205 protein-coding genes, 2 tRNA genes and 2 pseudogenes (2 of these 209 only partly in view) are annotated in these 230686 nt (G+C 38.3%); 116 read left to right on the forward strand and 93 right to left on the reverse strand.

Annotation, left to right across the window (positions count from 1 at the left end; translation table 11 throughout):
• The 8 genes from murI to JK629_RS06695 form a co-directional block, all read right to left on the reverse strand.
• A protein-coding gene (murI, locus tag JK629_RS06660) for a glutamate racemase (RefSeq protein ID WP_202337825.1) crosses the window boundary here: on the reverse strand, window positions 1-551 show its 5' portion. Its footprint begins 241 nt before the window's first position; 551 of the gene's 792 nt are visible here — the first part of the coding sequence; it begins with the start codon at window positions 549-551; its stop codon lies off the left edge, out of view.
• Window positions 552-644: 93 nt separating this feature from the next.
• The gene (locus JK629_RS06665) at window positions 645-1154 is read right to left on the reverse strand and encodes an OmpH family outer membrane protein (RefSeq protein WP_202337826.1); all 510 of its coding nucleotides are present in this window, start codon (window positions 1152-1154) and stop codon (window positions 645-647) included.
• A 62-nt stretch (window positions 1155-1216) separates the two neighbouring features.
• Entirely contained in the window at window positions 1217-2098 is an 882-nt protein-coding gene (locus JK629_RS06670) for an OmpH family outer membrane protein (protein ID WP_202337827.1), read from the reverse strand.
• A gap of 39 nt (window positions 2099-2137) precedes the next feature.
• The gene (locus JK629_RS06675; protein WP_237460072.1) at window positions 2138-4711 is read right to left on the reverse strand and encodes a BamA/OMP85 family outer membrane protein; all 2574 of its coding nucleotides are present in this window, start codon (window positions 4709-4711) and stop codon (window positions 2138-2140) included.
• Window positions 4712-4718: 7 nt separating this feature from the next.
• Window positions 4719-5462, reverse strand: a complete 744-nt coding sequence (locus JK629_RS06680) for an isoprenyl transferase (RefSeq protein ID WP_202337828.1) — start codon at window positions 5460-5462, stop codon at window positions 4719-4721.
• 6 nt (window positions 5463-5468) lie between these two features.
• The gene (gene porG, locus JK629_RS06685; protein WP_202337829.1) at window positions 5469-6161 is read right to left on the reverse strand and encodes a type IX secretion system protein PorG; all 693 of its coding nucleotides are present in this window, start codon (window positions 6159-6161) and stop codon (window positions 5469-5471) included.
• Window positions 6162-6260: 99 nt separating this feature from the next.
• Window positions 6261-7145, reverse strand: coding sequence for an NAD kinase (locus JK629_RS06690; RefSeq protein ID WP_202337830.1), 885 nt, complete (start codon window positions 7143-7145; stop codon window positions 6261-6263).
• A gap of 5 nt (window positions 7146-7150) precedes the next feature.
• Complete coding sequence (locus JK629_RS06695; protein WP_202337831.1) at window positions 7151-7807, reverse strand: CBS domain-containing protein; 657 nt, start codon at window positions 7805-7807, stop codon at window positions 7151-7153.
• 87 nt (window positions 7808-7894) lie between these two features.
• Here JK629_RS06695 and JK629_RS06700 point away from each other — a divergent pair, with 87 nt between their 5' ends.
• From JK629_RS06700 to clpX, 8 genes are all read left to right on the forward strand, one after another.
• A complete protein-coding gene (locus tag JK629_RS06700) occupies window positions 7895-8608 on the forward strand; it encodes a pyridoxine 5'-phosphate synthase (protein WP_202337832.1) in 714 nt (237 codons plus the stop codon).
• Window positions 8608-9369 (forward strand): alpha/beta fold hydrolase, encoded by a 762-nt coding sequence (locus tag JK629_RS06705; protein ID WP_202337833.1) that lies wholly within the window; start codon window positions 8608-8610, stop codon window positions 9367-9369. The genes JK629_RS06700 and JK629_RS06705 overlap by 1 nt, the downstream gene beginning before the upstream one ends.
• A gap of 96 nt (window positions 9370-9465) precedes the next feature.
• Window positions 9466-10716, forward strand: a complete 1251-nt coding sequence (locus tag JK629_RS06710) for an OmpP1/FadL family transporter (protein WP_202337834.1) — start codon at window positions 9466-9468, stop codon at window positions 10714-10716.
• 18 nt (window positions 10717-10734) lie between these two features.
• Window positions 10735-12270, forward strand: a complete 1536-nt coding sequence (locus JK629_RS06715; RefSeq protein WP_202337835.1) for an SGNH/GDSL hydrolase family protein — start codon at window positions 10735-10737, stop codon at window positions 12268-12270.
• Window positions 12271-12351: 81 nt separating this feature from the next.
• Entirely contained in the window at window positions 12352-12693 is a 342-nt protein-coding gene (locus JK629_RS06720) for a phage holin family protein (protein ID WP_202337836.1), read from the forward strand.
• A gap of 85 nt (window positions 12694-12778) precedes the next feature.
• Window positions 12779-14098, forward strand: coding sequence for a trigger factor (gene tig, locus JK629_RS06725; protein WP_202337837.1), 1320 nt, complete (start codon window positions 12779-12781; stop codon window positions 14096-14098).
• A gap of 110 nt (window positions 14099-14208) precedes the next feature.
• Window positions 14209-14883 carry an ATP-dependent Clp endopeptidase proteolytic subunit ClpP gene (gene clpP / locus JK629_RS06730; RefSeq protein WP_045079330.1) on the forward strand — a complete coding sequence of 225 codons (675 nt, stop codon included), beginning with the start codon at window positions 14209-14211 and terminating at the stop codon, window positions 14881-14883.
• A 27-nt stretch (window positions 14884-14910) separates the two neighbouring features.
• Window positions 14911-16143, forward strand: coding sequence for an ATP-dependent Clp protease ATP-binding subunit ClpX (gene clpX, locus JK629_RS06735; RefSeq protein WP_202337838.1), 1233 nt, complete (start codon window positions 14911-14913; stop codon window positions 16141-16143).
• 435 nt (window positions 16144-16578) lie between these two features.
• Here clpX and JK629_RS06740 read toward each other — a convergent pair whose 3' ends face one another.
• A complete protein-coding gene (locus tag JK629_RS06740) occupies window positions 16579-18105 on the reverse strand; it encodes a GH3 auxin-responsive promoter family protein (RefSeq protein WP_202337839.1) in 1527 nt (508 codons plus the stop codon).
• Between the two features lie 121 nt (window positions 18106-18226).
• Here JK629_RS06740 and JK629_RS06745 point away from each other — a divergent pair, with 121 nt between their 5' ends.
• On the forward strand, window positions 18227-19021 hold the full coding sequence (locus JK629_RS06745; protein ID WP_202337840.1) for a DUF2797 domain-containing protein: 795 nt from the start codon (window positions 18227-18229) through the stop codon (window positions 19019-19021).
• Here JK629_RS06745 and JK629_RS06750 read toward each other — a convergent pair.
• Window positions 19018-21666: an AsmA family protein gene (locus JK629_RS06750; protein ID WP_202337841.1), complete on the reverse strand. Its 2649-nt coding sequence runs from the start codon at window positions 21664-21666 to the stop codon at window positions 19018-19020. The genes JK629_RS06745 and JK629_RS06750 overlap by 4 nt on opposite strands.
• A 149-nt stretch (window positions 21667-21815) precedes the next feature.
• Between JK629_RS06750 and folK the strand changes: the two genes are divergently transcribed.
• The 6 genes from folK to JK629_RS06780 all read left to right on the forward strand — a co-directional run bounded on the left by folK (window position 21816) and on the right by JK629_RS06780 (window position 29222).
• A complete protein-coding gene (gene folK, locus JK629_RS06755; protein WP_202337842.1) occupies window positions 21816-22943 on the forward strand; it encodes a 2-amino-4-hydroxy-6-hydroxymethyldihydropteridine diphosphokinase in 1128 nt (375 codons plus the stop codon).
• A gap of 97 nt (window positions 22944-23040) precedes the next feature.
• On the forward strand, window positions 23041-23973 hold the full coding sequence (locus JK629_RS06760; RefSeq protein ID WP_202337843.1) for a pseudouridine synthase: 933 nt from the start codon (window positions 23041-23043) through the stop codon (window positions 23971-23973).
• Between the two features lie 310 nt (window positions 23974-24283).
• Window positions 24284-25681 (forward strand): type III PLP-dependent enzyme domain-containing protein, encoded by a 1398-nt coding sequence (locus JK629_RS06765; RefSeq protein WP_202337844.1) that lies wholly within the window; start codon window positions 24284-24286, stop codon window positions 25679-25681.
• Window positions 25671-26606 carry an agmatinase gene (speB, locus tag JK629_RS06770; RefSeq protein WP_202337845.1) on the forward strand — a complete coding sequence of 312 codons (936 nt, stop codon included), beginning with the start codon at window positions 25671-25673 and terminating at the stop codon, window positions 26604-26606. The genes JK629_RS06765 and speB overlap by 11 nt, the downstream gene beginning before the upstream one ends.
• A complete protein-coding gene (locus JK629_RS06775) occupies window positions 26596-27573 on the forward strand; it encodes a deoxyhypusine synthase family protein (protein WP_202337846.1) in 978 nt (325 codons plus the stop codon). The genes speB and JK629_RS06775 overlap by 11 nt, the downstream gene beginning before the upstream one ends.
• Window positions 27574-27683: 110 nt before the next feature.
• Window positions 27684-29222 carry a bifunctional GNAT family N-acetyltransferase/carbon-nitrogen hydrolase family protein gene (locus JK629_RS06780; protein WP_202337847.1) on the forward strand — a complete coding sequence of 513 codons (1539 nt, stop codon included), beginning with the start codon at window positions 27684-27686 and terminating at the stop codon, window positions 29220-29222.
• 15 nt (window positions 29223-29237) lie between these two features.
• Here the strand turns inward: JK629_RS06780 and JK629_RS06785 are convergent, their stop codons facing one another.
• Both JK629_RS06785 and JK629_RS06790 read right to left on the reverse strand, forming a co-directional pair.
• Window positions 29238-30611, reverse strand: coding sequence for a glycosyltransferase 87 family protein (locus JK629_RS06785; protein ID WP_225626174.1), 1374 nt, complete (start codon window positions 30609-30611; stop codon window positions 29238-29240).
• 75 nt (window positions 30612-30686) lie between these two features.
• Complete coding sequence (locus JK629_RS06790; protein WP_202337848.1) at window positions 30687-31814, reverse strand: TolB family protein; 1128 nt, start codon at window positions 31812-31814, stop codon at window positions 30687-30689.
• 31 nt (window positions 31815-31845) lie between these two features.
• Between JK629_RS06790 and JK629_RS06795 the strand changes: the two genes are divergently transcribed.
• Window positions 31846-33075 (forward strand): M20/M25/M40 family metallo-hydrolase, encoded by a 1230-nt coding sequence (locus tag JK629_RS06795; protein WP_202338013.1) that lies wholly within the window; start codon window positions 31846-31848, stop codon window positions 33073-33075.
• Window positions 33076-33150: 75 nt separating this feature from the next.
• Here JK629_RS06795 and groL read toward each other — a convergent pair whose 3' ends face one another.
• The 8 genes from groL to JK629_RS06835 all read right to left on the reverse strand — a co-directional run bounded on the left by groL (window position 33151) and on the right by JK629_RS06835 (window position 40611).
• Entirely contained in the window at window positions 33151-34788 is a 1638-nt protein-coding gene (gene groL, locus JK629_RS06800) for a chaperonin GroEL (RefSeq protein WP_202337849.1), read from the reverse strand.
• Between the two features lie 85 nt (window positions 34789-34873).
• The gene (locus JK629_RS06805; protein WP_062623053.1) at window positions 34874-35149 is read right to left on the reverse strand and encodes a co-chaperone GroES; all 276 of its coding nucleotides are present in this window, start codon (window positions 35147-35149) and stop codon (window positions 34874-34876) included.
• A 150-nt stretch (window positions 35150-35299) separates the two neighbouring features.
• Window positions 35300-35632, reverse strand: a complete 333-nt coding sequence (gene secG, locus JK629_RS06810; protein ID WP_202337850.1) for a preprotein translocase subunit SecG — start codon at window positions 35630-35632, stop codon at window positions 35300-35302.
• Window positions 35629-36534 (reverse strand): hypothetical protein, encoded by a 906-nt coding sequence (locus JK629_RS06815; protein ID WP_202337851.1) that lies wholly within the window; start codon window positions 36532-36534, stop codon window positions 35629-35631. The genes secG and JK629_RS06815 overlap by 4 nt, the downstream gene beginning before the upstream one ends.
• Before the next feature lie 4 nt (window positions 36535-36538).
• Window positions 36539-37051, reverse strand: a complete 513-nt coding sequence (gene lptE, locus JK629_RS06820; protein WP_202337852.1) for an LPS assembly lipoprotein LptE — start codon at window positions 37049-37051, stop codon at window positions 36539-36541.
• Window positions 37052-37079: 28 nt separating this feature from the next.
• Window positions 37080-38357 carry a sigma-54 interaction domain-containing protein gene (locus JK629_RS06825; protein ID WP_202337853.1) on the reverse strand — a complete coding sequence of 426 codons (1278 nt, stop codon included), beginning with the start codon at window positions 38355-38357 and terminating at the stop codon, window positions 37080-37082.
• Window positions 38358-38427: 70 nt separating this feature from the next.
• Entirely contained in the window at window positions 38428-39873 is a 1446-nt protein-coding gene (gene miaB, locus JK629_RS06830) for a tRNA (N6-isopentenyl adenosine(37)-C2)-methylthiotransferase MiaB (RefSeq protein ID WP_202337854.1), read from the reverse strand.
• Window positions 39874-39978: 105 nt separating this feature from the next.
• The gene (locus tag JK629_RS06835; RefSeq protein ID WP_202337855.1) at window positions 39979-40611 is read right to left on the reverse strand and encodes an inorganic diphosphatase; all 633 of its coding nucleotides are present in this window, start codon (window positions 40609-40611) and stop codon (window positions 39979-39981) included.
• A 138-nt stretch (window positions 40612-40749) separates the two neighbouring features.
• Here JK629_RS06835 and topA point away from each other — a divergent pair, with 138 nt between their 5' ends.
• The 7 genes from topA to JK629_RS06870 all read left to right on the forward strand — a co-directional run bounded on the left by topA (window position 40750) and on the right by JK629_RS06870 (window position 50284).
• On the forward strand, window positions 40750-43266 hold the full coding sequence (gene topA, locus JK629_RS06840) for a type I DNA topoisomerase (RefSeq protein WP_202337856.1): 2517 nt from the start codon (window positions 40750-40752) through the stop codon (window positions 43264-43266).
• Entirely contained in the window at window positions 43266-44429 is a 1164-nt protein-coding gene (locus tag JK629_RS06845; protein ID WP_202337857.1) for a formimidoylglutamase, read from the forward strand. Before topA ends, JK629_RS06845 begins: the two co-directional genes overlap by 1 nt.
• A 113-nt stretch (window positions 44430-44542) precedes the next feature.
• The gene (porK, locus tag JK629_RS06850; RefSeq protein WP_202337858.1) at window positions 44543-45916 is read left to right on the forward strand and encodes a T9SS ring complex lipoprotein PorK/GldK; all 1374 of its coding nucleotides are present in this window, start codon (window positions 44543-44545) and stop codon (window positions 45914-45916) included.
• A gap of 64 nt (window positions 45917-45980) precedes the next feature.
• Entirely contained in the window at window positions 45981-46631 is a 651-nt protein-coding gene (gene porL, locus JK629_RS06855) for a type IX secretion system motor protein PorL/GldL (protein ID WP_202337859.1), read from the forward strand.
• Between the two features lie 44 nt (window positions 46632-46675).
• On the forward strand, window positions 46676-48238 hold the full coding sequence (porM, locus tag JK629_RS06860) for a type IX secretion system motor protein PorM/GldM (RefSeq protein WP_202337860.1): 1563 nt from the start codon (window positions 46676-46678) through the stop codon (window positions 48236-48238).
• 23 nt (window positions 48239-48261) lie between these two features.
• Window positions 48262-49161, forward strand: coding sequence for a type IX secretion system ring subunit PorN/GldN (gene porN, locus JK629_RS06865; protein WP_202337861.1), 900 nt, complete (start codon window positions 48262-48264; stop codon window positions 49159-49161).
• 79 nt (window positions 49162-49240) lie between these two features.
• Window positions 49241-50284: an NAD(P)/FAD-dependent oxidoreductase gene (locus JK629_RS06870; protein ID WP_202337862.1), complete on the forward strand. Its 1044-nt coding sequence runs from the start codon at window positions 49241-49243 to the stop codon at window positions 50282-50284.
• 10 nt (window positions 50285-50294) lie between these two features.
• Here JK629_RS06870 and JK629_RS06875 read toward each other — a convergent pair whose 3' ends face one another.
• Entirely contained in the window at window positions 50295-50681 is a 387-nt protein-coding gene (locus JK629_RS06875; protein WP_202337863.1) for a DUF983 domain-containing protein, read from the reverse strand.
• Window positions 50682-50740: 59 nt separating this feature from the next.
• On the opposite strand from JK629_RS06875, the gene JK629_RS06880 reads away from it, so the two are divergent.
• The 4 genes from JK629_RS06880 to JK629_RS06895 all read left to right on the forward strand — a co-directional run bounded on the left by JK629_RS06880 (window position 50741) and on the right by JK629_RS06895 (window position 55051).
• Window positions 50741-52651, forward strand: coding sequence for an ABC-F family ATP-binding cassette domain-containing protein (locus JK629_RS06880; RefSeq protein WP_202337864.1), 1911 nt, complete (start codon window positions 50741-50743; stop codon window positions 52649-52651).
• An 83-nt stretch (window positions 52652-52734) separates the two neighbouring features.
• On the forward strand, window positions 52735-54462 hold the full coding sequence (locus JK629_RS06885; protein ID WP_202337865.1) for a patatin-like phospholipase family protein: 1728 nt from the start codon (window positions 52735-52737) through the stop codon (window positions 54460-54462).
• 5 nt (window positions 54463-54467) lie between these two features.
• Window positions 54468-54650 carry a CPXCG motif-containing cysteine-rich protein gene (locus tag JK629_RS06890; protein ID WP_202337866.1) on the forward strand — a complete coding sequence of 61 codons (183 nt, stop codon included), beginning with the start codon at window positions 54468-54470 and terminating at the stop codon, window positions 54648-54650.
• Between the two features lie 47 nt (window positions 54651-54697).
• Window positions 54698-55051: a SpoIIAA family protein gene (locus JK629_RS06895; RefSeq protein ID WP_202337867.1), complete on the forward strand. Its 354-nt coding sequence runs from the start codon at window positions 54698-54700 to the stop codon at window positions 55049-55051.
• 2 nt (window positions 55052-55053) lie between these two features.
• On the opposite strand, the gene JK629_RS06900 is transcribed toward JK629_RS06895, so the two are convergent.
• On the reverse strand, window positions 55054-56601 hold the full coding sequence (locus tag JK629_RS06900; protein ID WP_202337868.1) for an AsmA family protein: 1548 nt from the start codon (window positions 56599-56601) through the stop codon (window positions 55054-55056).
• Between the two features lie 111 nt (window positions 56602-56712).
• Here JK629_RS06900 and JK629_RS06905 point away from each other — a divergent pair.
• Both JK629_RS06905 and JK629_RS06910 read left to right on the forward strand, forming a co-directional pair.
• Window positions 56713-56785, forward strand: a tRNA-Met gene (locus tag JK629_RS06905).
• 123 nt (window positions 56786-56908) lie between these two features.
• Entirely contained in the window at window positions 56909-58843 is a 1935-nt protein-coding gene (locus tag JK629_RS06910; protein WP_202337869.1) for a M1 family metallopeptidase, read from the forward strand.
• Window positions 58844-58920: 77 nt separating this feature from the next.
• Here the strand turns inward: JK629_RS06910 and JK629_RS06915 are convergent, their stop codons facing one another.
• Together JK629_RS06915 and JK629_RS06920 are read right to left on the reverse strand one after the other, a co-directional pair.
• Window positions 58921-60312 carry a M56 family metallopeptidase gene (locus JK629_RS06915; RefSeq protein ID WP_202337870.1) on the reverse strand — a complete coding sequence of 464 codons (1392 nt, stop codon included), beginning with the start codon at window positions 60310-60312 and terminating at the stop codon, window positions 58921-58923.
• Between the two features lie 2 nt (window positions 60313-60314).
• Window positions 60315-60680, reverse strand: a complete 366-nt coding sequence (locus JK629_RS06920; protein WP_202337871.1) for a BlaI/MecI/CopY family transcriptional regulator — start codon at window positions 60678-60680, stop codon at window positions 60315-60317.
• Between the two features lie 153 nt (window positions 60681-60833).
• On the opposite strand from JK629_RS06920, the gene JK629_RS06925 reads away from it, so the two are divergent.
• Window positions 60834-61409, forward strand: a complete 576-nt coding sequence (locus tag JK629_RS06925) for a PhnA domain-containing protein (RefSeq protein WP_202337872.1) — start codon at window positions 60834-60836, stop codon at window positions 61407-61409.
• A 1-nt stretch (window position 61410) separates the two neighbouring features.
• Here JK629_RS06925 and JK629_RS06930 read toward each other — a convergent pair whose 3' ends face one another.
• From JK629_RS06930 to JK629_RS06940, 3 genes are all read right to left on the reverse strand, one after another.
• Window positions 61411-63162 carry a tetratricopeptide repeat protein gene (locus tag JK629_RS06930; RefSeq protein ID WP_202337873.1) on the reverse strand — a complete coding sequence of 584 codons (1752 nt, stop codon included), beginning with the start codon at window positions 63160-63162 and terminating at the stop codon, window positions 61411-61413.
• Entirely contained in the window at window positions 63159-64940 is a 1782-nt protein-coding gene (locus tag JK629_RS06935) for a TPR end-of-group domain-containing protein (protein ID WP_202337874.1), read from the reverse strand. The genes JK629_RS06930 and JK629_RS06935 overlap by 4 nt, the downstream gene beginning before the upstream one ends.
• 133 nt (window positions 64941-65073) lie before the next feature.
• Window positions 65074-66462, reverse strand: coding sequence for a dipeptidase (locus JK629_RS06940; protein ID WP_202337875.1), 1389 nt, complete (start codon window positions 66460-66462; stop codon window positions 65074-65076).
• A 71-nt stretch (window positions 66463-66533) separates the two neighbouring features.
• Here JK629_RS06940 and JK629_RS06945 point away from each other — a divergent pair, with 71 nt between their 5' ends.
• The 10 genes from JK629_RS06945 (at window position 66534) to JK629_RS06985 (ending at window position 75419) form a co-directional block, all read left to right on the forward strand.
• Window positions 66534-67226 (forward strand): aspartyl/asparaginyl beta-hydroxylase domain-containing protein, encoded by a 693-nt coding sequence (locus tag JK629_RS06945; protein WP_202337876.1) that lies wholly within the window; start codon window positions 66534-66536, stop codon window positions 67224-67226.
• Window positions 67226-67720, forward strand: a complete 495-nt coding sequence (locus JK629_RS06950) for a hypothetical protein (RefSeq protein WP_202337877.1) — start codon at window positions 67226-67228, stop codon at window positions 67718-67720. The genes JK629_RS06945 and JK629_RS06950 overlap by 1 nt, the downstream gene beginning before the upstream one ends.
• A 177-nt stretch (window positions 67721-67897) precedes the next feature.
• Window positions 67898-67979: transfer RNA gene (locus tag JK629_RS06955), tRNA-Leu, on the forward strand.
• Between the two features lie 381 nt (window positions 67980-68360).
• Window positions 68361-70148, forward strand: a complete 1788-nt coding sequence (locus JK629_RS06960) for a ParB/RepB/Spo0J family partition protein (protein ID WP_154192230.1) — start codon at window positions 68361-68363, stop codon at window positions 70146-70148.
• 261 nt (window positions 70149-70409) lie between these two features.
• Window positions 70410-71246: a DUF932 domain-containing protein gene (locus JK629_RS06965; RefSeq protein WP_154192228.1), complete on the forward strand. Its 837-nt coding sequence runs from the start codon at window positions 70410-70412 to the stop codon at window positions 71244-71246.
• 159 nt (window positions 71247-71405) lie between these two features.
• On the forward strand, window positions 71406-72173 hold the full coding sequence (locus JK629_RS06970; protein WP_154192226.1) for a DUF6577 family protein: 768 nt from the start codon (window positions 71406-71408) through the stop codon (window positions 72171-72173).
• Complete coding sequence (locus JK629_RS06975; RefSeq protein ID WP_154192224.1) at window positions 72166-73269, forward strand: nucleotidyl transferase AbiEii/AbiGii toxin family protein; 1104 nt, start codon at window positions 72166-72168, stop codon at window positions 73267-73269. The genes JK629_RS06970 and JK629_RS06975 overlap by 8 nt, the downstream gene beginning before the upstream one ends.
• Before the next feature lie 2 nt (window positions 73270-73271).
• Window positions 73272-74093 carry a hypothetical protein gene (locus tag JK629_RS06980; protein ID WP_154192222.1) on the forward strand — a complete coding sequence of 274 codons (822 nt, stop codon included), beginning with the start codon at window positions 73272-73274 and terminating at the stop codon, window positions 74091-74093.
• Between the two features lie 595 nt (window positions 74094-74688).
• Window positions 74689-74856: a hypothetical protein gene (locus JK629_RS15495; RefSeq protein ID WP_154192220.1), complete on the forward strand. Its 168-nt coding sequence runs from the start codon at window positions 74689-74691 to the stop codon at window positions 74854-74856.
• A gap of 278 nt (window positions 74857-75134) precedes the next feature.
• Entirely contained in the window at window positions 75135-75419 is a 285-nt protein-coding gene (locus JK629_RS06985) for a hypothetical protein (protein ID WP_026754827.1), read from the forward strand.
• 144 nt (window positions 75420-75563) lie between these two features.
• On the opposite strand, the gene JK629_RS06990 is transcribed toward JK629_RS06985, so the two are convergent.
• Entirely contained in the window at window positions 75564-75776 is a 213-nt protein-coding gene (locus JK629_RS06990; RefSeq protein ID WP_047418756.1) for a hypothetical protein, read from the reverse strand.
• Window positions 75777-75899: 123 nt separating this feature from the next.
• Between JK629_RS06990 and JK629_RS06995 the strand changes: the two genes are divergently transcribed.
• From JK629_RS06995 to JK629_RS07035, 9 genes are all read left to right on the forward strand, one after another.
• Complete coding sequence (locus tag JK629_RS06995; RefSeq protein ID WP_166517889.1) at window positions 75900-76046, forward strand: hypothetical protein; 147 nt, start codon at window positions 75900-75902, stop codon at window positions 76044-76046.
• 10 nt (window positions 76047-76056) lie between these two features.
• A complete protein-coding gene (locus JK629_RS07000; protein ID WP_026754828.1) occupies window positions 76057-76401 on the forward strand; it encodes a single-stranded DNA-binding protein in 345 nt (114 codons plus the stop codon).
• A 75-nt stretch (window positions 76402-76476) separates the two neighbouring features.
• On the forward strand, window positions 76477-76821 hold the full coding sequence (locus tag JK629_RS07005) for a single-stranded DNA-binding protein (protein WP_037348909.1): 345 nt from the start codon (window positions 76477-76479) through the stop codon (window positions 76819-76821).
• 82 nt (window positions 76822-76903) lie between these two features.
• Window positions 76904-77284 carry a DUF6876 family protein gene (locus JK629_RS07010; protein WP_026754829.1) on the forward strand — a complete coding sequence of 127 codons (381 nt, stop codon included), beginning with the start codon at window positions 76904-76906 and terminating at the stop codon, window positions 77282-77284.
• An 11-nt stretch (window positions 77285-77295) separates the two neighbouring features.
• On the forward strand, window positions 77296-77493 hold the full coding sequence (locus tag JK629_RS07015; RefSeq protein ID WP_026754830.1) for a hypothetical protein: 198 nt from the start codon (window positions 77296-77298) through the stop codon (window positions 77491-77493).
• Window positions 77494-77933: 440 nt separating this feature from the next.
• Window positions 77934-78314: a BfmA/BtgA family mobilization protein gene (locus tag JK629_RS07020; RefSeq protein WP_008610923.1), complete on the forward strand. Its 381-nt coding sequence runs from the start codon at window positions 77934-77936 to the stop codon at window positions 78312-78314.
• An 11-nt stretch (window positions 78315-78325) separates the two neighbouring features.
• On the forward strand, window positions 78326-79357 hold the full coding sequence (mobB, locus tag JK629_RS07025) for a MobB family relaxase (RefSeq protein WP_154192216.1): 1032 nt from the start codon (window positions 78326-78328) through the stop codon (window positions 79355-79357).
• Window positions 79358-79366: 9 nt separating this feature from the next.
• Window positions 79367-80947 (forward strand): type IV secretory system conjugative DNA transfer family protein, encoded by a 1581-nt coding sequence (locus JK629_RS07030; protein ID WP_154192214.1) that lies wholly within the window; start codon window positions 79367-79369, stop codon window positions 80945-80947.
• Between the two features lie 177 nt (window positions 80948-81124).
• Window positions 81125-82156 carry an AAA family ATPase gene (locus JK629_RS07035; protein WP_154192212.1) on the forward strand — a complete coding sequence of 344 codons (1032 nt, stop codon included), beginning with the start codon at window positions 81125-81127 and terminating at the stop codon, window positions 82154-82156.
• On the opposite strand, the gene JK629_RS07040 is transcribed toward JK629_RS07035, so the two are convergent.
• Window positions 82153-84609, reverse strand: a complete 2457-nt coding sequence (locus JK629_RS07040; RefSeq protein WP_026754834.1) for a S8 family serine peptidase — start codon at window positions 84607-84609, stop codon at window positions 82153-82155. The two genes, JK629_RS07035 and JK629_RS07040, sit on opposite strands and share 4 nt — an antisense overlap.
• Window positions 84610-84680: 71 nt before the next feature.
• Here JK629_RS07040 and JK629_RS15700 point away from each other — a divergent pair.
• Window positions 84681-84950: pseudogene (locus JK629_RS15700) on the forward strand (ATP-binding protein); the annotation flags it as partial.
• A gap of 2 nt (window positions 84951-84952) precedes the next feature.
• Window positions 84953-85255 carry a winged helix-turn-helix transcriptional regulator gene (locus JK629_RS15505; protein ID WP_225626176.1) on the forward strand — a complete coding sequence of 101 codons (303 nt, stop codon included), beginning with the start codon at window positions 84953-84955 and terminating at the stop codon, window positions 85253-85255.
• 26 nt (window positions 85256-85281) lie between these two features.
• Here JK629_RS15505 and JK629_RS07050 read toward each other — a convergent pair whose 3' ends face one another.
• The 9 genes from JK629_RS07050 to JK629_RS07090 are packed head-to-tail and all read right to left on the reverse strand — an operon-like array spanning window position 85282 to window position 92529.
• Window positions 85282-85647, reverse strand: coding sequence for a nuclear transport factor 2 family protein (locus tag JK629_RS07050; RefSeq protein WP_026754835.1), 366 nt, complete (start codon window positions 85645-85647; stop codon window positions 85282-85284).
• Window positions 85648-85654: 7 nt separating this feature from the next.
• Complete coding sequence (locus JK629_RS07055) at window positions 85655-86512, reverse strand: DUF4138 domain-containing protein (protein WP_154192210.1); 858 nt, start codon at window positions 86510-86512, stop codon at window positions 85655-85657.
• A 29-nt stretch (window positions 86513-86541) separates the two neighbouring features.
• Entirely contained in the window at window positions 86542-87471 is a 930-nt protein-coding gene (gene traM, locus JK629_RS07060) for a conjugative transposon protein TraM (RefSeq protein WP_154192208.1), read from the reverse strand.
• 50 nt (window positions 87472-87521) lie between these two features.
• Window positions 87522-88136, reverse strand: a complete 615-nt coding sequence (locus JK629_RS07065) for a conjugal transfer protein TraK (protein WP_154192206.1) — start codon at window positions 88134-88136, stop codon at window positions 87522-87524.
• Between the two features lie 12 nt (window positions 88137-88148).
• Window positions 88149-88991, reverse strand: coding sequence for a hypothetical protein (locus tag JK629_RS07070; RefSeq protein WP_111877874.1), 843 nt, complete (start codon window positions 88989-88991; stop codon window positions 88149-88151).
• A 2-nt stretch (window positions 88992-88993) separates the two neighbouring features.
• Complete coding sequence (locus JK629_RS07075; RefSeq protein ID WP_154192205.1) at window positions 88994-89563, reverse strand: conjugal transfer protein; 570 nt, start codon at window positions 89561-89563, stop codon at window positions 88994-88996.
• A gap of 4 nt (window positions 89564-89567) precedes the next feature.
• A complete protein-coding gene (locus JK629_RS07080) occupies window positions 89568-91970 on the reverse strand; it encodes a TraG family conjugative transposon ATPase (RefSeq protein ID WP_154192203.1) in 2403 nt (800 codons plus the stop codon).
• On the reverse strand, window positions 91957-92241 hold the full coding sequence (locus JK629_RS07085; protein WP_031427462.1) for a hypothetical protein: 285 nt from the start codon (window positions 92239-92241) through the stop codon (window positions 91957-91959). The genes JK629_RS07080 and JK629_RS07085 overlap by 14 nt, the downstream gene beginning before the upstream one ends.
• Window positions 92242-92529: a hypothetical protein gene (locus JK629_RS07090; protein WP_008610937.1), complete on the reverse strand. Its 288-nt coding sequence runs from the start codon at window positions 92527-92529 to the stop codon at window positions 92242-92244. It lies immediately after the preceding gene.
• 189 nt (window positions 92530-92718) lie between these two features.
• Here JK629_RS07090 and JK629_RS07095 point away from each other — a divergent pair, with 189 nt between their 5' ends.
• The 4 genes from JK629_RS07095 (at window position 92719) to JK629_RS07110 (ending at window position 94764) form a co-directional block, all read left to right on the forward strand.
• Window positions 92719-93360, forward strand: a complete 642-nt coding sequence (locus JK629_RS07095) for an N-acetylmuramoyl-L-alanine amidase family protein (protein WP_008610938.1) — start codon at window positions 92719-92721, stop codon at window positions 93358-93360.
• A gap of 211 nt (window positions 93361-93571) precedes the next feature.
• Window positions 93572-93943 carry an ArsR/SmtB family transcription factor gene (locus JK629_RS07100; RefSeq protein WP_008610939.1) on the forward strand — a complete coding sequence of 124 codons (372 nt, stop codon included), beginning with the start codon at window positions 93572-93574 and terminating at the stop codon, window positions 93941-93943.
• Between the two features lie 12 nt (window positions 93944-93955).
• A complete protein-coding gene (gene merTP, locus JK629_RS07105) occupies window positions 93956-94558 on the forward strand; it encodes a mercuric transport protein MerTP (protein ID WP_008610940.1) in 603 nt (200 codons plus the stop codon).
• Window positions 94558-94764 (forward strand): GDCCVxC domain-containing (seleno)protein, encoded by a 207-nt coding sequence (locus JK629_RS07110; RefSeq protein WP_008610941.1) that lies wholly within the window; start codon window positions 94558-94560, stop codon window positions 94762-94764. The genes merTP and JK629_RS07110 overlap by 1 nt, the downstream gene beginning before the upstream one ends.
• Window positions 94765-94781: 17 nt before the next feature.
• On the opposite strand, the gene JK629_RS07115 is transcribed toward JK629_RS07110, so the two are convergent.
• From JK629_RS07115 to JK629_RS07285, 35 genes are all read right to left on the reverse strand, one after another.
• A complete protein-coding gene (locus tag JK629_RS07115) occupies window positions 94782-95444 on the reverse strand; it encodes an ATPase (protein WP_008610942.1) in 663 nt (220 codons plus the stop codon).
• Window positions 95428-96180 carry a hypothetical protein gene (locus JK629_RS07120; protein WP_202337878.1) on the reverse strand — a complete coding sequence of 251 codons (753 nt, stop codon included), beginning with the start codon at window positions 96178-96180 and terminating at the stop codon, window positions 95428-95430. The genes JK629_RS07115 and JK629_RS07120 overlap by 17 nt, the downstream gene beginning before the upstream one ends.
• Before the next feature lie 3 nt (window positions 96181-96183).
• Entirely contained in the window at window positions 96184-96468 is a 285-nt protein-coding gene (locus tag JK629_RS07125; protein WP_154192199.1) for a helix-turn-helix domain-containing protein, read from the reverse strand.
• A 321-nt stretch (window positions 96469-96789) separates the two neighbouring features.
• Window positions 96790-97626 carry an RteC domain-containing protein gene (locus tag JK629_RS07130; RefSeq protein WP_154192197.1) on the reverse strand — a complete coding sequence of 279 codons (837 nt, stop codon included), beginning with the start codon at window positions 97624-97626 and terminating at the stop codon, window positions 96790-96792.
• Window positions 97627-97897: 271 nt separating this feature from the next.
• Window positions 97898-98752 carry a helix-turn-helix domain-containing protein gene (locus JK629_RS07135; protein ID WP_225626178.1) on the reverse strand — a complete coding sequence of 285 codons (855 nt, stop codon included), beginning with the start codon at window positions 98750-98752 and terminating at the stop codon, window positions 97898-97900.
• Between the two features lie 71 nt (window positions 98753-98823).
• Window positions 98824-99309 (reverse strand): asparaginase domain-containing protein, encoded by a 486-nt coding sequence (locus JK629_RS07140; RefSeq protein ID WP_154192194.1) that lies wholly within the window; start codon window positions 99307-99309, stop codon window positions 98824-98826.
• A gap of 146 nt (window positions 99310-99455) precedes the next feature.
• A complete protein-coding gene (locus tag JK629_RS07145) occupies window positions 99456-100679 on the reverse strand; it encodes an MFS transporter (RefSeq protein ID WP_154192192.1) in 1224 nt (407 codons plus the stop codon).
• Entirely contained in the window at window positions 100680-102830 is a 2151-nt protein-coding gene (locus JK629_RS07150) for a copper-translocating P-type ATPase (protein WP_202337879.1), read from the reverse strand.
• 17 nt (window positions 102831-102847) lie between these two features.
• Window positions 102848-103141, reverse strand: a complete 294-nt coding sequence (locus JK629_RS07155; RefSeq protein ID WP_202337880.1) for a phosphoribosylpyrophosphate synthetase — start codon at window positions 103139-103141, stop codon at window positions 102848-102850.
• Window positions 103142-103147: 6 nt separating this feature from the next.
• Window positions 103148-103792 (reverse strand): hypothetical protein, encoded by a 645-nt coding sequence (locus JK629_RS07160; protein ID WP_202337881.1) that lies wholly within the window; start codon window positions 103790-103792, stop codon window positions 103148-103150.
• Entirely contained in the window at window positions 103789-104682 is an 894-nt protein-coding gene (locus tag JK629_RS07165) for a ribose-phosphate pyrophosphokinase (protein WP_202337882.1), read from the reverse strand. Before JK629_RS07165 ends, JK629_RS07160 begins: the two co-directional genes overlap by 4 nt.
• 5 nt (window positions 104683-104687) lie before the next feature.
• Entirely contained in the window at window positions 104688-106190 is a 1503-nt protein-coding gene (locus JK629_RS07170; protein ID WP_202337883.1) for a thymidine phosphorylase family protein, read from the reverse strand.
• 21 nt (window positions 106191-106211) lie between these two features.
• On the reverse strand, window positions 106212-107588 hold the full coding sequence (locus JK629_RS07175; RefSeq protein WP_202337884.1) for an MBL fold metallo-hydrolase RNA specificity domain-containing protein: 1377 nt from the start codon (window positions 107586-107588) through the stop codon (window positions 106212-106214).
• Between the two features lie 14 nt (window positions 107589-107602).
• Window positions 107603-107857 carry a hypothetical protein gene (locus JK629_RS07180; RefSeq protein WP_202337885.1) on the reverse strand — a complete coding sequence of 85 codons (255 nt, stop codon included), beginning with the start codon at window positions 107855-107857 and terminating at the stop codon, window positions 107603-107605.
• 42 nt (window positions 107858-107899) lie between these two features.
• Window positions 107900-108742 (reverse strand): ATP cone domain-containing protein, encoded by an 843-nt coding sequence (locus JK629_RS07185; RefSeq protein WP_202337886.1) that lies wholly within the window; start codon window positions 108740-108742, stop codon window positions 107900-107902.
• Window positions 108739-109575 (reverse strand): universal stress protein, encoded by an 837-nt coding sequence (locus tag JK629_RS07190; RefSeq protein ID WP_202337887.1) that lies wholly within the window; start codon window positions 109573-109575, stop codon window positions 108739-108741. Before JK629_RS07190 ends, JK629_RS07185 begins: the two co-directional genes overlap by 4 nt.
• A gap of 24 nt (window positions 109576-109599) precedes the next feature.
• Window positions 109600-110595: a 2-hydroxyacid dehydrogenase gene (locus JK629_RS07195; RefSeq protein ID WP_154192183.1), complete on the reverse strand. Its 996-nt coding sequence runs from the start codon at window positions 110593-110595 to the stop codon at window positions 109600-109602.
• 10 nt (window positions 110596-110605) lie between these two features.
• Window positions 110606-111874, reverse strand: a complete 1269-nt coding sequence (locus JK629_RS07200) for an MgtC/SapB family protein (RefSeq protein ID WP_154192181.1) — start codon at window positions 111872-111874, stop codon at window positions 110606-110608.
• Window positions 111875-111877: 3 nt separating this feature from the next.
• Entirely contained in the window at window positions 111878-112852 is a 975-nt protein-coding gene (locus JK629_RS07205; protein WP_202337888.1) for an ATP-dependent 6-phosphofructokinase, read from the reverse strand.
• Window positions 112842-113777, reverse strand: coding sequence for an alpha/beta fold hydrolase (locus JK629_RS07210; RefSeq protein WP_225626180.1), 936 nt, complete (start codon window positions 113775-113777; stop codon window positions 112842-112844). The genes JK629_RS07205 and JK629_RS07210 overlap by 11 nt, the downstream gene beginning before the upstream one ends.
• A gap of 25 nt (window positions 113778-113802) precedes the next feature.
• A complete protein-coding gene (locus tag JK629_RS07215; RefSeq protein ID WP_154192177.1) occupies window positions 113803-114864 on the reverse strand; it encodes a class I fructose-bisphosphate aldolase in 1062 nt (353 codons plus the stop codon).
• Window positions 114865-114875: 11 nt separating this feature from the next.
• A complete protein-coding gene (locus JK629_RS07220) occupies window positions 114876-115889 on the reverse strand; it encodes a type II glyceraldehyde-3-phosphate dehydrogenase (protein ID WP_154192176.1) in 1014 nt (337 codons plus the stop codon).
• A gap of 14 nt (window positions 115890-115903) precedes the next feature.
• Window positions 115904-117262, reverse strand: a complete 1359-nt coding sequence (locus tag JK629_RS07225; RefSeq protein WP_154192174.1) for an APC family permease — start codon at window positions 117260-117262, stop codon at window positions 115904-115906.
• Between the two features lie 7 nt (window positions 117263-117269).
• On the reverse strand, window positions 117270-118625 hold the full coding sequence (locus tag JK629_RS07230; protein ID WP_154192173.1) for an NAD(P)/FAD-dependent oxidoreductase: 1356 nt from the start codon (window positions 118623-118625) through the stop codon (window positions 117270-117272).
• A gap of 33 nt (window positions 118626-118658) precedes the next feature.
• Window positions 118659-119120 carry a universal stress protein gene (locus JK629_RS07235; protein ID WP_154192172.1) on the reverse strand — a complete coding sequence of 154 codons (462 nt, stop codon included), beginning with the start codon at window positions 119118-119120 and terminating at the stop codon, window positions 118659-118661.
• A 16-nt stretch (window positions 119121-119136) separates the two neighbouring features.
• Entirely contained in the window at window positions 119137-119844 is a 708-nt protein-coding gene (locus JK629_RS07240; RefSeq protein WP_154192171.1) for a lycopene cyclase domain-containing protein, read from the reverse strand.
• 18 nt (window positions 119845-119862) lie between these two features.
• Window positions 119863-120141, reverse strand: coding sequence for a DUF5676 family membrane protein (locus JK629_RS07245; RefSeq protein ID WP_154192170.1), 279 nt, complete (start codon window positions 120139-120141; stop codon window positions 119863-119865).
• A gap of 17 nt (window positions 120142-120158) precedes the next feature.
• Window positions 120159-120365 carry an SHOCT domain-containing protein gene (locus JK629_RS07250; protein WP_154192169.1) on the reverse strand — a complete coding sequence of 69 codons (207 nt, stop codon included), beginning with the start codon at window positions 120363-120365 and terminating at the stop codon, window positions 120159-120161.
• 11 nt (window positions 120366-120376) lie between these two features.
• Entirely contained in the window at window positions 120377-120613 is a 237-nt protein-coding gene (locus tag JK629_RS07255; RefSeq protein WP_154192167.1) for an SHOCT domain-containing protein, read from the reverse strand.
• Window positions 120614-120634: 21 nt separating this feature from the next.
• Window positions 120635-120850, reverse strand: coding sequence for a heavy-metal-associated domain-containing protein (locus JK629_RS07260; protein WP_154192165.1), 216 nt, complete (start codon window positions 120848-120850; stop codon window positions 120635-120637).
• A 12-nt stretch (window positions 120851-120862) separates the two neighbouring features.
• The gene (locus JK629_RS07265; protein WP_154192163.1) at window positions 120863-121132 is read right to left on the reverse strand and encodes a hypothetical protein; all 270 of its coding nucleotides are present in this window, start codon (window positions 121130-121132) and stop codon (window positions 120863-120865) included.
• Window positions 121133-121150: 18 nt separating this feature from the next.
• A complete protein-coding gene (locus JK629_RS07270) occupies window positions 121151-121624 on the reverse strand; it encodes a hypothetical protein (RefSeq protein WP_154192162.1) in 474 nt (157 codons plus the stop codon).
• 30 nt (window positions 121625-121654) lie between these two features.
• Window positions 121655-122257 (reverse strand): WG repeat-containing protein, encoded by a 603-nt coding sequence (locus tag JK629_RS07275; RefSeq protein WP_154192160.1) that lies wholly within the window; start codon window positions 122255-122257, stop codon window positions 121655-121657.
• Between the two features lie 71 nt (window positions 122258-122328).
• Complete coding sequence (locus tag JK629_RS07280; RefSeq protein ID WP_154192158.1) at window positions 122329-122910, reverse strand: helix-turn-helix domain-containing protein; 582 nt, start codon at window positions 122908-122910, stop codon at window positions 122329-122331.
• Window positions 122911-123101: 191 nt separating this feature from the next.
• Window positions 123102-123524, reverse strand: coding sequence for an HYC_CC_PP family protein (locus tag JK629_RS07285; protein ID WP_166517900.1), 423 nt, complete (start codon window positions 123522-123524; stop codon window positions 123102-123104).
• A gap of 291 nt (window positions 123525-123815) precedes the next feature.
• Here JK629_RS07285 and JK629_RS07290 point away from each other — a divergent pair, with 291 nt between their 5' ends.
• The 23 genes and pseudogenes from JK629_RS07290 (at window position 123816) to JK629_RS07395 (ending at window position 152302) form a co-directional block, all read left to right on the forward strand.
• The gene (locus JK629_RS07290) at window positions 123816-124232 is read left to right on the forward strand and encodes an HYC_CC_PP family protein (protein WP_154192156.1); all 417 of its coding nucleotides are present in this window, start codon (window positions 123816-123818) and stop codon (window positions 124230-124232) included.
• Between the two features lie 108 nt (window positions 124233-124340).
• A complete protein-coding gene (locus tag JK629_RS07295; RefSeq protein ID WP_154192154.1) occupies window positions 124341-128117 on the forward strand; it encodes an efflux RND transporter permease subunit in 3777 nt (1258 codons plus the stop codon).
• Window positions 128114-129349: a TolC family protein gene (locus tag JK629_RS07300; protein ID WP_154192152.1), complete on the forward strand. Its 1236-nt coding sequence runs from the start codon at window positions 128114-128116 to the stop codon at window positions 129347-129349. Before JK629_RS07295 ends, JK629_RS07300 begins: the two co-directional genes overlap by 4 nt.
• A gap of 62 nt (window positions 129350-129411) precedes the next feature.
• Window positions 129412-131856, forward strand: coding sequence for a multicopper oxidase domain-containing protein (locus JK629_RS07305; RefSeq protein WP_154192150.1), 2445 nt, complete (start codon window positions 129412-129414; stop codon window positions 131854-131856).
• Window positions 131857-131909: 53 nt separating this feature from the next.
• Window positions 131910-132539: a DUF3347 domain-containing protein gene (locus JK629_RS07310; protein ID WP_154192148.1), complete on the forward strand. Its 630-nt coding sequence runs from the start codon at window positions 131910-131912 to the stop codon at window positions 132537-132539.
• An 80-nt stretch (window positions 132540-132619) separates the two neighbouring features.
• On the forward strand, window positions 132620-133072 hold the full coding sequence (locus tag JK629_RS07315) for a heme-binding domain-containing protein (RefSeq protein ID WP_154192146.1): 453 nt from the start codon (window positions 132620-132622) through the stop codon (window positions 133070-133072).
• A gap of 22 nt (window positions 133073-133094) precedes the next feature.
• Window positions 133095-133655: a DUF3347 domain-containing protein gene (locus tag JK629_RS07320; protein WP_154192144.1), complete on the forward strand. Its 561-nt coding sequence runs from the start codon at window positions 133095-133097 to the stop codon at window positions 133653-133655.
• 387 nt (window positions 133656-134042) lie between these two features.
• The gene (locus JK629_RS07325) at window positions 134043-135266 is read left to right on the forward strand and encodes a permease (protein WP_154192142.1); all 1224 of its coding nucleotides are present in this window, start codon (window positions 134043-134045) and stop codon (window positions 135264-135266) included.
• A 33-nt stretch (window positions 135267-135299) separates the two neighbouring features.
• Window positions 135300-136010 carry a PepSY domain-containing protein gene (locus JK629_RS07330; protein WP_154192140.1) on the forward strand — a complete coding sequence of 237 codons (711 nt, stop codon included), beginning with the start codon at window positions 135300-135302 and terminating at the stop codon, window positions 136008-136010.
• Window positions 136011-136030: 20 nt separating this feature from the next.
• Complete coding sequence (locus tag JK629_RS07335) at window positions 136031-136513, forward strand: DUF305 domain-containing protein (protein ID WP_154192138.1); 483 nt, start codon at window positions 136031-136033, stop codon at window positions 136511-136513.
• Window positions 136514-136582: 69 nt separating this feature from the next.
• A complete protein-coding gene (locus tag JK629_RS07340; RefSeq protein ID WP_154192136.1) occupies window positions 136583-138385 on the forward strand; it encodes an efflux RND transporter periplasmic adaptor subunit in 1803 nt (600 codons plus the stop codon).
• Window positions 138386-138638: 253 nt separating this feature from the next.
• Complete coding sequence (locus JK629_RS07345; RefSeq protein WP_154192134.1) at window positions 138639-139205, forward strand: helix-turn-helix domain-containing protein; 567 nt, start codon at window positions 138639-138641, stop codon at window positions 139203-139205.
• A 184-nt stretch (window positions 139206-139389) separates the two neighbouring features.
• Window positions 139390-139785, forward strand: coding sequence for a hypothetical protein (locus JK629_RS07350; protein ID WP_225626184.1), 396 nt, complete (start codon window positions 139390-139392; stop codon window positions 139783-139785).
• A 92-nt stretch (window positions 139786-139877) separates the two neighbouring features.
• The gene (locus JK629_RS07355) at window positions 139878-144293 is read left to right on the forward strand and encodes a CusA/CzcA family heavy metal efflux RND transporter (RefSeq protein ID WP_202337889.1); all 4416 of its coding nucleotides are present in this window, start codon (window positions 139878-139880) and stop codon (window positions 144291-144293) included.
• Between the two features lie 18 nt (window positions 144294-144311).
• Entirely contained in the window at window positions 144312-145526 is a 1215-nt protein-coding gene (locus tag JK629_RS07360) for an efflux RND transporter periplasmic adaptor subunit (protein WP_202337890.1), read from the forward strand.
• Window positions 145527-145560: 34 nt separating this feature from the next.
• Window positions 145561-145899 carry a P-II family nitrogen regulator gene (locus JK629_RS07365; protein ID WP_202337891.1) on the forward strand — a complete coding sequence of 113 codons (339 nt, stop codon included), beginning with the start codon at window positions 145561-145563 and terminating at the stop codon, window positions 145897-145899.
• Window positions 145900-145911: 12 nt separating this feature from the next.
• The gene (locus JK629_RS07370; protein ID WP_202337892.1) at window positions 145912-146328 is read left to right on the forward strand and encodes a Fur family transcriptional regulator; all 417 of its coding nucleotides are present in this window, start codon (window positions 145912-145914) and stop codon (window positions 146326-146328) included.
• 53 nt (window positions 146329-146381) lie between these two features.
• A complete protein-coding gene (locus JK629_RS15590; protein ID WP_262896522.1) occupies window positions 146382-146507 on the forward strand; it encodes a hypothetical protein in 126 nt (41 codons plus the stop codon).
• Window positions 146508-146519: 12 nt separating this feature from the next.
• Window positions 146520-146738, forward strand: a pseudogene (locus tag JK629_RS07375) (STAS/SEC14 domain-containing protein); the annotation flags it as partial.
• Window positions 146739-146747: 9 nt separating this feature from the next.
• The gene (locus JK629_RS07380; RefSeq protein ID WP_202337894.1) at window positions 146748-148712 is read left to right on the forward strand and encodes a heavy metal translocating P-type ATPase; all 1965 of its coding nucleotides are present in this window, start codon (window positions 146748-146750) and stop codon (window positions 148710-148712) included.
• A 300-nt stretch (window positions 148713-149012) separates the two neighbouring features.
• The gene (locus JK629_RS07385) at window positions 149013-151271 is read left to right on the forward strand and encodes a heavy metal translocating P-type ATPase (protein ID WP_154192111.1); all 2259 of its coding nucleotides are present in this window, start codon (window positions 149013-149015) and stop codon (window positions 151269-151271) included.
• Between the two features lie 23 nt (window positions 151272-151294).
• On the forward strand, window positions 151295-151507 hold the full coding sequence (locus tag JK629_RS07390; protein ID WP_066249889.1) for a heavy-metal-associated domain-containing protein: 213 nt from the start codon (window positions 151295-151297) through the stop codon (window positions 151505-151507).
• Window positions 151508-151522: 15 nt separating this feature from the next.
• Window positions 151523-152302 carry a M90 family metallopeptidase gene (locus JK629_RS07395; protein ID WP_154192109.1) on the forward strand — a complete coding sequence of 260 codons (780 nt, stop codon included), beginning with the start codon at window positions 151523-151525 and terminating at the stop codon, window positions 152300-152302.
• Between the two features lie 120 nt (window positions 152303-152422).
• On the opposite strand, the gene JK629_RS07400 is transcribed toward JK629_RS07395, so the two are convergent.
• Together JK629_RS07400 and JK629_RS07405 are read right to left on the reverse strand one after the other, a co-directional pair.
• Complete coding sequence (locus JK629_RS07400) at window positions 152423-153637, reverse strand: site-specific integrase (protein ID WP_154192107.1); 1215 nt, start codon at window positions 153635-153637, stop codon at window positions 152423-152425.
• Between the two features lie 327 nt (window positions 153638-153964).
• A complete protein-coding gene (locus JK629_RS07405) occupies window positions 153965-155005 on the reverse strand; it encodes an endonuclease/exonuclease/phosphatase family protein (protein WP_202337895.1) in 1041 nt (346 codons plus the stop codon).
• 98 nt (window positions 155006-155103) lie between these two features.
• Between JK629_RS07405 and JK629_RS07410 the strand changes: the two genes are divergently transcribed.
• The 5 genes from JK629_RS07410 to JK629_RS07430 all read left to right on the forward strand — a co-directional run bounded on the left by JK629_RS07410 (window position 155104) and on the right by JK629_RS07430 (window position 160444).
• Entirely contained in the window at window positions 155104-156573 is a 1470-nt protein-coding gene (locus JK629_RS07410; RefSeq protein ID WP_202337896.1) for a T9SS type A sorting domain-containing protein, read from the forward strand.
• A gap of 172 nt (window positions 156574-156745) precedes the next feature.
• The gene (locus tag JK629_RS07415; RefSeq protein ID WP_202338014.1) at window positions 156746-158140 is read left to right on the forward strand and encodes a pyridoxal phosphate-dependent decarboxylase family protein; all 1395 of its coding nucleotides are present in this window, start codon (window positions 156746-156748) and stop codon (window positions 158138-158140) included.
• The gene (locus JK629_RS07420) at window positions 158137-159354 is read left to right on the forward strand and encodes a BaiN/RdsA family NAD(P)/FAD-dependent oxidoreductase (protein ID WP_202337897.1); all 1218 of its coding nucleotides are present in this window, start codon (window positions 158137-158139) and stop codon (window positions 159352-159354) included. Before JK629_RS07415 ends, JK629_RS07420 begins: the two co-directional genes overlap by 4 nt.
• Window positions 159355-159413: 59 nt before the next feature.
• Window positions 159414-159659, forward strand: coding sequence for a hypothetical protein (locus JK629_RS07425; RefSeq protein ID WP_202337898.1), 246 nt, complete (start codon window positions 159414-159416; stop codon window positions 159657-159659).
• Window positions 159660-159868: 209 nt separating this feature from the next.
• The gene (locus JK629_RS07430; RefSeq protein ID WP_225626186.1) at window positions 159869-160444 is read left to right on the forward strand and encodes a DUF1697 domain-containing protein; all 576 of its coding nucleotides are present in this window, start codon (window positions 159869-159871) and stop codon (window positions 160442-160444) included.
• 10 nt (window positions 160445-160454) lie between these two features.
• On the opposite strand, the gene JK629_RS07435 is transcribed toward JK629_RS07430, so the two are convergent.
• The 7 genes from JK629_RS07435 to JK629_RS07465 form a co-directional block, all read right to left on the reverse strand.
• Complete coding sequence (locus tag JK629_RS07435) at window positions 160455-160949, reverse strand: STM3941 family protein (RefSeq protein WP_202337899.1); 495 nt, start codon at window positions 160947-160949, stop codon at window positions 160455-160457.
• A 31-nt stretch (window positions 160950-160980) separates the two neighbouring features.
• Window positions 160981-161619, reverse strand: a complete 639-nt coding sequence (locus tag JK629_RS07440; protein ID WP_202337900.1) for a hypothetical protein — start codon at window positions 161617-161619, stop codon at window positions 160981-160983.
• Between the two features lie 54 nt (window positions 161620-161673).
• Window positions 161674-162450: a heme ABC transporter ATP-binding protein gene (locus tag JK629_RS07445; RefSeq protein WP_202337901.1), complete on the reverse strand. Its 777-nt coding sequence runs from the start codon at window positions 162448-162450 to the stop codon at window positions 161674-161676.
• A 2-nt stretch (window positions 162451-162452) separates the two neighbouring features.
• Complete coding sequence (locus JK629_RS07450; RefSeq protein WP_202337902.1) at window positions 162453-163487, reverse strand: FecCD family ABC transporter permease; 1035 nt, start codon at window positions 163485-163487, stop codon at window positions 162453-162455.
• Between the two features lie 30 nt (window positions 163488-163517).
• Window positions 163518-164381, reverse strand: a complete 864-nt coding sequence (locus tag JK629_RS07455) for a heme/hemin ABC transporter substrate-binding protein (protein WP_202337903.1) — start codon at window positions 164379-164381, stop codon at window positions 163518-163520.
• Between the two features lie 104 nt (window positions 164382-164485).
• Window positions 164486-166852 carry a TonB-dependent receptor gene (locus tag JK629_RS07460; RefSeq protein WP_202337904.1) on the reverse strand — a complete coding sequence of 789 codons (2367 nt, stop codon included), beginning with the start codon at window positions 166850-166852 and terminating at the stop codon, window positions 164486-164488.
• A gap of 94 nt (window positions 166853-166946) precedes the next feature.
• Entirely contained in the window at window positions 166947-167474 is a 528-nt protein-coding gene (locus JK629_RS07465) for a hypothetical protein (protein ID WP_202337905.1), read from the reverse strand.
• Between the two features lie 190 nt (window positions 167475-167664).
• Between JK629_RS07465 and acnA the strand changes: the two genes are divergently transcribed.
• The 7 genes from acnA (at window position 167665) to ccsA (ending at window position 177972) form a co-directional block, all read left to right on the forward strand.
• On the forward strand, window positions 167665-170445 hold the full coding sequence (gene acnA / locus JK629_RS07470) for an aconitate hydratase AcnA (protein WP_202337906.1): 2781 nt from the start codon (window positions 167665-167667) through the stop codon (window positions 170443-170445).
• A 112-nt stretch (window positions 170446-170557) separates the two neighbouring features.
• On the forward strand, window positions 170558-170776 hold the full coding sequence (locus JK629_RS07475) for a hypothetical protein (protein WP_317193690.1): 219 nt from the start codon (window positions 170558-170560) through the stop codon (window positions 170774-170776).
• Window positions 170777-170794: 18 nt separating this feature from the next.
• Window positions 170795-171862, forward strand: coding sequence for an NADH:flavin oxidoreductase/NADH oxidase (locus JK629_RS07480; RefSeq protein ID WP_202337908.1), 1068 nt, complete (start codon window positions 170795-170797; stop codon window positions 171860-171862).
• An 82-nt stretch (window positions 171863-171944) separates the two neighbouring features.
• Window positions 171945-172964: an LLM class flavin-dependent oxidoreductase gene (locus JK629_RS07485; protein ID WP_202337909.1), complete on the forward strand. Its 1020-nt coding sequence runs from the start codon at window positions 171945-171947 to the stop codon at window positions 172962-172964.
• Window positions 172961-174001 (forward strand): MBL fold metallo-hydrolase, encoded by a 1041-nt coding sequence (locus tag JK629_RS07490; RefSeq protein ID WP_202337910.1) that lies wholly within the window; start codon window positions 172961-172963, stop codon window positions 173999-174001. The genes JK629_RS07485 and JK629_RS07490 overlap by 4 nt, the downstream gene beginning before the upstream one ends.
• A gap of 65 nt (window positions 174002-174066) precedes the next feature.
• The gene (locus JK629_RS07495) at window positions 174067-174723 is read left to right on the forward strand and encodes an HAD family hydrolase (protein WP_202337911.1); all 657 of its coding nucleotides are present in this window, start codon (window positions 174067-174069) and stop codon (window positions 174721-174723) included.
• A gap of 147 nt (window positions 174724-174870) precedes the next feature.
• Window positions 174871-177972 carry a cytochrome c biogenesis protein gene (gene ccsA / locus JK629_RS15625; protein WP_317193692.1) on the forward strand — a complete coding sequence of 1034 codons (3102 nt, stop codon included), beginning with the start codon at window positions 174871-174873 and terminating at the stop codon, window positions 177970-177972.
• 1 nt (window position 177973) lies between these two features.
• On the opposite strand, the gene JK629_RS07505 is transcribed toward ccsA, so the two are convergent.
• The 7 genes from JK629_RS07505 to JK629_RS07535 all read right to left on the reverse strand — a co-directional run bounded on the left by JK629_RS07505 (window position 177974) and on the right by JK629_RS07535 (window position 187571).
• Window positions 177974-178786: a GW dipeptide domain-containing protein gene (locus JK629_RS07505; RefSeq protein WP_202337912.1), complete on the reverse strand. Its 813-nt coding sequence runs from the start codon at window positions 178784-178786 to the stop codon at window positions 177974-177976.
• A gap of 10 nt (window positions 178787-178796) precedes the next feature.
• A complete protein-coding gene (locus JK629_RS07510; RefSeq protein WP_202337913.1) occupies window positions 178797-180392 on the reverse strand; it encodes a hypothetical protein in 1596 nt (531 codons plus the stop codon).
• A gap of 4 nt (window positions 180393-180396) precedes the next feature.
• The gene (locus tag JK629_RS07515; RefSeq protein WP_202337914.1) at window positions 180397-181791 is read right to left on the reverse strand and encodes a hypothetical protein; all 1395 of its coding nucleotides are present in this window, start codon (window positions 181789-181791) and stop codon (window positions 180397-180399) included.
• 29 nt (window positions 181792-181820) lie between these two features.
• Window positions 181821-183656 carry a cytochrome c3 family protein gene (locus tag JK629_RS07520; RefSeq protein WP_202337915.1) on the reverse strand — a complete coding sequence of 612 codons (1836 nt, stop codon included), beginning with the start codon at window positions 183654-183656 and terminating at the stop codon, window positions 181821-181823.
• 8 nt (window positions 183657-183664) lie between these two features.
• Window positions 183665-184999, reverse strand: coding sequence for an NAD(P)-binding domain-containing protein (locus JK629_RS07525; RefSeq protein ID WP_202338017.1), 1335 nt, complete (start codon window positions 184997-184999; stop codon window positions 183665-183667).
• Entirely contained in the window at window positions 184999-185805 is an 807-nt protein-coding gene (locus JK629_RS07530; protein WP_225626187.1) for a hypothetical protein, read from the reverse strand. Before JK629_RS07530 ends, JK629_RS07525 begins: the two co-directional genes overlap by 1 nt.
• 302 nt (window positions 185806-186107) lie before the next feature.
• Complete coding sequence (locus tag JK629_RS07535) at window positions 186108-187571, reverse strand: exonuclease domain-containing protein (protein WP_202337916.1); 1464 nt, start codon at window positions 187569-187571, stop codon at window positions 186108-186110.
• 294 nt (window positions 187572-187865) lie between these two features.
• Here JK629_RS07535 and JK629_RS07540 point away from each other — a divergent pair, with 294 nt between their 5' ends.
• From JK629_RS07540 to JK629_RS07580, 9 genes are all read left to right on the forward strand, one after another.
• Window positions 187866-192560: an HYR domain-containing protein gene (locus JK629_RS07540; RefSeq protein ID WP_202337917.1), complete on the forward strand. Its 4695-nt coding sequence runs from the start codon at window positions 187866-187868 to the stop codon at window positions 192558-192560.
• A 177-nt stretch (window positions 192561-192737) separates the two neighbouring features.
• Window positions 192738-194585 carry a tetratricopeptide repeat protein gene (locus JK629_RS07545; protein ID WP_202337918.1) on the forward strand — a complete coding sequence of 616 codons (1848 nt, stop codon included), beginning with the start codon at window positions 192738-192740 and terminating at the stop codon, window positions 194583-194585.
• 96 nt (window positions 194586-194681) lie between these two features.
• Window positions 194682-195491: a DUF1206 domain-containing protein gene (locus JK629_RS07550; RefSeq protein WP_202337919.1), complete on the forward strand. Its 810-nt coding sequence runs from the start codon at window positions 194682-194684 to the stop codon at window positions 195489-195491.
• A 187-nt stretch (window positions 195492-195678) separates the two neighbouring features.
• A complete protein-coding gene (locus JK629_RS07555; RefSeq protein WP_202337920.1) occupies window positions 195679-197331 on the forward strand; it encodes a tetratricopeptide repeat protein in 1653 nt (550 codons plus the stop codon).
• A gap of 184 nt (window positions 197332-197515) precedes the next feature.
• A complete protein-coding gene (locus JK629_RS07560) occupies window positions 197516-199003 on the forward strand; it encodes a T9SS type A sorting domain-containing protein (protein WP_225626189.1) in 1488 nt (495 codons plus the stop codon).
• 372 nt (window positions 199004-199375) lie between these two features.
• Window positions 199376-200131, forward strand: coding sequence for a hypothetical protein (locus tag JK629_RS07565; RefSeq protein WP_202337922.1), 756 nt, complete (start codon window positions 199376-199378; stop codon window positions 200129-200131).
• A gap of 2190 nt (window positions 200132-202321) precedes the next feature.
• The gene (locus JK629_RS07570; protein WP_202337923.1) at window positions 202322-203005 is read left to right on the forward strand and encodes a hypothetical protein; all 684 of its coding nucleotides are present in this window, start codon (window positions 202322-202324) and stop codon (window positions 203003-203005) included.
• Between the two features lie 125 nt (window positions 203006-203130).
• Window positions 203131-204621: a MauE/DoxX family redox-associated membrane protein gene (locus tag JK629_RS07575; RefSeq protein ID WP_202337924.1), complete on the forward strand. Its 1491-nt coding sequence runs from the start codon at window positions 203131-203133 to the stop codon at window positions 204619-204621.
• 85 nt (window positions 204622-204706) lie between these two features.
• Window positions 204707-204967: a DUF6520 family protein gene (locus tag JK629_RS07580; protein WP_202337925.1), complete on the forward strand. Its 261-nt coding sequence runs from the start codon at window positions 204707-204709 to the stop codon at window positions 204965-204967.
• A 39-nt stretch (window positions 204968-205006) separates the two neighbouring features.
• On the opposite strand, the gene JK629_RS07585 is transcribed toward JK629_RS07580, so the two are convergent.
• The 3 genes from JK629_RS07585 to JK629_RS07595 are packed head-to-tail and all read right to left on the reverse strand — an operon-like array spanning window position 205007 to window position 212044.
• Window positions 205007-207625 (reverse strand): S9 family peptidase, encoded by a 2619-nt coding sequence (locus JK629_RS07585; RefSeq protein WP_202337926.1) that lies wholly within the window; start codon window positions 207623-207625, stop codon window positions 205007-205009.
• Window positions 207625-209034, reverse strand: coding sequence for a RagB/SusD family nutrient uptake outer membrane protein (locus tag JK629_RS07590; RefSeq protein WP_202337927.1), 1410 nt, complete (start codon window positions 209032-209034; stop codon window positions 207625-207627). Before JK629_RS07590 ends, JK629_RS07585 begins: the two co-directional genes overlap by 1 nt.
• Before the next feature lie 10 nt (window positions 209035-209044).
• Window positions 209045-212044 carry a SusC/RagA family TonB-linked outer membrane protein gene (locus JK629_RS07595; RefSeq protein ID WP_202337928.1) on the reverse strand — a complete coding sequence of 1000 codons (3000 nt, stop codon included), beginning with the start codon at window positions 212042-212044 and terminating at the stop codon, window positions 209045-209047.
• A 562-nt stretch (window positions 212045-212606) separates the two neighbouring features.
• Here JK629_RS07595 and JK629_RS07600 point away from each other — a divergent pair.
• From JK629_RS07600 to JK629_RS07630, 7 genes are all read left to right on the forward strand, one after another.
• Window positions 212607-212918 carry a hypothetical protein gene (locus tag JK629_RS07600; protein WP_202337929.1) on the forward strand — a complete coding sequence of 104 codons (312 nt, stop codon included), beginning with the start codon at window positions 212607-212609 and terminating at the stop codon, window positions 212916-212918.
• Window positions 212919-213172: 254 nt separating this feature from the next.
• Window positions 213173-214993 carry a KAP family P-loop NTPase fold protein gene (locus JK629_RS07605; protein ID WP_202337930.1) on the forward strand — a complete coding sequence of 607 codons (1821 nt, stop codon included), beginning with the start codon at window positions 213173-213175 and terminating at the stop codon, window positions 214991-214993.
• Window position 214994: 1 nt separating this feature from the next.
• A complete protein-coding gene (locus JK629_RS07610) occupies window positions 214995-215822 on the forward strand; it encodes a hypothetical protein (protein ID WP_202337931.1) in 828 nt (275 codons plus the stop codon).
• A complete protein-coding gene (qatC, locus tag JK629_RS07615) occupies window positions 215819-217117 on the forward strand; it encodes a Qat anti-phage system QueC-like protein QatC (protein WP_202337932.1) in 1299 nt (432 codons plus the stop codon). Before JK629_RS07610 ends, qatC begins: the two co-directional genes overlap by 4 nt.
• Window positions 217110-217850 carry a Qat anti-phage system TatD family nuclease QatD gene (gene qatD, locus JK629_RS07620; RefSeq protein ID WP_202337933.1) on the forward strand — a complete coding sequence of 247 codons (741 nt, stop codon included), beginning with the start codon at window positions 217110-217112 and terminating at the stop codon, window positions 217848-217850. Before qatC ends, qatD begins: the two co-directional genes overlap by 8 nt.
• A 755-nt stretch (window positions 217851-218605) precedes the next feature.
• Entirely contained in the window at window positions 218606-220618 is a 2013-nt protein-coding gene (locus tag JK629_RS07625; protein ID WP_202337934.1) for a histidinol-phosphatase, read from the forward strand.
• Window positions 220599-220895, forward strand: coding sequence for a hypothetical protein (locus JK629_RS07630; RefSeq protein ID WP_202337935.1), 297 nt, complete (start codon window positions 220599-220601; stop codon window positions 220893-220895). Before JK629_RS07625 ends, JK629_RS07630 begins: the two co-directional genes overlap by 20 nt.
• 192 nt (window positions 220896-221087) lie before the next feature.
• On the opposite strand, the gene JK629_RS07635 is transcribed toward JK629_RS07630, so the two are convergent.
• Window positions 221088-222217 (reverse strand): IS3 family transposase gene (locus JK629_RS07635; RefSeq protein WP_202337936.1). Its coding sequence is split into 2 segments (ribosomal slippage): window positions 221088-221956 and window positions 221956-222217, totalling 1131 coding nucleotides; the frame shifts between segments, so codons are not numbered across the junction.
• A 134-nt stretch (window positions 222218-222351) separates the two neighbouring features.
• Here JK629_RS07635 and JK629_RS07640 point away from each other — a divergent pair.
• The 10 genes from JK629_RS07640 to JK629_RS07685 all read left to right on the forward strand — a co-directional run.
• Window positions 222352-222567, forward strand: coding sequence for a hypothetical protein (locus tag JK629_RS07640; RefSeq protein WP_202337937.1), 216 nt, complete (start codon window positions 222352-222354; stop codon window positions 222565-222567).
• 174 nt (window positions 222568-222741) lie between these two features.
• Window positions 222742-222888, forward strand: a complete 147-nt coding sequence (locus tag JK629_RS07645) for a hypothetical protein (protein WP_202337938.1) — start codon at window positions 222742-222744, stop codon at window positions 222886-222888.
• Between the two features lie 48 nt (window positions 222889-222936).
• A complete protein-coding gene (locus JK629_RS07650; RefSeq protein ID WP_202337939.1) occupies window positions 222937-223191 on the forward strand; it encodes a hypothetical protein in 255 nt (84 codons plus the stop codon).
• Between the two features lie 253 nt (window positions 223192-223444).
• Window positions 223445-224710 (forward strand): DNA cytosine methyltransferase, encoded by a 1266-nt coding sequence (locus tag JK629_RS07655; RefSeq protein ID WP_202338019.1) that lies wholly within the window; start codon window positions 223445-223447, stop codon window positions 224708-224710.
• Window positions 224707-225783 (forward strand): HpaII family restriction endonuclease, encoded by a 1077-nt coding sequence (locus JK629_RS07660; RefSeq protein ID WP_202337940.1) that lies wholly within the window; start codon window positions 224707-224709, stop codon window positions 225781-225783. The genes JK629_RS07655 and JK629_RS07660 overlap by 4 nt, the downstream gene beginning before the upstream one ends.
• 1185 nt (window positions 225784-226968) lie before the next feature.
• Complete coding sequence (locus JK629_RS07665; RefSeq protein WP_225626193.1) at window positions 226969-227565, forward strand: TetR/AcrR family transcriptional regulator; 597 nt, start codon at window positions 226969-226971, stop codon at window positions 227563-227565.
• A gap of 150 nt (window positions 227566-227715) precedes the next feature.
• Window positions 227716-228690: a GNAT family N-acetyltransferase gene (locus JK629_RS07670; RefSeq protein ID WP_202337941.1), complete on the forward strand. Its 975-nt coding sequence runs from the start codon at window positions 227716-227718 to the stop codon at window positions 228688-228690.
• An 18-nt stretch (window positions 228691-228708) separates the two neighbouring features.
• Window positions 228709-229644, forward strand: coding sequence for a DMT family transporter (locus tag JK629_RS07675; protein WP_202337942.1), 936 nt, complete (start codon window positions 228709-228711; stop codon window positions 229642-229644).
• 21 nt (window positions 229645-229665) lie between these two features.
• Window positions 229666-230109, forward strand: coding sequence for a PaaI family thioesterase (locus JK629_RS07680; RefSeq protein ID WP_202337943.1), 444 nt, complete (start codon window positions 229666-229668; stop codon window positions 230107-230109).
• A gap of 87 nt (window positions 230110-230196) precedes the next feature.
• On the forward strand, window positions 230197-230686 hold the 5' portion of the coding sequence (locus JK629_RS07685) for a DUF1572 domain-containing protein (protein ID WP_202337944.1). The gene runs 62 nt beyond the window's last position; 490 of the gene's 552 nt are visible here — the first part of the coding sequence; the start codon lies at window positions 230197-230199; its stop codon lies off the right edge, out of view.

A 230686-nucleotide genomic window follows, 5' to 3' on the forward strand; every position in this document is an offset into this window, starting at 1 on the left:
CAGCCCAAAACTAAATAATCAATATTTGCTGCAATCATTGGCTTGGTATGTTTTTGCAAAAGCGAGTGCATTTCGATTCCATCAAGATTTCCAGCTTCAATTAAGGGAACGAGGCCTTCTCCAATTATTTCAACCACGTTTATATCTTTTGTAAATTCCTGTGTGGTTTTACTGAAGAGCGCACTGCTTAATGTTCCTTTGGTAGCTAAAATTCCAATGCTTTTTGTAGTGGTTTGCAGGGCTGCCGGTTTTATGGCAGGTTCTATTCCTATAATAGGAATATTATACTTTTTCCGAAGTGTGGAAATGGAATTTGTGGTAGCGGTGTTGCAGGCTACTACAATAATTTTAGCTCCCATCTCAATTAGTTTTTCAGTGTTCTTAATACTGAGTTTCGTAATTTCTTCAGCAGATTTATTTCCATATGGAGCATTTTTACTATCCGCTAGATAGATTGTATGTTCCAATGGCAGTAGTTTGTAGATTTCTTGCCAAATGGAAGAACCCCCAACTCCAGAATCAAAAATACCTATGGGATTGTTTTTTACCATGGCGTAAATGTAGCCAATATGTTGAAATTAGAACATAAAAAAACTGCCCGCGATAACGGGCAGTTTTTAAAAAATTTTCTTTTTAAAAAAGAATTACATTCCCAATTCTTTTTTTACATCAGCCATTAGATCTTTACCATCGGCAAGGATTACACCGCTACCCATGGTTGAGTCCAACACATATTGATATCCTTGGGCTTTTGCTACTTTTTGAATTGTAGCTTGTGCTTTTTCTAGAATTGGCTTAAAGATATCTGTTCTTTTCTTGTCTAAATCCTGCAAAGCTTGCTGTCTGTAAGCTTGAATGTTATCCTGCATTCCCTGAACCTCCTGGAATCTTTTTTGGTTTTCTTCATCAGACTTACCCGCAGCTTCAGCATCGTACTGCTTCATTTTGGTTTCTAGCTCTTTCGCCATAGCCTTAATTTCAGTATCATAAGTTTTTTGTACTTTTTCCAATTGGCTCTGTGCAGCTTTATATTCCGGCATAGCCTCTATAAGCTCCTGTGCATTAATGTGTGCAATCTTGGATTGGGCGTTTACAAAACTTGTAGCTCCCACAAATAGCGCAATTGCAACTAAAACTAATTTCATTTTTTTCATTGTAAGTGTATTAAATTTAAGTGTTATTTTTTAAGCGTTGTTTATTTTAATCTGAAAAGTAATTATTGGCCATCTCCGCCTTCTTGCTCTTCATTTCTGCCCTCAGGTGTATTGTTTCTATTTTGGCGGGCATTCATGATAGAATCTCTTCTCTGTTCTCTTTCCTCAATTAAACGCTGTCTGCGTTCTTCAAATTCTGCTTTCTTGGCAGCGCGTATTGAATCGCGTTCTTTTTGGCGCTGGGCCATCATTTCCTCGCGCTCTGTTTTTTTAGCTTCCACTAATTTTTCGCGCTCTTCCTGTTTTTCTTGGATGGCTTTTTCCCTTTCGGTAATAGCTCCATCTTCTTCGGCTGTAAGTGCTTCCCGGCGCTCTATCTCGCGTTCTTCTTTTTTATTGGCTGCTTGAACTCTTCTGCCAGCACGTTCAATGCTACGTAGAACTAAATCGCTTATGTCGTTTCTTTTGGCGGCAAAAAGCATAACCACATCTGCAGATTTATCAAAGATGAAGTCGTATTTTTTATTTTCCGCAATTTCTTGAACTATGTTGAAAACCTGATCTTGGATGGGCTGTACGAGTTGTCTTCTTTGAATCATCAAATCGCCATTTGGTCCAAAACGATCCTGTTGGTATTGAAGCATTTCATCTTCCTTGATTTTTATTTCCTCTTCTCTTTCATCGATCAATTCTTTGGTAAGGAGCACCCTTTCGTTCGCAAGGTTTAGCTTCATTTGATCAATTTCTTTTTGTTTTTTTTCGATGTCCTGTTTCCAGCGCTGAACTTTTCCTTCCAATTGGATGGAAGCTTCTTTATATTCTGGAACACTTTCAAGAATATATTCCATATCAATATATCCTATGCGAACGCCTCTTTGAGCTTCAGCCATAAAGGTGAAGCAAAAAAGAAAAAAGGTAAAAATTAGTATTTTTTTTGTCTTCATATTATTTGGTTGTTGTTTAAGAAAATATCGTGCCAGTTTTTAAAATTGTTGTCCAATAATAAAGTGGGTTTCCCATCCATTCTTTTCGGTTCCGCCTAAAATTGGGTCAAAGCCGTATCCAAAATCAATACCCAAAAGTCCAAATGCTGGCATAAATATACGCAATCCTGCGCCAGCGGAACGCTTAAGTTCAAAAGGATTGTAATTTCTAAAGCCATCATAAGAGGCTCCTCCCTCTGCAAACCCAAGCACATAGATGGATGCCATTTGTGCCAAAGTTACAGGATATCTTACCTCTAACGAAAATTTATTGTAAATCGTATTTCCATCTTGGTCTGAAAGTGATTGGTTTGGATACCCTCTCATTTGAATAACCTCACGACCATCTAAGCTATAAGCCCCAAGGCCATCACCTCCTACAAAGAATCTTTCAAATGGCGGAATGCCACGATTTTGGTTATAAGCTCCCAAAAACCCAAACTCAGTGTTTGTACGAAGCACCATTTTTTCCACAAGTTTTGTGTACCAGGTTCCTTTAAATTTTATTTTATAATATTCTAGCCATTTAAAACGCTCTTGGTCAATTTCTGAAATCCTTTTGTTGTCATCTACAAACTCAGGATTATCCGGAGATGTCTGTGAAAGAAGAGCTCGCTCTCTGGATAATGCTTTATAATCTACATTGTTAAACGCAGAGTATGGAAGCGTCAACTTAGCGGTAATGCTAAAATCAGATCCGGAAGTAGGATATATGGGGTTGGTAGCCGTGTTGTTTCTGCTGATACCAATGGTATAGGCAAGATTGTTTGAATACCCATCGCCGAATGTAAACAAGCCGGTATTGTAATTATTTAGGTTGTAATGCTGAAAGCTAATTGCATTGGACCATACAAAATAATCATCAGGCCATGTTACCTTTTTTGCTAACCCCACAGAACCTCCAGTAATGGTAAAACTTCTAGATTTGTCCGCTCTTCTATTATTATAATCGTAAAAATTTTGAATAGTATGCGAAAACGATGTGGACAATTGTACAGGTTTTCTTCCTCCCAGCCAAGGCTCGGTAAGCGACAAGCTATAAGTTTGATAATAACTACTTGCCTGCGCACGTATGGATAGTTTTTGTCCATCACCCATCGGTAATGGTTTGTATGAACTTAGATTAAAAATATTTCTAAGAGAAAAGTTATTGAAAGAAAGCCCAAGAGTACCTACAAAACCACCACCTCCATAACCTCCTTGAAGTTCAACTTGGCTAGATCCTTTTTCTACTACGGAATATTCCAGATCTACGAGCCCGTTATTTTCATCTACTTTTTTGAAATTTGGAGAAAGCTGTTCGGGATCAAAAAAGCCTAGCTGGCCCAATTCACGAATGGTTCTAACCACATCCCGCTTGCTGTATTTTTGGCCTGGACGCGTTCTCAATTCTCTATAAATAACATGGTCGTTAGTGCGATCGTTTCCTATGACAGTTACATGGTCAAAATAGAAAAGATTACGCTCCATAATTCGTATTTCAAAATCTATAGTGTCATTACGTACAGCTACTTCCACAGGGTTAATACGTGCGGCAAGATAACCGTTGTTTTGGTAAAGGTTTGTAAGATCGTTCGCTTCTGGGTCGCTTTCATCTGCAATACGTTCCTGTAGCAAAATTCCGTTGTAAACCTCTCCGGTTTTGATGCCTAAAATTTGACGTAATTGGCTATCGGTAAAGACACTGTTTCCGATGAATTTAATATCTCCAAAATAATACTTGTCACCTTCTTCAAGCTTTATGTCCAGGGCTACATTCTTCTTGTCAAGAACCCGTAGGGTATCACTAATGATACGCGCATCGCGAAATCCGTTTGATTTATATTTTTTAAGGATGGACTCTTTGTCTTCTTCAAAACCTTCTTCGGTATATTTTGAGCGTTTCCAAAGACGGATTGGATTTTTGCGTTTGGTCTTTTTCATGGAGCGACGCAATTTTCCATTTGTGAATTGCTCATTTCCTTCGAAATTTATCTTTTTTACTTTTACCCGCTTTCCTCTATCGATTGAAATAATCATATCTCGTGATATTTCTACCCCTGTAGAGTCCGTATGGGGAGTAGTGTTTATGGTAACTTCAGTGTTATAAAAACCGTCCTTTTTATATTTGTTCGTAATATAATTTTTTGTTGTGGTAAGAAGGTTTTCGGTAAGTTTGGCACCCGCTTTTAGGTCGTTATCCTTAATGATTTCCTTTTTCTTGGCCTTACGTATTTTTTTTCCGTTGATTACAACTTCATTGAGTTTTGGCAACTCAACTATGTAAAGTTCTAAATCTACATTGTCGCCTTCAATATTGGTTACATAAAAAGCGATATCGCTAAAAAGATTTTGCTCCCAAAGTTTTTTGGTAACCTGGCTCAATTTTTCGCCTGGTATATAGATGCGATCCCCTCTCTTTAAACCGGTAAAAGCTATAACAGTTTGCTCATTAAAGCTTTGTGTCCCGGTCACTGTTATTTCGTTTATAGTGTATTTTCTTCCGCTGTCAAGTTCTTTTTGCTGCGCCTGTAGTGTAAAAACGGAAAGTATTGTAAATAATAAAATACAATAAGATTTTCTGTATGTATGCAATAGGGAACTATTGTTTAAGCTGTTCACTGGTTTTTCCAAATCTTCTTTCTCTGTTTTGATAATTTAATATTGCTTCAAAAAGATGGTTTTTTGTATAATCCGGCCAAAGTGTTTCAGTAAAATACAGTTCGGCATACGCTATCTGCCAAAGCAGAAAATTACTAATGCGCTGTTCGCCACTGGTGCGGATCAGTAAATCTACATCTGGTAAATTTTGCGTGTAAAGATGATTATTTATTACCGTTTCATCAATATCGTGCGGCGAAATTAGGTTATTTTTAACTTTAAGACTAATCTCTTTTATTGTTTTTGTAATTTCTTCCCTGGAACCGTAACTTAGTGCAAGGGTAAGAGTCATGCGCTCGTTGTTTTTTGTTTTAGCAATCACATCCAGTAATTCTCTATGTGCCTTTTTGGGCAAGGCATCTAAATTGCCAATTGCATTGAGCTTTATGTTGTTGTCCTGTAATGTTTTTATTTCCTTTTTAAGCGAAGAGACCAACAGCTTCATCAACAGCTCTACCTCCATTTTGGGGCGGTTCCAATTTTCTGTTGAAAAGGCATAAAGGGTTAAGTAAGGAATTCCGATTTCTGCACTTCCCTCAACAATTTCGCGCACAGCCTTTGTGCCATTTTCGTGACCCATAGAGCGGAAAAGACCTTTTTGTTTTGCCCACCGGCCGTTTCCATCCATAATGATGGCCAGGTGTTGCGGCAATTTGTCTTTGTCTATTTGATCTTTATTGTCCATTATTGTTTAAAAATTGCAATAACAAGGTCTTCTTCCGAAGGCAAAAGTAACGGTTATGCCAGTAAAAACATACCAATCGTCACTGTTGGTGTTTCCGAATTTTAAGTTCTCATTATTTTCCAATCCTTTTACGGGGTTGCTGCCGTCCAGATCATCGGTAAAAGTATAGCGGGCTCCAATCTCAAGCCCTACCATTGCATTTTGGCCCATATTTGCTTTATAACCTAAAACCATAGGAATTGCAATACTGCTTGCGCCATCATAATCTGTTATAATGTCATTTCCTCTTTTGTATAAGGCATCATACCAAAAATAGGTAAGACCAGTATATAAATAAGGGGTGGAAATTGCTTTTTGGGCGTGAACATCAAAATCCCAAAAAGTATATTCCAGTCCAACGGAAACTTCTTTTACTGTGTTTTCAAAAGAATAACCGCGCTCTTTTCTGCGACTGTTTGAACTTTTTGCGTCATCTCCCTTTATTTTCGCAACCATTACCGAGCCCCTAAATGAATGCCGTGCGCTACGGTTCCACTTAAGAAGACCGCCTACGGCAAAACTGTTGGGGTTAATAAAATTGGTCTTTCCAACATCACCAATATAGTTTGCGCCTCCAATCATTCCGCCTATTTCATAGGTTTGGGAATGCGCATAGAATGCCGTTGAGAGTATTAAAAATACAGTCGCGAAATACTTCATATACTTTAAAAGTTTGCAAATATAACAATAAACTTGGCTTGACATTGAAGGAAGCCAATTTGTCTCAGTTGATTAACAAATTTTGATGCGTTTTATTGTTTAGTTTCGCTTGTCTTCGCCCCATAAAAGTTTTTTGCGGAGGGTTTTTATAAAACTATCGTCGTGAAGTTGCAGTAATTTTATTGTGAAAGGTGCCTTCTTAATAAATATTGTGGTTTCATTTTCCAATGTGGCTATTCTAGAATCCATGGAGACCAAAAAAGTATTTTCTCTTCCCGAAACTTTTAATGAAATACTGCTGGAATCTGGTATTACCAATGGACGGGCGTTTAGGTTGTGCGGTGCAATGGGGGTGAGCACAATATTTTTTGCCTCTGGGTCTATTACTGGACCACCGCAGCTTAAGGAATAGCCTGTGGATCCTGTAGGAGTAGCTACTATCAGCCCATCAGACCAATAGGAAGTAAGGTATTTATCATTGACCAATGTTTCCACTTTTATCATAGAGGTGGTATTGCGCCTGTTTACGGCAACTTCATTTAAGGCGAAATTTAATGGTTGGATTTCTTCGTTCTTTGGAGATGTTTCCACAGTAAGCAAGCTTCTTTCAGAAATGGAATATTCTCCTTCCAAAATCTGGTTCAGGCTTTCGGTCATTTCCTCTTTTTGAATTGTTGCCAAAAAACCAAGCCTTCCTGTATTGATTCCCACAATGGGAATGCCCAAGTCTGCAACGAATGTTACAGCTTTTAAAAGGGTGCCGTCACCACCAATGCTGAAAAAAAGATCAAAACTAGAGTCTAGCTCTGTAAAGGTAGAAAAGCTGGAAAAGTTTTTAGTGATATCTTGATTTTTATTGATTATGCCCAAAAAGTTTTCTTCAATTACTACTTCGGCTTCTTTTTTTTGAAGCGCATCGAGCAACATCTGAATGTATATTTCAGAATTTTCGTGATAAAATTGTCCGTAAATACCAATCTTCATTCCAATTATATATTAAGGTATTTATCTAAATAATCAGACCGCTCTTTTAAGTCTTCCAAAAATTTATCTTCTTCATGATGGCTAACTACCTCGTACTTATATCTTCTAAAGGTTTGCACAATACTGTTTATGGCCGTATGGCCAACCTTCACTGTTAATTGAACGGTCTCGCCTGTAATTTTTGAAACAAAGACACCGAAAATACGGGTGCCGTTTGACTCTACAATCTGGCAAACCTCACTAAAGGAATAATCCTGAATTCCTTTCTCAATTACTATTATACCGCCTGTTTCGTTCAGAAATGGAGTGTTGTTGAAAAGGCTCATAATATCGCCCAATTCGTAATATCCCAAATACTTGTTTTCAGCTCCCAAAACGGGCATAATATTGCTGCTGTTAAGTGCAAATGCCTCTAAAATATCTAGCCAGTTTGTATCTTCAAGCACATGAAAAGGCTCCAAGGCATATTGAAAATCACTCAATTTCTTCTTATTGTCAAAACAGTAAGCGTCATTTTCAGAAACACACCCTATAAAATGGCCATCCCTTTCAACCGGAACGTGTGAATAGGTAAGCTGATTGAAAACGGTTTGCACATCCTTTATATTTGCCGAAATGTCAAAGGGTTCAATATCGTTGATGATGTAATTCAGGGTTTCCATTGCAATTGTTTTTAACGCAAATTACTTAAAATAAAGGTTCGTTAGCGTTTAGAAGGTTTGTATTTTTGTTAATTCTAACACAAAGAAATGACAAAACTTAGCGTAAACATAAACAAAATAGCCACATTGCGCAATGCCCGCGGCGGTAACGTGCCTGATTTGTTGCAGGTTGCAAAAGATGTTGAGAAATTTGGCGCACAAGGGATTACAATCCACCCAAGGCCCGACGAACGCCACATTCGCTATCAAGATGCGTACAATTTAAAATCAATTGTTTCCACGGAATATAATATTGAGGGAAACCCGATGGACAATTTTACAAAAATGGTTTTGGAAATAAAACCAACACAAGTAACCTTGGTTCCAGACGCTGTTGATGCAATCACATCCAACGCCGGTTGGGATACAGTTAAGCACAAAGATTACTTAAAGGATATAATTTCAGAATTTAAACGAAATGGAATCCGCACTTCCATTTTTGTAGATCCAACTTTAAAAATGATTGAAGGCGCCGCTGAAACTGGAACCGATAGAATTGAACTCTACACCGAAGAATTCGCAAAACAATACTCCTTAGGAAACAAAGAAGCCGTAAAACCTTATACGGAATGTGCACTTCTTGCAAATAAATTGAATTTGGGCATCAACGCAGGTCACGATCTTTCTTTGGAAAACATTAAGTTTTTTAAGAAAAACATCCCGAACCTTTTGGAAGTGAGCATTGGGCATGCGCTTATTTGTGAAGCGCTTTACCATGGGCTGGAGAAAGTAATTTCAGAATATTTAAAAAAGCTTGGCTAATGATTTTACACTCCCAAATACTCGGCTCCGGTAAACCCTTTGTAATCCTCCACGGCTTTCTAGGTATGAGCGATAACTGGAAAACCCTCGGTACACGCTGGGCTGAAGATGGTTATGAGGTTCATCTTTTAGACCAGCGCAACCACGGCCGCAGTTTCCACAGCGATGAATTTTCGTATAAAGTAATGGACGAAGATTTAAAAAATTACTGCGATGAACATAATCTTCAAAATATAATTTTATTAGGTCATTCTATGGGTGGAAAAGTTGCAATGCAGTTTGCAGTAACCTATCCCAAGATGGTTTCCAAACTGATAGTGGCTGATATTGGTCCAAAGGCCTATCCGCCGCACCATCAAGATATTTTAAAAGCACTTTCAAAATTGGATTTCTCAAAAATAAAATCTAGGGGAGAAGCAGAAGATGTTCTTTCGGAATATATAAAAGACGAAGGCACAAAACTTTTTCTGCTGAAAAATCTTTACAGGAAAAGTAAAACTGAATTGGGGCTTCGTATAAACCTTCCTGTTCTTTCCGAAAAAATTGAGGAAGTAGTAGCAGCCCTTCCTGAAAACACTATTTTTAAAGGCGATACGCTATTTTTAGGAGGGGAGAAAAGTGGCTATATAGAACCCATGGACGAGATTTTGATTAAAAAGCATTTTCCGAAAGCAAAAATAGATACAATATCAAATGCCGGCCATTGGCTGCACGCAGAAAATCCCGACGAATTTTATGATAATGTTATGAATTTTTTATAATATTGTAAGAATGTTTCTTATGCGTGCATAATAAATACCTTGAATAATTCCTTACTAATTTAAAATTAAGAATTAACTCTAAAGAAATAAACAATTATGAAGAAAGTATTACTTCTTGCCGTTTTTGCACTAGCAAGTGCGGTTACTTATGCGGGCGGTTACCGCGTAAGTTTGCAGGGCAATAAATCCCTTGCGATGGGCCACACGGGTGTTGCGGTTATAAACAGTAGCGAATCGGTATTTTTTAACCCTGCCGCCTTGGTGTATCTGGAAGATAAATTCAGTATCTCTGTAGGTGTCCACGGCGTGTTTTCAAACATTGCCTACCAAGATGCCGAGACGGGCGCCAATGCCCGTACCGATAGCCCGGTCGGCACGCCGCTGTATCTGTACGCATCCTACCAGGCTAACGACTGGCTGGCTTTTGGGCTAGGTGTTTACACCCCCTATGGAAGCTCGGTAGAATATGAAGAGGATTGGGCGGGATCGCATCTGGTAAATAATATTGACTTGCAGGCAATCTACATTCAGCCAACTGTTTCTTTTAAGATTAATGATAAGTTGAGCGTAGGCGGTGGTCCTATCTACGTTACCGGGTCTGTAAATTTCAACAGAAACCTAAACCGCACACTTACCGATCTTGAGGGTAACCGAGCCAATGTAACAGTTGATGCTTCTGGAGTGAGCAATTGGGGCTGGGTTGCCAGTGCAATGGTGAACCTTACCGAAGATCTTCATATTGGAGCAACCTATCGTTCAGAAATAATTTTGGACGCTGAGGATGGAGATGCAGATTTTGAGAATGTGCCAAACTCACCTTTAACACCATTTGCAGATACAACATTTAATGCTTCTTTGCCATTGCCTGCGGAAATGACGGTAGGGATGTCTTATGATTTCTGTGAAAATTGGACTTTCGCTTTTGACTTTAACCGTACGTTTTGGGATGTTTACGAATCTCTGGATTTAGATTTTGCCAATCCCGAAATTCCAGATTCAAAAAATGCGCGTAACTATAAAAATTCATCCATCTATCGCTTTGGTATGCAATACGAAGCCACCAAAATGTTTACACTAAGAGCAGGTTATTATTTTGACGAATCACCTGTGCGTGAAGGTTATTTCGCTCCTGAAACACCTCGCAATGACAGTAATAATTTTACAGCAGGACTTACTGTAAACCTTGGCGAACACTTACAGATAGACGCGTCATTCCTTTATTCACACTTTAAGGAAGTGGATGCTTCTTACAACTATTATTTCGAAAACGGTGTAGCGGTTCCATTTAAGGGAACATACAAAACCAATGCTTTCGTTCCAGGACTGGGGCTTACTTATAAACTATAATTGAAAAAAATCTCAAAGATGAAAAATATACTTAAATATACATTCGCGGTTTTGGCCGTGGGCTTTGTAAGCTGCGAACCAGAATTTGATAGCCCTGTAACAGACGATGGTTTTTACAGTAGCGGAAGTGCGGACTTTTCAAAATATGTTTCTGTTGGAAACTCTTTGACTGCAGGTTATGCAGATGGAGCTTTATATATTACTGGACAAAATAATAGCTATCCCAATATTATGGCGCAGCAGTTTTCCTTTGTTGGAGGAGGTGATTTTACACAACCATTAATGAATGATAACCTGGGAGGGTTATTGTTGGGAGGATCTCAAATAGCTGAAAACAGATTTGTATTGGCTGTGGGTCCCAATGGCAATCCCGGCCCTGTTCGTTTGGACGGAATGCCAACCACTGATGTTTCAAATAAATTAAGTGGTTCGTTCAACAATATGGGTGTTCCCGGAGCCAAGAGTTTTCACTTGGTAGCTCCTGGATATGGAAACGTTGCTGGAGTGCCAACAGGTGCTGCCAATCCTTATTTTGCCCGTTTTGCAAGTAGTGAAAGTGCTACTGTAATAGGCGATGCTGCGGCTCAAAACGCCACTTTTTTTACACTTTGGATAGGAAACAATGACATTTTAAGCTATGCTACCTCCGGAGGAGCTGGAGTTGATCAAACAGGAAATCTTGATCCCACATCATATGGGTCAAATGATATCACCGATCCAAATGTGTTTGCTGCCGTTTATAGCCAGCAAGTAGATGCTTTAACTGCAAACGGCGCAAAAGGTGTATTAGTAAACATTCCTGAGGTAACATCTATACCCTATTTCACCACTGTTCCTACAAATGCAATACCTTTAGATGCTGCTACTGCGGCACAGTTAAATGCACAATTCGCAGCGTATAACAACCAAATATTACCAGGATTGGTTGGTATTGGTCTTATCTCTGCGGAAGAAGCTGCTTTGCGTATGATTAATTTTTCGGCAAGCTTAAATAACTTTCCGATAATGACCGATGACGATCTAACAGACATTACAACTGTCTTGCAAGGGCCTCCTTTTAATTTACCAGCCCAATTGGCGGCATTATTAGGACAATTGCGCCAAGTGAATGCTAATGACCTTATAGTATTGCCCGCCTCCTCGGTTTTGGGCTCAACGCCAGATCCCAACAACCCGCAAGGAGTAATAGGGGTATCTATACCTTTAACAGATCAATATGTTTTAGCGGCTTCAGAACAAGCACGCGTTACCGCTGCCAGCACTGCATATAATGCAACAATACAGGCCTTGGCTGGAGCTAAAAATCTAGCGTTTGTGGATGCCAAAGCTGCGCTATCACGTGTTGCAAATGGTGGAATTGTTTATGATGGAGGTCTTCTTACTTCACAATTCGTAACCGGGGGCGCTTTTTCTTTGGATGGAGTTCATCCAACGCCAAGAGGATATGCTTATACCGCAAACTTAATTATTCAGGCAATAAATGATACCTATGATGCCACCATTCCAAAGGTGCATATTGGTAATTATGGCACGGTTACGGTTACAAATAACTAAGTACGTAGATTTACTTTATTAAGAAAGCCGCCCCATATGGGCGGTTTTTTTATCTTTAAATTCAACTTAAACCTCACAAAAATGAAATTAATAGTTAAATTACTTCTTACGGCCCTAGCGGTTGTGGTTTTATCAAAAATCTTGCCTGGTGTAGCCGTTGAAGGCTATGGTTCGGCGATTATAGTTGCTATTGTAATTGCGCTCTTAAGATTAATAGTGAAACCTATTTTGGTGTTGCTAACGTTGCCAATAACCATCGTAACATTTGGGCTATTCCTTCTCATAATCAATGCCATTATTATTCTTATTGCTGATTATTTCGTGGGGGGTTTTGCGGTCTCTACAATTTGGTGGGCACTCCTTTTCAGTTTATTGCTTTCGCTTTTTCAATCCATACTTTTTTCGCTTATAAAAGAAGATTAGCAAATTGCTGAACAACAGTTTGTAAATGTTTGTTGGGTTGTGCAAAAAGCCGTACTTTTGCAACCCGAAATTCAGAAGAGAAAAAATGAACATTACAAAAAAAGACATTGATAAACTGAACGCTGTGCTTACGGTGGAGGTTTCAAAAGACGATTATTCAGGCAAAGTTGAAAAAGTGCTGAACGATTATCGCAAAAACGCCAATATTCCTGGATTCAGAAAAGGGCACGTGCCAATGGGAATGGTAAAAAAGCAATACGGTAAAGCAGTTTTGGTAGAAGAGGTAAATAAACTCTTGCAAGATGCACTCCACAAATTCCTCAACGAGGAAAAATTGGACGTGCTTGGAAATCCACTTCCGAAGAATGAAGCGGAAATCAATTGGGATGCAGATGATTATTCCTTTGAATTTGAATTGGGCCTTGCGCCAAAGTTCGAGGTGGATGTAAAGGGCAAAGAGGTGGTTCACTACAAAATCATCGCAGATGATGAAATGCTGAACAACCAGGTAAAAACCATCCGCAAGCAATACGGAAAATTGATTTCAAAAAAAGAAGTTGAAAAAGGCGATGAAATCACCGGAACCTTTACTTCAACTGAAAAAGACATTGAAAAGAAAACAACCCTTTCAACCGAAGAAATTGCTGGTAAAAAGCAATTGGAAAGTCTACTTGGCGCAAAAGTGGGCGATACAGTTATTTTGAAAACAAAAGGAATGTTTGCCGATGACCACGACAACCAAAAATATTTAGGCGTTTCGCATGACGATGCCCACGGTTTGGACATTGAGGTTTCCTTCAAAATTGAAGAAGTGAACAAACGTGAAATGGCAGAACTGAACCAGGAATTGTTTGACAAACTGTTTGGTGAAGGCGTAGTTACTTCCGAAGCGGAATTGAAAGCAAAAATAAAGGAAGATGCCGAAGGGCAATTTGCACAGCAAAGCGACCAAAAGCTACTGAACGATGTTGTGGAATCATTGATTGAAAATACAAAATTCGATCTTCCGAAAAAATTTTTACAACGCTGGATTGCAATGACGGGCGAAAAAAGACTTTCTGAGGAAGATGCAAAAGCCGAATACGAGCGAAGCGAAAAAGGACTTCGCTACCAATTGATCGAAGGAAAACTTAGAGCGGAGAACAATCTGCAAGTAACTTTTGAAGAGTTGAAAGACCATTCAAAAAATATGATAAAAGCGCAAATGGCTCAATTTGGACAAACCGATCCAAAGGAAGAAGAGTTGGAATCAATTGCTGCACGTATTCTTTCAAACAAAGAAGAAGTGGAACGTTTGAGCGAACAATTGAACACTGCAAAATTGCTAAATTTCTTTAAGGAAAATGCAAAATTGAAGACCAAAGAGGTTACTTATGATAAATTCATTAAGGAAGCCTACGCATAATTCAGCGAAGAAATAGTTATCTTTAGGCGTTGAATTATTTAATTTAACGCCTTTTTGATTTAAACCTTTTCCTGTTCAGGAAAGTAAATTTATAATACGAACAAACATTTATGAACTACAGTAACGAATTCAGAAACTTTGCTATAAAAGATCAAGGCATCAACAATATGTACTACGACAAAATAATAAGTAGTATGTACCCGACTAACTTGACACCAAATATTATTGAAGAACGCCAAATGAACGCCGTGGCGATGGATGTTTTTTCACGTCTAATGATGGACCGGATCATTTTCCTTGGCACCGGAATCAACGACCAAGTTGCAAATATTGTACAGGCACAATTACTCTTTTTGGCAAGTACAGACGCAGCGCGTGACATTCAAATTTACATAAATTCTCCCGGAGGAAGTGTTTATGCAGGCTTGGGAATTTATGATACCATGCAATTTATTAAACCAGACGTAGCAACTATATGTACGGGAATGGCAGCCTCAATGGCAGCTGTGCTGCTTTGTGCTGGTGAAAAAGGAAAGCGAAGCGGTTTAACACACTCTCGGGTTATGATTCATCAACCTTTGGGCGGCGCGCAGGGACAAGCGAGCGATATTGAAATTACCGCCCGTGAAATAATTACCTTAAAAGAAGAACTTTATAAAATCATTGCCAAACACACGGGACAAACCTATGAAAAAGTATATGATGACAGCGATCGCGATTATTGGATGAAAGCCGATAAAGCTTTGGAATACGGTATGATTGATGAAATATTGACACGAAGCTAAAAAACAGATTTTTTGAAAAAAGATAATATGTCGAAAGAAGATTTAGAATGTTCCTTTTGTGGCCGCAAAAAGTCGGAAACCAATTTGCTCATTGCAGGTTTGGATGCCCACATTTGCGACCGTTGTATTGAACAGGCCCACGGAATTGTAGTTGAAGAGGCGTTGCATTCAGGAAACACAGATCTTTCCAAAGATTTAATGCTGAAAAAACCAAAACTTATTAATGCGTTTTTGGACGAATATGTAATAGGGCAGGAACACACAAAAAAAGTAATGTCGGTTGCTGTTTATAATCACTACAAGCGATTGTTACAGCCAAAGAGTGATGACGATATTGAAATACAGAAAAGTAATATCATCATTGTCGGACAAACCGGAACCGGGAAAACCTTGATTGCAAAAACCATTGCCCGAATGTTGAACGTTCCCTTGGCCATTGTTGACGCTACGGTTTTAACCGAGGCTGGTTACGTGGGCGAGGATGTGGAAAGTATTTTAACTCGTTTGCTCCAAGCTGCAGATTACAACCTCGAAAAAGCTGAAAACGGAATAGTTTTTATTGATGAAATTGATAAAATTGCCCGTAAAAGCGACAATCCATCAATCACCCGCGATGTGAGTGGTGAAGGCGTTCAGCAGGCGTTATTGAAACTTTTGGAAGGAACTACAGTAAACGTGCCGCCAAAGGGAGGCCGAAAACATCCGGACCAAAAATTTATTGAAGTAAATACTGAAAACATTCTTTTCATTGCGGGCGGCGCCTTTGATGGCATCGAGCGTCATATTTCAAAAAGATTGAATATGCAGGCTGTTGGTTTTTCAGCTTCGGTAAAGGAAAATCAGATGGAAAAAGATAATATGCTTCGCTATATTATTCCGAAGGATTTGAAAGATTTTGGATTGATTCCTGAAATAATTGGTCGACTTCCTGTTTTAACTTATATGAATCCGTTGGATAAGGAAACACTTCGCGCCATTCTTACCGAACCCAAAAACGCCATTATAAAACAGTACAAAAAACTGTTTGAAATGGACGGAATTGATTTTGTTATTACGGAAGAAGCTTTAGACTTTATTGTCGAGCAAGCAATTGAATACAAACTTGGCGCACGCGGACTTCGGTCGCTTTGCGAAGCAGTTTTAACGGATGCGATGTACGATTTGCCCGGGACTGACGAAACAAAACTTCACGTAACAAAAGAGTATGCCGAAGAGAAGCTGAGTAAATCAACTATCAAAAAATTGAAGGCGGTTTCATAAAATTCCATAGAATTCATAAAAACAAAAGCCCCGATTTTATCGGGGCTTTTTTATACTTACTAATTCAATCCTAATCCCCTACGGAGTAGCGAGCAAAGATTTATTCTTATTGTAAAGAATTTTATTATGCATTTGCTCCTTTTTGCTTTTTAAGTTATAACCTGCAACCTCACTATCTTTTTTAACTGAGGTAGTTGACGCACATGACGAAAACAAAACGGTAAAAACTAAAAAGCAAACTATGTATAAAAAATGTTTCATATTGAGAATCAATGATTTTGATGCTCCAAAAGTACATTGGGAGTTATGCATCCACAAAAGTTTTAGTTGAAGTTGCAGGGATATTCGTTGAAATACATCCACCTCCAAAATGAATCGATAAAGTGCTTAAAACACCCGTTTTACAACACGTTCAGAAGGTAGGTTTTATTTGAATTAGGATTGAAAATCGCCGTTTAAGCGTAAAAGTTCCTCCAAATAATCACGTGTATTGGAAAGCCGTGGAACTTTATGCTGCCCACCAAGTTTGTTTTTCTCCTTTAGCCAATCATAGAAAAGACGTTTTCGGGCGTGATGGATTTTTGGGGCGTTAAGGGTAGTATTATTGAAACGTTTGGCTTCATAGTCACTATTTACTTCCTGTAAAGCAGCGTCCAAAAGTTTGGTGAAAGAGTTAAGATCAGCTGGTGGTGATTTAAATTCAATAATCCATTCGTGTGCTCCTTTTTCCTTTCCATTCATAAAAATAGGGGCGGCGGTATAATCCACAATTTCTGCCTTTGTAAGCTGAGAGACTTTTCGCAGTGCGCTTTCAGCGTTTTCTATAATTAACTCTTCCCCAAAAACATTTATATGGTGTTTTGTTCTTCCCGTAACTTTTATTCGGTAGGGATCTGTGGAAGTAAACCGGACGGTGTCACCAATTTTGTAGCGCCAAAGCCCAGCATTTGTAGTGATTACAATGGCGTAGTTTTTACCTTCTTCCACCTCACTCAACGGAATTACCTTTTCATTGGGGGTGCCGTAAGTATCCATTGGAATGAATTCATAAAAAATTCCATAATCCAGCATCAACAGCAGTTCCTTGTTTTCGTTTCTGTCTTGGATTGCAAAAAAGCCTTCAGAAGCATTATAGATTTCATAATATCTAAAATCACTTTTGGGTAATAATTTATTGTATTGGTCTATGTAAGGATCAAAATTTACACCGCCGTGAAAATAAACTTCCAGGTTAGGCCAAACTTCAAAAAGATTATTTCTGCCGGTGGTTTCCATCACTTGATTTAACAAAACGAGCATCCAAGATGGCACGCCCGCTAAGCTGGTTACGTTTTCTTTGATGGTTTCGTTTACTATTGCTTGCATTTTAGTCTCCCAGTCGCCCATTAATGAAACTTCGTTGCTGGGCGTACTGCTGAATTCTGCCCAAAAAGGCATATTGTCTATCAAGATTGCGGAAAGATCCCCGAACACAGTTCCATTTTCTTGATATAATTGCTTGCTGCCCCCAAGGCGAAGGCTTTTCCCCAAAAATAACTGTGCATTTGGGTTGTTGTTTAGATACATGCAGAGTAAATCCTTACTTGCTGCGTAGTGACAGTTTTCCAACGAATCACTGGTAACGGGTATAAATTTACTTTTGGCGTTAGTGGTGCCACTGGATTTTGCGAACCATTTTATGGGCGTAGGCCAAAAAATATTGCTCTCGCCACATCTGGCACGCTCAATTCTGGCTTCGTTCTCTTCATACGTGGTAACGGGTACTCTTTCAGAAAATTCGCGATAGGTTTTTATTGATGAAAAATCATACTCCCGGCCAATTTCGGTATGCTTTGCTTTCTGAAGTAAATTGAAAAGTAATTCTTCCTGAACTTCAATAGGATACTTCAAAAAAAGGTCTATTTGATGAAATCTTTTTTTAAGAAACCAAGAAGCAATGGAATTTACAATGGGGATTGGCATGTTTTTCTGCTATCTTTATGCTATAAAAATAACGATTTTATAATTACGATTTTCGCTTTTTTGAAGTGATGTTTCCATAGCGTTTCTTTAGAAAAATTGACGTCTAAATATTTTTGAATAAATGAATTACCAAGGAGTGCTTACCAAAATGCAGACTGAGAATGGTTCGCCCATTCAATATTATTTGGTTTTTGAAAACGATTTTTTGCACATGAACCAGTTGCTGGATAAAAAAGTTTCTATCAATTTCCTGCGGTATCAATGCTTAAATTGTGGCCTTCAAAAGAAGATTTATAGACAGGGTTATTGTTATGATTGTTTTTATGAAATTCCACAAGCGGCAGATTGGGTCATTAACCCAGAGAAAAGCAAGGCGCATCTCAATATAGAAGACCGTGATTTAGAATTTGAAAAGCGAGTGCAGCTGCAGCCCCACGTAGTGTACCTTGCCAATAGTAGCAGTGTTAAAGTAGGGGTAACGCGCAAAAGCCAGATCCCTACCCGTTGGATAGACCAAGGCGCGCATGAGGCCATTGAGATTGTTGAAGTTCCAAATCGTTATTTGGCAGGGATTACCGAAGTGGCTTTAAAAAACCACGTGAGTGATAAAACCAACTGGAGAAGCATGTTAAAAAACGATGTGAAGGATGAAAATTTGGTGGAGTGGCGTAAAAGGCTAAAACAGTTTATCCCTGAAGATGCCGTGGAATATTATTTGGAAAACAATGCCGAAACAAACCTGCAGTTCCCGGTATTGAAATATCCCGAAAAACCAAAATCACTAAATCTTGAAAAAAATCCTTTCTATGAAGGAGTTTTAAAAGGTATAAAAGGGCAATATCTTATGTTTGAAGATCAAACCGTTTTCAATATTCGGGGAAATGAAGGATATGTAGTTTCCATAGCCGTGAATTAATTGCCTGTTTTTGTAGTGTCGGTTTTCTTTTTCTTTCCGCCCAAAATTCCACCTAACACATCCCTTATAATTTTTGTGTTTTGTTGTTGTGTAGTTTGTTGTTGATTATTATTTGTATTCGTTTTAGTGGAATCCTGTTTGGTTCCACCTCCCAAAATATCTCCCAGAATACCAGTTCCTTGATTTAACAATTTGTCTTTTTGCTTGGCTAAAATTTGTTTTGTCAGGGTATTAATAGCCGTTTCTGCGTTTAAGGAAACTTGTGGATTGGTAAAAGTTCCTTTTAGGCCAATGGGCAATGCAACACTCATCGCATCAGCTTCCTGAGGACTTAAATTTTGAAGCAATTTAGTAACATCATTGCCCAAATATTTTGCAGGTACATCCATCATTACATTATAGTCAATGGATTTGTCCAAGCCGTGAGTTCCGGCAACCGTAACATTGATTCCCTTAATGTCAAAATCAAAAGGCTTCACTTCAATCTTTCCATTGTTAAAGGTGAAATTTGTGCTCACATCCCTTAAGCTTAACCTATCCAAATTTAAAAATGAAACTTTGTTGCCCAATGCAGCCAGCAACGGGGCTTGTTGCGGATTAACTTCGGCAGTAATAATTTGTGCCAACGCAGTTCCAGCAAGGGTGGATAGTTTTGGGGAAAGATCATTTGTGAGCTGTCCGGTCAATTCAAATTTGGTGTTTAAATTCCCTTGTAAGGCTTTTGCTATGGGAACTAAAAACTGAAACATCTCTAATTGCTTGAATGATTGGTCAATATCAATTTTGCTTAAATCCAAGTTCATTGCAAAAGTGGGAGTTTCGTTTTTGGTTGAAACATTTCCGGAAAGTGCAATGTTTCCGCCAAAAATATTAGAGGTAAAATTGCTGATGGTAATTGTTTCATTTGCAATGGCGGCGGTTCCCTTTGCATTTTTTAATTCTAAATTGTCATAAATTACTTTGCTTGCGTTGAAATCTAAAGTAGCATCCAAAAAATCTGGGATTTTTACAGCTTCCGAAGAGGCTGTTCTTTTAGGAGTGGTTTCTTTTTCTTCAGAATTCTTTTCGGAAGAAACGTTTTCCGAAGCCATAAAATCATTCACGTTAAAAGTGTTTGATTGCAACGCAAAGCGTCCTTTCAAATCCTGTTTGCTCATCAAAAAAGGGATTAGGTTTTGAATGTTTCCAGAGGCTTTGATATCGGTTTGTCCGGTAGTTGCATTTAGTGCTTTCAGCGTGATTATGCCAGGTTGCATTGCGAGATTTGCATTGGCCACTTTCAATTCGTTTTTAAAACCTGCATCATAATTAAAGTTGGTCAGGCTTGCGGTACCGCGTGCGTCTATTTTATCGTAACGTTCCTTTTCCACAGAATCCATATCAAAATTAGCAATAACATCAGCTTTGAAAATTCCGCTAAGTTTTTGTTCCATTTCCACAGGCAATACCTTTTCAATATTTGCTAAATTAAGTGTGCCCTGCATTTCCATGTTCACCAGTGGGTTTTCGGTTATATTCTTGATGCTTCCATTCATTCTGAAAGGTTCGCCATCAATGCTAAATGTCAATTTTGGAATGTTGAGGTAGGTGTCTTTTAACAGGCCTGTTTCATTTTTTAATTGGGCGTCAATAGTGATATTGTCAACTCTTTTGGGTAAGTCTGGGTATTTAAAGGAAGCATTTTCGCTCGCTATTTTTATATCCATCATTGGGATGTGGGTGCTATCCACAATACCTTTTAGCATACCATTTACGGTGAAGTTTCCAGTAGTTTTTACATCATTTATTTGCTTCACATAGGTTTCTGGGATAACGGCTAAAAAGTTTTTAAAATCAGAAGAAGGTGTTTTGAAAGTAAGGTCTACTTCATTATTGTTTTCGTTCACTTTCACATAGCCATCAAACGTAAGTGGAAGCTCGTTGATTTTGGCTTCGTTTTCTAAGAAAGTATATTTTTGGTTTTTGAGATCGAGTTTAAAAACTGCATTTAGCGAAACCCTGTTTTTGGTTAGGTATTCTGTACTGTCAAGGCGAAATGAAGCAAGTGCTTCGGTTTCGGTGTCCAGATTGCTTATTTCCTGTGAAAGATCACCACTTCCCTTATGCTGTACTTCGGTAAGTATTATGTAGGTTTTTGTGGCTTCGTCCAAATAATTTATGCGCGAATTATTTATTTCATAATTTTTCAGATCAAAAGTAAATCCGCCACTGGATTCTGCATTAGTCGTAGCGGGGGCGTCTTTTTTTATGGCAATGTCATAATTTGCATTTCCAAGGGAATCTATCTTTATATTTACAAAAGCTTCGTCAAGTCTTACTTCATCCACTTTTATTGCTTCGTTGCTTTTTTTGAAAAGTTGCATAATGCCCATATCTAGTGAAAGCGTCTTGCCGCTTGCTAAAGTATCGCCCTCAAAAGGGGCTTTGTTGATTACATTAAAATTATTCAACTGAAGTGAAGCATCAGGAAAACTACTGAAAAGACTCAAGTCGAGATCTTCCCAGGTTACTGTGGCGTTGAGGTTTTCATTGATGGTGCGTTTCAGCATTTTTTCAAGGCTTCCTTTAAAAATGAATGGTGCCGCAATCAGCAATAAAACCAGGATTCCAAGAATAATTCCTGTTATTTTAAGTATTTTCTTCATAAAAATTTTGAAATTTCTTTGGTGATACTTCCTTTGGAAACAAACAGTTAAAATAAGCTGTTTCCGTAATGTTTATATCTACACACAAATTTACTTGGTAGTCTTTTTCTTTTCCTTAATTTCGTCTTAAATGTTAAAATTTGAATCAGTTGCAACCACTTTATAACGTTTATCTCTCCCTTGGCAGCAATATGGGCAATCGCTCTGAGTATCTTCAAAATGCAGTAAATTCGCTGTTTGAAGAGGTAGGGAGTATCGTAAAAATCTCTTCGGTTTACCAGACCCCGGCAATGGGTTTTGATGGAGATCCGTTTTTGAATTGTGCCGTGTGGCTGCAAACTAATTTAAAACCTGCCACAGTCCTAAAATCAATTTTGCAAATTGAAAAGACCATGGGTCGCAAGCGCAATGCTCTCCAGGCATATACTTCGCGGCCTATAGATATTGACATCATATTAATTGACGATTTGATTATTGAGTCCGAAAAACTCACTGTTCCACATCCAGAAATGCAAAAGCGAAAGTTTGTGTTGCAGCCTTTGGCCGACCTCAATTCACACTTAATACATCCAGTTTTTGAAAAAAACATAATAAAAATTTTAGCCGAGAGTGAAGACTCAAGTGTGCTTCAAAAGCAGTCCAAATGGCTTACCAACCCGATGAAGGACTACAATATTTCACAATATAATTATATTGCGATTGAAGGAAACATTGGGGCCGGAAAAACAAGTTTGGCCACCAAGATTGCAAATGATTTTAACGCAAAACTAATTTTGGAACGTTTTAAGGACAACCCTTTTCTTCCAAAATTTTATGAAGATGCCGCGCGTTACGCTTTTCCATTAGAAATGTCCTTTTTGGCAGACCGTTACCAACAATTGGTAGACGATATTACCCAGTTCGATCTTTTTAAGGAGTCTGTCATTGCAGATTACGATGTAAATAAATCCCTCATTTTTGCAGGCATCACTTTGCCCGAGGAAGAATATGCGCTTTACAAAAAACTTTTTCAAGTAATGCACAAAGATGTCCCAAAGCCAGATAAATATATTTACCTATACCAAAACACCGACCGCCTTTTGGAAAATATAAAAAAAAGGGGCCGTAAGTATGAGCAGAGTATAGAAGCATCTTATCTGCAAAAATTGAATGCAGGTTATCTTGAATTCATTAAAAACCAACATTCTGAAAACATAAAAATTATCAACATTTCCGAGCTTGACTTTCTAAAAAAACGCGCAGATTATCTGTGTGTTTTAAAAAAAATAATTTCCTAAAAAGCCTCAGTCACAAGTTACAATTAGCAGTCTTTTTACTGTAAACTGAAAACTGCGAGAGCCTACTTAATTTGCTTACCTTTGCAAAAAAGTAACTATGAGCAGACAAGAGAATCAAAACAGAGGAAAAGCTTCAGGGCGTGGTAGTAATAACCAGCGCAACCGAAGCAATGCAAGAGGAAATGCTCCTTTAAAATCAGAATCCACACCAAAAAAAACCGGGCGTCAACAAGATCCTACGGCCAAGCCGAAATTGCGGTTTGATAAAACGGGCAAGGAAATAGGCCGCAGGGAAAAATTAGTAAAAGAAGTAAAAAAGAGCAACCCAGAAGACGGTATTCGTCTTAATAAATATATTGCGAATAGCGGTGTATGCTCACGTCGCGAGGCTGACACCTATATTGCAACAGGTTTGGTTTCCGTAAACGGAAAAATAATAAATGAAATGGGTTACAAGGTGCAATTAAGTGATGATGTGCGTTTTGACGGCCGCCGATTGAACCCAGAGCCAAACACATACGTATTGCTGAACAAGCCAAAAGGTTTTGCAACTACAGACAGTAACGCAAAGGGCATGACTGTAATGGACTTGGTGGCGAACGCCACGACGGCAAAAATAAAACCTTTCGGCCGCTTGGGTAGAAATGCTACGGGGCTTTTGCTTTTTACAAATGATGATGAGTTCGTGCAAAAATTCACCAAAAAAGGAATTCCGCGTTTGTTCCATATAGAACTTGACAAAAACCTAAAGGCTGAGCATCTTAAAAAAATAAAAGATGGTTTCAGTATTGAGGGAAAGGAAATTTCCGTGGAGGAAATAAGTTATGTAGATAACGCGCCAAAAAGTGAAATAGGCCTAAAAATAAAACATACCGGGAACAGCATTATACGAACTATTTTTGAACATTTGGGTTATGATGTAGTGCGGGTAGATTGTGTTACGCTCGGGCCCTTGACCAAAAAAGATTTGCCGCGCGGCCGCTGGAGAACCCTTACTGAAAAGGAACTCAATATGTTCAGCATGTTATAAGGGAAAATGAAATTTTCTCCAATTCATTAATTATTGAATTTTTTTTGGCACTTTTGTAGTGAAAACAAATTAAGCGACAGTATTTTTAAAATGGTTGGTTTTTGAAAACTTTCAGAAACAAAGATTCTAAATGAACAATACCTTTTTATTTCCCATAGCTGCAATTCAGCATGTTTCGGGCACAAGTTCCACTATAAATGCTTGGCCTATTCACATCTAATCTTCAAGTTAATTTTTTGTTATACTCTCCATTTTTTGGGGATTACGCAGCAAGAATTTTTAATTTACACTTTTCAACGAAAACAAAAGAATGAACACCAAATACATAGATTTAATAAACCAAACGTATTATTTTCCACAGGAAGAATTTCGCTTGGGCGATAATGGCCTGGAATTTCACGGCGTAGATTTAATGGGCCTTGTTGAAAAATACGGAGCTCCCTTAAAATTTACATACCTGCCAAAAATTTCAGAAAATATTAATTTGGCAAAAAAATGGTTTGCGGACGCTATTGAAAAAAACAACTATAAAGGCACGTACAACTACTGTTATTGCACCAAAAGTTCGCACTTCAAACACGTATTGAATGAAGCTCTAAAGAATGACATACACATAGAAACCTCTTCGGCGTTTGATATTGATATTGTAGAGCGTTTAAAGAAAACCGGAAAGGTATCAGATAAAACTTATGTAATTTGCAATGGCTTCAAACGCGACCGTTATATAGATAACATAGCCCGTTTAATTAACAACGGTCATGAAAACTGCATCCCGATTATTGATAATTATGAAGAGATCGAGCTGCTTTCAGACAGTATTGACAACCACTTCAATGTAGGTATCCGTATTGCTTCCGAAGAAGAGCCAAAGTTTGAATTTTATACTTCCAGATTGGGCATTGGATACAAAAATATAATCCCTTTTTATGAAGAGCAGATAAAAAACAACGAACGTGTAGATTTAAAGATGCTACATTTCTTCATAAATACAGGAATACGCGACACGGCTTATTACTGGAACGAATTGGTGAAGTGTCTAAAGGTATATGTACGTCTTAAAAAAATCTGTCCTTCTTTGGACAGTCTTAACATTGGCGGTGGTTTTCCGATAAAAAACTCATTAGCGTTTGAGTACGATTATCAGTATATGATTGATGAGATTTTAAACCAGATAAACATTACCTGTGCAGAGGCAGATGTGCCGGTACCACACATATTTACAGAATTTGGAAGCTTTACCGTAGGAGAGAGCGGTGGTGCCATTTATGAGATTTTATACCAAAAACAACAAAACGACCGCGAAAAGTGGAATATGATTAATTCATCTTTCATCACAACCTTACCAGACACTTGGGCCATCAGCAAACGTTTTATTATGCTTGCCGTAAACCGTTGGAATGATGAATATGAAAGAGTGCTCTTGGGTGGATTGACCTGTGATAGTGATGACTATTATAACAGTGAGCAAAACATGGCAGCTATTTATCTGCCAAAGTTCAGAAAAGAAAAACCTTTGTATATTGGCTTCTTTAATACAGGAGCATACCAAGAAACCATTGGCGGGTTTGGGGGCTTGCAGCACTGCTTGATTCCTTCGCCAAAGCATATTTTGATTGACAGAGATAAAAACAACAATTTAACATACCAACTATTTTCAGAACAACAAACAAGCGAGCAATTGCTAAACATTTTAGGTTATGAGCACTAAGACGTACGCAGGTATCCCGCAAAAATATGCGGCCCTAGAAACATCAAAAATTGTATTGATCCCAGTTCCTTACGATGGAACAAGCACTTGGCAAAAAGGAGCCGACAAAGGCCCAGAGGCCTTCTTGGATGCTTCAGAAAACATGGAGCTTTACGACATTGAAACCCAAACAGAGGTTTACAAACAAGGAGTTTATTTAGCAGATGCAATTACAGAAAATTCCTCTCCGGAAGCCGTTGTCTCTGAAGTTCACAAAATCACAAAAGACTATATAAAACGCAATAAATTCGTAACTATTTTTGGTGGGGAGCATAGTATTTCCATAGGAACCATTCGTGCTTTCAACGAGTGTTTTGATAATCTAACCGTCCTTCACATAGATGCACACGCAGATTTGCGCAAGGAATTTCATGGGAGTAAGTGCAACCATGCCTGCGCGGTATACGAAGCAAGCCAGACCACAAACCTGGTGCAAGTGGGAATACGTAGTATGGACATTGCCGAAACCCGCGTCATGGACGAGGAAAAGGTTTTCTTCGCACACGATATGGCCAAGGATGAATATTGGATGGACAAGGTTATTGAAGCTCTGGGAGACAACGTTTTCATAACCTTCGATCTTGACGCACTAGACCCTTCAATCTTGCCTTCAACTGGAACACCAGAGCCTGGCGGACTTTTCTGGTACGAAACCCTTGATTTCCTAAAACAGGTTTTTGAGGAGCGTAACGTGGTAGGTTTTGATATTGTCGAACTGTGCCCAAATAAGGATGAAAAGGCTTCAGATTTTGTGGCGGCAAAACTCTACTATAAAATGCTTACCTACAAATTTGCGGGCACGGACGAAGAAGACGAATACGAAAGCAATTTTAACGAAACCAAAAAAGGCGTTTCAAAATTTAATACCGAAGAAGATGAGTACTAGCAAAGGATCCATTTCCCAATTTATTGAAAAATATTATTTACACTTCAACGCAGCCGCCCTTGTGGATGCCGCAAAAGGATACGAGGCCCAATTGAACAATGGCTCAAAAATGCTCGTCTCGCTTGCCGGAGCAATGAGTACTGCCGAATTGGGAAAGATTTTTGCTGAAATGATACGTCAGGATAAGGTGCATATCATTTCCTGCACGGGCGCAAATCTTGAAGAGGACATTATGAATCTGGTGGCACACAGCCATTACAAACGCGTTCCGAATTACCGCGATTTAACGCCACAGGATGAGTGGGATTTATTGGAAAACGGAATGAACCGCGTTACCGATACCTGTATTCCCGAGGAAGAAGCTTTCCGAAGAATTCAAAAGCACATTGTAAAACTCTGGAAAGAAGCCGAAGCAAATGGTGAACGCTACCTGCCTCACGAGTATATGTACAAACTTTTGTTGAGCGGTGTAATGGAAGAACATTACGAAATAGACTTAAAAGATTCATGGATGTACGCCGCCGCGGAAAAGAATTTACCGATAGTTTGTCCAGGTTGGGAAGACAGTACTATGGGCAACATCTTCGCAAGTTATGTACTTAAAGGCGAATTGAAAGCTTCTACCATGAAAAGCGGAATTGAGTATATGACTTTCCTCGCAGATTGGTACACAGATAATTCTGAAAAAGGAATCGGTTTCTTCCAAATAGGAGGGGGAATCGCGGGAGATTTCCCAATATGTGTCGTGCCCATGCTATACCAAGATATGGAAAGGACAGACACTCCGTTCTGGAGTTATTTCTGCCAAATCAGTGATTCCACAACCAGTTTCGGAAGCTATTCGGGAGCCGTCCCGAATGAGAAAATCACGTGGGGAAAACTGGATATGGACACGCCAAAATTCATCATAGAAAGTGATGCAACCATCGTTGCGCCTTTAATTTTTGCGTACCTTTTAGGTATGTAAAAAAGGAATATTTTTTTCGAAGAAATACGAATTCCAAAAATTTAGAAATCTTTTCCCTCAACCAATTAAGTTGGGGGAAAGGATTATGGTTTATATAATAAAATGAAAGAATGGAACAGCAAAAAATTGAAAATATAGAATTAAAATTTTTAACGCTAAAAGACTATGAAGCGTTGAAAGAGGCTACCATTCAATCGTATGGTGGACTTCCAAATAGCTATTGGAAAATCAATGAAATTGGTAATCTCATTGACATCTTTCCCGAGGGACAAGTGGTGATAATGGCCGATGGCGAAATTGCAGGTTGTGCCCTTTCCATTATTGTAGATTTTGACGAGTTGGGAGAGAAACACACCTATAAAGATATAACCGACGATCCCACTTTTGGGATTCACGACCCCGACGGCGATGTGCTTTATGGAATAGATGTATTTATCCGCCCCGATTTCCGTGGGCTGCGACTGGGAAGAAGATTGTACGATTATAGAAAGGAATTGTGTGAAAATTTAAACTTGAAAAGTATCGTTTTTGGTGGAAGAATGCCCAATTATCATTTGCATGCCGATAAACTTTCACCAAAACAGTATATTGAAAAAGTAAAACGCAAACAGATTGATGATCCGGTTTTAAATTTTCAAATTTCAAACGATTTTCACCCGGTTCGTGTATTGAAAGGGTATTTGGAAGGCGATAAAGCTTCGGGCGAGTTTGCGGTGTTAATGGAGTGGGACAATATTTATTACACCAAACCAATTGCAAAACCAAAACCATCTGCTGTAAAAAGCGTTGTGCGCCTTGGCCTCATCCAGTGGCAAATGCGAAGCTATGCGGGCATGGAGGACCTTATGCACCAAGCGGAATATTTTATAGATTGTGTTGCCGGTTATCGTTGCGACTTCGCGATGTTCCCCGAGTTTTTCAACGCGCCGTTAATGGCTGAATACAATGAAATGAGCGAACCGGACGCCATTCGCGAGTTGGCGAAACATACGAAGGAAATAACCGAGCGCTTATCGCAATTGTCTATTTCTTACAACATCAATATCATTACCGGCAGTATGCCCGAGATTGTCCGCGGCAAACTTTACAACGTGGGCTATCTATGTCGTCGCGATGGAAGCGTGGAGCGGTATGAAAAAATTCACGTTACGCCCGATGAAGAAAGAGTTTGGGGGATGGTAAACGGGAATTCCCTTAAAACCTTCGATACCGACTGCGGAAAAATAGGGGTGTTGATTTGCTACGATTCCGAATTTCCGGAACTTTCGCGCCTTCTTTCCGATGAAGGAATGGATATTCTTTTTGTACCATTTTTGACCGATACCCAAAATGGCTATTCGCGTGTAAGACTTTGTGCCCAGGCAAGAGCAATTGAAAACGAATGTTATGTGGCCATTGCGGGAAGCGTCGGAAACCTTCCGAAGGTTCATAATATGGATATTCAATATGCACAGAGCGCCGTTTTCACTCCCTGCGATTTCTCATTTCCGAATAACGGCATAAAAGCAGAAGCAACCCCAAATACCGAAATGATTTTGGTGGCCGATGTTGACATTGATCTGCTTCGCGAACTGCATACTTTTGGAGCAGTTAGAAATTTAAAGGATAGACGGAAAGATTTTTATAGGTTAGAAAGGGTTAAAAAATAGTAGCAAGTGTAGACTTTAAAACGAAACGGGTTTTTGCTTTGGAGAAAGAAAGATTTCCCAAACGGCAAATCCAATTACACCTGCATATTCCAAAGTAACGAGCCAAAGATTTTCGTCAAAACCATCTTTTCCGTAAGCATAATAGCTTAGCATTACTACAAAACTCCAAACAATTGGGAATTTATATTTCGTAAAAACGGAAAGGAAAAGGGGCGTGGCGATGTACCACGGATGCACAGTTGTTGAAAGCAAAAAGTAAATTGAAACCGCAAAAAGCATCCCGATCATCAATTCCTGTGGCGTTTTATTTTTTCTGAAAAAAGCAATCGCCAAAACAAAAAGTAATACAAAAACAGGCAGAATCTTTCCAGTAGTTCCTATAATATTCCATCCTACAACTTGAAACCCAATCCACCGAATTATATAGTAAACACTCGCATTAAACTCAAAATTCTGGAACCAAAGTGCGATGGTCGAAGAGAAATTTTGAATAAATTCTGAAGAAAGAAAGGGGAGAAATACAAGTACTACTGTAAATCCGATAACTGAATAAAATCCAGCGAGTCTTTTAATCGAAACCCCAAAGATTTCTAAAACCTTTTGGGTTTTGTCATTAATGAAATATGTCAAAAACAAAGGCAAAAACAATAATGGAAGCAATTTCACAGAAACAGAAATTCCAATCAAAATCGCGGCCCACAACCATTTTCCCTTAAAAAGAAGATAAAGCGCCCAAACAAAAAAGAAAAGCATCACTCCTTCAAAATGAAGGTTCCCTGTAAGTTCGATAATGATAAAAGGATTCAGAAAATACCAAAAGATGTTTTTAATTGGAAGGTTCCACTTCTCCAAAAGTTTCTTTCCGAAGTAAAGAATACCAACATCTGCCAAAATAATCAGCACCCGAAGAACAACCACAGAACCCAAAATGCTTTTTCCCGCAAAGAGTGCAGCAATTGCAAAAAACAATTGGTTAATCGGTGGGTAATTACTGAAGTGACTTGCATTTAGGGCGCCCATTCCCTCAATTAATTGTTGGGATTGCTCCATTGTCACTCCGAGCGCAGTCGCGGAGCTGGGAGTGAACAAGTATGGACTCACGCCCTGCAAAAGCAACCGCCCATCCCATAAAAACCGATAAAAATCCTGCGAAAGATTTGGGATTGCAGCAATAAAGGCAAGTCTTGAAACAATTCCCAAACTCGCCAATAACCAAAAATTCAGCTTGACTTTTTCAATAAAATAATAGGAAAGATAAAAAAGATAAGTGCAAATTAAAATGAGTTTTATAAAATCACTTCGCTCCAAACCATAACCAAAATTGATATAAAGCGCAATAGAAGCTATCGCAAATAGAAGTGGAATTTTATATTTTTTAAAGAAATTCAAAGACAGTACATTTATTCGTTAAATTGAAATTCCAGAAAAATCCGCAATCTAAAATCAGCAATCATCAATCAACATTCAGTCTTGCCATTCAGCAATAAAAAGGTTGGTGTCATGCCCGCCGCCATTGTTTCTGTTGGAAGAAAACGCCAGTTTTTTCCCATCGTTTGAAAACACCGGGAAGGCATCAAATGTTTCGCCGTGGGTTACACGCTCCAAGTTTTTTCCATCAATATCAATTAAATACAGATTGAACGGAAATCCTCTTTCCGCCTCAAAATTGCTGGAAAATAAAATCTTTTTTCCCGAAGGATGGAAGAATGGCGCCCAATTGGCGTTGCCCAAATGCGTCAATTGACGAAGTTCGCTGCCATCGGCATTGCAGATAAAAAGCTCCATTTCGGTGGGCTGTACCAAACCTTGTGCAAGCAAATCTTTATACTCCTTTATCTCGGCTTCGGTTTTGGGGCGGGAAGCACGGAAAATTAATTTTGTTCCATCGGGCGAAAAGAAGGCTCCTCCGTCGTAGCCAAGTTCATTGGTGATTTGCTTTACGTTTTTTCCATCCAAATCCATTGTGTACAATTCCAAATCGCCACTTCGCATGGAGGTGAAAACAATTTTATCGCCTTTTGGCGAAACGGTTGCTTCGGCATCGTAACCCGGTTCATCGGTTAATTGGGCGGTTATATTTCCTTCCAAATCTGCCACAAAAATGTCGAAACTATCATAGACCGGCCACACGTATTTCCCTTCCTTTTTCAGCGGAACTTCGGGACAATTTTCGTCTTTTAAATGGGTGCTTCCGTAAACGAAATGTTTTCCATCCGGCAGAAAGTAGCTGCAAGTAGTTCTTCCTTTTCCAGTGCTCACCATCGGTGGTTGCTTGTCTTTAAATGTTTCGTCAGCATTCATTAAAAACATTTGGTCGCAGTTTACGCCCCAATTTTTATAATTGCTTTGGAAGATAAGTTTACTATCGTCAAAGCTCCAATACGCTTCAGCATTATCGCCGCCAAAAGTGACTTGCCGTATGTTCTTGAAATGCTTTTCTTCGGGATAAATTAAAGTGTCTTTTGTAATTTCATCAAGAACGTAGGTTTCTTTTTTTTCAGAATTGGATGTGGCAATTTGATCATCTTTTTTTTCTTCGTTTTTACAACTCGCCAAAAAGGAAACAATGAGTAGCGTATATACTATTTTCATTTTTAATGTATTTTTGAACAAAAGTAATGATATGCGTATAATTTTAATGTTATTTCTGGCAATAATGGTTTTCTCCTGTAAGGAAACTAAGGTGAAGTCAATCTCCATGAAAGAAGATGTTGCTATTTTGGCCAATGATAGTTTAAACGGAAGAAAAACGGGATCTGAAGGCGAAAAGAAAGCCGCAAAATACATTGCGAAAAGATTTGAGGATTTAGGATTGCAAGCGAAAGGAACGAACGGTTATTTTCAAAAATTCTCATATAAAGCTAGTAAAAACCCGCATCAAGAAGCTGAATTTACTTCCGATAAAAATGACAGTACCGAAACTGGTGAAAATGTAATCGCATATTTAGATAACAAGGCTGAAAATACTGTGGTAATTGGCGCTCATTACGATCATTTAGGAATGGGCGGCGAAGGTTCGCTGTATCGCGAGGGTGAAGCAATACACAATGGTGCAGACGATAACGCGAGTGGCGTTGCGATGATGCTGCATTTGGCAGATTCGCTTCAACAGAAAGGTTCTCCAAAAAAGAATAACTATCTTTTTATTGCTTTTTCGGGCGAAGAAGAAGGTTTGTTGGGCTCCAATTACTTCGTGAAAAACCCAACCATCGATACCAAAAAAGTAAGCTATATGTTGAATATGGATATGGTTGGAAGATTGAATTCTGAAAATACTTTGGCGGTTTACGGCGTGGGAACCTCGCCTATTTTGAAACAAGCCGTAAATGCAAATGCTGGACAACTGAAAATATCTGAAAATGAAAGCGGCGTCGGGCCGAGTGACCATACTTCGTTTTATTTGGCCGATATTCCGGTGCTGCATTTCTTCACCGGACAGCACGAAGATTACCACAAACCGAGCGACGATACAGAAAAGGTAAATTTTGCTGGAATGGAAATCGTTTCAAATTATATTTTCAACATTATTAAGGATTTGGACAGTCAGCCAAAACTTCCGTTTAGAAAAACAAAAAACGAAAGTGAAGCGGTTCCAGATTTTAAAGTGACATTGGGTGTAGTTCCCGATTATCTTTTCAGCGGAAAAGGAATGCGAATTGACGGCATCAGCGAAGACCGTCCCGCACAAAAAGCAGGGCTTCAAAAAGGAGATATTGTAGTAAAAATGGGCGATTTTGAAGTAACCGATATGATGAGCTATATGAAGAGTCTTTCAAAATTTGAAAAAGGACAAACGGTAACGGTTACGATTGACAGAAGTGGAGATTTGAAAGAAGTTGAGGTTACTTTTTAATATTTCAGAAGATAAAAAAACCTCACAGGTCACAGAGACTCGTGAGGTTTTTAACTATTAATCAATTTTTTGGAATTACATCATTCCGGGCATTCCTCCGCCCATACCGCCTGGCATTCCGCCACCGGCATTTTCTTCTTTAATATCTACCAAAGCACATTCGGTGGTAAGAATCATTCCTGCAACCGAAGCAGCGTTTTCAAGCGCTATACGGGTTACTTTTTTAGGATCAATGATTCCTGCTTTTAGCATATCAACATATTTTTCAGTTTTGGCATCATAACCGAAATTTTTCTTGCCTTCCAAAACCTTGTTGATTACCACGGAACCTTCGCCGCCTGCATTTTCAACGATAGTACGAAGTGGAGATTCTATGGCGCGAGCCACGATTTGAACTCCGGTTGTTTCGTCTAAAGTATCAGTTGTAAGTTTCTTTAAAGTTTCGATGGCACGAACCAAAGCTACGCCACCACCGGCAACGATACCTTCCTCAACAGCTGCACGGGTGGCATGAAGGGCATCGTCAACTCTGTCTTTTTTCTCTTTCATTTCCACTTCACTTGCTGCGCCTACGTAAAGAACGGCAACACCGCCTGCAAGTTTTGCCAAACGCTCTTGCAATTTTTCTTTATCGTAGTCGCTAGTTGTAGATTCTATTTGAGATTTTATTTGGTTCACACGACCTTTGATGTCGTCTTTTTTGCCAGCGCCATTCACAATTGTAGTATTGTCTTTGTCAATTGTTACGGTTTCAGCAGAACCTAACATGTCTATGGTGGCATTTTCCAAAGTGAAACCGCGCTCTTCAGCAATCACAGTTCCTCCAGTTAAAATTGCGATATCTTCAAGCATTGCTTTTCTTCTATCACCAAAACCTGGCGCTTTTACAGCGGCAATTTTCAAAGAACCACGAAGTTTGTTTACTACCAATGTAGCTAAGGCTTCGCCATCAACATCTTCTGCAATGATCAATAAAGATTTTCCCTGTTGTGCCACTGGCTCAAGTACAGGCATCAAATCTTTCATTGATGAAATCTTTTTATCGTAAAGCAAAATCATTGGGTTTTCCAATTCAGTTTGCATTTTTTCAGTGTCGGTTACGAAATAAGGTGAAAGGTATCCGCGGTCAAACTGCATACCTTCAACAACATCAACGTAGGTTTCGGTTCCTTTTGCTTCTTCAACTGTAATTACACCTTCTTTTCCGACCTTTCCAAATGCTTTTGCGATCAATTCGCCAATAACATCATCGTTGTTTGCTGAAATGGAAGCCACTTGCTTTATCATTTCAGAAGAATTTCCCACTTTGGTGGTTTGCTTTTCAAGATTTGCAACAATGGCTTCAACGGCTTTGTCGATACCGCGTTTCAAATCCATTGGGTTTGCCCCGGCAGCAACGTTTTTAAGGCCTTCCTTTACTATTGCCTGTGCAAGAACGGTAGCGGTTGTTGTACCGTCACCGGCTAGGTCGTTGGTTTTGGAAGCCACTTCCTTAACCATCTGCGCGCCCATATTTTCAAGGGCGTCTTCAAGTTCAATTTCTTTTGCAACGGTTACACCATCTTTGGTCACTTGGGGTGCGCCGAAGGATTTGCTGATAATTACGTTACGACCCTTTGGGCCCAACGTTACTTTTACTGCGTTTGCCAATGCATCAACACCGCGCTTAATGCTGTCGCGTGCTTCTACATCAAATTTTATATCTTTTGCCATTTTTTATAATGCTTTAAGCTTTAAGCTGTATGCTATAAGCTGGATTAATACTATTTTTTATATGAAATATTTTCTGTTGAAGTTTCTAGATGATGGCCAATATATCATCCTCACGCATAATGAGGTAGTCTTTTCCATCAAACTTTAATTCGCTGCCGGAATATTTTCCGTAAAGAACCGTATCACCAACCTTTACGGTCATTTTGTGGTCTTCTTTACCTTTACCTACAGCTACTACTTTGCCTTGTTGCGGTTTTTCTTTTGCGGAATCTGGAATGTAAATGCCAGAAGCGGTCTTAGTCTCAGCTTCTTGTGGCTGAACCAAAACGCGGTCTGCAAGTGGTTGAATTTTTAATGCCATTTCAATTTTATTTTTTAGTTGTTAAACTTGAGTTTACATGTTTGTTTGCTAATTGGCAGAAATTGTGCCACTGCCCATAAACTGCCATTTTACAAAACAAAAATGCCAGCTTGTCAGAAGCTGGCATTTTAAAAATATTTTATAAAGTAATTATTCTGCGGGATCAGTTGAAGTTGGTGCAGGTGTTTCTGTAGTTGGAACGGCAGGAATTGCACTCTCGTCAAAAGTTTTTGATTGCACTACGTTGCCGCCCATAATAAATATGTTTGAAAACAAAATTAGCGCCAGCATAATAGTTGCAAGCGTCCAAGTACTTTTATCAAGGAAGTCACTTGTTTTCTGAACGCCACCAATCTGTGCGCCGCCGCCACCGCCGAAAGACGATGAAAGTCCGCCACCTTTTGGGTTTTGAACCATTATTACTACGACCAGTAAAAAGGCCACTATCATTATTAAAACTAGGAATATTGTAAACGTACTCATGATTGTTCTGAATTAATCAATTTTTCTATTGCCCGAATTTGGTCTGCAAAGAAACCACTTTTTTCGGGATTTTTCAAAATTAAAATTTTATATGCTTGAATTGCTTTTTTATAGTTCTTCTGTTGCAGGTACACTTTTGCCAAAGTTTCCGTCATTAGTGACGCTGGCGTTTGTGTAAAAGGGGCCGCAAGGTTTTTGGGCTCTTCTTTTTTGGAAGAAATTGAATTGGCTCCCGAAGGAATTATTTTTGGGCGCTCTTGGATAAACTTGTCTATCAGTTCAAATTTTCGATCCTTCTCGTCCTCGTTTATAGACTTTTCAGATTCTTCCTTAGAAATCGGAACCGAACGCTTAATAGGTTTTGCTTTTGTAAGTTTTAGCCACTCTGAAAAGGAGTGGGTGTCGTTTTTGGTGAATTCCAAAGGTTTATCCGGTTGCAATATGTCTTCAGGATTTTCTTCTTTATTTTCAACCAAATTGGAAACAGAGGCAACTTTTCTTTGGAAAAGTTCCGGATTTAGAATATCCTCCGCCTTTTGCATTTCGGCCTTCAATTGCCTGTCTATTTCAAGACTTATTTGTTCTGAAACATCTTCGGCCACAACATTTATTTCTTCTACGGAAGCATCGTGCTGCAAGATGGTTTGCGAGATTTCATTCTGAATGAATTTTTCCGAAGTAATGTACTCAAATAAAATGTCGCGATCTGTGGTGTGGGCCGCGGTGAGTTTTAAGGCGTCATTGTAAAGAAAACTTTCTTGGTTTTTTAAACCTTTTAGTTGAAGTGCGCGAGCACTTTGGAAATAGGGGTATTTTTTTATTATCAAATCCAGCGCAGCCAAATCTTCAGAAGTTATTTTCTGTGGATTGGCGAGTAGATATGTAAAGTTTGAAGTGTTCAAAATACTACCAGTTTGCAAGCGATTTGTTAAAAATGTCCTGTGTGATGCGCTCAAAAATATTTTCTACCGCAGTATCAAGCCTAGCACCTGTTAATTGTACATTTCCTGGATAATCGTAATAAAAACTGAAGGGTTGCTCAAAATCCTTCAAAGGGTCTTTTGTGTTGTAAAAACGAACGTTTACTGCAATGGTCAATCTGTTTTGGGCGGCAGTACTGTTTGCCGTTGCGGTGATTGGCGCAATATAATATTGGGTTATCTCACCTTCGTAGACCAAATCGCCATTACTATTCACTAAATCAAGACTAGTCTGGTTTAATAATAAATTTTGCAGATTTTGGGTAAAGTCGCGCGCAATTCCCGGTTCTACAAGAGCTGCGTTATTTTGAAAATAATTAACCTGTACTGTTTTGGTAGTGCTATAATTTATATCGGCACCAGTAAAAGAATACGGCCCACAACCCTGAAAAAGAAACGTTGAACATACAAGCAGTATGATTGAAAATATTTTTAGCATTTGCCTTTTTTTTGATTTGTTTTAATGGCTATAGATCATATTGCTTTATCTTTCTATATAAGGTTCTTTCTGAAATGCCCAGTTCATCGGCAGCTTCTTTTCGCTTTCCGTTGTATTTTTCTAAGGACTTTTTAATGAGTTCCAATTCCTTTTGCTGAAGGGAAAGATTTTCTTCTTCTTTAATTTCCTCGGCATACTCATATTTGTCCTTTCGCTGTTCGGGGGTGTGTTCCGGAATGCTGAAAACTTCCACATCGGTTTCAGTACCATTTGTTTCCCCTTCAATTATAGAAGCCAATTCCTCTTCGGCTTCGCTTTCTTCGGAATAAATTTTATTGATTAATGATGATTGCTCTTCTTTAACCTTAGCAGCATTGCCAGTTTTCATGAGTTCCAAAGTGAGCTTTTTCAGATCGTTTACATCGCGTTTCATATCGAAAAGCACCTTGTAAAGAATTTCCCGTTCACTGCTGAAATCGCTTTCAGCTTTCTTCGCATTGACAATTGCGGGAAGGTTGCTACCCATATCGGGTAAATAATGCTTTAGGGTTTCGTATGAAATTTCACGGTTCTGTTCCAAAACTGAAATCTGCTCGGCCACATTGCGAAGTTGGCGAATGTTTCCGCTCCATCTGTATTTCAACAATAAATCTGTTGCCTGCTCTGTCAATCTGATTGTTGGCATTTTATATTTTTGGGCAAAATCTGCCGCAAATTTTCTGAAAAGCAAATGAATATCTTCCTGCCTGTCACGAAGTGGCGGAAGATTTATTTCTACCGTACTCAATCTATAATAAAGATCTTCGCGAAATTTTCCTTTTTCAATGGCATCCACCATTTTTACATTGGTGGCGGCCACAATACGAACATCTGTTTTTTGTGCTGCGGAAGAACCTACTTTTAAAAATTCGCCATTTTCCAAAACCCGGAGCAACCGAACCTGCGTGGGTAAAGGCAATTCGCCTACTTCATCCAGAAAGATGGTGCCGCCGTCGGCGACTTCAAAATAACCGCTACGGGTGGCGGTGGCGCCCGTAAACGAACCTTTTTCGTGACCGAAAAGTTCGCTGTCAATGGTTCCCTCGGGAATTGCACCGCAGTTTACGGCTATGTATTTTCCGTGCTTTCGGTGCGAAAGGGAGTGGATAATTTTTGGAATGCTTTCTTTCCCTACACCACTTTCGCCTGTTACCAATACCGAAATATCAGTTGGCGCCACTTGGATTGCCTTTTCCACGGCACGGTTCAGTTTTGGGTCGTTGCCTATTATTCCGAAACGTTGTTTTGTTGCTTGTATGCTTTCCACTTCTTTACAGATTCTATGGTTGCTTTTATTCTATTATTTTACCGAAAAATGAAACCTTTAAAACCTTGTTTTAATGATTATTTGAATATCCAACCGCCTCGCCTAACAGTGTGGCAGTGGTACAATCGTTTATTTTCACGAGTACAAAATCGCCCGGTTTGTAGTTTTCCTTCGGAAAAACCGCAACCGTATTTTGTGGCGTACGCCCGCTCCAGTGCTGGTCGCTTTTTTTGGATTCTCTTTCTATCAAAACTTCCACGGTTTTTCCCACTGTTCTGTTGGTATGGTATGCGCTGTGCTTCTGTTGAAGATTCACAATTTCGGTCAACCTTCGTTTCTTTATTTCCTCTGGAACGTCGTCTACTAACTTTCGCGCAGCAAGGGTTCCTGGCCTTTCGGAATACATAAACATAAACCCGAAATCGTATTTCACATACTCCATTAAGCTCAATGTATCCTGATGATCTTCCTCTGTTTCGGTTGGGAAACCAGTAATCATATCCTGTGAAATGCCACAATCTGGTAATATTTCCCGCACTTTATCGATCAAAGCAAAATATTCCTCCCGGGTGTGCTGGCGGTTCATTTCCTTTAAAATCCGTGTGCTGCCACTCTGCACTGGCAAGTGAATGTAATTGCAAATATTATTGTATTTCGCCATTGTGTGCAGTACATCTTCGGTCATATCCTGCGGATTGCTGGTGGAAAATCGAATGCGCATTTTGGGCTGTGCTTCGGCCACTAAAGCCAGTAAATTCGAAAAATTTGTTGCTGTTGCCTGTTGCATTTCCGAAGCGTTTTTAAAATCTTTTTTTAGTCCGCCGCCATACCATAAATAGCTGTCCACATTTTGGCCCAGCAACGTAATTTCTTTATAACCTTTTTCAGCCAAATCATTCACTTCTTCGAGTATGCTTTGCGGGTCGCGACTACGTTCGCGGCCACGGGTGAATGGAACCACGCAAAAAGTACACATATTGTCGCAACCGCGGGTGATGCTCACAAAAGCGGTGATGCCATTGCCGCCCAAACGTACGGGCGAAATATCTCCGTAAGTTTCTTCTTTTGAAAGGATCACGTTTACGGCATCGCGGCCTTCCTCAACTTCCTTCAGCAGATTTGGTATGTCTTTATACGCATCCGGACCAACTACCAAATCGACGATTTTTTCTTCTTCTAAAAATTTTTCCTTTAAACGCTCGGCCATACAGCCCAAAACGCCAACCTTCATTTTTGGGTTTATTCGCTTTACCGCGTTGTATTTTTCAAGGCGTTTACGAACGGTTTGTTCGGCTTTATCACGGATGGAACACGTGTTTACCAAAACTAAATCTGCATCTTCCAATAAGTTCGTGGTATTGTAACCCTGTTCTGCAAGAATAGAAGCTACTATTTCGCTGTCGCTAAAATTCATTTGGCAACCGTAGCTTTCAATGTAAAGTTTTCGGGAATTTCCCTCGCGGGCCTCTAGAGTCAGCGTATTTCCCTGTGTATTTTCGTCAATTATCTTTTCCATAAAAAATCAAGCTTCAATGCAAATTTTGTAATTTTAAACCGTTGAACCGGCAAAGATACGATTAATTGTTTTCGCTGTCAAAGTGTCAGATTTTTTTATAAAAAATTAAAAAGAATTATTTTTTACAGCAACGGAAAGTCTTTTGATTTCTGCCAGTGCCTCCCTTTCATCGCCCCAACCCTGTGCAATTATTGGATCTGTGGGGTCGTAATTTAAAAACCAAGTTTCAATTAATTGAAGCGCATTTGGATATTTTTTTAAGAATTCATCAAAAGTTTCGGCAGAAACTGTTCGCAATTTTTCGTCGGCCGGAATGCAGATTACTTTATAATCAGATTCGCCATCGTCCAAAAGTTTTAAAACTGCAATCGGTTTCGTTTCAAGAATGGTTCCCGTTTTCAGAGACTCGCAAAGTACCAAGACATCCAGCGCATCGCCATCGCCGCCTTTCTTGGGATTGGAATACGTTGAAGCTATAAAGCCATAGTTTCCGGGGTAGGGCAGATATTCAATAATTCTATCTTTTCCGTCGCGAACATCCACGATATATTTTTTGGATTCTTTTTTAAATTCAATTTTTTTGCTGGTTCCCGCGGGTATTTCAATAATACAATTGATAGTGTTATCTTCTGAAAATGTTGGGGTGTTCAACACACGTAAAGATGTTCCACAACTCTGCATGCCAATCAAGACGACAAGCAGCACCATTGTAAAAAAAGAATTTTTTGATGATTTCATTACTTCATTTTCAATACCGAGGAATTTAAAAATAGTATAAATAAACTGTTCATTGGTGTTAACAGTTGGCTAAATTTCAACCCCAAAAATTGTGTATTAAAAAATTCATATACTTTTGTACGCATAACAATTATGTATATGGCAAAGAATTTAGTGATCGTTGAGTCCCCAGCAAAAGCAAGAACCATTGAAAAATTTCTTGGGAAAGATTTCAAGGTTTCCTCCAGTTTTGGGCACATTGCAGATCTTCCGTCCAAGGAATTGGGCGTGGACGTGGAAGGGGATTTCACACCTAAATATATAGTGAGTAGTGACAAAAAGAAGTTGGTTACTGAATTAAGGGCACTCTCCAAAAAAGCCGATATGGTCTGGCTGGCAAGTGATGAGGACCGCGAAGGAGAAGCCATTGCGTGGCATTTGGCCGAAGAATTGAAGCTGGACAAAAACAAAACCAAACGTATTGTTTTTCACGAAATTACTAAATCTGCCATTTTAAAAGCCATTGAAAATCCGCGCCAAATTGATTATAATTTGGTAAACGCACAGCAGGCGCGCCGCGTGCTCGACCGTCTGGTGGGGTATGAACTTTCGCCCGTTCTTTGGAAAAAGGTAAAGGGCGGACTTTCTGCAGGCCGTGTGCAATCTGTTGCAGTAAGACTGATTGTGGAGCGCGAAAGAGAAATTGAAGCTTTCACTCCGGTGGGGTCCTATAGAATTGATGCTGAATTTACTACTGCTGACGGTAGTAAATTCAAGGCAAAACTTCCCAAGAATTTTGATACAGAAGAAGAAGCCCGTGAGTTCCTTCGGAAGAATCTGGGTGCCGAGTATAAAATTTCAGATTTAACAAAAAAACCTGCCAGCAAAAGTCCTGCGGCGCCTTTTACCACCTCCACTTTGCAACAGGAAGCCGCGCGAAAACTCTATTTTTCAGTAGGAAAGACGATGACCATAGCCCAAAGGCTCTACGAAGCTGGGCTTATAACCTATATGCGTACCGACAGCGTCAACCTTAGCAACGATGCAAAAAACGCAGCACAAAAAGAAATAGTTTCTTCATACGGAAAAGAATACAGCAAACCCCGGGATTACAAAGGTAAGAGCAAGGGCGCGCAGGAAGCACACGAGGCCATACGGCCAACCGATATGAGCCAGCACACCATTTCTGGCGATTATGACCAAGCTCGTTTATACGATTTAATTTGGAAACGCACACTGGCTTCGCAAATGAGCGATGCACAATTGGAGCGAACCAATGTGAAGATTGATGTGCTTTCCAAAGAAAAAGTTTCAGAAAACTTTACTGCAAATGGTGAAATGATAAAGTTTGACGGTTTCTTAAAAGTGTATTTGGAAGGAACCGATTTTGAGGAAGAAGAGCAGGAAGGCATGCTGCCAAATATGAAAAAGGGCGATTCACTCGAAAATAATTACATCACCGCGACGGAAAGGTTTACTCGTCCACCGTATCGCTACACGGAGGCTTCTTTAGTGAAACAATTGGAAGAACTCGGCATTGGCCGGCCTTCAACCTATGCGCCTACCATTTCCACAATTATCAGCAGAAATTATGTTGAAAAAGGAACTGTAGAAGGGGTAGAGCGAAAATATCTTCAGCTTACACTTCAAAAAGAAAACATAAAAGACAAAACATTAACCGAAACTGTTGGCAGTGACAAAGGAAAATTGGTTCCCACTGATATCGGGATGATCGTGAACGACTTTTTGGTTGATCATTTTGAAAATATTCTCGATTATAATTTCACTGCAAAAGTAGAGCAGGATTTTGACGACATCGCAGAGGGCAAAGAGGAGTGGACGAAGATGATGAAAGATTTCTACGGAAAATTTCACCCAAGGGTTGAACACGTTGAAGAAAACGCAGACCGCGAAAGTGGTGAGCGTATTCTTGGCGAAGACCCCGAAACTGGAAAAACCGTTTTGGTTCGCCTCGGAAAATATGGCCCGATGGCGCAGATTGGCGCACCTGATGATGAGGAAAAGAAATTCGCAAGCCTTCGTCCCGACCAGCAATTGCACTTGGTTACTTTTGAGGAAGTAATGGATTTGTTTAAGCTCCCGAAGACTTTAGGCATTTATGAAAAAGAAGAAGTTGAGGTGAATAACGGCCGCTTTGGGCCGTACGTGCGTTTCGGTAAAACCTTTATTTCGCTTCCGAAGGGAATGGACCCACTGGATGTGGATATGGCCTTTGCAAAAGAGTTGATTGAAGAAAAGAAAAAGGCCGACGCACCTATATATATGTATGAGGATTTGCCAGTTCAAAAAGGAGTGGGGCGTTTTGGTCCTTTTATAAAATGGAACAATATGTTCATAAACGTGAACAAAAAATACGATTTTGACAATCTTTCCGACGAAGATATTGAACAGCTTATCGAAGATAAAAAACAAAAAGAAATCGATAAATTGATAAACGAATGGCCGGAAGAAAAAATACGAATTGAAAAAGCACGTTGGGGGCGTTTCAATTTAATAAAAGGAAAAACAAAGGTAGAATTACCCAAAGGTACCGAAGCTGACAAAATAACTTTAGAAGAAGCGAAAGACCTGCTGGCAAGGAAAAGCCCAAAAAAGAAATCTACCACAAAAAAGAAAACCGCAACTAAGAAAAAAACCACGGCCAAGAAAAAATAATGATAGAATTTTTATCCCCAGTTTCTAAAAAAATATTGGCACACCGGGAAATTCTGCCTCCGGGAACCTTGGGAAAACTAATTGAAGCCCATTCTAAAACCGGTGAATTACCTAATTTAAAGAATGTGAAATTTGCCCTTCTTGGAATTAAGGAAAACCGAGACGATGTAAATTTTATTGGAGGGGAAATATCTTTTGATGCCTACCGAAAAGCGATATACTCGTTGTACCCAGGCAATTGGAGCCACAAAATAATTGATCTAGGCGATATTGAAAAGGGCCAATCGGCTGTAGACACACGCTTTGCTGCCAAAGAAGTGATTTCTGCCCTTTTGAAAAAAAACATTGTGCCCATTGTGTTGGGTGGAAGTCAGGATTTGGCCTTTTCGCAATATCGGGCTTATGACGGCTTGGAGGGAATGGTAAACATAGTGAACATAGACAATCGATTTGACCTTGGAAATGCTGAGTTGCCAATTTCAAATAAATCCTATGTCGGGAAAATGGTGGTTGAACAGCCCTATAACCTTTTTAATTACAGTGTTCTGGGCTATCAATCCTTTTTTAATGCTCCCCAAGAAATCGTTTTAATGGATAAACTTTTTTTTGATGCCTATCGTTTGGGGGAGATAACCGCAGATATAACCTCTGTAGAACCCATAATGCGTGATGCTGATATGGTAACTCTGGATGTTACAGCAATAAAAAGCACAGAATTAAGTTATAAAAACAACGAAAGCCCTAATGGTTTTGACAGTCGGGAGATATGTGCAATAGCCCGATATGCCGGTATAAGCAATAAAGTAAAGTCATTTGGCGTTTACGAATTGAGTGATTCCATAGAAAGCAAAAGTGGAGCAATGCTTGTTGCGCAAATACTTTGGTACTTTATAGAAGGTTATAATTTCAGGGTTGAGGATGATGATTTTGACAATGAAAATCTTTTTACCACCTATAAAGTTCCCATTGATGATGAGGTGTTGGAATTTAAAAAAAGCAATAAAACAGAAAGGTGGTGGATAGTTTTACCATTTCTTTCAAATGTTAATAATAAATTAAAAAGAAGAACGTTATTACCTTGCACTTATGGCGAATATTTGGGTGCATGCAATCAGGAAATTCCTGAACGGTGGTTAAAAGCCCGCCACAAAAATGAAGTATAATCAAATAACACAAGTAAAAACGGGGATCAAGGGTTTTTCAAAAAAAAATTGTTTTTTTGGAATTTTATAGATAGGTTTACGCCCTTGAATCTCGAAATTTAACCTAAATACCTATGAAGAAGTTTATTGCATTAACTGCGATCGTTGCCTTTTTGTTCAGTTGTAACTCCGGAGACCGGGGAGAGCTGGTTGGGGCAAAAGGTAAAAAATGGTATCCTCAAAAGCCTTACGGAATGACACTTATCCCTGGTGGATCCTTCATCATGGGTAAGAGTGATGATGATTTTGTTGCCATTAATGATGCGCCAACAAAGACCGTGACCGTTCGATCTTTCTATATGGACGAAACCGAAATAACCAATGCCGAGTACCGTCAATTTGTTAATTGGGTGCGAGATTCTACTGTAAGACTACGTTTGGCAATTATGGCCGATGAGGTAGGAGCAACTCCTGGAGATGGCGGAATTGGAGAATTTGCTTTTGTTGACCAAGAAAACGAAGAAATGACCCCTTACCAACAATATATGTACGACAATTATTTCGGTATGGGTGAAGATTATTATGCCGGTAGAAAACTCAACGATAATGTAGACTTGATTTGGGATACATCAGAATACCCAGATGAATATTATTCTGAAGTAATGGATACTATGTATATTCCTACCGAAGAAGCATATAACGGCCAGCGTACCATTGACGTTAGCAAATTGAATTTTCAATATACCTACATGGATATTGAGTCTGCTGCACGTGACAAAACCAAGAGAAGAAAAGATTTCATCAAAAAAGAAGAATTGAACATTTATCCTGATACTACGGTATGGATTAAAGATTTCAACTATTCCTATAATGAACCAATGCACAATGACTATTTCTGGCATGAGGCTTACGGGGACTATCCGGTTGTGGGAGTAAATTGGAAACAAGCCAAGGCATTCTGTGCTTGGAGAACCCTTTATAAGAATTCTTATCAAAAATCAAAAAATAAAAATCATGTGAATTCTTTCCGTTTGCCTGGAGAGGCTGAATGGGAATATGCCGCACGTGGCGGTCTGGAATCTGCAACCTACCCTTGGGGAGGGCCTTATGCTAAAAACGACCGTGGTTGTTTTATGGCTAATTTTAAACCTTTGCGTGGGGATTATGCTGCTGACCAAGCCCTTTATACCGTAGAGGCAGATGCTTATGAGCCCAATGATTTCAACCTGTACAATATGGCAGGAAACGTTGCTGAGTGGGTGGCTTCTTCGTATGACCCTGCTTCTTATGATTACACTTCTACTATGAACCCAAACGTGAACGATCCAAATAATATGCGAAAAGTGGTGCGTGGCGGTTCTTGGAAAGATGTTGCTTATTTCCTTCAAGTAAGTACCCGTGATTACGAATATGCAGATTCTGCTCGAAGCTATATAGGCTTCAGAACTGTACAAGATTATATGGGTACAGATGTTACCTTAAATCAAAACTTTGGCGATGCTCGCTAATATTCCCTTATTTACTAAACTGAATTAACCTTAATCAAAACTCTCAACTAAAAATTTAAGTATTATGGCACAATCAAGATCATCAAAAAAATTATTTAATATGGCCTATGGCCTCGGGGCATCTATTGTAATCTTAGGAGCACTTTTCAAAATTCTTCACTGGGAATTAGGCCCATTAAATGGAGGACTTCTCTTGGCAATCGGTCTTATTACTGAGGCAATAATTTTTGCAATTTCCGCTTTTGAGCCAGTAGATGACGATTTGGATTGGTCTTTGGTTTATCCAGAATTGGCTGGAGGCGCCGCAAGCACCAAAAAGGCTACGAAAGAACCAGAAGACGCTCAAGGACTTTTGTCTAAAAAACTAGACGAAATGCTTAAAGAGGCCCGTATCGATTCCGAATTGATGAACAGCCTTTCAACCAGCATCCGTTCTTTTGAAGGCGCAACGAAAAGTATGGCCCCTACTGCGGAAGCTATGAACTCCACTAAAAAATATAGTGAGGAAATGGCCCTTGCAGCAGCACAAATGGATTCATTGAACAGTCTGTACAAAGTACAAATTGAATCTACAAGCCGTCAAGCGGAAGCTAACCAAGCGGTTGCTGAAAACGCGGAACAACTAAAACAACAAATGCAGCACTTGGCTACCAACCTTTCTTCATTGAACGGGGTTTACGGAGGTATGCTTTCTGCAATGACTAATAGAAACTAAGATAGGTTTTCACCTTAATTATTAATCTTTAAAAAAGAATAAAAATGGCAGGAGGAAAACTATCCCCAAGGCAGAAGATGATTAACCTGATGTATCTGGTTTTCATCGCAATGCTTGCACTGAATATGTCCAAAGAAGTATTATCGGCTTTTGGATTACTTAATGAACGATTAACAGAATCTAACAACGCTTCCGAGGCAAGAAATACTGCCTTTATGGAAAGTCTTGCAACCAAAGCTTCTGAACAACCTGAACAATATGGTGCGGTAAAAGAAAAAGCTGACAGAATAAGCGCTATTTCAAGTGAGTTTGATTCTTATATTGAAGGTGTTAAAAGTGATATGATGAGCACTGTTAAGCCTGAAGATGCCCAAGATTACGAAGTTCAAGATAAGGCAGACTTTCTTGATCAGAAGTTTTTCCAAGGAGATAAATTATCACCCGCAGGACAGGAGTTTGTTGCCCAAATTGACAAATACCGTGAAGGTGTTTTAAGTGTTATAGGTGATGATCCACGTTATCAAAGCATTGCCGCAGATGTTGCTAAAAAATTTGAAACACAACCGGTTGAACGTCGTGACGGTGTTAAAGTACCTTGGTTGAATTATCATTTTGAAGGGTTTCCTTTAGTAGCTTCAAGAACAAAAATGACGCAATTACAGAATGACGTAAAAACTACCGAAAACGAGATTCTTTCAAATATGCTGGCAGGCCAGCAAGCAGCTGCGCTTTCATTTACACAGTATAACACCCTTTTGGAATCCACCAAGTCTGCGTATTATGCCGGCGAAGAATTTGACGGTGGAATTGTGCTTGGACGTAAGGATCCAAATACAAGACCGAATCGTGTAGAACTTACATTAGATGGAAGACCATTATCTGAAGGACAATATGCAATTGAGAACGGTAAAGTGATGTTGAAGATTAGTGCCGGTTCACCTGGTGACCACAAAATTGAAGGAAATCTTATCTTCCTTGAAAACGGTGAAGAAAAAGAAATTCCTGTAAATGTAGGATTCTCAACTATTTCTAAACCAAACAGTGCAGTGATTGCTGCCGATAAAATGAACGTGGTGTACCGTGGTGTAGATAACCCAATGACGGTTTCTATTCCTGGTATTCCTGACAATAAAGTAGATGCACGCGCTCCAGGTCTTTCAAAAGTTTCTGGAAGTAAATACGTAATGCGTCCAGGTACGGGAAGAACAGTTACCATTACAGCTAGTGGAACACTGCCTAATGGAGATCGTATAAGTACACCGGCCGAATTCCGTATCAAGGATATTCCGGCTCCTGTAGGTGCTATTCGTGGTGAAACCGGAATTGTACGTATGGAACGTGGAGGACTTGAGATTTCTTCGATATCTGCAGTATTGCCAGATTTCGATTTTGATGTAAACCTAAATGTTTCAGGCTTTAGTTTTAAAGTTTCTGGACAACCAACCGTTCGTGTAAATGGAACAAAGCTTGATGCAGCCGCCAAAGGTGCGCTAAGAAGAGCTGGAAGAGGCGAGACTGTTCAAATTTTTGATATTAATGCAAGTGTTTCCGGTAGCGGAGTAATGCTTAAGAAAACGTCTCCAGTTATTATTGAATTGACAAACTAATATTTAGTATAAAACCCTATAGTATGAATTTGAAAAATGTTGTTTTATGTGTTTTTGGTTTTGGAATGGCCGCTGGTGCAAGTGCACAGGTGAACATTTTAAACGCTAAAACCCCTGAAGATATAGGCAAGAAGACCGAAGCGCAGATTGCTTATGACAATGATGAGCCGTTGCCTTATGGCTATACTGACGAGCGTGATGTGCTATGGTCCAAAACTACTTGGGAAATTATCGATCTTGATGAAAGAGTAAACTTTCCTCTGTATTATCCTATAGATACAAACAACATTGGAGCAGACAGGCGTTCGCTTTATGACGTTTTGGTGAAAAACATCAAAAACGGAAAAATTGAAAACGTTTACGCAGATTCATATTTTACTGAAAAACGTACACTTCAGGATATAGAAGCTTCTTTGGTTTACAGCGATACTACCGATTTAGGTATTGAGCAGTATAATGCTGAAGGAACCGTAGATCCTCAATACGTACGTCGTTTTTCATTGGATGCCGGTGATATAGAAGAATGGCACATTAGAGGCTATTGGTATCTAGACAAGCGTCAAGGCGAGCTAAAGTATCGTATGCTGGGAATTTGTCCCGTCGCAAATGAAGCACGTTCAAAAGCATTCCCAGAAGATGGAATTGATTCGAAGGTTGAGCTTTTCTGGGTTTGGTTCCCAGGCGCACGTGAAGTTTTACACGAGGCAAAAGCTTTCAACCGAAAGAATACATCGCAGCCTATTTCGTACGATCACTTGTTAAATTCGCGCCGTTTCAACGCCGTAATTTATAAAGAAGATAACGTACAGGGCGATAGGGATGTAAAAGATTACATCAATGATAATGCTCTTATGCAATTGCTGGAATCTGAAAGAATCAAAGAACAAATACGTAACATAGAAATAGATTTGTGGAATTATTAATCAATTAGTAAAACCATACTTTTAAAAAAACCCTTCAAATTTCATTTTCGGAAATTGAAGGGTTTTTTATATCACAATAATGATTGAAAAAGATTACATAATCGTAGGGCTCGGGATTGCAGGAATAACTTTGTGCGAACAGCTCCAAAACAAAGGGAAAAGCTTTGTGGTGATTGATAACGGCGCAGAAGGCTCCACGGCAAAGTCTGGCGGTGTTTTTAACCCAACAGTGCTTAAACGCTTCACAGCGGCTTGGAATGCCTCAGACTTTTTTCCTGTGGCAGTTAATTTCTACAAAACACTTTCAGATAAAATTGGAGAAGAATTCTTTATTAAAACCCCAATTTTGCGAGTATTTAAAAGTGTGGAAGAGCAGAACAATTGGTCTGTGGCAAGTGATAAAAAGGACCTTCGACAGTTTCTTTCCTCTGAGTTTTTAAAGAATAAAAACCCAGCCGTTAATGCTCCGTTCGGTTTCGGAAAGGTTTTGGGAACAGCCCAGATACAAACCGATATTTTACTTTCAGAATATCGAAATTTTCTTTTGAAAACAAATAATTTGGTTGCCGAAGTCTTTCAATACAAAGATGTGGTGCAAAAAGAAAACGGAGTGATTTATAAAAACATTTCAGCAAAGAAAATCATTTTCGCCGAAGGCGCAAAAGCGATTGAGAATCCCTTTTTTCCAAAACAGACTTTAATTGGGAACAAAGGCGAATATGTTATTATTTACGCCCCTGAACTTAAAATAGAGACGCTTTTAAAAGGCCCCGTGTATGTTATTCCTTTGGGAAAAGATCACTACAAAGTTGGTGCAACCTACAGCCGCGATGATTATAGTGTTGATGCTACTGAGGAAGCGAAAGAAGAAATACTTTCAAAACTAAAAACATTTATCAATTGCCCATTTGAGCTAGTAGGACAAACCGCTGGCGTAAGACCCACTACCAAAGACCATAGGCCCCTTTTGGGCAATTTAATTGAAAGTCCGAATTTAGTTTTCTTTAATGGGTTGGGCTCGCGCGGTTTTTTGATGGCACCCATGCTTTCGGAAATTCTTTTTAATTATTTGGAAAAAGAAACACCGCTTCCAAAAGAAATGGATATTACAAGAATGTTATAAAAGCCTGGAATTATGCTTTGGCCTTATTTTTGTCATACTTCATAAAAAAGTTGATCCAAATATTTCGGGATACCCTTAAAATAAGGGGAAGCATAATAACCAGAGTGACTATAATGGCAAGAAAGGTATAGTCTCTATCCAACCCGATAAAAAAATAGGCAATTATAAAGGCTGCAACCGCAATGGCCACACCCACCGCATAACTTACATACATTGCACCGTAAAAAAAAGAAGGCTCAATTTTGAATTTTGTGTTGCAATGGCTGCAACGTTCGTGCATTTTCAAGACTTTTGTGAGTTTGTAAGGATTGCGTTCCACGTACATTTCACCTTTATGGCACACTGGGCAAGTTCCCGTAAATATACTGTAGAGTTTGGAGCCTTTGAGGAATTGCATAATCGGTTTTTTTAGCAGTGCAAAATTAAGCATCTTTGCAGAAATTTTAGCGCTTTATAATGGTCAATATCCACAATTTATCGGTTTCCTTTCAGGGCGACTACTTGTTTGAGAAAATTACCTTTCAATTAAAACCCGGAGACAGGGTTGGTTTGGTAGGTAAAAACGGCGCTGGCAAATCAACGCTTTTAAAAATCATTGCCGGCGAGCAGGAATACGATAGTGGCCAAATAGCGACCGATAAAGAAATATCCATTGGTTTTCTGAAACAAGATATCGATTTTGAAAAAGGCCGAACTGTTTTGGAAGAATCTTACGAAGCTTTTACAGAAATCAAAAAGCTTGAAAAACAACTTGCTGAAATCAATACGCAATTAGCCGAGCGCACCGATTATGAAAGTGATGGTTACCATCAATTAATGGTTGATTTAAATGAGGTGCAACATCAATATGAAATCCACGGCGGTTACAATTACCAAGGCGAAACCGAACGTATTTTGCAGGGTTTGGGTTTTCAGCGGGAAGATTTTACAAAGCTCACCGAAACCTTTTCCGGCGGGTGGCGCATGCGTATCGAACTTGCCAAACTTCTGCTTCAAAACAACGATATTTTACTGCTGGATGAGCCTACAAACCACTTGGATATTGAATCTATTCTTTGGTTGGAAGAATTCTTAAAAGGATATGCAGGTGCCGTTGTAATCGTTTCCCACGATAAAATGTTTTTGGACAACGTGACCAATCGTACCATTGAAATTTCCCTTGGAAAAATTTACGATTTCAACAAGCCATACACCCAATATTTAATTCTCCGGAATGAACTGCGCGAGCAACAATTGGCGTCGCAGAAAAATCAGCAAAAGCAGATTGAACAGACTGAAAAATTGATTGATAAATTTCGCGCAAAGGCAAGTAAAGCCACGATGGCGCAGTCGCTCATAAAAAAATTGGACAAAATAGACCGTATTGAGGTAGATGAAGACGATAACAGTGTTATGACGCTGCGTTTTCCAGTTTCAATCACCCCTGGAAAAGTAGTTATTGAAGCCGAAAATATTTCAAAAAACTATGGCGAAAAAAATGTTTTGAATGGCGTGGACCTTTTGGTAGATCGCGACAGCAAAATTGCTTTTGTTGGTCAAAACGGGCAAGGGAAATCTACTTTGGCAAAAATAATTGTTGGTGAGATAGAATACGATGGGAAACTCACTTTGGGCCACAATGTGCAGATAGGTTATTTTGCGCAAAACCAAGCTGATTACCTGGACGGAAGCAAAACGGTACTCGACACGATGATTGATGCGGCCAATGAAAAAAACCGAAGCCGAGTCCGTGATATTTTGGGGTCTTTCCTTTTCCGTGGAGATGAGGTTGAAAAATTTGTACGTGTGCTGAGTGGGGGCGAACGAAACCGTTTGGCTCTGGCAAAATTGCTTTTGCAGCCTTTCAATGTTTTGGTGATGGATGAGCCCACAAACCACCTCGACATAAAATCCAAAAACGTATTGAAGGATGCGCTGAAAAGTTTTGAAGGAACTTTGCTTTTGGTTTCCCACGACCGTGATTTTCTGCAAGGATTAACCAATAAGGTTTACGAATTTAAAGACCACCACATCAAAGAATATTTGGGTGATATTGATTATTTCCTTGAACAGCGAAACCTTCAAAACCTTCGTGAAGCTGAAAAGAAGACGGTCGTTTCCGAAGTAAAAGAAAAGAGAAGCGCCGGCGAGGAATATGAAATTCAGAAAAAACTGAAATCGGTAAAAAATAAATTAAGCAATGTAGAATCGGCAATTTCATCTTTGGAAAAAGAGATTGCAACTATTGACACCGAACTTCTTATAAATTACGAAGAAACCATTGCCAAGCCACACTTTTTTGACAAGTATCAAGAAAAGAAAAAGAAACTCAAGAAGCTGATGGAAGAGTGGGAAGTGCTTCAGGAAACAGTGGAATCCCTATCCTAAAAACAGGGAAAATCCTATAAATTCTTTCGATTAATTATCTTAACTTGTTATTTTTTAATAAGTTAAAATTAATCGTGGGGATTATGGAAAACGAAAACACTTTCAAGCTTTGTATTACAATGGCAGGTGCCGTTTCTGCGGGGGCTTATACTGCTGGCGTTTTGGATTATTTAATTGAAACACTCGACCTGTGGGAAAAGGCCAAGGAGAAAAACAGAAAACTTGGAGTTGCACATCCAGATTATGATCACACCATCCCGATGCATCAAGTGGAGATTGACGTTATAAGTGGCTCTTCGGCTGGTGGTATTTCTGGCTCATTGACTTTTATGGCATTGGCTGACAAAAATTTCAAAAGCTTCAACAAAGACAATCCCACAGGAACCAATAACATTTTTTATAAAAGTTGGGTAGATATGGGCAACACTGCTGAAAATAGTACGGTTGATAAACTACTTAACAATAGTGATTTAAAGGAATATGGCGAAGTACGCTCTTTACTTAACACCCAAGCAATAGATGTAATTGCCGACGAAGCTCTGGCTGTACGCGAACAGCGTGAAATTCCCAAATATGCCTCAGACAGTCTTGACGTGATTTTGACTACTACCAATTTACGAGGCATTAATTTTATGGTAAATTTTGATGCAAGTGGCCGCGATACTTCTAAAGGTACGGTTATCACAAATCACGGAGGTTTTTTCAGGTATAAGCTAAAAAATGATAAATTCCCTACTGGAATACCCGAAAAGGAAGACGAACTGTACTATGTGCTTGATCTTTCAAACGAAACGCATCTTCAATATTTAAAGGATGCCACATTGAGTACTGCAGCATTTCCAATTGGTTTAAAATCACGGGAGGTTGCCATTTCAGCAGAATACATAAAACGGTATCCGAAATATTTGTTCAATAAATCCAAAGGCATCGAACCGCTTTTGCCCGAAGGCGCTATTTATAAATTTAACTCTGTGGATGGGGGCGTTATTAATAACGAACCCTACGGAATTGGACTGAAAGTTTTGCGGGAAAAGAACCCAAAAAGTATTGAAGCGTGCAAATACGGAGTAATAATGATAGATCCGTTTCCGAACAAAGATCACGACGTTGCTGAAAGTGGCAGCGGAATTATGAGCATAGCAGGAGGGCTTTTAAAAGCACTTCGCAATCAGGTAATGTTCAACCAGGATGGAATTTTGGACGCGCTGGATATGACAGACCGTACCAAATTTTTAATTGAGCCCATTCGTAAGATTGAAAAAGACGGGAAATGGGTTCGTCCAAAAAATGACTTGGCAGCTGCTCCCATCGGTGGATTTGCAGGGTTTTTGAGCCGAGATTTTCGGGAGCACGATTTTCAGTTGGGCAGAAAAAACTGTCAGGTTTTCTTACGATACTATTTTGCGGTAGCTTCCGAAGATATTGAAAAACGCTTAAGTATTGTTCCCAATAGTGCCATAAAAGATAGGTATCAATTTTCGGTGCCAGCAATGGACCCGAACGGAGAAAAATTCTTTCCAATTATACCCGATATGCGCGTGTTGCGAAATTTTGACAATCAGGTAGATAAAATCAACTATGGAAAGGATGCGGAAATTCAGGATTTACCGTACCCTAAATTATCTTTTTCTGAGTTTGAAAGCCGTTACAAATCCAAAATAAAGGATCGCATTGGATTGATTGTGAAACATTTGCTGAAAAATAAATTTCTTTCTTTTTTGGCCAATTTCTTTTACGCAAAAAACGCAGGTTATAAATTTGTAAAAGAGGCATTGGAAAAGGAACTTGGCGAAAATGACCTCTTAAAATAATAGTTATGTTCGAATATTTTTTTCAATGTCCCCACTGCTGGGAAGAGATTTCGATGTTGTTGGATACTTCTGTCCGACATCAAAAATATATTGAGGATTGTGAAATTTGTTGTAACCCCATTGAATTGGAAGTAACCTTCCAAGATGGCGAACTTATTGGCTTTTCAGCGAACAGTATTGGTCAGTAAGTTTTATTTTTTTAAATTTATGGAAACAAACCAACCCAGAACATCCTATGCTCTCCACATTTAGTCTTGCAGACAACATTATTGGTTTTATTATAGATGGTCCTTACAATGAAAATTCAGTTGATAAAATTCAAAATGAAGTTTTAGAGAAATTAGAATATTTTGATACCGTTAGTTTTTATATTGAAGATACTTCCAATGCTGAAATCTCGCTCAAGGCTGTATTGAAAAGCATTCCTTTTAAGATTAAGACCGGGAACCGTTTTGAAAAAGTGGCAGTAGTTACAGATCGGAAATGGGTACAGCTTTTTAGTTCTCTTGAGAAACTTTTTTTTAACGCCGAAATACGTCTTTTTAATTCAAAACAAAGGCTTGAAGCTATTCAGTGGATAAGCCATTAAAATTAGATCAGGATTTTTTTAAGGGCGTTTTTTATGTTCAGCCATAAAAAATTAAAAACAGATTTTGACTTGTTGCGCGTAGCTTCTGCGGTTCCTTCTTTGTAATATTCGTTTTTTTCTTGACTGTTTTTGGAGATAAAAATGTTTGCCACAGCAGATAGAAACTTATTTTTCTTTTCACCTTCATTTTGCAAAAGCAAAACCTTAAAATCTGAATATTTAATCTTCATATCTATTGTTGATGTATCATTATTACCATCAATTGTAAAATATGTTTGGTCGGTAGTGCCCTCCAATCTCACTTTTAAATTAGGCTCGGTAAAACTGTTAAGTCTATCTGCTACTAAGTGACCTACATCGGCACTGAATAGAAACTGATCATTTTTATTTTGTACATCAAAACTCCAATTTACAGAGATTGGCGTATTTTCCATAAAGTCGGCTTTTATCTTCGCTTCGGTTTTAGTGGGACTACTGTAGGTGTTGCTCACATTTGAGATGGATGCTTCAAGATTTTCAAAATTTATGGATCCGCCCATGTTTTCAGCCTTCTGTCGTTCTTCATAGATTATTTTCGCATCGCTAATTTTTAAAGAATCAATTGTTAGGTCAAAAGGTAGTTCACGTAACATTTTACTGTACAACGGTTTTGTTTTTGTTTCGTCTGCTACCAATTTATCCCTGTAAATTTCAAGCGATGGAGCAGACAAGGAAAGCAATTTGCTTTTTGCAAAGAAACGATTTTGGTTAAAGCCAAAATCAATTCCTTCAACTGAGAGGGATTTTAAGGAAAGGTCATAATGATCGCGTTCTTTTGAAATCAATTTTGAAAGCTCCCTTTTTGAATACTTAGTTTTTAAAATTAAATTTTCAAAAAATGCGTTTCGATTTTCAACGGTAAAATCTTTTACTGTAAGATTTTCATAGGGACTTACCTTCACAAAAACAGTATCGCTTTTTGCAGTATAACTTTTATATTCCAAAGGTATTTTGCGCTTTATTGTTTGGGCATCTATTTTTATTCCTTCAATAGCAACAGAAAGTCCCTTGGTATAAAGCTCTGTAGAGTCTTTTGCTTTTTCATAAATGGCAAATTTGGTATTGTTTACATTTAAACGATCAATTAGTATAGGCTTGTATACTGATAAGAAATCATTGTTTTGGGTACTTTCATTTTTTGCTATTCTATCTTGGTAATAAGCGATTGTAGGATTGGTGAGCGTGATTGCTTCTATATGAATTTCACTATTAAAGAGATAATCCCAGTAACTGATGTCAGAGATTTTAAGTTTTTCAACATTTACAAATGTATGCTTTGCGCCATTTTCTTTATTTTCTATTATTAGAGATGCATTTGTAATGGTAAGTGAACCACCAAAAGTTTCTACAGTAATGTCGTCATAAGCACGGATTATATTTTGCGGCAGGCGATCCTCGATGAAGTTTTCCAGCTTTTTTTTAAGGATAATGTTTACCGTTACCGTTCCAATTATAAACAATGCGCCCAAAGAGAGTACTGTATAAATAATTTTTTTAAATCCATTTTTCATAATTTAAATATAAGCAATGTTGAAAGGAAAAAGACAATGAAGTTTATTTTTAAAAAATTTGTCTTTCATCATTGGAAACTCTAAAAAGCTTTGTATCTTTGCCGTCCATATCGCGGGATAGAGCAGTAGGTAGCTCGTCGGGCTCATAACCCGAAGGTCACAGGTTCGAGTCCTGTTCCCGCTACAAAGAAAAACCTCCAATTTCAGGAGGTTTTTTTATGCCCGTTTTTAACTGCAAAAACAATTCTTTAACAACATTTTTACATACCATTTAGTACATTAGCTGTTTATTTTTAATTGAACACTAATGAAGTATTTCACACTCAGTTTCTTGGTTTCACTGTTTCTCACAACGATTCCGCTTACATTATTTGCTCAGCAAGCAAACCCCAACAATCAAGATCTTTTCGATAATGTTAGTTACAGACAAGGCAATGTTTACCGAACGGCTTCGGGTAAACCGGGGCCCGAATATTGGCAAAACTCCGCAGATTATATTTTGAAGGCTACTCTGGACGATAAAACGCATACCGTTTCTGGAAATGTGACGATTCATTATACCAACAACAGTCCAGAAACTTTAGATTTTATTTGGATCTATTTAGAACAAAATCGATTTACCGAAAATTCCCGCGGAACCTTAACAACTCCTGTTCAGGGAAACCGCTACAATGGTGATATTGAAGGCGGCTTTGAATTAAGCAACGTCTCAGCAAAAACAAAAACGGGCACTTCTTCCCAATATATAATTACCGATACGCGTATGCAACTTTGGCTCGATAAGCCTTTGGCTGCAAAAGGAGGAGAGGTTGAAATAAAAATGGATTTTAAATTTAAAGTTCCTGTTGAGGGGATGGACCGCATGGGCCGCCTAGAGGTAAAAGACGGCACTATATACGCCATAGCACAATGGTATCCGAGAGTTGCAGTTTTTGACGATGTAGTGGGCTGGAATACTGATCCCTATTTGGGTGCAGGCGAATTTTACTGCGAATATGGAAATTATGATGTAATGATTACCGCTCCTGCAAACCAAACCGTAGTTTGTTCGGGTGTATTGCAAAACCCTAAAGAAGTACTTACAAAAGAACAACAGGACCGTTGGTCACAAGCTGAAAAAAGTGACAAAACAGTTTATATTATTAAACCGGAGGAAGTTGGAAAGCCAGTGGCGCACGCAAAAACCGGAGGTACGCTCACGTGGCATTATAAAATGGAGAATACCCGCGATGTGGCTTGGGCAGCTTCCAAAGCATTTATTTGGGACGCAGCACGCATGAATCTTGGCGAAGGCAAAACAGGATTGGCCCAATCAGTTTATCCAAAAGAAAGTGACGGAAAAACCGCTTGGTCACGCTCAACGGAATTTACCAAAGCATCTGTAGAATTTTATTCAAAAAAATATTTCACTTACCCATATTATAACGCAATAAACGTGGCGGCAAGTGTAGGTGGAATGGAATATCCCGGTGTTAGTTTTTGTCATTACCAAAGCAGGGATGCAGATCTGTGGGACGTAACAGACCACGAGTTTGGGCACAACTGGTTCCCAATGATTGTAGGCAGTAACGAACGACGCTATCCATGGATGGATGAAGGTTTCAATACTTTTATAAACCATTACAGTACTGATGCTTTTAATAATGGTGAATTTCCAACAACTACAGACAAACCAAAAAATTTAGTGCGCTATTTAAGCTTTGAAAACCGTGAGAGTATTGATACTTATCCCGATGTGGCCAATGCAATGAATTTAGCATATACGGCCTATTATAAACCAGCAGCGGGACTTTATTTGCTTCGTGAGTACATACTTGGCGGTGAACGTTTTGACAATGCTTTTAAAAGTTATATTCACACTTGGGCTTTCAAACACCCGCAGCCTAATGACTTTTTTAACCATATGGAAAACGTGGCAGGCGAAGATCTTTCCTGGTTTTGGAAAGGCTGGTTTTATGGTAATGGAAATATTGATTTAGGCATTTCAGAAGTAAAACCTTTCAACGGCAATTATCTAATTACAGTTGAAAATGACGGGCAGATACCGATGCCGGTCCAATTGCAAGTGATTTATGAAGACAATTCAAAAGAAGAAATCTCGCTTCCCGTTGAAATCTGGCAGCGTGGCAATAGCTGGACGCACCTTTTAAAAACGACCAAACAAGTGCAGCGCGTGGTTTTGGATCCCAATAAAATGCTGCCCGATGTAAATGTTTTGAACGACACTTGGAATAAAATTTAAAATTCCCAACAAGGAAAAAATGCTTCCAAACTTTATAGTTTGGAAGCATTTTTTTTAAATAATATTTGGTAATTAATTTAGCATCCGTCTAAATGAACTATCGGATATTGGTTTACATCTATAGTAACATCGTTCGTGCTTTTTTTCACCATTTCAATCGCTTCGTCTGTGCTGTATTTATGCGGGCCTATGTAAAAAGTGGCTCCCCGTTTTCCCAATTCCTTTACATATTCCACAGGGTCTGCAAGTGGCGCTGGCGGAGCCTCGGGAGCCATATATAAGTTTCCGTTTTCTGCTGAAGGTGTTTTAGAAACCTTTGGGGCTGGCGGCGGCGGTGGAACATCACTTTTTTCACCTTTCTTTACTTTTGGAGGTTTCGGAGCTTTTGGAGGTTTGGGTGGGGGTGGGGGAAGACACTCAGGAAACGTTTCTGCATTTGCTTTCTGTTCATCGTTCATTTTGCGGTAAATGGTTTCCAAACGTTCCAAATCCTTCTTTTTGATGATTCGTTCTTCAATGTCAACCGCGTTATATTTTTTTGCCAGTTTGTTATATTCAGCAACTTCTGCTTTTGTGGCCTTTTCTTTAATTGATTCATTTGTTTGTGCGTTTTTTTGAATAATTTCTTTCGAGCTAAACCCATAAATCAATACGGAAAGCAAGGGCAAAATTAAAAGGCTTCGAAACCAGATGGCTCTTTTGGAGGTGCGTGTTTTCATAAGTGTAAATCGTTTTTTGATTGATGAATAATTCAGTGAATGCGCCAGCGATGGCGTAGCTGCATTTGATGAGAATGCAAGTAATATCTTTTGATAGTCTGAAGTTTCGGCACCTGCGTTTAACACGGCACGGTCTGCCAAAAACTCGTGGTTCAGTTTGATACTTTTTTTAAAGAAATAAAACAGCGGATTGAACCAAAACACAATCTGCAATATTTCAATAAAAATAATGTCCAAACTGTGTTTTTGGCGCGCATGTGTTTCTTCGTGAAATATTACTTCCTGCGGTATTTCACGGTTTTCGAATTGCTTTTTGTTCAGAAATATATAGTTGAAAAAAGTATGTGGAATTACAGTTTCGTTTAAAAGTACGTTTATAAAAGGGGTGTTTTTATATTTTGGATTTTTTCGAATTTTTTGGATTAACCCAAAAAGACTTCTGAAAAATTTAATGCTAAAAAACAACACGCCAAGGCCATAAATAGTCCAAAGCACGAACGGCCAGAAATTTAAGGTTTGTTCAACTTCAGTATAATTCGATTGCGGAGATACTTCGGAATAAATGGGCACGATAGGCGAAACCTCTATATAGCTGGTAAAGGTGATAAGCGGAATAAAAAAAGAAGCCAATAAACTACCGAATAAATAAAAACGCTTAAAAGTGTGCAGAGAGGTATTTTCCAAAGCCACTTTGTAAAAGGTGAAAAGGATTGCTAATATGCTTCCGGATTTCAAGAGATATAACTCCATAATTATTTCTTTTTAATTTCAGAATCGATGAGCGCTTTCAGTTCTTCCAGCTCTTTTTTGGAGAGATTGGTTTCTTCGGTAAAAAAAGACGCAAACTGCGATGGGCTGTTATTGAAGAAATTTTTTATCAAACCATTCACATGTTTTGAGAAATAATCTTTCTTTTTTACCAAAGGAAAATATTCCCGCGAACGCCCAACTTGTTTATAATCCACAAAATTTTTGTCCTGCATCCGTTTCAAAAGCGTGGCAACGGTTGTTGTTGCTGGTTTTGGATCGGGATAGGCTTCCACTAAATCTTTCATAATAGCGCGTTCCTTTTTCCAGAGAAGTTGCATCAATTGTTCTTCGGCATTTGAAAGAGTCATCTTGTAAATTTTAAAACTGACTCTACAAATGTAGAACAAAATTTTAATTCTACAAATGTAGAGGATGGATTTTTTGAAATCATATGTTTTCGAATAGTTTATATTTGCAACCTCATTCTCCAAAGCCCTGGCAATGGAGTAAAAAAATTAAAAATGAATTCAGAAAAAAACCTACGAGAAAGGAGTGGTAATGCATGTGAACTTTGCGGCTCTGAAGAAAATTTGATTGTTTTTGAAGTGTCAAATTCTCCAACAGATGTAGCGGAAACTAGCATTTTTATTTGCAACACTTGTAAAGAGCAAATAGAAGATCCGGAAAAAGTAGAGTCAAACCATTGGCGCTGTTTGAACGATAGCATGTGGAGCACCGTGCCGGCAGTACAAGTTATGGCATGGCGCATGCTAAACCGTTTAAAGGTCGAAGGTTGGCCGCAGGATTTGTTGGATATGATGTATCTGGAAGATGAAACCAAAGAATGGGCAAAAGCTGGTGTAGCAGAAAATCAAGCGGAAGCAGTAATTCATCGCGATTGCAATGGAAATATTTTAGAAGCCGGTGATTCGGTAGTTCTTATAAAAGATTTAAAGGTGAAGGGTAGCAGTATGGTTGCCAAACAAGGTACTGCAGTTCGTAGAATCTCTCTTGATCACGAAAACGAAAAGTACATTGAAGGCAAAGTCGAGGGCCAACAGATTGTAATTATCACTGATTTTGTGAAGAAAATATAAACTAATATTTATAGTTCAGTTTTTTCATAAATTCCTTAAATCGGGTCTCGTTCCTATAGGCTTCAAACATAGGTTCGTTCGGTAGTTCAATGAGTCCAAGATCATTGTATGTCCGTGCTTTTTCTAGCCAATAATACATTTTTTCTTTGTCTTGGAGCACTGCAAAGGTTCCCGCAATTTGAAAACTCCAAGCTTTTTCATATTCATTGATCAATTTATTCAGTGCGATATTGGATTTTTCCTTATTGCCCAAACAATGGTAGGCTATAGCTTCTACGTGAAGCCTAAATCCTTCCAGAGGTTCTTTTTTTATGACATCTAAGGCTTCATTATATCGTTTCTGGTTTATTAGTATCAGCGCATATAATGAGTACGCAACATCTTGATTAGGGTCTAAGCCAATGGATTTCTTTATAGCTATTTCGGCCTCCTTGAAGTTTTTCGCCATATAATAGGTGTTGGCTAAACTGTAATAATTGCCAGCATTTATGGGATCCAGCGTAATTACTTTTTTATGGATTGCAATAGCCTCTTCTGTTTTACCGCGTAACAGCGCTACTTCTGAAGCCCTGTGGAGGGCGGTCTCATTATTGGGTTCTAAACGCAATGCTTTTTCAGCAAGTCTTCCGGCTTTTTCAATATCATTTTCGTATTCCAAAGACAATAAGGACAGGAACGCGTAAGTTTCCGCATAGATGCTGTCTGCTCTTATTGCTTGTTCTGCAACTTGATAGGTTAGCTTTTTAGCTTCTTCATAATTAATAATTCCGAAATTATTTTTTGTGTGGTAAATATTGCCCAGCGTTATCAAGGCTGGAGCATATGTGGAATCTATGGCCAAAGATTTTTTCAATAATTGCTCAGCTTTTAGCAAGGATGAATTGTCAAAGTTATTGTGAAATATATGGCGACCTTCCAAAAATAAGGTATAGGCATCGGTATTGGGTTCTTTTACTTTCGGAATTATTTTATCCAAAATCCGCAATTGAAGATTTTCAGCCACTGCCTCGGCAATTTCGTTTTGGATCTTAAAAATATTTTTGAACTCTTTCTCCCAACTCTGTGACCAAATATTAGTATCGCCTTTGGTTTCAACAAGGTTTACGCTTACCCTTATAATACTGTCCTGTGAGCGTACGCTGCCTTCCAGAATGTAAGCTACATTTAATGCTTTTGCTATTTCTGGCAGATCCATTGCTTTGTTTTTGAATGAAAAGGCAGAGGTGCGCGAAGTAACTTGCAGTTCGTGTATGTTAACAAGGGAATTTAGCACTTCTTCTGCCAACCCATCGGCAAAATAACCTTGCTGATTGTTAGGCGACATGTCTGAAAAAGCCAAAACAGCTATGGATTTTTCAGGATTCGTTTCCAGGGCTATGGCAGATTCATTTTTTTGTGATCGCAGCCGAAACCTATCCACAAACAATAAAATTATTGCCAATGCTAAAAAAGCAATGATGAAGGTATTGAGTTTTTGACCTGTTTTTTGAGCAATTGATTTTTCTTTGGGAACATTCTTCGTTTTTTTGATACCGTCGGCCGTAATTTCAAAAAACCAGGAAATACAGACCCACACTGGCAGCAAGACGATTAAAATGATTAAAATCATTTTTCCGAACCAAACGGGGGCATTAATGATAGGAGTGAGTATGGCTATAACCTGTAGCAGAACCCAAGAAAAAACCAAATATGAAACCGTGCCTTTAAAAACATTCCTTCTTTTCAGCTCGTTAAAAAAATCATTAAGGTTCATGATGCGCCGTTATCAGTTATAGGGAAGCCCATTTTGTCAATGAATTTTTGCCATCTTTTATCGTTGTGCAGATTTCTAAAGCGGGGTTCAGACAACACCTCGTTCAATCCCACATCGTGTACTTCATATGCCTTATTCAGCCATTTAAAAGCATTTTCGGTATCATCTCTAAAGGAATAACTTTCGGCAATTTGATAGGCCATATCACTTGAATATTTTGCAATAAGTTCTCGCATATAGGCTTCAGATTTTTTCATATCGCCCATTTTGTAATATATATCAGCATAAATTTGCAGACTCCAGCCTTCATCCTCTTCTCTTTTAATAGCTTCCATGGCGGCTTTTACATTGTTTTGTTGCAATAATATGCGTGCGTAGTAATAATGGACGGCATAGCGGTTGGGCTGTAATGCTATACATTTTTTTGAAGCTTCCACGGCTTTGTCCAACTGGTCCGCACAATAGTATGCATTCATTAGTTGATAATACGAATCTGGATTAATCGGGTCCAGACTTGCTGAATATTCCTGAAGCCTAACGGCACTTTCCACATTGCCCATAGCCAATGCAAGGGTAGATGTAAGGTTTATTATTTGAGGATTAGACCCGTCCAGTTTTAGGGCTATTGCATTTAATTGTTTGGCTTTTGTAAAATTCCACTCATAACTTAACTCAATATCTGCCAAATATGCATAGGCCAAAGCATTTTCGGGGTCTATCTCCAACACTTTATTTGCTGCTTCCTTGGCCAAAGTATATCCTTGCTTAAACCCTAATGTTCCATTGTTGGCCTGGGTTTCGTACACTCTTGAAAGTAGCAGCCAGGCCGGCACATACTTATTATCTATTTCCAGTGCTTTTTTGGCAAAAGAAACGGATTCAATTAATTTTTGTTCGTCACTGGAAAAATTATAGGCGTGCACTGCCTGCAGATAAAGTCTATAAGCTTCAGGATTGGTTTTTTTGGATTTCGGAAGCGGTTTTGAATCTAACAAATTTAGTTCCAGTGCTTTTACAACGGCTTCGGAAACCTCGTCCTGGATAGCAAATATGTTGTCCAGATTTCTATCATAGGTTTCAGACCATAAGTGCTTGTCTTTTTTTGCTTCAATAAGTTGGGCGGTAATACGAAGTAGGTTTCCAGATTTGCGCACGCTGCCTTCCAAAATATACGTAACGTTTAGTTTTTCTGCAATTTCAGGAATCTGTAATTCTGAATTTTTAAAAGAAAAGGTTGAGGTGCGGGAAGTAACTTTCAGATTTTTAATCTGCGATAATAAATTCAGAAGTTCTTCCGTAAGCCCATCGGCAAAATATTCATTGTCTTTTTTTTCTGAAAAATCCTCAAATGGAAGTACCGCAATGGTTTTGGAGTTCATTGCTATGGGAAGGTCAACGAAAGTATTGTTGCTTTTTTTGTCGGTTATAATAAACCTGTCAATCACTAAAACAACAAGAATAAGCGCTAATATTCCAATTATAACTTTATTGAGCCTTTTTCCAGTTTTTTTCCGAATGGAAGCAGATTCAGCAACTTTACTGGTTCGTTTTAACCCCGTGGGTGTGAATTCAAAAATCCAAGTAAGCAATAAATATATTGGAAAACCGATTAAAAGCAGGTAGAAGAGACTTTTGGAAATCCAAAGAGGCATTTCTAGAATGTCCTTCAGCAGTGCTGCAATGCGAATAAGGAGCCATGACACCACTACATAGGAAATGGCCCCCTTTATTACATTGCGCCGTTTTAGCTCATTCCAGAAACTTTTCCCCTTCTTCAAAACTCAAAATATTTGGTTAGATATATTGAATCCTAAAGGTAGCGAATTTATTGATTATCAGTCTTCGTGCCTGTATGGATACAATATGGGGATTTAAATAATGCCTTGAAATAAAACTTAGCTAATTTTATATTTACTTACTCAACTCAGTAAAATAATGGTAGAATTGCGGTATGGTTTCAATGCCCTTTAAATAATTCCAAATACCAAAATGCTCGTTGGGCGAGTGTATGGCGTCACTGTCCAGCCCAAAACCCATCAAAATAGTTTTGCTTTTCAGTTCTTTTTCAAACAAAGCTACAATCGGGATGCTTCCGCCGCTTCGCTGTGGAATTGGTGTTTTTCCAAAAGTTTCCTCATACGCTTTTTCAGCAGCTTTATAGCCCAAACTGTCAATTGGTGTAACATAAGCTTGACCGCCGTGATGCGGCTTCACTTTTACGCGAACGCCTTCCGGAGCAATACTTTCAAAATGCTTTTTGAAAAGCTCGGTAATCTTTTTCCAGTCTTGGTTAGGCACCAAACGCATACTTATTTTCGCAAATGCTTTGCTCGCAATTACCGTTTTTGCACCTTCGCCTATGTAACCGCCCCAAATTCCGTTCACGTCCAATGTGGGGCGAATGCTATTTCGCTCGTTGGTGGAATATCCCTTTTCGCCATAAACGGCGTCAATGTCCAATGCTTTCTTATAATTTTCAAGGCTGAAGGGCGCTTCCGCCATTTTCTCGCGTTCTTTTTTGGAAAGTTTTTCCACATCATCATAAAATCCGGGAATGGTAATGTGGTTGTTTTTATCGTGAAGCGAAGCAATCATTTTTGTCAGCACATTTATGGGGTTTGCCACCGCACCGCCATACAACCCGCTGTGCAGGTCTCGGTTTGGGCCGGTAACTTCCACTTCCACATAACTCAAGCCGCGAAGCCCCGTGGTAATTGACGGCACATCTTTCGCGATCATTCCTGTGTCGCTTATCAAAATTACATCATTGGCAAGCTTTTTCCGGTTTTTGGTTACAAACCATTCAAGACTACTACTGCCCACTTCTTCTTCGCCTTCAATCATAAATTTCACGTTGCAGGGGAGTTGGTCGGTTTTGGTCATATATTCCAAAGCCTTTACGTGCATATACATTTGGCCTTTATCGTCACAACTTCCGCGGGCGAAAATGGCGCCTTCGGGGTGCAATTTTGTTTTTTTTATGACCGGCTCAAACGGTGGACTGTCCCACAAATCCAGTGGATCTGGCGGTTGCACGTCGTAATGGCCGTAAACCAAAATGGTCGGGAGTTTTTTATCAATTATCTTTTCGCCGTAAACAATGGGGTAACCGGGGGTTTCGCAGATTTCTACGAAATCGCAGCCTGCTTTTTCGAGTTGTTTTTTTACGGCTTCCGCAGTTTTTAGTACGTCTTTTTTGTAAGCTGAATCGGCGCTGATGGAAGGTATTTTCAACAGTTCGATCAATTCATCCAAAAACCGTTTTTTGTTTTTTTCAATATAAGTTTTAGCACTTTTCATTCTGATATATTATTTTTTCTAAAAGTACTAAAAATGACGTAATTTGGCAGGTAAACCAACGCTTTCATTTTATGAAAACTGCTTTATTGAAATTGCCTTTTCACTTTTCGGAAGAAAAACTACTTAAGGATTTGGAGGTATGTAAAAAGTATGAATTCACTTCACACTTCAACAAAAATGATTATTGGGGCGATTGGACTTCCATCTCCCTACGCTCCCAAACTGGTGAAATGAACAATATTTTTGCGCTTCCGCAGAACAATAAAAAATATAAAGACACGGAGCTGCTTCAAAAATGCACCTATTTTAAAGAAATCATTGATTCTTTTGAATGCGAAAAGGAGTCCATCCGGCTTCTGAATTTAAAACCGGGCAGCGTAATAAAAGAGCACACAGATTATAATCTGGGTTACGAAGATGGGATTTTCAGAATCCACATTCCAATTACTACTAATGAAAATGTTCATTTTTTTATCAATTATGAAGAAGTAAAAATGCTTCCCAGTGAGTGCTGGTATGGAAATTTCAATTTTACGCACAGTGTTCGCAACGATGGAAAAATTGACAGAATCCACTTGGTGATGGACTGTTTGCGCAATGATTGGTCTGATATATTATTTGCTGAAAACGGTTACAATTTTGAGGCTGAATACCAGCAATCAGAATATTCCCGAGAAACCAAACTGCAAATGATTGAACAATTGAAATTGATGGATACCGAAATCTCCAGAGAAATGATACAGCAATTACAAAAAGAACTTTAATGAAAGAGGGGAAAGAACGCGACTTGGTTTTGGAACGGATTTGTCGGTTTTTTGATGAAATATCCATTCAATATAATTTCACCGAAATTGAAACAGAAACCTTTTTACCTGGCATCCAAATTAAAAACGGCACCCTGCAAATTGATTTGCAAAAACTGAAATATCCCGGAGATTTATTGCACGAGGCAGGACATATTGCGGTAACAAAATCAGAAGAGCGAAATACTTTAAACGATAACGTAATTGAAAACAATGCAGAAAAGGCCGGGGATGAAATGGCGGTATTGTTGTGGTCTTACGCAGCATCGAAGAAAATAGGTTTGGCCCCCGAAGTTGTTTTTCATGAAGATGGCTATAAAGGCGAAGCTGTTTGGCTTCGTGAACAGTTTGAAAGTAAAAACTATATAGGCTTGCCATTACTGCAATGGATGGGATTGGCAGAAACGGAAGGGAATCATGCCTTTCCAAAAATGAAGGCTTGGCTGCGCGAATAAAAAACCTTGAAAAAATTTCAAAATAAGTTGGCTTTCATTTGTAAGTATTATTTATATTTGCACTCCTTTTACAATATGTCCTAAGTGTTGTGAAGGATTTTGATGCAGGCGTGGTGGAATTGGTAGACACGCTAGACTTAGGACGTAGCGAAATAAAAACTGTTAAAATATTGAAATGCGGGCGTGGTGGAATTGGTAGACACGTCAGACTTAGGATCTGATGCCGCGAGGTGTGGGAGTTCGAGTCTCCCCGCCCGTACAAAAGCCGAAGAGAAATCTTCGGCTTTTTCCATTTAAAAAACTCTCGAAAAAAAGGTCGGGTACAACATAGGTACAACATTTTGCTAATTTCAGGGCAACATTTGTATTAATGTCAAATGTTTCAATTTGTTATTAAACCCTATTATTTTTCTAGTAAAATAATAAATTCTGCTAATTAGCAACCTTATTCCTTCGTAAGGGGAGTTTATTATCATACAATATGACCGCAATTTAAACTCGTAAAATACTTCCATCAAAAGACTACGGCATAAAGCCATTTCTTCAGCCAGCGCTTATTTATTCCGTTTCCTTTTGAGCCAAGATTTTATCTTCCGTTTGGTTCCTGCTCAAATATTGTTTAATCTAAAATTTGAGTATTATGACAACAAAAGCGAGTACCACAAAGAAGCGCAGTAGAGCGAAATCTATTGTCAAAAAAGAAGTGAATGGAATGGAAGCATCCGCACTTCAAATTCAGAACCTGGCTATAGGCAAAATAAAGCCCGACCCAGAACAACCAAGAAAAACTTTTAGCGAGGATGCATTACAGCAGCTTGCAGAGAGTATCGATAAGCACGGTGTATTACAACCGATTACGGTAAGGCAACTAAATGAACATTATGTCATCGTGATGGGCGAACGTCGGTATCGTGCAAGTATGCTGGCAGGGAAAAATACCATACCCTGTATTGTGAGGACTTATAAGAACAGTGATGTTCTGGAGGTACAAATCATCGAAAATCTGCAAAGACAGGATGTTGAGCCTACCGAAGAAGCCGAGGCGATTGCCTATCTAAGAGAAAAATATGCGCCTACTGAAATTGCCAAACGATTGGGCAGAACGGATAACTTTATCAGACAACGCTTAAAGCTGGCAGGTTTGATAGAAGGCTTTAAACACTTTGTCCGCAATGGCGAAATGACCATTTCCTTGGGTGTAGGTGTCGCGCTCTTTGTACCTGAAGAACAGCAGATGATGTTGGAAACGATGGGCAAGGATTTCAATGCGCACCAGATAAACAGGATGATTAAAGACCAGACCTATGATTTGGAAAAAGTATCCTTTGATGTAACCGACAAAAAATTAGTACCGAAAGCAGGGTCTTGTGTCGAATGTCCGTTCAACGCAGCCAATCAAGGGAATCTATTTGGGGATGGAAAGATGGTCTGTACAAAATCATCTTGTTACGAATCCAAGAAAAACAAATCGTTCTTAAACCTGATTGAAAAATCAAAGAAAGAAAATGTACTGTTGATTCCTGAAATACGAAAGTATTGGGCAGATGATGAACGTAATCAGCTGTTCATTTCACAGCTAGAGAAAAATGATTTGAAGGTCTATTTGCTAGACGATGTTGAAATCATTGAAAAACCGATTCAGCCCACATTGGAAGCCGTAAAAGAAGAATATCAGAATTACGACTACAATGAAGACGAGCTAAAAGAAGAATTTGACGAGGCTACCAAGACCTATAACGAGGAATTGGAAAAGTACAATTCGGCTACAGCGAATGGATTTAGAAATGGCATCGTTTTTCATCCTGAATCTTACCTACACAAAGAAGTATTAGTGAAGGTCATCGAAAAATCAGAAGATGCAAACGAAGTACATTCTGTACCATTATCGAACAGAAAAATGGATGATTGTACACCAGATGAACAAATCATTAAAATCAACGAAAGGGAAATCCGGAAAAAGCAAATCGAGAATAATCGACAGTTTGAAGAAGTTGTCGGGATGATTCGAGAAACTACGTACATAGAGACCAAGAAAACGCTTTCGGTAGATGAAATGGTCGCCTTTTCAATTTCGCTCTACGAAAACAATGTGGACTACTTTAGTCAGCAAAAGTACTTTACAGGATTATTGGGCGATACATCAAAGCTATCCAAAGTTGAAATCGTGGAAAATTTCAAGAAGAAGTTCAAAAAAGAAATTTTTCATAAGCTGATTCGGTATATGCTTACCAAGCAAGTGCATTTCGGCGAAAGTAATCACGTAAATAATTTAACGAACATTTCATTCTACAATGCAATGCAAGGATATTACAAAACTAAGATTGCCGGTATTGAAAAAGAATATGCCGAAAAAAGGGACAAGCGTGAAGAACGTTTAAAAGAGCGCATCATAGTTCTTGAAAAGCAAATTCAGGAATGGAACGATTAGTTTTTGTTGTTTGAAGAAGGGTCGGCATTCGTGCTGGCTCTTCTTTTTTATTTAGATAATTTTTATTTGAAAATGAGGAGCCAAATAGAAAAAATAATCAATCAATAGTAGCGCAAAGGTAAACTCGTAAAATACACCCATCAAAAGACTACGGCATAAAGCCGTTCGCCCACTCACTATTTATTCCGTTTCCTTTTGAGCCGAGATTTTATCTTCCGTTTGGGTTTAGCTTAAATATTGTTTAATCTAAATTCAAATATTATGTATTTACAAAATTTACAACAAGATGAAATCTTCGTTTCCAATGAAATGAAGTCTTTGAGAAGTATAACTCAAATGGAATCCAGAAGAGGGCTTGAAAACGCCATAATTTCCAATGGTAAAATTGTCAATGTAGTCTCGAACAGCTATGGCCACATTCCAAATCAATTGTTCTTCAAGAAAGCTGAAGAAATGCTGACCGATGCACAATTGAACTTCCATAAACGCACCATCAACAAAAATGACAGGTCGTTTATTACCGACTTTATCATCGACGACAAAAGCCAGTTTACGGTCAAGAACCATAAGGACTTGATACTGCCGATGCTTCGGTTCAAGAACTCTTATGACGGTAGTGAAAAGACCTCGGGCCACTTCGGGTTTTATAGAAAAGTATGTTCCAACGGCCTGCACGTTTCCCAAGCGGAAATCGAGTTTTCTATCAAGCACAGTAAGAACAATACACACCTGATTATGCCCAGGTTGAGCAATCTGTTCGATAAGTTTCTGGACAATGAATTCTATACCATTACCAAGAAATTCGACAAAATGAAGGAATTTAAAATCATCGATACGCAAGAGTTCGTAAAGGCAATTCTTGACAGGACGAAACTGTTCCGATACGAATGTAGCGACAAGAACAGCGACCCTTCAAAAAAGTCTCGTGAAGTTATTGAGATATTGAACTATGAAGCCTTGTTGCTTAACGAAGAGCCTAATCTCTGGTTAGGCTACAATGCGTTCAATGCAGTATTGCACCATACGTTGAAGAAAACTTTTACCCAACAGGAAAGGTTGGATAAAAAGCTGTTTGATGAAATATATGAAATGGCATAGGCTATTAAAGGTTTATCCAGTACCTACTTAAACTGGGTTTTTTATTTTAAAAGTATTACAAAATCAAATATTTACCATTTTATTCATATAGTGGTAATAATTAGTTTTCAAATATTCGCCACTTTTTTGTACTTTTGGCAAAGTTTTGATATAAAGATTATGCCAAAAATTGTAGAAAATAAGCTTATAGAAGCATTTAAGGAGCGAAGTTCCTTTGATAGGGACGAACTATTTCAGTTCTATTTGGACTTTGAACCGCATTTGAAGGAAAGTACATTTAGTTGGCGCATTTACGACCTGAAGAAAAAAGACATCATCAAAACTATTGGTCGTGGATTGTATGTTATATCCTATAAACCCAAGTATAGACCAGTACTGTCTGATAGTGTTCTAAAAATAGCAAGTAAGACCAATGAACGGTTTGAGGAAATCCAATATGCTATATGGGAAAACCAATGGCTAAATGAATTTACTCTGCATCAAGTATCCAATCAAATGATTGTAGTAGAAGTGGAAAAAGAATTTACAGAATCACTATACTATTATCTAAATGATTCCTTGAAAATGGATTTTTTCTTGAATCCCGATGACAAGGAAATTGAATTCTACATTTCCGAGAGTGCTGTCCCCGTGGTCATAAAACGTCTCGTCACAAGAGCACCGATAAGTAAATTGAAAGATAAAAAAAATGTAGTTCCAGTCGCCACGCTTGAAAAAATAATGGTGGACTTGTTTGCCGATGAAAACCTGTACCATTTTTACCAAGGCTCTGAACTCATAAATATTTATGAAAAGATACTTGAGCGATACAGTATTAATTTCACAAAGCTCTTTAGCTATGCGAAAAGACGAAAGAAAGAACAGGAAATCAAGCAATTTATGAATAACCACATACCAAATATTTTAGAGGACATAATCAATGATTGAAAACAAAAGCTTCACAAAAGAGTGGCTGGATATTTTCCGAGCAAAAAAAGAACACAAAGGCATTAATGTGACCATTTTGGAAAAAATGGTTCACGCATTTTCTTTATTAGAACATCTAAAAATAGAAGGACTTAATTTTGTCTTTAAAGGCGGCACTTCACTCGTGCTTTTACTTGAAGAAGGCAATCGGTTTTCAATAGATATCGACATCATTTCAAGTCTAAAACGTGACGCATTGGAAAAAATCCTTGATACAGTTGTTGCCAACTCACATTTTAAAAGCCACACTTTGAATGAACGCAGAAGCTACAAAGAAGGCGTGCCAAAGGCACATTATACTTTTGAATTTGATTCGGTTTACAACCCAAACGTTCCAGGAACCATTCTGTTGGATATTCTTTTTGACAGCCCGCATTATCCAGAGCTCATAGAATCTTCCATTGAAATTCCTTGGCTATCGGTTAATGAGCCTATAATATCAATTACCACACCTTCGGTAAATTCCATCTGTGGCGATAAGCTTACTGCTTTTGCACCAGAAACTATCGGTATTCCATATTACAAACAAGACCAGCTTTTTGCAATGGAAATCTGCAAGCAGTTGTTTGATTTAGGTAAACTATTTGAAAACATTACCGATATAAGCATAGTGAAGAAAAGCTTTTCCTCTTTCGCGAAAGCTGAACTATCCTATAGAAGTTCTGATGAAAATTTCAACAAAAGAAATCTTACGGAAACAGAGGTGCTGTGGGATTCCATAAACACTTGTGCTATAATTTCAAAAAGGGAACGAAATTCCACCGCTGAAACAAAAAAGAAATTTGAAGATTTAAACCGTGGTATTCGCAGTTTTGGTAGTGCATTTCTAATGACGGGACATTTTAGGATAGAAGAAGCAATGGCAGCTTCGGCCAGAGTTGCTTATTTGAATGCAATCTTATTGCAACCAAAAATTATAGACATTGAATATTATGAGGGACAAGATATAAGCGAGCTTACTATTGAAAAAGCAGATTGGGCATACCTGAATAAATTGAAACGCCAGCCGGATAAGTCCATATTTTATTATTGGTACAAGGCGGTGGAATTGTTATAAATATGAAAAAAAGAAAAAGAGTTAAAACTAAAATGATTGAATTTAGAAACCCATACCATATTGAACCACCAGGGGCTTTACGTGAGATATTATCACATCCAGCAAATGAAACTGAAGTAATTGAACTTGCAGTATTTCAAGAACATCGGTATGCATTCTTCTACTGGAATAAATGGGTACGGAAAAACGAAGGTAATAATCCGCCTTGTCTAATTTCATTAGATTGGCACCAAGATTTATGCTATCCCTGTGAAACAGAAAGGAAATGGTTAGATAATTTGGATTTAGAAAGTGATGCGGAAGTATCTTTGTTTTCGTGGGCAAAACTCAATGGTCTTAATGATGGCCATATTTTAAGTGCAGCCTATCTCAATTTGATTGGGGATATTTATGTGCATTGTAGACAAGAGCTTGGTCAGAACACTTGGAAAGATGAAGAACTGATTGATACCTATGGAAACAGCCACGCAATCAAAAAATTCAAAACGTATGAAGCCTTACAAGATGCACTATTGAATTCTTCAGAAACATCCGTGTTTTTTGATATTGATTTGGACTTCTTTTCAGTAAAGAATGGCTTAAGTGATGGTTCATTTGAATTTACCTACTTACAGGAAGAAGAAATACGAAAAATGCTAAACAAGGATAATCCATTAATTAACTGGATTTTTAAACGTATAAAAGGTTTCACAATTGCCACTGAACCAGAACATTGCGGTGGACTTTTAAGAAGTAATAAGTTTCTTGATTTAATTAGCGAAATCTATTTCAGTCCAGAATTGTTTGCACCTAAATGTAATTGGAAATGGAAACCTAAATATTGATGATGAATTGAATCGACATTAATATTGCCATTCAGCCCATTCCCCTGCATTCCGCAAAAAGCTTCATTTCGGTAAATACGCTTCATTATAAAGGTCTTGGACACAACTTCAAATCTTCCGATTTCCATTGCGCTGAACCTGCCATAAAAATGGCAGAATCGCTTCATTCCCAATCTACATCTTTAAAGTCAAGTCCGCTTTAAGCCCTACTAAATAAGGATAATTTGTTTTCATAATCCAGTAAGCACATTCCCCTGCATTTCGCGAAAAGCTGCATTCCGAGAAAAGAGCTTACCTAAAAAGGTCTTGGACACAATCCCCAATTTTGACTTTCCATTCCGTTAACTCGATCCGCTGCGCTGGAACGGAACACTTCATTTCCAAGCCAAAATCGTGAATTAAGTCCGCTAAAAATAACATAAATAATCAATCAATATCGGCGCAAAGGTAAACTCGTAAAATACACCCATCAAAAGACTACGGCATAAAGCCATCGCACCATCCTACGCTTATTTATTCCGTTTCCTTTTGAGCTGTGATTTTAGCTTCCGTTTGGGTAATGCTCAAATATTGTTTAACTAAAATATATAAAATTATGAAACAATTATCTGTAAAACCCAGCATTTCATTAAAAGAAGCGGAAGAACATTATCAATTGAGTAGTGAAAATTACACAATTGATAGTGCAGAGACTCATTTAGCTTATTACAGAGATAAGCATCAGCTGTACTACCGAACACTTTTAAATCATTATTCAAACTAAAACCTCACATTATGGAAAATTTTAATTTTGTACAACTTGATTTTGGATTCGAGTGTGAACCCGAATCTACACAGAAAAAATCATCGAAATCAAACAAAAAGCGAAGTAACGATTTCGTTTTTAATTTTATGGATTGTCTCACCAGTCCCATCATTGTCTTTAAATCTGCTTGGAAAGATACAATACCAAGAGACATACTTAAAAACATAAAATTATCACGACTATTATGTTCAATGCAACAAGAAGAAATGGCATCGCTTACATAAACTTTAGCATATATGATGCCCAGAACTTATGAAGCACCAATGCCTACCGAATGGGTAAATATTTATACTTGGCTAGGTCTTCAGTATGCAATTCAGTTTAAGAATAGTGGCCAATTGAATGCAATGACTGAAATCGCACCAAGCAAACTTTCAGAATATGAAATGGGACGTTTGAATAGTTTGAGAAGTTGGATTTATGATAAAAGAAGAAAGGCTTTAAAAGATAGATTAAAAATAGCTGAAAAATCAGAAACAAAAATATTATCTGAAAATCAAAAAATACTTTTTGAAGAGTGAGCTAACTATTCACCCTTTTATTTAATACGAGTTTCATAAGCCATTCAGCACATTCCCCTGCATTTCGCGAAAAGCTACATTTCGGGAAAAGAGCTTCACTACAAATATCTTGGACACAATCCCCAATTTCGACTTTCCATTCCGTTAACCCTTCCCGATTCTCTGGGAAGGAACACTACATTTCCAAGCCAAAATCGTGAATAGCGTCCGCCAAATCGGAATTCCATTTAATGATTTGGTGTCGCTTCCTACGTTTTTATACTTCACAAAAGCTTTTAGACCTACATCCGCACCCTCGCTGTTATACCCTTTTTTTGCCAGCAAAATACCAACATTTTGAACTTGAACAGACTGCATAAAACGTTCTCGCTGCGCTTCACTTTTTATAAGTCCTTATCAATTCAAAATCTTGAAAATGTATCAGCAACAAAAAAAGGTAACAGCGAGGGCGCTATGGGAAGTAAATCTAAAATGAATCTTATGAAATCTTACAAAAACATCAAAAAGGAAGCGACACCAAAAAAAACAAAAAAGGAAAACGCTCAAGATATAATAAGTAAATCACTTCAAAAAAATATAACAATAAACTGTCTGAATGGTTCAGATAGCATTTTAATTAATCTTTAAATATTTTATTATGAGTACTTTAAAAAATCACGTACAGTTAATCGGAAACGTTGGACAAGAGCCAACCATTACAAACCTTGAAAGCGGTAAAAAAGTAGCCCGTTTTTCACTCGCTACTAATGAGTATTACAAGGATGCCAAAGGCGAAAAACAAACAGAAACCAATTGGCATACCGTTGTGGCTTGGGGCAAGACTGCCGAAATTATCGAAAAATTTGTAGGTAAAGGCAAGGAAGTAGGTGTTACGGGAAAATTGAAATCCCGAAGCTACGAGGACAAAGAGGGTATCAAGCGATTTGTTACCGAAATCGAAGCAAATGAAATCCTTTTACTTGGAAGTAAAAATGACAAGTAATTCTTAAAAATTAAAGAGGGCGTTCCTCTCGAAAGTTGCGCCCTTTTTTCATTAAAAATCTTTAAAATTTTTATTATGAAAACTATTAAAAATCACGTTCAGTTAATCGGGAACTTTGGGCAAGACCCACAGGTTACAAATCTTGAAAACGGAAAAATTGTGGCGCAGTTCTCAATGGCTACAAATGAAAATTACGAAGACTCAAAAGGGCAGAAGCAATCGGAAACCCATTGGCATAGTATTGTGGCTTGGGGAAAACTTGCTTCAATCATTGAGAAATATGCAGTAGTAGGAAAACAAATTGCCATTGCGGGCAAATTGGCGCAACGCTCTTATGAAACCAAGGAAGGCGAAAAACGATACTATACCGAAGTTGTAGCAAGGGAAATTCTTTTGGTCGGGTCTAAAAATGGTAAGTAACCATAAAAATCCAAGAGGGCACAGATACCAGTTTTCAATTAGTTCGTGCCCTCTTTTAATTATTCACTTAAATAAATGAACAATGAAAGCACAAGTTAACGAAATAAAAGAAGGATTGCAACATTTTCACGGTACGGAAATGTTCTATCAAATCCCATTATTAAGAACACGTTTTACAGACGGACTAAAATATCTTGCTAATGTAGCAGATTGTTTTTGGCTCATTACGGACACTTCCGTAATTGCAAAAAGTCTGATGAACCGAAGCGAATTTGTTACCATCGACTTTAAAAGATTACCCGAAGATGAACAAGTCGTTACAGGCTACGAAGCTGAAATTATTTATACCGATGGCAACGATAATGTTCTGGAAAAACACGGCTATCGGGCAACCCATTTTCCGCTCGATGAATTGCGTTTATTTTTTGTAAATGATACGCTGATGTTACCAAGCGAATACTAAAATTTAAAGCTATGGTTTATCTAAATTTTACAGACTTGAGCGAGGAGGCTCAAAACCGTCTTTTAGAAAATTCTAAAAAAGATGTGGAACGAAAATTTGGCGATGATATTCGCAAATACGTAAGGGAAAATTATACCTGTTTTGAAACGATGATAGAGGAAGAAGCATTACGAAATTTATATTCCTATAAGTTCATATTCAACATCTAATTTTCTAAACTTAATAATCAAGCACCTCTAAATTTTGGAGGTGTTTTTGTATGCAATTAATTTCAAGTCGAGAAAAAAGCGTATCTTTATTTCGCTGAAATTCAGCTCACATAAATTCATATAGTTATCCCATTTTTAACTTTCGCTGATAGCTGTATCCATCTATATTTTACATTGAGGAATTTTCGAATTCCTAAAAGGCAATTGGCTTTTTAGCCAGATTGTATGAAATTTTTGTTCGCCTGTGGCGAACGAAAAGGAATAGCAAGAGGGTAACGGGCAGAGCCACGTTACATATTTCTTTTAGCGTATAATCCATTAATTTTCAAATACTTGAAAATTAATGGATTATATAAATTTCTTCGATTTGCGTCAAATGCCCCCACACAGTCTGTAAACAGGGATGGATTTACGTCAAACACAAAAAAAAGCGAAAAAAAATGGATTCATTCATCACCATCAGGTTCAAAAGGAAAACTGCCAAACGTTTTCAGGAATTTTCAAAGACACACTTCAAGACCCATACCGAAGCAATGGAAAATATTCTTGATTTTTTCTTCTATAACGAGATATCCCCAAAGGAAAAATTGGGTCCGACAGGGCGAACCATCGAAGCCAAACTATTAAAAAGAATCAATGCAGTAATCGCTATAATGAGGGATGTTGAAAAGACCCAAACCAAGCCCACGGTCGCAATGATTCAATCCCTTTTTGAGACAGAACAGCCAAACAAAAAACCGCTGATTTTGGAAAAGAAATATGCCGAAGAAAAAAAGGAAGTACGCTTCCGTGAAAAACAAAATCCAAGTAACCAACTGTAAATTTTTGAGCTATGTATATTACAATCTCACCTCAAAAAATAGGAGGTAATTATTCTAAAAGTTCGGCTGATTTTGTTGGCTATCTGGAGAAGGAAAACCAAGGATTGGAACAACAGGATATGGAGCATTTTTTTAACCAATATGGCGACGAGATTTCAGCAGAGGAAGTGGTCAAGGAAATTGATGGCAATACGGCAAAACTCGAAAAGCACGAACCACGGTTTTATTCCATTACCGTAAGCCCATCTAAATACGAACTGAAACGGTTGCAGAACCATAGTGAGGATTTGCAAAAATACACCCGTGAGATTATGAAGGATTATGTGGCTTCATTTAATCGCGAAATCAATGGGCGACCCATTACAATCGATGATATAAAATACTATGCTAAAATTGAACACCAAAGAGCCTTTAAAGGAACGGACTTTCAGATAAAAGAAAACCAACCGTATGCCACAAAAATACTTCAACTAAAAACTGAAATCCGAAATGTGCAAGATGGACGAGCAGAAGGGAATGTGAAAAAATTGGAAAAAGAAATAGGGAAACTCGAAAGAGAAGCCCCACACCAACAGAACGGAAAACGAATCGTACAAGGAATGCCAAAAGCAGGAAACCAAAGTCATATCCATATAATTGTGAGCCGTAAGGATGCTTCCAATAAATTCAGCTTGTCCCCAGGAAGTAAGTACAAAGCTTCCGATGTTGAATTAAATGGTAAAACGGTAAAACGGGGATTTGACAGAGATGGATTTTTTACAAAAGCAGAAAAGACTTTTGACAAGACTTTTGACTATCAAAGGAACTTCGCCGAAACCTATAAAGCAAGAAAGGATTTCATCAAGAATCCGAAAATCTATTTTGCTTCATTAATGAAACTGCCCACCAACGAAAAAGCATTGGCGTTCAAAATAATGGGGAAAAGTGGCATCCCGATGATGCCGAGTATTCCTGTTACACAGGCACAATTGGCGATGAAAATTTTTAATAGTCTACGACGTGGTGCGGAAGTAGCCATTAAATCGAGTTCCATCGGAATCTAATTTAAAATTATGCAAATGGACAATCTCGTAACTGTACTTTTTATTATTGGTTTGGCCAGTAGTGTTTTCTATGGAATATTTCGGATAAGCAGATATGCATTTGTCGTCAATTTTCTGTTGATTGGCGCACTTGTATATTATTTAAATGAACAATTACCATTGGTGCAAGTAGCACTTTACTTGGTTTGTCCTCTGATATTAATTAATATAGGAATGTATGTATTCTTGCATAAAACGGACGAGCCTAAAAGTGGAAATGCCAAATATCAGGTCAACTTTGCCACTACAAAAGGTAACTTCAAACTGGATAACATCAAACGTGGTGCATCTATAATCGGTTCTGCGGGAAGTGGAAAGACCGAAAGTGTAGTCTATGGTTTTTTGAAACACTTCGAAAAAGAAGGGTTTTGCGGTATTATTCACGATTACAAAGATTTTGAACTGACCGAAATAGCTTATCCACTCTTTAAGGATGGCGATATCCCTTTTAAGGTCATTTCCTTCGATAAAATCATCCATAGGGTAAATCCTATTGCGCCACGCTATTTAGAGAACGAGGAAAGCGTAAATGAGGTTTCAAGGGTATTAATTGAAAACCTTTTAGAACAAAGGGAATCAGGAACAACCGGAACAACTAAATTTTTCAATGATGCTGCGGAAGGCTTGATTGGTGGATTGATTTGGAAATTGAAAACGACCTATCCACAATTCTGTACCCTTCCACACTTAATTGCGGTTTATCAATATTTGGACACGGAAAGCCTTATCCGATTTTTGGAAACCAATACGACATCGAGGGCAATGGCAGATGCTTTTATTAGTGGAAAGGATTCTGAAAGACAGACCGCAGGAGTAAAAAGCACCTTGGCCAATGCTTTGAAACGAATTAGTACACAGCGCATTTTTATGGCGTTGTCTGCGGACGAAGTTCCTTTAAATATAAATAGTCCAGAAAACCCCTGTGTGATTTCAATAGTGAACAATCCAAAATTTGAAACATCTTATTCGCCTGTAATAGCGACCATCATTCATACGATTACAAAGCAAATGAGCATTCGGAATTCTAAACCATCTTTTCTATTGATGGAAGAAGCACCAACCATTCGTTTATTGAATATGCATCGTATTCCTGCGACACTTCGAAGCTATAATATTTCTACGATTTATGTGATGCAGGACAAAATACAAAATGATATGATGTATGGGGACAAGGCAAGCAAAGCGATTTTAAGCAATCTATCCTATCAATTTTTCGGTAAAGTCAATGACCCAGACACCGCAAAATATTACGAACGGTTTTTTGAAATTATTAAGGATCCTACCAAAAGTATAAGTCGTGGGCATAATCTCGATTTTGATACTCGAATTACAACTGGAGAAAAAGAAATACCAAAAATTAGGGCAGATGTCTTTTTCAGATTGAAACAAGGCGAATTTATAACCTATGCAGATGGAAAGGATAAAAAGATACAGTTCAAGTTAGCCAATATTAAAAGAGAGTTTCCGCAAGAATCGAAGCAGTATTCTCAGTTTGATTTGGAAGCTAATTTTGAACGGGTTTATGAGGAGGCGCAGTCGATATTTGGGTAATGGGTTATATTGAATATTAATTTATTGTTGGGGCATTTCATTGAGGATTTTTGTTTTAATTCCTTAATACACTTTTATTTAACTGAAATACAATAAGATGAAGATTCTTTAAAGAGTAGTATAATACTAAACTATCAGCATAATTCGTTATATTTGTATAAAATTTACCAGAACGATTTGAGCCAATTTGATTACATAAAAGAAATAGCGAAGTATGGTTTGGAAAACGACCAGGAACGCTTATTGACTGTAATCAACGAGCTCGTTGAGCATTCTAAAAAGACTAAAAAAGTGAATTTTGCAATTCAATTGCAATCTATCCTTAAAGAGTCTATGCGACAACAGAGCACTAATAATTTGACTAAAGTTGGTTCTGATTCTTATTATCAGCGTCTTGATGATCGTGACATTCAAGATTTAATTCTTGAAAAAATCACTTCAGATTATTCTTTAGAAAACATTGTTGCAGATGATGTCGTAATGGGAGAACTAAAACACTTTATTGAAGAACACGATAAAATTGAATTGCTTCAAAGATTCAATCTTCCCGTTTCAAATAAATTACTTTTGCACGGACCTTCTGGTTGTGGTAAAACACTAGCCTCTTACGTGATTGCCGGCGAACTCAATAAAATGATGGTAGTTGTTAATTTGGGAGCAATCGTCTCTTCTAAATTAGGCGAAACAAGTAAAAATCTTTCTAAAATATTTAAAAAGGCAGCTCTTGAAGACTGTATTATTTTTATTGATGAATTTGATAGTTTAGGAAAAATCCGTGATTATAGTCAAGACCACGGCGAAATGAAGCGTGTGGTCAATACTATCCTTCAGTTATTTGATTATTTACCTCAAAGCAGTATTGTTATTGCTGCCACGAATCAAAAAGAAATGTTAGATTCAGCTCTGACGAGAAGATTTGATAATATAATAGGATTTTCTTTACCCAACACACAACAAATTAAAAACCTGGTTGAACTAACATTAAGTAAGAGTGGGTTTTTATTCAGTAACAAGAGTGAGGCAACTAAAATTATGAAGATGTGCGAAGGCTTGTCCTATTACAGTATTCAGAAAACACTGCTCACTGCATTGAAGAGAAGTCTGTTTAAGCATAGTGATAGAGATATAAAGTCAATTACTAAAATTGATAGCCATATTTGGAAATCTCTTGTTATTGCAGAAAAGAAATCACTTGACATAAACGCTTAAACTTCTCCCTCTAAATCAGCTTCGGCTTCGGCTATATTTATTACTTCCACATTATTAATTGCTCTTAACTCGTCGTAGAGTCTACCAGTATTAGCTCTTAATGTTTCTTCAATTTTAAGAACAAGTGAGAAATTAAATTCTGTTGGATAATTCTCAACCTGGGACGCCATAATCTGATTAGATAATAATGCTTGTACAGCCAGTTTAAAGGTTTTACCCTCACTACGCAATTGTGCAACGTCAATATTGAATTCAATTTTCTGAACATTACTGTAAGGAGCGGGCGTTGATTTATCTCTAGCGGATTGTGACCAACTTAAAGTGGTACGTAATTTCGAATTTAACTCTCGCTGTACTCGGTTAATATCATCAGATGAATGATTTTTAAAAACACTAAATGCCATATGCACTGGACAATAGGTTAATTGATTATGCTGTAATGGCAAAAAGCTGAAACACAACGTAGCGGTCACTTTAAGAATGCCATTAATTTTACCAAGATTCGTTGAAATTAAATAGTCTGGAAAGTTAACAGGGTAAATTTTCTGTTCACCACTTTGGATATAGTCCTCAAGAATCATTGTAGCGCTATTCTCATCTGAAAAAATAGTATTATCTGCATCAATGAGTCCATAACCCGAAGTTCTGTTTAGCAAAGGTTTGTTTGCATCGGGATACACAGTGTTTTTTAATGTAGCCCCATTAATTATCAATGCTTTTAATGTTTGTGACTTTAAATCCGGATATGCAATTTTAAGCTTTGCAGCAAGATTAGCAGTTAACGGGGCAGCTAGACTTGTCCCAACTTCTTTTGTGTATCCTAAAGCAGGGTTAGATGATAATACAGACATTGCAGCATTATCCATAAAATCTATTGTGGTAGGATTGTAGAATCCATAATCACCACCACTTTCAATAACGTCAGGTTTAAAAAGATTTTTATTTCGTTTTTTAACAGAATAGATGGCAGCAAGATCAATGTGGTCTTTACGAGTATAAATAGCAGGAAACTCTTTTCCTGATGAAATACCGTTAAATACACCGTTATATAAGCCATCTGCAGCTGCTCCTACAGTTACATTATTCATAGAATCTGCTGGCGTATTTAAATTTGTGTGCTCATTGTCAAAGTAATTTAAGTCATAATCAACATTTTCATTCATTGCTTGAACATTGTTTCCAACGCTTATAAAAATTAAACTATCGGTTTCATACGCAAACTTGTCAAGTTCGTAGGTGTAGTTAGAAAATGTTTCATTCGTTTTCTTATGAGTTTTATAACAAATTGTTAAGACGAAAATACCTAAATGAGGATATTTATTTTTCGCTTTATACAGTAGTTCAATTACCTTTTTTTCAGAAAGATAGCCATCACCACTACCAATTAATTTTATAGAAAGCAACTTGGCATCTGCATTTATTTCACCTTCAAAATTATTACTATGATTATGTCTTCCTAGTGCTGCCAATGCTCCAACCATTGTACCGTGTCCATCGTTTCCACAGTTGTCTATTAATGGATTGCCGTCTAATGTAAAGGTGTCATCCTGTAATGTAATACTTGAAAGTGGTGTTTGCATACTTATACCAGTATCCAAAATTCCAATTAATGGAAGATCCTCATTTGCATTTGCAATTTCAAAACCAAAAGCCCTACTTGGTATGTTGTATACCCCTGGCCGCACTACTCCCGAAAGGGAAGACGTAATGCTCTCAATAACATCGAAGTTTTGAGCAATAGCAATAAGTTCATTTAAGGTAGTGTCGTAAAGCTCTAATCTATTTGACTCTCTATCAATTTCATAAACAATGAGATGATCTTTTAAGTAAAATTCCAGTGCTTCAATAATCCCATTTTCAACGGCAGGACTCGCAGGTAGTTCTATGGTTTTAAGTATGACAACATTACCAATATTATCAGCATCTACTTGCAGCACATCACTTAATGTGAGAAGCTTAAAGTTTTTTACAAAAAGTATATTTTTATTATAAACTGCTTGCGCGTTATTTTCTAAACCTCTATTAATTAATCCTTCAACACTTGTTATAAAGACTTGAAATTTGTCACGATCTGAAATAGAGAATAATGCCGTTCTATTATAGTTTGTGAAGCTTACTCCTTCAAGGCCAAATGTATCGTACCAAATGCTATAATATTTCTCCAAATGAAATTGCCCCATAAAATCAACTTCTATATAGTCTACGTCATAAGGTACATTAATGGCCTTGTTTTTTGCAATTGCTTTCACTTCGAGGTCACTTCGGTACGATTGTAAATCTTCCCGAAAAGCTCTTGCCATAAATATGTAATTCGGCTCTGGGTTTGCTTCATCATCATTGTTTCCGAAACCGTAATTGAACTTTACTTGTCCAGATTCTTCTAGCTGTCTATCTGCTATAATTCTTAAGTGATTTCTGTTTGGCATAAAGGCTTCTATGTTGGTAATTGTCAAAAATAGTAATATTGTTTGCCTTTATTATAAAAATCTATATTTCTCTTTAGTTTGTAAGTTATTATGGCAAAATCATTAATGCAATTGTTCATAATGACTACACCAATGAAATCGCCCCAAAGTTTGAAATTTTTGCAGATAGAATTGAAATCACATCGGCCGGTGGTCTGCCAGAAGGATTAAGCAAACAAGAATTTTTCGAAGGCTTTTCAGTTCCAAGGAACAAGGAACTAATGCGAATTTTTAAAGATTTAGAACTGGTAGAGCAACTAGGTTCCGGCATTCCTCGAATCTTAGAATACTATGGAAAAGATAGCTTTAGTTTTTCAGATAATTTTCTAGAATGACTCTTATTGCTAAAGAAGCTGTTACAGAAGCTAATGAAAAGGCTAAAGAAGAAGGTGGTGTAACAGGTGGTGTAACAGGTGGTGCAATTGATGCAACTAAAGCACTAACTAAAAGACAAAAAGAAGTTATTAAACTTATAGCAAACAATACTACTATTACCTATACTGAAATAGCTGAAGCTTTAGGTATCAATGAATCTGCTGTTGGCAAACACATTACAGCTATTAAAAATAAAGATTTTTTAGTGCGTCACTGCGAGACAGGGGGCTATTGGGAAATTAAACTCGAAATGAATTAATTAAATTTAAAATAGAATTTCTTTTTTTAAAACGGCCCTTTATCCCTCGGCCCATTATGCGTTACCTTCCATTCGCCATCTTCTTGAATCAGTTTAAAAACACCCGGTTTTTGGTCGTAAGAAGTTGAATATTTTACCCAAGCCACCTTGCCATCCATAGCTTCATCCACCACTTTAAAATTAGCTTCTGAATCTTTATCTTCAGTAAACATTGCTTGAATGCTTGAAAGGTTTGCATAGCCTTCCGCAGTTGTATGCTTTTTTAAGGTAGCTTCATCGCCGTGATAAAAACTTTCGGCAACAACTTTGGCAGTTTCAGAAGGGGAAAGATTCTTGTTTTCTGAACAGGAGAAGAACAACAATAAGAACGAGCAAATGACTAAATTTTTCATAACGTTACTAATTTGGGTTATTGATATGACTATGTGATATTTTCAGTTTAATATTGCGTTCACCATCTTTTTCGTGCAATTCCAAAATTGCTCTGCGGTCATTGGATAATGAAAACTTTGGTATTACATATACAAACCGAACTGTTTCATTTTCCTTTATTTTGGAAGGCTGATTGTATTTAAATAATGGTTCTTGATACAAACGTTGTAACGATTTCTTTTTTCCCTTTTGTCTTGTTTCAACCGAGAGTTTTAAGAAATTCAAATCATAATCCAAAGTAGAATTATTCTTAATCTCGATGACGAAGTAAAGTTCTTCCGTATCAAAAACAATGTTCTCAACGCTCAAAACTATTCCTTCGGTTCGCTTTTTAATCCTACCTACACGTTGCTTTCTTTCAAGAAGGTAAGAACTGAATTTCTGGTAATAATAATTTTTATTATCAATTTTACTTTCAGCAGTAGCAACCGAAATAGAATCATTCATTATTGGTCTTTCGTTCCCAATACTACTTGACTTCGGAATGAAATAATTGAACTTGGTTAAATTCTTTTTATACCTTACAATATACGAAAAAATTGAACCATCTCTATTGACTATCAGAAGATTGCTTTCTTTTCCAGGCTTTGCTTGAAGCAAACCGAAATACTGCTCTTTTTCTCGGTTATACGTAAATATAAAATTGTCCGAACCGGTTATGCCTTGCCGAATAGGCTCTGGAAAAAACAGCGCAACATTTTTAGTGTCATTCGCATAGATGGTATCTATTACGATTGTTTCTTGTGCTGTTACCTGCGCCCAACAAAGTCGAGGTACAAAAGTTGCAACAGCTATAAATAATGAAGTTATGATATATTTTTTCATAATAGTGAATTTTTGAGAACCTGTTAGATTCATAGTTTTGGTTTTAGAATAAGCTTATAATTGTTCAACACGGTCACTTTAATGCTTCGATTTTTCCGTTTTAGGATTTTAGTAATACCACCAACTTCGGGAACACTCGGAATATTGATATCGCCTATAACATCGTCCAGAACCTCCGTGGTAATTTCTGATCTAAAATTGTTTTGTACATAGATGCCCTCACTACCATCCTGTAAATCGAAAGCTTTGAGTTTAGTAGGATGATGTCTGATATTCTCGATTTCTATTAAAGCGCGATTGGGCTGAAAACTGATAAATCCAAAAACGAGTGTGTTTTTTGGCATTTGTTTATTGTTAATCATTGCAGCCTTGGTAAGTCGCATCCGCAATCGGGAATTTGCTTTTACTACTTGGTCGCCATCGACTACCACGTAGATTGTTTCATCCGTATTCCCGATGATTGAAATGTCGTTTGGTTTTGGAGAAGCAGCAAAAAATAATTGATGTTCCAGGCCCAATTCTTTGGCTTCAATTTTCTGTTCTCTTTTTATGTCTGCGGAATCTACTTCTTGAACTTTTTTGGGAGCTGTTCTTCTTTTCCCAAGATTCTGATAGGTCAAATCAGAATATTTGATTTTTCCAGCTGAATAGATGCTATCCACGATACGTTCTTTTTCACGTTCAGGCAAATCTGCACTATAAAAGCCAAGGGAATCAATCAGTTTTTCATCATAGATACTCGGAGCATTGTTTTCACGTACTTCCTTTAAATCATTGATGGCATCCAGTTTGGAATCGTATTCTTTTTGATTTTCTTCCAAATCTGGTATTTGGGTCTGTTCGAGGTTTTCATTTTCACTTTCATCATCTCCCATTACCATTACAGAGTATGATATCAGGAAAATGAAGATTACTGCCAAAACCGCAGCAAAAACTATTTTATTCTTTTCTACTTTCATAATCGTGGTTTATAAATGCCGATTACCTGGCTGCCGGCAGGCAGGTCGGCTCAATTTTCATTGTTCAGTTTTTTTAAGGTGTTTTCAAAATAATCTGTTATCAATAATCCGTGTGGATTGTTCGGGAAGTTCCGATTGACCATAATGAGGTTTCCAGTTGAAACCAGTTCGTAGGTGTCAATTATAGAGCCTCTATTGATTTCAAAAATGGTTGTTGTTGTAAAACTATAAGAACCATTATTTTCAATTATCCTTGAATCGATGCTCAACACTTTTTGAACCAACGAATACTGTAATAAGCGGTTGTAAACGCCATCCGCTTTTTTCTGGCGGTACAGATTGTCAACTGAACTATTGCCCAACCAAAGCGCTTTTTCCAAGTTCCGTTCATAGTTGCTTGCATCGATGTTATAGAAGTAATTGTGGAACAGTTCCAAATGCGCCAAAGCTTCAACCCTGAAATTTTCCTTTTGGGTAACGAGTTTAAGCGGAATGATGCTACCATCGGTGTTGATGGCGAATGCACTATTGAGTGCATTTTGGTTAGTTCTAAATGCTATCCAAACGGAAAATGTACTCGCCAAAAAGGCAAACACTACGACTGCCAAAACGATGAACCTATTTAATTTTAGGATGCTATAAATATTCTTATAAGGTGTTTTCATTCTGATTTTGCTTTAGTTGGAAAATAATCTTAACGTGAAGGACGTGGCACGTCTATATAATTTGAATTTCAGGAAAACAATGAAGCCTACTGAACCAAGTTGTACAACAGGAGCAAAGAAACCTTGGCCTACATCTGTTCCAAAAAGATTATTCCAAAAGTTTGTGTTGATTTCTGTATATAGCGCATTAACAAATACGTTGACCAAAAAAAAGGCTGGTACGAGCATATAAACCGCTGCATACAATTTGAAAAAATTATAGGCGAGGGAACGGAATTTTTCAAATACAGCTAAACTGATGACCAACGGAAAAAATGCCTGCATAATCCCCAAAAGGAAGAATCGTTCTGCTAAAAAGAGCGGATAAATGAACAGGTCTAAAATCCATAGGATAATCCCAATGATAAAGGCAAATATTTTGAACCCGTAAAGTGGCGTTACCAAAGCTTCATAAAGCAATGTCATTGCATTTTTTGCAGCATCAATTAGATTTACATCTTCCTCTATCGGAATGTCCTGCATTTGCAAAGGCAATAAAGCTGGTGCAGTTCCTCGATATTGTGCTTCTATAGAAACCAAGATGCCATCGAAAAAGCCTAACACTTGTGTCGAAAAAATGACCAAAAGGACTATGGCAAAATTCTTCGCTAATTCCCCAGGACTCAATCCCCAAGTGTAACCGTCCTTATCTGCAACACCTTCATTATACTTTTTAAGGATATTGACCAGAAAAAACAAAACAGCAAGCGTTTTCATTCCTGCAATAGTATATTGCGAGAAGCTGCTGTTTTGTATGGTCTGAAAAACCGTGTCTATATATTCCAGTCCAATCCCTAAAATGATTGTTGCGGTCATCCTTAATATTCGGTTTCTCGGTTATTGATTTTATCCTGCATTTTTCTGAAGGAAATAATATCCTTGTAGCGTTTCGTTTTGGCTTTGACATTGGAAACCATTTCCTTTGATTCCAGTTCTTTTTGTTTGAGGATTTCAGCACGTTCAGCGTCGCTCATTTTCAGATAATCGCTGCATAGGATTTCATCTATGAAATTCATTGTATCCAAAGAATTTTCTACAATGGCAGTGAATGATTCAGAAACCCTTGCAACTTCTTCGGGCTTGATGTAAGGGCTATCAAGAATGTCCTTTAAATCATCCTGCATCACATCAATGAGTCGCTGATTGTTACGGCCAATCTCACGAACGGCATTCAATTGCCTAACCACATCGTTGACCTTTTCAATGTTTTCTTTTGCTGTTTTTAAGAACTTGACAGTCTTGATAATGTTTGCGGTTTGCTTCCCAGATTCTAATAGTTGTTTTATTAAACTAATAAAATTGGTATTGTCATAAACTGGCATTCCCTGTGCTTTAATGTTCAAGCTGAACAGCAATGCCATTGCGAGTACTAAAATTTTTGTCTTCATAATATTATGTTTTAGATGTGAATTGAATTATTGCTTTTTTCATATCGTGATGCTCTTCGTAGAGCTTCATTATTTCTTCGTTTTCCTTTCCATCGGTCAAATAAGCTGCATACACTTCCTTTGGAACTTCAAGACGGAAAATGTTGCTTTCCCTCCCGATTTTGATAAACATTTCGGTGTACTTCCGTGGTCCGGAAAGATTGTTTTTAATAGACTTTAATTGGTTTAAGTCGTGGGTTGAAAAGTTGAGCCTTTTAACCAGTTCGTCATAGCCTTTTTCATTGTTCAGGCTATAAATGACCTGTGTGTTCTCCAAGATGCTTGCAGAAGTTGAATTGTTAGGAAGCTGATTGATGGATTGAAGGATAATCCCAATCGCACCGTTTTGTTTACGTATGGCTTGATAGTAAAATTCTACGCTTTCCAATACGTTTTCAAACTTCAGTTGCTTGGCGAACTCGTCGAATAGGATAATTCCTTTTTCAGCACGGTTTTTCCAAATGGTTCTTTGGATGGCGGACTTTATCAGCTTCAACATTACGGACAAGATTTCCTTGTTATCCTTGACTTCATCCAGTTCAAAAACAATCAATCGTTTGTCTTCAATTTTATAGGTCTGGTCTTCGCTCACTTCAAAAAGAAAACTATATAGACCATCGCCGACGTATTCAGACATTACGTGCAAAAAGCTTGTAACATTGAAGTAGTCGGGATGGATTTTTAAGGTGTTCAGAAGGTCTTTCTGATTCTTTTCTATAAAACTGTAGAAGCCTTCCAAAGAATGATTTTCAGAATTGCTATCGTAATAATAGCGCAATATCTTTTTTATGGAAACCGATTGTGCTTTGGTCACTTTTAAGTCCGATGCAAATAATTCAAACAGGAACACCGATAAGTCTTCCAATCTTTCAGGTGTCAGGTCATTTTGGTTACTGATGTAAAATGGGTTGATGCCTAAATTTTTTCCACTCTCATAACGAAGTACGGTATATTGTTCAGGATAGAGCTTTGCAAATTTGGTGTAAGAGCCACCCAAGTCGATAATGACCAGACGAACGCCACTTTCAAAATATTGGCGAAGGATGTTGTTGGCCAAAAACGATTTGCCTTCGCCCGTTGGTGCAAAAATGGCAAAGTTCCTTGCTTTAATTCGTTTCTTTTTTTCATCCCAAACATCCTTTAAAACAGGAATGTTATGCTCACGGTCGTTGAAGATGATTCCGGTAGGATCGCTTTTGTAATTGGTGTTATTGATGAACAGGCAAAGCGCGTGTTTTAAATCCGTTACATACAAATCGTTGTTCGAGAAATTGGACGAAAAACAGCAGTAACTGTTTAGGATATAATTCTTACGTTCTTCGCCTCTTGGATAGTATGGTATGATATCCAATTCCTTAAATTCGGTCTTTATTTTTGAAGTTATTTTGTCGAGCTCTTTAGCTTCTTTCGCCCAATAGACAATATTGAGATGACCACGGATGATTCGTGCATTATCATCGGCATTGATTTGGTCAAGAATGTGCTGGATTTTGCCAAGCACCACTTTATTCTGCGAACCGAAATTTGAACTTTTGTTGAGTTCCTCAATCTTCTTATCGAGCAGTTTACGCCATTTCTGTTTGTCATCCAGATACAAAATCTGATTGACAATGTGATTCTCGTTAAGCGTAAGCCCTAAGCCATCAATAAACCCTTGATGAAACACAAAATCGTCAGAAGTGAATTTCTCATTGGTTTTGCTACTCTGTACACTTTCGCCAAAGCACAGTTCGCTGTTGATGGCCAGGGCATCAAAATGGTTTTCGCCAATATTGACGCTTTTTTTGTCCAGTAAAATATCGGTATCGTAGCCTTCATTAAAGCCATTGAAATAGGCACTTGTTAGTTGCTGTATCTCTTCCGCTTTAAGCGAAACAAAATCCATCTTTCGGCTATTATTGATGAAGGAAACCGAATCGCTAACCGAGTTTACAAAGCTTTTAATATTGTCATCCAGTTCCTGTACGATTCCTTTTGAAACTTTTCTGAAAGGGTTGACGTATTTCGGATTGTTGAGTGCCTTATTTTTGGTCAATATGAAGAACAAATAGCAGCTGTGCTCGATATGTCCACGACCTTTAAAATGCTCGTGGGTAGCTTTTTCCAAAAAGGTGGAATTCGGAAGTTGTTCTGAAGAATAGGATTTCTTCAAGTAGATATCCTGTTTATGAACCACAGTACCAACTGGCAAAGACTTTAATGCCTGAAACCAAGCACCGTGCATATCTTCAAAATCCTTTTCAGACAACGAGTATATTTCCGGCAGATTTCCTTTGTAGCACAAAATAACATTGCCATTATTGGCAAATACGATATTGTCCTGAATATCTACGATGGGTTGATATGCCGAAAGGTTAATCTTGTTCATAATCGAAGCCAGAATTTCTTTTGTTACTAATGATTTTTGGAAAAGCCTTAGCCATTTGGAATAGTTGTGGATTGTGGGCTATTCTCGTCAGCGCCACATAAAGGGAAGCGTTGAAAACCAACACACCTATTATTATCCCAAAGCTGAAAGAGAAGATGATGATGAGCAACGAAGCCAAAATAGAAACCATCATCAAAGCAAACAGGGAAATGGGCAGCCCAAAAATGACCGCCCTTTTCCTGATGTTTTTATAGACTTCGAACCGTTTCATTTATACAACGATTCCTATTAGGTAAGTAAAGATTCCGACTACTGCACCTGCAATCAATACAAATACTAAAACTCGGGTAATCCCCTTTTTTAAATCTGCATTTTCCCCAAAAAAATGTCCTGCGTTAAACAGGAAACCTACAAGGAAGATTACACCGAGAAGTATTGGAAAAATAGTTCGGATAGTGTCGCCTACATCGTTAACTGAATCTTCAATGCCACCAATTTGAGCAAAAAGCGAAGTGGATAAGAGCGAAAGAATGGATGCTAAATAGTGTGATTTTTTCATAACGGAACAGTTTAAATTTTTGGTTCATTTTCGTTATTGGAAATTTACATATATTTGAACTTAAATAACTGAAAATCAAATATTTGTGAATAAAATATTATTTGATATTGTTTGAATTCCGTTGCTATTATTTGGCATCAAATCCTATGGATTTTTGAAGGGAAGTTGTTGATAACCCGAAAATTGAAAATGAAAAATCTGCTCAAAAACGTCAGTTTTGTGATTTTGGTTCTAAAAATGTGCTTCATTTTTGGACAAGAATCGACTGCTCAAAAACGAATAATAATTGACGTTGGACACGGCGGAAAAGATGCTGGTGCAATTGGTATAAATGACATTCAAGAAAAAGATGTGGTTTTATCGATTGCAAATGAGATTTTAAAGTTAAATGACGACTTGGAAAAACCACTCGATATTTATTTGACCAGGTATAAAGACACTTTAATATCATTATCGGACAGGACTAAACTGACCAAAGCCTTAAATGCTGATTTGTTTGTGTCTTTGCATTGCAATCATTCCGATAATCCGGATGCAAGAGGTATTGAAGTTTACGCTTCAAGAAAACAAGAAAAATTCTCAAAAGCATCGGTTTTTATGGGCTATCAAATTGAAAGTGCACTTTGTGAAGCAATAGGCTATGATAGCAGAGGTGTGAAGTTTGCGAACTTTCAGGTGCTAAGGGAAACAGCAGATTATTGTACTGCCATATTAATAGAATTGGGCTTTTTATCCAATTGGGATGAAGAAAGCTATATCTCAGACAACCACAATATTGAGCGTATCGCACTATCGATATTATTATCCATTCAAAAATCAATAGAATTATGAAAGATATTTTTTTAGAGTTAACGAAGAGCTTGAAGGACATTGTTTTACAATGTGTTTCAGAAGTTATTTTACTGTACAAATGCTTTAGAAGTTAGATTACCTAAGTTTATTATCTACACATTATAAAAAACAATTTATTCAATAGTGTATTTAAGTATTTGCTTAAATAATATAATAATGATATATTTGTGGCCACTTTAAATCAAAAAAGATGAGCTTGGAAATAACCTGTACACGGAACGAAGCAGACAAGAAGCAAATATCGAGATGTAAGGAAACCATAGAGAATTCTTCAGGTAGCTTAGAAGCAATAAGCAAAATTTTGTCTCTTGCGGGAAGCGAGGTACGACTGAAAATTCTATTTCTATTGAACATAGAGAATGAACTGTGTCCTTGCGATATTGCTGACATTCTTGAAATGAGTGTTCCTGCCGTATCCCAACATATCCGTAAAATGAAGGATGCGGGAATTATTACATCGAGACGTGAAGGGCAAACATTGTATTATTCGCTGGTAAAGAGTGAGGACAATGTTTTGAATGGAATTTTCAATTCAATTTCAGCAAGAAAGAAAACAGCTTAGAAAGTTTACATTATGGCACCGAATAAAACTTCAAATACCGCGGCCTATACCGGCATTTTTACCGCAGTTGCAGCATCAATATGTTGTATAACCCCTGTCTTGGCATTAATTGCTGGAACAAGCGGAATTGCATCTACATTCTCTTGGGTCGAGCCATTTAGACCCTATCTTATCGGCTTGACCATTATTGTTTTGGTCTTTGCCTGGTACCAGAAACTACGACCGAAAACACAGGAAGAAATAGATTGCGCCTGTGAAGATGATGCGAAACCATCGTTTTGGCAATCCAAACGGTTCTTATTGATAGTAACACTATTCGCCGCATTGATGCTGGCCTTCCCGTACTATTCCAATCTATTTTATGCACAGCCCGCCAAGGATATCGTCTATGTCTCTCAATCCAATATCAAAAAACAGACTTTTGAAGTCGCTGGAATGACCTGTGCAGGTTGTGAGGCACACGTAGAAAGCGAAGTCAATAAATTGGACGGAATTATTTCTATCAAAGCCAGCTACGAAAATGCTAATACCATAGTGGAATTTGACAAGACCAAAACCGATTTGCCCACAATCCGAAAAGCTATAGAAAGCACGGGGTACAAAATAATAGAATAATGAAGATTCAATTAAAATCTACGATTACCTGTCCAGAATGCGGCCACAAAAAGGCTGAAGAAATGCCAACCACCGCCTGTCAATTCTTTTATGAATGTGAGAATTGCAAAACGGTTCTGAAACCAAAAGAAGGGGATTGTTGTGTATTCTGTTCTTATGGTACTGTGGCTTGTCCGCCGATTCAAGAAAATAAAAATTGTTGTTAAAAAGCCATACCTTAAATTCACTTCCGTTTATCCCCAGCTTTAGTATCAAAAGCAATCAAATTAAAAAGTTCTCGCATTCGGCTACGCACACGATTACCATAGCGTTCTTCCAGTTCTTCAGCATTGAGATTGGTTGTGGCGTGCGTCTTGATTTTGTGTTTGGTTTGTAAGTAAAGCTCGTATCGGGATAAGAGCACTTCGCCCATTACGTTCAAATCCTTTCCGTAGAATCTACCAGATGGTTCCACACCTAAATCATCAAAACAGTAAAATTTGGTATTACCATACTCTTCAACCGTTTTAAACCCAAGATGGTTGAAACTGAAGGTTACATTCCGGCAGGGAATCATTTCGTAAGGTCTTTGTAGTGGAACCAAATGGCGCAACAATTTCATCAAACTGGTTTTGCCGCAGCCAACGGGTCCGGAAAGTAGAATGCCTTTGTCAATGTCAATACCATAAGTCTCACAGTTGTCTTTATCCTTGATGAAGTAGGAACAGAGCTTCAGCAAAATATCCTTGTCTTCATCATATATCCTAAACTTTTCGCCAAACAAAAGTTTGCCTTTGGCATTTAGGTAAATCAAGATTTTTGGAAAATCATAGATCACACTTTTACCATCAAATTTTCCGAGCGAATATTCCACGCCACCTTCGGTTATTTTAGAGGGGTTGTCCATAATCTTTGTTTTTAGTGGTTCGCAAGTTGTCCTTGATTTGGGACGCTTGTTTTTTGTTTGGTTTGTTTTCCTCGTCGAATATTTCGGTTCTGTCCATCCAGTTGATGGCTACGGCTCGCCAATCTCTGATTTCCTTGCCATCGCCAGTTTGCCAATTTCTGGTCTGGTAATGCTCATAGAATTTTTTAGCTTCATCAGCATCAAAACCTTTTTCTTCAAAAAAAATAAAAACGGCCTGCCAGCCCTTTGGTTGTTTTATATAGTTTTCTTGTTTGATATTGTTTGTATTAGATACCAATGCTTGTCCATCTATGGGACGGTGTTGGTTCACAACCTGTCCATTTTTGGGATGGTGGTGTCCCTCAAGCGGTACACCTCTGGGATGGTACTGTTCCGCAAGTTGTTCTAATATGGGATTGTACTGTCCCACAACCGGTTCATCACTTGTCCCAATAATGGCCATCTTTATTTTGCTGCCTTTGTAGGGATTGTTGGAAGGGAAATAGGTTAAGTATTGCCAAGAATCTAACTCGACGATGCATCTGTGATATGTAGACTTAGAACCTATTTTAGCACATCGCATCAAATCGCGACGGTTTACATAAAATTCATCCATAAAGCGGCAACTGTTCCATTCTTGGAACAGTGCCATATACAAACTGATATGGGTAGGGTTTAGGCGGTCATCGAAATAGAACTTTTCAAAAGCCGCATTAAGTAGCTTTATGTAGTTCATCTTTTAAGAATTTAGGCCGTGCTGCACACGGTTGGCATCCATAACTTTTTGAATTTCCTCTGCGTCATAGTAGATGATGCCACCAACTTTGTTGTAGGGCAAAGTACCATTGATACGAAGGTTCTGAAGTGTGCCTGGACTGACTTGAAGTAAATCCATAACCTCGGAAGATTTGAGATATTTTTTCAGCTTTCCAGTGGCTTGTTTGGATAATAGTTGTTTGATGTCATCGAGCAATTCCATTTTGAATTCCCGAAGGTCGTCTGTGGTAATAATACTTGTTGGCATAATAGAACGGTTTTAATGGAAAGAGGCTATCGCATCGCTGTCAACTAATTTGATAGCCCCTGACCTGATTTGACTTTCGTTCTACAAAATTGGGTAGGTTTGATGGATTTTATTCCCCAGTATGACCGTACTACGGTCAAAATTTAACATTTTGAAATTTGGGAATTTTTGGTGCGTTTTGAGCCGGTTTTTGCAAAATGATACCCTCAAAACATATTAAATTTTATGGAAAATAGATGCAGAATTCAATTACCGTAGGTCAACCGTAGTACGGTCGTTTTTAAGAGTTCTAAAAGAGAAGTGTTGGTTGAAACTAACGATTTATTCTTCGCTTTTATCCATTTCTATAAGTAAGGATGTGGAAAGTTGGTCTAGAAAGAGTGTTCTACTATTTTTCCTGTTTTTGATCTCTTGAAAGGTTTTGTAAATGTCTTTTGGTGTGAAGTCAAATATCTGTTGCAGTTTTTTAGAAACATTCATTATGCCTTGATTATCCTGCCTTCCTAAACCTTTTGCACAGAGCGCATAAAGTAGTTCCACGTAATCCGTATTTGAAAATGGCCATTGAATTTTTTCTATTGGTTTAGTGGTTTTCGGTTTACCATTTAAACCTTTTCGGATTTGGAATTTTTTCTCATCCAAATAAAATACTAATGAATCATAAGCTTTGTACTTGCCAAGAAGCATATCTCTTGGTGTGCAAAATTCAGGGTCTTGGAAGTAGAATTTGGATGTTATAATGTGAAATGTTTCAAGGTAATCTCGTGTATAGTATTCTTTGTCAAAATGGGTAGCCCCAGAATTGATGTATCGTCCAAAATCTATATTGATAAGGAAAAATCGATTTAACTTATTGATTTTCTTCTTAATGAATTTTAACTGGTCATCTTTATTTCCTTTTGGAAACTGAACTTCAAAGGAATGTATTTCTGAAAAATAAATTAGGTTTGTAAGCGGAATTTGTTTCGTTTCTTTAAAGAATTTTATTTCTTCCTTGATGGTTTGGAATTCTTTATAGAGGATTTCTTTTTTAAAGGTTGTCAATAAATTACGACAAACTCTTATTGAACGGTTAGCCCTTTCTAAAATATTATCATATTGATTTTTTATTTCATCAAGGTCCTGAAGCAGTATTTTCGAAAGTATTTGAAAATTCATAAGTAGGTACTTTTAATTTAAAAAACATAGTGACTTGATTTAATTGATAAGGTTGAGTTGCTTTTTTCATTGTTCTGAAAACTATAGTAATAGCCACGATAATTCATAAAATTTGTTGGTTATTAGTGTATTTTGTAGAACTTTAGTAAGATAATCTTAAACAAGAATTATGAAAGGAAAACTTTCCGTATTTAATTACGGAATGCACCGTATTTTTCTACGGAATTTTTATGATATATTGTAAACACAACGTTTTCAGACTGAATTTGAATTATTTCTTTTTCTTACGAAATCGTTTTAAGAATTCACGCCTATTTTTTACGCTTGTCTTTTTGAAGATATTTGAAGCGTGTTTTGATACGGTGCTTTCTGCAATGAATAAATCTTTAGCAATATTTCTATAGCTTAAATCACTTAAAATGGAAAGAGCAACCTCAATTTCTCTTCTCGTCAAATCTTCATAAAAAATCTTACGTTCGATCGCTTCAACCTTTTGCTTTTTTTTGAGAGCGAACACTTCGTACATTCGGTTATTATTTTCTATAAAGTATAAATACCTGTCTACTTCAATGGTGGTTATGGCATAGAAGGCCAAGTTCATCACGGTAAAGGTCAACCATTGATAATCTCCAATAACTGTACAAATAGGTAACAATGCAATACTTCCCACACTTATGATAGATAATCTATTACGCCTTAAAATAAAGGCATTGGGATTGCTTGGATTCGAAATTCGTCTGTAAAATATAAATAGAAAAACAAAGGCAGCGACTGAAATCGGTATGGTAAAGAGAATTCTGGCAGAGTCCAAAGACCCTGTGATAAGATAGGGAACTAAAAATAGAGTGATATAACTAGCGGTTGCAAATATGGCAAGATTCCGAATTGAAGAATTAAATTTCAGAACGACAATATCATACTCCTTGTAGAGATAATATACAATGTAAACGCACAATGTGATTGCCACGCTATATGTTATGATGTATTGAAGTATAAATGGTCCAGGAAAATTATCAGTCGGAAGAAATCCGCCAGTAGCGTTATAGACAACAAATAATAAACCAAGAATTAGAAACCGCTTAAAATTACTGCTCGGTTTCTTTCCAGAAAAGTAGAGTGTAAACAATACTATAACCGTATCTACTAATAGATAGAAGAACGTCGTCCAATGTATTGAAGTTCCAAACATTTATATTCCTATTCATTGCGCTCAAATTTGTTGGTTTCTAAATTTTTGGAAACATTGTTCCAATTAAAAATTTGTCCGTTCATAGCAATATAAACATCCGGTTTTAGAAGCTGTAATGAGCTTATTGCATACCCTAAATTAAACGGTGCATCTGTATCTGCAGATGAACCTAATATGAAAGAACCAACCAAAACAATAGTTTTGTTCAAGTCTTTCTTTCCTATATATTTTGCAGTATCTTCCATTGTGAAAGTGCCGTGAGTAATTAGAATGTTAGTCGCACTAGTTTCTTTTATCTTGCGAACAAGCAATTCCCTATCCTTTTCCGTTATTGCTCTACTGTCTTTTTTAAAGATACTTTCAATTTCATATTCAAAATCTACATTTGCCCTATCGAGAAAATCCCCAATAGATATATTCGTTTTTTTGATTCCCTTATCATCTACATAATCTAACCCTTCAATAGTTCCGCCTGTAGTTAATATTTTAATCATTAAAATAGTTTTTTTAAGTTTTCGCAAAAGTTAGATTTTCCTTTATAAAGTTAGCAGAAGTTTTTGATTATCTAAAATTTGCAAATTTATTTTTATGAATTTAGAATTGTCACCTAAAAATTTATCATACCATTTTTAGTTATTTACTACGTTTTATCTTTTATTTTCATTAAGGGTAGAACAAATCCCATTGAAACCAAAGCAACCAATCCAGCAATGATAAAAGGGTAATAAAACCCACCTGCTACTAACCACGTTCCTACAACAGGGCCTAAAATCTGACCTACGCTACCTGTTGAGCTTTGTATGGATATATTTCTACCTGTATTTTCTTTAGATGTCAATGATACTGCTGATAACAAGTTTGGCGTTACCAAAGCACCACCAGCAGCAAACATAATGATTAATCCATATACCAAGAATTCACTTGTAAAAAAAGGAAAAGCAATCAAGGATACTCCGGCTATTAGGAACCCAATGGCAATTTGCTTTTTAGGCGATAAAAACTTCTCACCATAACTAGCAAATACAGGCTGTAAAACGGCCATCACAGAACCACACAGCATAAAACCTAAACCCAACTGTTTGCTGTTAAACCCTAATTCATCTTTTCCATAGATTGAAAAAACAGTTTCAAACAAGGTCACAACAAATTGGGCTACAAAGGATAGTATGAGTAATACAATAAAATATTTGGTAAATGTGAATCGCAAGCTCACTTTTTGTGTCATTAACCTATGTACACGAGCGGTGTTTTTTAGCCATTTCATCACAACGAATAACACAATCAATCCTAATAGGGCAACGAATAAAAAGGGCACTGAAAATCGGTCTAAATGTAGCAGACCTATAGAATATTTTATATGAATATCAGTTTGGGATAGAAAGCCACCAATGACTGGGCCAAAAATAACCCCAGAGCTAATGGCAACGCCTGACCAGGCCATTATTTTTGTTCTCCGTTTTTCAGAAGTAATGTCGCTTAAATATGCGTTGCTAACTGGAATAACTGCTGATGTGAAAATACCACCAAAAATTCGAGCAACATAAAGCATTGTTAGAGACGTGGCAAGACCAGTGAGCAATTGCATAATTACAAAACCGATTAGTCCACAAATGATTATAGGTTTTCGACCATATTTATCTGAAAGCTTTCCCCAAACCACTACGAATAGTAACTGAAAAAATGGATAGATGCTCGTAAGCAATCCAATATGGAAGTTGATAAGGTCGGTGTCGAGATTGCCCTTTATTGCTAGCCTTTCGGTATAGTAAGGAAGGGTGGGCAATAATATACCATAGCCCAACATCACTACAAATAAACTCAACAGAATTAAAAATACCCTGTTGAGTTTTTCTTTTCTTTCCATTTATTTTTTACCGATTTTTCGCTTTAATAATTGCGCATTAATGGCCACTATAATTGTACTCAAACTCATAAATACAGCTCCTACCGCAGGTCCTAAAACAAATCCTGAAGAATACAGAACTCCAGCGGCTAATGGTATTGCAACCACGTTATAACCCGTTGCCCATATTAAGTTCTGAATCATTTTATTGTAGGTAGCCTTTCCAAATAAAATTAAGTTCGCAATATCCTGTGGATTACTGTTTACCAAAATAATGTCTGCTGTTTCTGCTGCCACATCGGTTCCCGAACCTACGGCAATACCCACGTTTGCTTGTGCCAAAGCAGGTGCATCATTAACGCCATCTCCCGTCATAGCCACAAATTCTCCTTTACCTTGCAATTCTTTTACGATTTCCACTTTTTGGTGTGGCAATACTTCGGCATAATATCCATCCAATCCAAGTTTATCGCTTACGGCTTTGGCGGTTTTTTCGTTATCGCCAGTTGCCATCAAGACTTTTATGTTGTTTTCTTTAAAGACCCTTATGGCTTCGGCAGATTCAAGTCTTATTTCATCAGCAAGAGCAATGTATCCTGCTAAAGCACCTTCAATTAATACAAATACAACCGTTTCAGCGGCGTCACTATAAGCATCTTCAGGAATGGTAATTTTTTCATCCCTTAAATAGCCCGGACTCACTACTTTCACCTGCTTGCCTTCTACGTTTGCCTCTACACCTTTACCTGTAATCGCATTAAAGTTTTCAGGATTGGGAATAGCAACCTTGTCTTCTTTCACTTTTTTAATAATTCCCACGGCAATAGGATGTTCCGAGCTTTGTTCCAAGGCACTTGCCAGTCTTAATACTTCATCTGAAGAATATTTTTTATCTACCGATTCAATTCGGGTAACGCCAAAATCCCCTTTAGTCAATGTTCCTGTTTTGTCAAAGAGCAGAGTGGATATTTTGCGTGATTCCTCAAATGCGGTTCTATTACGAATCAATAGCCCATTTTGAGCAGATACTGCGGTAGAAATCGCAACTACAAGTGGAATGGCAAGGCCAAGTGCGTGTGGACAAGCGATGACCATAACGGTAACCATTCTTTCTAATGCATAAACGAAAGGGAACCCTAGAATTAACCAAACTGCCAACGTACCAAATCCTATAGACAAGGCAATATAAGTCAACCACTTTGCTGCTCTATCCGATAGATTTTGCATTTTGGACTTGGTCTTTTGTGCTTCCTCAACCATTGTGATAACCTTGTTGAGATAACTGTCTTTTCCTGTATGTTCCACTTTTACCTTTATGCTGCCATTGCCGTTTACAGAACCTCCAATTACTTTATCCTTTTCTTCTTTTTTTACTGGTTTTGATTCTCCAGTTAACATAGATTCGTTCAGATAACTAGACCCTTCGATTATGATACCATCGGCAGGAACTTTCTCGCCGGGCTTTACCAATATCACATCATCTTTCAATAAATCTTCCAATGAAATATCTTCAATTGTATCGCCTTTTACTCTGTGAGCTTCGGCAGGCATCATACTTACTAGAAGCTGTAAGGCTTTTGAGGCACCCAAGACACTTTTCATTTCTATCCAATGGCCCACAAGCATAATAGCGATTAGAGTTGCTAGTTCCCAGAAAAAATCGACACCCTGCAATCCGAAGACTGTTGCGGAACTATAAAAATAGGCCACACTAATGGCCATTGCTATTAAGGTCATCATTCCTGGTGCACCTTTTTTTACTTCAGACCAAAATCCTGTTAAAAATGGCCAACCACCGTAAAAATAAACTACGGATGAAAGTGCAAAAAGGATATATTGGTTTCCGGGAAGCAAAAACTCATATCCAAAAAAGTCCTGAATCATCGGCGAGAAGAACAGTATGGGAATAGTAAGTACAAGGGTTACCCAAAACCGTTTCCTAAAATCGGCAATCATCATCTTATGATGGTCGTGGCCTGCCATACCCATTGGTATGCTTCCGTGGTCGTGTTTCATCTTTGAATGGTCCATTTTACTGTGGTCCATCTTGCTATGGTCGTCCGATTTTGGGTCTTCCATTTTTGAATGGTCGATGTTATCTTCATTCATTTTAGAATGGTCCATCTTCGAATGGTCCATTTTTTTGTCCTTGTGATTTTTGTCCTTGTCCATATTGTTCTATTTAAGTGTTATCGTAATTTTTTCCGCATTGCTTCTGAAATGTTTTCGGCATATACGCCGTAGGCATCCACCAAAAGACCCTTTATTCCATTTTTGGATGAAATGGCGTATAGAATGCTATTATCATCGGTACTGCTCATACCTTCAAAACGATAGGTTTTATCTACTTTGAAATCCTCTGGATGAATCTCAATTTTTAGTGACGCACATTCCAGGCATTCAGGTTTTAAGTTAAAATCATAAGGATATTCACTTGCCTGTAAATCGTTAATAGCTTCTGATAGTGTATCGTAATTTTTCATTTGTTTTTAGTTATAAGTCATTGTGAAATAACTGTTATCTTCTTCGGTAAATTTCTGAAAGGTCAATAAACCGTTTCCATTTAATTTTTCGTAAACATTATAATCGAGTTGCTTAATGCGAATTCCCAAAGCATAGGCCTTAATGTTGATTTTTGAATTAATTTTTTTTTTGTTACTATCTAATTTTCGGTCGTAAATCTTTATCGTGCTTTTTGAACCGAAAAAATTTAATAAGCCCGAATCAAAACTCATTTCAAGTTCTATATCTTCCAAGTTTTCCAAGTCATACAACTCTTTAAAATTTGCAGAAATGGTATTGATTTCGGTTTCTTTTGATTTTGGGTTTGAAAACGGAAACGCCATTACCATTACACTGGCTTCATCTGGCTTACATCGATAGGTCGTTGTATATTTATCGGTGGATTTTTTGTCTTTGTCAAATAATTCTGTGATTACCTCAATTTCAAAATATCCATTTTTCTCCATTGTTTTACCAGCTTCAAAAGTTTGTTTGTTGAGAAAAGCACCTTTTTCATCAAAATTCTCCCGAATGACAAATCTTCCTGAAATCTGCCCAATGAGCATTTCAGTTTGTCCATTCATTGTAATATTGAATAAGATGAATAGTAATATGAAGCCTTTTTTTCTCATATATGATGCATTAATTTCGTAACTTCTTTTGCCATTATATCGCTTAAATCAATACCATTTGAAGGATGCGGGATGGTATTGCAAGTCACTATTTTTTCCACCCCGGAATCCAATAAATCTTGATAGGCATTTCCTGAAAAAACTGCGTGAATACCCACACATATAGGTGGTTTCATTCCTGCTTTTTTCAAATGTTGTACGGTTTCAATCATTGTTCGCGCTGTGGAAATAATATCATCTACCAAAATAGGTGTGGCATTCTTGTATTTTTCCACATCTGGGACAGAAACCTCCACATCACGGTCGCCGTGACGCACTTTTTGCAATACCGTAAATGGTGCTCCTGCTTTTTTAGCAACTTCGGAAACCCATTGTTCACTTTCAGAATCTGGACCTATAAGTACAGGGTTTTCTATGTTTTCTTTTATCCAATCTGAAATAGCATCGGCAGCGTGAATGACCTTATTTGGGATTTTATATACTTCGCCCAAGGAGCTAATTCTATGTAAGTGCGGGTCAACAGTGGTAATGCTATCGGCAAAACCTGAAATCAGTTTTCCGAAGAAACCAGAAGTAACACCTTCGCCTGCATTGAATATTTTGTCCTGACGCATATATGCGAGATATGGTGCGACTAAACAGGTGCACATTGCTCCCAATGATTTGGCTGTGTGGCTTAAAAAGTAGAGTGGTAACAGTTTTTCGTCTGGTTGGTGCAAGGTGCATACCAGTACTACACATTTGTCTTTAACATCAGATAATATACGTGTGTACGATTCCCCATCTGGAAACTTGCGTAAGGTTGCTTTTCCTATTTCTGCATCCATCTTTTTTGCCAAAAGCTCTGTGAGTTCTTCATTTCCGGGAAGGCTGAATAATATTGTTTTCATAGTTTTTAAATTATGGTTATGATGTTGTCGTGGTTATTTTTATATTCCAAAGCATAATTAAGTTCGCCTTGAGATTCTGCATATATTGTATATAACAATTGGTCTATTTCAATTTTTTCGTCTAAATGGACATTTAAAAGAATCCCTGCCGACTTTGAGTTTGGTGCCCCCGAAAGCTTGGCGAGTTTTGCAATCTTTCGGTTATCAATTCTTTTTAAAACTCCTGACTTTTCGGCTTTAATTTCGATTTTATAAGGTGCTAAAACAGGTTTTGAAAAGCGACCTTGTGCTTTGCAAATGGCCACAAATTTTTCATAAGCTTTTCCAGATTTGAGAAGTTGATTTGCGGTTACTAATCCTTTCCCTTTTTCTACTTTCCCAGAAAGCTCAAATAGTTCAGAAGCTAAAGTCAAAGCCCTTTCCTTTAGGTCATTTGGTGCATCAGCTTCGTTTTTTAAAACTTTCAATATATCGATGGCTTCTAAAGCAGGACCAATACCTCTTCCGACAGGCTGTGTGCCATCTGTTATAACAACTTTTACATTCAACCCAACAGCCGTTCCAACGGTTTCCATATGGTTTTTTAGTTTTTGAGCCATTTCTGTACTACGTACCTTGGCGGTTTCTCCCACGGGAATATCAATGACGACGTGCGTTGAGCCTGCCGCAGCTTTTTTTGAAAGTACCGAAGCGATTAGCTGGCCTTCGCTGTCAATATCCAAGGCTTTTTCAATTTTAATAAGAATATCGTCCGCAGGACTCAATTGCGCTGTACCGCCCCAAACAATGCAGCCTCCTTCTTTTTCAACCACGGTTTTTATTTCTTCTAATGAAAGGGTAACATTGGTCATTACTTCCATAGTATCAGCTGTGCCTGCTGGCGAAGTGATAGCTCTCGATGATGTTTTTGGCATCGTAAGCCCGTAAGCAGCCACAATGGCAACCACTAATGGTGTGGTTCTATTGCCAGGTAATCCGCCAATGCAATGCTTATCGACTACGATTTCTTTGTTCCAATCCAACTGCTTTCCAGAAGCTATCATTGCTTTGGTAAGGTCGGATATCTCATCAATATCCAATCGGTCACCTGCACAGGCCGTAATAAATGCTGAAAGGTGGATGTTTGAATAGTCGCCTTCAACAATATCAGTTATGATTTCATTGAATGCTGAATAGTCCAGTTTTTGATTATAGATTTTCGCTCTGACGTGGCTTAACGATTCAATAGGTTCCAAATGTGAAACGTACAAGGTATCATTTTCTGAAACATTCAGTTTTTTCGCAGCAGCATCAGATAGCCCTATTTCATTTGGTGACAGAATATCTGAATTTAAAACATTAAGGCTTGCTACGATTGATGTGGTTACATTGGATATCCTTATTCGGGTAAGTGCCTCAAACCCTTCGGAAACACAGACGTGGCAATCTTCACGCATATACACTACATTCTCGTTTTGTGTATAGATTCCGAGATGCTTATATTTTAATATGTTTGAGTGTTGTTCCATAATTTTTAATTTTTCCAAAAGCTATTCTATTTCTTCAATGTTGTAGAGTTGCGGGATTTCCGCATCCCACCCATAGGTTTCCTTTATTCCTTTTTGAAGTGCTTCGGCACCTTCTTTTTCTCCGTGCACAATAAAAATTCGGGCTGGTTTATTTTTTATTTTGCTCATCCAATCTATAAGTTCAGCGTGGTCTGCGTGTGCCGAGAGACCTTGGATTTCGGCTACTTCCATTTGAAAGGATACCGTTTTTCCATACACTTTTAATTCTTTTTCGCCTTCCAATAATTTTCTGCCACGAGTGCCTTCAGCTTGATAGCCTACAAAAAGCAAGGTGTTATTTGGGTTTTGCGCTTGGGTTTCGAGATAGTTGAGCATTCTTCCACCTGTAAGCATTCCACTTCCAGCAATCACGATTTTTGGTTTGTTGTCTGTTCTTAATTCCATTGTTTCACGATAACTGCTTACGACCGTAAAGTGAGAACACATTTCATCACATTCATTGTCCTCCAGTCTGTGCCAATCACGAGTTCTATGAAACAATTCCAATACGTTGGCACCCATCGGACTATCCATTATCATTTGTACTTTTGGAATTTTCTTTTCTTTCAATAATTTCCAAAAGATGAGCATCATTAGCTGGGCACGTTCTACCGAAAAGCTTGGGACAAATAGACTGCCCCCTCTATTAATGGTGTCGTTGACCAATTTTTCAATTTGCGGAAGTGCTTCCACTTCGTCAGGATGAAGCCTTCCACCATAAGTAGATTCTATAAAAAGTACATCCACTTTTTTTGGTTTTAGGGGTGGATAGAGCAATAAATCATTGGTTCTACCAATGTCTCCTGAAAAGACAAAACGTTTTCCGTGCACATCCAACTCAATATAGGTTGCACCCAGAATATGTCCGTTGTATTGGAAGCGAGCTCTAATACCGTCAAATAATGGAATCCATTGTGATTGTGGAATTCCTTTAAAGTGCGGAATGGTTTTTTCCACATCCTTTAAATCGTAAAGCGGTTCTGCAGGACTATGTTTTGAATAGCCTTCCTTATTGGCACGTTCAGCTTCTTGCTCCTGTATTTTTCCGCTATCGTTCAAAATAATTTTAGCGATATCCAACGTGGGATTGGTGCCATAGATAGGTCCATTAAATCCTTGTTTTACCAATCGCGGTAGATAACCAGTATGGTCTAAATGACCGTGGGTAAGCAATACCATATCAATTTCTGAAACTTCCACGGGTGGATATTCCCAGTTTTTAAGGCGTAATTCCTTTAACCCTTGAAAAAGTCCGCAGTCTATCAATATTTTTTTTTCTCCTGTGTCCACTAAATATTTTGAGCCTGTAACTGTACCTGCTGCTCCCAAAAAGTGAATGTTAATTTTATTATTTTTCATTTTTATGTTATTTATTAATTTCCACCACAACAGGAAGGTGTGCTTCCTTTGTCTTGATTTGATTTGCTCAATTCCGCTATTTCGTTATATAGATTGCGGGAATCCTCTTTGATTACGAGTGCCAACTTCTTTACGGATTTAGGCTCGAAGTTTACCATACCCAATAATATTTCAAGGGCTTCCTCAAGTAGCTTTGGGTCATCTTCCAATGCTTGGTAAAATGGCTCTAGGTCAATTTTTTTCTGTTCTTGCAGTTCATCTGTTTTCATAATTTTTGTTTTAAGATTGTTGAACTTTTATATTATTAATTCTCAAGAGCTTTTACATAGTGCTTCTGAATCTTCTAAAATCTTTTTGTGTCTTTTTTTATCAATTCCTATCTTTTCCAATAACACAGGTTTTTCGTGAAGCTCCTTGCAGAGCACGATACCTTCATCTAATAACTTTGTTTTTTCAGCTTTGGTTAGGGTAGTTAATGCGGTTAAAGGGTGCAGGCCCAACTTATCTATTCTGTCTTTTAAACCGTCACCAATTGGATAATCCCAACTTGTCAATAGTAGCTCTACGCATTTACCATATTGCACCGCATCACTTGTAAATCGTGTATTGGTGTACACGCCTCCTTTATGAAGCTTGGCTTCGTGACCTTTTTGACGTTCCCATTGTTTTTCAACATCTAAAAATCTTGAGTGGATATATAAGGGAATTTTCACGTTGCAAAACCTACCTTGGTCACTGTGGTATTTACATTCAATCATATAATGGGTATTGTCTTTTTGGGCTATCACATCCACTTCGTGCTGAACGCAATTGCCTTGAACTATGACACCAACCTGTGTTGAAAATCCTTCGTGCGCCAATAGTTTGCCTACCAACTTCTCAAATGGGAAGCCAGAAGGACCTAATTCCATCAGGGCTTTTTTGAGTTTGTATTTTGAAGCACTTACTCTCGACTTACCTTTTAGCATTTTAAATGCCATTTGATAGATTTTTTTTGTGGTAATACCATCGTATAATTGGTCTTGAACTTGTGCTACTATTTGCTCAATCAATTCTTCACTTGCTTGGGAACGTTTTAAGGAATTGATAAGTTTCTCCACATCAAAGGCTACCACATCGCCCGAATATTTTACTATGTTGATTGGATGTTTCATTTTTTTATATGTATTGTCATTACTGGTAGAGCAGAATGATTGGTTATGCCCTCGGCAATGCTTTTTGAAAAAAGATTCAAAAATCCTGTCTTTCCGTGTGTGCTCATCACAATCAAATCTGCTGATTGGTGATTTAAAAATGTATTGATGCCTGCTTCCACTGAAGGTTCGTTGTAAACACTCATTGAATATTTGCTGAAATCAGGGAACTTTTGAAGAAATTCCTTAACAGGGTTCAGCCCAAGTTCTATACTATTAAAATCCGTTTCTGTATTTATGCGTAACAAATGAATTTTTGAGTCACATTTTTCTGCAATGGACAGTACTTCCTTGAACGGTATGCTCACGTCTTCCTTAAAATCTGAAAGGAATACGATGTCCTTAAACGGAAACGTTACTTCATCCTCTTTTACCACAATAATTGGTGCATTTGCCTTTCTTACAATTTTATCAACGTTACTGCCTATTACTTCCCTAACGAGTCCTTTGGTGCCGCTACTTCCAGTAATAATGAAATCGTGGTGAAAGTGACCGGAATGTTCTAAAATATCTTTTTGTCCTGAATCAAATTGTAGAAAAGTTCGACATTTAAGACCTTCGTGTTCTGCCTCTTTTTCCAACGCACGCAATTTGGCTTTGGCAATACCAATTTGCTTTACAGTTTCGGGATAGCGCTTTTCTTTGAGTTTACTCAATTTTACCCAATCTACAGGTGTTGTCATCAAGTGTAAAAAATGTATCTCTGCATCGTATAGTTTGGCCATTTTAATGCCTAAATAGGCTGCCTTTGTGCAGTTTTCAGAGAAATCGGTGGGTACAAGTATATTTTTCATTTTTTTATGTTTTAATTATTTAAACTAATTGACAGATATTTCATTCCCAGAAAGGATTTCTTTATCAAAGCAATCTAAATTATATATGGTGGTTTCAGCAATATTGGTCAATGCTGTTTCTGTTAAAAAGGCTTGATGACTTGTTATTAAAACATTGTTAAAGGTCATTAATCGAGCAATCACATCGTCTTGCAAAATGTCATCAGAATGGTCTTCAAAAAACAATCCTTCTTCCTCTTCATAGACATCCAATCCTAAATACCCTATTTTTTTCGTCTTAAGACCTTGTATGACCGCTTTGGTATCCACCAAACCACCACGACTTGTGTTGATGAGCATTACACCGGGTTTCATAAGTGCGATATGTTTTGCATCAATCAAATGTTTTGTGTTTGGTGTTAAAGGTATATGCAGACTTATGATATCTGCCCGTTCGCAGAGTTTTTTGCAATCAGTATAATTGACGTTATATGTATTGACAAGCCTTTTATCGATAGTCATATCGTGGGCCAGAATTTTGCAGCCAAAACCGTGAAGTATTTTTACCAATACAGCACCTATTTTTCCTGTTCCTATGACACCGACAGTTTTTCCGTTTAGGTCGAAACCCGTAAGTCCGTTTAATGAGAAGTTGTGTTCGCGCACCCTGTTGTTTGCCTTAATCAGTTTGCGGTTTAATGCAAGTATCAAAGCCATTGTGTGTTCTGCAATGGCATAAGGTGAATAGGCAGGAACACGGGCTACCTTCATATCCAATTCAGCTACTTTTATTAAATCAACGTGATTGAAACCTGCAGAACGCAGAGCAATATTTTTTACGCCTAACGTGCTTAATTTTTCAAGAACTTTTGCCGAAGCCTCATCACCTGTAAAGAGACTTACCGTTTTGGAACCTGTTGCGAGAATAGCTGTTTCTTCCGTCAAACGACTCTCAAGCAGTTTTAATTGATGCTTGCCATCATTCGCTTTTAACAGATAGGGTTCTTCAAACTTATGTGTGCTAAATATGGTTGTTTTCATTTCACTTTTTTTAATTTCCTAACTGTATTAAAATATATGTTATGCCCACTATGACAACAGTTCCAAAAATCATAAGTACAAGTTTTCCTGTTTTTTTAGAACCTTTAAAGTAGGTTATGCCCAACTTTACAATCATATTGCTTATGGTTGCTGTTATGATGACATTGGTTGCCAGTGCAAGTTTTTCTTCCAAAGACCCAAATTTTGCCATACTGATAGTAATGGCATCTGTATCTGCCAATCCTGCAATTAGGGCTGAATAGTACAAACCGCTTTCGCCAAAAAATTGATTTCCATAAAAAACCGCAAACAGGATGACCACATAAATACCACCAAACCCAAGGGCGTTCCAAATATTGAGTGGATTACCAAGATTGATGTCTGTCTTTGGGACATCTGTATTCTTTTTGATGAATAAAAGCGCACTTATCAGGCAGATAAGGGTAAGAATAGTAAATGGGACGACTAAATAAGAAAGTATGGCACTATTGAAAATATATGCCAGAATCGCAAGTCTGGGAAACATTATGGCAGAAGCTATAATGATACCAGCGGCATATTCTTTTGAAAGTTCTGGCGATTCCTTACTTCGGGAAGCATATATCCAAGCTACAGCGGTACTTGAAATCAATCCGCCTAAAATTGCCGTGAGCAGAATACCACGTTTAGAACCTACATATTTTACAAGAAAGTAGCCGATGAAATTTAAGAAGGAAACAATAACAACAATAGAGCCGATTTCAAAAGGATTTAACAAACCTTCTGGTCCATAATTTTCTTTGGGAAGGAATGGTAATATCAACAACGCTATGATAGAAAATTTAATAAAAGCAAAAAGCTCTGCTGAAGTAATATTCTTTATGAAAGAACGAAAGGTAGTTTTAAGCGACAATAAAGTAACGACCACTACTGCGGTGGCAACTGCTTCCTTGTGCAAATGATTGGCAACCATAACACCCAAAATCAACGTAGCGAATAATGCCATATTAGTGGTTATCCCTGTCATTACGTGTTTTTGTACCATAGACAGATGGCTCAAGGACAAAAACAAAAGAAATGCTCCTGCAATGATAATGACCAACCAAGGTGTATAAGCTGTGGAAAGGTTGCCTAATATAAAACCAATAATGGCGACAATCGGGAAGGTTCTTATGCCTGCAAAACCTTGTTCTTCCTTCAGTTTATCGTATTCACGTTCCAGTCCCAGAATAAGGCCAATGCCTAGACTTATGAGTAATCCGAGGATAAATGGGTTGATATTTTTAAAGGCTTCAATCATTTCTTACTTTCCAAATAGTTCTAAAAGTTCATATAATTCATTATTTACTTGATGTTGCTTAACCACCTCTTTAAAAGAGGTTAGATGCAATTGATTGTGTGAAATTCCTACCATTACGTTCTTTTTACCTTGTAAAAGTGATTCTATAGCTGCGACACCCATTCTAATTCCCAACATTCTATCAAAAGCCGAAGGGTTGCCTCCTCGCTGCACGTGTACCAGCCTAGTTATTCGCAAATCTACATCCGAATTTATTTCCTTGATTTTTGACGCGACCAGTTCTGCGCCTAATTCATCTCCTTCCGAAACCACGACAAGAAATGCTTCTTCGTTATTGTAATTTTTGACCTTATTTAATAGATAAATAAAGTCTTTGCCGCTCTCGGGAATTAAAATGGCATCTGCTCCTGTGGTAAGTCCTGAATGAATGGCAATGTAACCCGAATCCCTTCCCATAACTTCCACAATAAATATTCGGTTGTGAGATTCGGCAGTGTCCTTTATTTTATCGATATTCTCAATGGCTGTATTTACTGCGGAATCGAAGCCAAGAGTATAATCTGTCCCTGAAATATCGTTGTCAATAGTCCCCGGAATACCTATAAAAGGGATGTCGCATATTTCTGAAAAAGCCAAAAGCCCCCTAAAAGTACCATCGCCACCAATGGCAATCAAAGCGTCTATTTTGTTTGCTTTTAGGGTTTGTAAGGCTTTTTTACGACCCTCTAATTCCAGAAATCGTTTGCTTCGTGCTGTTTTTAGAATAGTGCCACCTTTTTGGGTAATTTTTTTTAGTTCGTGAGATTTGAATGGTATCAAATCACCATCTATCAAACCTTCATACCCTTTTAAAAAACCACTTACTTTAATATCATTCACTTCCGCAGATTTTGCAATAGCATACAATGCAGCGTTCATTCCAGGGCTGTCGCCTCCAGAGGTAAATACACCTATATGTTTGATTTTATTAGTATTCATTTAATATTGTTTTTTGTGATTTTTTATCTGAAACCGAAAAATCTTGGACGGTCTTCCATACAAATTCTGCTTCTTTTAGAAAGAACTGATGGTCTCCTTCAGATGAAGTAATTATTTGTGCGTTTTTAAATTCCCTCGATAATTTTAAGGCATTTTCTAAAGGTGCAGTTGTATCTTTTTCTCCGTGAATAAAAAGCACGTCTTTATCCTTAATTTTCCTTGCCATCGCATATAAATTTGTTTTTAAGATGATTCTTTTAAGAGAAAAATAGTAGCTCTGCCAATGATGTTTTTTTGCGTCTTCATAAACTTCGTCAGTAAGATTATCGGGTTTGAAAGCACGCGACATAAAAATGGGATGTATCATACAGATGTATTTCGAGAATTTGCTTGTTGAAATCCTATCCACAAAGGAATGTGTGGACATAACTTTCTTAAACTCATCTGCATCCTTGTAAACAGGTATGCTAATAAAAACGCCTGATTTGAACCAATGACGATGTTTTTCTAAAAGAGCTAATGAAATTATCGCTCCCATAGAATGTCCACCTATTAAAGTTTTTCCATCATTGAATCCTTCCTTGTTTAAAACCAATTCAACGGCTTGCATTTGTATTGAAAGAGAATAATTGCTTCTTGGTTTTGGCGAATCACCAAAACCAAGAAGGTCTATTAGAAGTAAAGAATGTGTTTTTGAAATGCTTTCTAAATTGCGCTTCCAATAATTCAATGACCCAGTCAATCCGTGTAGCAAAACAAGTTTGGTTTCACCTGAACCCATTATTTCATAATTCAATAGAGTTTTGTTGGCATCATAGGCTGGTTGCTTAACAATCTTATAATGCTGATATCCTGCTATAGCGATAACTGGAAGAATTAAGAATATGGATGTGAATAGTAATGTCATTATTAAAATATGAATCAATTTTTAAATTTATTCCATTTGTTAACTATGCAATATTGATAGTATCATCCAAATAGACATTCTGCACGGCTTTGATTAACGCAACTCCTTCACCAAAAGGTTTTTGAAATGCTTTCCGTCCCATTATCAAACCAGAACCTCCCGCTCTTTTATTGATGACAGCTGTCGTAACTGCTTCAACCAAATCTGACTCACCTTTTGAGCCACCACCTGAATTTATCAAACCTATTTTTCCCATATAGCAATTGGCTACTTGCAATCTGCATAGGTCAATAGGATGGTCTGTTGTAAGTGTTTCATACATTTTATCATCATATTTACCAAAACCTATCTCTTTGAAACCAAAGTTGTTTGTAGGTAATTTTTGCTTAATAATATCTGCCTGAATGGTTACTCCTAAATGATTGGCTTGTCCCGTAACATCGGCAGCTGCGTGGTAATCTTCTTTTTCGGTTTTAAAAGCTTCATTGCGCAGATAGCACCATAAAATGGTAGCCATTCCTAAATTATGGGCTTCTTCAAAAGCTTCAGCTATTTCTTTTAGCTGTCTGTTACTTTCCTCTGAACCAAAATAGATAGTTGCACCCACGGCAATTGCTCCCATATCCCAAGCCGATTTTACCTTGCCAAAGAGCGTTTGGTCATATTTATTGGGATAGGTAAGAAGTTCATTGTGGTTGATTTTTACAATGAATGGTATTTTGTGCGCGTATTTTCGAGCGTTCAGCCCTAAAACACCAAAGGTGGACGCTACACCATTGCAACCAGCCTCAATGGCGAGTTTTATGATATTCTCTGGGTCAAAATAATCTGGATTTTTATAAAAAGAAAAAGCTGCACTATGCTCGATGCCTTGGTCAACAGGCAGAATGCTCAAGTAGCCTGTTCCCCCAAGATTTCCGTGGTTGTACAACTGTGCGAGGCTTCGCAGTACTTGTGGATTTCTGTTACTATTTAGAAATACTTTTTCAAGACTGTTCTTGCTTGGGGTTAGAAGTTCATCCTTCGTGATTTTTTCACAAACGTGTTCTAAATAGAAAGATGACTTCTTTCCTAATAGTTCTATGATATTTTTTTCTGTTTTCATTTTATGTTGAATTAATGAATTCCTAAACTGTCATTGGTTTTGACAATGGATTTTTCTGCACCTGTTTCAATTCCCGTAAGTGCCCTAATGGCATCAATCGTTTCAGGGATTACAATAGCTTGATTATCTACTACATAAGCGTAAAAAAGCTCGTCTCCAACAACCTTCAGCATATCTTCCCAAAGCGCAACTTCATACATATCGCCCCAAGGTCTTCCCATATCCAAAAACATTTCCTTAATAGTGTTGTTAGAAACCAAGCCTTGGTCATAGCGTATCAGCTTAATTCTGCTGGATGTTTTAAAGGCATTAAGCACTTCTTCTTTCGTGGCTTGCTTCTTTAACTTCACGTTCCAATAGTGCATATGGCTCAATGTCTCTGGAACTTTTACTGCGGATGTGATAACATCGAGTTCGGGGTCGACACTTTTGGCATCAGGACCTTGATGGCTCGGAATATCTTTTTCTGGAACCATTGTGTTCATAATTCCGCCCAAATGACTTTCCCAAGGGTCTGTTGCTCTTCTTAAGAGTGTTCCTCTAGCATAATCCAATAAACCAGCTCTTTTTAGAGCGGTCAATGTTCTTAAGATAGAGGTGGTATTGCAGGAAACTACACGTGTTGCATTTAGATTTAACGCAGATTTATAATTGTTTTCCGCACTAAAGGAATGACCCGTGGTCTCGTGCTTTTCCCCTCCCTGTAAGATAAATTTTATCCTAATTTCTTTATAAACTTTCACGTTCTGTGCTGCAATTTTTTTTGGGGTACAGTCCACAACTAAATCTACCTCTTTCAAAAGGTCTTGCATATTTCCTTTGACATCGATGCCAGCATTTGCCATTGTAACAGCTGCTTCTTGAGTGGCTGCATAGATATCGTACTCTTTTCTCACCGCATTTTGAATGCGCCAATCACTAATGATATCACACACACCCGAAAGTTTCATATCATCTTGAAGATTGACGGCATCAGCTACTCTTTTTCCGATGACACCATATCCTATAACTGCTATATTTTTCATATAAATTGAATTTATTAATTATGTTTTGTTTTTATATTACTTGTTACTTCCATTCCCATCGGCATATTTCCCTCATCATCTGTATGTGAAATCATAAAAAGCCGTTCCGCAACAATGATTAGAATAATCCCAATTGCCGCTACGATAAGCACCAATGGGTCGTTCAGATATTTTATATAAAGAAATGCTGAAAGCACCGCAACATCCATCACAATGGCTATTAATGGAATGATTGGCAGAAAATCCACTTCTTTTTTTAGGTGGCGAAAAAGTCCCCAATGGATAGCAATATCCATAATGAGGTAAAAAATAGCCCCAATGGAAGCAATCCTTGTTAAATCAAACAACACGGTCAGTAAAATAGCCAGTGAAACCGTGAATATGAGGGCAGGGTTTTTAAGATTCCCCATTCTTTTTAGGGACGGCACTTGCTTCATATTGCTCAACATCGCCAACAAGCGTGAGGCCGAAAACACACTTGCTATAACACCAGAAAAGGTTGCTATAATGGCTATTGCTATGGTAATCCAAGAACCCCATTCCCCAAAAATGGGTTGTGCCGCCGCTGCCAAGGCGTAATCCTTTGCTTCGATTATTTCTGGGATAGTTAAACCTCCAGCAACAGCCAGTGCCAAGGCTACATAAATAATCGTGCAAATAAGAATGGAAATAATAATAGAACGTCCAAGGTTCTTATGTGGATTTTTAATATCACCTCCCTGATTTGTAATAGTAGTGAATCCCTTATAGGCAAGGATTGCCAACGCCAATGCAGCAATAAAAGCGAACCCTTGTGGCAACGTTTCCGTATTTCTTGGAATATAATTTCCTGTAATATCTGCGAATCCGGAAGCTATAAGTCCCGCAATGGCGAGCAATGCAATACCTACAACTTTGATAATTGCTGTAAAGGTGGCTGTTGCGCCAATAACTTTGTTTCCTAAAATATTGATGATGTAAGCTGTTACCAATAGCAGAATCCCGAGAATGGATGCGTAACCAGCCAAACTTTCTGGGAACAGCCGAAGCGTATATGCTCCAAAAGTGCCCGCCACCAAGCTTTCTGAAACCACCATTGAGACATACATCAACAAAGAAAAGACCCCTGTCGTAGTGCCAGGGCCATAGGATTTGTTCAAGAATTTAACAACGCCTCCAGAAGATGGAAAAGCATTTGAAAACTTCACATAGGAATATGAACTGAAACCAACCACAATGGCACCAGCTATAAAAGCAACCGGAAATAAATCACCTACCAATTCAGCTATTTGTCCCATAAGGACAAATATTCCAGCACCAATCATAACCCCAGTACCGAGAGATATGGAACCTATTAGAGAAAGCTTATTATTTTTAACTGTGGTGTCTTTCATTATTATATTATTTCTTCGGATTATTCACAGAAGATTTAGGTTTAAAATTTCTAATAATCAGGCGGTTGCTCTTTTCGTAAGTGAAATAGCTTACCGCCCAATTAAAACCAACCATCAATCTATTTCTAAATCCGCTTATTGACATCAAATGCACAATAGACCATAACAACCAAGCGAAATAACCTGCAAACTTGAATTTACCCAAATCAGCTACTGCTTTTCGTTTACCAACGGTCGCCAACGAACCTTTATCTTTATATTCGAAAGGCTTTACGGCTTCATCATTAATAATTTTCAATAATGAATTACCCAAATATTTCCCTTGTTGAATAGCCGTCTGTGCTACTTGTGGATGTCCTTTTGGCGTTTCATTTGTAATTATAGCCGCTATATCGCCTATGGCAAAAATGTTTTCGTAACCTTCTACCATTAAAAATGAGCCCGTTCTTATACGGTTGCCTTTTACCACGTGTTTTTCATCGATACCTTTTGGGAACTGTCCTTTTACACCTGCTGTCCAGATTAGGTTTTTGGCAAAAATGGTTTTCCCACTTTTGGTTGTGACTATTGACCCGTCATAATCGCTTACCGATTCATTGAATAGTACCTTTACATCCAAGTCCTTCAAATATTTCAGGGTTTTTGTAGAGGCTTTTTCAGACATTGTACTTAACAATTCATCAATGGCCTCAATCAAATAAATGTTCATTATAGAAGAAGGGTACTCTGGATAATCCTTCGGTAGAATGTATTTACAGAATTCTGCCAAAGCTCCTGCCATTTCTACCCCAGCAGGACCACCACCAACGATAACGAAATTTGTCAGGGCATCACGTTCATCATCATCACAGGTTATGGCTGCCTGTTCCAGATTTTGCAACATCAGATGGCGGATGTTTAGGGAATCACGAATATCCTTCATCCCCAAGCTGTTTTGCTCAACGTTTTCCATACCAAAGAAATTGGTAGTTGTTCCGGTTGCCAAAACCAAATAATCATATTCAACTGTTCCTTTATCTGTGACAATTATATTTGATGAGGCTTGAATTTCTTCCACTTCTGCCAAACGGAATACCACGTTTTTATATCCATTAAATTGTTTTCTGAAAGGAAAAACAATGCTGTCCGGTTCCAGGGCACTTGTAGCTACTTGATAAAGCAAAGGCTGAAACTGATGGAAATTATTTTTGTCAATAAGGATAACTTGAATTTCTTTGTGTTTCAGTTTTTCTGTCAATGCCAAACCTGCAAACCCACCGCCAATGATAACTACACGCGGTAAGTCAGAATCTGGAAGGCATATTGTCTCTGTTACCTTACAAGCAGATTCTTCTGCATTATTATTTGAGTAATTGACGTTCATATTTGGTTTTTATATCATTGGTGTTGGCCATAGTTACTTTGAGTCCTTGTCTTTTACAATCATTACTGAACATTTGGCGTGTGTTGCTAAATACTGTGAAACAGAACCCAATAAAAGACGTGAAAATGCTCCTTGCCCTTGAGAGCCGACTACGATTAAATCTGCATCAAACGACTCTGCTTTTTCTAAAATCTCCTTTTTTGGAAGCCCACTGACCACGCTTGTTGTTATTGCAATCGAACTATTTTTTTCAGATATGATTATTACAGCATCGGAAACAATTTTTTCTCCCAATTTTTCTGCATTGGCTATAAATTCTCGATAATAGACGTCAAGAGTGTCCGTTGTTGAAATGAGCTCTGGCGTTGACATCGCTGGATGCTCATAAACGTTTATTATACTAATTTCACTATCCTGTGGTAATGAAAATTTTGCAAGTTCCTTAACAGCCACTTTACTAAACTCTGAACCGTCTATTGCTAATACTATCTTCATTTTATTTAGTTTTAAATTAATTACGAGCTTTATTTAATTTTATAAGTTTTCGCCAATACAGATGTTCGTATAATCCAGACCAGTACATCCCAAAAGTAAAGGCGAATAATAATTCTTCAATCGGAATGCCCAAGACAAGAATATGGGTCAGGTTGTTCAGATTCCAGTACAACTCCACATATTGGGGATAGAACGGAAGTATGCTTCCGAAATAAATGAAGTACAATACCGTAAACAAAATTCCCCCAACCCATATCTTTCCTTTTAAATCTGGGCGACAGTAGAGTGTTGCCAATCCACCAATAAAGAGAGCGATAATCCCACAATAGATATGGTTAAGCGATGTAAACAGAGCCAGTAAAATGAATATGACCACTGGCGTAAAGAGTATATAATTATGTAGCCGATGCCTTTTGTGGTTTCTCTCGATATGTGGTATTTCGGAAAGGCCTCGCTTAAAAATCAGGTTATAAACAACTGTACCTATTCCGCCTATGGCGAAAGAAAATATTAAACTTTCAATGTCAAAGCCTGTTTTTTCGGCCAATTCAAATAATGATGGTGGCATCCAATATTCTGGCACAAACAAGGGCTCTGTTAAACCAAACGGCATAGTGATTAGGCTCATTTGAAGCATTGCTTTTCTATTTTCTTTTTTGGACAAGTAGATAACTGCCCAAAGAGCTAAAATGATAAGCGACCATATAAACCAGACATTCTGCATAATCCTAAAATGGTTTTCCTATTTTTTAACTTTTATTTGTGCGTTATAAAATGCTCCAATACAAGCCCCTATTAACCACCAAAGAATAAAAGTTTGTATTATTCCCATTAACACTTCTAAAGGTGGTACATCCATTCTAATGATACTGGTAGTATCCAAGCCGTGCAAAAGGCTGTTGAAAAAGGTAATTGAACCTTCTTGTCCTGCTGTTAACATTACAATCATACAGCCCAAATAAATTAAGGTTCCTGTTAGACCGAAAGCAAAACCGAGTTTTTTTATGTTTAATCGATACATAGTTTTATAATTTTGAGTTAGTTTTCTGATTTTAGAATCTTTTTAGATTCTTCAAATTCTTCCTTGGATAATTCGCCTTTTGCAAAGCGTTTTTTAAGAATATCCAGTGGGCTGTCCTTCTTTGTTTTTTGATAAGGTATGTCTGTAGGAATGAAAAATATCCAGGCCAAGAAAAAAAACCAGATAATCCACCATATAAAATGCATACCGCCGTAGTGATTCATAATATTAGTTTTTAGGAATTAAGGTTTTTAGTAAAATCCGCGTTTAAAATCTTTTTAGATTCTTCATAATCTTCCTTGGATATTTCGCCTTTTGCAAAGCGATTTTTTAGAATATCAAGTGGGCTTTCTTTCTTTGATTTTTGATATGGGATATCCGCTGGGATAAAGAAGATCCAGGCAATAAATATGACCCATATAATCCACCATATAAGGTGCATTCCTCCAAAACTTCCATCGTAATAGTGCATAATTTTTAATTTTAGATGTTATTAATTTATTTCTGTGATTGTGTATCCATTGAGCGCATCGAGTTGCTTTTGTAGTTCGGCAACTGAAAGAGTTTCATTCATAGTGATTACAGTAGCTCCTTTTGGTGCCAGAAAAATCTCTGCTTTTTCAATGTTGGGATGTTCTTCCAATGTCTTCTTGACTCTTGCAACACATCCACCACAACTGATTCCGTTTATTTGAAATTTTTGTTTCATAATATTTAGCTTTTAGTGATGCTGATGGCCTTTGTGTTCATCTTTGGATTCAGCCGTAGAGTTTTCTTCTCTATTTTGGGATTCACTTTGTTTATGCTGTGAATGGTTATGACCACCGTGTCCGTGCGAGCCGTGGGGCATAAATAGGTGGCAGGCAAACATAAAAATGATGAAAATAAATAGTGATGAACCACCTCCTATACCAAATGAGGGCGCTAAAAAGATGAACAGTAGTGGTAGCCCACAACCGATGACCATCCATATCCAGTGATTATTTTTCATTGTTTTTGATTTTATAAATTAGTGATGCTCGGTATGGTCATCCTTGGTGGAAGAATCCATATTGTCCATCTTCATACCCTGCATATCCATTCCTTTTTCGCCCATCATCTTTGAGCAGGATTCCATACAGTCCTCGCTCATCATTCCTTTTTCGTGCATCATTTTCATCATCGTTCCCATCATTTTTCCGTCATTCATCATTTGGTTCATCATTGAGTGCATCATTGGTTTGTTGCCCATCATATTGTTCATCATCGTACTGTCTTTCATCATCATTTGCATTCCTTCACCTTGCATCATTTGCATTGCGTGGTCGCTATTGTGCATCTCCTCCATAAACTCGGTCATATAATCGTGATTTTTGGTAATTGCATCATATACTTCTGTACGGTTTTCCGGATTTTGCATTAATGCTTGCAAGTCTGCTTCCTGTTTGCAACTGTTTAAGCTTAAAAGCCCAATTGCAGATAAAATAATTACTAGTGTTTTCATTTTGATTTGTTTTTAAATTATTAATAAGATTTATTCTATTTTCTTTAGTGACCATTTCTTGTTTTCGTCTCCAACCATAACTAAACTTCTAGAGATTAGCTTGGATGTAATTGCAGGTGGATTTTTATCCTTCTTGCCTTTAGGCGAGACGTGAATGGCCAATTGAGTTAAATGCTCTATTGTTTTTCCTTCTTTATCTATGACAACCTCAAAATAATGATAGCTTACCACGTCTTTTTTGAATATGTCATTATAGCCAATGATTTCTTTTTCAACTTTTAAAGCCAATGCTTTATCGCCTTCAAAGTTGGTTGCATTCAAAAATTGTGGTTGTATGATAGGATTTCCAGTTCTATCAATATATCCGTAATAAAGCACATCACTTTTTTGATGTGCAATCAGACATCTTTCGTTACTAAATATGGGATAGCTGGCATCATCTGTTTTGGTTAAAACCAAATCGTCCCTAAAATCCACCACAATTTTGGCTTCTTGATTTATAAATGCCCATTTCTCTCCTTTTTTTATGGCAGCAAGTCCCTCGTGAAAAGGTGAAATGTAATCGATATTCTCGATGGTCTGTGCAAATCCCAATAGTGGAAGAAGCAATAATGTGATAACTATTTTTTTCATTTTGATATGTTTTTAATTTATTAAATGTAGTATTGGCCAATGGCCTTCATCTGCATAACTTTCGTTGATATTTATATAATTTCATCATAAAAGTTTCGTTTCCAATTTTCGGTATTTTTATAGTCAGTCATACTCATTCCAATCACTTCTTTGAATTGTCGGGACAAATGGTTGACACTGCTATAATCCAATAAGTATCCTATTTCTGAAAAGGAATGTTGTTTAAGTTGGATGAGTTCTTTAACTTTCTCTATCTTCAATTTGATAAAGTACTTTTCGATGGTTGTATGTTCATTGGTAGAAAATAATTTGCTCAAGGTCTTATAATCCTTATGAAGATTTGATGCCAATAGTTCAGATGTTTTTACCTTAATATGTAAGGGTAGCTCTTGCAATTGTTCAATAAGAATAATCTTGATTCTTTCTGTAAGCATTACGTCTTCGTTCTGAACGATTTCAAAATCATTGGAGTGAAGTACGGTTGTTACAGCATTGACAATTTCATTGTTGGTTTTTTTTGGTGCTTCTACCAACAACCTTCCCAATTCCAAAGAAAGTACTGTTACTCCAAGTTCCTGTAGTTCCTGCTTAATTACTTTTAAGCAGCGATTACAGACCATATTCTTAATCCAAAATTCTTTTGGTTTGCTCATAGTGTTTAATGTATTGCCATCAGGTTTTAGCCCAATAGTTTGAATTATCTGTAGCTAACAAGGTTAGCTCTGTAAGGTTTTATTGAATGATGTACGGTGTAGTTTAAAACAGGGTACAACAAATGTTAGCCAGAAGTGAAACTGTGGCTATAGAGACAATGCAGATTAAATTTAACCTGCGAAGTAGAAAATCAAATTAAGAAGGTCTCGTTGAGAATTATTATATCTGTAGATAAGAGAGGCGGCCTATAGGTTTGAAAAGAAATTACGTTATCCTCCAATCCCTCAAATAGATTGATATAGGTATGAAAGTAAGTATTTAAGAAAACAAGCGTTTCAGGTTCTGGTATGGTGTTGGATTTTTTGAAGGCATCATCACCTTTTTTAAAAATGGACTGGTTGTCGCAGCAACCTTTCTCTTGCAATGTAGTACATTGTTTGGTGTATGAATCTTTTTTTTGAGCCATATCTTTGCAAGCTTTGGCTTTGCCCAGAATGGACATATCTACCAACTTTTTACAGCAAAAATGCATATCTACCGTAAAGGAAGAGGTAGAAAACAGTATAACAACTGCTAAAAAAAAGGCCAATATTTTGGTAAAAGAAGACTTCACATCTAAAGGTAGTTAAATTTTGTTTAACATTTGGTTTTAATCAACTTTATAATATTTTGTTTAATAAATTCATTATCAGTTTTTTATACATCAAACACAAGATTGATTTTTACGAAGATAATTGTAAAGGTTCAACAAGAATATGATTTATATCATATTGAAATAATTTTTATTGGATTTCATTTGCAATTATATTTCGTGAATTTTAGTTATACATTTTACAATCTCATAATCTAAAATATTTGTTAAATAGGTATTTAGAAATAAGTTTTTCATAACTTCGTAACCATAATGAAAAAAGTTTTTCATAAAATAGCATCATTTTGTATGGCACTTTTAGTGTTACTATCAACTGTTTCTTTTACTGTTGATAGTCATTACTGTGGTGATATTTTAGTGGATTCTTCATTGTTTGGCCACGTTGAAACTTGTGGTATGGAAGTTAATAAACAATCACCTTTACCAGAGTGCAATATCTCCAAAAAGGACTGTTGTAGTGATGAGCAACAAAGTATATCGGGACAAGACGAACTACAGCTTACTTTTGATAAAATAACCTTAAATCAGCAGCTTTTCGTTGCTGCTTTTTTCCACTCTTATAATACCCTTTTTGAAATTTCTGAAGAAGTAACCTTTACTTTAAACGATTACCCACCACCCATTATCGTCAGGCATATCTACAAACTTGACGAAACCTATTTAATTTGATTTTTAAGCAATAGACCCACTAATCCTATGGAGTTCATCCATCAGGATAATTTGTTGTATTCGGTATTTTCTTAATACCATTGTCTAATTGTTTAACAATCAATGCCAATGCTAAATAAAAGCATAAAATTTCTAATAGAAAATAAACTCGTAGCCGTACTTATGCTCGTTGCATTTGTAGGTTTTGGGACGGTTTATGCACCTTTTAATTGGGAAACTGGAATTTTGCCCAGTGACCCTGTTGCAGTTGACGCCATTCCTGATATTGGCGAAAACCAACAAATTGTTTTTACCAAATGGGACGGTCGTTCGCCACAAGATATTGAAGACCAAATAACCTATCCCTTGACCACGACGTTATTGGGTATTCCTGGCGTAAAAACCATTCGTAGTTCATCAATGTTCGGCTTTTCAAGCATCTACATAATTTTTGATGAGGATATCGAATTTTACTGGAGTAGAAGCCGAATCCTTGAAAAATTGAATTCCTTGCCAAGTGGCCTTTTACCTGAAGGTGTAAATCCAGCTTTGGGTCCTGATGCCACAGGTTTAGGACAAATATTTTGGTACACGCTTGAAGGGCGAGACAAAGATGGTAACGTCACTGGAGGTTGGGATTTACAGGAACTACGAAGTATTCAGGATTATTATGTAAAATATGCTTTGGCATCGGCAAGCGGAGTTTCAGAAGTGGCATCCATTGGTGGTTATGTCAAGGAATACCAAATAGACGTAAATCCAGAATTGATGCGACAATACAACATTGGGCTTGCCCAAGTCGTGAAAGCTGTAAAGGAAAGCAATAAGGATATTGGTGCTCAAACCTTGGAAATCAATCAAGCGGAATATCTCGTTCGAGGTCTGGGTTATGTAAAATCTGTGGCTGACATTGAAAATGCCGTCGTAACCTCTGAAAATTACACATCTATAAAAATTAGTGATATTGCCAATGTTACGCTTGGTCCGGCTACACGTCGTGGCATTTTGGACAAGGAAGGTGCAGAAGTTGTGGGTGCGGTTGTCGTGGCGCGCTATGGCGCAAACCCGATGGCAGTCATCACTAACGTAAAGGAAAAAATTGCGGAGTTAAGCAAAGGGTTGCCTTCAAAGGTATTGGCCGATGGCAGAACTTCACAAGTAACGATTGTTCCTTTTTATGACCGTACCGAACTCATACAGGAAACTTTGGGAACGCTCAACGAGGCATTAACGCTTGAAATTCTTATTACAATTTTAGTTATCATCGTAATGGTGTTCAACCTTCGGGCATCCATTTTAATTGCAGGACTGTTGCCCGTTGCAGTGCTGATGGTTTTTATTGCAATGAAATTCTTTGGCGTAGATGCCAATATTGTGGCACTTTCGGGTATCGCCATTGCCATTGGCACAATGGTGGATGTGGGTATTATTCTCGCGGAGAATATCATCAGGCATCTGGATGAGGATAATAAAAAGCTACCTATAAATAAATTGGTATATAAGGCTACAGCCGAAGTTTCAGGAGCTATTGTGACTGCCGTAATGACCACGATTATCAGCTTTATCCCTGTATTTACGATGATTGGTGCCGAAGGTAAACTGTTCCGTCCCCTGGCGTTTACAAAGACATTTGCGCTCACAGCGTCCATAATTATAGCCCTGTTTATAATTCCGCCATTTGCGGCCATTTTCTTTAAAAACAGGAATATTCATAAAAACACGAATTACGGTATCAATAGCCTTTTGATTCTGGCTGGGTTTATAGCCGTGATTTTTGCGCACTGGATAGGTGTTATTTTAATTGCATTCGGTTTTGTGGCATTTGCAAAACTACGTGGAAATGTGTCCCACAAGCGCTCTAACTATATTAATATCTACCTTTCCGTTGCTGCTATTGTATTCCTTTTGGCAGAATATTGGCGTCCTTTAGGTGTCGATAAAAGTGTGTTTTGGAACCTTCTTTTTGTGGGCATTATCTGCTTTGGTCTGTTGGGAGTTTTTTCCATTTTCCAAAGATATTATACCCGAATTTTAAAATGGGCACTCGCAAACAGACTCTTGTTCTTGACCATTCCAACAGCCTTGTTGATTTCAGGTTTCCTCATTTTTAAAACCACCGGAAAAGAGTTTATGCCTTCCCTCAACGAAGGTTCATTCCTATTGATGCCAACTTCAATGCCGCACGCTGGCGTTGAAGAGAATAAACGTGTGTTACAACAACTGGATATGGCCGTCGCGAGCATTCCCGAAATTGAAACCGTTGTCGGTAAATCGGGTCGGACGGAATCCGCACTCGACCCCGCACCTTTGTCAATGTATGAAAATATGATTCAGTATAAACAGGAATATATGCTGAAAGAAGGGAAAAGGCAACGTTTTAAAGTAGATGATAATGGGTTTTTTATAATGAAAGACAGTAGTCTCATTGAGAACCCCAACAGGCCTGTTGGTTCTGAAAAAGTAGAGACTGCCCGGAAAAATGGCAAGAAAGTATCTATTACTGTCGATGCATCTTCAGAAAAATTGATTCCGGATGACGATGGCGAATTCTTCCGAAACTGGCGCCCAGAAATCAGTTCGCCTGACGATATCTGGAACGAGATAGTAAGGGTCACAAAATTACCTGGCGTTACATCTGCCCCGAAATTACAACCCATAGAAACCCGTTTGGTAATGTTGCAAACCGGAATGCGCGCCCCAATGGGAATTAAAGTGAAAGGACAGGATTTAAAGCAGATTGAAGCTTTTGGTGTTCAATTGGAAGATATTCTAAAACAAGCCGAAGGCGTTAAACAAGAAGCCGTTTTTGCAGACCGAATTGTTGGTAAACCCTACTTACTAATCGATATTGACAGAGAAAAATTATCGCGCTACGGCATTACCATCGAAGATGTTCAAAATGTGCTGAAAGTAGCAGTTGGCGGAATGGTGCTTACCCAAACCGTGGAAGGCAGGGAACGTTATGGCGTTCGGGTGCGTTATCCAAGAGAATTACGTGGAGACCCATCAGATTTGAAAGATATTTATGTGCCTGTTGAAAAAGGCAGTCCCGTTCCCTTGAGCGAATTGGCGACCATTAAATACGAACAAGGGCCGCAAGTCATCAAAAGTGAAGATACTTTTTTGGTGGGCTACGTGCTATTTGACAAATTGGATGGTTTCGCCGAAGTAAATGTTGTGGAAAATGCGCAGGCACTTATCCAGCAAAAAATTGACAATGGCGAATTGGTAATGCCAAAAGGCATCAGTTATAAATTTACAGGAACATACGAAAATCAATTGCGTGCAGAAAAAACACTGTCGATTATCGTGCCATTAGCGCTGGCAGTCATCTTTTTGATATTGTATTTCCAGTTCCGTGCGGTTTCTACCACGTTAATGGTATTTACCGGAATTACAGTAGCTTTTGCAGGCGGTTTCGTGATGATTTGGTTTTATGGCCAGGATTGGTTTTTAAACTTTAATTTTTTTGGCGAAAACCTGCGAGACCTCTTCAATATAAAAACCATCAATTTGAGCGTGGCGGTTTGGGTTGGTTTTATTGCACTATTTGGAATTGCTACGGACGATGGTGTAGTTATGGCCACCTATCTTACACAAACATTCGATAAAAATGACCCGACTGATAAAGCGGAAATCAGAAAATCTACTTTGGAAGCGGCTTCAAAACGAATACGTCCGTGTTTGATGACAACGGTTACGACCATTTTGGCATTGTTGCCAGTACTAACTTCCACAGGAAAAGGGAGTGACATTATGATACCAATGTCCATCCCAATTTTTGGGGGAATGCTATTGGACACAACTTCCTATTTCCTTGTCCCTGTACTTTTCAGTTGGAGGAAGGAACGTATTGCGAAAAGAAAGCTCAAAAACGAACCACAAACTATAACTATCGAACAATGATAAAACAGAAAACACATATTAAATTCGTCTTGTTTTTCGGGATATGTCTTTCGGCTTTCAATAGTTATGGACAGAATTTGCAGACCTATATAGATGAAGCCATTACCAACAGTCCCGAAATCCAAAAGGTTCAGTTTCAATATGAAATTGCATCGGAAAAAGTAAATGAAGCCAATTGGTTGCCAAATACTGAAGTGAGCGCAGGCTATTTTGTAAGCGAACCCGAAACAAGGGTCGGTGCACAACGAGCAAGACTTTCATTAAAGCAAATGATTCCGTGGTTTGGCACTATCTCGGCAAGGGAAAATTATGCCAGTTCAATGGCAGCAGCACAATATGAGGAATTGGTCATAGCCAAGCGGAAATTGATTGTGTCCGTATCCCAATCTTATTACAACCTAATGGCAAACAAAGCAAAACAGGAAGTTTTGGAACAAAACATTCAGTTGCTTGAAACCTATGAGCGTCTGGCATTGACATCGGTTGAAGTAGGAAAGGCATCGGCTGTATCAGTGTTGCGATTGCAGATTCGGCAAAATGAGCTTCAACAGACCAAAGAAGTTTTACAGCAACAATATCTGGCGGAACAAGCCATTTTCAATAATCTTTTGAATAGGGATAATGATATGGAAGTTGTCGTAATGAGTGATTTGACAATTCCAGCTGAAATCGACATCATTTCCGAAGAAAATCTAAAGGTGCATCCAGAGCTTACCAAATATGATAAGATTTATGAATCAGTCTCACAGTCGGAACTTTTGAACCAAAAAGAAAGCAGCCCAATGCTCGGTTTTGGGTTGGACTACATTCCCGTTTCAGAACGAACCGATATGACTTTAATTGATAATGGTAAGGATATATTGATGCCGATGGTCACGCTTTCGATTCCAATTTTCAACAATAAATACAAGAGCCAGACCAAACAGAACCAGTTGAAACAGCAAGAAATCACATCACAAAAAGAAGAACGGTTAAATGCTTTGCAGACAATGCTTTCAAAAGCAATTTATGATAGAAATTCCGCAAGAATAAGTTACGATACACAATCCAAAAACCTAAAACAAGCCGAAGATGCCGAAGAAATCCTGATAAAAAATTATGAAACGGGAACTATAGATTTTAATGATGTTTTGGACATACAGGAACTGCAATTGAAGTTCCAAATCAATCAAATTGAATCTATAAAAATGTATTACATACAATCCACAATCATCAATTATTTAACCAATTAAAACTATAATCTTATGAGTTAAATTGTTCAAAAAAATTGATGTAATTATATAAAAAAAAGAAAATGAAAAGCTTGAAATATATAATAGTACTGATACTAATGACTGGTCAAACAGTTGTTGCCCAATCCATTTATGAAAAATCGACAGAAGGAAATCCTGACAATCTACCTGTTCACGAATATACCCTGACGTTAAAGGAAGAAATGGTCAACAAGGCTGGCAAGGAAGTAAAAGGTATGACGGTCAACGGGACCATTCCAGGACCAACGCTCGAATTTACCGAAGGCGAATATGCTGTCATTTACGTAAAAAATGAAATGAGCGTAGAAACTTCGGTGCATTGGCACGGAATTATTTTACCGAATTTTTACGATGGCGTTCCCTATTTGACCACGCCACCCATAATGCCTGGGACTACTTTTAAATATGAATTTGCCATAACGCAAAACGGCACATACTGGTACCATTCACATACAATGTTACAGGAACAGAGCGGTGTTTTTAGTTCTATCGTCATTAAACCAAAAGAAAAAACCTTGGATTATGACAAAGATTTGGTGTTAATGCTATCAGATTGGACAAACGAAAAACCAATGAATGTGCTTCGAAACCTAAAACGTGGTAATGAATGGTATCAAATGAAAAAGGGTACATCTACACCTTTAAATAAAGTGATTGCAAGAGGTGCCTTTGGTGCACAGCTCGATTTCTGGCGTCAACGAATGGAAGGCGCAGACATTGCCGATATTTATTACCCTGCATTTTTGGTCAATGGAAAGGAAGTAGCGGAATATCCTGAATTTAAAGCTGGCGAAAAAGTACGCTTACGAATCATCAATGGCTCTGCCTCATCGCAATTTTGGATGACTTTTGGTGGCGACACACCAACTTTGGTAGCAGCAGATGGTAAGGACGACGTTCCAGTAAAACACAATAAAACCTTTATCGCCATAGCGGAAACCTATGACTTTATCGTAACCGTTCCCGAAGATGGAAAGATTGAATTCCGTGCAATGGCGCAAGATGGTTCTGGAACTGCCTTGGCATATATAGGTTCTGGTAAAATCCTTCCTGCTGAAATTGTACCTAAACCAGACAAAATCCAAATGATGCAACAAATGGCAAAAATGAAGATGAAAATGGGAGCACACGCATTGAAATTCCAACCAAAGAAAGATGAACGCTATGAAATGAAAGAGGAATATGGAATGAAAATGGACGGTATGCAGATGGACCATTCCAAAATGAAGATGAAGGAGGAAAAAATGAATATGAATATGTCCAAGGACTCAACGATGAACGATAAAATGGACCACAGTAAAATGGACCATTCAAAGATGAAGATAGATGAAGAGAAAATGAAAATGGATATGCCGAAAGATTCAATGATGGATGAAAAGATAGACCATTCCAAAATGGACCATTCAAAAATGAAAATGAATGACGATAACACCAAAATGGATGGAATGGACACTATGCAAATGGACGGAATGGATATGTTTTCTGAATACAATTATGATTATTTGAAATCTCCAGAAAAAACCAATTACGATAAAGATATTCCCGTCAAGGAAATTCTGTTGAACCTTACTGGTAATATGAACCGCTATATCTGGAGTATGAACGGTGTGCCGCTTTCGGAAGCCGACAATATCAAGATAAACCATAAAGAAGTTACCCGTATAACCTTGAATAACCTCACGATGATGCACCACCCAATGCATTTGCACGGACACTTTTTTAGGGTCATCAACAAAAATGGCGAGTACTCGCCACTAAAACATACCGTAAACGTGCCACCAATGCAAGAGGTTACGATAGAATTTTATGGCAACGAATATGGCGACTGGTTTTTTCACTGCCACATATTGTACCATATGATGAGTGGGATGGCGAGAGTTGTAAGTTACGATACGCCGCGCGACCCAAGAATGGCGAAATATCCAGTTAAGAATTTAATTAATGAAGCTGACCAATATTATACGTGGGCAATGGTTGATGCAGCTTCACATATGACAGAGTTTAATTTTGTGACTTCAAACATTCGAAACCAATTTAATGTTTCCGCAGAATATGGTTGGAATCAAAATCTGGAAGCCGAAGTAACCTACGAACGATATCTGCACGATTATTTACGGGTTTTTGGTGGTGTGAATATAGAAAACGAAATGGATGATAGTTTGGACGAAATAACGACAACTGCAATTGCTGGAGTTCGGTTTTTGACACCTTATTTATTCAATCTCGATGTGCGGATTGACAGCAAATTACGTCCACAAATCAGTTTAAGTCGTGAAATCCTGATTTTCCCACGAACGGCCATTTTTGGAATGTATGAATATCAAGCTAATTTCGGTTGGGTTGATGACCTTCCCTTTGGAGACAATTTCGACAAAGAAGTTACTTGGAACGCAGGTGTTGAATATTTTTTATCAAGAAACTTTTCATTGATGGCAAGCTACGACAACCGTTTTGGTGCAGGTGGTGGACTATCCGTGAGATTTTAATCATTCAATATATAAATCAAATAAAAACAAGTATTAATCTAAATCAAATCAAAATGAAACATTTAAAAGTAACAACATCAGTATTGGCTTTGGCCTTTGTAGGTCTTACAGCAATGTCTTGTAAAGACGGTAAAAAAGAAGAACATTCAGACGATGCAATGAACACCGAAATGTCTTCTGAAGAAGGACATCATCACGAAGAAGGAATGGAACACGATGAAATGGACGAATCCAATAATACGATGAATTCTGAAGCGCAAGCTTCTGATGTCAAACAAGTAATGGCAGATTATATGTCGTTAAAAGATGCATTGGTGGCTACAGATAAGGATGCTGCTGCCAAAGCTGGAAAGACATTGGAAAGTGCCCTTCGAGGCCTAAACATCAGTAGCTATACCGCCGAACAACAAAAAGAGTTGAAAGACATAGTTGCTGATGCCACAGAACACGCAGAGCACATAGGCAAAAGCGAAATGGACCACCAACGCGAACATTTCAAAACCTTGAGCAAGGATATGATTGATATGGTAGCTATTACCGGAATAGATAGTAAAATGTACCAAATGCATTGTCCAATGTACGACGGTGGAAGTGAATGGTTAAGTATGGAGAAAGAAGTAAAAAACCCTTATTACGGTAGCAAAATGATGGGCTGCGGTAAAGTGGAAAAGGAAATTAATTAATCATAAACTACAAGATATTCCCTGCATTGCGAGAAACGAAGCAACAGCAGGGTTCCTTGTAGGTTGAATTGAATATTTTGATGAAAATTCTAAAAATCATTGCCCTTATTTTTCTGGTCGCTTTTATAACAATCCAATTTTTTCCTATTGAATTGAACCAAAGTGATACCGTACCAAAAACAGATTTTCTCTTGGTAAATACCGTTCCGGAAACCATTCAGAAAAAGTTAGAGGTATCTTGCTATGACTGCCATAGCAATAACACAGAGTATCCGTGGTACAGTAAAATTCAGCCAGCAGCTTGGTTTTTGGAAGACCACATCAAAGAAGGTAAAGCCGAATTGAATTTTAATGAATGGGACGATTATTCCGATAGAAGGAAAAACAGCAAGCTAAAATCCATCATCAATCAAATTAAGGATGATGAAATGCCGCTGGAATCCTACACCTACATTCACGGCGATGCTATCTTTTCAGCTGATGAAAAAGAGGAAATGATACAATTTATGGAACAATTGAGAGACAGTTTATAAACAATAATTAAATATAATAAAAATGAAAAATTTAAAAATGAGTATAGCAGGAATGCTATTGTTAGCAGTTTCTTTTACCAACGCACAGGAAAAAGAAAAAATGAACAACGAGCACGGTGATATGAAAATGGACCACAGTTCGATGAAAATGGATAAAATGAATCCAAATGCAGAATCAGTTCTTGCAGATTATTTTATGCTGAAAGATGCTTTGGTAGGCGATGATACAAAAAAGGCAGCACAAGCTGGAACTAAATTAATGGCTTCACTTAAAGCCTTTGACACGAAAAGTTATACCAAAGAAGAACAAAAAGAACTTGCCGATATCATAGAAGATGCCACCGAGCACGCAGAACACATTTCTGAAAGTGCCATAGACCACCAACGTGAGCATTTTAAAACATTGAGCAAGGACATAACAGATATGGTTGCCATTACAGGGACAAAAAACACGCTGTACGAACAGTTTTGTCCAATGTATGATAAAGGGAGTGCTTGGTTAAGCTCAAGTAACGAAGTTAGAAACCCATATTACGGAAGTAAAATGCTTAAATGCGGGAAAGTTCAAAAAACTATTCAATAGATATTCCTTGTTTAAGAATCTTTATAAAATTCTGGTTTTTAGTTAACAGAAGGTAAAAGATGATAAGGACATTGGATAGTTGTTAAGTCCTGTCTTGGGAAGGAAAACAATGTTGATGGTTAGTGTTTATTCCTTCCCGTGTCAGGCACAATGAATTTTGAAAAAGAGAAGTTGATTTGGTTAATAGTAGCCTGCAGAAGAGGGAGGAGAGATTAAATCCTTAAAATAATAACATCTCTCTTCCTTTGTCAGGTAACTTTATACTTATTTATTAATACCAGAATTTAAAACGTTTGGTAATAAAGCCCTGACCTTGGAGGGGACACATAGTTTACTGGGTAGTTTCTATGTTCCCTTCCGTTTTCAGGCAATCAATATATATCAATAATGGACAACTTTCTAAAACAATGGGCAGAAGCGGCATTTACCACCACCGGATTTTTCTGGATGGCACTTTGGGCATTTGCACTCGGTTATATCATCAGCAGTATGATTCAGGTTTTTATCACTGAAAAGAAAATGCAGGAAACAATGGGCGAAAACGAAGGTAAAGGTGTTTTACTCGGAACATTTTTCGGCTTTATAAGCAGTTCTTGCAGCTTTTCGGCATTGGCATCAACTAAATCCCTTTTTAAAAAAGGGGCAAGTTTCGTGTCATCGATTGCCTTTTTATTGGCTTCCACTAATTTGGTTATTGAGCTGGGTATCATCATATCCATCTTTCTTGGTTGGCAATTCATAGTAGGCGAATATGTCGGCGGAATTTTATTGATTCTCATTTCGTGGCTATTGATACGCTTGATAAATCCTAAAAAACTAATCGAAAACGCCAGAAAAAATTTAAAGGATAAGGACGACGATGATATGGACGAATCCAAATCGTGGAAAAAGAAAATTCAATCAGAAAAAGGTTGGGCAAAAGTTTCCAAACAATACGGAATGGAATGGAAAATGGTCTGGAAAGATGTTACCGTTGGCTTTACCATTGCAGGGATTGTCGCTGCTTTCGTTCCCGATTCATTCTTTCAAACCTTATTCATCAATAGTGGTAATGGCAATACCGATTTTACTTTTTTTGAAATCCTTGAGCATATCATTGTTGGGCCTATTGCAGCATTTTTGACCTTTATTGGTTCTATGGGAAATATTCCTTTGGCAGCTTTGTTGTTTGGGAAAGGTGTGAGTTTTGCTGGTGTAATGGCATTTATTTTTAGTGATTTGGTAGTGTTTCCAATCCTTCGCATCAATGCGAAATATTATGGTTGGAAAATGTCATTGTTTATTTTGTTTTTGTTGTTTACGGCATTAATAGGTACATCACTAATCTTACATTATTCATTTGATTTGTTGAGCATTTTGCCCGACCCATCACAAGTTAAAATTCAGGATAGTGAATACTTTAAAATAGATTACACCTTCTTTTTGAACATTGCATTTTTGGCAATTTCAGGATTTATGCTCTATCTGGGTTTTTTCAAACGGAAAGATGTAAAACATATGAAGGAAATGGCACCAAAAAGCCAGTTGCTTGAAAATATCTTGAAATATGCTGCTTTGGTATGCTACGTTTGGATTGCTGGTGGATTGATTGTGAAATTTTTTGTGAACTAAATGATTTTAATCAAACGAAACTAATTTATTACTATGGTCAACAGAAAAACAGCAATCAAAATACGAAAGACCCACAGATATTTAGGGCTCTTTTTAGGGATTCAATTCCTGTTCTGGACCATCAGCGGAATGTATTTTAGTTGGACGAACATAGACGACATTCACGGCGACCAATTTCGCAATTTAGATTATGTGCCAAAAGCCTTTGACAATCTAATAAGTCCTTCAGAAATCGATAATAATCAAAGCATTAGGACTGTTGAGATTCGCGACATAAATAACGAGCCTTACTATTGGATTAACAATCATAAATTGTACAGTGCAAAAACTGGAGAAGCAAAAAAAGATATTTCGGAAGAAGAAGCCCTGTCTGTAGCCAAAAACTATATGAAAGAAGGTTTAAAAGTGGCAAACATTGAAAAAATAACAAAAGTGGACGACTATCACGAATATCGGGAAAAGCTATTGCCAGCCTATGTTATTTCGTATGATACCAATGAAGCACTCAAAGCTTATGTTTCGGTAACAGACGGAAAATTCCAGACCGTAAGGCATCGAGCGTGGCGTTGGTTCGACTTTTTATGGATGACCCACACAATGGACTATGACACGCGCGACAACTTCAATACCATCGTATTAAGGGCGTTTTCGCTTTTGGGATTGATTACAGTGTTAAGCGGATTCTTGCTGTGGTACACTTCCTCGCCAACAATTAGAAAAGTAAAAAAGAAAATAAGTAAATAATAACCAAAAAATCTAAAACAATGGAACATTCAAATCAGCACAAAAGCAAAGGCAATTACACAAAATTTATTTTGATGCTCGCCGCATCTTTTATCGCAATGTACATCACGATGTATCTGAACAGTTATGAAATAGACCACGTCTATTTCAGTCTAACCCGATTTTATATGGCCTGTTTGGGAATAGCCTGTATGGCCGTGATAATGTGGTTCTTTATGCGCAAAATGTACCAAAATAAGAAGAAGAACATCGCTGTCCTATTGGGTAGTTTGATACTTTTTGTTAGTGCATATGGCTTGGTAAGGGCTCAAGCACCCATTATTGGTGACGTTCTTTATATGAAGGCGATGATTCCACACCATTCTATTGCTATTTTAACGAGTAAAAGAGCAGACATCAAAGACCCTGAAGTACGTAAATTGGCAGATGATATCATTAAAGCACAAGAAAAAGAAATAGCTGAAATGAAAGCAATGATAAAGCGCTTGCAAGCGGCAGAATAATTATAATTACTAAAACCTAACAGGTCTTAAAAATCTGTTGGGTTTTACAAAGAATTAAGCAAATATATTATGAAAAAGTACATCATTTACATCGCCATTTTAATTATAGGATTGGTATTGGGCTACGTCTTTTTTGGCCGTTCCGTAGAAGGTTCAGCAAACACTAAAAACGTTTCTGATATGACCGAGAATTCTACATTGAAAAACCAAATGTGGACTTGTTCAATGCATCCACAGATTATGCAACCCGAACCAGGCGACTGCCCTATTTGTGGTATGGATTTGATTCCTGCGGAAACAGGCGCAGACGGACTGGCAATGAACGAAATAAAAATGTCCGATAACGCAATGGCATTGGCAAATATCCAAACCACCGTTGTTGGCAATGTTTCCGAGACTGACAATAACACTTTATCCCTTTCCGGAAAAATAATGGCCAACGAAGAAGCCAATGCGGTACAGGCAAGTTATTTTGAAGGCCGAATCGAAAAGCTGAATGTCAATTTCACGGGAGAGGAAGTTCGCAAAGGGCAATTGTTGGCAACTATTTATGCACCCACACTTGTTGCTGCGCAACAGGAGCTTTTAACAGCAGCATCTATGAAAGCATCGCAACCTGCTTTATACAAGGCGGTTCGCAATAAATTAAAATTATGGAAACTTTCAGAAAGCCAAATCAACCAAATTGAAAGCTCGGGAAAAGTGCGGGAAAATTTCCCCATTTATGCCACAGTTTCAGGTACGGTTTCCCAAAAAATGGCAGAGGAAGGCGACTACGTAAAGCAAGGACAACCCATCTTAAAAGTAAGCGATTTAGGAACGGTTTGGGCAATGTTCGATGCGTATGAAAACCAAATTTCCCAACTTAAGGAAGGTCAAAAAATAAAAGTGACCACCAATGCCTATCCCAATAAGGAATTTGAGGCAACGGTATCTTTTATAGACCCAACGTTGAATACAAAATCCAGAACCGTTGCAGTTCGTGCCACATTGAACAACAAAGAGGATTTGTTGAAACCCGGAATGTTCGTTTCAGCAAAAGTGCAGATGTCAAAAGGAACTTCTACCCAATCCCAGATAACCGTTCCGGCCACTGCTGTTTTATGGACGGGAAGCAGGTCTTTGGTGTATGTAAAAACAAATCCAAACGAACCTATTTTTGAAATGCGCCAAGTAACCTTGGGGACTAAAAACGGCAACGTGTACACCATTTTGGAAGGACTGAACAACGGCGAAGAGGTGGTAACCAACGGAACATTTACCGTGGATGCTGCTGCCCAGTTACAGGGCAAAAAAAGTATGATGAATACATCTGGCGGTAAAACAATGACAGGCCACGAAGGTCATTTGGGTATGCAAGAAGGCAGTACTGGAGAAAATGCAGATAAAGCCAATCATTCAGAAATGAAAGAAAGAATAACGGTTTCAGGCAAATTTCAAAATCAGTTAAAGCAGGTTTTTAAAGACTATATCCTCTTAAAGGACGCCTTGGTTAACGATAATGCCAAAAATGCTCAACAAGCAGGAAAGCAAATAAGCCAGTCTTTAACTAAAGTGGATATGAAGTTGTTATCTGATGAAAAAGCGCATAATCATTGGATGACTATTCAAATGGAGATAAAGGCCTCTGCTAATGCCATTGGTAACAGTTCCGAAATAGCAACACAAAGAGGACATTTCAAGCATCTTTCTGCCCATATGATAAGTAGTGTGCAGCTTTTTGGAGTTGACCAAGAAGTTTACATCGAGTTTTGCCCTATGGCCGATAATAATAAGGGCGCATATTGGATAAGTTTGGAAAAAGAGATAAGAAACCCATACTATGGAGAAGCAATGTTAACCTGTGGTGAAGTAACAGAAACCATACAATAGATTGAAATTATTATTAATTGAGTAGTTTGAATTAGTCATCTTGATTTTTTAAATGATAACGGTGATGAGTAAAAGCAGAAGAAATAAAAGAAAAAATGAAGGAATAAAACATCATCCCAAAAGTGATATATCAAAAAAAGACAAAATCATTGCTGTGGTTGTGATAGTATTAATTTTTATAGCAGCGGCATTACTAGCTGTTTATTACTCTCTATACAAATCCGGATTGACATTATTTTGATACAGATAAAATATGAATGAGACTATCCACATAAAAAATATGGTCTGCCCAAGATGTATTTCGGCAGTATCCAATATTTTGGAACTTCTTGAAATACAGTATGTTTCTATAAAATTGGGGGAGGTCAAATTACTTTCAACATTGAATGCCAAAACCAAAAATAATCTTTCCAAAGCTCTTCAAAATTCTGGCTTTAGTTTGATTGACGACCGTAAAAGTCAACTTATTGAGCAAATGAAAACTTTGGTTGTTGAGAAAATACATCATTCCAACGACGAAACCGATTTAAAATGGGCAGATATTATAAGTGGTGAACTTAATTTGGATTACAAATATTTAAGTTCCCTATTCTCATCAGTAGAAAGCATCACATTTGAGCAATATATCATCAACCAAAAAATTGAACGTGTAAAAGAACTCATAGTTTACGATGAATTAACCTTAAGTGAAATAGCTTTTCAACTACATTATAGTAGTGTTGCCTATTTAAGCAATCAGTTTAAGAAAATTACTGGGATGTCACCATCACAGTTTAAGAAATCGGTGGAAAAAAACCGAAAATACTTGGATGAGATTTGAGGATTCATAAGGGAATATAGTTGATAGTTGTAAAACGATTCTAAAACCAGACAAAGGAGCTTGTTGTATTTATTTTTACCAACAGAACAGGTTCTGGTCCTTCAATTCAAAAAACAATTGCTGACAACGTCTTAATACTTTGCACACCAATTGCATCTACAAATTCGTATATTTGTCAAACTTTATGAAAATATTCGTTTCCATATCAATGTCATTTCTGTTCCTTTTTCAAGGAATAGCGGCCAATATGGAAGTTTGTGAGCAGATTGAAGAAATATCACATTTTATCACTCATTACCAAGACCACAAACAAAATGAAGGATATTCTTTTTTTGAATATGTTTATGAAGATTATATAAATGATGATGGAAAACCTGACGACCATCATCAGGATTCAGACCACGATAACGAGCCTTTGCACACGAGCCATCAATGTTGCCAACATTTTGTCTTCTTTACACCTTTTCAGCCAACGTTAATCAATGAAGTTTCTTATGAGGCTCAAAATCAATTTAACTACTATACTTTCCAATTGAATTCCAGATATCTGGAATCCCTTTTTCAACCCCCACGAGTTTAATGAATACCTGCAAAAAGCAGGTCTTATAAATTAGTGTTGCCATTTCTCTAATGGTCAGCTTCATACTTTTTATAATTCATTAAACTTTTTCTATGATTAACAAAATCATTTCATTTTCCATTAATAACAAGTTTATTATTGGATTATTCATTGTGGCACTTGTAGGCACAGGGATTTGGTCTATGGCCACTATAAATCTGGGTTCTGTACCCGATATTACCAACAACCAAGTACAGGTAATTACCACTGCCCCCAATTTGGGAACGGAAGATATTGAGCAGTTTGTTACCTACCCTGTAGAATTGGCAATGGCCAATCTTCCAGATGTCATTGAACTGCGTTCGGTATCACGTTTTGGTCTTTCCGTGGTAACCATTGTCTTTAAGGATGAAGCTGGAACATATTTGCCACGGCAATTAGTTCAGGAAAAGCTTGCCGAGGTAAACGAGGAGATACCCGAAGGCTTCGGAAAACCCTTTATGGCACCCATTACTACAGGTCTGGGCGAAATATTTCAATACACCTTAAAAGTAAAAGATGGGTACGAAGATAAATATGATGCAATGGAGCTTCGTACCATCCAAGATTGGATTGTAAAGCGACAGATGGCATTAGTACCTGGAGTTGTAGAGGTCAACGCGTTTGGAGGTTTTGTAAAGCAGTACGAAGTCGCTTTAAATCCTGATAAACTTAAAAGTTTTGGCATTACAATGAACCAAGTCTTTGAGGCTTTAAAAATGAACAATGCCAACACAGGCGGTGCATATATAGAAAAAAACCACCAAGCCAATTTTATCCGTGGCGAAGGCTTGGCACGAAGTATTGAGGACTTGGAAAATACCGTTGTAACCTCACAAAATGGAAGTCCGGTTTTGGTAAGGGATGTCGCAGAAAAAGTGGGCTACGGAAGCCAAGTACGTTACGGTGCATTTACCCAAGACGGTCACGAATCAGTAGGTGGTCAAATCTTGATGCTGAAAGGACAAAGTCCCGGAAATGTTGTTGAAAATGTTGAAATTCGTATTAAGGAAATTCAAAAGTCCCTGCCCGAAGGTGTCTATATCGAGCCATTTTTAAGCAGAAGTGACCTCATTGACCGAACCACAAGCACGGTCGAGAAAAACTTAATTGAAGGTTCACTGATTGTGATTTTTGTTTTGGTGCTATTATTAGGAAGCTTCCGTGGCGGATTAATTACAGCTTCGGTAATCCCTTTATCCCTTCTCTTCGCATTTATTTTAATGAAACAATTTGGCGTATGGGCAAATTTAATGTCCTTGGGTGCAATCGACTTTGGAATTATCGTGGATGGAGCGGTAATCATTGTTGAAGGAATGGTGTTCCATATCCATCAACGGATGAAAAAAACCACAACTGCCATAGGTCAGGCGGAAATGGATGAAATTGCCTATGAATCTGCAAGTACGATGATGAATTCGGCATTTTTCGGACAGCTTATTATTCTTATCGTCTTTACACCGATTCTCTTTTTGACTGGCGTGGAAGGCAAAATGTTTCGTCCAATGGCTTTTACCTTCGGTTTTGCAGTTTTAGGAGCGATTATCCTTTGTCTTACGTATGTGCCAATGATTTCGACGATGTTCCTAAAGCCTGCAAAAAACCAAAACGGTTGGTTTGCAAAATTTGAAAATAGAATTGATAGGTTCAGCGATAGAATAATGTCAGGTTTGAACAGAGCGTATGTGCCATTGCTCAATTTTGCACTTCGTTTTAAGACTGTTGTCGTTATAGGCGCAGTTACCCTGCTATTAATTGCGGGATTTATCTTCAGCAATATGGGTGGCGAATTTATACCAAAATTTGATGAAGGCGATATAGCATTTCAAGCGTTAATTAAACCCGGCAGCAGTCTTACAGAGTCCATCGAAGCTTCAAAAAAACTTCAAAATTTAATCAATGAATTTCCAGAGGTAAAAACGGTAGTTTCAAGGATTGGTGTGGCTGAAATACCAACAGACCCGATGCCTATGGACATTGCGGATAGCTACATTATACTTGAAAAGAATAAAAGCAAATGGACTTCCGCCGATAGTAAAGAAGAACTCATAGAAAAAATACAGGAAAAAATTTCAGTTGTTCCCGGTGTAAATTTCGTGTTTACCCAACCCGTAGAACTTCGTTTTAATGAATTGCTTACAGGGGTTCGTGAGGACGTGGCAATCAAATTGTACGGAGAGGATTTGGAAGTGTTGGCAGACAAGGTACAGGAAATCGCTGCGGTCATTAGAACCGTACCCGGAGCGGCTGACCTTAATGTGGAAGCTACAAGCGGTTTACCTCAAATGACGGTGGAATACAATCGCGCAAAAATGGCCCAATATGGTGTAACAGTTGACAAGCTGAACGATTATGTAAGTGCCGCATTTGCGGGCGAAAAGGCAAGCGTCATTTTTGAAGGCGAAAAAAGGTTCGATGTGGTCATTCGGTTAGCAAAAGAATTTAGACAGGACATTAACAGCCTTAAAAACCTGTACATCGATTTGCCAAGTGGCGCACAAGTACCGCTTAACCAAGTGGCAGACATCAGTTATAAATCTGGTCCGATGCAAATTTCAAGGGATAACACGTCTCGTCGCATTTCGGTTGGCGTCAATGTCCGTGGGCGGGATGTCAAAACTATGGTCGAGGAAATTCAGCAGAAACTTGAAAAGGAAGTAGAATTGCCAGCAGGCTATTACGTAACCTATGGCGGCTCATTTGAGAATTTACAAAGGGCAACTGACCGTTTAATGATTGTAGTTCCCATTGCACTTGCCCTGATTTTTATATTGCTCTACTTCGCATTGAGCTCATTTTCGCAATCACTAATGATTTATATGGCAGTGCCTTTGGCCGCTATTGGTGGTGTATTTGCGCTTTGGATTAGGGGAATGCCATTCAGTATTTCGGCAGGCGTTGGTTTTATTGTGCTGTTCGGAGTTGCGGTTTTAAACGGACTTGTACTTATAAACAAATTTAATGAATTAAAAGAAAGTGGAATGACTAATTTAAAAGACAGAATTTACGAAGCTACCCACGAGCGTTTACGTCCAATTTTGCTGACGGCAACCGCAGCCATTATGGGCTTTATCCCGATGGCGGTTTCTACCTCGGGTGGTGCAGAAGTACAACGACCTTTGGCAACAGTGGTTATTGGTGGTTTGATTACGGCAACTTTTTTGACCCTTGTTGTGATTCCAGTATTGTACTATTGGCTGGAATCCCGAAAAGAAAAGAAAGAAAATGGTGGGGACGTAAGCTATATCAACAAAACAACAACAGTAGTTACCATATTGTTACTATTGGGCGGTGTAATTTCATCAGGTAGTGCTTTTGCACAGGATAAAAACATCGGAGATGAAACCCCTGTTACCATCACTTTGGATGATGCTATTGAAATGGCTAAACATAATTACCCATCCCTTAAAGAGAGCCAAGCTTTTATACAACGGGAGCAGGCAATGAAAGGCACCAGTTTTGACCTTGGCAGCACCCAAGTTTTTACTGGAAAGGAAGAATACGGAAATAATCTTCCGGGAATTCAAACAACCATCGGCGTACAGCAGGGAAATATTGATTTGCTTTCTGGTTTTTCAAAATCAAAGTTTTATAAAGAACGCATTGCTCTGGGCGAAAAATTCTATGTGCTAAATGAACAGCAATTGGTAAAAAATGTAATGCAGGCTTATGACCAGATAAACTATTACAAGGCACAATTGCATTTTGCGGAACAATTGGACAGTGTGTACGTCAATTTTAAAACGGCCGCACAATTGAGATACGATACGGGAGAAACGGGCAAATTGGAATTTATCGCTGCATCTTCCGAATACCAACAGATTCAAGTATTAAAACAACAGGCTTATGACGATATAGAGATTGCCAAGCGGGCTCTAAAACAATATTTGGGTATGGACAAAGCCATTGAGACTTCAACCGTTCCCTATGAACCGATGGAATTTATGACGGTGCTGGATTCTGTTTCAGTGGCGAACAATCCAATGTTACAATATTCCCAACAAAATGCCGAAGTGAGCAAAGCTAATGTAAGCGTTGAGAAATCGGAGTTTTTTCCCAAATTCAGTTTTTCCTATGGAAGACAGGTGGTGGACGATGTTTCCGGTTTCAATACCTATCAGGCAGGTATCAATATTCCACTTTGGTTTTTTCCGCAGAAAGCAAGGGTAAAGGCGGCCAAGGCAGATGCACTGGTAGCAGAAAGCCAATATTTGGAGCAAAAGGCAACTACCGAAAGCAAAGTTTCGCAACTGCTCAAATCCCTTGAAAAAACACAGAAGACATTGCGATATTATGAAGAAGGTGCATTGCTATTGGCAGAAGAACAGATAGCCACGGCACAATTGGCATCCAAGGAAGGCGAAATAGAATATATAAACTATATCACTATTCTCAACAGTGCCATCAAGATAAAGCAAAATCATTTGCAATACATCAACCAATATAACCAACAGGCCATTGAGGTACAATACCAATTGGGCAATCTATAATTAAAAATTCATCAAATTATGAAACACATAAAAATTTTCAGTTCAATAATGGCCATACTCTTATTGATGGCTTGCAATAATAAACCCGATAGCGAATCGGGTCACAGCGATGAACAAACCGCTGAACTTTCCGATGGCGAAGAAACAGGACACAAAGAGGAAGAAGGTGTAGTGGAAATTACCCAAGCACAAGCGGAAACGGTTGGACTCGAAATGAAACCTTTGGAACAAAAAAACTTGGGCAACACCATAAAAGTTACAGGACAGTTGGAGTTGTTTCCACAGGATAGAGCGAACATCAGTCCTTTTGTTGGTGGTAATGTCCGTTCCATCAATGTCATTGAGGGCGACAAAGTGAACAGAGGTCAGGTATTGGCTTATTTGGAGCATCCAGATATTATTACAATGCAACAGGAATTTCAGGAAAAGAACGATGAACTGGTCTTTTTGGAACAGGATTTTGAGCGTAAAAAAATCCTTTACGAGAAGGGTGTCTCATCAGGAAAGGAATTTCAACTGGCACAGTCCAAATTTCGTTCTACTATGTCCAGTGTCAATGGATTGCGTTCAAAATTGAAACTTTTGGGTATTAATACGGGCAAGGTTTTGGAAGGTCAAATATATTCGGCAGTACCTATTACGTCACCAATTAGTGGTTTTGTAGATGAAGTGATGGTCAGCCTTGGCGATTATGTCGCACCACAGACTAAAATGTTCACGGTGAGCGACAATACAGAAATCCACGCCGACTTTAAGGTTTATGAAAAGGACATTCATAAAGTCAAGGAAGGACAGGAAATATATTTTACAGTGGCATCCAAACCAGATGAACTTTTAAAGGCAAAAATACACGCCATTGGTAAAACTTTTGAAACAGACCCAAAAGCATTGCACGTCCACGCAGACGTACACAATGAGGATAAAGAACTGCTTCCCGGAATGTATGTGGAAGGTAGGATTGCACAGGATGAAAAAATGGTCTATGCAGTACCCGAAGAAGCTATCATCAAGGACGGCGAACAATCTTTTATTTTTATTTTGGATGAAGATGGCGAAAAAGAAAAGAACAAAATGAAGTTTAAAATGATTCCAATAAGCACAGGAATTACAGATTTGGGTTTTGTTGAAATAAATCTACCAGCCGATATGCCAAAAGAAGCTAAAGTGGTTACCAAGGGAGCATACACGCTATCGTCCGAAATGGTAAAAGGCGAACTGGAACACGACCATTAAAAAATTTGTAATTGTTGAACAAAATAATATTCAGATGAAAGAGATAAAAGCTTATGTTAAGCCGAACAGAATTCAGAAAGTTATTGAAGCCCTTGCTGATAGTGGCTTTCAAAGTATGACATTATCACAGGCAGAAGGCACTGGTGCATTTAAGGCAAAAGGGGCAAAACCTTCGCTCGATTTTCACGTAACCGACAGCCCTGTGGTAAAATTGGAGTTGGTCTGTCAAAATGAAGAGGCGCAAGATGCCATAGACTTAATCATTGCCAATGGCAAAACCAACGAACAGGGCGATGGTATTATCTATGTAATAGATATTGAGAATGCCTTTCAAATAAAAACGGGAGAATCCCTTAAAAAACAACAGCGTTAAAAATAGATAACAATGAATGAAGTTGAAAAATTTTTAGAGGGTAAAAAAGTTCGTCCTACCTCAATGCGCATACTTATATACAAGTATATGGCACAAAAAGAAATAGCGGTTGCACTTACAGATATAGAAAATGCTTTCACAAAATCAGATAGGACTACCTTGTACAGAACCCTTAAAACTTTTGAGGAAAACGGTATCGTACACCAAATTGATGATGGCACAGGAATTTCAAAATATGCCCTTTGCCAAAATGGTTGCAATTGCGAAATAGAACAGGATTTGCACCTCCATTTTCATTGCTCAAACTGCAACAAAACGGTTTGTTTAACGGAGCACAAAATCCCTCATATCAATTTACCGGAAGGATATTTGGCAGAGGATGTAAACCTCGTTGTTAAAGGAATATGCGAAAAATGTAGTGGCCAATAAATGCACTTCCATTGCACTAATTATTTCATTAAATTGATTAAAATTTAAAAATTATGATACAGTTAGTAAATACCACAAAAGACAATTTAGTTGCCACCATTTTGGAAGGCAAAATCTCTAAAACCGATGTGAAACTGATACATTCAAGAATTGACGAAATACTGAAAAACAATCAATAAGTTGATTTCTATTTTGAAATGAAAGACTTCCACGGCTATGACCTTGAAGGATTGTGGGCAGATATAAAAGTGGACGTTTCGCATCTTTCCGATTATGGGAGAATGGCATTTGTGGGAGAAAAAAAATGGCAGGAATGGGCTGCAAAAGTCACCGATTTCTTCACAAGCTCGGAAGTGAAATTCTTCGATTTAAAAGAAAAAGAAGAAGCAAAAAAATGGATTGGCCAATAAATTGAACTTATGAAAAAGCAAAAAAGAAACCTTCGGGATTTAGACCCAAAAGAACATATAGGAGAACACAGCCACGACGATGGCCACAATCATAGCAATCCGGAAAAACTCGGTAATTTCAGAACGTATTTACCTTCCATTTTCAGTTTTGTAATGCTGATTGCAGGAATTGCTTTTGATTATTTTGAAACCTTTCCACATTTTTCTGGTTGGATTCGCATTGTATGGTATGTTGTGGCATACCTGCCAGTTGGTTTTCCTGTAATAAAAGAAGGATGGAACAGTATCCTAAAAGGCGACTTCTTTACCGAATTTCTATTGATGTCAATTGCCACAATAGGGGCATTCGCCATTGGCGAATATCCTGAAGGTGTTGCCGTGATGCTATTTTATGCCGTGGGCGAATTGTTCCAAAGTGCCGCGGTTAAAAAAGCCAAGGGAAGCATCAAGGCATTACTGGATGTACGACCTAATGAAGCCTTGGTCTATAGGAACGACAATTATGTTTCTGTAAATCCCGAAACCGTTGCCATTGGCGAAAAAGTACAAGTCCGTGTGGGCGAAAAAATCCCTTTGGATGGTATTTTACTTTCTGAAAAAGGCTCGTTCAATACAGCGGCTTTAACGGGCGAAAGTAAACCCGATACCATTGCAAAAGGCGAAAAAGTATTTGCAGGAAGTATTAACCTTGATGGCGTAATTGAAATTGAAACCACCAAGGAATTTAAGGATAGTTCCATTGCCCGAATTCTCGATATGGTTCAAAACGCCACGGCACGTAAATCAAAAACCGAATTGTTCATCAGAAAATTTGCAAGAATCTATACACCTATTGTGGTATTCTTGGCGATTGGATTAACATTTTTGCCCTACTTTTTTGTGGATGATTATGTGTTTAACGATTGGTTATATAGAGCATTGATATTCTTGGTAATTTCCTGTCCGTGTGCCTTGGTTATCTCTATTCCGTTGGGTTATTTTGGTGGATTGGGAGCAGCTTCAAAAAATGGAATTCTCTTTAAGGGAGCATCCTATTTAGATGAAATGACAAGGATAACCACAGTGGTAATGGACAAAACCGGAACCGTAACCAAAGGTGTTTTCAAAATCAAGGAAATAAAAGCCATTGGTTGGGATGAACCCGAATTTATGAAATACCTGATGACGATGGAAGAACAATCCACTCATCCCATTGCCAAGGCAATTATGGAATATAAAGCCGATGGCGAAGATTTTCAAGCTTCCGAAGTAACTGAAATAGCAGGAAAAGGCTTAAAAGGAACAGTAAACGGCAAAACCGTATTGGTTGGGAATAAAGCATTGATGATTTCAAACAATATCGAAGTTCCATCTCAAACCGACAACATTGTAGAATCCATTGTGATGGTTTCTATTGAAAGCAAATTCGCTGGCTATGTCATCATTGCAGACGAATTGAAAGAAGATGCCCACGAAGCCATCAAACAAATTCGAGAATCGGGAATTTCCAAAATCATAATGCTTTCGGGCGACAAGGATTCTATAACCCAACAAGTCGCAAAAGAAATGGGCGTTGATTGGGCAAAAGGCGGATTATTGCCCGAAGCTAAATTAGCTGAAGTCGAAAAACTGATGTCCGAGACCGACAATAAAGTCGCCTTCATTGGCGATGGTATCAATGATGCACCAGTCTTGGCAGTAAGCGATGTTGGCATTGCAATGGGTGGCTTGGGAAGTGATGTGGCCATCGAGACAGCGGATGTCATTATTCAAACAGACCAACCAAGTAAAATAGCGAGAGCCATAAAAATAGGCTGTTCTACAAGACGTATTGTATATCAAAATATTGCGCTTGCTTTTGGAGTAAAAGCAGTGGTTTTGGTTTTGGGCGCAGGTGGTCTGGCAACGATGTGGGAAGCGGTTTTTGCCGATGTTGGTGTGGCTTTATTGGCAATATTGAATGCCGTTAGGTTGCAGAGGATGACGTGGAAGTAATCAAAAAGCGATGTATCAAAAGCAGAGAAATAAAATAAATAAGAAGGTCAGTAAATTATCAAATAACAATACCACAAAAAAAGATAAAATAATTTGGATTAGTATTATAATCATTGTTATCGTGTTAATCTGCTTTGTACTGTTCTTAAAATTCCTAAAGTACTTTATCTATATTTAGATGCAATGCTTTAGCAATAAATGAAACGAATTCAGCAAATTCTACAAATCATTCAGCATATAACGTAATACATTAAAGTCCTTTAATCCTGAAATTTGTACTGTACAAATAAGAATGCGATTATGGAAACTATCAACATATTTGAAACCAAAGAAAAGAACCATAAACAGGAAATAAAAGAATCATTCCCTGTTACAGGAATGACCTGCGCATCGTGTGCATCAAGCGTTGAATCTGTATTAAAACACACAGATGGCGTATTTGATGCAAGCGTCAATTTCGCTAATAGTTCTGTTCTTGTGGAATACGACAAAGAGTTGAGTCCTAATCAACTTCAAAATGCACTTCGCGAAGTGGGTTATGACATTATCATTGATGCGGAGAATCCTTCAGAAGTACAACAAGAATTACAGCAAAAACATTATCAAGACATAAAAAACCGTACTATCTGGTCGGCCATACTTACCCTTCCCATTTTTGTATTAGGAATGTTTTTTATGCAATGGGAACCAGGTAAGTGGATTTCTTTGGTGTTAACTTTTCCAATTCTTTTTTGGTTCGGTCGTAGCTTTTTCATCAATGCTTTCAAGCAAGCCAAACACGGTAAAGCAAATATGGATACCTTGGTAGCTTTGAGCACAGGAATCGCTTTTATCTTTAGTGTATTCAATACCTTTTTTCCAGAATTTTGGTTGAGTCGTGGTATTGAGCCTCACGTTTATTATGAAGCGGCTACGGTAATTATAACTTTTATTTCCTTGGGAAAATTGTTGGAGGAAAAGGCAAAATCAAATACTTCTTCGGCCATTAAAAAACTTATGGGATTACAACCCAAAACCCTTAAAATTATTGAGAATGGGGAAGAGAAGGAAATCCCTATTTCATCAGTACAGGTTGGTCAGACCATTTTGGTACGTCCCGGAGAAAAGATTCCAGTGGATGGCGAAGTTTCCAAGGGAAGCTCGTATGTAGATGAAAGTATGATTACGGGAGAACCTCTTCCAGTTCAGAAATCCCAAGGGGAAAAGGTCTTCGCTGGTACGGTTAATCAAAAAGGAAGCTTTCAATTTACCGCTGAAAAAGTTGGTGGAGAAACCTTGCTGTCGCAAATTATTAAAATGGTTCAGGAAGCTCAAGGAAGTAAGGCGCCAGTTCAAAAACTGGTCGATAAGATTGCCGGAATATTTGTTCCTGTCGTATTAGTTATTTCTATCATTACATTCATTGTCTGGATGTCAGTTGGAGGCGATAACGCATTTTCACAAGCCTTGTTGACCTCTGTAGCCGTGTTGGTTATCGCTTGTCCTTGTGCATTGGGCTTGGCAACACCTACCGCAATTATGGTGGGAATTGGTAAAGGCGCAGAAAATAATATCCTTATAAAGGATGCTGAAAGTTTAGAACTCGGTTATAAAGTGAATGCTATTATCCTTGATAAAACTGGTACTATTACCGAAGGAAAACCATTAGTAACTGATATCCTTTGGAAGGATAAACTTGAAAATAGCAATGAATACAAAAAAAATCTTTTGGCTATCGAGTCACAATCAGAACATCCTTTGGCAGGAGCGGTCGTTAATTATTTAAAAGAGAAAAATATTGAACAAGCTGAAATTGCTTCTTTTGAAAGTATTACAGGAAAAGGCGTAAAAGCTGAAACAGAAAACGGTTCACAATACTATGTTGGAAACCATAAATTAATGCTTGAGAAAAATATTCAAATCGACCATTCTTTAATGCAAACAGCAGAAAGTCTCGAAGAGCAGGCTAAAACGGTCATATTCTTTGGTAATGAAAAACAAGTGCTGGCGATACTCGCCATTGCAGACAAGATTAAGGAAACTTCAAAAAAGGCCATAGCAACGCTTCAAGAAAGAGGTATTGAGGTTTATATGCTTACAGGAGATAATAATAAAACCGCATCTGCTGTCGCAAAACAAGTAGGAATAACAAATTACCAAGGCGAAGTAATGCCTTCGGACAAAGCCGCTTTTGTTGAAAAATTGCAGGCGGACGGAAAGATAGTCGCAATGGTTGGCGATGGTATTAATGATTCCCAGGCTTTGGCGCAAGCCAATGTGAGTATTGCAATGGGAAAAGGTTCAGATATAGCGATGGACGTAGCAAAAATGACCTTGATAACATCAGATTTACAATCCATTCCCAAAGCGTTGGAACTATCGAAAAGAACCGTGTTGGGCATACGTCAGAATCTATTTTGGGCATTCATTTATAATCTCATTGGTATTCCAATTGCAGCAGGTGTTTTGTATCCCGTAAATGGATTTTTATTGGACCCAATGATTGCTGGAATGGCAATGGCTTTCAGTAGCGTATCTGTTGTCTTAAATAGTTTAAGACTTAAACGAGTAAAACTTTAATATTAATTATAAATTCAAATAAGATGAAAACTTTAAAATTTAAAACAAATATCAATTGTGGTGGTTGTGTATCAAAAGTAACCCCTTTTTTAAACAAACAAGAAGGTATAGAAAGTTGGGAAGTGGATACCGCTAATCCTGATAAAATCCTAACCATTGAAAGTGATGGTGCAACCGAAGAAGATGTAAAGGCTACCTTGCAAAAAGTTGGCTTTAAAGCTGAATCTGTAGATTAATACTTTCCTTTTAATATGGCTTATATTTTAATTTCAGTTGTGGTTATTCTCTTTGCTGTTCATTTTTACAGAAAAGCGAAACGCCATAGTGTAAAGTCATTTCCAGAGCATTGGCACAGATTATTAATGGATAATGTTCTGTTTTATAGAAATCTCTCTAAAAATAAGCAGCTTATTTTTCAACAAAAAATGATGCAATTTTTAAGTGAGGTTTATATAGATGCTGTGCAGTTTGAATTGGAAGAATTGGACAAGATTTTAATTGCGGCAAGCGCAGTAATCCCTGTTTTTGGTTTTAAAGAATGGCATTACACCAACTTAAGCGGTATCCTTTTATATCCAGATTATTTTAATGAGGATATGCAATTTAGCAGCAAGGATAACTCAAGAAACATTGGCGGCATAGTTGGAAACGGACGTTTTGAGAAGCAAATGATTTTATCTAAAAAAGCATTGTACCACGGTTTTCAAAACACAACCGATAAAAGTAATACAGGCATACACGAATTTGTGCACCTTATTGATAAGCTGGATGATAGTACAGATGGTGTGCCAGAGCGATTATTAGAACATCAATATGCCATACCTTGGTTGAATTTAATCCATAAGGAAATGGAAGCGATAAATGATAACCACTCTGATATCCGAAAATATGGAGGTACAAATCAGACTGAATTTTTTGCAGTAGCTTCAGAGTATTTTTTCGAGCGTCCAGACTTGCTCAAAAAGAAACATCCTGACCTATATAAAATGTTGGTAAAATGTTTCAATCAAAAATTAGCGGATCCAATTTAAATTTAATTCCTATTTAGGAAAGACTAAATTTTTTATTGGAAAAGATAAAGAGCGGATATTTTGTTGTTACAGATAGGTTTAGCATATTCAAAATAATCGCTCATTGGTTTTTTTATTTCTTTAAAAGTTTATGACACTATCTAAAGCATCATCTGCGTCCTTGTGGATGAAGTTGGCTTGATATTTCAATGTGGTTTTCAAATCGCTATGACGATATAATTTTTGAAGCATTAATGGATGTATTGCATCCCCAGCGATATTCCCGAAGCTATGACGCGCTATGTGCATTGTTATATGCTTATTGATTTTCGCCTTTTTAGAGATTGATTTTAAATTGTCATTAAACTTTTTAGTAGCTGTTTTCCTTTTATTATAAACATCTTTAGCATCATCGAGATTGGCTTTTTTCAATTCAGGGAAAACAAAATCATCATCACTTCTTTTATCATCTTTATATTGGTCTAAAATCTTTAGTACTTTTTCAGGAATTTTTAATGATAGAAGTTTTGCGTTTTTATGCATTCTATAATGCAGCCTGTTATCATAAATATCTGACCATTTGGTTCGTAGAACATCAGAAACCCGCATACCAGCAAAATTGAAACTAAAAAGCCAGACATTTCTAGTATGCATTTCAGAAGGTTTGAGATTTATCAAATTTTCAATTTGTTGAATCTCTAAAATATTTAGTCCTACTTTGGTAGTTTCAGGAAATTTGATTTTTATTTTATCGCCACCGAAGGGGTATAATTCTCTGCTTACAATTTTGTATTTAATTGCTCTGTTAAATAATAGCCTTACAAATACCAAAATGTTCATTATTGAGGTTTCAGACAGGGAGTACTTAACTTTTAAAGTTAACATCAGTTTTTTAAGAAAACGTTCATCAATTTCTTGAAAAGACAATTGTTTCGAATTGTGATATTTTATAATAAAGCTCAACCACGCTTTATCAGTAGATAAACGATTTAGCTTTTCTGTACTTTCTAAATCGTCAAGATGTTCTTGTGCTAATTCAAAGAATGTAGCATTGATACCGGAGGAATATATTTCTTTCTTAATTTGATTGGCAGAAGCATCTTTTTGTTCGGATTGAAGCGTAATAAGAGCATTGTTTAATTCAGAAAGTTTCAAGGATAACAAATTGTTCAAGGTTTTGAAATTTATGTGTGATTTCTTAACCCGAATATTCTTTTCATCCCAATCTTCCAATTCAATGTAGTGACCTATATATTGGTATGTTGAGCGACGATTTTTTGTAATACGTATGGCAAGAGGATACAAGCCTTCTTTATTAGGCTTTTTGCGAAGAACTATTTTAGCGTTTGATGACATAATTGACCTGTTTTGCGTACGAAAGCCAAATCAGGTACAACATAGGTACAACATTCAATTTTGAATGTTCAGTTTACCAAGAAGTTTCCCTAAAGATACAAATTTATTAGTTTCTCTGGGTACAACATAGGTACAACAAATGTTGAAATCAATTGATATTAGATGATATCAAAAAAAATGACATATTATATAATCAATTGAAAATGAGTGGCTTTGGTACTGTTTGGGCAAATATACGCTAGACTTAGGATCTAGTGCCTTACGGTGTGAGAGTTCGAGTCTCTCCGCCTGTACAAGTTAAAAGCTTCCCATTCTCGGGGAGCTTTTTTATTGATTGTCTTTTCCGTTTTCAATTAATTCCTCTATTTCTTCTTTTTGTTCCCCGTTCAGCTTAGGGTTCTTTGGGGTCTGGACTTTTTTTTTGTGATGAATTTCATAATACATAGCGAAATGATCACTGCCAAAATTTTTGGAACGAACCATTTTACCTACGTATAAATCGCGGGTGTGAAAAAGATGGTCCAAAGGAAAGCGAAGGAAGAAATAGTTTGCATGAAAGGTTGAAAAAAAACCCCGACCCACACGTGGATCGATCATACCGGTCATTTTTTTGAAAAGTCGCGTGGTGCGGCTCCAAACCACATCGTTCATATCACCGCAAACCACGGTAGGTTTGTCCAAATCACGAATTCTTTTTCCGGTTAGCATCAGTTCGGCATCGCGCTCTTTTGAAGTTTCATTTTCTGTGGGGCTGGGTGGTGCGGGATGCAGGCAACAGAAAAAGATAGGAGGATTTCCTTCCAACGGAAAATCGAAAAAGATTGAAGGTTTATCATCTTCAATCTGGTATTTCACTTCCACGTTTTTTAATTCCTTTTTTGAATAAAGATGCATTCCATAAAAATTTTCCAATGGTATTTTTACTGTGAAAGGATACTCTTTTTCAATTTCAGAAAGACAGTTTTCCCAATCTTTGTTGGATTCCATAGTGAGCACCAAATCTGGGTCGAAGCGTTTTACTTCATTTAAAAAATCTGGGTAGCAGGAATTTGTCTGCAAAACATTTCCAGCTAAAATTGAAACATGGCTATCACTTGCGGCGTGCGACCTTCTTCTTGGAAAAAGGGAACTGTAGGGAAATACTTTGTAAAGTTGATACAACATGGTTACAATCAGCGCCACAAGCAATATCCAACTAAAGGCAGTAAATTTTTCTTCAAAATAGAGAAACAAACCCAATAATATAAGTTGGATAAATAACGATTGAAGCCTTACAAAATCAGCAGTTCTAAAAAACCAATGCGGATTTCCGGTAGCAGGAAAAAAGGGGCTGATTATAAAGAAGATTATTAAAACATATAATACCATTCTTCAAATTTAAGTTTTTTCAAAATGCTAAAGACTACAAATATCTTTTTTGCTTAAATGCATATTCCTATTTTTACGACTTCAAAAAAAACAAACCCATGAAAAAAATTATCCTCAGTACATTATTAATCTTTTTAACCTTCACATTCGCAATTGCCCAAGATTACACCACCCCAAATACTGGCGTAACTTGGACTCTGGCCGATATTGCAGCGGCAAGTCCCACAACAATTACAATTTCTGGAAATGAATACACGCTTTTGGGAAATCTTACTATTTCAGAAAACGATACGGTAATAATAGATTCAGATTTGACGCTTTTAATTGATGATGCAAAACTGGTAACAGTGTTTGGAACTTTTACGGTAAATTCAAACGCGGTAACAATTACGGCTTTGGATGAAAACGCCCCTTACGAAGGTTTCCGTTTTGAAGAGTTTTCAGAAATCGATATCAATAATGCAACCATTCAATACGGCGGCGGACTTCGCGTTTTGACAGAAACGTTTTCGATAGATGGCTGTACGCTCACAAATAACATATCGGGCGCAACTACAAGTGCAGTAATCCAACTTTCGCGCGGTATGCCACAGATTACGAATAATACTATTTCTTTTAACGAAAATCCTGCAATCGGTTCCGCAGCAAATTCTGCGGTTTCAGCATATATTTTCAATAATATGATTGAAGGGAACAATCAGGCCAATAGCAACCGTCCGCAAATAAATTTGGGTACAACCTTGGCCAATGAGCCTTTGGAGATTATCCAAAACACAATCATAGGCGATCCTGCTTTGGAACAAGCCGGTGGTATTGCCATTGCCAACTTTGTGGGCGGCAATGTAAATGTAGTTATTGATAACAACATCATTCGCGGAAATCGCTACGGAATCACAATGCTTGGTATAAATGATTCTGCGGAAATCACAAATAATATTATTGAAGACAACAACATCCAGGGAGATCCTAACCTTGGCGGAAGCGGTATCAACCTTAATAGTTCATCGATAAGTGAAGATGTAATTGTTTCCGGGAACGAAATTAGAAGAAATCTTTGGGGAATTACTTTGCAGGGTGAAGTTACAATTAACCTTGGCGACGATGCAAGTAATCCAGGCAATAATACATTTGCGGAAAACGGTAACGGTGGCGAAATTTATGCGCTTTACAACAATACCGCAAATCCAATTTTAGCAAAGAACAACTGCTGGATAGAGGGCCAACAAAGCACCGAGCAGCAGGTGGAGGATGTAATTTTTCACAGCGTAGACGATTCAAATTTAGGTGAAGTGACTTTTACTCCATTTCTATGCGGTATTTTGGGAGTTGCCGATAATGCGGTTGAAAACTTCAGATTTTATCCCAATCCGGTTAAAAACGAAATCAATTTCAATAACATCTTTTCTTTTGAAAAAGTTGAAATTTATGGTGTTCAAGGGAATTTGATTTCTTCGAAAACCATTTCTGAAGGGCAAAACACTTTACCTATAAATCTTCCTTCAGGTTTATATTTTGTGAACTTTAGTAACGATATACAAAATGTTACGAAGAAGATAATTGTAGAATAAGCGTCCAACCAGACAGTTTTGTCAAAATGCCTTGGCTTTTCGTCAAGGCATTTTTTATTGGCTTAAAGCCTTTTATTCCCTTCGTAAAACCGTAATTTTGCACTTTCAAAAAAATAAAAATACAGAAGTGAATATTCAGAATAAAGCTACGCTTGAATTGAGCAAGGACGAAATGAAAAACTACGGTTACGAAGTGGTTGATGCCATTGTGGAACATTTTGCAACGCAGAATGGAAAACTACCCGTTGTGTCCGGTTCCCGTAAGGAAATGGAAGCCTTGTTTCTTGAAGATGCGCCCGAAAAAGCTAGCGATCCGAGAAAAGTTTTAAATTTTGTTTTGGACGAAGTGATGACCAAAAGCAACATCGTTTCGCACCCAAAATCCTATTCCTTTGTTCCTGGCCCTAGCAACTATATTAGCGCGATGGCCGATAGCTTGGCTTCGGGCTTCAATATATTTTCCGGCGGCTGGGCGGCTTCACCAGCGGCAGCGCAAATGGAAATCACGGCGATGAATTGGCTACTGAAAATGTTCGGGTTTCCACAAAAAAAAGGCGGCGGAATTTTTACAAGCGGGGGTTCCATGGCAAATTTGACGGCCTTGGTTACTGCTCGAAAAGTGAAGTGTGGCGATGATTTTAGCAATGCGGTAATTTATCTTTCCGATCAGGCACACTCTTCAAATATAAAGGCAATTCGCGTACTCGGTTTTAGAAAGGAGCAAATTCGTATAATTCCAACGGACAGCGAATTTAAATTTTCCCTGAACAAATTAAAAAATGCTATCGCAAAAGATAGATTGGAAGGCCTGCAGCCTTTCTGCCTGATTGCAACGGCAGGGACCACAAATACGGGCACGGTCGATCCGCTTTCAGACATTGCGAAAATCTGCAAAAAAGAAGACATTTGGTTCCACATTGACGGCGCTTACGGTGGATTTGCAATTCTTGCCGAAAATGGGAAACAACTTTTAAAGGGAATAGGAAAAGCCGATTCCTTAACTGTCGATCCTCATAAATGGTTTTTCCAGCCCTATGAAATTGGCTGTCTTTTGGTGAAAAACCACAAATGGCTGAAAGGAACTTTCACCGAAAAACCTGAATATCTGCGTGATATTGAAGGCAATACTTCCGAAATAAATTTTTACGATCACGGAATAGAATTGACGCGACGATTTCGTGCACTGAAATTTTATATGTCAGTAAAAACCTTTGGAATGGGTGAGTTCAGAAAAGCCATTACGTACAATGTAAAACTTGCTGAAGCCACGGAAGCATTTCTTCGAAAAAGCTCCAATTGGGAAGTCATTTCACCAGCTACATTGGCGGTTATTAATTTCCGATATAATCCCATTGGCAACAAACTTTCAGAAAAAAAACTGGATGCGCTCAATCAACGCATTTCCAAAAGTGTGGTCGATTCAAAACAGGCCTTGCTCGTAACTACGGTACTTAACGGACAAGTAGTTTTAAGGATGTGCTTAATAAATCCGCGCACTACGCTAGATGACGTAAAGGAAACAATCGCCCTTTGCGAAAGTTTTGCTGATGAAAAAATTACCGTTTGAAACAGGCCGATGTCATAATAATTGGTGGCGGTGCTGCGGGATTTTTTACGGCAATCAATGCTGCGGAAAACAATCCGAAACTTAAAATAATTATTCTTGAACGTGGAAAGGAAGTGCTTACGAAAGTGAAGGTTTCCGGTGGTGGGAGATGCAATGTGACCCACGGCGAATTTCTTCCGAAGGAATTGACACAAAATTATCCGCGTGGCGAAAAGGAACTTTTGGGCCCATTCCATTCCTTTATGACGGGCGATACTATTGAATGGTTTGAAAAAAGGGGCGTGGAACTCAAAATTGAAGCGGATGGCCGCATGTTTCCGGTTTCAGATTCTTCACAAACGATAATTGATTGTTTTCTTTCGGAAGCGAAAAGATTGGGCGTCGAAATTCTTCTCAACCAATCTGTAAAAGAAATTCAAAAGGAGGAAAATCGTTTCACCATAAATACTACGACCGATACTTTTTCAGCAGAAAAAATTGTGGTTGCCACGGGCAGCAATCCGAAGATTTGGAAGCTTTTGGAAGATTTGGGACATACTATTGTTCCTGCCGTTCCTTCCCTTTTTACATTCAATATTAAGGATTCGCGAATCATAGACTTACCCGGTTTAAGCACGGATGCTTCCGTAAAAATTATAGGTGATAGCGGAAAAATTCTTTTGGAAAGCAATGGTCCTTTGCTGATAACCCATTGGGGAATGAGCGGCCCCGCAATTTTAAAACTCTCTGCTTGGGGCGCAAGAATGTTGGAGCCTTTAAACTACCATTTCAATATTGAAGTGAACTGGTTGAATACCCTTTCCGAAGAAGAAGTTTTCGATGCTTTGAAAAACTTGAAAACATTGCAAGGAAAACAGACGATTTTTAAAAATGCGCAATTTGAACTTCCGAAACGTTTATGGCAGAGTCTCGTAAAAGCTGCCGGAATTATGGAAACGCTTACTTGGGCCGATGCCACGCGGGAGAATCTTCAGAACCTGGCAAACCAACTTACGGCTGGAGTTTTTGAGGTTGTGGGGAAAAGTACGTTTAAGGAAGAATTTGTTACCGCCGGCGGTTTGGATTTAAAGGAAGTGAACTTCAAAACGTTTGAAAGTCGAAAAATTGACGGCCTTTATTTTGCCGGAGAGGTTTTAAATATAGATGCCATTACGGGCGGGTTCAATTTTCAGAATGCCTGGACGGGCGGGTTTATCGTTTCACAAAATCTGTAAATACTTTATTGGATTTCAGGGTGTATTTGTATATATTTGATATATATAATCTATATACAATGGGAAAGACAAAAAAATTGATCGAACTGGAAGACAAAACGATAGCTATTCTCGAGGAGCAGGCAAAACTTCAAAAACGTTCCTTAAAAAATTATCTTGAATTTATGATTGAGGATAGGGCATTGTATTTTTCAAAACCTTCGGAAGAGTATAAAGCTATGATGGATGATATGCTGAAAAGGCAGGAAAATGGTGAGATAAAATGGATTTCCTCTGAAGAAGTTAGAAAACGCTATGGCCGATAAAGTTGAGTATAGTGAGCAATCACTAATTGATATACATAAGGCTAAATGTTACTTTGATCTTTTTGGAAAGGGAGATGACTTTTTGGATGATTTGTTTCGGCACGAAGACTTAATACTGTTAATGCCCGAAATGTATCAAAATAAATATAAAAAGATACGCATCGCAAATCTGGAAAATTTTAAATATGCTATTCACTATATGTTTTTAAATGGACAAATATATATTTATAGAGTTTATCCTGATGGTCATGAATTTAAGATATGAGAAACACATCGCTTTTCTGCGCGGCATTAATGTTGGCGGCCATAAAAAGCTAAAGATGGCCGACCTGAAACTTCTTTTTGAGGATTTGGGATTTGAAAACGTGAGTACTTACATCCAAAGCGGCAATGTGGTTTTTTCGGCTAAGAATGTAAAGAATCTTGAAGAGAAAATTTCAAAGGAAATAGAAAAACGGTTTGGATGGCAAGTTCCCGTTTTGGTGAAAAGTTGCGGTGGGGTAGATAAAATTTTAAAGGCTTGCCCCTTTAAGGAAACAAAGAAAACTGAGGCGTATTTTATGTTGCTCGCCGCGCCTCCTAAAATTGAATTAATGGAAGCCATAGCGAATCTAAGCTATCCGGAAGAAGAATTTGTTATAATGCCCCAATGTGTTTATATGTACTATAAAAATGGCGCGGGCAAAGCCAAATTGAACAATAATTTTATTGAGAAAAAGCTACAGGTTGCTGCTACTACACGAAATTATCGTACGCTGGCAAAGTTGGTGGAGTTGGCGAAATAGTGTAGATATCTTATTTCCGATATTTATTAATATATGTTTCTTCATTTTCATATTTATGTTTCCATTCATATAAAAGGGCCATAAGTTTTTTAGGTTTTAATCCGTATGTATTGGGAAGTGCGCCATCGCTTTTAGCCAAGAATTGAGAGATCTTTTTTCCTGTTTTATGTTTTGTATGGGAGGATTTGTAAGTGATGGAAACAATAGTTGTATAATGTATATTAACGAGTCCAAAAGATTCTATATCGGACCATTTGGTAAATTCTTTTTGATAAAGTGAGCAGATTTCAAAACCTTCCGGAGTTAATTTTAGATAGCTTGCACGTGGAAGTAGTGTTAGTGCAAACGCACATATGCACAATCCGAAAAAAAGAATGATTCCCCATTTTATAAACGAATTTTGTGGTTCTATCAAAAACCCTATAGTAACGAATGCCGTACAGACTACTAATAGTATTATAATTTTTGCTTTGCTGGGGTTTAATATAAGTGTTACGGTGCCCATATTTTTTGGGAGTTTTTTTTTAATACAATTATTAACCCACACTGTATTTGTATAGAAAATAAAATAATAGGACAATTAAACAAATTTGGAAAATGGTACCCAATAGTGCGTTCTTTTTAAGTTGTTTTTGGTTGTAAAAGGTGTTAAACTTACGTTTGCCAAAATAGAAGACATACCTAAGAATTGCTCCAAACCATTCTGAAGTATTTAAAGCATTGTCTGCTTCATTTTCCCAGTCCATGTCGTTTTCTGAACGGGAATTAAATACTTCAAAATTATTGTCGTAGGGGTGTTCAAAATGTACATTGCCCAAATACGTTTTTTCTTTGCGATCCCTTAGAATAGGAGTGCAGCGAAGGGTATTTTCGGTTTCTAAAATTTTAATGTGAAATTTTGCGTCTATTATAAAGTCAGGCGAGAACCCTTCCCTTTCCAATTGTTTATTTATCTTTTCTTTTAGTTTGGGAAGAAAAATGACAAGGGGTTTTAACTGTAACTCTCTTGGGTGGATTTTATAATTTAAAATATCTATAGTCAATTCGTTTATGCCTTTTTCTGTGGCAGCGTTCCAAATCCAATCTGCCATATAGCCTTTTTTGTAATAGTATTGTTTTCCAAAATAATGGGGGGCAATATTATTCGCAATTTCGCTAACGGTTTGATTATTCACTATACAACGTTGAAGGTTTTTAAATATACCAAATGTTTTTGATCGGAAGCTTTTTTATTCAAAAAACAAATACATACCCCGCTCATCCTGATGGATTAACGGTTCCAAACGGTAGGCGGTTTTCATATTTTCAGCATTGAGCACTTTTTCTTTACTTCCGGCGGCCAGCAGTTCGCCATGGTTCAGCAAAACCAAATGATCGGCGAATTTTGCCGCTAGGTTTAAATCGTGCACTACCCCAACAATCACCAAATCCTTTTGCTTTAAAAGTTCGCGTAGCTTGTGCATAAACTGAAATTGGTAATGCACATCCAAAAAAGTGAGTGGCTCGTCCAAAACCAAATATCTGCAACCATTTTCCGAAGGATACCAAATTTGCGAAACCACGCGCGCAAAGTGAACACGCTGTTTTTCGCCTCCGCTTAACGTTAAATAATCGCGGTCTGCCATTGCTTCAACATCAAAAAACTGCATTGCTTCCTTTATTGCTTGCTCATCTTTCGAGGTAGGATTTACCGAAAAATGCGGATAGCGGCCCATCATCACTACTTCCTTTACTTTTAAGGGAAAAGCGAGCTCGGTGTTTTGCGAAAGCACGGCCCGTACTTTGGCGAGTTCTGCCACGGAAGTATTACGGATGTTTTTTTCTTCATAAAAAACGGTGCCTTCCTGCGGTTTCAGTTGGTTGCAGATTACTTTTACTAATGTTGATTTACCTGCGCCATTGGGCCCGAGGATGAGGTTTATTTTCCCTGGTTCAAAATTTACCGAAATATCCTTCAGAATTGTTTTGCTTCCTATTTTGTACGATATGTTGGTGGCCTTTATCATTTTCAGAAGAAATAATTTTTACGCTGAAGCAAAAAGATGAAAATAGGAACGCCAACTACTGAAGTCACAATGCCGATGGGTAATTCCGCCGGACGTAAAACCATTCGTGAAATAAGGTCTGCAACACAGAGAAGTATTCCCCCGAGTAAAGCGCTATTTCGAATTAAAAAACGGTTATCGCTTCCGTTTATAATTCGCAAAAGATGGGGTACAATCAAGCCAACAAAACTGATAACCCCTACAAAGGCAGTAGCTACAGCCACCATTATTACATTTATAAGAAGAATTTTCCACTTCAAACTCTTAATATTCACTCCCAAAAATTGCGCTTCCTCTTCGCCAATCATCAACGCATTCAAATGTTTTGAATAGCGAAGGGAAATCAAAATCGTTCCAATAGTTGAAATTCCAACAATTAAAACGGAAGTCCAATTGGCGCCGCTCAAGGTTCCGAGATTCCAAAATACGATAGACCGCGCTTGAGGGTCACGAGCTATATAACTCAAAAAGCCCACCCCGCTTAAAAACAAAGCGTTTATGGCAATACCCGTAAGCAACAGTGCTACGATGGAACTTTTACCGCTATTGCGCGATTGCGAAAGGAAAAAAACCAAACCTGTGGATAATAATGCGCCAAGACAGGCCGCCAAAGCCAGGGTCCATTTGCCCACGCTAAAGCCGAAAGTCGCTCCCAAAGCAAAATAAAGTGCTGCTCCAAATGCCGCCCCGCAGGAAGTGCCGATTAGGCCGGGTTCAACAATGGGGTTTCTGAAAAGGGCTTGTAGAAGTGTTCCGCCTACGGCCAAACTTGCGCCAACGAATATGCAGAGTATTGCCCGAGGTAAACGGATTTCCATAAAAATACGTTCGGTGAGATCCATATTGTCCGGGGTGGAAAAATAATTTTTAAAGGAGGAAAAAATTTCTTCCAAAGAAATGGAGACCGCCCCATACCGAATGGAGAAGAAGGTGATTATTACCAAAAGAAGAAGTAATATTGGAAATGTTCCGTTGTATCTGCTTGTCTTTTTCTTCAAAATATTTTTTTACTCACTACTCACTACTCACTATTGATGTATCAACTTCTGCAATTCAATTATATTCTCGCCTGTTCTTGGGCCTAAATACACCATATCGTGTTCCTCAACACGGTACACTTTTCCCTCCTTAAAAGCACGCGTACTTGAAATGCCTGGCAACGTTCCCACTTCTTCTGTGGAACCTAATTTATCGTACCCAAAATCAGTTAATAGAATAACATCCGGATCGCTTTGTGCTACTACTTCAGGAGAAAATTGGGTCATGCCCCGTTCGCCGTCAACGGCCATTTCACCGCCTGCCCAATCGATTAATTTTCCGGCGGTGCTGTTTTTGGTCATTACCAGATAAATGTTGTTAGCCTGCCCAAAATGGATTACCAACAGCTTTGGTTTTTTTTCATACCAAAGGGCTTGTTGCTTAGCGTAATTCATATCGGCGTCCAACTTTTTGCAAAGTTCCTCGGCTTTTTCTTCTTTGTGGAAATAGCTGCCCATTTCTCGAATTAAAGAATCTGTTCCGGCAATAGTATTTTCATAATGCCCAAACTGTTTCATCGGTATCTTTAAATTCTTCAATTGGGTTACCACGTGTTCGGGACCGATATTATTATCCTCCAGAATGAGGGTTGGCTTCATCGAAAGAATGGGTTCCGCTGCCAATGCCCGGTGGTAGCCGATGGTTGGCAAGTCTTTGATTTCTGGTGGATAAGTGCTGGAAACATCCACGGCAACAATATTTTCTTCTGCGCCGAGCGCATAGATAATCTCGCTGTATTGTTTCGAAATACACACAATGCGCTCTTCACTTACCTTCTTTTTGTCTTCATTGCCAAACCTTCCACAAGAGTAAATTGTAATGATTGCAATGGAGAGAAAAATTACTTTTTTCATATTAATTTATAATTTTTGTTTGTTTTATTGCCCCTATGAGCGCAGGAGAGAACTTTTGGCTTGCACTACGCTCTTTAGGACAATATCAACACTAAACAATCGAGTTAAAAATTATATTTAAGGTTTAGACCGCCATAACAAACGGTGTCCAATGGAGCAGGAATGTATGCGTCATCCAATTGGTTCAGGAAAAGCATGAGATAATATTTTTCACCTGTAATATTATCAGCGCCTGCATAGGCATCAAGATCAAAGTGCCCAAAACTCATTCTGTAACCCAGTTTAGCATTGAGCAAACTATAGCTATCTGCCACGTTTAATCCATCGGATGTGAAGGGAACCGGGTCGTGATATGCATAGTTTACTGTTCCGTAAAGACCAAGATTTGTATTGAAATCAACCCCAGCATTTACTACCCAAGGTGCAACCCCCGCAACAGCTTTCCCGCTATAATCAGAAGTTGACAATTCTCCTTCTCTTGATATAGATTGATAGACAAAATCTTCATATTTAAAATCTGAATACGCCACATTTGCATAAGGGCTTATATTATTAAAGAATCCCGTGGCAGATTCATAAGCGGTATATTTCACCAATGCTTCAACCCCTTTATTATTCAGCTCACCACCATTCGCTATAGAGGAATACAAGGTTGTGCCATCGCCAGCTGGAACAGCAACGGAAGTAAACTTGTTTTTGAATATAGCCTGGAAAAGTGCTACTTCATAATGTAATTTGCTATTAATTACATTTCCTTTTGAACCGATTTCAAACTGGTCGCCTTCCTCTGGCTCCAAACCTGTATTCAATTCGCCAGTAGCGCCAATTATTACGTTACCGCTAACGGGAGCTTTGTAACCTTTGCTATATGAAGCATAAAGTGAAATGCTATTGTTGAAAATTTTGTTCACGGCAAAGTGCGGCGAAAACAAATCTTCATAATTTGCAGAAACTACTTGGGGCTTCCCGCTGGTGGGGTCAAAAGCGCGATCTTCCAAGTCGAGATTCATTGAACTTTTGCCAATACCGGCGGTAAAGGAAATATTATATGGCATTTTCAAGGTCCACTCTGTGAAAAGCGATTTGTTTTTCGATTTTGAATATTGGTTGCTTCGTATGGCGCCAATTATATTGTAACCTTCGGGATCGTTAGGGTTTTCAATCATTCCATGACTAATGGATTGGGAACGTTGCTCCTGAAACTCAAGTCCTGCAATTCCTGAAAGGCTGAAGTTTTCACTTAAATCAAAATTTAGGTCAAAAGTAATTCGCGTTCCATAGTTGATAGGATTTTTATCTGTCCAGCCCCCGGCAGAGCTGGCATTGGTATTAAGGCCAGAGCCATACACCGTAGCGGTATTTGAAAGCCAATTGGTAAATCTGTATTTGTGGCTCAACCCCGCTCTAAAACTTATCACTTCGCTGTGCGCATTGTTTTTAATATACCGGGCGTTTCCACTGTAGTCCAAAGTATCGTATTGCCCAATGGTAAGCTCACCTGCACGTTCGTCATAGCTATTGCTGAAACCAAAATAGGTGCTAACTGTCTGTTTCTCGCTTGGATTAAAATCCAAGACTGCATTTAAGAAATCTTTGGTTGAGGCATTATGGTCTAGATACCCATCAGAAATTTGATGGCCGTAGTTCAATAAAACTGAAGATTTTTTCATACCCACTTGCAATTGTGTTGTAAAACGCGCCAGACCATAACTGCCCACGGTAACTTTTTCACTTAGTGAAGTTTCGCCATTTTTGGGACGAATGGTTGTAAGGTTTACAACTCCCGCAATCGCAAATCCATATAATGCTCCTGCAGGCCCTTTAATAACATCCACACTGCCCACGGAGGCAAAATCTATATCGTCTAAGATTGTGATTCCTTCCGCATCTGTAAGCGGGATGTTGTTGTAATACACTTTGTAGCCTTGACCGTCAAAGTTGTTATTCGCTCCGCGAAAACCAACGCCGTTTCCATACCCACGAATATTGAATTGCTGCCCAGACGAAACACCCCTTCGGTTCATCGTTACTCCAGGAACGTTTGCGTTTATGGCATCGTCGAGATATAGTCCCGTGCCACGCTGCAATTCCTTCTCTTCCAATTTAATTACGGAAACAGGCTTGTCGAGAACTTTTTTGTTATTGTCCAAGGTTCCGGAAAGCTGTACTTCGTCCAGCGCGCTTACTGAAGTTCGCATCGAAATATTTAAGGTTTCGGAACAATTTTTAACTTGAGTTGTATAGGTTTCGTAGCCAATAAAGCTTACTGAAATATTTTGGTTCGTAACACAAGGAATGCTGAAATTACCATTGGCATCAGTGCTGGCAACTTCAGTGCCGTTCACTTCTATTTTTGCTCCAGCAAGTGGAGCCTTGTTGGTTGCATCATATATTTTTCCAGAAAGTTGTTGCTGTCCAAATACAGATACGGTTATAAGCAATCCCAAAAGGGAAAGATAAATTTTTGTCATTTTTTTTGAATTTTTATAATTTAAAATATATGCAGAACGGCCCGAAATTGTACCGAATGCATTTTTAAGGGAAGCGAAAATGCTTCAAAATAAATTATAAAACTTGTTGGGGCGGGGGACTGGAGATTTCCAGTGAAAGCGGGGAATAATTGTCTTGATAGACAAAATTGGTGTGGGTAGATTTTTTTGAAAGCGCTACATCATCCTTCTGGGGAAGCGGATTTATTTTCTGAAGAAACTTTACGGTTTTTACTGAATTGTTCCGGTTGTTTTTATCCTTGCGTTTTTTCTGAAGCTCTTTATTATATTTGGCAATCAAATTGGTTTCCTGGCTGTCTGAAATACAATGGTAAACTTTTGTGTTTTCATTCAAAATTTCAACGCGAACAATATCATACATCGTTCCTTTATAGCTGAATTCTTCACGGTCTTTCCAGATAAGTTGGTTTTCATTTTCGGAAGAAACGGTAAGGCTTGTCAAATCTTTTTCAGAAATACCCTTCTTTATTTGATGGATTATTTCCCTACGAATATGATGTTGTTGAATTTTTAAAACAACATAAGAGCCCCCAAAGTTGAAGGCAAATACAAAAAGAAGAAAAATTACAGTTGCATTTTTCAATGCCAATTTTTTTAAGGAATAGCTAAATTAAATAAAATATGATAAGCAATAGCAATAGAAGCCTATTTAACACAATTATCGTGGATTGCATTGCGTATATTCTTCTGTGTTAACAGCCTGTTAAACCAAAGTTCTTCTGCTTCAGCACCGTATTAATTACGTAATTTTAATAGCCATAAAATTTTCAGTCATGCAGCAAGATATTTACAACCTCAAAAAAACACTCGAGACTTCCAAAGAAAAGCTTAGCTATTACAGTCTTCCCGAACTTGAAAAGCAAGGGCATAACATTAAAAAATTGCCGTTTTCGATACGCATTCTCTTAGAAAATGCACTGCGGAATTACGATGATTTTTCAGTAACTAAGGAACATTTGGATGCTATCCTCAATTGGGAACCTACCAAAAGCGATTATGACATCGCATTTAAGCCTGCCCGGGTTCTGATGCAAGATTTTACCGGCGTTCCCGCAGTGGTTGACATTGCCTCCCTGCGTTCTGAAATGGCGCGAAAGGGCGGCGATGCCTCAAAAATAAATCCGTTGATCCCAGTAGATTTGGTTGTTGACCATAGCGTGCAGGTGGACTATTTTGCCGCCCAATATGCATATCAGCAAAACATGGAAGAAGAATACAAGCGCAACAGGGAACGCTATACTTTTTTGAAATGGGCTCAGAAATCGTTCAATAATTTTAGTGTGGTGCCCCCCGGAATGGGCATTTGCCACCAAGTGAATTTGGAGTATTTTTCCCAAGGTGTTATTGCGAGGGACGGAATGGCCATACCTGATACACTTGTAGGAACAGATAGCCATACGCCAATGGTAAACGGAATAGGCGTAGTAGCCTGGGGCGTTGGCGGAATTGAAGCCGAAGCAGCCATTCTGGGCCAGCCTATTTATTTCATAAGTCCGGAAGTTATTGGGCTAAAGCTTACCGGAAATCTTCCAGTGGGCTCTACTGCAACTGATTTGGTGTTGACCATAGCCAACTTGCTCCGTAAATACGGCGTGGTGGGCAAATTTGTTGAGGTATTTGGGCCGGGCTTGAACAATCTTTCGGTGCCGGATAGAGCCACAATTGGGAATATGTCGCCAGAATTTGGTTGTACTATTACATATTTCCCCATTGACGATAAAACCTTGGAATATATGCGAAGCAGCAACCGCAGTGAGGAACAGATACAGTTGGTGGAAGATTATTGCAAGGCGAATATGCTATGGCGTGCAGATGAAGATATGATTGAATACACCGACGTGCTGGAACTTGATATTTCTACCGTTCAGCCTACCGTGGCTGGGCCCAAACGTCCACAGGATAAAATTGTTTTAAAAGACTTTAGAGGTAAATTCATAGAATTATTAGACACTGGGTTTGATAGAAAATATATAAAACCATCAGAGCGGGAACAGGCCATTACACGGTGGAAAGAGGAGGGTGGAAGCCAACCGGTGGAACAGCCCAAAGACCCAAACCCCGATGTTGAAATAGAAACAAAAATTAAAAATGGTCTAAAGACAGTCTGGATTTCAAACGGAAGCCAAAAATATATGCTATCCGATGGGTCCGTGGCCATTGCTGCAATTACATCCTGTACCAATACATCCAATCCCTTTGTGATGATTGGTGCTGGCTTGGTGGCCAAAAAAGCCCGTGAAAAAGGAATAGACGTGAAGCCATGGGTAAAAACCTCCTTGGCACCTGGCTCAAAAGTAGTAACTGATTACCTTGAGAAAGCAAATCTTTTAAAAGACTTGGAAGCGTTGCAATTTCATTTAGTGGGTTACGGCTGTACTTCATGTATCGGGAATTCGGGCCCGCTTCCCCCGCAAATTGCAAAAGCTGTGGAAGAGCAACAGTTGGTTGTGGCATCCGTGCTGTCGGGCAATCGAAATTTTGAAGCCCGAATCCATCCTCAGGTTAAAATGAATTTCTTAATGTCGCCTATGTTGGTAGTTGCCTTTGCCATTGCCGGGCGAGTGGATATTGATTTAACTTCTGAACCATTGGCTACAGACCATAATGGCAAGGATATTTTTTTAAAAGACATCTGGCCTACCGATGATGAAATTCACGAAGTGATGAAAATGGTGCTTTCGCCAAAAGATTTTGAGAAGAATTACGGAGAAATATTTGAAGGCAACGAAATTTGGCGAAACCTAGAAGTGCCAGATGACAAGATTTACCAATGGGATGATGAGTCAACCTATATAAAAGAAGCGCCGTTTTTCCGTGATCTTTCTGAGGAACCAAAAGACCTGAAAAATATTGAAAATGCCCGTGCGCTTTTGGTTTTGGGCGATAGTATTACTACAGACCATATTTCACCGGCAGGAGCTTTTTCAGAAAGTTCTGCGGCAGGACAGTATTTAAGGTCAAGAGGCGTGGAGAAGAAAAATTTTAATAGCTACGGCTCGCGTCGTGGAAATGATGAAGTGATGGTACGGGGCACCTTCGCCAATGTGCGTATCAACAATCAACTGGCAGACAAAGAGGGCGGGTACACCACACATCTGCCGTCGGGAGAGGAGATGACGGTTTATGATGCCGCCCAAAAGTATATAAAGGACAAAACGCCACTAATTGTTCTCGCTGGTAAGGAATATGGAAGTGGTTCCTCTCGCGATTGGGCTGCCAAAGGAACTTTTCTTTTAGGGATAAAAGCCGTTTTGGCAGAAAGTTACGAACGCATCCATCGTAGTAATTTGATTATGATGGGTGTATTGCCACTTCAGTATGTGGAAGGTGAAAGCGCAAAGTCTCACGGATTAACGGGGAAGGAACATTTCACAATTACCGGTATTGAAAACGATTTGACCCCTTCAAAAAAGGTAATGGTGACTGCCAAGAACGAAGATGGCAAGGAAATTGAATTTAAGGTAGTAGCAAGACTGGATTCGCCTATTGAAGTTGCATATTACCAAAACGAGGGCATACTTCAATACGTGTTACGCCAGTTTTTGAAAGAATAAACCTGTGATTTTAATCGTTCGCCCAAAACTTCTCCGTAAAAATTACAATGGGATCACCCTCTGGCCTTTTGTGGTTTTAAAACACAATTCCTTAAAAAAAGACGCCGTTTTTTTGAACCACGAAAGAATCCACTTGCGCCAACAGTCAGAATTGTTGATTCTTTTTTTCTATTTGTGGTACGGTCTTGAGTTTTTGATACGATTAATTCAATATAAAAATCGTCACAAAGCATACCGAAATATTTCCTTTGAACGTGAAGCATATCATTACGAAAGTGATTTCAATTATTTAAAAAAACGAAAGCCTTACGGATTCTTAAAATTTTTATAACTGACAACCGACAACAAAATGAGCCTACTCTTTTCTCCCTTAAAAATAAAAAGTACAACCTTTAAGAACCGAATGGTCGTTTCGCCTATGTGTATGTATAGCAGTGCTGACGGCTTTGCAAACAATTTTCACTTGGTGCATCTTGGAAGCCGTGCCGTTGGTGGAATGGGATTGATTATTCAAGAAGCTACCGCCGTCTCCCCCGAAGGCAGAATTACCCACGGCGATATGGGCATTTGGAAAGACGAGCATATAGTGATGCAAAAACAAATAGTAGATTTCGTGCATTCCCAAGATGCTTTAATCGGCATACAGTTGGCCCACGCAGGCAGAAAAGCGAGTTATCAATTACCTAAAGATGGTGCTAGAAAAATTGCCCCCGAGCTTGAAAACGGATGGCAAACAGTTTCTTCTTCGGCATTGCCTTTTAGGGAAGGGGAGCCTGCACCACTGGCAATGGATCTATCGGCAATCGAAAAAGTGAAAAATGATTACGCCATAGCTACACGTCGTGCCCAGGAAGCGGGATATGATGTAGTAGAAATCCACGCTGCCCACGGGTATCTCTTCCACCAATATTATTCGCCTTTGGCAAATGAAAGAACTGACGAATACGGTGGCAGTTTTGAAAATAGAATCCGCTTTTTATTGGAAGTCACCGAAATTGTTCGAAATGAATGGCCAGTGGAAAAACCATTGTTCGTTAGAATTTCAGCAACAGATTGGACTGAAGGTGGTTGGACTATTGAAGATTCTGTAAAACTTTCAGTTGAACTTAAAAAGTTGGGGGTAGATCTAATAGACACCTCTTCCGGCGGGAATGTTCCCAAAGCCACCATTCCCAGTGAGCCGAGCTACCAAGTGCCCTTCGCTGCCCAAATTAAAAAAGAAGCAAATATTTTGACAGGAGCTGTGGGGCAAATTACAACTGCAGCACAGTCCGAAGCAATTTTAAAGGAAGGAAAGGCAGATTTAATTCTGTATGCCCGCGAAAGTCTTCGTCAACCGTATTTTTCTCTTCACGCAGCCCGCGAATTAGGTGTAGATGTAAATTGGCCGTTGCAATACCAAAGAGCGAAAATTTAATTAAAACAGCATGCTAAACTTATAGCAATACAGTTTACCTAATTTTAGTTTTTTACGACAATCAGATTATCATAATTTTAAAATGAATAAAGAAGAAAATTTGAAACACACTCCTTTTTCCATACTTGATTTGGTTCCCGTAATGCAGGGAAGCACCCATAAAGTTGCTATGGAGAATAGCCTGGCGCTGGCACAGCATGCTGAAGATTTTGGTTATAAAAGATTTTGGATATCTGAACACCACAATGCAGAAAGTTTGGTTAGTTCTGCTACATCTTTGCTAATTGGTTATGTAGCACAAGGCACAAAAAGCATTCGCGTAGGATCGGGTGGTGTAATGTTACCAAACCATGCGCCTTTAGTAATTGCCGAACAATTTGGGACCCTGGCCACCCTTTACCCCAACCGAATAGATTTAGGCCTGGGTCGAGCTCCGGGAACTGATCAGCTTACTGCTCGTGCCTTAAGGCGTGATCGTCAGGAAACGGTAAATGATTTCCCTCAAGATGTGCAGGAACTGGAAAGATATTTTTCAAAAAACATTAATAAAAATGCTGTACGTGCCATTCCTGGCGAAGGATTGGAAGTGCCTTTATACCTTCTGGGATCTAGCACTTATAGCGCACAGCTCGCAGGGTCATTAGGGTTGCCTTATGCCTTTGCTAGCCATTTTGCACCTACACATTTACACGATGCACTACTCTTATATCATTCAAATTTTGAGGCATCAAAACAGCTCATCAAACCATATGCTATGGCTTGTGTAAATATTGTGGTTGCAGATACCGATGAGGAAGCTGAATACCTTGCAACGAGTATGAAACTTTTTATGCTCAACGTAATCCGTAATACACGCCAGCCACTTCCGCCACCGGTAAAAAGCATGGACGGACTCTGGAATTCAATGGAAGAAGCGCATATTTCACATATGATGCAGTATACCTTTATTGGAAGTAAGGAAACGGTGCAAAAAAAGATTCTTGCTTTTCTAACAGAAACTAGCGTTAATGAAATTATTGCCGTAGCACATATTTACGACCAAATAGCACGTTTACGATCGTTTGAACTTTTATCGCAAATTAATGCAAATATTGGGTCATGATATATTCTCCATTGGGAAAATCTCCATCAGGAAGGCGCTTACAACGTATCCAAAATTCGCCTAATTACGGCAACGGCGCATTTCAAAATATACACGAAACACCTCAGTTGGCAAAAGGATATAATTTTGGAAAAGTAATGTTCGATTTTCTTTTCAGAAAACCAAAAGGTCTAAAACCCCCAAAGCCCATTACTTTTTTAAAAACAGATTTACAAGCACTTCCGGTGGAAACCGATTTATTGGTGTGGTTTGGTCATTCTTCCTATTATCTGCAATTCAGCGGCAAACGCTTTTTGGTTGATCCCGTTTTCAGTAACAGCGCCTCGCCCATTCCACAAACCAACAAACCTTTCAAGGGGAGCAATCATTACGCAGTAGAAGACCTCCCTAATATCGATTACCTGCTTATTTCGCATGATCATTACGATCATTTGGATTACAAAACCATTAAAAGGCTTAAGCCAAAAGTGAAGCAAATCATTACTGGATTGGGCGTTGGATCACATTTTGAAGCTTGGGGTTATCCTGCTGAATCTGTTGTGGAACTAGATTGGAACGAAACCTTGGAGCTGGAAAATGATATTACCTTAAATACAACTTCGGCGCGCCATTTTTCTGGAAGGGGTTTTAAAAGAAACAATACCCTGTGGCTTTCCTTTATTCTTCAAACGGAAAATTACAATTTATTTCTGGGCGGCGATAGTGGCTATGATACCCATTTTAAGGAAATAGGAAATAAATTTGGTCCGTTCGATTTGGCGATTTTGGAGAACGGGCAGTACAATTTGGCATGGCATTATATTCACATGTTGCCAGAAGAAGTACTTCAAGCTGCACAAGATTTACGTGCAAAGCAATTGTTTCCGGTGCATTCAGCTAAGTTTGCATTAGCACTCCACGCTTGGGATGAACCTTTAAATAAAATATATGAATTAAATAAATCAATAAACTTTCCATTGGTAACGCCGTGCATTGGCGAGCCTGTCCAGCTAGATCACTTTCCACAACAATTTTCGCAATGGTGGAAAGACATTTAAGAAGGCAATTAGTTCATATTCGAATAATCCAACAATCTATAGTACCTTCGCAAAAAAAATAAAGAATGCTAAAAGCTGTACTTTTTGACATGGATGGTGTAATTGTGGACACTGAACCGCTGCACCGCAAAGCGTACTTCAAAATGTTTGAAGATATGAAGATTGACGTAAGTCAAGCAATGTATGATTCTTTTACGGGAAAGGCTACTTTGCCCATTTGTAGAACACTTTGCGAGCATTTCAGTCTTTCAGAAAGTCCAGAACATTTAGTTGCAACAAAAAGAAAACACTTCAAATATCTTTTTGAAAACGATAGCGATCTTGCACTGTTGGATGGTGTTCACCACTTGATAAAAGATTATTACAGTAACGGACTCACATTGGTTTTGGCATCTTCTGCCTCCATGCCAAACATCAACCGTATTTTTGAGCGCTTCGATCTTGATAAATATTTCAAGGCAAAAATTAGCGGTGCCGATTTAAAAGCCTCTAAACCCCATCCCGAGATTTTTATAAAAGCTGCCGAGCTTGCTGAGGAACATACAGACCATTGTATGGTGATTGAGGATTCCACCAATGGAATTGCCGCTGCCAAAGCTGCAAATATTTATTGCGTTGGTTTCAAAAGTCCGCATTCAGTCAATCAAGATTATAGCAAAGCGGATAGGGTGATTACGAGTTTTTCTGATATCTTATTCTCAAAACTTAAAGTTACTTTATAAAAGTACATATTTCTTCTCGTTTGAAGGCACAGTAAATAGAGGATGTTTTCCTTGGAAATCTGGGGTATGTTTTTTTATTTTTTTGAATAAAAAACAATATCTTGTAGTACCTTGATGTTTAAAACTTAACATACAAAAAATGTCACTTTGAGCCCAAAACGAATCCTTCTGAAGTTTTTCTCTACCCGAGCGGCAGGAGTATATTTTATATTATTTGCCGCTACCATAGCAATTGCCACCTTTATAGAAAATGATTTTGGGACCAGTGCCGCCCAAAAGGTAATCTTTAAATCTTGGTGGTTTGAACTGCTCCTTCTATTATTTGGCCTTACCATCCTTGTAAACATCTTTAAATTCCGTATGGTGCAGCAGCGAAAATGGGCTGTATTAATGTTTCACGCTTCCATAATCATAATATTGATTGGGGCAGGAGTAACCCGTTATTTTGGGTTTGAGGGAGTGATGCATATTCGTGAGAATGAAACTGCCAACACCTTTCTTTCATCAGATACCTATTTAAAGTTTGAGGTTCAAAAAAATGGCATTACCTATAATTTTGACGAACCCGTTTTGTTCGCCTCCCTTGGCAATAATCATTTTAAGGAATCATATCTCATAGAAGATGACTTGATAACGGTTGAGGTAAAAGAGTTTATCCCTAACCCCCAACAACAAATGGAGCCTAGTAGTTTGGAAGGCAAGCCAATTATAAAGCTTGTTATTGCTGGGGCAAATGGGAGGGAAGAATATTATCTTGAAAAAGACCAAACGCGACGCATTGGAGCTCTTCTTTACAACTTTAGCGACCAGCCCCAAACCGGTGCCATCAATATTAAATATGAAAATAACGAAATTTTTCTCCTCACCAATCGTATCCTTACCCAAACGGTTATGGCCACCCAACAAAAAGATACGCTTGTCCCTAGCGGAGAATATAAGCCCTTAGTTTTACGAGCGTTGTACTCAGATGGGGTGAATAATTTCGTATTTCCAGAATTCAATCCAAGTGCCAAAACATTTATCAAATCTTCTGATGCGAAAGTTAAAAACGAAAGCAATACGGCGGTGGTCATGGATATTACCGTAAATGGGGAGTCCAAGGAAACGTATCTTTATGGGAACAAAGGTTTTCCGGGGAATCCATCAAATCTTTCATTTAAAGATTTGAATATTTCAGTTTCCTATGGCTCCAAAGAAATAAAAGTTCCGTTCTCGGTAAAACTGAACGATTTTATTATTGATAAATATCCCGGAACCAATAGCGCCTCTTCCTATGCAAGCGAAGTAACTGTCTTGGATCCCGAGGAAAATGTGAATATGGATTACCGTATTTATATGAACAATATTTTAGACTATGGCGGATACCGATTTTTTCAATCGTCGTTTGACAGAGATGAAAAAGGAACATATCTAAGCGTAAACAGCGATTGGTGGGGAACCATTATTTCGTATATAGGGTATGCCCTTTTAACCTTGGGGATGATCTTGACCCTCTTTAGCAAAAACACCCGTTTTTATAGCCTAATCCAAAAAATAAAGGCCCTAAGGGCCAAAAGCGGAACATTTTCCGTTCTTATGGCCCTCTTTTTCTGTTCGGTAATTAATGCACAGAATGATGCCCATATTAAAAATGCTATATCCAAAGAGCATGCAGAGGCTTTCAGCACAGTGGTAGTGCAGGACTTTAAAGGAAGAATGAAACCTATGCACACCCTCTCCCGCGAAATACTTCGGAAAATATCGCGCAAGGAGAGTTGGGACGGCCTAAATGCAGACCAAGTACTGCTCAGTATGTTTATAAACAAACAGGATTGGTACGGAGTGCCATTGGTTAAATTGGGCAAACATGAAGATATCCAAAAACTCTTGGGAGTTAATGGGGAATATGCATCTTACAAGGATTTTTTTGATGCCGAGGGCAAATATAAACTGCAGGAGGAAGTGAGGCGCATTTACGGTCTTGAGCCTATAGACCGGGGGGTGTATGCCAAGGAGATGCTGAAGATAGATGAGCGCCTTAATATATTGAGCATGGTTTTTTCCGGGAGCTTGCTCAAAATAATTCCTAGACCTAACGATCCAAATAATACTTGGGAAGGATACAGCAGTCATAACCATGACGATGGCCACAACCATAGCACCATTGCAAATAACTTTTTTAATTCATATGGTAGTGAGCTACAAAAGGCGACTAAAACGAAAGACTATAGTCACGCTGGGCATTTATTAGCTGAACTAAAAGGATACCAAATTGCAAAGGGCGGTGCAGTAATGCCTTCGGAATCTAAAATACACACTGAAATTTTGTTAAACAAAATGGACGTCTTTACACGCTTGGCAGGACTTTACATGCTTTTGGGAGTAGCGCTATTGTTCTTTTTGTTTGTGTCGGTATTTAAACCGGGATGGCATTTAAAAAAGGTATATTATATCCTTTTTTCTTTTGTCGCAATTGGATTTGTATTGCATACCATAGGGCTTGGAATGCGCTGGTATGTATCCGGTAGGGCACCTTGGAGCAACGGCTATGAATCTATGATCTATATTGCTTGGACCACAACTTTGGCGGGTATACTTTTTACCCGGAAATCCTTTGGGGGCTTAGCGGCAACCATGGTATTGGCGGGTACCATCCTTTTTGTTGCTACTTTGAGCTTTTTAGATCCGGAAATCACCCCTTTGGTGCCTGTGTTGAAATCTTATTGGTTAACAATTCACGTATCCCTGGAAGCGGGCAGTTATGGCTTTTTAATGTTAGGGGCAATTATTGGCTTGATAAACCTAATCTTGATGATTTTTATTTCTGATAAAAATAAGGGCCGTGTTAAAAGAATTATTCAAGAAATGAGCTATATAAGCGAGCTCACACTTATTGGCGGGTTATTTATGGTAAGTATCGGCACCTATTTGGGCGGGGTTTGGGCAAACGAATCATGGGGTCGCTATTGGGGTTGGGATGCCAAGGAAACTTGGGCCCTGGTAACCGTACTCGTATATGCTTTTATTCTGCATATGCGATTAATCCCAAAATTGCGTGGGCTTTTTGCCTATAATGTGGCAACTATATTTGGATTGGCCTCGGTGATTATGACCTATTACGGGGTAAATTATTACCTCTCCGGGCTGCACTCCTATGCAACGGGCGATCCGGTTCCAATACCTAATTGGGTATATATAGCGGTAGCCTGCATAATTATAATAAGTGTGTTAGCGTATTTGAGAAAACGAAAGTTTGAAATCCTCTCGTAGCTTACTGATCCAGAATAACTCCCTTTTCCAGAATTAAATTGTAACGATAGCCCGCACCAAAATCTCGGTTTAAGCCTACTTCCGCACGAACGGTAATTGTTTTTCCTTCGGGAACAAAGGTGCTTGAAGTGACTACAAGATCAAAATCATTTTTGCTGCCATCCTGAAGATGGAGCCAGTTACGTTCCATAATATTAGGATTTACTTTTACCACCTTTCCGGTTATTTGAACAGTCTTTCCTTGATACGCTGAAGGATTGGCAACCAATTCTGAAATTTTTATGGAGCCTTTGTGCTGTTTGATATCCTCGGTATGGGTAGCAATAGTTTCCTTTTGGCTTTCCTCTGTTTTTGTAAAAAACCCTTCTGTAAAGTCTGTTGTTAAGTTTCCGGTATTGCCGCCGTGTTCCTTAGGTACAAATTTCGAAACAAGATAGATGGTATCAAAAACCCGATTGTATTCCTTACTTTCAAAATTGGTTTTTAGCAAGCCATCCCGATAGAAATAGGTTTCCCCAACATTCACTTGCTGTTTGCCCGTTGCGATCCAATACTGTTTTCCCCCTTCGGTTACGTTTAGGTAAATATATTTTTCTGTGGGAAGTATTTTGGATATCACCACTGTGTGCAGATTTTCTGTAAAGCCACCGGACTTCTGAGGGTTTTCAACGGTTGCATTGCCTTCTTCGGAAAAAATCCCGCTATCGTATTTTTGGGAAGAGGTTTCAGTTGAAGTAATCACTTTTGGTCCATTGTTGCAGGCCGCAAAAAACATAGCAATAATTCCGAGGCTTAAGGCTTTATAAAATTTCATCTGTTTTTGTTTATTTTTTCTTTCTACTATCAAATCTTTTGGTAAGCTGGGTGTAAAAGCGGTAGCTGTTTTCATCATCAAACTGCGACATTTCGCCTGATATATTGAAATGCCAACTTGTGGAAATACGGTACATTAATGCCATTCCATAGTAGTTTTGTTTGTATTGTGTAAGTTGATTCTCGTAATCATAATCTGCCATTCGGTAATAAAAATCTGCGTTGAGTTTGTTTTTTACCAAATCTCTGGAATGTCTTACTGAAAATATACTGCTTTTTAAATATCGGGATGTATTCATATTATATGATGCATTCAATCTACCGCCAACCGCTGGGATTTTTGTTAGGGTAATATACCCATAAATATTGTCTGATTTGTTTTGTTCCCCAGTTTGAAATCGGGTGCTATAACTAGCTCCCATCCAGATAATCTTTGCGGGTCGTACATTTAAACGTATCCTGATTCCCTGTCTGGCCAAGTCATCATCTAGTATCTGTTCAATTTCAGTTTGAAAGGTTTCATAATAAATGATCTGTTTTCTGGAATCGTAAGATACCATTAAGTTGGCCGCCCTGCTAAAGCGGTATCTTGCCGATAGATAAAGGTTGGTTAAGCGGGTTTCACTGCCCGAATTGCTAAATATATCCATTTCTGCAGACCCGAAAAGATTAAAAACCTTGGCAATGGTACTGGCGTGTTGGAAAAATATATACCGCCTGTCTGTATTTCCCGCATTGGTTTGTTCCATTGCGCCCACGGTGGTGGTGCCGTAATAATCTTCTGTGTTGCCTTCAATCCCCAAATAACCCCCATACTGAAGTAAATCTGAATTAAACCCATAGTCGAAAAAATCCGGACGGAAACCGCCCACGGCGCCCACATAAAAGTTGCCGAAGTACTTTTCAATTTGTAACCCGTCATTTGCTCCAAAAGTTGAGGCTTTAGGATTTATTTTTCTTCCAAGCGTAACGGAAAGTGTAGGCGTGGCATCATATCTTGCATTGAGGTTATAGACGTTAAAAATACTGGTTCGGCCCCTATAATTCTCTGGAACCGATACATTGTTGCGATAGGCGAGATATGTTTCTATTGAAAATTTCCCATCGTTAATATGGTTAGCGTTTAGTGAGAATTTTCCCTGTAATCTGTGGCGATCTTCCCGAAGGTTTGAAAAATTATTGTAACTGGCCACGGAAACCCTTCCTCGGATATTTTCGTTGTAGATGGATTGTTTTTCAGGATAAGGATCCTTTGGTTGGATTACTTGGGTGGAAATGGAGTCGGTTATGGTGTCTTCGGGAACTATAACAGGTGCTTCTTCAACGGTAATTTTATATAAAACACTATCCTCCACTTTTACTTCACAATTATTTACAATTGAACACACCACCGAAGTAGAAGATTTTTCGGTTACCTGTAAACAGTTTTGGTTATTCAACTGTAGGAATTCCCCAATATTTATTTTCTCGGTAGATTCAAATTTCACATACACATTATTTGATGTGACAAAGCTTACCTTACCCATTAAGGTATTTTTGTCATCTTGAGCCAATAGAGAGGTTGTACTATAAACAAATGTTAATATGATGTACAAAAATTGTTTCATAATATTAATCTGCCGATCCATCTGGATGACAGGCAAAACAGGCATTACTTTCATAGATATAACCATTTACCTCATCATGTTCATCGTCCATTTCGCCTTGGGAATGGCATAGGAAACAAGAAAAGGTAGAATAGTCATTTGGATTGGTATGGCAGTCCACACAACTGTTCCATTCGCCCTCGTGTTTTCCACTATATATAGGGAAATACATATTATCGTGGTCAAAAGTGGCAGGCGTCCACCCAGGATTGGTTGTATGACAAGAGGCACAATCAGTGGGGAAATTTGCCGCTATGTGATTTGGATCGGTTGTTTGGTTATAATCGTCTTCATGACAAGCAAAACAGTCTGTTGGGGTATTGTTATAATTTCCGTTAATATGACAAGCGTTACAATCCTGAATATCATGACCCAACGTTAGTGGAAAGAAATCGTGATTGATAGTCGCAGGTTGCCATCCCGGATTGGTAGTATGGCAAACAACACAGTCTGTCGGGAAATTTGCCGCTATGTGATTTGGATTGGTTGTTTGGTTATAATCGTCGTCATGACAGGCAAAACAATCGGTGGGGGTATTGTTAAAATTGCCGTTTATATGGCATGCATTACAATCTTGCACATCGTGGCCCAACGTTAGGGGGAAGAAATCATGGTTAATTGTTGCCGGCACCCATCCAGGATTGGTGGTATGGCATTCTACACAATCTGTTGAAAATCCGGCGTTTGTGTGATTGGGGTTTGTAGTTTGGGCAAAATCATCGTCGTGGCATGAAAAACAATCTGCCGAAATATTTGAAAAGTTGGTTACGTCATGGCATTGGCTACAATCTTGAATGTCGTGACCCAGGGTAAGCGGAAAAAAATCGTGGATTATACCAGTAGAATCCCACCCTAAACCGAGCGGGTTATGACATTCTATACAGTCCTGTGAAAACCCTGAAAGCGAATGATTGGGGTTTTGGGTCGCCAAATAATCATTCCTATGGCATTCAATACATTCATTGCCAAGCGGATTAAAAATCAAACTACTTTCATTGCTATGGCATTCCACACAGCTTAAATTGGAATGGGAACCAATAAGTGGAAAGCCATTTTCTTCATGAATTTCAGGAATGTTAAAAACCAACCAATTTTCGGAAGTATGGCAACGCACGCAATCATTGCCAACGGATTGGCTGTGCACATCGGTATGACAAGAAATACAATCTGAGGGGGCCTCATTAAAAACCATGGAAGTATGGCAGGATTTGCAGTCGGCAACTTGGTGGGTGCCTTCCAAGTCAAAATTGGTTGTGCTATGGTCAAATTTAATGGTCTGTAAATCTACCGTCCACCCTTCAGGGTTATGGCATTGGGAACAATCTATCTTAAGAGATGTGCCGTGAGGAGACTGTCCCATCACTGGGACTATTATAAATAAAAGGGCGGTTATGAATGACAGTCTTTGCAATCCAATTTATTTAGTTTATATATAACTATAGGCGCCTCTTTTTCATTATGCACCTCATGGCACACTTTACAATCAACTTCTTCATGTTTTCCAGTCAACGGAAAACGGGTTTTATTATGATCAAATTTTTCCGGAAACCAACTGTTGGTTACATGGCATCTGGAACATTCGGTAATTCCGTTAACCGCAAAATTTTCTCCATGAATATTATCATGGCAGGAAGCACAATCTGTATCTAAGGTACTAAAATTCTGAGAAATAACCTCGTTGGATGATGAAATTTCAAAATGACATTTCCTACAGGAGACTTGGTTGTGTTTTCCTGTCAAGGGCCAATTTGTTTTAGAGTGGTCAAAATTTATTAAGTCCCAGGATTCGTTGCCGTGACAGGAAGCACAATCATTTTTTGGCATGTACTTTTCATTCAAAAACCCTTTGTGAATATTGCTATGGCAGTCAATACATTCGTTTCCTAAATTAGTAAAAGTCCATTGGTTCTTGGCTTCATCTACATGGCAGGCAAAGCAGGGGGTAGCCAAATGGGCTCCTTCCAATGGAAAATCAGATTTTTGATGGTCCGAAATGGTAAAGGAGGTGTGCCCAAACCCTTTATCCAGTGTATGGCATTCCTTGCAATCCGGGGAAACACCATTGGCTGCAAATTCCCCCTGGTGGTAATCCTGATGGCAGGTTTTACATTCTGAAAAATTTATGGGGGCAGAAAAACTTTCCACATGGCATTTTCTGCAATCTACTTCAATGTGCTTCCCTTCTAAGGGATAGTCGGTAATAGAGTGATCGAAGAAATCCATATCCTTCATAGCAGTAAAACTTTCTTCTCTGTGGCATTTGGCACAATCCTGTCCGTATTTATTTTCGTGTGGATCCTTATGGCATTGCACACAGTTATTTTCCTCCACAGCACTTTTATCCTGAAATACTTGGGTTGGGCTGCTTGTTTTGGTATGGCAGCTAAAACAATCGACCGTTTTGTGCTTTCCTTTTAAATCAAAACCGGTTCGACTATGGTTAAAATTGCCTTTGCCAATCAAGGTGGTAAAAGAAGTTTCGGTATGGCATTGGGCACAATTTCCGGGCAGCTGATTGTTGTGGGGATCTTTATGGCAAGATTTGCAATCTTCAAAAGGCATGCCGGTAAACTGTTGAAATTCCTTCCCGTTCTTAATTGTTACTTTGTGGCATTCCTTACAATCTACGGTGGTGTGTTTGCCGCGAAGCTTAAAATCTGCCTGATCGTGATCAAACTTTTTTACAGGAGTGAAAGCTTCCATACTGTGGCACTGAAGACAGTTGTTGGGCAATGCCCCTTGGTGGAAATCTTCATGGCAGGAGAGGCATTTATTGTCCAGGCCCAAATAGGTGCCCTTTCTCTTTTTTAATTTTGAATCCGAAATATTCTCTGGTGTGTGGCATTGGCGGCAATCCACCTTATTATGCGCCCCCTCCAATTCATAGCCGGTTTGATTGTGGTTAAAGGTTTTTGTATCAAACCGAATCATTTCAAAATTACGGCCGTGATGTTCACTATGGCATTTTCTGCAGTCCTGGCTTTCCACTTTTGAATTGGCATGAAATCCTTTGTTTTGGTTTATCAGACTTTTGATTTCTGTATGGCAGTCCAAACATTTTTGATTGGTGACTTTGGCGCCAAGTTCATGGCATTGCGTACAATTGCTCATCCCCTCCAGTTTCGAGTGGGCAGTAGATAAATCGCCTGGGGAAATCTGCGATTGAGCCACCGAACAGACAAGAATTGCTATTAAAGAGATTATATGTTTTGAAATTGCTTTCACATAAAAGATTAATATTTTTTCATTATGTAACCGAAACGCTTGGTAATTTGCACCCCGGCTTTTTCCAAAAAGTGCGTTGGAAGCTCGCCACCCGCAAAAATATAAACCAAATCGTTTTCAATTGAAAGGGTGGTCTCATCTTTCAACATTAAAAGTACGTCCTTTTCGTTAATGCTCACTACGTTAGACTCAAGAATAATTTTTATGATTTTATCTTCTTCTGCTTTTAGGATATTTTCTTTGTTCTTGGGTTTTAACCGGGAAAATTTCTCACTTCTGTACGATAAAACTACTTTGTTATTTTCACTCAATAACAAAGCAGCCTCTATTGCCGAATCGCCCCCACCCACAACCATTATCTTTTTCCCCGAAATGGCTTCAGGCTCAAGCAAACGGTAGGCGACCTTTTGAGAGTCTTCTCCGGGCACGCCAAGTTTTCTCGGACTTCCACGGCGCCCAATTGATAGTAGAACATGATTGGCCACATATTCCCTACCTGTATTGGTTACAATTTTAAAGGTTTCATCTTTTTGGGGATTTATATTTTCAACCTTGGTGTTTTCAATTATTTGCAGGTTTTGTTCCTGAATTACCTTTTTCCAAAGCTGCAATAATTCGTCTTTGGAGGTGTTGAACAATTTGACCTTTCCGTAAAGGGGAAGGTTCATTGGCGAGGTCATTACAATTTTTGAGCGAGGGAAAGTAAATACGGTTCCTCCCAAAGAATCCTGTTCCAATGTTATTGAGGAAAGCCCTGCTTTTTTTGCTGCCAGCGAAGCAGAAATTCCGGCAGGTCCCGCACCAACAATAACTAAATCGAGACAATCCTTTTTCGCTATTTTTTTGCTTTTCACAATACTGTCTATTGCCTGCTGCCCTTGTTCCACACTATTTTTGATGAGGCCCATCCCACCCAATTCTCCAGCAATATAAATGCCTTTCATATTGGTTTCGAAGTTTTGGTTTACATGGGGCAGATCAACCCCACGCTTTTCGGTACCTATTCGCAAGGAAATGGCTTCCACAGGGCACGCGTGAAAACACGCCCCATGCCCTACGCAGTTGGAGGCGTTTATCACTGTGGCCTTGCCGTCTACAATCCCCAAAATGTCCGTTTCAGGGCAAGCGGCAACACATGCGCCACTGCCTATACAAACGTTGGGGTCGATATAGGGGTGCAGTGAAACCGGTTCGTGGAGACCTTCTTCTTTAGCGAGTTCAACCTTTTGAAAGGTTTTTTTGGAAGCTTTGTTTTTTTTCCGAAGATAAAAGATGATGATTCCTGCACAAAGCACAAATAAAATTCCATAAATAAGGATTTCCTCTATCAATTGTTCTTCCATCAAAATATCCATTTATACCCGAAGGTGAATGCGACAATCACATGAATAATCACAATAAAAAGCATTATTAAAGCGAAAGGCAAGTGGATTACGTGCCAGTATTCAAACCACTTTTTCATGGTTTCCAATCGGGCAATCTTCCCGGAAAGCGATCGCTCTTCCTTTACTTTTTTTATGATGGAATGCCGCTCCTCCATAGATACATTATTTTCCTTCAGCGCATTTTTAAGCAGGGTTAGGGAGGGTTTTTTAGAAACGTTTTCAGCGCTCGTGAAATTGATAAACAATTGTATGGTTTGTGGATTGAGGCTGTACTTTTTCTCCAATACTTCGGCAATATCGGTTTTCATATTTTTAACTTCGCTAAGGCTCAACGCCCTGCCTTCAATTGTTCGGGGTATTTGAATGTATATAAACCGGCCCACTACACCACTTGCAACCACAGCCACCATAGACCAAAATGCGATGGATACAATACCTCCAAATTTGAAGGTGGTGTGAAACAACACCAGAATGGGCCCAAGCGTGCAAAGAAAAATGTGGAATTCCAACAAATATTTTAACCGTACCCATTTTCCCAATATGTTATACCGTTTATACAATATGTATATAAAAACCCCAAATAATATGAGGAAAGTGCCAATTACACCCAGACCTTGACCAAAGAGACCGCTAGCCTTTAGCCAGTCGTGCTGCGGGTGATAAAAGCGTTCTTCTAGCGGAGTAATGTAATAACTGTATCCGTTGTAGATCAGATAAATGGTTACTAGCACAACAATAGATACCATAGTACCTATATATATCATATGGACAGATTTTTTCAAGATGTTAATTGTTAGGGTTTAAGAAACAGTTTAAATTAAGTAAAAAAATTAAACTTCTAATAACCAATAACGAAGAATTGCAAATAATCATATAAGGAAATTATTATAGAACAATTCCTAGGAATCTCAAGAAAAACGAGCGCAATCAGATTTAAAATATTCAACTGATAAATTGAGAGTAAATATTGAGAAGGAAGATGAGGGAGTGTGTAGGCTTTAAAATTCCCCATTCCGTCAACTAAGATTACAGCAAGGCCGATAGGGTGATTGGAAGTTTTGAGGAGTTATTTCCATTCACTAAAAATAGTGTCTTGGGATGATTTTTTCTTAATTGCCTTTATTCTATGCGTTGTAAGCGGAAGCGGTTCATCAAAATAAACCACATTGCGTTCTCCATTTTTTTTAAGATGACTCCTGATAATTGCGTGGGTGTGATAGGTTGCTGTCTGCAATTTTAAAAAAGGTTCGTAATCCTCAATATTGCAAATGGCTTCGCTTCGGTCAAAAAAACCAAAGCCTTTGTATTGTCCTTCGGCTACCAAGGCAAAGGCAATTTCGTCCTTCGTTCTTCCTTTTCCCTGTATAGCAAAGCTGGGTTTATTTTCTTTTAGGGCTTTAACGGCAGCCTGCACTTTTAGGTTATATTCCGTTACGCTTTCATTACCTTCACAAATACCCTCACAGTTTTTTATACGGTAGTGTGAGCATTTTTCTGAGGTACTCTGTAACGTACAAAAGCGCGGGCACAGTTTAAAAGTTTCACAGATTTCTTCCAGTTTTTCGGTGGCTTCGGTTCGGTTGTAAAAGGTGCTCACGGAATCATGAAGTGCCTTTGTTTTTCCCAAAGCCAATTGTATAATGCCGCGTTGGTTTACATAACTGATTATCTGGTAGGTGGTGGCGGGCCATTTTTGTGCCCTGTTGAATTTTGGATAGTGCTTTCTGATGTGTTCAGATTCCACAAGCAATGCCACGAGCTCATTCCCCGTAAGCTCATAATCTATAAAATGTGTTTCCTGGCCCAGTTGATATTCCTTTGTTTTTTTATCGTAAAAATGACTGAGTACCCGTTTCTTTATGTTTTTCGCCTTTCCCGCATATACCACTTGGTGTTTTTGGTTTTTGAAAAGATAGATGCCAGGCTCCTCAGGCAGTTCGTTTATCTGCTCGGCGGGAATGTGCGGCGGAAGCGTTGCCTGTTTGGAACGCGGGTTTAAAAAGGAATTGATAATACTGAAATCTTCATCCAAGGAAAGCAAACGCTGAAAAAGAATCACCGTGGCATCCACATCGCCTTCGGCACGGTGACGGTTGAGGTGCGGAATATTGATAGTGCTACAGAGCCTTCCGAGACTATAGGAAAGCATTCCGGGGATCAACTTTCGTGAAAGCCGGACGGTACATAGTTTTTTGCGATTGTAATGCTGTCCCAAAAGCCGAAATTCACCGCGGATTACATTGTAGTCAAAACTTACGTTATGTGCCACAAAAATAGCGTCTTGTGTAAACGCTTCAATTTTTTCGGCAACTTCAAAAAAACGAGGGGCATCGGCAACCATTTCATTGTCAATACCTGTTAGGGTTGTAATGTGGTGTGGTATGTCGCGCTCCGGATTGATGAGTGTAGTGTACTTGTCTACCACTTCGCCCTCTTTCATCAATGCAATACAGATTTCTGTAATACGGTTACCTGCTATTCCACCACCAGTGGTTTCTACATCTATAATTGCGAAAAGTTGTGATTGCATTTTTTGATTGCTGGGAAAGCAAATGTAGAAAAAGTTATTTAATTATGTGGATTATTTCCTGTTAAGTGGAAATAATCCAAATTAATAAGCGGGTCTTGCTGTTTCTTTACCCCCTTTTTTTTATTTTTTTGTAAGATGATGATTACAAGTTTTCTGATTTGAATATTTCAACATGTTAGTAAACAGATGTTTGAATAATTTGTAATTGAACAGTCCGTAACCCAACATTTCAACTAGCAAAAAATTTAACAAAAAAATAATATTTTAGCGGCCTTTAACTAAAAACCCAAATCGATGAAAAAAAATCTACACACACTTGTTGTGATGTTATTTGTATTGGTAGTTCTTCCATTGCAAGCACAAACATACACTTTTTCTAATGCCGGAGCTTCAGGAAGCTATGGACCGACGCAAAGCCAGGTTAATGCAGCTTATACAGGCACTACTTTAGAAGGTCAGGTTACTATAAATACACAGGGCATTCAAGAATGGACGGTTCCAGCTAATGGAGAGTATCGTATTCAGGTTATAGGCGCCACGGGTGGAAATCAAAATGAACCAATAGTCTCTGTTGGCCACCCTGCCAATATTAGTGGCGATTTCACTTTAACAGCTGGAGAAACGCTAAAAATTATAGTGGGTCAACACGGCCATTTGGGAAGCACCCGACCAGGTTGGGGCGGTGGCGGTGGTTCATTTGTGGCTCAAGCAGATAATACCCCTTTGGCAGTAGCAGGAGGTTGCGGATCAGGACATACTTCACTTACCAATGAAGGTCTTACAGTCCAAAATGCAAACACTGGTACTAGCGGAAAAAACGGATCAGGAGGCACTGGCACATGGCCTGATGGCTATGGAGCGACGGGAGGTCAAGGTGGTGATGGCGCAGGTTTGTTGGGCAATGGAACTGTGGGTAATAATGGAGTTTTTGACCCTCCTCCTGGAATAACTGTTCATACAATACCACAAGCCTTTGTAAATTATGGTGCTGGTGATGAAGTAGGTGGCGGCTTTGGCGGTGGCGGTGGTGTTACAACAACTTACGGCGGCGGGGGCGGCGGATACAGTGGCGGTCAAGGTGGTGCTAACTTTCCTTTTTTTGGGGGGGGAGGAGCATCCTTTAATAGTGGTGTTAATCAAATCAATATTTTAAGTTCGAATGATGAATATACAATGTCCCATGGACAAGTGATAATAACTTTATTAAACGCGCCTCCAGTAATTACTTGCCCCGGAGACATCACTGTTTCTAACGATCCAGGTAGCTGTGGTGCAGTAATAAATTATATCGTAACCGCAACAGATACGGAAGATGGTGTATTAATTCCAATACAAACAGCGGGCCTTGCTCCCGGTTCAGTATTTCCAGTAGGAATTACTACTAATATTTTTGAGATTACTGATAGCGATAGCAATACAGTTTCTTGCAGTTTTACTGTAACGGTTAATGATACAGAAGCTCCCGCAATTACTTGCCCTGGCGATATAACTCAAAATAATGACCTTGGAATTTGTGGAGCAGTTGTTACATACACCATATCTGCAACCGACAATTGCAGTGGCGGAGCTACAACAGAATACATCCAAAACGGTGGTTTTGAAACGGGTGACTTTTCCGGATGGAGCGTTGTAGATTCCGGTAGCGGTTCTTATTATCTAAACGACGGTACTTATACACCTATAAGTGGAGCGGGTGCATTAGCGCCAATATCAGGTAACTTTGATGTGGTTACTGACCAAAGCGGCCCCGGGTTACACCTATTATCACAACCATTTACGGTGCCTTCTGATGTGCAAAGCGCTATAGTAAGTTGGAATGATAGAATTCGAAATAATGCAGGAGTTTTTTCAGATCCAAACCAAGAGTTTAGAGTAGACTTGGTGGATGCATCTATGAACGTTATTCAAGAGGTCTATTCAACAAATCCAGGGGATCCTAGTACTCAAATTGGACCTAACTTTAGACAATATGATCTTACCGCTTTGCTTCAAACCTTAAGCGGGCAGGTGGTAAGCCTACGTTTTTCAGAACAGGATGATTTAGGGAATTTCAATTTGACACTGGACGATATCAGTTTTGTTATTGAAAATATCAATATCACACAAACAGCAGGATTACCTAGCGGAAGCGTATTCCCTCTAGGTACAACAACAAATACCTTTCAGGCAACAGACGCAAATGGAAACATAACGAGCTGCAGTTTCGATGTAACAGTTAATGATACCGAAGCTCCAACCGCTGTTTGCCAAAACATAACGGTACAGCTTGATGCAAACGGAGATGCAATCGTTCTTCCAGAAGACGTTGACGGGGGTAGTACAGATAATTGTGGAGTTGCAAGCCTGCAATTCACAGAACAATTTACTGCCTTTGCTGAGGTAGCCGAAGGTCAAAACCTTACCATTACCTTGCCAGCTGGCCGTGTAGTCACTTCGGTAGATTTTGCAAGTTACGGTACTCCTAACGGAAGCAATGGTACTTATACCATTGGGGCTTGTCATGCTACCAATTCCCAAACTATTGTAGAAGGGTACGCACTTGGCAATAACTCTTTTACCATTCCAGCAACTAACGCTGTATTTGGCGATCCTTGTGGAGGTACGGTTAAAAGACTTTATGTTGCCGTTAGCGCTAGAGTAGAAAATTCCAGTCTATCGTTTAGCTGCTCAGAGGTAGGAAATAATAACGTTACTTTATTGGTAACTGACGATAACGGCAACACTTCAACTTGTACAGCAATCGTGACAGTTGAGGACAACGTTGCACCTGTTGCCAATTGTGCCGCACCGTTCACCATCCAATTGGATGCCAACGGAGCTGCAAGCATTTCGGTAGCAGATATTGATAACGGCAGCACCGATGCCTGTGGTATTGCGAGTACCTCTATAGATATTACAAACTTTACTTGTGCAGATGTAGGTCCCAACACGGTAACCCTTACGGTAACCGATGTAAACGGAAATACTTCCACCTGTACAACTACAGTTACGGTAGAAGATAATGTTGCCCCGGTAGCCAACTGCGCCGCACCTTTTACCATTCAATTGGATGCCAACGGAGCTGCAAGCATTGTGGTAGCAGATATTGAAAATGGAAGTACCGATGCGTGTGGCATTGCGAGTACCTCTATAGATATTACAAACTTTAGCTGTGCAGATGTAGGCCCTAACCCGGTAACCTTAACGGTAACCGATGTAAACGGAAATACTTCCACCTGTACAACTACAGTTACGGTAGAAGATAATGTAGCCCCTGTAGCCAACTGCGCTGCTCCTTTTACTATCCAACTGGATGCTAATGGAGTGGCTAGTATTACCGTTGCAGATATTGAGAACGGCAGCACTGATGCTTGCGGTATTGCGAGCACTACTATAGATGTTACGGATTTTGACTGTAGCGATGTAGGTCCGAACACGGTGACCCTTACGGTAACCGATGTAAACGGAAACACTTCAACCTGTACAACAATAGTTACCGTTGAAGACAGTCTTGCGCCAATAATAGCGTGCCCTGCCGACATATTGGCCAACACTGATCCTGGTGCCTGTTTCGCCACGGCGAGTTTCGCTATGCCTATAGCATTTGACAATTGTGGTATTGATACCGTAGTCCAGACCGCTGGTCTTCCAAGCGGTAGTCAGTTCCCGGTGGGTGTAAATACCATTGAGTTTACTGCTACCGATGTAAACGGAAACAGTAGCAGCTGCAGCTTCACCATTACGGTGACCGATAATGAGGCGCCAGTAGCGGTATGCCAGAATATTACCATCCAGCTTGATGCAAGCGGAAATGCAAGCATCACAGAGGCTGATGTGGACGGTGGCAGTACAGACCAATGCGGTGTGGCTTCAACTACTATTGATATGGACACCTTTGACTGTTCCCACGTGGGTGACAACAACGTGGTGCTAACGGTTACCGATGTGAATGGAAACAGTAGCACCTGTACGGCCATTGTAACGGTGGAAGACGTGACTACACCTGTAGTAGTCTGTCAGAATATTACCGTGGAACTTGATCCGGTTACCGGAACAGTGACCATCGCTGGAACAGATATAGACAATGGCTCAACAGATGCCTGTGGTATTGCAAGCTATGATCTTGACATAGATACATTTGATTGTTCAAACATAGGCGACAACACTGTAGTACTTACTGTAACCGACGTTAACGGAAACAGCGAAACCTGTACCGCAATTGTAACAGTGGAGGACAATACGAGTCCAGTACTTGTGTGCCAGGACTTCACTATTGAGATTGGTGCGGACGGTACTGCAACTCTTGATCCAAGTGACGTAATAGCGACCAATGATGATGCCTGTGGTATCTTTACGGTAGCTGTGGACATCACCGAGTTTACTTGTGCAGATATCGGTACGCCAATAACCGTGCAAGTGTTCAGCCAAGATAATAACGGTAACCTTGCCACCTGTATGGCTACGGTAACGGCGGTTGACTTGCTTGCCCCTGTGGTAACCTGCCCTGCAGACCAAACAGTAGATCCTGGAGCAGGCAATCTGTTCTATATTGTGCCAGATTACTTTGCAAGTGGTGAGGCCACTGCCGTGGACAACTGTACAGATCCTGTTACTGAAACTACGCAGGATCCAGCACCAGGAACGGCGCTTCCTGACGGTATTTACACCATCACGCTAACGGCAACAGATGCGTATGGCAATGTGGGCACCTGCGATTTTGAGTTAACGGTAGATACGGTACTGGGTGCTGGCGAACATAGCCAAGACCTTGGAAGCATAACAATGTTCCCTAACCCGGCAAAACACAATGTAACTATTGGCAATCCTAAGGGCTTAGAGCTTGAGAGCGCTAATATTTATGATCTAACGGGAAGATTGGTTCAATCTTACAGCTTAAAGGGTATGGCAGGCGCAAAAACTCTGGATGTTGATAACCTTGCTGCCGCTACCTACGTAGTGATCATCAAAGGCAAAAATGGTCAAACAACCAAACGTTTATTGAAGGAATAGAGCTTTTTTTAAGTGTTAATACTACCCCCTTGTGCTAGTGGCATAAGGGGGTTTGTTTTTTCAGTAAGAATATAAGCGCTTTTAAAAACCACTTTTCATTAGAAAACAGGTAGTGGGCTTGAAAAGTTTTTCTTCAATTTCTAAGAAGTAGAGTATATTTGTATACCAAATCTTGCTATGAAAACAAAACTACTCACTACACTTTTACTATTACTCTATTTTAATATACAGTCACAAAGCCCTGAAATAAGCAAACTCCACCAGAAAATGGAAAGCAATGTACGCAATCCGGATTCTGCCAAGTTTTATTTACGTCAGCTTTTAAAACACAAGCCAGAACTTCACGATACTACCATAGGAAAATATTACAGTGTGCTAGGCATACAGTACAACAAGCTCGCCGTTCCCGATTCGGCAGAGTACTATATGAAAAAGGCGCTTGAATATACTGCCTTATACCCCTCCAAGCACGGTGAAATGTATCTGAATCTAGCCATTAACTATCGTATTGGTTCCCGTTATGAAGAATCGTTGGAGGCAAGTGAAAAAGCTATTGAACAGTTCCATAAAGCGGGTAATCTAGAAGGTGTGGGCCAGGCATATGGGGAAATGGGCTCCAATTATAATTATATGATGAACAGCGAGAAGGCACTGGAATATCTCAAGAAATCCATTGCTATCTTAAGTCAATATGGTAGCGAACGCGAGTTGAGCGTGGTGAAACAAAAGCTTGCAAACCTTTATTATAACAATGAAGATTTTAAGTTTGCCAGAGAGCTGTATGAAGAAGTTTTACCGGTTTTTGCCAAGGAAAAAGGCACTAACTATTATGTTACTTTGTTGACATATGCCGATTGTCTCTTGCAACTGGAAGAGAACTATAAAGGTGCGGAAGAAGCCTTAAAGGAGGCTGAAAATGCCTTCCGAAAAATGAACCAAAAGGAATATATGTGGATCGCTATGGGCAATCTTGCACAAGTATATGTGGCTACAGGACAGACACAGCAGGCCCAAAAAGCGTTCGAGGGGGCCTATGAGGGCATGTACCAAATAAGCTCACCCCGCTTTTTGGAAACCAGTGTGCGTTACCTTGATTTTTTGAACAGTCAAAAACAGTATACAAAGGCCTTGAATCTTATTGAGAGGGTAATGACTTCCGCAAAAAAAGCAAGGCTGAAAATGAATACCGATAATGAAATCGACTTTTTAAAACAGGCCGTAATAACGTATGGACAAAACGGAATGGCGGAAAATTCATTGGAAGCTTTTGAACGCTTGGATTTTTTACAGGATTCCCTGAACACAGCCTTAAATCATGCGAAGGCATTGGAAATGCAGGAAGCCTATCAAAATGACCTACAGCGCGAAAGAAATCTCGTGCTAAAAAGAAACAATGAGCTGTTGACAGAAAACAACGCAAAAAAAGACAATATCCTTATGTTGGGGGTTCTTAGTTTTATTCTTCTTCTTGCCATTGGGCTGGTGCTATATAGCTCTAATAGAAACAAATTAAAACTGCAAAAGGAACTGGTGGCAAGCTTGGAGACTTCAAAAAATGTTTTGGAGGAAAAAAATAAACTGGAAGGGGAGCTGCGCTTGGAGCGGGAGCGCATTTTAGAAAATAAGGAAAGGGAATTGGTACAGGTGAGTATGGAAATGTCTAACCTACAGAACAAGATTATAGAATTGATAGATACTAGGGACAATCCTGAAAGTTCTACGGCATTGGCAAAAGAGTTAAAAAATCTTTTGGGCCAAAATAATTATTGGAAATATTTTAAGGGGAAATTTATTGAGGTGCATCCTGCCTTTGCCCTTCAGCTGGCAGAGATGTTTCCCAACCTGTCTGAAAACGATGTGGCCTTTTGCTGTATGTTGAAATTGCAGCTATCTGAAAAAGAAATCGCAGCGCTTATGGGCATCAGTACCGATCAGGTAGAAGTTAAAAAGACTACACTACGTAGAAAAATAGGTATGGGTGATGATATCCTAGGGTTTGAAAAACTGATAGATCATTTGGAGTAATGGGATGGTGGACTGGCCAAAATACTTGTTGTGTATAGGTTTTTGAAGCGCCCAGTCTTTTCCTGTGAATAATATTCCTTTGTAATTGTATCTTTGATGGCATTTGCCAAGAAAGAGATTCCATCATTGAAAAATTTGTATAAAACTGCTGCTATTATTGGCTTTGTGTCCAAGGGTATTATCTATTTGGTAATAGGGGCGCTCTCTCTTTTGGCAGCCCTGAATATGGGTGGCGAAAGCTCTGGCACCAATCAGGCGTTATTATTTCTAAAAAGACAACCTTTTGGGCAGGTATTATTACTGCTTCTTGGTATAGGCTTACTGTGTTATTCTTTTTGGATGTTTCTTCAGGCCTTTCGGAATCCTGAAAATATAAGCTCTGACCAAAAGGGAAAGCTGCGTCGTTTTGGCTTGTTTACAACAGGTTTGGTGTATGTGGTAGTAGCGTTTCTATGTTTTTACCATTTGGTTACCTACCCCATGGATGATGGAACCAACTCCCGTTACTTAGATTTTTTGGGCCCAACTACCCTTAGCTATGTATTCATAGCAATAGGTATTATTCTGGCCATTCAAAGTATATTGCTTACGGTGGGGGTGATTCAAGGGGGGCTTTTGGACCAGTTTAATTTGGAGGGCCGCAAGGGTTCTGCTGTTATTAGGACGGTGGGGCAGTTTGGCTTTTATGCCCGCGCCTTTGTGGTAGCCATTATTGCCTATTTCTTTTTCAGGGCCGGTATTTATACAGGCAATCACGATATAAAGGGGATACAGGACGCCTTTTCATTTTTGGAGCAATCTGCTTTGGGTAGGATATTGATGGCGCTAACGGCCTTGGGATTTATTGCCTATGGAGCTTTTTATGTGTTGCTTACCCGGTATCGGAGTTTTGAAAGTGAGGCCTGAGAAGCAATGCGTAAAATAGAGTGTATAGTATTGTTGGGTGCATTTTAGATTTTATATTTGTGTAATGTAACATATCTATTATAAGGCCGTCCACAAAATAGCGAATAGCTTAAAGCCTTGGTTTTAAAATCATATACAGCTCTACAAGTATTATGTTTAAATTACTAATATTTCAGAAAAAAGGATAATGAAGCAATTTTATCTCCTTATTTATTTGTTTTCTATCATTGTTCTACCTTTTAAAACATTAGCCCAAAATAAATCCCAAAAAGATGTTGTAGATCAAATCAACCTAGGGGTAAAATATCTTTCTGAAAAAGAACATATTAAATCCATTGAAGAATTGATTGCGGCCAAGGAAGCGGCAATTAGGAATGAGTGGTATACGCAGGCTTTCAATGCAACTTTAAATATTGGCACCAACTATTATTTAATGTTGGATTATGGCGAGGCATTTCAATATTATCTACAAGCGTATGACATTGCGATAAAGCACCTGGGGCCGCGACAGGAAATGGCAGTTTTCAATAATATTGGGGTTTTATATATAGAGGAAAAAGATCCGGAGAAGGCGGAAGAGTCTTTTTTAAAAGCCTATAATATTGCAAAAAAGCTTAATGATAAAAAACAGATTGGCACCTATGGCATAAACTTGGCCTTGGTACTTCACAAAATGGGAAAGCTCAATCTTGCCAAGCGTTATATTGAGGAGGCGCTGCCATTATTAAGTAATGTTCCGAATGTATCATTATTGGCAAAAATAGCGAAGACCGAAAACCTTCTCTTGCAAGATCAATACTTTGCGGCTGAAAAATTAGCCTTAGAGATTTTGCCACAATTGGACAATCTTTCCCTTTTAAAGGAACAGATAACCGTAAACGATAAAATAACGCTACTGCTGATCTTAACGAAGATATATGAAAAACAAAATCAGTTCAAGGTAGCTCAGCAATACGCTTTACTTGCGCGTTCCCTTCAAGAAAAAATAGAAGAGCGTATTGAAGTTTATGATAGGCTAGCCACTCTTTCCAGCGGAATCAATGACTATAAAACGGCCATGGCCTATAAGGATTCCGTAATTATAGCAACAGATTCGCTTTATGCCATTAAAAACAGTGCCTTGTTTAAAAGTGAAAAGGTAAAATTCCAAATCAAGAACTACCAACACGAGCTAATGGAAAGCAAAAAAGCTTTGGAAAGTGAAAAACGGTTTTTCTATTTGGTCATTTTTGCAGTTGTTATTTGTATGGGTTTTCTGGTTTGGATGTATAAAAATAACTCCCTTAAGCATAGACAGCGCAAACGGATTATTGAGTTGGAACTGGAGAAGGAAAAAAGCGGGCATTTATTATTGGAAGAACAGCATCGGGAAAAGGAAGCAACAGCGTTATTGGAAAAGGAGCGGCTTAAAAATGAACTGGAGGTTAAGAATCGGGAATTGACGGCAAAAGCTATGTATATGGCCAGTAAAAATGAATTGATTGAGGAAGTACTTCAATCGCTATTACACAATACTGAAATTACAACCAATGCCTCCCTAAAGAACCAAATTAACGATTTGAAAAAACATTTAAAGAAGGATACCCAATGGGACAGTTTTTTTGTGCATTTTGAGGAATTGAACCAAGGTTTTCTTGATAGATTAAGGGGAAAGCACCCACAATTAACTCCAAATGATATACGATTTTTAACTTTTCTATATATGAATTTAAGCTATAAGGAAATAGCCTCCTTATTGAATATAACCCCACAGTCCTGCCGAAAAAGAAAGGAACGTATCACAAAGAAGATGGATGTCCCTGATAACGTTCCCCTTCATGCCTATCTAGCTTCTATTTAAGGCGATGTCACACATTAAATTGAGGCATGTCACAAAATGTCCCGTTGCTTTTTTGGACTTACATTTCGCTTCCAACTATTTTAGCATAGCATTAAAACAATGGAAGAAGGGGAAGATGAGTTTACAACCATCTTCTTTTTTCTTTTCATTTATTACTAATTCTAAAATTTAAACAATGACACAAATGAACATTAAAAGATGGGTCTTTATCCTTGCATGCGTATTGGTAGTTACCGACCTAACTGCACAATTTGAACAAACGGCAAAAATTGTGAGCACCAATAGAGAAAGCCGTGCTGAGTATGGAACTTCTGTTGCCATTACAGACAATTTTGCAATAGTGGGTGCTTCGCGTGAAACCATTGCCTCGGGTGCAGCCTATGTATATAGTAAGGACGGTCAGGGAACATGGGGTTTCCTACAACGTTTGGCGGCAGATGACCCCAATGAAGGCGCTGAATATGGTGGCGGCGTAGCATTTTCTGAAAACTTTTTGGTAGTTGCTGCCGGAAGGGCCGACGTAGCAGGGGTACAAAGGGCTGGCGCTTTATATGTGTACAATTATCAGAACAATACCTGGGAATTTGACTCAAAACTAGTTGCTTCCGATATGAGCAATGATGCTAAAATGGGGATGAACCCTACCTCCTTAGCTGCACAGGAAAACACAATTGTAGCAGGTGCCCCTGGTGAAAATGCTTGGGCAGGATCGGTGTATGTTTTCACCAATACGGGAGGTAGTTGGACAGAAGCGCAAAAAATTGTTAGTCCAAATCCACAAGCGTCTGATGTTTTTGGGATTGGTGTTGCCCTATCGGGGGATTATCTGGTAATTGGCGCCAATGAGTATGACAATAGGAAAGGTGCTGCGTATGTATATTTAAAAAATGGTAATGGAACTTATGAATATGTGCAGACGTTAACAGCTTCGGATGCCTCGAACGATGCTTTTTTTGGCACTTCGGTAGGGATGGACGGCGACCAAATGATAGTGGGTGCCTATGGAGATAATATGGAACAGGGAGCGGCCTATATATTTGAAAGGGATGCCCAGAATAATTGGGTAGAAGTAGCGAAATTAACTGGAAACCCATCAACGGAGAACACCCAATTTGGTTGGAGTACCAGCATTCAAAGAAATTATGCAATTGTAAGTGCACCGCATCTATTCGGTTTTGAAGCGGGAGAAATGTATTTTTATGAAAGAGAGAGCTCAGGAGATTGGGTGGAAGCGCAAATAGTACAAGGTAGCGACACTGCGGGCGAGGATTTTTATGGTTGGAGTATTGCTATGCATGAAAATCAGGTGTTAGTTGGCGCCCCTTGGGAAGACCATGACGCTAACGGAGGAGATGAAATAGACCGCGCCGGATCTGCTTATATATTTCAGGATCCAAACCTTTTGGGCGTGGTTGGCAATGGTGCCTTAGAAAGCTCAATTTCAATATATCCTAATCCTGCAACAGAATTGTTGAACATTGAAAGCAAAACGAAAACAATAACTGATTTGAAGGTATTTTCCATTACTGGTGCGTTGTTACAAGAGGTGACGGATTTACAAGTAAGTCTTTATACTTTGGATATTTCGAAATTTAATGAGGGGGTTTATTTTGTAACTATTGGTTGTGGGGACGGTGTTACTGTTCAAAAGAAAATTATTAAAGTGAACTAAAAACAGAAAAGTTAAAAGTTAAATTGTTCTGTTTGGGCCAATGTGTTGATGCATTGGCCTTTTCTGTTTTCTGTTGTCGGTTTTCTGTTTTTCCTCACTTTACGAATTTGCCTTTTCTTAGGATATTAGGCTGCTTTTTGCCATACATGGCTATTAAGCGGCAGATTTGCACTGTTTAATCCTGGACTAGCTTAGGTCTTTTGTTTGGGAATGACGATTTCTATCGTCATAACTTTATATCTATAATGTTTTAAATACGCTATATAGATACTATAAATATAGTATATAATCACTATATATATACTATAAATATGCTTTAAAGTAGACTTAGTAAAGTGTTTTGGTTATATTAGTAATCTAAACTTTATTATTATGGCAAAGCAGACTGGAATTGTTAAGCTCAAGGGAACCATTGGGGATATTAATTATTATGAGACCAAAAATGGGGGACATCTGGCGCGTGCGGCTGGAGGTGGGTTTCAAAAGGGGGCGAAGAATAAGGAAAGCATGGTACGAACCATGGAAAATGCCACCGAGTTTGGCCGATGTAGCAAGACGAAAAAAGTTTTCCGAATTGCTTTGGCTCCCTTTTTATGCGTGCGCAAGGATGGGGCACTACATGGCCGGATGATGCAATTATTTACGAAGTTAAAGGATCTAGATAGGGTTAATGGCCGAGGCAATAGGTGCGTGGCCCGCGGAATGGAAACTCCGAAGGGAACCCTGTTGCTCAATAGTTTTGTGTTTACACCTTCTTGTATAATTTCCGAGGTTTTGGCAGCTTCTCTGCATTATGATTTTGATACCCGAACGCTTAGCATTACGAATTTTGATATCAATAACGTGGGCTTTCCTTCTGGGGCCACACATATGGCGTTAACCTTGGGGCTTCTGCATTTTAATTTTGACACATTGGCCTACCAATTAAAGAATAGTGTACCGCTCTATATTGACAAAAATTACAGTGCTACTTCGTTTGAATTGGACACGGCAGAGCCAGAAGTGAATGGGACGGCAGTAGCAGTTTTGGGGGTAAAGTTTTATCAGAAGGTTGAAAGTACCTATTATTTGTTTAAGAGTGCTAATGCTGTTGGGGTTGAGGTTTTGGGTGTTAAGGGTGAAGGGTGAAGGGTGAATGGTGAATGGTGAGTTTGTGAATGGTGAGTTTGGATTTATTGAATAATCATTTTTGCTTAATCCTCCAATAAATTCATTTTCTACGGAATCTTTTCGGAGGCCAATAATTTTCAATTAGCCATTAGCCATTAGCCATTAGCCATTAGCCATTAGCAATTGGCCATTAACAATTAACAATTAACGATTATCAGTTATCGGTTTTTTTTGTGTTTAGCTTTTAATGTTGTGAAGAAAAGTCTTTACGAGGCTGATAGGGTGTGGGAATCTTTTGAGTTTAGTTGCTATCTTGATGGGAACTACACCTGGGCAAGTCGCTTTTTCTTAGTGTTTTTTTTTTCTTGATGAACCCTTCGACTGCGCTCAGGGCAGGCAAGAAACAAAAAAATCAAGGCTTACGAATCCGCCTTCCTCTCGCTGCGCTCGTCGGAGGCGATAAAATTTCTTTATTTCCCGCGCAAAAATAAAGCCTTGGTGGTGCTAGGATTATTATTAGATTATTTAATGTTTTGTACTTGCAACCAGATTTTTAGGTAAGAAGGATTTTTGCTTAATCCTCCAATAAATTCATTTTCGACGGAATCTTTTCGAAGGCCAATAATTTTCAATTAGCCATTAGCCATTAGCCATTAGCCATTAGCAATTGGCCATTAACAATTAACAATTAACGATTATCAGTTATCGGTTTTTTTTGTGTTTAGCTTTTATTGTTGTGAAGAAAAGTCTTTGCGAGGCCGATAGGGTGTGGCAATCTTTTGAGGTTGGTTGCTATCATGATTGAAACTATACCTGGGCAGGTTGCTTTTTCTTAGTGTTTTTTCTTTTTTCCTTGATGAACCTTTCAATGGCTTTAGGCTTTAGGCTGTAAGCTGTAGGCTTTTGTAAATTACATTGGATAAAGATTTTGCCTCATTCTCCAATAAATTCATTTTCTACCCTTCGACGGCGCTCAGGGCAAGCTTCTTTTCGAAGGCCAATAATTTTCAATTAGCCATTAGCCATTAGCCATTAGCCATTAGGCATTAGCAATTAACAATTCCACATTTAAAAACAACTTGGAGGACCCAAAAAAAAATCGTTCGTAGTCTGGGGGTATAGTGTTCGTAGTTATTTTGGGTACTTTCGTAGGATTGTGCCTAAAAAATTTTGATAGTTCAACAGACCAAAATAAATTAACTGCTTTAAAGCACGATTAAGTTATAGTGAAATTAGCGGTTAAAAAAGTGTACAAAACAATGCTTTCACATGGACTAACCCCCCCTTTCACATGCCCACAGGGGGTATTCACAGGAAAACAACCAAAAAAATTTGATATGGCAATTGTGATTTATAATTTTCATAGCTAAAAATTGTAGGATAGTATTTTTTATAAATGTTGATAAACTATAAAGTGATTAAAGTCAATTACTCTGAGTGGCAGGCTATTTTACTGATTCCGGAGGGTATTTCCCTGATTGGGGGCGATAAACTTGATAGTAAAAAAAGAAAACCATTATATTTTTACGAAAATAGGTTGGTTAAAAAATGTTAAAATGCTAAAAATGCACGATATATGGCCATCTCACAACTCCAGAGACCTATCTGACAACTTATAGCACAGATAATTTGGATAGGGGAATGAGTTTTTTTTGTTTTATACCATACGACTTCTATCTGAAGTGATGGGTTGGATTGGTTCTCGATATACTTCGACACTTCGACTGCGCTCAGTGCAGGCTAAGCTCAGCACAGGCAAATTTAAATCTGCTGTCGCCGCTTTAAATTCACTCGAACTAACAGTGGGTTTGTGGTGATAAATGTGAGGTCGCTTTGCCATCGTGAGGCAAAAGATTCTTAATATACGAATAACATTCGATAACATTGGCGGATACCCGCCAATGTTGGCGGGTATCCGCCACCTTTTCTAAATTTCTTAGTTTATATTGCCAAAAATAATAAGGTGCCATACAAAATTTTTTTTAAGAAAAGTCGACGGTTTAGCCTTATTTATTCTGTGGTAAAATAGCCTATAAATTAAAAATTGGGTTTTTAAATTTGAACAATGCTAATAAAGAGATGAAAGAAATAAACAAAGCGGGGGTTTTCCTCCGAATATTACGGAAAACCCTTCAAAGAAACGAGGAGTTTTTAAAAGAGGCTTAAATAAATTGCATTTATGTTTATGTAATTGAGCGATAGATTGGGATGGAAAGTGAAAGTACATTGCGGGTTTTGTTGGTTTCGGATAAGATATATTATCTGAGAAACTATCGGGCTGCCTTTGAGAAGCTTGAAAGCTCCTCTCTGGATTATTCCTTTGCATTTACCGAACTGAATGCCTTTGATACCGCTATTGATTTTATCAAGAAAATGGATGCCGATGAACGGTATGATGTGGTCTGCCTACAGATCAGCAATCCCATTGGTATCCACAGCCAAGACGAAGATGGAAGCACGGTAGGCATTATGATGCGCCAACGCTTTCCGCAGGCTATCATAATTCTTAGTGCCAACTTTAATAGCACATATAATTACTGGAGCCTTCTTAAGCTGATAGATCCCCAGGCCATTATTGGCGATGATTTTGATTTAGTTTCGGAACTTCCAATGCACTTAACGAAAGCCCTTAAAAGGCCATGCTATATTTGCCCTAGCATGCAGGCTGCGGTCATGAATCATTTATGTTGCAAAATTGATTTGGATGCCTTTGAGCGAAACCTACTATTCGAACTCTCCAAAGGCACCCGTATGGCAGCCCTGCCCAACATTTTGAATATGTCCATCAGCACCATCGAGAAACGCAAAAAGCGGTTGAAGGAACGCTTTGAGGTGGAAGGGGAGGACGACAGCATGCTTATCATAAAGGCCAGAGAGTGTGGTGCTCTATAAACCCTCTTTATGGAACTTCCCTCAAAAATTTCCATCAACTCCGCAATAGATATGCGGAAAAATAATCCTTGAACGCTTTGCAACTACCTAATTTTATGAATGTTAAAAAAAACATTTATTTAATTATGGGCTTTACAGTACCTTATATAGAAAGCGTAAAACGGAATGCAGCAGTTGCGGTCTCCTATCTGTTTGTGTTATTGTTTTTGTATGCTGCCGTGAGCAAGCTCTTGGATTTTGAAACCTTTGAGGTACAATTGGCACAGTCGCCCCTTCTAAGTGCATACGCTGGTTTTATTGCGTGGGCGGTGCCGGGAATAGAGATTCTTATTGCCGTTTTATTGATCCTTCCAAAATATAGAATCTTAGCCCTTTATGCTGCTTTTACCTTAATGGTGATGTTTACTGCCTATATCTATATCATCCTTAATTTCTCTGATTTTGTTCCCTGCTCCTGCGGGGGTGTACTCGAAAAATTGAGCTGGACACAACACCTTGTTTTTAATGTTGTTTTTATTGTGATGGCTGCAGGGGCTCTCTTTTTGTCCAAAGAATACAACGCAAAAAAGACCCTGCTTTTGCTCACCACCCTTGCCATTTTTGGTGTTGCTACCGTTACGCTGTTGTTTGCCTTTTCTGAAAAGAAGATGCATCGCAACAATGCGTTTCAGCGGAGGTATATCCCACATCCCATTGAAAAGCTTCACAGCTTCGATCTTCAATACAGTTCCTATTATTTTGCTGGGGCTGGAGACGGTAAGGTCTATTTGGGCAATTCTACCGCACCTCTTCTAATGACTGTTATTGATAGCAGTTTTAGGGACACTACAACTACGATGATACAATTGGACCAAATGGATCTTCCCTATCGTGCAGTGAAGCTTCATGTGATTCCGCCAAAATTTTACGTTACCGATGGTACCGTCCCCATCTTTCTTCAGGGGGATGTAAAGGAGTGGAATGCTACCACACAAATGCAAGGGGACTATTATTTTAACCACTCAGTGGCTATCGATTCCAACACCATGGCGGTTCAATCCAGCAGTAGCGAGAACCGTGAGAACATACTAGGCGTAATTGCTCTCGACGATTCCAATACAGGAATCTTTAGCAACCAACTCCTGGAAAAACAAATTGACGGCAGATTTGATACCGATGGCCGATTGATCTATAATGACAATTATGATAAACTCATATTTACCTATTACTACCGCAATGAATATTTAATTATAAATCCGGATTTACGTTTGGAGCAACGCGGAAAAACGATAGATACCATTAGCGTGGCCCAACTCCATATAGCGGAAAATAGTGATAAGGGCCAACGTAAATTGGGAGGCAATACTGTTTTGGTGAATAGAAATATAGCCACCACAAAAGAATTTTTATTGGTAGACTCTCCACGTCTGGGAAAGCTGGAGCCAGAGAATATGGGCGAACAGGCAAACATAATTGATGTGTACAACCTCCTTGACCAAAGCTATCAATTCAGCTTTTATCTATACAAACATGAAGACAGCAAAACCAGGGAGATGATAATAGTGAACGGAATCTTATATGCACTTCAGGGAAATTACCTAGTGGCCTACAACATAACCAACACAAAATTAGATTAGACGATTTTTTCTTGCAAGAACAGGAGTGAGACCGAAAACCTGTAGAAGAGAGTAGGTCAAATTATAAATTTAAATTTTAGAAAACATGAGAAATTTAAAATTCAAGTTTTTATTACCTGTGGCGGCCTTTATGCTTGCTATTGCGGCAGCATTTGCGTCACAGACAGAAGAGCAAGTGGAATCAGCCCTTGTTCAGGGGTATATTTACCAAAACGGAGTCTGTGTTCCCCATGGGAAATGCGACAATAGCAGCACGGTTATCTGTTCTGACGGAAGTCGCCAAGTTTTTGGTAAGAATGGACCAACGACTTGTTCCTTACCCTTATTTATGAACTGGCAACCTTAATTGCCTTAAAAAAAAGATGCCCCAAAATGGGGCATCTTTTTATGTATTTCCTTTGCTTTCACTTTTCAAATATGTATTGAACCAATGTGATATTCTTTCTGTAAGATCTTTTTGGTTCTTCCCTTGCAACAGCGAATGGCCTTCGTTTTCATAGATTCGCAATTCCACTTCCACATTTAGGCGGCGCAAGGCCAGATACATGGCCTCACTTTGATGCCAATTTACCTGATAATCCTTATCTCCCGTCCATATTAGGGTGGGGGTCTTTATGTTTTGGGCATACTCCACAGGGGAGTTGCGCTTGTACAATTCCTTGGCCTCATAAAAACTTTGACCCATTTGCCACTGTTGGTTTTCATAGTGCCAATGTTCCGCCCTGCCGGTATCCCTGTTGATAGTGTGGTAGGTGGTTGTAAGGTCAAAAACCCCTGAGCCTACTACGGCTGCGGCAAACATATTGGTCTGGGATATAATAAAGGCAGTCTCATAGCCGCCAAAGGAATGGCCAATCAATCCCAAGGCATCCTTGTTTACAAAACCTTTATCCAAAACAGCGTTAACCGCCCTGGTAACACAGTCCGTTGCCGACACTCCTGGGTTTCCTTTTTGGATCAATATATCAGGTTCCAGTACAAAATACCCCTCCGCCGTAAAATTCCGGTAGTTATATCCTGCTCCATTTTGGTCACTTGGGTTGTGGTATTTTTGAAATTTATATCCTATCATTTCATATACATGCACTATCATAGGGTATTTTTTTCCTCCTTCGTAATTATCGGGATAGTGAAGAATTCCGTGCAGTTTTTCTCCTTGAGCGTTAGTGTAGGTAATCAATTCCGTATTCCCTATAGGATACTTTTGCTGTTGTTTATTTGATTGTGCCAAAAGCTTTGCGGCATCTCCTGATTTTTTCCACAGGGAAGGAGGTGCATCATTTTTTTCCTTTACATAGATGAAGGAATCGGTAAATTTCGCCTTTCGCAATTCCGAAATTCTTCCGTTTTCATTTAAAAAGTCCTTTACCTTGGCACTCGGCTCCAATAATGCATACCCTTGATTGAAAAGGGAATCCTGCATAGCAAGAATAACAGGCTTAGAGAGATCAACTGGCTTATCCCGAGCAATATCCGTAAGGGAGCGGAATCCATCATAAAGGCCTTTGTATTCCCTATAGTGTATATTTTTCTCTCGTCCGTTTGTAAGTCGTTTTGGATTTTTGGTTCCTGCCCCTGTTTTCCAAATGTCAAATTCATCGTAAACTAAAAAATCCCCTGTTGTAGTCCACCCCATGGAACCAAAAGGTACAATTGCTGAGGAATGGGGAGCATATTGGTAGGTGAGGGGATAAGGTAGGTTTTCTGTGCTATTGATATGTGTTTTGTTTTTAATGTCATACAGCCACCAGTCCCCATTCTTAAAATAAGCAATATGCCTACCCGATGGATCAATACTGAGATAGCCCAAGGCAGTCTCCAACTCCTTGACAAATAAGGATGTTTCCCCTGTTTCTAGATTGGTAATATAAAAATCGGATTGGGGTGCTTGTTTATATTGGGGTTCGTATTGCAAAACATTATAAGTAAGTGCATATTTTTCATCACCAACAAGAATTACCTCTGGCCGTTCTGCTGTGCCTATCTGAAATACTTTATTTGTTTTTGGCCGCCAAACCGCCATTCTATCGGCCTTATTGAATTCCCAGTCCACTTGCTGTCTTGGGTATATCCATTTGTCCGTCCCCTTCCAGACCTGCACTTTTAGGCTGTCCTTCTCCTTGTAATTGGAATCATTGCCTGCCTTATGCGTCCAAAAAAATATCCGTTCCCCATCCTTGGAGAAGGAAAGATTGAGTGCGCTTATTTCCAGCTTCCCATATTCCCGCAAGTCTATATCGTCCAATTCCTTTAGTATGGGCGTTTTCTTATCCTCAAAATAATAGAGCCGCTGCCCCGAACTTGGAGTACTTTCCATAAAGACAAAACCATCGCCGGATTCGTTCCAGGTGGGGTGGAGCAAGTCCGTGTTTTTGGACCGTACAATAACCGACTGGCGCCTGTCCTTTAGCCGCAGTAGGGATACCGCCGTTTCTGTGGAATCCTTGCTTATCAGTACAGCCCTTTTTCCGAGAGGGTCAAATTTAAAGGCTGTGATTCCTTTTAAAACGGTGGTCTGGTCCCTTTCCAGATCCCATAATTTCAAATACCCTTCGTTGGGCTGAGGATTATAAAGCGCAAGGAAATTCCCCTTAGTGTCAAACTCAAAGCGCTCCGCTTCCGTTACCCAGACCGTCTTCCCTGTAGATAAATTCAGAATGCCTATTCCTTTTTGATCATCCTTAAAGGCAAAAACCCCCGTTTTTTTATTGGGTTGGAATTGGCCGCTGTGGGCATTGGGAAACTGATATTCGGTCTTCCCATCAAGGCTCAAAACAAATAAGGTGTCCGCTGCCTTTTCATAGTCCATTTTATAGGAAGTCCATAACCCGTCCCCGGAGATTTGGGTGTTTCTCAAATGGTGCCACATATCGTAATCCTTTGGTTGCATAATCGTTTTTGCTGGCCCTTGCTGCCCCAAAATGGGGCAGGAGGCCAAAACAAACATGAAAAAAAGTATGGGGAGCTGGCTAATTGAAAATTCATATAATCTATTATTTTTCATCAATATCCTGGATTTTGTGGGTTGAGGTTTGGGTTTAGTATCAGTTCGTTTGCCGGTAACGGGAAAAGCACATCGGTGGCTTTCCAACCCGGTTTTATGGGCGCCAATATTTCATTGGCGGAGCCTGATCTTTTAAGGTAAAACCATCGCTGGCCCTGTTCGGTAAAATATTCATAGCGCCATTGATGCTGCAGCTCGTTTCTGATTTCTTCCTGTGTGTTTGCTGCTGTTGGGTCAAGCCCGGCGCGAAGCCTAATTACGTTAAGGTCGTTCCTTACTTCCTGTAAATTTCCCAACTGCAGGGCAGCCTCCGCGCGGATGAGGTACTGTTCCGCCAAGCGGAAGAGGATGGAATATTCCGTACTGCTACCGCCATAATAATTTTGCTTGTACTTATACGGATGGTACCAACTTTGACTGCCATCCGATAGTTCTCGCGTCCAAGCTTCCTTTCGTAGGTCGCCTGTTTCAAAGTCCGCGATAAAACTAGCAGAAAGTGCATATAGAGAAGGCGGGCCAACGTCGAAGATAAAGGTTTCTCCTTCCTTGGTTGCCGAACCCTCAAATTCCGGTTTTAACTGCCAGATGGTGGACGGGCTCTCCTTAAGGAACACCAGATTTAAATCGGGCTGCAGGGCATAGGTGCCCTCCGTGATGACCGCCGTACTTTCGGCAACTGCCTTTTCCCATTGCTGGGTATGTAAATACAAGCGTGCGAGCAAGGCACTGGCCACGCCTTTGGAAGCCCGAAGCCTTTCTCCACTGGGTTCCATAGCTGGCAACAGGTTTTTGGCAGTTAGCAGATCGGTTTCCATCATTTGGTAAACCTCTGTTAGGGGCATTCGGGAAACCGAGGCATTTTCGGTATAGTCGGTAGTTTTTATATAGGGAATGTCCCCAAACAATTGGGCTAGGTAAAAGTGGAGATACGCCCTAAGAAAAAGCGCTTCCCCCATAAATCCATTTCGCTCTTCCGCTTCCAAGGGGGCATCTTCAAGCCCTTCCACAATTTTATTGGCGCTGAAGATAAGGGAGTAGCTGCTGTTCCAAAAATTGCCCACCGCGGTATTGTTGGGCAGCACGGTATGGTTATAGAACGCGTTGTCGATCGGGGCATTCTCCCGATAGTAATCCAGTTCATCCGCATACAGTCCAAGAAGCACCCCCATTCCGTCAACGCCTCCGCTAACGGGACTGTTGTCCCGAAGTCCGGCATATATATTGGCAAGGGCGGCATCCACCGTGGCTGCATTTTCAAATAGGGCCTCTTCCGAGAGCAAGAAATCTGGATACTCCGGTTCCAGTGCCTTTTCGCAGCTGGACAGTAGTGCCCCAAAGAGCACCAAGAGCAATAGCCGTATGGGTAGGATGGGGCAGCGGGATTTGTATTTCTGTATAAAAGTTTTCATAATTGAAGTATTAAAAGGTTACTGTTACGCCAGCGCCCAACCACCGTAGGGCAGGGATAAAGCCCAGTGTCTGTTCAGGGTCCTGGCCTTTGTATTCCGTAAGGGTGTATAGGTTTTGCCCCTGCAGGAATATCTTGGCATTGGAGGCGCTGTGGAGAAAATTTGGAATGTTATAGGCAAGGGAGATGTTCTTGAACCTTAAATAGGTGGCATCACTAAAAGCGGCATCGCTCTGTCCCAAATTGTAGGCAGCAACTATGCGTTCATAGCTAGCGCCCGTGGTGTAGCCTTGGGTATCCGTTTGGTCCCCGGGAGCAGTCCAGGCATCCAAAACCCCTACGGGTTGGTTTACCATGGCGCCGGGGGTGGTGCCCCAACGGTTTATATTTTGTGCCATCTGCTTGCTGAACTGGAAGAAGATATCCAATTCCAGATTGCCATAGGAAAGGGTATTGGAAAGCCCACCGTACCATTCAGGGGCGGTGTCTATAATGGCCTTTCTATCCTCTGGGGCGCTTATCTGCCCATCGCCATTATAATCCTCAAAGGTATAAATACCCGTTTCAGGATCGACCCCAGTAAAATGTAGGACCCTTACAATGGTAATTGGCTGCCCAATAACATAGCTGTTGGCATAGGTGCTACTGGCAAGATTTGGAAATTTAAGCAGCTCGTTCTTTGGAAGCGTAAAATTGAAGGAGGTGTTCCATTTCCAGTTGGCTGAATTTAGGTTTAGGGTATTCAGCTCAAACTCCCAGCCCCTGTTTTCCACAAGGGCGTCAAGGTTGCCTAAGATGCCAGCAAAACCAGTAGTGCCGGGAAGCGGAATTTCCACCAGTTGGTTGGAGGAGCGGTTGCGGTAATAGTTTATGTTGGCTGTTACCCTATTTTCAAACACGCCCAGTTCCAATGCCAACTCTGCCTTACGGTTTTCCTCCCATCCAAAGTTGGGGTTATAGAGGGCGGTGGGGTAAAGCCCAATGGTGCCGTTATAGGGAATGCCCGTACTGCCATAAGAGTTGTAATAGCGATAGTCGCCAATCTGGTCGTTGCCCGTACTGCCGTAACTCCCTCTCAGCTTGCCATAGGAAAGAAAGGGAAGGGCATTCTTTACACCCGCTTCTTCCGAAAACAACCAAGCGGCACCCACCGCCCCGAAATTGGCAAAGCGGTTGTTGGGACCAAAGCGGCTGGAGCCGTCCCTACGGCCGGTAAGGTTTAGGATGTAGCGATTGTTATAGGTATAGTTGAGACGGCCAAAGATTGCCTGATATGTATACACAGATTCGGCATCGTTCATCACCTTTATGTAATTGGCCGCCGCCAGGTTCATAATCTGGGAGTTGGTGGCAAAGCCCTCGGCATATTGTGAAAAAATACGGGAGGTTTCTTGCTGTGCGGTATAGCCAAGCAACACATCCAATTTATGGTTCCCATAAGTGTAATTGTAATTCAATTGGGGTTCCACGATCCATGAACTTCGGGTGCCGTCATTGGTATAAATGCCCGAGAAACTGCTGTCAAAACCATATTGGGGAGGGTAAATGGTATGGGGGCTGGTACGGTACTCCGACAGCTTGGTATCCTGATATCCCATGGTGGTGCGGAGGGTGAGGTTGTTTACCAACTTGATTTCCATAGCTGCATTTACCAGCAGGCTGTTTCTTTTGGATTGTAGGTCGCCTTGCAATGATGCCAAGGGATTGTTGAAGGTGCCGTCCTCCCAATTCAGTGTGCCATCCTCGTTATATAATTGTGGCGCATTGGGGGGTAGGATCAAGGCCTGATAGCTTAAATCGGAACTCGGGAGCTGGTTGTTTTCATGGGCATAGGCCGTGGAGAGGGTTACTTTAAAACCATCATTTGGCGAACTGTGGGAAAGCTTGGCAAGGCCATTTGCGCGTTGGTAACGGTCGTCGGTGGGGAATACGGTGGTCTGGTTATGGTAGCCGCCACTGAGGAAAAAGGAGGTGGATTTGCTACCCCCGGCCACCGAGGCCTGATATTCCCGTAAATAGGCCGTCCCTCCCAGCAGTTCCTCCTGCCAATCGGTATAGCGATTTTGGTCCCAAGTGCCGTTAATATCGTAGGCAAAGGGCGGGTATTCGGTATAGCCATCATTGCTAAATGCCTGTTCCCGCATCTGCAGATATTGTTCCGTATTAAGGAGTTCCTGCTTTTTTGCTATCTGTCCGAGGCTGCTCTTGGCGGTCACGGAATACTTTGTGGTGCCCGTCTGTTTCCTTTTGGTGGTTATCAGGATAACTCCATTGGCGCCTCGGGAGCCATAAATGGCCGTTGCGTCGGCATCCTTTAGTACTTCTATACTCTCAATATCGGAAGGGCTCAAAAAACTGAAGGGACTGTAATCTGCTCCCGGGAGGATGGTGCCCGAAACGTTGGGCGTACCCATGCCATCGGCGCTAAAGGGGATACCGTCTATAATATATAAGGGTTGGTTTCCCGCGGTTAGACTGTTCTTGCCCCGCAGCTGTACCTTAAATCCACTGCCCGCTGAGCCCGAATTTTGGACCACCTGTAAGCCAGAAATCCTCCCTTGGAGTGCTGCAATGGGATTCTGTACTATTTGACCAGCTATATCCTCTTGGGTAATACGCGAGATACTGCCCGTCTTTTCTTTTTCGGAAACTTTGTAGTAGCCTGCATTAATAACCACAGCATCCAAAGTCTGGGCATCCACTTCCATAATAACATTTAAAATACTGTTATTGCCCACTGCAACTTCCCGCAACTTATAGCCAACATAAGTGAACACCAGCGTATCATTTGCGGATGCCTTAACGGAGTACCTCCCCTCCAGATCGCTAATGCTCCCTCGGGCAGTGTTTTTTACCAAGACATTGACGCCACTAAGTGGGCCATCGGCATCGGTAATTGTTCCACTTATTGTTTTTAGTGAAAGGTTCTGTGAAAAAGTAGGGGAGTTGTAGGTTAGGAAAAGGGCAAAAGATAGTGCATAGGCATAGCTTCGCCTGTAATTATTTTTCATAATTTCGCATTGGTTAAGTGTTACACATTATTTAACTACTGGCCTGCTCCAACGGTCGTCGAAAACTGGGAGCGGGTCATTTTTGTTTAAAGCTGTAGGCTTTAGGCTATAAGCTGTAGGCTTTATGCTTTAAGCATTTTTGGTGGTGAGAGGTGAAGCGTGAGCCGTGAAGCTTCTCAAAACTCAATACTAACTACTCATTACCATAGTCGCGAAAAATCATAAACAAAACTGAAACTGTTGCTTTAAAAGAAAGTTGAGAAGAAAAAACCGACCAAGCCCAATACAAAAGGGCGCGGAACTCAACTTAAAAGGTCTAAGGTACTGGTATACCGTCACACAAATAAGAGAGTACGCACGCCCGGGTCGTGAGCACCTTGCTTATTCTCTCGTGTGAAATAAAAATTACCAGTTTTTAGACCGAGATTCAAAGCGAATGCTTCTAATATTTTGCTCTTAGAAGAGTCGCAAATTTAATTATACTAATTCAAATATAATAAAAAGATTCTAAATGAGCACGACAGTGCTCAAAAAAACTTAATAATTTATTTTCTTTTGTTATATGTCAGCCAAAAAATCAAATAAAACTAAAAAACCAAAAAGAGTTTATTTGGCCGATAAATATGTCTGTAACTATATATCAGAAGAATTATTTAATTCTGAAGTTTCTAAAAGAGAGTTGGGACGCTTACACGGTATACATCAACACGTGGTAGGAAAAATTATTCAAGAAAATGGTTATAAAATTCCCTTTTCAACTATTTCCACAATTTGCTTTAACAGAGGGCTTAAATTATCCAATTTTCTTAGAGCAGTCGAGAAGAAATATGGTCAAAAATTAGATGATAGTTATTTTGAAATTCAAACTAAATAGCTTTTAAACTTATTTTTTGATTTTTCTCCCTACGCTTTTCTAATAATTACTCCCCAATGAGGATTTCCGTAAAAAACTACTATTTGCTTATAATAGTTTTGTTTTAAAGGAAATGGAAATAATAATTTTTATATTTATCATCTCCCCTAAGTTATTTAATTCTTATAATAATTAGTCAATAGGATTTGAAGATTTTTAATATTAATTCTATTCATAATATTCGTAAGAAAAAAATTAAAACCCCTTACTTAATTATGTGGAAAGACAGTGAAACCAATATAGACTTGTTAGATTTTGAGTACTTAATAAGTATGACAAAAGATATAATTGAAAATGATGAGCTCACCCCATGCAGTATTGGAGTTTATGGTGATTGGGGTAGTGGAAAATCTAGTCTAGCGGAAATGGCTTTAAAAGAACTATCTACTGAAGAAGGTTTTTTATGTTTAAAATTTAATGGATGGCTCTTTGAAGGATATGAAGATGCAAAAACAGCTTTAATTGGGAGTATTCTAGATAAGATAAAAGAAAATAGAACTCCAAAAGGTGAGGCATTAGAAGCTCTTAACCGCTTGTATAAAAGTATAGATTTTTTCAAAGTTGCAAGCAAGGGGGTAAAATATGGAGCTGACTTTATGTTAACTGGGGGAATTGGGACAATTGCAGATTTAACAATGCAATCTGTTTTGGCTAAAGCTAAAGGAACTACTATTAAAGACAGTATTTCTGAGGAACAAATAAATAAATCTATGGAGGCTTTATTTAAAAACTCAGAAATAAGGGACAACTTAAAGTCATTTCAAGATGATTTTAAGGATTTGTTAAAAAAAACAAAAATTAAAAAACTAGTAGTTTTTATAGATGAACTAGATAGATGTAATCATGACACTATATTGGAGACATTAGAAGCAATTAGACTCTTTCTTTTCGCGCCCGGCACATCATTTATTTTAGGTGCAGATGAAAGACAAGTAATGTATGCAGTTAGAAAAAGATTTCCTGAAATTGAAGGTAATCATATAGATATTGGGAAAGAATATCTGGAAAAAATGATACAATACCCAATTAAAATACCTCAATTAGGAATTAAAGAGGTTGAATATTATATTACTTGCTTACTCTTTAAAAATGCTTTTAAGCTTAAATTTGAAAAATTCATTGAGTTTGTGAGAAATGAAAAAACAAAAGACTTCATTAATTTCGAAATAAAATATGAGGTAATTGCTGAAAAATTTCCTGATTTAGACCAAGAAGTTTTGCGCGAGACTATATCCCTGAGCAAACAACTTTCTTCAGTATTAGCGACTAGCCTAAAGGGAAATCCAAGACATTGTAAAAGATTCTTAAACTCTCTTTCAATGAGGCTAAAAATGGCATCTTTTAAAGGTGTTTCTTTAGACAAAAAAGTCTTAGCGAAAATTATGCTTATTGAATATTTTAAAGATTCTCTTTACAAACAGCTAAGCAATCTACAATCTGACGAAAATGGGAAACCTACAGAATTAGCACTTTTAGAAAAAGGTGATTGGGATGATGTTAAAAGTCTAAAAGTTTGGAAAGATGATACGTGGGTTTTGAATTGGTTAAAATTAGAACCTGCACTGTCTGAGGTTGACTTACAACCTTATTTTTATTTTACAAGAGAAAGCCTACAAAGAACTCAGAATACTTCTTCAGCAAGTTTAAGTCATGAAGCTAATTCTATTTTAAAAAGTTTGCAGTCTAAATCAGATATTGAACTCACAACTGCTATAAAAAAATCCCAAAATATTAGCGAATTTGAAGCACAAGAGATTTTAAAGGAACTCATAAATCAAATTCAAATATCTACTAAAATTGAAAATCCATTATTTAAGTCATTTATAGAATGGGGAGCCACTAGAGCATCCCTATACCCAGATGTAATAATTACCTTAAATAGCCTACCTGTAAGTAAAGTAGAAAAGGCATTTATTCCTAGAATTGTTGATTTTTTCAAAAAAATTGATAAAATTATTGAAGTAAAAGAATTGACAGATAGATGGATAAAAGAAAAATCAAGCTTGGAAAAAGTAATTAAAGCAGAACTAAAGTAATATGGGGACATCAAGTATATACGGAGGACCAACAAATAGTAACCCAAAAGATAATCCACTTTTGCCAGATGATTTTGTTTTTGATGAAGGAAATAGTAATGAAGGAGAAAGTGAAAAGGAAACAGATGAAAAGGAAACTATTAGTAAAGAACCCCAGCAAATAAATGAAGTAAGCTGGAAGGATGCAAAGACGTATATGTCAAAATTAGCTTCGGGTCAATATACAAATAAAGGTAAGGCTGTATCTAATCAAATCAAGGCATATGGGGGCGCTAAAGCTGCCTCTAAAACTGCTAGAGCTGGAATAAATACGGTTATAAAGCTAGGAAATTTCTCAAGCTCATCACCAACATCTACTTTTAGAACAGTACTAGAAGAGTACAAAATTGACTATAAGGATAAATCAGCTCGTGAAGTTTTAAATGAATTGACAAATTTAATAGCTCCAGTGCCTATAACAAAGGATGATTCAATTGCTCGGAAGGCACTTATTGTTACAATGGAATATATATACGAAATGTTTGATGAAGAAAATTTAGATTATGATTCTATAGATGGAAATTCATTGAATCTAATGATCCCGAAATTTATTGAAAATTATATTTATGAAAGAATAATTAATGATTTGGGAAGTAGAATCGAATCGAATAGTGAAAGCTCAAGCAAGGCAATGGATACTGAAAATGAATTAAAAGAGTATATAAATGCTAAAGTTGACATTGCATTTAAAGGGAAGGATTTCACAAAAATAAACTTTAATGATAAAAGCACTAAAAATGAAGTTGAAAGCTTATTCAACCAATGTTACACCCTAATGGAAGAACAATGAATATAATTGTATGTAAATTAAATAAAGAAGATACTTTTAAACTAGATACAGCTTCTCAAGTATTGGATTTTACGAATAAAAAAGAATACCACCATACATTCTTTAAATCATTGAGAAGGTTATATAAAATGCCTACGCCATTTCAAGAAGAAGCCCTGGATTTATTATATATATCTATTGTAGTTTATTTTGCGGATAGAAAAGTTTTACGTGAAAACACTTATGATGGTTGGACAAGAGACTTTAAGTTGTACATACCTGTATTAAATTTAGATAAATGGACAACTAATAAAGAACATTTAGAACAATTGGTCTCTTTTTTAAGCGGTGATAATTGGAGTTTTGAGTTTAGAAAACGTGAATTAAATAAAGTAGAAAAGAATGTTAAAAATAAGATTGGTAGTTGGTATTTAGGTAACAAGTTTACTCCTGATGAATTCTGTATGCTATCTGGGGGATTAGATTCATTTATTGGTGCAATTGATTTATTAAGCGTCAAGAAAAATATTGCCTTTGTAGGCCTTTATGGTGGAGGTAAAGGCGTAAAGCCATATCAAGACAAAATAGACGAAATTTTACAAAAAGAATTTTCCATTGACAAAGACTACTTTTTTAACTTTAATGCCACACCTATAAATGGAAGTGAAATTACTACACGCACACGTTCTTTTCTCTTTTTTACACACGCAATAATTTTAGCTTCGTGCTTAAACAAAAAGACAAACTTATATATTCCTGAAAATGGATTGATATCATTGAATATTCCTTTAACAAACACAAGACTGGGTAGCAGTAGCACTAGAACTACTCATCCATATTATATAAAAATGCTTCAAAGTCTTCTCGATAATATGAATATTAAAGTTCAATTGAAAAACCCTTATCAATTTAAAACTAAAGGCGAAATGATATTGAATTGTAAAAACCCACAACTCATCAAAAAAGAATACTCTCAAACAATGTCTTGTTCGCATCCAGATCAAGTGAGGTATGATAAAAGTACCAAACCTCTTCACTGTGGTAAATGTTTGCCTTGCTCTATAAGAAGAGCTTCTATTATCAGAGCATATAATAAAGATGTTGGTGAGTATTCTGACCCTAACTTTGAGAAACCAAAAGCAAATAAAGAATTACTCTCTTTTAAATTAGGTCTACTTGACTTTGAAAAAAACAAGAATAATCCTTTAATAATACAAGTTGCAGGTCCAATTGAAAAGGATTTTGAAAATTATGATCAAGTATATAAAAGGGGTATGGATGAATTAAAAGTCCTAATAGATACTATAGATGGGTAAACCTTTACACGATACACATTTTCATTTAGATTTATTCAATGATGAAATTTTATCTATTGCAAATAAAATTGAAAAAGAAAAAATATATACAATTGCTGTCACTAATTTACCACCTTTATATACTGAAATAATTAAAAAACTGAAAGATAATTATAATTACATAAGACCAGCACTAGGTTTTCACCCAGAATTAATTGGCAAATATCATACCTTAATACCAAAGATGTGGGAGTTATTACCTCACGTCAAATATATTGGAGAAGTTGGTTTAGACTATAAAGTTGGGAATGATTTTAAAACTAAACAAGTAAGGTTTTTTGAAAACTTAATTGAAAAATGTGATAATCAAGGAGGTAAAATACTTACAATACACTCAAGAAGAAGCGCAGATGACGTCATTTCAATAATCGGCAGAAATTTTAATAGTAAATATATTCTACATTGGTATTCTGGAAGTATTAAAACATTAAAAAAAGCTGTTGAAAATGGAGCCTATTTTTCAGTCAACTACTCTATGACTAAATCAGACTCAGGAAAAAAAATAATTGCACAAATTCCCATGGATAGGTTGCTTCTGGAATCTGATGGTCCATTTATTAAGTTCAATAAAGATGTTTTTACTCCTTTACATAATAAGCATACAGTAGTTATTTTGTCCAAAGCACTTAATATTTCCCTAGAGCAAACTAATACTCTTCTGTTCAATAACTTTAGATCTTTAATTACTTTATAATTTAACTTATAAATTCAGCTAATAAAAGAAGTTATTTCCCTTACGCTCTTTTTAAAAATGTGATAATTTAACACAGCGGGAAATGCCTTTCAGTACTTCTGAAACTGCCAAAAACTTTATATTTGGTATTCTCCCCAATTTAAAAACCCGCTCTTGCGGTTTTCTGTAATGGGTAGGTTTTTTAATGAACAATGAACAATGAGCAATGAACAATTAGCAATTAGAATGTTGAATTGTTTAATTGTGGAAGCGTTTAATCGTTTAAATGTTGGACTCTATGTACAGCTTAAAGCCTAAAGCCATATAACAGCAAATGTTAAAATTTTAACGACAATAAGTTAAAACAGCAACTATTTTTAATATATTTGAACAACAGCTTTTAGCTAGAATTTTCTCCCCAGAAAAAAGAAACCGTTGGCGGCAGTGGCCTTGGCGGTTTTGGTTTGTAAATAATTTAATATTAAATAAATTAGTAATGACATGTGCGGGATAAACGCAATAATCCTTTTGTTTATAAACATGTTGGCTGCAAGCAAATAAAAAATGACAAATAAAACTATTGCTAATTTTTTTATAATTATCTCGGTAGCAATTGTTGCTATATTTCTTATTCGTAACCCTTATTAGACTTTGGAGCCGCTAAAATATTTATACTTGGTATTCCTGGCTAATTAAACCCCGTTACGGTTTTCCGTAATAAAGACATACAGACTTGACTTATATTTACATTTTGGCGGTAATTTGAAAACAGAAAATTGAAAAAAATTGATTTCCATATTCACACAGTTCCATCTATCAGCGATAGACACTTTGATTTTGACTTAGAATCATTGAAAGAATATGTTGAATTACTAGAAATTGACTGTATCGCTATTACGAATCATAACTTATTTGATAAAAACCAATATGACCAAATAACTAATGAACTAGCAGCAAAAGTATTCCCAGGAATAGAAATCGACCTAGAAGGTGGTCATTTGTTGTTAATATCAGAAAATGAAAACGTAGATGATTTTGCGGCAAAAGCACAGAAAGTAAGTGAACTGAATACTTCACCTAGTGATGACATTAGCTATGATGAATTAATTGAAATTTATGGCGAATTGAACAATTACCTGCTAATTCCTCACTATGACAAAAAGCCTAACATAAAACCTACCACTTTAGAAAAACTTGGAGAAAACATTTTTGTAGGTGAAGTAGCAAGTCTCAGAAAATTTAAGAGTTGTCTTAAGGAACTAGATAAATTAACACCTGTCATCTTCAGCGATTGCAGATTTATTGAGAATATGCCTTCTTATCCAACCAGACAAACATATTTAGATGTAGAAGAAATATCTTTAAATGCTATAAAAGGTTGCTTGTACGACAAAGACAAAGTCTTTTTATCTAAAGAAGAAGGAAATGATTTCTTCCAAGCTACTGATGATGGAGTGATGCTATCGACTGGATTAAATGTAATTGTTGGTGGACGTTCATCTGGAAAGACTTATACATTAGATAAAATCTGTGACAATTTTGATAATGTCAAATATTTAAGACAATTTTCTTTACTTCAAAATGACAAAGAAAATTTCAAAAAATTAGTAACCACAAGACATAGCCTAATCACAGAAAATTATCTTAAGGAATTTAAGGATGTAGTCTATGAAATAAATGATATTGACTTAAAGGATAATGAGATTTCTCTTGAGAAATACTTGGCATCATTAAAGAAATTTGCTTCTGAAAGTGATAATCTTGATGCTTTTTCAAAATGTGCCCTATACAATGAAACCAAGTTCATACCTGATAATTTAGATAATTTAAAAAAACTAATTTCTGCAACTGAGAGCTTAATCGAAACAAATGAATACAAGGATGTTGTAAATAAACATATCACAGATAACATCCTCAAAAATTTGATTGTAGAGTTAATTAATAAACATAATAAAATTCATGAGAGGAATCTAAAAAAGGATTGGTGCAATAATCTCATTGAATCAATTAAGGATAGTTTGAAATTTCGGTCAACAACAACTACGGTTGAGGAAATAGATTTTGACAAAATACAATTTGAAAAAATTAAAGTACAAAAGTTCAAACAGCTAGTAAAATCTATTCAAACAGAAAAAGTTATTGACAGTAAAGAAATAAGAGGTTTTAAAGTCTTAGCCAAAACGAAAAAATATACTGGAGCAAGCCAACTAAAAAATAAAAGTAAAAGCAAGCTCAGTTTTAGTAAAGCGTTTAATAATTACGAAAACCCATATAAGTTTTTGATATCCTTGAAAAATGTAGGAATTGAAGAAACAGAGTTCTATAAATACTTTGTTGATATTGACTACAGAACATTAAATAAACACGGTTATGAAGTATCTGGTGGTGAGCGTTCCGAATTTAATTTGTTACACGAAATAAGTGATGCTTTAAAGCACGATTTATTATTAATTGATGAGCCAGAATCATCATTTGACAACATTTTTTTAAAAAATGAAGTGAACGAATTAATCAAGGAAATAGCAAAAGAAATACCTGTCATTGTGGTTACTCACAATAGCACCATAGGAGCTTCTATAAATCCAAACCAAATAGTCTTTACTCAAAAGATTGTGAATCAACACAATGTTGAATATAAAGTGTTTTTTGGCCATCCAACAAGTAAAACACTAAAGAATGCAAATGGAGAGGAAATTAAAAATTTAGATGTGTTGCTAAATTGCTTGGAAGCGGGTGAAGATGCATATAATGAACGAAACAAAAAGAGTTATGAAATACTTAAAGATTGAAGATAACAAAGCATTTTTTGTCAAAGACGAAGCTCAACCTGACGATTGGACTGAAATAGATAAAATTGAAAAAGAGGACTTGTTAAAACTCTTGGACTACGCAACAGAAAATGATTTTGAGATGGATATTTATGACGAGGCAATTTTAGGACATAAAGCACATCAAATTATATATAAAAGTCTGCACGAGAAACTAAATATATTCCTGGGCAACAAGGACAGATTTAAAGACCAAACTGAAAACATTTATAAAGAAGAATTGGAGAAATATCAATAAAAGCTACCACCAATAACTAAGCATTCGTGTTGTTTAAACGATCCTATATTAATGCAGTTAAGTGCAGGTATATTATATTTATTATCCTCCCGGATTAAAATGCAAGGCTGTTATGGTTTTCCGTAATGTGTGGGTTTGTGTTTGTTTTATCTTTAAAAATTTACAATGTAAGCTTCCCCTAATTAGAACTGCTCATTCTTCTAATACTTCTACAAACTTATTGTTTTTAATTCTCTTGGGGCTAGCCCCAAGAGAATTAAGTTCCGCATATTTTATTGGTGGGATTTTACCCAGCCCATCGTGTGGGCGGTGATGGTTGTAATCGTGCATCCAGATATGCGTCTGTTCTCTTACTTGGTCTATGTCTTCAAAGATGTATTTGTTTAGTACCCCTCTTCTGTAACTCCCATTGAACCTTTCCACGAACGCATTTTGCGTGGGTTTCCCTGGCTGTATATACTTGAACTCGATATCGTGCATCATGCTCCATTCTGAGGCGATCTTGGCTATAAATTCAGGACCGTTATCCATCCGAATCTTTTTTGGCTTGCCCTTTTTGTTGATAAGGTGGTTGAGCACCCAGACCACGCGGTTGCTCGTCAGGGAGAAGTCGACCTCAATATGGAGTGCCTCTCTGTTAAAATCATCAATTATATTAAATGCCCTAAAGCGTCTTTTGTTTTCCAGGACGTCTGTTACAAAATCCATACTCCAGGTATGGTTGAGCTCGCTGGGGACCTCCAGGGGTTCTTTTGTTCTGGCAGGCAAGCGTTTTTTCACCTTTCTGCGCAAGGGGAGCCCCAGTGCCACATAGACCCTGTGCATACGCTTATGATTCCAGGGTTTTCCCTCTTCGCGTAACCGGTCATAGGCCTTCCAAAAACCTTCCTCCGAATGTTCCTTTGTCTTTTGCCGCAAGGCCTGTTCTATCTCGCTGTCATCCTTGGGCAATGGCCTATAATAATAGACGCTCTTACTCATGTTGAGGACACGGCACACCCTACTGATGCCGTAATGAATAAGTTCCTTGGCAATGGTTCGCTTCCTGCAGGGCCTTAGAGCTTTTTTTCGATGATCTCCTTGGCCATCTGGTGGTCAAGGGCCAAGGTGGCATACATCTGCTTGAGCCTGGCGTTCTCTTCTTCCAGCTCCTTGAGGCGCTTGAGCTCCTTGGAGTTCATACCGGCATACCTAGAACGCCACTTATAAAAGGTGGCTGGGCTGACGCCGTGCTCACGGCTAATCTCGTCAACACTCTTTCCGTTGTCGAATTCCTTTAAAATCTTTGCAATCTGTTGCGGTGAAAATTTACTTCGTCTCATAATACTGTTTAAATTTAAGATAATTATTCTACTTTTAAACAGTTCGGTTTTAAGGGAAGCTTACAGCACCTTTCGTTCATAATGATAATATAGAAATAACTTTATATCTCGGAGCAAATAATGTGAATAATATAATGGTCGAAAGAGATAACATCCAAACAACTTACTTTTCAGATGAATTCGAAGTTTCAGAAATTAATGATGGGAAATTTACAATTATATTCAAAAATTCTGAATTGATTGATGGTAATGACGCTCACGTAGAATGTCGAATGTACATACCAAATAAACCTTCTTCATTTATTGCAAACATTAGAAATTTAGGAGACAGATACTTCGAAAAGAAATAATCGACTAAAAACTTGTTTATTTCGTTCTTTTTTAGTATATTTAAGTTTGTCAAATTAGCAGACTCTTGGTCGCAGGTTTGGAACAGAATTAAATTGTTCTTTGTCATAATGTTTTACTTATTACTAACTGGAATGTATTCAATGCATACATATGAAACCAGTAAACAGCTTGTTATGAGCTACAGCATTGAAATAAATAATAACGATAATAGTAATCTAAAAAAAGAAAGTGAGGAAATTATGGAGAAAAATAATATTGAGAATTTAGAAAGTAAGACAAAAAACAACTCTAATCCACCTGTTAGGCATTCAATTATATAAAGCTCTTCAATCGAAGGGCTTTTTTTTTACATTAAAAAAACTAAAGAAATGGGAATAACACAACCAATAAAATTCATTGACGTAAAAACTTTAAATACGTTTTATAAAAAATTCGATGATGACTGTAAACAAATTTGCTCTGATCATAATGTTTCTGACTTTTATGAAACAATAAAAATCATCAAAGATGAGAAGGAAATTGAACTTTATATATTAAAAATGGGTTCATATATTAAAGGAACTGATGACGAAAAGGCGCATAAAAAAATATTAAAAGCTTTTGAAGATATTTTTACCAATTAAAAAAACTACTGTCAATTACTAAGCATTCGTGTGGTCGGAACGACTCAACATGAATGCAGTGTTGACTGAGAGTATATTTTATTTGGTATTCTCCCAGTTTAAAATGCACGCAGTTACTGTTTTCCGTAATTGGGGTAATTTATTTTAAGCCACATGAAATTAAATTATTGACACCCGAATGTGAACAAAAAACCCGCCTGCTGTTACAGGTGAAAGATATCTTTTATAACTTGTGCAATTGAACAAAAAGGAAATGATAAAAGAGCGAATTGACATAGAAAACATTGACGGACAGCTATTTGAAACAAAAGTAGTTGCGCCCGAGGATTCCAATCCCGCTTCTTTTACGCATTATATGCACAATCATAAGAATGGCGTCTCCAAATTTTACAAGGAAGGCGCAATTAACTTTGTTAAGGAAGTACTGGAAAAACAGTATCCTACCCAAGAGGTAACAGATGAAGTTGCAGAAGAGGCGCTTCAATATTTGATTTTTGACATCAAAAAATCTGTTCCATTTCCAGCACCTGAGAAACCGAAATTTAAGTTTATCGATCTTTTTGCGGGTATTGGCGGTTTCCGTCTTGCATTACAAAATTTAGGAGGCAAATGTGTGTTTACAAGTGAATGGGATAAATTTTCCAAACAAACATACAAGGCCAACTTCGGTGAAATACCATTTGGGGATATCACCAAAGACAAAACCAAAAATTATATACCTGATGATTTTGATGTACTGTGTGCCGGATTCCCTTGTCAAGCCTTTTCTATTGCTGGCAGACGTGGCGGCTTTGAAGATACTAGAGGAACCTTATTTTTTGACGTTGCAGAAATCATAAAGAAAAAGCAGCCGAAAGCTATTTTTTTAGAAAATGTAAAAGGCTTACGGAACCATGACAAAGGGAAGACCTTAGCCACGATTTTAAACGTGCTTCGTGAAGATTTGAATTATTATGTACCCGAACCAAGAATATTGAACGCTAAGGAATTTGGTGTTCCGCAGAATAGAGAGCGTATTTTTATTGTTGGTTTCCGAAAAGATCTGGGTATAGCCGAATTTCAATATCCTGAAGCTACAGATACCTCTGCTACATTGGAAGATATTCTGGAAGGAGATGAGGTGTCCGTTAAGTATTATCTTTCAACCACTTATTTGCAAACCCTCAAAAATCACCGGGCCCGTCACGAAAGTAAGGGGAATGGATTTGGTTATGAGATAATACCAAAAGACGGAACTGCCAATGCGGTAGTTTGTGGAGGGATGGGTAGAGAGCGAAACCTAGTGCTTGATGACAGATTGACTAATTTTAAGCCAATAACAAAAATTTCAGGTAAAGTGAACCGCGAAGGGGTTCGGAAAATGACCCCTCGGGAATGGGCAAGATTGCAAGGGTTTCCTGATGATTTTAAGATTGTTGTTTCAGACGCACAGGCTTATAAGCAATTTGGGAATTCTGTGGCTGTTCCTGCTATACAGGCTACGGCTGAGAAGATAATAGAGAAACTTAACTTCAAATGATAAAAGGGAATAAAGGGGAGTGGAGCGAAATTTATGCGCTTTTCAAGTTATTAGGTGACAAACAATTATTTCTTGGCGACAAAGACATTGAAAAATTAGAAGGTTTAGTTTATCCAATTATCAAAATACTTCGCACCGAGAATAATGGGGATTTTGAATATTCCATTCAAGATGAAATCATTTTAGTTTCAGGAGATGAAGAAATTTTAAAAATTCCTATTTCAGATTTTAAAAACAAAGCTCTATTTCTATTAAACGCAATCAAGCAAAATAAAGAAAGGACTTTTTCAGTACCTGAAATTGAAGCGTTTATGCAATCCATAAATTGCATTTCGTTAAAAGCTAGTTCTTCAGCAAAAACGGATATTACAATTGTTGTTCACGACCAAAGAACGAATCAACAGCCGACATTGGGGTTTAGCATAAAATCGCAGCTAGGAAGTCCTTCTACTCTATTAAACGCGGGGAAAACAACTAATTTTATTTATAAAATTGTTGGGGCAAACTTATCAGAAAACGAAATTGAACAAATTAATTCAATTGCTTCAAGGAGCAAAATAAAGGATAGGATTGTAGAAATTCAGAATAAAGGAGGGCGGTTTGAATTTATAAAAACCGAGCGTCAAATATTTTCAAATAATCTTGTATTAATTGACAGTTTACTTCCAGAGATTTTATCGCAAATCATTTTCGACTTTTATTCAAGTGAATTTTCCCATTTGACCGATTTAGTAAAAAAAACGGCTGATAAAAATCCGCTAAATTTTGACATTGAAAATGAACATAAGTTTTACGAGTACAAAATAAAACGTTTTTTAACAGATGTTGCGCTTGGAATGATGCCATCGGAAGTTTGGACTGGAAAATATGATGCAACAGGAGGATATTTAATTGTAAAGGAAGATGGAGGCGTTCTTTGCTATCATATTTATAATAGAAATGAATTTGAAGAGTATTTATTCGAAAATACGAAGTTAGATACAGCAAGTAGTTCACGACACTCGTTTGGGGAAATTTATGCTGAAAACGGAGCTGTGTATTTTAAGTTAAACTTGCAAATCAGGTTTCTGTGATTCGTTTTTCAATAGATTTTTTATAAATAAGCGTGTCTTCTATGAATTTAGGTGGAAGTTAAAATAGTAAATGCGATCAAAGGTCTATAAAATCATTCTTTGGTTATTGTGCATAGGCATACCTATATTCATTTTTGGGATTATTAATACGATGGTAAGCCTACGGTATGAAACTGACTCTCCTAGCGACTGTGTGTCAAAAATTACTGGGGACGACCTCTGTCAAGCTATATTGACACTTAAGATTCTAATAGGAATCAGTATTATGATAATTGTGGTTCTATTGATTTTTAGAAAAAGGTTTCTTCAACAAAACTGAATTGGTGGGACGGGTGGTATAACTGCCACCGGATGATTCATAGGGATATTGATGTGGTTTCTGTGCGGGGTTTAAGGTGGATTGTTTTTGACAATGGACAATGAACAATTATCAATGAACAGTTAGCAATGAACAGTTAGCAATTAGATTATTGGATTGTTGGATTGTTGGATGGTTGGACTATATCTTAAAGTCTAAAGCAAAAAGATTTATATTTGATATTCTTACCAGTTAAAATGTACGCTGTTACGGTTTTCCGTAATGGGAGGGAAGATATCTTTCTTTTTTCCTTGATGAAAAAAGAAACAAAAAAAATCAAGGCTTACGAAAAGATTCCTGAAAATTTCTATATCTGCGGCGCTGGGAGGGCTATAGGCTTTAGGCCGTAAGCTATAGGCTTTTGTAAATTAGATAGTTTGTGAGTTTTGATTGATTGAATAAAGTTTTTTGCTTGCTCCTCCAATAAATTCATTTTCTACGGAATCTTTTCGATAGGTCAGGGGGTGAGCGTTAAATTGTTGGTTTATAGCTTAGAGCCAACAGCCTATAGCAAAAATGTTTGTATTTGGTATTCTCCCCGGTTTAAAAACCCACTTTAATGGTTTTCTGTAATTTGTTGTTTTGTGTTTGTGGTGGCCTTGATACGCTTTAACCCTTCGATCCGATAGCTATCGGATGCGCTCAGGGTAAACATAGCTCAGCACAAGCATTTTTATGTACTACGCGTTCACCTATAAAACACTTGGTTACTGTAGTGATCCGTAATGGTTACATTTGGTATTTTATTGGAGTATTCGGAAAAATATAGTCAAAAAGACCGATTGGTTTATTTTTTATTTATCTTTGTGATGGAACAATATCCTTTTATGAAAATGACCAAGTCAGAAATTACAAAACAATTAATTGTTGAAAAAACTGCATCTGTATTTAATTCGAAAGGGTATGCTGGCACTTCAATAAGTGATATTATGACCATAACAGGGTTATCTAAGGGATGCATATACGGCAATTTTGGAAATAAGGATGAAGTTGCTTTGGCTGTTTTTGATTACAACCATGGTAAAGTAAACGAGCATATGAAAGTACGGATAGCGGCAAGGGATAGTTCCATTGATAGGTTATTGGTCTATCCAAATACTTATAAGAATTATTTCAAGTATCCCTATTTGCTGGCAGGTTGCCCCATTTTAAATACGGCGACAGAGGCAGATGATACACACCCGCAGTTGAGGGAACGGGCGGCAAAAGCTCTTGGTTTTTGGAAAACATCCTTAGAAAACCAAATAAAGCGTGGTATTACAAGAAAGGAAATAAAGGAAGATACAGATCCCACAGCAATTGCAGTAGTAATGATTTCGATGATTGAAGGAGCATTTATGCAGGCAAAAGTCACTAAAAGAACTAAAGAATTAAGGATAGCAATGGATTTTTTAGAAAAAATAATTTCCGACTTAAAACCATAATTTTTTTTGCTCCTAAAAAGACCGATTGGTCTTTTTGTAAATTATCATAGAAGTTGAAAGTATTATAAAAGGAAATTTTAATGAAAAATAGAGGCTGATACCGTTCAGGCTTATGCCCAGAGTTTTATATTCATTTGTAATTATTGAAAAATGAGAATTGTAAAATACGTACCGGAATATCAGAAACATTTTGAGAAGCTAAACAGGGCTTGGGTAGAAAAATATTTTAAAATGGAACCAATGGATGAAGCGTTGCTTTTACACCCAGAAGATACCATTTTAGGGAAAGGAGGGGGAATATTTTTTGTTGAATATCAAAATCAGATTATTGGAACGGTAGCTTTAATACCCGTTGGCAGAGGTATTTTTGAAATGGCTAAAATGGCTGTAGCCGAAAGTTTCCAGGGTTTGGGTGTGGGAAAATTGCTTTGCAAGACTGCTATTGAAGAAGCAAAAAAAAGGGATGCGGATAAGCTCATTTTATTTACAAATTCCCAATTAAAAACCGCTTCTGCTATTTATCACAAATTCGGATTTCAAGAGGTGCCACTGATTGGACATGAATACAGTCGTGCCGATATTAAAATGGAACTTTTATTAAAGCCGGTATCCCCGAAATGGTTTAACCGAAAATTTAATTTCAACATCAGCATGGAGAAATTTCCGGAATTATTGGGAAGCATGGAATTGAGTATATTAAAATTTCGAAAGGTAACCCAAAGGAGGTTTGATGAGCAACTAAATTTTAAGCCAAACGGAAAATGGTCAATAAAAGAACATATAGGTCATTTGTGGATTTTAGAATCGTTGTGGCAAAAAAGATTTTTGGAAATCAAGGAAAATAAGGTGAAAATGTCGGCTACCGACCTTAACAATCAGGCGACAAATCAATCATTTTTCAATCAATTTTCTATTGAAAAGCTGTTGTCCGATTTTCAAGAGGAACGTGCGAACACCATTCGTATTATAGAAAATATGAGTAAAAGGGATTTTCAAAATACATTGCATCATCCAAGGTTAAATCAACCGATGCGGATAATTGATCTGATGTATTTCATTACCGAACACGATGCACATCACTTGAATGCCCTATTGGAGATTTTGAACAAGCAAGACAATCATTAATTATTTTCCATCTTAATTATGCAAACCGAAAAAAATAATTTTGCCTATTTGGCTCTTGTTGTAGTGTGTATTGTATGGGGCACCACCTATTTTGCCCTACGAGTTGGTGTTGAGGCTTTTCCCCCATTTCTCTTTTCTGCCATTAGGCAGGTGCTTGCTGGCGGTATTCTGTTGCTCCTATTAAAACTTGCAGGTAGCTTGAAAATTGACAGAAATCTGCTTCCTGCACAATTTAATCTGGGTATTTTAATGATAGCTTTTGGAAATGGAATTATAGGCTGGAGTGAAAGATATATACCGAGCGGGCTGGCAGCATTGATAGTTTCTATTTTGCCTGTATATATTGTTATTATTAATTATATGACCCATATTGATAAAAGAAAACCAAATAAATATATTGTTTCAGGGCTGCTATTAGGAAGCTTGGGTATTGTTCTCATTTTTAGAGATAACATAAATGATTTAACCAATCCCGATTACTTTATCGGAATGTTGTTGGCCTTTGGGGCGTGCTTATCTTGGGCTTCGGGGAGTGTTTTTGCCAAATGTAAAGTGCCTAAAGGCAATGTTATAACAAATGCTGCATTTCAAATGTTTTTCGGAGGAATTATCTTGTTTGGAATGAGTTTGTTGATGGATGATTATTCAGAACTTAAAGCAACAGAAACAGAAAGTATCTGGGCACTCGGGTATCTTGTAATAATCGGTTCCGTATTGGCATATCCCTGCTATGTTTATGCTTTAGAAAAACTTCCGATAGGCATGGTTTCACTATATGCTTATATAAATCCTTTGGTAGCGTTGATTTTGGGGTATGTATTCTTAAACGAGAACATTACAGGCATCACTGTTTTAGCTTTCCTTTGTATCATGGGGGCGGTTTATTTTATAAACAAGGGATATCGGAATAAAAATAGGGAGGTTGTACCCCGCTTGTATAGGGTAAAAAAATAAATACATTAAAATTTAAAATTGATGGATAATGCAAGAAACAAACGATTGCTAGAAAGCTTTGAACGCTCGGAAATAATGAAACATTTCGGTGCCGAAGCCAGCATAATTTCGGATGGATATTTTGAGATTACAGTATCAAAGCAAAATTTTATGGTGCGCCCGGCAGGAATGTTCAATGGAAGTACCATAGCCACCCTGGTCGATATTTCATCGGGTTATGCAGCAGCTTCGGCTACACGTCAAAATAGTTATTTTACAACAGTTGAATTGAAAATAAATTACCTAAACCCTGCCTTAGGTGATAAACTCATCGCCAGAGCACAAGTAATAAAAAACGGTAAAAGGCTTTCGGTAGTTAGATCAGATGTTTTTTCTATTCAGGTTAAGGGTGAAGCATTAGTGGCAACATCATTGGTTACATTAATGCAGCTTCAAAACAGGAATAATGAAACTCAAATTGATTAATTTAAAAATATGAAATCCTGCATATTTTGGGGCTGAGTTTAACAGAGGACATTAAAAGAATTATAACAACAATTAAAAAATCACAATATGGAAAGTTATTTAAGTAGTGTAGTAAAACAATTCAAGTATTACAAAATGCTTGGAGAGAAAGCAATGGATCAATTGCAGGAAGAACAATTATTCTGGCAATATAACGAAGAAAGTAATAGTATTGCCATTCTGGTAAACCATATTACTGGAAATATGTTGTCAAGATTTACTGATTTTCTGACAACTGACGGAGAAAAACCGTGGAGAAACCGTGATGCAGAATTTTTGAATCCATTCAACAGTAAAGAAGAATTGATAAACAAATGGAACAAAGGTTGGTCCTGTCTTTTAAGCACATTGGAAGATCTAACGGAGGCGGATTTGGAAGGTGTAGTATACATTCGAAATGATGGACATACCGTTACCGAGGCCATTAACAGACAGTTGGCCCATTATCCTTACCACATAGGGCAAATGGTTTTCATTGCCAAAATGTTGAAAAATGAAGATTGGCAAACCTTATCCATAGCCCGAAATAAATCTGGAG

The sequence above is a fragment of the Aequorivita iocasae genome (assembly GCF_016757735.1).
GTDB lineage: Bacteria > Bacteroidota > Bacteroidia > Flavobacteriales > Flavobacteriaceae > Aequorivita > Aequorivita iocasae.

Excerpts from the sequence above, each read along its gene's own strand:
- JK629_RS07610 (WP_202337931.1), top strand. The coding sequence starts at position 214,995 with ATGGGGACATCAAGTATATACGGAGGACCAACAAATAGTAACCCAAAA.
- JK629_RS07270 (WP_154192162.1), bottom strand. The coding sequence starts at position 121,624 with ATGAAAACACTAGTAATTATTTTATCTGCAATTGGGCTTTTAAGCTTA.
- JK629_RS15505 (WP_225626176.1), top strand. The coding sequence starts at position 84,953 with ATGACTCTTATTGCTAAAGAAGCTGTTACAGAAGCTAATGAAAAGGCT.
- JK629_RS07330 (WP_154192140.1), top strand. The coding sequence starts at position 135,300 with ATGGTCAACAGAAAAACAGCAATCAAAATACGAAAGACCCACAGATAT.
- JK629_RS06765 (WP_202337844.1), top strand. The coding sequence starts at position 24,284 with ATGAACACCAAATACATAGATTTAATAAACCAAACGTATTATTTTCCA.
- miaB (WP_202337854.1), bottom strand. The coding sequence starts at position 39,873 with ATGGAAAAGATAATTGACGAAAATACACAGGGAAATACGCTGACTCTA.
- JK629_RS07525 (WP_202338017.1), bottom strand. The coding sequence starts at position 184,999 with ATGGAAGAACAATTGATAGAGGAAATCCTTATTTATGGAATTTTATTT.
- JK629_RS07085 (WP_031427462.1), bottom strand. The coding sequence starts at position 92,241 with ATGAAACGGTTCGAAGTCTATAAAAACATCAGGAAAAGGGCGGTCATT.
- JK629_RS07215 (WP_154192177.1), bottom strand. The coding sequence starts at position 114,864 with ATGAAAACAGAAAAAAATATCATAGAACTATTAGGAAAGAAGTCATCT.
- JK629_RS07295 (WP_154192154.1), top strand. The coding sequence starts at position 124,341 with ATGCTAAATAAAAGCATAAAATTTCTAATAGAAAATAAACTCGTAGCC.
- JK629_RS07410 (WP_202337896.1), top strand. The coding sequence starts at position 155,104 with ATGAAAAAAATTATCCTCAGTACATTATTAATCTTTTTAACCTTCACA.
- JK629_RS07125 (WP_154192199.1), bottom strand. The coding sequence starts at position 96,468 with ATGCCAACAAGTATTATTACCACAGACGACCTTCGGGAATTCAAAATG.
- JK629_RS06930 (WP_202337873.1), bottom strand. The coding sequence starts at position 63,162 with ATGAACCTTAATGATTTTTTTAACGAGCTGAAAAGAAGGAATGTTTTT.
- JK629_RS06775 (WP_202337846.1), top strand. The coding sequence starts at position 26,596 with ATGAGTACTAGCAAAGGATCCATTTCCCAATTTATTGAAAAATATTAT.
- clpP (WP_045079330.1), top strand. The coding sequence starts at position 14,209 with ATGAACTACAGTAACGAATTCAGAAACTTTGCTATAAAAGATCAAGGC.
- JK629_RS07000 (WP_026754828.1), top strand. The coding sequence starts at position 76,057 with ATGAGTACTTTAAAAAATCACGTACAGTTAATCGGAAACGTTGGACAA.
- JK629_RS07335 (WP_154192138.1), top strand. The coding sequence starts at position 136,031 with ATGGAACATTCAAATCAGCACAAAAGCAAAGGCAATTACACAAAATTT.
- lptE (WP_202337852.1), bottom strand. The coding sequence starts at position 37,051 with ATGCTAAAAATATTTTCAATCATACTGCTTGTATGTTCAACGTTTCTT.
- JK629_RS07530 (WP_225626187.1), bottom strand. The coding sequence starts at position 185,805 with ATGATATATATAGGTACTATGGTATCTATTGTTGTGCTAGTAACCATT.
- JK629_RS07300 (WP_154192152.1), top strand. The coding sequence starts at position 128,114 with ATGATAAAACAGAAAACACATATTAAATTCGTCTTGTTTTTCGGGATA.
- JK629_RS06960 (WP_154192230.1), top strand. The coding sequence starts at position 68,361 with ATGACAACAAAAGCGAGTACCACAAAGAAGCGCAGTAGAGCGAAATCT.
- JK629_RS07380 (WP_202337894.1), top strand. The coding sequence starts at position 146,748 with ATGAAAAAGCAAAAAAGAAACCTTCGGGATTTAGACCCAAAAGAACAT.
- JK629_RS07485 (WP_202337909.1), top strand. The coding sequence starts at position 171,945 with ATGAATAAAGAAGAAAATTTGAAACACACTCCTTTTTCCATACTTGAT.
- JK629_RS06975 (WP_154192224.1), top strand. The coding sequence starts at position 72,166 with ATGATTGAAAACAAAAGCTTCACAAAAGAGTGGCTGGATATTTTCCGA.
- JK629_RS07220 (WP_154192176.1), bottom strand. The coding sequence starts at position 115,889 with ATGAAAAATATAGCAGTTATAGGATATGGTGTCATCGGAAAAAGAGTA.
- JK629_RS07115 (WP_008610942.1), bottom strand. The coding sequence starts at position 95,444 with ATGGACAACCCCTCTAAAATAACCGAAGGTGGCGTGGAATATTCGCTC.
- JK629_RS06970 (WP_154192226.1), top strand. The coding sequence starts at position 71,406 with ATGCCAAAAATTGTAGAAAATAAGCTTATAGAAGCATTTAAGGAGCGA.
- JK629_RS07580 (WP_202337925.1), top strand. The coding sequence starts at position 204,707 with ATGAGAAATTTAAAATTCAAGTTTTTATTACCTGTGGCGGCCTTTATG.
- JK629_RS07065 (WP_154192206.1), bottom strand. The coding sequence starts at position 88,136 with ATGAAAACACCTTATAAGAATATTTATAGCATCCTAAAATTAAATAGG.
- JK629_RS07055 (WP_154192210.1), bottom strand. The coding sequence starts at position 86,512 with ATGAAAAAATATATCATAACTTCATTATTTATAGCTGTTGCAACTTTT.
- JK629_RS06805 (WP_062623053.1), bottom strand. The coding sequence starts at position 35,149 with ATGGCATTAAAAATTCAACCACTTGCAGACCGCGTTTTGGTTCAGCCA.
- JK629_RS07670 (WP_202337941.1), top strand. The coding sequence starts at position 227,716 with ATGAGAATTGTAAAATACGTACCGGAATATCAGAAACATTTTGAGAAG.
- JK629_RS06750 (WP_202337841.1), bottom strand. The coding sequence starts at position 21,666 with ATGAAGAAAATACTTAAAATAACAGGAATTATTCTTGGAATCCTGGTT.
- JK629_RS07345 (WP_154192134.1), top strand. The coding sequence starts at position 138,639 with ATGAATGAGACTATCCACATAAAAAATATGGTCTGCCCAAGATGTATT.
- JK629_RS07515 (WP_202337914.1), bottom strand. The coding sequence starts at position 181,791 with ATGGGACAGTCTCCTCACGGCACATCTCTTAAGATAGATTGTTCCCAA.
- JK629_RS07665 (WP_225626193.1), top strand. The coding sequence starts at position 226,969 with ATGAAAATGACCAAGTCAGAAATTACAAAACAATTAATTGTTGAAAAA.
- JK629_RS07565 (WP_202337922.1), top strand. The coding sequence starts at position 199,376 with ATGGCAAAGCAGACTGGAATTGTTAAGCTCAAGGGAACCATTGGGGAT.
- JK629_RS07655 (WP_202338019.1), top strand. The coding sequence starts at position 223,445 with ATGATAAAAGAGCGAATTGACATAGAAAACATTGACGGACAGCTATTT.
- JK629_RS07455 (WP_202337903.1), bottom strand. The coding sequence starts at position 164,381 with ATGAAAAAAGTAATTTTTCTCTCCATTGCAATCATTACAATTTACTCT.
- JK629_RS07015 (WP_026754830.1), top strand. The coding sequence starts at position 77,296 with ATGGTTTATCTAAATTTTACAGACTTGAGCGAGGAGGCTCAAAACCGT.
- JK629_RS06790 (WP_202337848.1), bottom strand. The coding sequence starts at position 31,814 with ATGAAAATAGTATATACGCTACTCATTGTTTCCTTTTTGGCGAGTTGT.
- JK629_RS06925 (WP_202337872.1), top strand. The coding sequence starts at position 60,834 with ATGAATTCAGAAAAAAACCTACGAGAAAGGAGTGGTAATGCATGTGAA.
- porG (WP_202337829.1), bottom strand. The coding sequence starts at position 6,161 with ATGAAGTATTTCGCGACTGTATTTTTAATACTCTCAACGGCATTCTAT.
- JK629_RS07050 (WP_026754835.1), bottom strand. The coding sequence starts at position 85,647 with ATGAAAAATTTAGTCATTTGCTCGTTCTTATTGTTGTTCTTCTCCTGT.
- JK629_RS06780 (WP_202337847.1), top strand. The coding sequence starts at position 27,684 with ATGGAACAGCAAAAAATTGAAAATATAGAATTAAAATTTTTAACGCTA.
- JK629_RS06885 (WP_202337865.1), top strand. The coding sequence starts at position 52,735 with ATGGAAAACGAAAACACTTTCAAGCTTTGTATTACAATGGCAGGTGCC.
- JK629_RS07100 (WP_008610939.1), top strand. The coding sequence starts at position 93,572 with ATGAGCTTGGAAATAACCTGTACACGGAACGAAGCAGACAAGAAGCAA.
- JK629_RS07480 (WP_202337908.1), top strand. The coding sequence starts at position 170,795 with ATGAGCCTACTCTTTTCTCCCTTAAAAATAAAAAGTACAACCTTTAAG.
- JK629_RS06690 (WP_202337830.1), bottom strand. The coding sequence starts at position 7,145 with ATGAAGATTGGTATTTACGGACAATTTTATCACGAAAATTCTGAAATA.
- JK629_RS07110 (WP_008610941.1), top strand. The coding sequence starts at position 94,558 with ATGAAGATTCAATTAAAATCTACGATTACCTGTCCAGAATGCGGCCAC.
- JK629_RS06715 (WP_202337835.1), top strand. The coding sequence starts at position 10,735 with ATGAAAAATATACTTAAATATACATTCGCGGTTTTGGCCGTGGGCTTT.
- JK629_RS06695 (WP_202337831.1), bottom strand. The coding sequence starts at position 7,807 with ATGGAAACCCTGAATTACATCATCAACGATATTGAACCCTTTGACATT.
- JK629_RS07250 (WP_154192169.1), bottom strand. The coding sequence starts at position 120,365 with ATGAATCACTACGGCGGTATGCATTTTATATGGTGGATTATCTGGTTT.
- JK629_RS06720 (WP_202337836.1), top strand. The coding sequence starts at position 12,352 with ATGAAATTAATAGTTAAATTACTTCTTACGGCCCTAGCGGTTGTGGTT.
- JK629_RS07005 (WP_037348909.1), top strand. The coding sequence starts at position 76,477 with ATGAAAACTATTAAAAATCACGTTCAGTTAATCGGGAACTTTGGGCAA.
- JK629_RS07430 (WP_225626186.1), top strand. The coding sequence starts at position 159,869 with ATGGACAAATATATATTTATAGAGTTTATCCTGATGGTCATGAATTTA.
- JK629_RS07290 (WP_154192156.1), top strand. The coding sequence starts at position 123,816 with ATGAAAAAAGTTTTTCATAAAATAGCATCATTTTGTATGGCACTTTTA.
- qatC (WP_202337932.1), top strand. The coding sequence starts at position 215,819 with ATGAATATAATTGTATGTAAATTAAATAAAGAAGATACTTTTAAACTA.
- JK629_RS06705 (WP_202337833.1), top strand. The coding sequence starts at position 8,608 with ATGATTTTACACTCCCAAATACTCGGCTCCGGTAAACCCTTTGTAATC.
- JK629_RS07595 (WP_202337928.1), bottom strand. The coding sequence starts at position 212,044 with ATGAAAAATAATTACAGGCGAAGCTATGCCTATGCACTATCTTTTGCC.
- speB (WP_202337845.1), top strand. The coding sequence starts at position 25,671 with ATGAGCACTAAGACGTACGCAGGTATCCCGCAAAAATATGCGGCCCTA.
- JK629_RS06880 (WP_202337864.1), top strand. The coding sequence starts at position 50,741 with ATGGTCAATATCCACAATTTATCGGTTTCCTTTCAGGGCGACTACTTG.
- JK629_RS07010 (WP_026754829.1), top strand. The coding sequence starts at position 76,904 with ATGAAAGCACAAGTTAACGAAATAAAAGAAGGATTGCAACATTTTCAC.
- JK629_RS06745 (WP_202337840.1), top strand. The coding sequence starts at position 18,227 with ATGAATTACCAAGGAGTGCTTACCAAAATGCAGACTGAGAATGGTTCG.
- JK629_RS07505 (WP_202337912.1), bottom strand. The coding sequence starts at position 178,786 with ATGAAATTTTATAAAGCCTTAAGCCTCGGAATTATTGCTATGTTTTTT.
- JK629_RS07305 (WP_154192150.1), top strand. The coding sequence starts at position 129,412 with ATGAAAAGCTTGAAATATATAATAGTACTGATACTAATGACTGGTCAA.
- JK629_RS07445 (WP_202337901.1), bottom strand. The coding sequence starts at position 162,450 with ATGATAAAGGCCACCAACATATCGTACAAAATAGGAAGCAAAACAATT.
- clpX (WP_202337838.1), top strand. The coding sequence starts at position 14,911 with ATGTCGAAAGAAGATTTAGAATGTTCCTTTTGTGGCCGCAAAAAGTCG.
- porK (WP_202337858.1), top strand. The coding sequence starts at position 44,543 with ATGAAGAAGTTTATTGCATTAACTGCGATCGTTGCCTTTTTGTTCAGT.
- JK629_RS07180 (WP_202337885.1), bottom strand. The coding sequence starts at position 107,857 with ATGAAAACAGATGAACTGCAAGAACAGAAAAAAATTGACCTAGAGCCA.
- JK629_RS06680 (WP_202337828.1), bottom strand. The coding sequence starts at position 5,462 with ATGGACAATAAAGATCAAATAGACAAAGACAAATTGCCGCAACACCTG.
- groL (WP_202337849.1), bottom strand. The coding sequence starts at position 34,788 with ATGGCAAAAGATATAAAATTTGATGTAGAAGCACGCGACAGCATTAAG.
- JK629_RS07460 (WP_202337904.1), bottom strand. The coding sequence starts at position 166,852 with ATGACAAAAATTTATCTTTCCCTTTTGGGATTGCTTATAACCGTATCT.
- JK629_RS06995 (WP_166517889.1), top strand. The coding sequence starts at position 75,900 with ATGAAATCTTACAAAAACATCAAAAAGGAAGCGACACCAAAAAAAACA.
- JK629_RS06940 (WP_202337875.1), bottom strand. The coding sequence starts at position 66,462 with ATGAAAAGTGCTAAAACTTATATTGAAAAAAACAAAAAACGGTTTTTG.
- JK629_RS07240 (WP_154192171.1), bottom strand. The coding sequence starts at position 119,844 with ATGCAGAATGTCTGGTTTATATGGTCGCTTATCATTTTAGCTCTTTGG.
- JK629_RS06950 (WP_202337877.1), top strand. The coding sequence starts at position 67,226 with ATGAAAGAGGGGAAAGAACGCGACTTGGTTTTGGAACGGATTTGTCGG.
- JK629_RS07320 (WP_154192144.1), top strand. The coding sequence starts at position 133,095 with ATGAAAAATTTAAAAATGAGTATAGCAGGAATGCTATTGTTAGCAGTT.
- JK629_RS07350 (WP_225626184.1), top strand. The coding sequence starts at position 139,390 with ATGAAAATATTCGTTTCCATATCAATGTCATTTCTGTTCCTTTTTCAA.
- JK629_RS07175 (WP_202337884.1), bottom strand. The coding sequence starts at position 107,588 with ATGAAAAATAATAAAATTAACATTCACTTTTTGGGAGCAGCAGGTACA.
- JK629_RS07675 (WP_202337942.1), top strand. The coding sequence starts at position 228,709 with ATGCAAACCGAAAAAAATAATTTTGCCTATTTGGCTCTTGTTGTAGTG.
- acnA (WP_202337906.1), top strand. The coding sequence starts at position 167,665 with ATGCAGCAAGATATTTACAACCTCAAAAAAACACTCGAGACTTCCAAA.
- JK629_RS07660 (WP_202337940.1), top strand. The coding sequence starts at position 224,707 with ATGATAAAAGGGAATAAAGGGGAGTGGAGCGAAATTTATGCGCTTTTC.
- JK629_RS07230 (WP_154192173.1), bottom strand. The coding sequence starts at position 118,625 with ATGAACGTCAATTACTCAAATAATAATGCAGAAGAATCTGCTTGTAAG.
- JK629_RS06900 (WP_202337868.1), bottom strand. The coding sequence starts at position 56,601 with ATGAAAAATGGATTTAAAAAAATTATTTATACAGTACTCTCTTTGGGC.
- JK629_RS07155 (WP_202337880.1), bottom strand. The coding sequence starts at position 103,141 with ATGAAAAATTACGATACACTATCAGAAGCTATTAACGATTTACAGGCA.
- JK629_RS07280 (WP_154192158.1), bottom strand. The coding sequence starts at position 122,910 with ATGAGCAAACCAAAAGAATTTTGGATTAAGAATATGGTCTGTAATCGC.
- JK629_RS07325 (WP_154192142.1), top strand. The coding sequence starts at position 134,043 with ATGGACAACTTTCTAAAACAATGGGCAGAAGCGGCATTTACCACCACC.
- JK629_RS06835 (WP_202337855.1), bottom strand. The coding sequence starts at position 40,611 with ATGAAATCATCAAAAAATTCTTTTTTTACAATGGTGCTGCTTGTCGTC.
- JK629_RS07150 (WP_202337879.1), bottom strand. The coding sequence starts at position 102,830 with ATGGACAAGGACAAAAATCACAAGGACAAAAAAATGGACCATTCGAAG.
- JK629_RS07370 (WP_202337892.1), top strand. The coding sequence starts at position 145,912 with ATGAATGAAGTTGAAAAATTTTTAGAGGGTAAAAAAGTTCGTCCTACC.
- tig (WP_202337837.1), top strand. The coding sequence starts at position 12,779 with ATGAACATTACAAAAAAAGACATTGATAAACTGAACGCTGTGCTTACG.
- JK629_RS07170 (WP_202337883.1), bottom strand. The coding sequence starts at position 106,190 with ATGGAACAACACTCAAACATATTAAAATATAAGCATCTCGGAATCTAT.
- JK629_RS07605 (WP_202337930.1), top strand. The coding sequence starts at position 213,173 with ATGTGGAAAGACAGTGAAACCAATATAGACTTGTTAGATTTTGAGTAC.
- JK629_RS06845 (WP_202337857.1), top strand. The coding sequence starts at position 43,266 with ATGATAGAATTTTTATCCCCAGTTTCTAAAAAAATATTGGCACACCGG.
- JK629_RS07275 (WP_154192160.1), bottom strand. The coding sequence starts at position 122,257 with ATGAAAAAAATAGTTATCACATTATTGCTTCTTCCACTATTGGGATTT.
- JK629_RS15590 (WP_262896522.1), top strand. The coding sequence starts at position 146,382 with ATGATACAGTTAGTAAATACCACAAAAGACAATTTAGTTGCCACCATT.
- JK629_RS07550 (WP_202337919.1), top strand. The coding sequence starts at position 194,682 with ATGGCATTTGCCAAGAAAGAGATTCCATCATTGAAAAATTTGTATAAA.
- JK629_RS07490 (WP_202337910.1), top strand. The coding sequence starts at position 172,961 with ATGATATATTCTCCATTGGGAAAATCTCCATCAGGAAGGCGCTTACAA.
- JK629_RS07435 (WP_202337899.1), bottom strand. The coding sequence starts at position 160,949 with ATGGGCACCGTAACACTTATATTAAACCCCAGCAAAGCAAAAATTATA.
- JK629_RS07145 (WP_154192192.1), bottom strand. The coding sequence starts at position 100,679 with ATGGAAAGAAAAGAAAAACTCAACAGGGTATTTTTAATTCTGTTGAGT.
- JK629_RS07630 (WP_202337935.1), top strand. The coding sequence starts at position 220,599 with ATGAAATACTTAAAGATTGAAGATAACAAAGCATTTTTTGTCAAAGAC.
- JK629_RS07600 (WP_202337929.1), top strand. The coding sequence starts at position 212,607 with ATGTCAGCCAAAAAATCAAATAAAACTAAAAAACCAAAAAGAGTTTAT.
- JK629_RS07555 (WP_202337920.1), top strand. The coding sequence starts at position 195,679 with ATGAAGCAATTTTATCTCCTTATTTATTTGTTTTCTATCATTGTTCTA.
- JK629_RS06710 (WP_202337834.1), top strand. The coding sequence starts at position 9,466 with ATGAAGAAAGTATTACTTCTTGCCGTTTTTGCACTAGCAAGTGCGGTT.
- JK629_RS07415 (WP_202338014.1), top strand. The coding sequence starts at position 156,746 with ATGAAAAACTACGGTTACGAAGTGGTTGATGCCATTGTGGAACATTTT.
- JK629_RS07535 (WP_202337916.1), bottom strand. The coding sequence starts at position 187,571 with ATGCAATCACAACTTTTCGCAATTATAGATGTAGAAACCACTGGTGGT.
- JK629_RS07575 (WP_202337924.1), top strand. The coding sequence starts at position 203,131 with ATGGGCTTTACAGTACCTTATATAGAAAGCGTAAAACGGAATGCAGCA.
- JK629_RS07340 (WP_154192136.1), top strand. The coding sequence starts at position 136,583 with ATGAAAAAGTACATCATTTACATCGCCATTTTAATTATAGGATTGGTA.
- JK629_RS07395 (WP_154192109.1), top strand. The coding sequence starts at position 151,523 with ATGGCTTATATTTTAATTTCAGTTGTGGTTATTCTCTTTGCTGTTCAT.
- JK629_RS07205 (WP_202337888.1), bottom strand. The coding sequence starts at position 112,852 with ATGAATACTAATAAAATCAAACATATAGGTGTATTTACCTCTGGAGGC.
- JK629_RS07140 (WP_154192194.1), bottom strand. The coding sequence starts at position 99,309 with ATGATTAAAATATTAACTACAGGCGGAACTATTGAAGGGTTAGATTAT.
- topA (WP_202337856.1), top strand. The coding sequence starts at position 40,750 with ATGGCAAAGAATTTAGTGATCGTTGAGTCCCCAGCAAAAGCAAGAACC.
- JK629_RS07120 (WP_202337878.1), bottom strand. The coding sequence starts at position 96,180 with ATGAACTACATAAAGCTACTTAATGCGGCTTTTGAAAAGTTCTATTTC.
- JK629_RS07165 (WP_202337882.1), bottom strand. The coding sequence starts at position 104,682 with ATGAAAACAATATTATTCAGCCTTCCCGGAAATGAAGAACTCACAGAG.
- JK629_RS06665 (WP_202337826.1), bottom strand. The coding sequence starts at position 1,154 with ATGAAAAAAATGAAATTAGTTTTAGTTGCAATTGCGCTATTTGTGGGA.
- JK629_RS07425 (WP_202337898.1), top strand. The coding sequence starts at position 159,414 with ATGGGAAAGACAAAAAAATTGATCGAACTGGAAGACAAAACGATAGCT.
- JK629_RS07510 (WP_202337913.1), bottom strand. The coding sequence starts at position 180,392 with ATGAAACAATTTTTGTACATCATATTAACATTTGTTTATAGTACAACC.
- JK629_RS07255 (WP_154192167.1), bottom strand. The coding sequence starts at position 120,613 with ATGCACTATTACGATGGAAGTTTTGGAGGAATGCACCTTATATGGTGG.
- JK629_RS15495 (WP_154192220.1), top strand. The coding sequence starts at position 74,689 with ATGAAACAATTATCTGTAAAACCCAGCATTTCATTAAAAGAAGCGGAA.
- JK629_RS06990 (WP_047418756.1), bottom strand. The coding sequence starts at position 75,776 with ATGCAGTCTGTTCAAGTTCAAAATGTTGGTATTTTGCTGGCAAAAAAA.
- JK629_RS07315 (WP_154192146.1), top strand. The coding sequence starts at position 132,620 with ATGAAAATTCTAAAAATCATTGCCCTTATTTTTCTGGTCGCTTTTATA.
- JK629_RS07545 (WP_202337918.1), top strand. The coding sequence starts at position 192,738 with ATGAAAACAAAACTACTCACTACACTTTTACTATTACTCTATTTTAAT.
- JK629_RS07385 (WP_154192111.1), top strand. The coding sequence starts at position 149,013 with ATGGAAACTATCAACATATTTGAAACCAAAGAAAAGAACCATAAACAG.
- JK629_RS07185 (WP_202337886.1), bottom strand. The coding sequence starts at position 108,742 with ATGAAACATCCAATCAACATAGTAAAATATTCGGGCGATGTGGTAGCC.
- JK629_RS07160 (WP_202337881.1), bottom strand. The coding sequence starts at position 103,792 with ATGAGAAAAAAAGGCTTCATATTACTATTCATCTTATTCAATATTACA.
- JK629_RS07650 (WP_202337939.1), top strand. The coding sequence starts at position 222,937 with ATGGGAATAACACAACCAATAAAATTCATTGACGTAAAAACTTTAAAT.
- JK629_RS07495 (WP_202337911.1), top strand. The coding sequence starts at position 174,067 with ATGCTAAAAGCTGTACTTTTTGACATGGATGGTGTAATTGTGGACACT.
- JK629_RS07560 (WP_225626189.1), top strand. The coding sequence starts at position 197,516 with ATGAACATTAAAAGATGGGTCTTTATCCTTGCATGCGTATTGGTAGTT.
- JK629_RS06890 (WP_202337866.1), top strand. The coding sequence starts at position 54,468 with ATGTTCGAATATTTTTTTCAATGTCCCCACTGCTGGGAAGAGATTTCG.
- porL (WP_202337859.1), top strand. The coding sequence starts at position 45,981 with ATGGCACAATCAAGATCATCAAAAAAATTATTTAATATGGCCTATGGC.
- JK629_RS06760 (WP_202337843.1), top strand. The coding sequence starts at position 23,041 with ATGAGCAGACAAGAGAATCAAAACAGAGGAAAAGCTTCAGGGCGTGGT.
- traM (WP_154192208.1), bottom strand. The coding sequence starts at position 87,471 with ATGAAAGTAGAAAAGAATAAAATAGTTTTTGCTGCGGTTTTGGCAGTA.
- JK629_RS06870 (WP_202337862.1), top strand. The coding sequence starts at position 49,241 with ATGATTGAAAAAGATTACATAATCGTAGGGCTCGGGATTGCAGGAATA.
- JK629_RS06740 (WP_202337839.1), bottom strand. The coding sequence starts at position 18,105 with ATGCCAATCCCCATTGTAAATTCCATTGCTTCTTGGTTTCTTAAAAAA.
- porM (WP_202337860.1), top strand. The coding sequence starts at position 46,676 with ATGGCAGGAGGAAAACTATCCCCAAGGCAGAAGATGATTAACCTGATG.
- mobB (WP_154192216.1), top strand. The coding sequence starts at position 78,326 with ATGTATATTACAATCTCACCTCAAAAAATAGGAGGTAATTATTCTAAA.
- JK629_RS07095 (WP_008610938.1), top strand. The coding sequence starts at position 92,719 with ATGAAAAATCTGCTCAAAAACGTCAGTTTTGTGATTTTGGTTCTAAAA.
- JK629_RS07030 (WP_154192214.1), top strand. The coding sequence starts at position 79,367 with ATGCAAATGGACAATCTCGTAACTGTACTTTTTATTATTGGTTTGGCC.
- JK629_RS07640 (WP_202337937.1), top strand. The coding sequence starts at position 222,352 with ATGGTCGAAAGAGATAACATCCAAACAACTTACTTTTCAGATGAATTC.
- JK629_RS07310 (WP_154192148.1), top strand. The coding sequence starts at position 131,910 with ATGAAACATTTAAAAGTAACAACATCAGTATTGGCTTTGGCCTTTGTA.
- JK629_RS06895 (WP_202337867.1), top strand. The coding sequence starts at position 54,698 with ATGCTCTCCACATTTAGTCTTGCAGACAACATTATTGGTTTTATTATA.
- JK629_RS07570 (WP_202337923.1), top strand. The coding sequence starts at position 202,322 with ATGGAAAGTGAAAGTACATTGCGGGTTTTGTTGGTTTCGGATAAGATA.
- JK629_RS07195 (WP_154192183.1), bottom strand. The coding sequence starts at position 110,595 with ATGAAAACAACCATATTTAGCACACATAAGTTTGAAGAACCCTATCTG.
- JK629_RS07400 (WP_154192107.1), bottom strand. The coding sequence starts at position 153,637 with ATGTCATCAAACGCTAAAATAGTTCTTCGCAAAAAGCCTAATAAAGAA.
- qatD (WP_202337933.1), top strand. The coding sequence starts at position 217,110 with ATGGGTAAACCTTTACACGATACACATTTTCATTTAGATTTATTCAAT.
- JK629_RS06985 (WP_026754827.1), top strand. The coding sequence starts at position 75,135 with ATGATGCCCAGAACTTATGAAGCACCAATGCCTACCGAATGGGTAAAT.
- JK629_RS06795 (WP_202338013.1), top strand. The coding sequence starts at position 31,846 with ATGCGTATAATTTTAATGTTATTTCTGGCAATAATGGTTTTCTCCTGT.
- JK629_RS07645 (WP_202337938.1), top strand. The coding sequence starts at position 222,742 with ATGAGCTACAGCATTGAAATAAATAATAACGATAATAGTAATCTAAAA.
- JK629_RS07365 (WP_202337891.1), top strand. The coding sequence starts at position 145,561 with ATGAAAGAGATAAAAGCTTATGTTAAGCCGAACAGAATTCAGAAAGTT.
- JK629_RS07265 (WP_154192163.1), bottom strand. The coding sequence starts at position 121,132 with ATGAAAAATAATCACTGGATATGGATGGTCATCGGTTGTGGGCTACCA.
- JK629_RS07590 (WP_202337927.1), bottom strand. The coding sequence starts at position 209,034 with ATGAAAACTTTTATACAGAAATACAAATCCCGCTGCCCCATCCTACCC.
- JK629_RS07130 (WP_154192197.1), bottom strand. The coding sequence starts at position 97,626 with ATGAATTTTCAAATACTTTCGAAAATACTGCTTCAGGACCTTGATGAA.
- merTP (WP_008610940.1), top strand. The coding sequence starts at position 93,956 with ATGGCACCGAATAAAACTTCAAATACCGCGGCCTATACCGGCATTTTT.
- JK629_RS07405 (WP_202337895.1), bottom strand. The coding sequence starts at position 155,005 with ATGGTATTATATGTTTTAATAATCTTCTTTATAATCAGCCCCTTTTTT.
- JK629_RS06945 (WP_202337876.1), top strand. The coding sequence starts at position 66,534 with ATGAAAACTGCTTTATTGAAATTGCCTTTTCACTTTTCGGAAGAAAAA.
- JK629_RS06875 (WP_202337863.1), bottom strand. The coding sequence starts at position 50,681 with ATGCAATTCCTCAAAGGCTCCAAACTCTACAGTATATTTACGGGAACT.
- JK629_RS07360 (WP_202337890.1), top strand. The coding sequence starts at position 144,312 with ATGAAACACATAAAAATTTTCAGTTCAATAATGGCCATACTCTTATTG.
- JK629_RS06700 (WP_202337832.1), top strand. The coding sequence starts at position 7,895 with ATGACAAAACTTAGCGTAAACATAAACAAAATAGCCACATTGCGCAAT.
- JK629_RS07390 (WP_066249889.1), top strand. The coding sequence starts at position 151,295 with ATGAAAACTTTAAAATTTAAAACAAATATCAATTGTGGTGGTTGTGTA.
- JK629_RS07245 (WP_154192170.1), bottom strand. The coding sequence starts at position 120,141 with ATGTATCGATTAAACATAAAAAAACTCGGTTTTGCTTTCGGTCTAACA.
- JK629_RS06980 (WP_154192222.1), top strand. The coding sequence starts at position 73,272 with ATGAAAAAAAGAAAAAGAGTTAAAACTAAAATGATTGAATTTAGAAAC.
- JK629_RS06915 (WP_202337870.1), bottom strand. The coding sequence starts at position 60,312 with ATGGAGTTATATCTCTTGAAATCCGGAAGCATATTAGCAATCCTTTTC.
- JK629_RS07190 (WP_202337887.1), bottom strand. The coding sequence starts at position 109,575 with ATGAAAAATATACTTGTACCCACCGATTTCTCTGAAAACTGCACAAAG.
- JK629_RS07080 (WP_154192203.1), bottom strand. The coding sequence starts at position 91,970 with ATGAACAAGATTAACCTTTCGGCATATCAACCCATCGTAGATATTCAG.
- JK629_RS06920 (WP_202337871.1), bottom strand. The coding sequence starts at position 60,680 with ATGACTCTTTCAAATGCCGAAGAACAATTGATGCAACTTCTCTGGAAA.
- JK629_RS06910 (WP_202337869.1), top strand. The coding sequence starts at position 56,909 with ATGAAGTATTTCACACTCAGTTTCTTGGTTTCACTGTTTCTCACAACG.
- JK629_RS06670 (WP_202337827.1), bottom strand. The coding sequence starts at position 2,098 with ATGAAGACAAAAAAAATACTAATTTTTACCTTTTTTCTTTTTTGCTTC.
- porN (WP_202337861.1), top strand. The coding sequence starts at position 48,262 with ATGAATTTGAAAAATGTTGTTTTATGTGTTTTTGGTTTTGGAATGGCC.
- JK629_RS07020 (WP_008610923.1), top strand. The coding sequence starts at position 77,934 with ATGGATTCATTCATCACCATCAGGTTCAAAAGGAAAACTGCCAAACGT.
- JK629_RS07260 (WP_154192165.1), bottom strand. The coding sequence starts at position 120,850 with ATGAAACAAAAATTTCAAATAAACGGAATCAGTTGTGGTGGATGTGTT.
- JK629_RS07355 (WP_202337889.1), top strand. The coding sequence starts at position 139,878 with ATGATTAACAAAATCATTTCATTTTCCATTAATAACAAGTTTATTATT.
- JK629_RS07680 (WP_202337943.1), top strand. The coding sequence starts at position 229,666 with ATGGATAATGCAAGAAACAAACGATTGCTAGAAAGCTTTGAACGCTCG.
- JK629_RS07070 (WP_111877874.1), bottom strand. The coding sequence starts at position 88,991 with ATGACCGCAACAATCATTTTAGGGATTGGACTGGAATATATAGACACG.
- JK629_RS07235 (WP_154192172.1), bottom strand. The coding sequence starts at position 119,120 with ATGAAGATAGTATTAGCAATAGACGGTTCAGAGTTTAGTAAAGTGGCT.
- JK629_RS06965 (WP_154192228.1), top strand. The coding sequence starts at position 70,410 with ATGTATTTACAAAATTTACAACAAGATGAAATCTTCGTTTCCAATGAA.
- secG (WP_202337850.1), bottom strand. The coding sequence starts at position 35,632 with ATGAGTACGTTTACAATATTCCTAGTTTTAATAATGATAGTGGCCTTT.
- JK629_RS07225 (WP_154192174.1), bottom strand. The coding sequence starts at position 117,262 with ATGAAAGACACCACAGTTAAAAATAATAAGCTTTCTCTAATAGGTTCC.
- JK629_RS07585 (WP_202337926.1), bottom strand. The coding sequence starts at position 207,625 with ATGAAAAATAATAGATTATATGAATTTTCAATTAGCCAGCTCCCCATA.
- JK629_RS07075 (WP_154192205.1), bottom strand. The coding sequence starts at position 89,563 with ATGAAGACAAAAATTTTAGTACTCGCAATGGCATTGCTGTTCAGCTTG.
- JK629_RS07090 (WP_008610937.1), bottom strand. The coding sequence starts at position 92,529 with ATGAAAAAATCACACTATTTAGCATCCATTCTTTCGCTCTTATCCACT.
- JK629_RS07540 (WP_202337917.1), top strand. The coding sequence starts at position 187,866 with ATGAAAAAAAATCTACACACACTTGTTGTGATGTTATTTGTATTGGTA.
- JK629_RS07200 (WP_154192181.1), bottom strand. The coding sequence starts at position 111,874 with ATGATTGAAGCCTTTAAAAATATCAACCCATTTATCCTCGGATTACTC.